We start from the raw sequence: 203,528 nt of genomic DNA, 5'->3' as shown, positions 1-203,528 counted from the left end.
CCTTGCCGCCGGAGAACAGGATCACCGGGTTCTCGAACTCGCCCGCCACCTCGCGGAAGATGTGCACCGCCTCGGACTCCAGCGCGTCCAGATGGGAGAGGCCGAAGCCGGTCATACGAGCCCCCGTGCCGCCAGCACCGTGTACACCGCGTCCGCCGACTCCTTCGGCGTCTGCTCCTGCGTCGCCAGCACGAGCGCGGGGTCCACCGGCGCCTCGTACGGGTCGTCGACGCCGGTCAGCCCGGTCAGCTCGCCCGCCGCCTGCCGGGCGTACAGCCCCTTCACGTCCCGCTCGCTGCACACGTCGACCGGAGTGGCGACATGCACCTCGATGTACGGCGTCCCGCTCTTCTCGTGCCGCCTGCGGACCGCCTCGCGGCTGTCGGCGTAGGGCGCGATGACGGGAACGACCGACAGCACGCCGTTGCGCGCCAGGACCTCGGAGACGAGCCCGATCCGCTGCACGTTGGTGTTGCGGTCCTCGCGGCTGAAGCCGAGGCCGGCGGAGAGGAAACGGCGGATCTCGTCGCCGTCCAGGACCTCCACGCGGTGTCCCTCGGCCTTGAGCCGGTCCCTGAGGAGGCGGGCGATCGTCGTCTTGCCCGCACTGGGCAGCCCGGTGAGCCAGACCGTGGCTCCCTGGGCCCTTGGCGTGCTGGTCATGCGCAACAGTCCTCTTTCCTACCGGCGTGCGACGCGTGGAACGGTAGGTAAGGAGTCTGAGAGGAGTTGTTAAGGAACCTGAGGTTTGGCTGAGTGACTCCTGGTGCGCAAGGGATCACAGGGTCCCGTCATGAACCGTTCACGGACCGGGCTCACACCCCGGCGAACTCCGCGCCCGCGTCCCGCAGCCGCTCGTGCAGTCCGTGGAAGACGGCCGCCGAGCGCGACCCCGGCCAGTTCGCGGGGAGCAGCCGGGCGGGCAGGCCCGGGTCGGCGTAGGGCAGATGACGCCAGGAGTCCAGGGCGAGCAGGTAGTCGCGGTAGGCCTCCTGCGGAGGGGTGTCCGGCCGCTGCTGCCAGGACCGCAGCACCTGCGCGTGGCGGTCGAGGAACGCCTCGTGCTCCTTGGCGATGGCCGCCAGGTCCCACCAGCGGGCCACCGCCTCGACGGTCGGCGCGAAGCCGAGGTGCTCGCCGCGGAAGAAGTCGACGTACCCGTCGAGCCTGAGCCGCTCGAGGGTGTGCCGGGTCTCCTCGTACAGCCGCGCCGGGGCGATCCACACCCCCGGGGCCGCGGTGCCGAAACCCAGGCCCGCCAGCCGTGAGCGCAGGACGTGCCGCTTCTGCCGCTCCGACTCCGGCACGGAGAACACCGCCAGCACCCAGCTCTCGTCCCCGGCGGGTGCCGCGGCGTAGATGCGCCGGTCCCCGTCGTCGAGCAACTGCCGCGCCTCCTCGGAGAGTTCGTACCCGGCCGCGCCCTGTGCCGTACGGGCCGGCAGCAGCAGTCCCCGCCGCTTGAGCCGGGACACCGAGGAGCGTACGGAGGGGGCGTCGACGCCGACCGCGGCGAGCAGCCGGATCAGCTCGGCGACGGGCACCGGGCCCGGCACGAAGCGGCCGTAGGCGCCGTAGAGCGTGACGATGAGAGACCGAGGTGCGGGCTGGTCGGACACGTTGATCATCTTAGGTCCGTCGGTATCACTGCTGGTCATTATCGGTGTCACCACCGGTGTGACCTTCGTCGTGCCCCGCGGTGCGCAGCCTGAACCGCTGGAGTTTGCCGGTCGCGGTGCGCGGCAGCGCCTCCAGGAGCACGATCTCACGCGGACACTTGTACGGCGCCAGCTCCGCCTTGAGGAAGGCCCGCAGGGCGTCGACGTCCCGCGGTGCGCCCCCGCGCAGCACGGCGAACGCCACGACCACCTGCCCCCGGTCCTCGTCGGGCCGTCCCACGACGGCCGCCTCGACCACGTCCGGGTGGCGCAGCAGCGCCTCCTCGACCTCGGGCCCCGCGATGTTGTAACCGGCGGAGATGATCATGTCGTCGGCGCGGGCCACGTACCGGAAGTAGCCGTCGGGCTCGCGGACATAGGTGTCGCCGGTGACGTTCCACCCCTCGCGCACGTACTCCCGCTGGCGCGGGTCGGCGAGGTAGCGGCAGCCGACCGGGCCGCGCACGGCGAGCAGTCCGGGCTCGCCGTCGGGCACGGGCGCGCCGTCCCCGTCCTGCACGCGCGCGTGCCAGCCGGGGACCGGGACGCCGGTGGTGCCGGGACGGATGTGCTCGTCGGCGGCGGAGATGAAGATGTGCAGCAGCTCGGTGGCGCCGATGCCGTTGATGAGCCGCAGCCCGGTCCGCTCGTGCCAGGCCCGCCAGGTCGCCGCGGGCAGGTTCTCGCCGGCGGAGACACAGCGGCGCAGCGAGGTCACGTCGTGCGCGCGGAGGTCGTCGAGCATCGCGCGGTAGGCGGTGGGCGCCGTGAACAGCACGCTCACCCGGTGCTCGGCGATCGCGGGCAACAGCTGCCGGGGGCCCGCCTGTTCGAGCAGCAGCGCGCTGGCCCCCGCCCGCAGCGGGAAGACGACCAGACCGCCCAGGCCGAAGGTGAAGCCGAGCGGGGGACTGCCGGCGAAGACGTCGTCCGCAAGCGGCTTGAGGACGTGCCGGGAGAAGGTGTCGGCGATCGCCAGCACGTCCCGGTGGAAGTGCAGACACCCCTTCGGCCGGCCGGTGGTGCCGGAGGTGAACGCGATCAGCGCCACGTCGTCGGCGGCGGTGTCCACGGCGGTGTACGGCGTGCTCGGCGCCGGCCGGTGCAGCAGGTCCTCGGGGGAGTCGCCGCCGTACGTGGTGATCCGCAGCCCCGGTATCTCCGCCTTGGCGAGGTCGTCGACCGCCCGCACGTCGCACAGGGCGTGCTCCACCCGGGCGATCTCGCCCATCGTGCGCAGCTCGTGCGGCCGCTGCCGGTCCAGCACGGTGACCGCGATCGCGCCCGCCTTCAGCACCGCCAGCCAGCAGGCCGCGAGCCAGGGCGTGGTCGGGCCGCGCAGCAGGACCCGGTTGCCGGGCACGACACCGAGGTCGCCGGTGAGCAGATGTGCGATCCGGTCGACCCGGGCGCGCAACTCCCCGTACGTCCAGGCCGGTCCCGACGGGAGGTGGAACACCGGCCGGTCGGGGGAGTGGCCGTGGCCGAGCAGTTCGGCGGCGCAGTTCAGCCGGTCGGGGTAGCGCAGTTCCGGCAGGTCGAAGCGGAGGTCGGGCCACTGGCCGGGCGGCGGGAGGTGGTCGCGCGCGAAGGTGTCGACGTGGGCCGAGACGTTCATGGGCGTTCGCCCCCTTGCCTGGACGGGCTGCGCGGGTGGGCGTCGAGGTGGCCTCGCGGATCGAGCGTATCGTGTTGGTGACGACAGTCAACGGTACGCGATACCGTCGGCAGGAGACCGCCGGGCAGGGCGTGGACGGGCCCGGACAGGGGCGGCAGAGGGGACAGGCGATGCCCGCATTCTCGCTCGAACCGGCACAGACCGCCTGGTGCGCCGAGTTGCGCACCCTGGCGGCCGACCGGCTGCGCCCGCTCGCCGAGAAGGGCGAACCGGGCCGCGTCAACCGGACCCTCCTCGCCGAACTCGGCCGACTGGGCCTGCTCTCCCGCCTGTTCACCTCGGGCGCCCTCGACCTGTGCCTGATGCGCGAATCCCTCGCGCAGGGCTGCACGGAGGCGGAGACCGCCCTGGCCCTCCAGGGGCTCGGCGCGCATCCGGTCCACGCCCACGGCAGCCCCGCCCAGCGCGAGCGCTGGCTGCCGCGCGTCGCCGACGGCGGTGCGGTCGCCGCGTTCGCGCTGTCCGAACCGGGGGCGGGGTCGGACGCGGCGGCGCTGTCCCTCGCCGCCGAGCCCGACGGCCCGGACGCCTGGCGCCTGACCGGCGAGAAGCGCTGGATCTCCAACGCCCCCGAGGCCGACTTCTACACCGTCTTCGCCCGTACGACGCGGGGCGCCGGAGCCCGCGGCGTCACCGCCTTCCTCGTCCCCGCCGACCGCCCCGGTCTCACCGGGACCCCCCTCGACATGCTCTCCCCGCACCCCGTCGGCGCCCTCGGCTTCGACGCCGTCCCCGTCACCGCGGCCGACGTCCTCGGTGAACCCGACCGGGGCTTCCGCGTCGCCATGACCACCCTCGACCTCTTCCGCCCGAGCGTCGGCGCCTTCGCGGTCGGCATGGCCCAGGCGGCCCTCGACGCGACCCTCGTCTGGACCTCCCGGCGGGACGCCTTCGGCGGCAAGCTGAGGGACCTGCAGACCGTCGCCCACACCGTCGCCGAGATGGCCCTGCGCACCGAGGCCGCCCGGCTGATGGTCCACGCGGCGGCCACGGCGTACGACGCCGGCGCCCCCGACGTCCCGCGGCGCGCCGCCATGGCCAAGCTGCTGGCCACCGAGACCGCGCAGTACGTCGTGGACGCGGCCGTCCAGCTCCACGGCGCCCGTGCCCTGCACCGCGGCCACCTGCTCGAACACCTCTACCGCGAGGTCCGCGCCCCGCGCATCTACGAAGGGGCCAGCGAGGTCCAGCGCGGCATCATCGCCCGCGAGCTGTACGCCGGTCTGGAGGCCGCCCGATGACCGCCGAACGCGTCAACCCGCCGGCGCTGTCCCCGCCCGCCGGCTTCTCCCACGCCGTCGTCGCCAGCGGCTCCCGGCTGGTGTTCCTGGCGGGCCAGACCGCGCTCGACACCGACGGGAAGGTCGTGGGGGAGTCGCTGCCCGAGCAGTTCGCCCGGGCGCTCACCAACCTGCTGACCGCACTGCGGGCGGCCGGCGGCACGCCGGGGGACCTGGCGCGGGTCACGGTCTACGTCACGGACGTCGCCGCGTACCGGTCCCACGCCGCCGAACTCGGCCGGATCTGGCGGGAGTCTGCGGGCCGGGACTATCCGGCGATGGCGGTGGTCGGCGTCGTACGGCTGTGGGACGCGCAGGCTCTGGTCGAGGTGGACGGGTTCGCGGTACTGGACCCGTGATCCGCGCCCCGGGGAGCGGGGGTCACGCCGCGACGGCGAGCCGGCCGGCGGTCACCCGGTGCGGGGCCACGACCCGGCCGTCGGGCAGGAGCTCCCCGGAGTCGTCGAAGACGATCGTGCCGTCGCACAGCAGGCTCCAGCCCTGCTCGGGGTGGGCGGCGACGACGTGCATGGCGTGGGCGTCGGCCGAAGCGCCGGCGACGGAGTGGGAACACATGGCGCACCTCCACGTCGGTGGGGGCCGGCCGTACGGCCGGCCTCGCATGGCACGACCATGCGCCCGCCTCCGGGACAGCGCCAGGGTCTTCCGGCAAGCGTGACAGCACCAGGACAACTCCAGGACCGTTCGCCGACGACCGGTGCGGACTCGCCACCGAAGGGGTGACGGTCACGGCCCCGGGCCCGTCCGCCCGGTACCAGTGGAAGCCCCCCACCACTGGAGGTCTTCCATGTTGCTTCGCCCCGCTCTGACCGCGGCGGCCGGCGCCGCCCTCTTCCTGCTCGTCGTGCCGGGACAGGCCGCCGGCGCCGACCTGTCCGAGAGCCTCACCGTCGACGCGGTCGCCCGGATCGCCGCCGACGGCACCGTCACGCTGACCGGCACCTACCGCTGCCTCGGCAGCGCGGGCCCGGTCTACCTCAGCACCGCCGTCCACCAGGATTCCGGGACCGTGCGCTACGGCATCGGCGGCAGCCGCGCGGTGTGCGACGGCGCCGAGCACACCTGGCAGAACGCCGGCAAGGCCAGCGTGGACGCGCTGAAGGCCGGGCCCGCCCACGTCGAGGCCACGCTCATGGAACTCGAGACCCGCGGCGGCCTGCCCCTGCCCCGCTTCCACGTGGTGCAGCGACAGGACGTCACGCTGACCGCGGTCTGACCCCGTGCCGCACACCTCGGCGAGCGGGACGGCGGGCCGGCCGCGCCGACGGCGTGGACCGGGGGCCACGGCCCGCTCGGTCCGTCCGGCCTTCTCGCCGAGGGGGTTCCGCTCCCCGCTCACGCCTCCCGCGGCACCGGAGCCGGCTGTTCCCCCGACCCCCGGACGATCAGCCGGGTCGGGACGGTGATGGTGCGGGCCCGGCCGCGGTCGCCGTCCAGGCGGGCCAGGGCGCAGGTCGCGGCCGCTCTGCCGATCTCCTCGGGGTCCTGGGCGACGACGGTCAGGGCCGGCTCCAGCGCCTCGGCGAGCGAGACGTCGTCGAAGGCGACGACCGCGACGTCCTTGCGGCGGCTGCGGGCCAGTTCGGCGACTATGCCCAGCGCCATGATGTTGTTGCCGGCGAACAGGGCGGTGGGGGGATCGGCCAGGCCGAGGAGCTGGGCGGTCGCGGCCTCGGCGCCCCGCTGGTCGTGCGCGTTGGTGACGAGCGAGCGGTCGTGGGGGATGCCGGCCTCCTGCAGCGCCGAACGGTATCCGGCCAGACGCTCTCGGCGGGTGTAGAGCTTGGTGGGAAGGTCACCGATGAAGCCGACGCGCCGGTGGCCGTGGGCGATGAGATGGGCGACGCCGTCGTGCGAGCCCGAACGGTTGGAGCTCACCACGCTGTCCGTGGCCAGGCCCACTCCGGGACGGTCGAGGAAGACGACGGGCAGGCCCGCGGCACGCGCGGGCTTGAGGGGGGAGTGGTCGGCGCCGACGGACGGCACGACCATCAGGATGCTGACGCGGCGGGCGAGGAACTTGTCCGTCAGGGCGCGTTCCCGGTCGGGGTCGTCGGCGGAGGAGCCCATGAGCAGGGTCAGTCCGCGGTCGCGGACGGTGTCCTCGATGCTGCTGGCGACGGCTCCGAAGAAGGGGTTGCCGAGGTCGGGGATGACCAGTCCGACGGTGGTGTCCGGTCCGCCGACGCGGATGTTGCGGGCCATGAGGTTCGGCTGGAAGCCGAGTTTGGCCACGGCGGCGAGAACCTGTTCCCTGGTCTGCGCGGAGGCGGGCCCGTCCTCGTTGAGGACGCGGGAGACGGTCTTGGCGCTGACGCCGACTTCTCGGGCGACGTCGGCCAGGGTGGGGCGGCGGTTCGCTGCCATGGAGGTAGGTGTCTCCTGTGCTCGTCGGTTCCGGCCGCGGCCTCGGCCGGAACCTGTGAGTGGTGATTCGTGTCGTCAGCCGGCCTGGACTCCGGCGGCCTTGGCGGCCTCGGAATCCGCGACGACAGTATCTCCGGCCTCGTCGACGGTGAGTGCGCCGGTCATGATGGCGACGACCTCGGCCATGGAGTAGTCGGAGGGCTTGATCACGGCGGCGCGGCGACCGAGGCGGTGGACGTGGATCCGGTCGGCGATCTCGAAGACGTGCGGCATGTTGTGGCTGATCAGGACGACCGGCATGCCCTTGTCCCGCACCCGCCGGATGAGGTCCAGAACCTGGCCGGACTCCTTGACTCCGAGGGCGGCGGTGGGTTCGTCCATGACGACGACGCTGCGGGCCCAGGCGACGGACCGGGCGACCGCGACGGCCTGCCGCTGTCCGCCGGAGAGCGTCTCGACGGCCTGGGTGAGGGAGCGCAGGCCGATCTTCAGGTCGGCCATGTGCTCGGCGGCCTCCTGGCGCATGCGCTTCTTGTCCAGCATCCGCAAGACGCTGCCGAGGACGCCGGGGCGGCGCAGTTCGCGGCCGAGGAACATGTTGGAGGCGATGTCCATGGACGCGGCGACGGCGAGGTCCTGATACACCGTCTCGATGCCGTGGGCGCGGGCGCTCTGGGGGCCGGAGAAGGTGATGGGCTCGCCGTTGAGGCGGATCTCGCCGGCGTCGGGGGTGAGCGCTCCGGTGAGGGCCTTGATGAGGCTGGTCTTCCCGGCGCCGTTGTCGCCGATGACGGCGAGGACCTCGCCGGGCAGCAGGTCGAAGTCGGCGCCGTCGATGGCGGTGACATGGCCGTACCGCTTGACCAGGCCACGGGCCTGCAGCACGGGCGTGGGGGTGGTGGTCATCGGGCCTTCTTCCGGGAGATCTGGTCGACGGTCACCGCGAGGATCACCAGGACGCCGGTGATCAGGGTCTGGTAGATGGAGGCGACGCCCATCAGCTGCAGGCCGTTGCGGAAGACACCGACGATGAGGACGCCGATGAAGGTGCCCAGCACCGAGCCGCGTCCGCCGAACAGGCTGGTGCCGCCGAGGACGACGGCGGTGATGCTGTCGAGGTTGTCGGTCTGGCCGGCCTGCGGGTCGCCGACCCCGGTGCGGGAGATGAGCAGCAGGGCGGCGATGCCGTAGAGCAGACCGGCCACGGTGTAGATGCCGATGGTCAGGCGGGAGGTGCGGATGCCGTTGAGGCGGGCCGCCTCCTGGCTGTTGCCCAGCGCGTAGACGTGCCGGCCCCAGCCGGTGCTGCTCAGGGCGTAGGCGAGGAGGAGGAAGAGGGCGATGGTGACCAGGGAGCCGTAGGTGATGTCGGTGTGCCCGAGGGGGAAGGTCCCGCCGAGGGCGGTCAGCGGGCCGGGCAGGCTGGTGACCGTCTGTTCCTCGGAGTAGATGTGGGTCAGCGCGAACGCCACGTTGAGCATGCCGAGGGTGACGATGAACGGCGGCAGCGGGATCTTCTGCACCAGCAGCCCGTTGAGCAGTCCGAAGCCTCCGCACACGGCGATGCCCACGGCGATGGCGGCGAGCGGGGGCAGGGAACCCTCGGCGGCCATCTTGGCGATCATGATGCTGCCGAAGGCCATCACGGCGCCGCACGACAGGTCGATGCCGGCGGTCAGGATGATCAGGGTCTGCCCGATGGCGAGGGTGCCGACGACCATGACCTGCTGCACGATCAGCGAGAAGTTGCCGCCGGTGAGGAACTGGTCGGTGGAGAGGGAGAAGAAGGCGCAGGCGAGAAGGAGAGCGACCAGCGGGCCGGTGGTCGGCGCCGTGAGCAGTCGGCGGGCCGTGGTCGGCGCTTTGAGCTCGGCATAGGGCGAGGACGCGCTCGGGGGCGTGGTCGTGGCTGTCATGCGAAGTCCTTGTCGGAAGACAGATGTCCTTGTCCGTCCTTGCCGGAGGCCAAGGGGACGAGGGGGCGGCCGTCCCCGGTCGGGGAGGAGGGGCCGGCCGCCCCGCTGGGGGGAAGGAGGCGGGGTGCGGGCCTCGGGGCGGCTCAGCCCCAGCAGTTCTCCAGGCCGTAGGCGGTGTCCTTGGACGTGACCCCGTCCTGCGCCTTGTCGGTGATCAGGGTGACGCCGGTGTCGGTGTAACCGGACGCCTTCTTGCCGTCCTTGGCGTACGTCACGACGGCCTTGACGCCCTCGGCGGCCATCTTCAGCGGGTACTGCTGCGACGTCGCGGCGATCTTGCCGTCCTTGACCGCCTGGGTGCCGGTGCAGCCGCCGTCGACGGAGACGATCAGCACGTCCTTCTCCCGGCCCTTGGCCTTCAGCGCCGTGTAAGCGCCGAGCGCGGCGGGCTCGTTGATGGTGTAGACGACGTTGATGCCGGGTTCCTTCTGGAGGCAGTTCTCCATCGCGGTCTGGCCCTTGGCCTGGTCGCCGCCGGTGTCCTGGGCGCACACCACGTCCTTGTCGGTGGCGCCGAAGCCCTTGAGGAAGCCGTCGTGCCGCTGGACGCCGACGGAGACGCCCGGCGCCAGGTCGAGGGCGGCTATCTTCGCCGTCTTGCCGCTCATCGCGGCCTTGGCGTACTCGCCGATCAGCTGGCCGGCCTTGAGGTTGTCGGTGGCGAAGAGGGCGTCGACCGCGCTCTCCGGCTCGGTCGGGGTGTCCAGGGCGATGACCAGGACGCCCTTGGCCTTGGCCTTCTCGATCGCGGGCACGATGGCCTTGGAGTCGCTGGGGGTGATCAGGATGCCCTTCACCCCGGAGGCGACCATGTTCTCCATGGCCGTCACCTGACCGGCGTTGTCGCCGTCGAACTTGCCCGCCGCGGTGACCAGTTGGGCGCCGTTCTCCTTCGCGGCCTTCTCCGCGCCCTCCTTCATCTTCACGAAGAACGGGTTGGTGTCGGTCTTGGTGATCAGACCGACCTTGACCTCACCCGAGCCGGAGCTCGAGGAACTGGATCCGGAGCCGGACCCGCAGGCCGTCAGGGTGAGGGCCGCGACGCCCGTGACCGCGGCGGCTCTGAGGAGGGAGGAGGACAGACGAGTGGTGCGAGGCATGATCGACTCCTGTGGGTAGCGGGGGCGGCGCGGGTCGGGGTGCAGAGCGGGCCGCCCCGGGGTGTCATCGTTGACTTATGTCATCGTTGACACCGCCTGGCGAGGATGATGGACTCCGTCTCCCGGCAACGTCAATGCCTTCCGCTCGTCACAAATCGGCAACGTCCGAGGCCGCCGCCCACCGCGGCCGTCCGACAGCCGCACCCGACGTGCCCGGTGCGCCCGTACGTCCGTCAGAGAAGAGCAGCCCATGAGCCCCCGCCAGATCACCGTCCTGGGGGAGTGCGTCGCGGACGCGTTCGCCGCGCCCGCGAGCACCTCGAACGAACTCGCCCTGCGTGTCCTGCCGGGCGGCGGACCCGCGAACACGGCCGTGTCACTGGCCCGGCTCGGCACGCCGGCGCGCTTCCTCGCCCGCCTGTCCGGCGACGTGTTCGGCCGGCTGTTCCGGGCCCACCTGGAGGCGTCCGGGGTGGACCTGTCGCACGCCGTCCGGGCCGCGGAACCCAGCACGCTCGCGGTGGCGGAACTGGACGCCCGGGGGCAGGCCGTCTTCTCCTTCCACGCGCAGAACACGGCCGACTGGCAGTGGACGGCCGGGGAACTGGACCGGGTGGACCTGTCCGGGACCGCCTGTCTGCACACGGGATCCCTGGCCCTGGTCCGGGAACCCGGCGCGGCGGCGGTGGAGGACTTCCTGGCCTCGGCCGCCCCCCACGCGACCATCAGCATCGACCCCAACGTCCGGCCGCTGCTGGTGCACCCCGATGTCTACCGCGCCCGGCTGGCGCACTGGTGCGCCCTCGCCGACGTGCTGCGGCTGAGCGAGGACGACCTGGAGCTCCTGCTGCCCGGCACCCCGCCCGAGGAGGCGTGCGACCTCTGGCACGCGGCCGGGGCGCGGCTCGTCGTGATCACGCGCGGTGCCGACGGCGCCCTGGCCTCGCTCGACGGCGACCGGGTCCAGGTCCCCGCCGTCGCGACGACCGTGGCCGACACGGTGGGGGCGGGGGACTCCTTCACCGCCGGACTGCTGCACCACCTCGGCGCCCGCGGCCTGCTCGGCGGCCGGCTGACCGGGCTCCGGCTCGACGACGTCGCGCAGGCGTGCCGGTTCGCCGCCCGGGTCGCGGCCCTGACCTGCTCCGTCGCCGGTCCCAACCCGCCGTGGCGGAGCCAGTTGGACCGGTCGGTCACGGCGGACCTCGGATGACGGCCGGGCAGGACGTCGCGGCCGCACCGTTGACGCGTCGGCGGGACCGCCCCCATCATCGGGCCACTCGATGTCAACGATGACATCGGTCGGCGACCCCCTCGCCGGTGCCGTGCAACCCGTGTCCGGCACCCGGCTCCCACCGTGTCCGGCCTGCACCGACCCCCGCCCGACCCGACCGGCCCCGACCGGCAACGCCCCCGGAGGACAGCACACCGTGAACAAGACCCTGCTCGCCGAGTTCACCGCCCGCGATGGCGCGGAGGACGACGTCGCCCGCCTGATCGTGGAGTACGCGAAGAAGGTGCGCGAGGAAGAGGGCAACCTCGCCTTCGACGTCTACACCAAGGCATCTCACCCGCGTGCCTTCTGGATCTTCGAGGTGTACCGGGACGAGGACGCCTTCCAGGCGCATCTGAAGGCCCCGTACGGCGGTCCCTTCAATGCCGCGCTGGTCCCGCTGATCGAGGAGGACGCGTCGGTGCTGACCTTCCTCGACCCGGTCACCTGAGGCCCTCGCCCGAGGAGGGCGGCCGGGCGGGACCCGCCGCGGCGTCAGCCGGGGGGAGAAGAGGGTGGGCGCGAGAGAAAGTGCACACCTCCCGCCACTTTCAACCTATAGCGCACCGGGGGGCTTGCGGCAAGGCCCCGGTCGTGCCGCAGAATCGCTGGCTCAGACCGGAACTCGGGAATCGGGGTCGTGCGGAGTGTGTGTGTTCCTGTCAGCTCATGGGTCATGCGAGGACGTCCGGTCGGATCGGGGCCGATGACATGAACCCTCTGACCACCCGTGCCTTCGACCTTCCCGACCGGCTCTCCGCCAAGGCCGAGCCGGCGCTGATCGCCCGCGACGAGGAGCACTTCGCGGCCCTCGCGCAGTGCCTGGAGCAGACCGTCGCCGAACTGTCCGACCGCCTCGACGCCGAACGCAGGGCGCCCGGCGGCCTCGGCCGCGAGGCGATGGAGCGGGACCTGGAGATCCACCGGCTCACCGGCCGGCTGCGTGCCCTGCGCCGCTTCGGCCTGGACCTGTGCCTCGGCCACATGGTCGGCGCGGACGACCCCGAGCCCGTGTACATCGGACGGCTCGGCCTCACCGACAGCACGGGGCGCCGGCTGCTGCTCGACTGGCGCACCCCCGCGGCCGAGCCGTTCTTCGCGGCGACCCACGCCGACCCGATGGGGCTGGCGAGCCGCCGCAGATATCGCTGGACCCGCGGCCGGATCAGCGACTACTGGGACGAGGTGTTCACCGCCGACGGGCGCGAGGGACACGCCGCCCTCGACGACCAGTCCGCCTTCATCGCCAGCCTGGGCGCCGACCGGTCGGACCGGATGCGCGACGTGCTCGCCACCATCCAGGCCGACCAGGACGCCGTCATCCGGGCGGGATCCCGCGGCACGCTCGTCGTCGACGGCGGCCCCGGCACGGGCAAGACCGTCGTCGCCCTGCACCGCTCCGCCTTTCTGCTCCACTCCGACCCCCGTCTCGGTCACCGCCGGGGCGGTGTGCTCTTCGTCGGTCCGCACCGGCCCTACCTGGCCTACGTCGCCGACGTCCTCCCCAGCCTCGGCGAGGAGGGCGTGCAGACCTGCGTCCTGCGGGACCTCGTCGCCGAGGGAGCCGCGGCGTCGGCCGAGACCGACCCCGAGGCGGCCCGCCTGAAGTCGTCGGCGGACATGGTGAAGGCGATCGAGAAGGCCGTCAGGTTCTACGAGGAGCCGCCCACCGGGGGGATGACGGTCACGACCCCGTGGGCCGACGTCCGGCTGACCGCCGACGACTGGGCCGAGGCGTTCGGAGCGGCTGAAGCGGGTGTCCCGCACAATGAGGCGCGCGACCTGATCTGGGAGGAACTGGTCACGATCCTGAGGGACAGGCACGACGCCGCCGTCCCGGCCGAGCAGTTGCGCAGGGTGCTGCTGCACGACAGGGAACTGGTCGAGACCCTCGACCGCGCCTGGCCGCTGCTCGAAGCGGCCGATCTCGTCTCGGACCTGTGGTCGGTCCCCGCCTATCTGCGGCTGTGCGCCCCCTGGCTCGACCGCGACGAGGTGCGCAGGCTGCAGCGCGCGGAGCCCCAGGCCTGGACGGTGTCCGACCTGCCGCTCCTGGACGCGGCCCGCCAGCGGCTCGGCGACCCCGAGGCCGCCCGGCGCAGCCGCCGGCACGCGGCCCTCGCCTCCGCCCAGCGCGAGCGCATGGCGCACGTCGTCGACAACCTGATCGAGGCCGTGGCCCGCTCCGGCGCCGACGGTGACGACGGCGAAGGCCTGGTGGCGATGCTGCGCGGCGAGGACGCCCAGGTCAGCCTGTTCGACGAGTCCGAACTGCCCCCCGCCGACCCGGACCTGCTCGCCGGCCCGTTCGCGCACATCGTCGTGGACGAGGCTCAGGAACTGACCGACGCCGAGTGGCAGATGCTGCTGCTGCGCTGCCCCTCGCGGAGCTTCACCGTCGTCGGGGACCGGGCCCAGGCCCGGCACGGGTTCACGGAGTCGTGGCACGAACGGCTCGCGCGGGTCGGGCTCGACCGGATCGACGTGGCCTCCCTGAGCGTCAACTACCGGACGCCGCAGGAGATCATGACGGAGGCCGAGCCGGTCATCCGCGCCGCCCTCCCGGACGCCAACGTCCCGACGTCCATCCGCAGCAACGGCGTGCCCGTCCGCCACGGATCCCTCGCGGAGCTGGACGCGATCCTCGGCACCTGGCTCGCCGCCCATGCCGAGGGCACCGCCTGCGTCATCGGCGCCCCCGCGTTCCGCGCGACGCCCCGCGTCCGCTCCCTGACCCCGGAGCTGTCCAAGGGCCTCGAGTTCGACCTGGTCGTCCTCGTCGACCCGGAGAACTTCGGCGAGGGCATCGAGGGAGCCGTCGACCACTACGTGGCCATGACCCGCGCGACCCGCGAACTGGTCGTCCTCACGAGCTCCTGAGCCCACCCGGGGCGCGGTGGCGGTGCGGACCTCGAGCCGCGGGGGCGGCGCTCCGCGGGACGCCCCGCCGCGTCCCGGGGGACCCGCCGGCAGCCCGCGGGCCCGGCCGGTGAAGGTCACCGGCCGGGCCCGCGGGCTGCTGCGGCTCACGCCGAACGGGCGCCGCCCCGCCACGGCGGTGCCGCCGTCCGGTGGCCGGTGTCCCAGGCGTGGACGGCCTTGTCGGTCTGGCGGCGCAGCCGGTCCTGGAGCTGGTCGACGAGTTCGTGGCCGGTGGCCGCCTCGGCGAGGACGACCATCTGCCGGCCGCCGACGCGCAGGTCGGCGGTGGCCGACCAGGGGCGGTCGGCATGGTGCGCGGTCGCGCGCACGAGGCGCACCTCGCCGGCCACGGCGGGCAGTCCCGGCCGGGCGACGACGGCGTCGACCTTCGCGCGGGCGTAGGCCAGGATCTCGTCGTCCACGGGACCGTCGGAGCGCAGCAGCACGGTGGTGACGGTGGTCCGGGTGTCGTTGCTGGTCATGTCGGATTCCTCTGGAGGGGACGGGTGGGCCGCGGCGGATCCCGGCGTGGCACGAACGCCGGTCCGCCCGGTCAGCCCGATGGGGCGACGGTGAGCAGGACTGCCGCGTCCTCGATCGCGTGCAGTCCGTGGCGGGCCTCGGGGATGGTGATCAGGTCTCCGGTCCGGCCCTCCCAGGACGCGTCGCCGCTGGTGAGCCGCACGTGTCCGCGCAGCACCAGCAGCGTGGCGTCGCCGGGGCTCTCGTGCTCGGCGAGGGAGGTGCCGGCGGTCAGGGCGAGGACGGTCTGGCGCAGCGCGTGTCCGTGACCGCCGTGGACGGTCGCGGCGCTGCGTCCGGAGGAGGCCGCCGAGGCGCGGTCCAGGTGCTCGCGGGCCAGTGCGTCGAGGGAGAGCTTGGGCATGGCTTCCGGTCTCTCAGGAGGCGGGGGGACGGGATCCGGCGGGTCACATCTCGAAGACGATGCGGGCCTTGATCTGCCCGTTCAGGACCTCGGCGATCGACTCGTTGACGGTGTCCAGTGGACGGGTCTCGTAGATGACCTTGGTGCGTCCGGCGGCGTGCAGCTGGAACACCTCCTCCAGGTCCTGGCGCGTGCCGACGATCGAGCCGATGACGGACGTGCCGTTCAGCACGGTGTCGAAGATCGGCACCTGGATGGTCCCGCCGGCGGGCAGGGCGACCATGACCAGCTTGCCGCCGCGCCGCAGACCGCCGTAGACGGCGGCGAACGCCTGCTCGTTGACGGCCAGCGCGATGGCCGCGTGGGCCCCGCCGTGCCGCTTGAGCACCTCGGCCGGATCCTCCTTGCGGGCGTCGATGAGGATGTCCGCGCCGAGCTCCCTGGCCAGCTCCAGCTTGTCGTCGGTGACGTCGATCGCCGCGACGGTCGCACCGGCGATCTTGGCGTACTGCACCGCCAGATGGCCGAGCCCGCCGACACCGGAGATCGCCACCAGCTGGGTCGGACGGACCCCGGCGACCTTGAGCGCCTTGTACGTGGTCACGCCGGCGCAGGTCAGCGGGGCGGCGTCGCGCGGGTCGATGCCGTCGGGGACGGGCGCGGCGAAATCGGCGGGGGCGAGCATCTTCTCGGCGTACCCGCCGTCCACGCTGTAGCCGGTGTTCTGCTGCTGCTCGCAGAGCGTCTCCCAGCCCGACAGGCAGTGCTCGCACCGCCCGCAGGCCCAGCCCAGCCAGGGCACGGCCACCCGCTGCCCGAGCTCCAGATGGGTCACCCCGTCCCCGAGCGCCTCGACGACGCCGACGCCCTCGTGGCCGGGGACGAAGGGCGGGGTGGGCTTGACCGGCCAGTCGCCGTGGGCGGCGTGGATGTCGGTGTGGCACAGCCCGGACGCCTCGAGACGGATGCGGACCTGACCGGGGCCGGGCTCCGGATCGGGGCGCTCCTCGATGACGAGCGGCTCGCCGAACGACCGGACGACTGCTGCCTTCATCAGATGCTCCTTGGGACTTGTTCGGTGCGGTGCGATTCAAGGGTCGGACGAAGCCGGGAGTGACGGCAGGTCCCCAACGTCCTCGCGAGAGGGGCCACCCGGCCCCGGGACCGTGGCGACCGGCCCTGCCCTTACGGTGGTGGGGTGATCAACCACCCCGTGGGAGGAGAGCACATGGAGATCGTCGCGTACGGCGTCCTCGCCGACGAGGAGCCGTTGCTGCACGCCGCGTTCGACCGGGCCTTCGCCGGCCGCCACGAACCGCGCTGTCTGCGGCTGTTCCTCAACCGGGACACCGCGCCGACCGCGGCCGGCCACGAGGTGGTGCTCAGCAGTGTCAACGACACCCTGGACAAGGAGGTGCTGAGCGCACTCGCCAAGGGCGGCACCAGGATGATCGCCCAGCGCGCCACCGGCTACAACAACATCGACCTGACGGCGGCCGGGGAACTGGGGCTGACGGTGGCCCGGGTGTCGTCCTACTCGCCGTACTCGGTCGCCGAGTTCGCCTGGGCGCTGGCGCTCGCCGTCGACCGGCGGATCGTACGGGCCGCGCACCGCACCCGGGAGTTCGACTTCCGGCTCGACGGGCTGATGGGCCGCGACCTGCGCGGCCGGACCGCGGGTGTGGTGGGCACCGGCAGGATCGGCGCCGCGTTCGCCCGGATCGCGCACGGCTTCGGGATGCGGCTGCTGGGCTGGGACGTCGCCGAGAACCCCGACTGCCTGGCCCTGGGCATGGAGTACGTCGAGCGGGAGCGCCTGTTCGCCGAGGCGGACCTGGTCAGCCTGCACGTGCCGCTGCTGCCGGACACCCACCACCTGGTGGACGCCCGGATGCTGGCGCTGATGAAGGACGACGCGATCCTGGTCAACTCCAGCCGGGGCGGGCTGGTGGACACCGACGCCCTGCTGGAGACCCTGCGCGCGGGACGGCTGAGCGGCGTGGGCCTGGACGTGTACGAGGAGGAGGCCGGGGTGTTCTTCCTCGACAAGTCCCTGGAGGTGATGACGGACGAACGTCTCGCCCGCCTGATGACCTTCAGCAACGTCCTGGTCACCTCGCACCAGGCGTACTTCACCCGGGACGCGGTCGGCCAGATCGCCGAGACCACCGCGGCCAACGTCACCGACTACCTCGCCGGCCGGAGCGGCGACAACACCCTCGTCCGGTCGCCCGCGGACTGAGCCCCGCGAGGCCCGTGCGCGGTGGCCGGACAAGGGAGGGCGGCGCCTCAGACGAGCGCGGCCCTGAGCACGTCGAGGGCGGTCCTCGGATCCGCCAGGGCGTGGTGGATGCCGGGGATCTCCTGCCGGTCGAGGCCGAGCAGGCCGTAGACGGCGTGCATGGCGCCGCGCACCGAGTACTCCACGGTGAAGACCACGTCCTCCGGGATCTCGGTGTACTGGCCGAGGAAGGCGAAGTTGGCGGCACCGCGCGGAACGACCAGGGGCCGGTCGTGGACGGTACGGGGGGCGAACTGGCTGGTGATGTACGGCATCATCACCGGGATCACGGTGGTGGTCGCCGCCACCTGCTCCTCGATGTCCCGCATCCCGAGGTGGCCGAGCAGCTCGGTGAGGATCTCCCGGCCGGTGGCCCGCGCCATCGGCTTGCCGACGAAGTCGCCGTCACGGTCGACGAACAGGCCGTACCCCCACACCGTGTAGACGTCCTCGGGCTGGTTCTCGAAGTGCGGGGCGTGCGGCACGACGATCGACATCAGCCAGTTGGAGTCCTTGAACGTCATCAGCGCGCCGGTGCCGGGAAGGTTGCCGGACAGCTCCTCGATGCGGTGCAGGAGCAGCGGGCTGCGCAGGGTGAGGGTGAAGGACTCCCACTTGGCCTCGTCCACGTTGCCGTTGAAGGCGGTGGGCCGGCCGAAGTCGTCGGCCTTGGCGGCGATGGTCTCCCACAGTCGCCACCCTCCGTCACGCTTGTCGCGGACCAGCTCGGGCGCGGTGGTGTCGCTGCCGTACGCGGCGTCGGCGGTCATCGATCCCAGGGTGAGGAACGCGTGGTCGGCGCCGGTGAGGTCGTACGTGTCCGGCTGCCCGGAGCGGTCGAGGTGCAGACGGGTGACCCGGCGGGCGCCGTCGGGCTCGGTGGTGAAGTCGACGTCGGTGACGCGCACACCGTGCTCGAAGAGCACGCCCCGGTCCGTCAGCCAGGTCCGCAGCGGGCGGATGATCGAGTCGTACTGGTTGAGACGGGTGCGGCGCACCCCGGACAGGGTGTGCATCCGCGGGAACTCCTGCATGAAGCGCAGGAAGTAGCGCTTGAGCTCGATGGCGCTGTGCCAGTTCTGGAAGGCGAAGGTCGTGCGCCACATGGCCCAGAAGTTCGTGCCGAAGAAGTGCGGCGAGAAGAAGTCCTGGATCCGGCGGGCCCCGATCACCGACTCGGGCAGCACCAGCAGGCGGGTCAGTTCCAGGCGGTCGCGGGTGTCCAGGCCGTAGTCGGAGGCGTCCAGGACCGTGGCGCCCTCGCCGATCAGACGGGCCTTGGCGTCGGTGGGCCACTTGGCGTTGAACTCGGTGATCTCGTCCCGTACCGACACCGTCTCGTCGGTGAGCGTGGGGATCGTCTCCAGGAGGTTCCACAGGCAGGTGTACGCCTCCTCCTCCAGCATCCGCCCGCCCCGGGTGACGTACCCGGCGGGCTCGCCGCTGCCGTCCATGGAGCCGCCGACGACCGGGAGCTCCTCGAGGACGTGGATGTTCTCGCCGGGGAAGCCGCCGTCGCGGATCAGGAAGGCGGCCGCCGCGAGGGAGGCGATGCCGCCGCCGACCAGGTAGGCATGGGACTGCTGCGGAGCGTCTGACATGACGTCCCTCCGTTCTGCCGCCCGGATCTCACGGGCGGCCGACAGTGATTCAGGAGTACCGCGCGCGGGGTACGCGCCGCGGGCCGGCGGGTGCGGGGCCTGCCGGGGGTGCGAATCGGGGGTGCGGGCGCTCGCCGGGGCCGGTGGTGCGGGTGCGGGCGCCCGCCCCGGGGGCTGCGGATCGCGGCGGGCGGGGTCCCCGGCGGAGGCGCGGATCACGGGTGCGGCGCGTCTGCCGGGTGTGGGGGCTGCCGCGTGCGGAGCACCGGCCGTGGGCCGGTCTCGCGGCTGCCGGACACCTGTCCGGCCGGGTTCACGGGGTGCCCGGCCCCCGCCCGGTCCGGGGTGGTGGGTGCCCGCCACTGCCGTGGTCGGGATCCCCCCCCGTGTCCCGGCACGTGCCGGGGTTCCAGGGGCAGGGTGCCGACGCCCGCCGGAGTGCGGTGTGGCGGCGCCGGAGTGATCGGGGGGCGGTGTGGTGCCCATGGAATCAGCCGACGGGTGAGGCGGCGGGGGCGGCAGGTCCCCGGACGGACCCGCCCGGGGACCGAGGGGGGTCGGGTCCCCCGGCGGGGGCGCGCATCCCCGCGGGGCGCGCGCCGGGACCCGCCCGCCCGTTCACTCGTGCGGGACCACCGCGACCGGCGCCGCGGCGTGGTGCAGCACGGCGTGGGCGACGGGCCCGATGCGGGTGCCCACCGGGGTGCGGCGGACGCGCCGGCCGACGACGACCAGCGAGGCGTCGGCCGCGGCGTCCACCAGATGGCCGCCCGCGTCGCCGACCGCGGACTGCTCGACGACCTCCACGCCCGGGTACTTCGCCCGCCACGGAGCCAGGACCGCCTCGATGGCGCTCGTCTCCTCGCGGACCGACACGTCGAGCACCGGGTCCACGGGCAGGCCGTAGGCGAGGTACGGCGGCAGGCTCCAGCCGTGCACCACGCGCAGCCGGGCCGTGCGGCGGGCCGCGGCGTCGAAGGCGAAGCCGATGACCGCTTCGTCCGCGTGCTCGCGGTCCAGGCCCAGGACGACGTCCCGGTACGGCGTGGCGGCCGACGCACGGCCGTCGGCGTCCGGCTGGTGCTCGTCCTCGGGACGGGCGCCGGAGCGCACGAGCACGACGGGCCGTTCGGTCTGCGCCGCCACGGCGAGCCCGACGGAACCGACCAGGAAGCCGGCGAGACCGCTCAGGCCCCGGGAACCGATGACCAGCGGGTCGGCGTTCGCGGAGGCCGACAGCAGCGCGGTCACGGGAGGCTGCGGCACCTGCTCGGAGGTGATCCGCAGGTCGGGGTGGAGGGCGTGCAGCTGTTCGGTCGCCTCGCGCAGCACCCGCCCGCCCCAGTGCCGGTGTGCCGCGTCGTCGGGCACGGGCTGGGCCTGCGGCTGCCAGTCCCAGGCGTGGACCAGGTGCAGCGGCAGGTCCCGCCGTTCCGCCTCACGGGCGGCCCACCGCATCGCGGCGAGGCTTTCGGGGGAGCCGTCCACTCCGACGGTCACGGTGCGGGGCATGGCGAGGACCTCCTGGTGAAGGGGTTGAGGCCGCCGGCGGCGACCTGGTGCCACGGTGTCAGCGGGGACGTACGCGGCAGTAGGGCCTATCGGCCCGGGGTCGTGTGGCGTCGGTCCCCCGATGACCGGGCAGGTCGGGCCGGACGAGCGGGCCGTGGGATCCCCGGCGCCGTCCGGCGAGGGGGTGAGGCCGTATGGCGTACCGGCCGGGGCCGGTCAACCCTCCCCGCGCGGGGAGGGACAACGGAAGGTGGGCGGTACAGGGGAGAGCCGCGAGGAGGAGAGCCGTCATGCAGACCCGGGAAGTCGACGCCACAGCCGTCCAGTCCCTGCTGGCCGCGGCGGTGGCGGCGCCGTCGATCCACAACACGCAGCCCTGGCGGTTCGGGCTGGACCCGGTCACCCTGACGATGGAGGTCCGCGCCGACGGCAGGCGGACGCTGCCGGTGACCGATCCGGACCAGCGCGCCCAGCACCTGTCGGTGGGCGCGGCGGTCTTCAACCTCCGGGTGGCCGCGGCCCATCTGGGCTGGGAGCCGCTGGTCCGGCTGGTGCCCGCCGCGGACGATCCCGACCTGCTGGCCACCGTGCAGCTGACCCGGCCCGGCGAGGACGGCCCGGACCCCCTGGGGCACCTGTACGAGGTCATCGAGCGCCGTCACACCAGCCGTATGCCGTTCACCGGCCGCCCGGTGCCGGAACCGGTCGTGACGGAGATGATCGGCGCGGCCCGTGCGGAGGGTGCGCACCTGGAGGTGCCCGACATCCTGGGCACCCGGCGCCTGCTGCACCTGACCCACGCGGGCGAGCTCCGCAACGCCTCCCACCCGGGCCGCACGGCCGAGGCGCGCACCTGGCTCACCGCCCCGGGCAGGGACACCCCCTACGGCATCCCGGTGGCCGCTCTCGGGGCGCTGGACGCGTCGGGACGGATCCCGATGCGGGACTTCACCGGCCGTCTGCCCGTGCCGCAGCTGCCCGCACTGCGCTTCGAACGTCACGCCCAGGTGGCGCTGCTGTGGACGGTGCGGGACCGGCGCGAGGACTGGCTGCGGGCGGGCGAGGCGCTGCAGCACGTGCTGCTCACCGCCACGGCGCACGGGGTGCGCACCTCGATGCTGCACCAGGCGATGGAGTGGACGGATCTGCGGGCGGCGACGGTCGGGTCGAGCCGGCGGTGCCCCCAGCTGCTGATCCGGTTCGGCTACGGCCACGAAGGCGGCCGCACCCCGCGTGCGTCCGCACCCACCGTGTCACGCGCCGGTGCCGGGCCGGCACCCTCCGGCGCGCCTACCGCCTACTCCGCCTGACCGCACCCCGCCCACGGGACCGAGCCGCCCTGCGGCCGACGTCGCCCTGCCCGCGGGACCGAGGCGCCCTGCGACCTGCGGCCGACGTCGCCCTGCCCGCGGGACCGAGGCGCCCTGCGCCCTGCGGCCGACGTCGCCCTGCCCGCGGGACCGAGCCGCCCTGCGCCCTGCGGCCGACGTCGCCCTGCCCGCGGGACCGAGCCGCCCTCCGGCCGACCGCGTCTTTCCGCACGCGCCACGAGGGGCACGGCCGCGAGGAGAGGGGACGGACGGATCCCGCCCCCGGGGACCGTCCGGCCGGGGGCAGGGACCCTTGGCCCATCCCGCCGGGCTGTCCGGGCGCGGACAGTGGGGGAGGAGGTGCCGGTCCGCGGACAGGGTCCGCGGTCGCCGTGCGACCCCGTGTCACAGGACTACCGTGAGTGAGAGCGAAGGGACGGACACCATGGTCCGGTCGTCGACGTCGGAGAGCGACAGGGCGGTTTCGGGTGCCCCGGTACCCGGCCGAGCCTGGCTGATGCTGGCCCTGGCCACCGTCGGGTTCGCCGTGAACTTCTGGGCGTGGGCGCTGCTCAGCCCGCTCGGCCCCCGCTTCAAGGACAGCCTCGACCTGTCGTCGTTCCAGCAGTCGCTGCTGGTGGCGGTGCCGGTGGTGGTCGGTTCCCTGGGCCGCATCCCGGTCGGCGCGCTGACCGACCGGTTCGGCGGGCGGGTCATGTTCCCGATCGTGTCGGCGGCCACCATCGTGCCGGTGCTCTATCTGGGCCTGGCCGGGCACTCCTCGCTGACGGCACTTCTGGTCGGCGGGTTCTTCCTCGGCATCGGCGGCACCGCCTTCGCCGTCGGTGTGCCCTTCGTCAACGCCTGGTTCCCGCCGGCCCGGCGGGGGATGGCCATCGGCGTCTTCGGCATGGGCATGGGCGGCACCGCGATCAGCGCGCTCACCACGGTGAAGCTGGTCGACGCGAACAGCATGTCGACCCCGTTCCTGATCACCGCGGCCGTGCTCGCGGCGTACGCGGTCGTGGCGGCGCTGGTGCTGCGGGACGCCCCCGGACGCACCGTGCCGACCGAGCCGCTGACCCGCCGTCTGGCGGCCACCCTCAAGCTGGGCGTCACCTGGCAGGCGTCCGCGCTGTACGCGGTGGCCTTCGGCGGCTACGTCGCCTTCTCCGTCTACCTGCCCACCTACCTCAAGACCGGCTACGGACTCACCCAGGCCGACGCGGCCAACCGCATGGCCGGGTTCGTGCTGCTGGCGGTGGCGATGCGCCCGATCGGCGGCTGGCTGTCCGACCGCGTCGGACCGGTCCGGGTGCTGGCCGGCACGCTCGCGGTGGTGCTGGCCGGAGCGGTCGCGCAGTCCTTCACGCCGTCTCTGGCGCCGGTGGGCACGATCGCCTTCCTGGCCATGGCCGCCGCGCTGGGCGCGGCCAGCGGCGCGGTGTTCGCCCTGGTGGCGCTGATGGCCCCGGCGAACAAGGTCGGCTCGGTCACCGGTGTCGTCGGTGCGGCGGGCGGTCTGGGCGGCTTCGTACCGCCGCTGGTGATGGGTTCGCTCTACGGCGCCTACGGCTCGTACGCGATCGGCCTGGTCCTGCTGGGCGTGGTCGCCGCGGCGGCGCTGACCTTCACCGAGACCGGGGTGCGGCACGCGCTCACCCGCCGCGCCCCCGCCGCCCCCTCCCACTGAACCGGAACAGCGGAACCGGAGACCTTCGATGTGCGAGTACTGCGGCTGCCAGTCGGTGGCCACGATCGACGAGCTGACCCGGGAGCACGACGCGGTCGTCACCCTCATCAGCCACGTCCGCGACGCCCGGCGCGACGGGGACACCGCCGCCATGGCCGGACTCGCCCGGCGCATCACCGCCGTCCTGACCCCGCACACCCGGGTGGAGGAGCACGGACTGTTCCCCGCGATGGCCGTGGAGTTCCCCGACCACATCGCCGCCCTGGAGGCCGAGCACCGCCGTGTCGAGGCGGTGCTGGCCGAGGCGGCGGACGGCGTGCCGGAGGATCCGTCCTGGCCGGACCGGCTGCTGGAGGTGCTGGACCTGCTGCGCGATCACATCCTCAAGGAGCAGGACGGCGTCTTCCCGGCCTCGCTGGCGACCCTGTCGACCGAGCAGTGGGAAGCCGTCGAGGCGGTCCGCGCCCGAGCGGGCAGCGCGCTGTCCCGCCCCGCCGTCTGACGGCCCCCCGGCCGCCCACCGGCACAGGCGGACCGGCCGGGGGACTCCTCGGGCGGTGTGCGCGTGTTGACGGCGTGACGGTTGACCTTTCGGGGGACGGCGGTCGTAGAGTCGGATCCGGCCAGAACCGATCACGACTCGAACGGGCCCGCACGCCCGGAAGCGGAGTGTCGCGTGAGCACGGAGACCAGCCCGGAACGGGCACGGCCAGGTTGGGACGGCGAGTTGGCGGAGGCGCTGGTGCGCTCCCGCCGGTTCTTCACCAGGGCGGAGGTCTCCGAGGACCTGCGCACCCTGCACCGGAAGGGCGGCCGGCAGGCGGACGAGTTCTACCGTGACCGCTGGTCGCACGACAAGGTGGTGCGGTCCACGCACGGCGTGAACTGCACGGGTTCGTGCTCGTGGAAGGTGTACGTCAGGGACGGCATCATCACCTGGGAGGCGCAGCAGACCGACTACCCGTCGGTCGGCCCGGACCGTCCCGAGTACGAGCCGCGGGGCTGTCCGCGCGGAGCGGCCTTCTCCTGGTACACGTACTCGCCCACCCGGGTGCGCTACCCGTACGTGCGCGGCGTGCTGCTGCAGATGTACCGGGAGGCGAAGGCCCGCCTCGGGGACCCGGTGGCCGCCTGGGCGGACGTCGTCTCCGACCCCGAGCGCGCCCGCCGCTACAAGAAGGTGCGCGGCAAGGGCGGCCTGGTCCGCGCGAGCTGGGACGAGGCGATCGAGATGGTCGCGGCCGCGCATGTGCACACGATCAAGGAGTACGGCCCGGACCGGCTCGCCGGGTTCTCCCCGATCCCCGCGATGTCGATGGTCTCCCACGCGGCGGGCGCCCGCTTCTACTCCCTGCTCGGCGGAGTGATGCTCTCCTTCTACGACTGGTACGCCGATCTGCCGGTGGCCTCGCCGCAGGTGTTCGGGGACCAGACCGACGTACCGGAGTCCGGGGACTGGTGGGACGCCGGCTATCTCGTCATGTGGGGCTCGAACCTGCCGGTGACCCGCACCCCGGACGCGCACTGGATGGCCGAGGCCCGCTACCGCGGCCAGAAGGTCGTCGCCGTGTCGCCGGACTACGCGGACAACGTGAAGTTCGCCGACGAGTGGCTCGCGGCCCGCCCCGGCACCGACGGGGCGCTGGCGATGGCCATGGGGCACGTGATCCTCAAGGAGTTCTTCGTCGACCGGCCCACCCCGTACTTCACCGACTACGTGCGGAAATACACGGACCTGCCGTTCCTGGTCACCCTCGACGAGGCCGACGGCGAGCCGGGCACCTTCACCCCGGGCAAGTTCCTGACCGCCGCGGATCTCGGCGGCGAGCACGCCGCGACGGAGCACGCCGAGTTCCGCACGGTCCTGCTGGACGCGCACACCGGGCATCCCGTGGTCCCCAACGGAACCCTCGGCGACCGCTACGGCGAGGCCGGCGCCGGCAAGTGGAACCTCGACCTCGGCGACACCCGGCCCCTGCTGTCCGCGGAGGGCGGCGACGAGGCGCCCGTGGCGGTGGCACTGCCCCGCTTCGACGCCCCCGACGGCGGCGCGGGCCGGCTGACGCGCGGAGTACCGGTCCGCCGGGTGGCCGGGCGCCGGGTGACCACCGTGTACGACCTGCTGCTCGCCCAGTACGGGGTGCCCCGCGCCGGCCTGCCCGGCCGGTGGCCCACGGGATACGACGACGCGGACGAGCCGTACACCCCCGCGTGGCAGGCCGCCGTCACCGGGGTGGACGCCGGGAAGGCGACGAGGATCGCGCGGGAGTTCGCCGCCAACGCCGAGGAGTCCCGCGGCCGCTCGATGATCGTCATGGGAGCGGGCACCAACCACTGGTTCCACTCCGACACCATCTACCGGGCGTTCCTCACCCTGACCACCCTGACCGGCTGCCAGGGCGTCAACGGCGGCGGCTGGGCGCACTACGTGGGCCAGGAGAAGGTCCGCCCCATCACCGGCTACTCGGCGATCGCGACCGCCTCCGACTGGAGCCGCCCGGCCCGGCAGATGATCCAGACCGCCTACTGGTACCTGCACGCCGACCAGTTCCGCTACGACCCCTTCTCGGCCGACACCCTGGCGGCGGCCGGCGCGGGAGGCCCGTTCGCGGGGAGGACCACGGCCGACGTGATCGCGCAGTCGGCGCGCATGGGCTGGATGCCCTCCTACCCGACCTTCGACCGCAACCCCCTCGACCTGGCCGACGAGGCCGACGGCGCCGGGCGCACGGCGGCCGAGCACGTGGTGGCGGAACTGAAGGCGGGGCGGCTGCGGATGGCGGGGGAGGATCCGGACGCCCCCGAGAACTTCCCCCGGGTGCTGACCGTGTGGCGGGCCAACCTGCTGGGCTCCTCGGCCAAGGGCAACGAGTACTTCCTCAGGCACCTGCTGGGCACGGACTCCTCCGTACGGGCCGCCGAGGCCCCGCCGGACGCCCGGCCGAAGGACGTGGTGTGGCGGGAGGAGGCGCCCGAGGGCAAGCTGGACCTGCTGCTGACACTCGACTTCCGGATGACCAGCACCACCGTCTTCTCCGACGTGGTGCTGCCCGCGGCGACCTGGTACGAGAAGCACGACCTGTCCAGCACCGACATGCACCCCTTCGTGCACGCCTTCAACCCGGCCATCGCCCCGCCGTGGCAGACCCGCACCGACTGGGACGCCTTCCACACGCTCGCCCGGGAGTTCAGCCGCCAGGCCGCCGGCCATCTGGGGGTGCGCAAGGACGTGGTCGCCGCGCCCCTGCTGCACGACACACCGGACGAACTGGCCACCCCGCACGGCCGGGTGCTCGACTGGAAAGCGGGGGAGTGCGACCCGGTACCGGGACGCACCATGCCGAAACTGCTCACCGTGGAGCGCGACTACGGCGCGGTGGCCGACAAGATGGGCGCGCTCGGCCCGCTGCTGGACACCCTGGGCGCCACCACCAAGGGCGTCACCTTCCACGTCGGCGAGGAGCTCGACCACCTGCGGCACAAGAACGGCGTCGTACGCGGCGGCGCCGCCGACGGCCGGCCGTCGATCGCCCGCGACACGCACGCCTGCGAGGCGATCCTGGCGCTGTCCGGCACCACCAACGGGCACCTGGCCACCCAGGGCTTCCGCACCCTCGAGGCCCGCACCGGCACCCGGCTCGCGGACCTGGCCGCCGAGCACGAGGGCAAGCGGATCACCTTCGCCGACACCCAGGCCGCCCCCGTCCCGGTCATCACCTCCCCGGAGTGGTCCGGCTCGGAGACCGGCGGGCGCCGCTACTCGCCGTTCACCGTCAACGTGGAGCGCCTCAAGCCCTGGCACACCCTCACCGGGCGCCAGCACTTCTACCTCGACCACGACTGGATCACCGCGCTCGGCGAGCAACTCCCGGTCTACCGGCCACCGTTGAACATGCACGCCCTGTTCGGCGAACCGGGCCTCGGCGAGGTCGGGGAACTCGGGGTGACCGTGCGCTACCTCACCCCGCACAACAAGTGGTCCATCCACTCCGAGTACCAGGACAACCTGTTCATGCTGTCGCTGTCCCGGGGCGGACCGACGATCTGGATGAGCACCCAGGACGCGGCCAAGGCCGGGGTGACGGACAACGACTGGGTCGAGGCGGTCAACCGCAACGGTGTGGTCGCCGCCCGCGCCGTCGTCTCCCACCGCATGCCGGAGGGCACCGTCTACATGCACCACGCCCAGGACCGGCTGATCGACGTGCCCCGCACGGAGACCACGGGCCGCCGCGGCGGCATCCACAACTCCCTGACCCGCCTGCTGATCAAACCCAGCCATCTCATCGGCGGCTACGCCCAGCTCTCCTACGCCTTCAACTACCTCGGCCCGACCGGCAACCAGCGCGACGAGGTCACCGTCATCCGCCGCCGCGCCGACCAGGAGGTGGAGTACTGATGCGTCTGATGGCCCAGATGGCGATGGTGATGAACCTCGACAAGTGCATCGGCTGCCACACCTGCTCGGTCACCTGCAAACAGGCGTGGACCAACCGCACCGGCGTCGAGTACGTCTGGTTCAACAACGTCGAGACCCGCCCCGGACAGGGATATCCGCGCCGCTACGAGGACCAGGCCACCTGGAAGGGCGGCTGGGAACTCAACAAGCGCGGCAACCTCGCGCTGAAGGCCGGCGGCCGCTTCAAGAAGCTGATCCAGATCTTCTCCAACCCGGTGCTGCCCACCCTCGACGACTACTACGAGCCCTGGACGTACGACTACGAGACCCTGACCAACGCCCCGCTGCAGGAGCACACCCCGGTGGCCCGCCCCAAGTCCCTGATCTCCGGCAAGGACATGAAGATCTCCTGGTCGGCGAACTGGGACGACGACCTCGGCGGATCCGCCGCGACGAGCGAGAAGGACGTCCTGCTCGACAAGGTCTCCGAGAAGATCAGGTTCGAGTTCGAGCAGACCTTCATGTTCTATCTGCCGCGCATCTGCGAGCACTGCCTCAACCCGTCCTGCGCGGCATCCTGCCCCTCCGGCGCCATCTACAAGCGCACCGAGGACGGCATCGTCCTCGTCGACCAGGACCGCTGCCGCGGCTGGCGGATGTGCGTGACCGGATGCCCGTACAAGAAGGTGTACTTCAACCACCGCACCGGCAAGGCGGAGAAGTGCACCTTCTGCTTCCCCCGCGTCGAGGTCGGCCTGCCCACCGTGTGCTCCGAGACCTGCGTCGGCCGGCTGCGCTACATCGGCCTGGTCCTCTACGACGCCGACCAGGTGCTCGAAGCCGCCACCACCCCCGACGACACCGACCTGTACGAAGCCCAGCGCAAGGTCTTCCTCGACCCGAACGACCCGGATGTGATCGCCGCGGCGGAGAAGGCCGGCATCCCCCGGGACTGGATCGAGGCCGCCCGGCGCTCCCCGGTCCACGCCCTGATCAACACCTACAAGGTGGCGCTGCCGCTGCATCCCGAGTACCGGACCCTGCCGATGGTCTGGTACATCCCCCCGCTGTCCCCGGTGGTCGACGCGGTCCGGGACACCGGCGAGGACGCCGAGGACCACCGCAACCTGTTCGCGGCCGTCGATGCCCTGCGCATCCCCGTCGACTACCTCGCCCAGCTCTTCACCTCGGGCGACCCCGCACCCGTGGACGCCGTCCTGCGCCGTCTGGCCGCCATGCGCGCGTACATGCGTGACATCAATCTCGGCCGCGAGCCGGACGACACCATCCCCGAGGCGGTCGGGATGACCGGGGAGCAGGTGTACGACATGTACCGGCTGCTGGCCCTCGCGAAATACGACGAGCGGTACGTCATCCCGCCCGCCCACGCCGAACAGGCGCACAAGCTGGAGGAACTGGCCACCGAGTGCAGCCTCGACTACGAAGGCGGCCCCGGCATGGGCGGCTCCGGCCCCTTCGGCGAGGCGTCCGGTGGCGCCGCGCCGATCGCCGTGGAGAACTTCCACGCCCTGCGCGACCGCCAGACCTCCGACACCCCGGCCGCGCCCACCGACCGGGCCACCCGGGTCAACCTCCTCAACTGGGACGGCAAGGGCTCCCCACCCGGCCTCTTCCCCGGCCGACCCACCGGCGGGGACAACGGCGGGGAGGGCGAGCCGAAGCCGTGAAACGGAAGACCACGCGCACCCCCCGCACCAAGGCCTGGCACCCGAACGCCTGGCAGATCCAGTCGCTGCTGCTCGCCTACCCCGGCGAACGGCTCGGACAGCACCTGGAGCTGGCCGGCCGGGTCGCCGCCACCCTGCCGGACCCGGTCGCCCGCCCCCTGCTCCGCTTCACCGAACTCGCCGCCCGGGCCGCTCCCGTCGACCTGGCGGCCGCCTACGTCGCCACCTTCGACCACCGCAAACGCTGCTGCCTCTACCTGACGTACTACGCGCACGGCGACACCCGCAAGCGCGGCATCGGCCTGCTGCGGCTGAAACAGACCTACGCCGGGGCCGGCTGGCGGCTCAGCGACGACGAACTGCCCGACCACCTCGCCGTCGTTCTCGAGTTCGCCGCCGCCGAGCCGGCCACCGGGGCCCGCCTGCTCACCGAACACCGGGCCGGCCTGGAGCTCCTGCGGCTGGCCCTGGGCGACGAGGGCTCGCCCTGGGCCCTCGTGCTGGACTCCGTCTCCGCCACCCTGCCCGCCCTCGGCGGCGACGAACGGGAAGCCGTCATGCGCCTCGCCGCCCAGGGCCCGCCGGAGGAGCAGGTCGGTCTCGACCCGTACGCAGCACCGCAGTTCCCGCCCGATCCCGTCGCAGGAGGCCCGCGATGACCGCACCCGCGCAGCCCGTCACCCTGGCGGTCGAGACCGGAACGGGCGGCATCCTGCTCTGGGTCGCCCTGCCCTACGTCTGTCTCGCGGTCTTCGTCCTCGGTCATGTCTGGCGCTACCGCTACGACAAGTTCGGCTGGACCACCCGCTCCTCCCAGCTGTACGAGAGGCGGCTGCTGCGCATCGGCAGCCCGCTGTTCCACTTCGGCATCCTGGTCGTCGCCCTCGGCCACGTCGGCGGCCTGCTGATCCCCAAGAGCTGGACGGAAGCGGCCGGGATCAGCGAGCACACGTACCACGTCGGCGCGGTCGTCCTCGGCACGATCGCCGGCGTCGCCACGCTCGGCGGGCTCGCCGTCCTGGTCTACCGGCGCCGCACGGTCGGACCGGTGTTCTCCGCCACCACCCGCAACGACAAGGCCATGTACGTCTCGCTGACCCTGACCATCGGGCTCGGCCTGGCGGCGACCGTGGCCGCGAACATCGTCGGCGGGGGATACGACTACCGCGAGACCATCTCCCCGTGGTTCCGTTCGATCTTCTACTTCCAGCCCGACCCCGACCTGATGACCGACGCCCCGGTGCTGTTCCAGGTGCACGCGGTCAGCGCGCTGCTGCTGTTCGCGTTCTGGCCGTTCACCCGGCTCGTGCACATGCTCACCGCGCCGCTGGGCTATCTGACCCGCCCGTACATCGTCTACCGCAGCCGTGACGTCCGGCTCGGCACCAGGGCCCCGCACCGCGGCTGGGAGCGGACGGGGTCCTGAGCGGCCGGAAGGCCGGGATCACCAGTGACCGAGGACCTTCAGCCACAGCGACCCGACGCCCATCCAGATGACGATGTCGGCGCCCGCGGCGATCAGTCCGGTGCGCCACCATTCGGCGAGGGTGACATAGCCGCCGCCGAAGAGGACGGGGGCCGGGCCGGAGGCGTAGTGGGTGAGACCGCCGTACAGGGAGCTGATGAAGCCGAGGACCAGGGCGGCCATCACCTGCGGCGCGCCGGTGGCGGTGGCGGCCGCGAGGAAGGCGGCGTACATCGCGGCGACGTGTGCGGTGTTGGAGGCGAACAGGTAGTGGGAGAAGAGGTAGACCAGCGTCAGCACGACGAACGCGCTCTGCCAGCCGATCCCCGAGGTGGCGTCGGTGATGCTGTCGCTGAACCAGCCGATGACGCCCAGCTCCTGCAGCTGCCCGGCCATCATCACCAGGACGGAGAACCACACCAGCGTGGTCCAGGCGGCCTTCTCCGCGACGAGATCGCCCCAGGTCAGAACACCGGTGACGAGCAACAGCGCGACGCCGGTGAAGGCGGAGACGGTGGCGGACAGGTCCCACGCCTGGCCGCCGACCGACCACAGCCGGCCGGCCCGGCGCCCGGATGCCGACGGCTCGTCAGCCGCGCTCAGACGGTCCGCTGCGGCCGCAGCGGTACCGTCCACTCCACGACGGTGCCGGTGGGATCGTTCGACGCGACGGTGCAGGTTCCGCCGAGGTCGGTGGCGCGCCGGCGTAGGTTGTCCAGGCCGCTTCGCCGGGTGACGGCCGGGTCGACGCCGGACCCGTTGTCGGCGACCCGCAGGTGGAGCCGGGTGCCGTCGGTCTCGGCGGTGACGTCCACGGCGGTGGCGCGAGCGTGCCGGGCGGCGTTGGAGAGCGTCTCGCGCAGCACCGCCAGCACCTGCTCGGCGTACTCGGCGGGTACGTCGGTGTCGAGCAGGCCGGTCATGCGCAGGGCCGGGGCGAAGCCGAGCGCCTCGGTCGCCTGGTCCGTCTCGGCCAGCAGTTTCGAGCGCAGGCCGCCGCGCCCGTCGGAGCGGTCGCGCTCGTGCAGCGCGTAGATCGTGCTGCGCACGGTCTTGATGGTGTCGTCGAGGTCGTCGACCACCCGCTGGACGCGTTCGGCCACCTCGGGCCGGTCGGACATGCGGCCGATGACGGAGTTCAGGGTCAGCCCGGACGCGAACAGCCGCTGGATGGCGAGGTCGTGCAGGTCGCGGGCGATGCGGTCCCGGTCGGTCAGCACCAGGAGGTGCTCGGCCTCGCGCCGGTGCTCGGCGATCTCCAGAGCCAGCGCGGCCTGGTCGGCGAAACCGTCGATCATGGTCATGACGGCCTCGGAGAACTCCGTGCCGCCGGGCAGGTTCGCGACCTGCAGCACTCCGCGTACATGCTCGCCGCCGCCCAGCGGAAGCAGGAAACCGGGCCCCAGGTCGATCTGCGCCGCGGAGCCGCCGCCCGCCTGCGGCTCGTCGGAGAGCGCGCCGCTGGTGATCCGCTCATTGGAGTGGTAGACCTTCGCCGCCAGCGTGGTGGCGGGCAGCACGAGCCCCCGCACCCGCTCGGCGCCCACACCGTCGGCGGCCTCGATCACCAGCTCCTCGGTGCCCTCGAACGGCACCGCCAGCGTCACCAGGTCGGCGCCGGACAGGGTCCTGACGGTGACGGCGATCTGCTGCAGCACCTGGCCGGTGCCGGTGCCCGACAGCAGGCTGCGGGTCAGTTCACTGCTCGCCGCGAGCCACTGCTCCCGGCGGCGGGTGTCCTCGTACAGGCGGGCGTTGTCGATGGCCACGCCGGCCGCGGCGCCGAGGGTGCGCAGGACGGCCTCGTCCTCGTCGTCGAACTCCGCGCCGCCGCGCTTGTCGGTCAGGTACAGGTTTCCGAAGACCTTGTCGCGCACCCGTACCGGCGCCCCCAGGAACGTCGTCATCGGCGGATGTCCCTCGGGGAAGCCCACCGAGTCGGGGTGCCGGCCCAGGTCCGCGAGGCGCAGCGGCTCCGGGTGCCGGATCAGCAGCCCCAGGATGCCGTGGCCCTCGGGGTAGGGGCCGATCTCCTTGATGGTCTCCTCGTCCACCCCCACGGTGATGAACCGCTTGATCCGTCCTTCCTCACCCAGCACCCCCAGTGCCCCGTAGCGGGCGTCCACGACGGACACCGCGGACTCGGTGATCTGTCTGAGAACGACGTCGAGGTCCAGGTCGGAGCCGATGGCGAGGACCGCGTCGAGCAGCGTGTGCACCCGGTCCCGGGTGGCGCGGACCTGGGCCACCTGCGCCTGCAGGCCCTCCAGCAGCTCGTCCAGCCGCAATTGGGGCGCCGCCGGAGCGGCTTTCCGACCCTCTGCCGGACTGTCCGTCATCGCCATTCCCTCCCGAGGATGCCAGGGGCACGTTCTCATCATGCCCGAACGGCTCTGGCCGCACGCGAACGCATGTGTTAATCCCCGGCCGTCCCACCGGCCCGGACGCCGTCTGTGACCAGGGACACAAGCTGTTCGGCCGTGTCGCGCGGCCGAACGGCCCTGGCCGGGACGGGGTGACCGCGCGGACGCTGGGACCATGGACGCAGGAAGCATTCCGGCGGGCGGCTCGGCCACCGTGACGCCCCGGCCGGGGCGGGCGAACCGCGTGGTGCTGGCGGTGCTGAGGTCACGGTGGCACGCGGCCCTGCCCGGTCTGTGCGCGCTGACCTTCCACGGGCGGCGCAGCGGGCGCCCGGTGACCCTGCCCGTGCAGTGCGCGCGCGAGGGCGACCAGCTCGTGATCCTGGTGGGCCGCGCCGCCGGCAAGCGGTGGTGGCGCAACTTCACCGAGCCCCGTGAGGTCCGCGTGCTGCTCGAAGGGGCGACCCACGAGGGCAGCGGACGCCTGGTCCCGGCGGAGCATCCGGGCCGTGCCGGGGCGGAGCGGATCTACGGCCGACGCCATGCCCGCACCCGGATCGCCGCCGACGACCCCATGGTCGTGATCACCTTGACGTCCGGCCGTCGTTCCGGCGCGCGGCCCGGGCGGGAAGGTCCCGCGGCCGCCCCGCCGGATCCGGCGGGACGGCGGCTGTGGGCACGCTGGTGGCGATGGACGACGCTGGGGGAGGCCGCAGGATTCTGCGTTCCCGCCGCGGCGGCCGCCGTGATCGGTGACGCCTCCGCGGCGATCGAGTGGCCGGTGCTGCTGGCGGCGGGGGCGGCCGAGGGAGCCGTGCTGGGCGCGGCTCAGGCCCATGTGCTGCACGGGGTGCTGCCCGGCCTGCGCCGGGGCCGCTGGGTGTCGGCCACCGCGGGGGCGGCGGCCTGCGCCTGGCTGCTGGGTCTGCTGCCGTCGGCGGTGCTTCCCCGGGTCGGATTCTGGCCGGTCGCGGCCGGCCTGGCGGTGGTCGACGGGCTGCTCCTGCTGCTCAGCCTGGGCACCGCGCAGTGGTGGGTGCTCCGTCGCCATGTCAGCGGCGGCGGCTTGTGGATCTGGGCCACCGCCGCCGCCTGGCTGGCCGGGCTGGCCGTCTTCTGCGCGGTGTCCATGCCGTTGTGGCACCCGGGCCAGTCTCCCCTGCTGATCGCGGGCATCGGCGTACTCGCGGGGATGCTCATGGCGGCCACCGTCGCCGCCGTCACCGGAGTGGCGCTGGTCCGCCTGACGCGCCGGTCGGCCGGTGCCGAGGCGACGCCGGACGAGATCGCCTGAGGACCGCAGGCACCGCGCGCGACACCGCGGGCCGCCCGGGGCGCTGTCGCCGGGCGGCCCGCGGTGGCTCCGGGAGGGCGCCGGGCGGTGCCCTTCGCGCCGGGCCGGGGCGGGACCCGGCCGGATACGCTGGCGGAATGATCGAGAATCCTCCTCCCTGTCCCCAGTGCTCGTGCGAGTACACCTACGAGATGAACGCCCTGGTGGTGTGCCCGGAGTGCGGCCACGAGTGGATGCCCGCCGAGGGCGCGGGGGACGCCGCCGGCCCCGCCGCGCGCGTCGTCCGGGACGCCGTCGGCAACGTGCTTCAGGACGGTGACGCCGTGGTCGTCGTCAAGGCCCTCAAGGTCAAGGGCAGCCCCTCCGGTATCAAGGCCGGGACGAAGGTGCGTGGCATCCGGCTCGTCGACGGGGTCGACGGCCACGACATCGACTGCCGGATCGACGGCTTCGGTGCCATGCAGCTGAAGTCGAGCGTGGTCAAGAAGGCCTGACCCGCCCCACGGACGGGTCTTCAGGGCGTCGGTCCGCTGCCGAGTTGCCAATGTTCGCAATTGGTTAGATGCTGTGATCGCTGTGCCCGTAGGTAGCCGCGGGCGCAGCCGCGCGCCCTGTCCTGACGCAGGGCGCGCCGACTGTGCCCGGCGACGCTGTTCGCGGTGGACCGCGACGGACCGCAAGCAGATCAACGGGATGCTGAATTGCAAAATTGCGCAATTAGATAGATGCTTTGTTTGCTGCGCCCGCAGCGACCGGCGCCGGCGCAGCGCCCCCGCGCAACCGCGCGGGGTGCGGGTCCAGGGAAGTCGAGGAGTCGTGTCGGTTCCGACGTACCAGGCCGAGGCCGCGTTCTTCCGTACGCGGCAGGGCGAGCCGCCGGCCGGGCCGCGGGAAGCGGAGGGCGGCGCGCGATGACCTCCGGGATCAGCCGGGCCCTGGCCCGGATCACCTCTCTCCTGCCGGGCCGCGCCGATCTGGCCGACCTGCGGCGCGACCCGCGCCGGGATCTGCTCGCGGGACTGACCGTGGCGATCGTGGCGCTGCCGCTCGCACTCGGCTTCGGGGTCTCCTCGGGGCTGGGCGCCGAGGCGGGCCTGGCCACCGCCGTCGTCGCGGGCGCGCTGGCCGCCGTCTTCGGCGGATCGAACCTCCAGGTGTCCGGGCCGACCGGCGCCATGACGGTCGTCCTCGTGCCGATCGTCGGCGCGTACGGGCCGGCCGGAGTGCTCACCGTCGGACTGATGGCGGGCGTGATGCTCGTGGCACTGGCCGCGCTGCGGGCCGGCAAGTACATGCAGTACGTGCCCGCTCCCGTGGTCGAGGGCTTCACCCTCGGCATCGCCTGCGTGATCGGGCTGCAGCAGATCCCGAACGCGCTCGGGGTGCCCAAGCCGGAAGGCGACCGTGTCCTGGTGGTCACCTGGCGGGCCGTCGCGCGGTTCGCGGAGGCTCCGAACTGGACGGCGGTGGGCTTCGCGGTGGCCGTCGCCGTGGTGATGCTCGTCGGCGCGAGGTGGCGGCCGACCATCCCCTTCTCCATCGTCGCGGTCATCGCCGCGACCGTCGTGGCACAGGCGGCGGGCCTGGACGCGGCGAAGCCGATCGGCGCCCTGCCCTCCGGGCTGCCCGTCCCGTCCTTCTCCTTCCTCGACCCGGGAGCCCTCGGCTCGCTGCTCACCCCCGCCGTCGCGGTCGCCGCCCTCGCCGCCCTGGAGTCCCTGCTGTCGGCGTCCGTCGCCGACGGCATGACCGTGGGTCAGCGGCACGACCCCGACCGGGAGCTGTTCGGGCAGGGCCTCGCCAACATCGCCGCCCCGCTGTTCGGCGGCGTCCCCGCGACCGGCGCGATCGCGCGCACCGCCGTCAACGTCCGTACGGGGGCGTCCTCCCGCCTGGCCGCCCTCACCCACGCCGCGATCCTCGCCGTCATCGTCTTCGCCGCCGCGCCCCTGGTGTCCAGGATCCCCCTCGCGGCCCTGGCCGGCGTCCTGCTGGCCACCGCGATCCGCATGGTCGAGGTCGGCTCCCTGCGGGCCATGGCCAGGGCCACCCGCTCCGACGCGCTGGTCCTCGTCCTCACCGCGGTCGCCACCCTCGCCCTGGACCTGGTCTACGCCGTGCTGATCGGCCTGGCGGTGGCCGGTTTCCTGGCCCTGCGGGCGGTGGCCCTGCAGGCCCGCTTCGACCAGGTCCCGCTGGACCGCGGCGACCACAGCGCCGAGGAACACGCCCTGCTCGCCGAGCACATCGTGGCGTACCGCATCGACGGACCGCTGTTCTTCGCGGCCGCGCACCGCTTCCTGCTGGAGCTGACCGAGGTCGCGGACGTCCGGGTGGTCATCCTGCGCATGTCGCGGGTGTCGACGATGGACGCCACCGGCGCGCTCGTCCTGAAGGACGCGGTCCTGAAGCTGCGCCGGCGCGGCATCCTCGTCCTGGCCTCCGGCATACGCGCCGACCAGCGGCAGGTCCTGGACTCCGTCGGCGCCCTGGACCTCCTCGAACACGACGGCCGGGAGTACGCCACCACCCCGGAGGCCATCCGCGCCGCCCGCGACCACCTGGAACGGTCCGGGGTCCTGTCTCCCGCGGCCCACCGGCGGGCGACGGTCCCGACCGCCGCGAAGTCCACCGAATCCCCTGACCGCCCGCCCGACGACGCGTCCCCCACCGCCCTGCACGGGGCCGGCTCCCGGAGGGAGAACCGATGACCGCCGGGCTCGAAACGCTGCCCCACCGGCACGTGCTCACCGTGCCCAGTGAACCGTCCGCCGTCCGCCTGGCGCGCCAGACGGCCGAACAGGCACTGGTCGAGTGGGGCATCGGCCTGCGCCACCCCACGGTGGACCCGGCGCTGCTGATCCTCAGCGAACTGGTGACCAACAGTGTCCGGCACGCCGCCGCGCTCTCCCCGCAGGTCACCGTGGTCTACGCGGCCGGCGCGGACTGCCTGGCCTTCGCCGTGCACGACCGACACCCCTACCAGCCCTCGCTGTACGGGGCGGTCGGCGGATCCGGCGCGGGCGGACTGGGCACCGTCATGGAACTCGTCGTCACCCTGGGCGGCACCGCGGTGGTCCGTGGTGACGCCGACGGCCGGGGCAAGAGCATCTGGATCTCCCTCCCCCTCTGACCCCCTCTCCGGCCGCAGCGCGGACCTCCACCACCCGACCCAGGCAAGGAAGTGCACCCGCATGACCATCGACTGGCGCTACACCGTCCACGACGATCTCGGCGTCCTCTCCGTCGCCGGACATCTCGGCCCCCAGGCCGTGCGCCGCTTCGGCGGAGCCGTCGGCTGGGCCCTGACCCGCGGCACCGGCCCGGTCGTCGTCGACCTCACCGAGCTGCGCGGCTGGTCGGCGGAGGGACAGCTGGCCATCACCGACGCCGCCCGCCGCCTCGCCGCGGCGGGCCGCACCCTGGAACTGGCCGCGATCCCCGCCGACGGCTCGCTCGTCCCGGCCGGTGACGGACCGCCCATCCCGGTCCACGTGGACCGGGCGGCGGCGCTCGCCGCACACCGGACCGGGCAGCGGGCGGAGCGGGGCGAAGAGCGCCAGGAGTGGCGCACCACCGGCTGGCCGGCGGACGCACCCCGCCCCTCGGGCGGCAGGACAGGCGGGTCTGAGTAATTGCTAACGTTGGCAATTCCAGAGGTCATCGCCACGGGAATCGGTGGCCCGGCGTCCCGGCACGGATCCGGCGCAGCCGGTCGCACGGGTGAGGACGGGCCGCATGTGTAGGACGAGTGGGTGGATACCGTGCTGTTGTCGCGGGGAGGAGGCGGGCCGGTGAGTACGCCGCTCTACCAGTTGAAGGCCGAGTTCTTCAAGACGCTCGGGCATCCGGCCCGCATCCGGGTCCTGGAGCTGCTGAGCGAGCGCGAGCACGCGGTCGCGGAGATGCTGCCCGAGGTGGGCATCGAGCCCGCGCACCTCTCCCAGCAGCTGGCGGTCCTGCGCCGGGCGAACCTGGTGGTGACCCGCAGGGAGGGCTCCACGGTCTACTACTCCCTGACCAGCCCGCACGTCGCCGAACTCCTGCGGGTCGCCCGCACGATCCTGTCCGGCGTCCTGACCGGCCAGGCCGAACTGCTCGCCGACCTCCAGGCGGCCCGCGGCCCGTCCGAACCGCCGTCGTGACGACGGCCCCCAGACGGCGGCCGCCTTCCGTGACCGGACAGCGAACATCGATCGGAAGGCGGCCGCCGGCCCACCCCGGCCGGGCACACCCGCGCAGCGCCGAGGGAGAAGCACCGGAGGCGGGCCGGCGAGAGGCCCCGCGGGTGTGCCGGCCGGACGTCCCGCGGAACGGGCCGGCCGGATGTCCGGCGGAAGGGCGGGTCAGATGTCCCGGAAGATCTCGATCTGCGCCCCGATCGAGTTCAGCCGCTCCGCGAGATCCTCGTAACCCCGGTTGATGACATACACGTTGCGCAGCACGGACGTGCCCTGCGCCGCCATCATCGCCAGCAGGACGACCACGGCCGGGCGCAGGGCCGGCGGGCACATCATCTCGGCGGCGCGCCAGCGGGTGGGGCCCTCCACCAGGACCCGGTGCGGGTCGAGGAGCTGGAGGCGGCCGCCGAGGCGGTTGAGGTCGGTGAGGTAGATCGCGCGGTTGTCGTAGACCCAGTCGTGGATGAGGGTCTTGCCCGACGCGACGGCCGCGATGGCCGCGAAGAACGGGACGTTGTCGATGTTCAGGCCGGGGAACGGCATGGGGTGGATCTTGTCGATCGGCGCCTCCAGCTTGGAGGGCCGGACGGTGAGGTCCACCAGCCGGGTGCGGCCGTTGTCGGCGTGGTACTCGGGCGTGCGGTCGTGGTCGAGGCCCATCTCCTCCAGGACCGCGAGCTCGATCTCCAGGAACTCGATGGGGACCCGGCGCACCGTCAGCTCCGACTCCGTCACCACCGCGGCGGCCACCAGGCTCATCGCCTCGACCGGGTCCTCGGAGGGGGAGTAGTCGACGTCCGCGTCGATGTCCGCCACCCCGTGCACGGTGAGCGTGGTGGTGCCGATGCCCTCGACCCGCACCCCGAGCGCCTCCAGGAAGAAACACAGGTCCTGGACCATGTAGTTGGAGGAGGCGTTGCGGATGACGGTCACGCCGTCGTGGCGGGCGGCGGCCAGCAGCGCGTTCTCGGTGACGGTGTCCCCGCGTTCGGTCAGCACGATGGGGCGGTTCGGACGCACGGCGGGGTCCACGACCGCGTGGTACTGGCCCTCCGTCGCCGCGATGTCCAGCCCGAACCGGCGCAGCGCGATCATGTGCGGTTCGATCGTCCGCGTGCCCAGGTCGCAGCCGCCGGCGTAGGGCAGCTTGAAGGCGTTCATCCGGTGCAGCAGCGGGCCGAGGAACATGATGATGGACCGCGTGCGCACGGCGGCCTCGGCGTCGATCGCCGCCATGTCCAGCTCGGCCGGCGGCACGATCTCCAGGTCGACCCCGCCGTTGATCCAACGGGTGCGGACACCGATGGAGTTCAGCACCTCGAGCAGACGGTAGACCTCCTCGATCCGGGCGACCCGGCGCAGCACTGTGCGCCCCCGGTTGAGCAGGGAGGCGCACAGCAGGGCCACGCACGCGTTCTTGCTGGTCTTCACATCGATGGCGCCGGACAGCCGACGGCCCCCCACGACACGCAGATGCATCGGTCCCGCGTAGCCCAACGAGACGATCTCGCTGTCCAGCGCCTCACCGATCCGAGCGATCATCTCAAGGCTGATGTTCTGGTTGCCGCGCTCGATGCGATTGACGGCGCTCTGACTGGTGTTGAGCGCCTCGGCCAGCTGTGCCTGTGTCCAGCCCCGGTGCTGCCGGGCGTCACGGATGAGCTTGCCGATGCGTACGAGGTAGTCGTCTGCCATGAGGCTGAGGTTATCTCAGATATGAGATGGCACCTCTCGGGGGGTCCATTCGGGTGACATCCCGTCAACGGCGCTTGGCCGTCCGGGTGCGACGCCATCCGAAGGGTCCGGGCAAATCCACCGATGTCGTACGCCGTCCGGTGCTGCTGTGGGTGTGCCGCGGACCGTGCCGGCCGCCACCCGTGGTGATCGACCAGGAACGCCGGTTGATGTTCAGGCGCACCCCCGGGAGGATGCGGAAGCTCTTGCGGAAGGTGAGGGGCATGTGACCTCCTTCTGTCGTCGCCCTTCCTGTCCTTGCCCTTCCGCTGTCGTCTACCCCGGCCCGGCCGCTCCATGGCCGGGCCGTCCTCGCGCGGGTCGCGGCTTCCGCCGGATCCTGGCCCCCGTCGGCGGGATGCTCCGCGAAGCGGCCCTCGGGCGACGCCCGGCGCGTACGGCGGCCGCCCGCGCGTTGTGGGCCGCGCTTCCTCGGTGCGGGGCGCCGCCCCCTGTCGCCCCCCCTGTCGCTCCCGGGCGTGCGGCCCCCCCTTCCGGAGGCGGCCCAGGGGGTGGAGCGAGCCCGGGCATGACCATCCAGCCCCCATGTACTAGAGTTATCTCGACATCGAGATATCTGCCGAGGCGCACCGCGGCCGCCACTCCAGTAAGGGTGACCTAACTTAGCCTTACCTTAGCGGACCGGCCAAGCCGGCGTGGCGGCAGGATGCGGTGGTAACGCGCACATCAATGAAGGAGACCGTCGTGTCGGCGAACAGCTTCGACGCCCGCAGCACGCTGCAGGTGGGCGACGAGTCGTACGAGATCTTCCGCCTGGACAAGGTGGAGGGCTCGGCCCGACTCCCCTACAGCCTCAAGGTCCTGCTGGAGAACCTGCTCCGCACGGAGGACGGCGCGAACATCACCGCCGACCACATCCGCGCCCTCGGCACCTGGGACTCCCAGGCCCAGCCCTCCCAGGAGATCCAGTTCACGCCGGCCCGCGTGATCATGCAGGACTTCACCGGCGTTCCCTGTGTCGTCGACCTCGCCACCATGCGTGAGGCCGTCAAGGAGCTCGGCGGCGACCCGGCGAAGGTCAACCCGCTCTCCCCGGCCGAGCTGGTCATCGACCACTCCGTCATCGCCGACAAGTTCGGCACCCACGAGGCCTTCGCGCAGAACGTCGAGCTGGAGTACGGCCGCAACCGCGAGCGCTACCAGTTCCTGCGCTGGGGCCAGACCGCGTTCGACGACTTCAAGGTCGTCCCGCCGGGCACCGGCATCGTCCACCAGGTGAACATCGAGCACCTGGCCCGCACGGTCATGGTCCGCGGCGGCCAGGCCTACCCCGACACCCTCGTCGGCACCGACTCGCACACCACCATGGTCAACGGCCTCGGTGTGCTGGGCTGGGGCGTCGGCGGCATCGAGGCCGAGGCCGCGATGCTCGGCCAGCCGGTCTCCATGCTCATCCCGCGTGTGGTCGGCTTCAAGCTGACCGGGGAGCTCCCCGCCGGCACCACCGCCACCGACCTGGTCCTCACCATCACCGAGATGCTCCGCAAGCACGGTGTGGTCGGCAAGTTCGTCGAGTTCTACGGCGAGGGCGTCGCCGCGACCTCCCTCGCGAACCGCGCCACCATCGGCAACATGTCGCCGGAGTTCGGCTCCACCGCCGCGATCTTCCCGATCGACGACGAGACCCTGAAGTACCTCAAGCTCACCGGCCGTTCCGAGCAGCAGGTCGCGCTCGTCGAGGCGTACGCCAAGGAGCAGGGCCTCTGGCTGGACCCGAAGGCCGAGCCGGACTTCTCCGAGAAGCTCGAGCTGGACCTGGCCACGGTCGTCCCGTCCATCGCCGGCCCGAAGCGCCCGCAGGACCGCATCGTCCTCGCAGGCGCCGCCGAGCAGTTCAAGAGCGACGTACGCAACTACGTCGACGTCGTCGACGAGGCCGGCCAGGAGTCCTTCCCCGCCTCCGACGCCCCGGCCGTCGCGCCCAACGGCGCCCCGTCGAACCCGGTCCCGGTGACCGCCCCCGACGGCACCACCTACGAGCTGGACCACGGTGCGGTGACGGTCGCGGCCATCACCTCCTGCACCAACACCTCCAACCCGTACGTCATGGTCGCCGCCGCGCTCGTCGCGAAGAAGGCCGTGGAGAAGGGCCTGACCCGCAAGCCGTGGGTCAAGACCACCCTCGCCCCGGGCTCCAAGGTCGTCACCGACTACTTCGACAAGGCGGGCCTGACCCCGTACCTCGACAAGGTCGGCTTCAACCTCGTCGGCTACGGCTGCACCACCTGCATCGGCAACTCCGGCCCGCTGCCGGAGGAGGTCTCCAAGGCCGTCAACGACCACGACCTCGCCGTCACCTCGGTCCTCTCCGGCAACCGGAACTTCGAGGGCCGTATCAACCCCGACGTCAAGATGAACTACCTGGCCTCCCCGCCGCTGGTCGTCGCGTACGCCCTCGCGGGCTCCATGAAGGTGGACATCACCAAGGAGGCCCTGGGCACCGACCAGGACGGCAACCCGGTCTTCCTCAAGGACATCTGGCCCTCCGAGGCCGAGGTCAACGAGGTCGTGGCGAGCGCCATCGGCGAGGACATGTTCAGCAAGTCCTACTCCGACGTCTTCGCGGGCGACGCGCAGTGGCAGGCGCTGCCGATCCCGACCGGCAACACCTTCGAGTGGGACCCGGAGTCCACCTACGTCCGCAAGCCCCCGTACTTCGAGGGCATGGGCATGGACCCGGAGCCGGTCTCCGACATCACCGGCGCCCGCGTCCTGGCCAAGCTGGGCGACTCGGTCACCACCGACCACATCTCCCCGGCCGGCGCCATCAAGGCCGACACCCCGGCCGGCAAGTACCTCACCGAGCACGGTGTGGAGCGTCGTGACTTCAACTCCTACGGCTCCCGCCGGGGCAACCACGAGGTCATGATCCGCGGCACGTTCGCCAACATCCGCCTGCGCAACCAGATCGCGCCGGGCACCGAGGGCGGCTACACCCGCGACTTCACGCAGGACGGCGGCCCGGTGGCGTTCATCTACGACGCCTCCCGCAACTACATCGAGCAGGGCATCCCGCTGGTCGTCCTGGCCGGCAAGGAGTACGGCTCCGGTTCGTCCCGCGACTGGGCAGCCAAGGGCACCGCGCTGCTCGGCGTCAAGGCCGTCATCGCCGAGTCGTACGAGCGCATCCACCGCTCGAACCTCATCGGCATGGGCGTCCTGCCGCTGCAGTTCCCGGAGGGCACCTCCGCCGGCTCCCTCGGCCTGACCGGCGAGGAGACCTTCTCCTTCACCGGCGTCGAGGAGCTCAACAACGGCACCACCCCGCGCACGGTCAAGGTCACCACCGACACCGGTGTCGAGTTCGACGCGGTCGTCCGCATCGACACCCCCGGCGAGGCGGACTACTACCGCAACGGCGGCATCATGCAGTACGTGCTGCGCAGCCTGATCCGCAAGTAGGCGGCAGGGCAGGGCAGTCAGGGCCGCATCCCCGGTGACGGGGGTGCGGCCCTTCGCCCTGTCCGCCCCCGGTCATCGCCGGCACCCAGCCTGAACACAGGATTCCCCCAGCCGGCCGGGACACGATCGGGACATGGCTGGCATCTCCGGTACCCGAAGCGGACGGGTCCGCGTCCTGATCGTCGATGACGAACCCGCGCTCACCGAAGTGCTGTCCGCGGCCGTCACGGAGGAGGGGTGGCGCGCCTGGTCGGCGGCCGACGGGCACAGCGCGCTGCGCGAGGCCCGTCGCTGGGCCCCGCACGCCGTCGTCCTGGACGGCATGCTGCCCGACCTGGACGGCATCCAGGTCCTGCGCCGCCTGCGCTACGAGAACCCCGAGCTGCCCGTCCTCATGCTCACCGCCCGCGACGCCCTGGAGCACCGTCTCGACGGGCTGGAGAACGGCGCCGACGACTACGTCACGAAACCGTTCTCCCTGGAAGAGGTCGTCCTGCGGCTGCGCGGACTGCTGCGCCGCTCCGGCGCCGAAGGCACCCGTGCCGACGACTCCGTCCGCGTCCTCGGTGACCTCATGGTGTCCGCCGAGTCCCGCGAGGCGCACCGCGACGGCACCCGGATCGCCCTCACCGCCAAGGAGTTCGACCTGCTCAGCCTGCTGATGGAGCACCCCCGCCAGGTGCTGAGCAAGGCGCAGATCCTGGACCGCGTCTGGAGCACCTCCTTCGACGGCGGCGGCAACCTCGTCGAGGTGTACATCTCCAGCCTGCGCCGCAAGCTCGACCGGGGGCGGGCACCGATGATCCACACCGTGCGCGGGCTGGGGTACGCCATCAGGCCGGTGGAGGACGGGAGATGAGCATCCGCGCGAGGGGCCGTTCCCCGCGGACGGTCCGTTTCCCGGGCCGTTCCCTGCGCACCCGCCTGCTCCTGTTCATCACCGCCGTCCTGGTCGCCGTCTGCGCCGCGATGGCCCTCACCACCGTCCTCGTCCAGCGCGCCTACCTGCTGGGCAACCTGGACGACCGGGTCACCAACGCGGCTGAGCGCAGCCTGGGCGGGGCCTCGCTCCACCCGGACCTCACCCGGGACCTGACCTTCCTCAACGAGAGCGGCCACCCGGCCGGCATGCTGGCCGCCCGCCTCGACGCCGACGGCACCGTCCTCGCGGCGGCGACGGTCGGCCAGGACGCGCCGCCGCAGAGCCTGAGCGGCGCCCAGACCGCGGCGCTGTCCGGCATCGGGACCGACGGCTCCCTCCACACCAGGACGGTCCCCGGCCTCGGCACCTACCGCATCACCGCCCTCGACGGCGACGGCGTCCGGGTCCTCACCGGCCTGCCGATGGACGACGTCCAGGACATGATCAGCGGCCTGGTGGTCGTCGAGGCCGTCGCCGCGGCGCTGGGCCTGACGGTGGCGGGCTGCGTCTGCGCGGTGGTCATCCGACGTCAGCTGCGCCCCCTCGGCCGGGTCGCCGCCACCGCCGTCGAGGTCTCCCACGCGCCGCTGTGCCGGGGCGAGGTCACCGGCCTCACCCGGGTCCCCGAACGCGACACCCACCCCGGCAGCGAGGCCGGCCAGGTCGGCGCCGCCCTCAACCGCATGATCGACCACGTGGAGTCCTCGCTCGCCGAACGGCAGCGCAGCGAGGAACGGGTACGCCGCAGCGAGGAACGCATGCGCCGCTTCCTCGCCGACGCCAGCCACGAACTGCGCACCCCGCTGGCCTCGATCGCCGGCTACGCGGAGCTGATGAACCGCGGCACCGACCGCATCGAACCGGGTCTGGCCTGGCGCCGGGTGACGGCCGAGTCGGCACGTATGACGGGCCTCGTCGAGGACCTCCTCCTGCTGGCCCGGCTGGACGAGGGCCGGCCGCTGCAGTCCGCCGAGGTGGACCTGGCCGCGCTGGTCGCCGAGGCCGTGTGGGACGCGCGGGCGGCGGGCGGCGACCACGACTGGCAGCTGGAACTCCGCCTCGACACGTCCCCCCTGGTCGTCGGCGACGAGGCCCGCCTGCACCAGGTCGTGGCCAACCTGCTGGCCAACGCGCGCGTGCACACACCGGCGGGCACCCGGGTCGTGGCGACGGTGGAGGCCGAGCACGGCCTGGGCACGATCCGCGTCCGCGACGACGGCCCCGGCATCCCGCCCGAGCTCCTCCCCACCGTCTTCGAACGCTTCACCCGGGCCGACGCCTCCCGCGCCCGCGCCACCCCCGGCGCCGGGACCGGCTCCGGCCTCGGCCTCGCCATCGTCGCCGCGATCACCGCGGCGCACGGCGGCCGCATCGACGTCCGCAGCGCACCCGGCCGCACCGAGTTCACGGTCGAACTCCCCCTGACCGGCGACCTCGGAGCGGACACACCGACCTGGAGTGCGCGGGCCTCGCTGCGGTGACACCCCGGCCGTGTCAGCCGGCCCGCACACCCCCGGCTCAGGCGCGGCGGCGACGAGACCGTTTACAAGTGGGCCGTATGGCGCTACCTTCCGCCACAGGTGAGGTGGGAGCGCTCCCATACGACGGTCCCGACGGACCGGAACCCGCCGGAACCGATCCGGAGCCGCTCCCGCCTCCCGTACGCGCATCCGCACCCGCACCACCCCACTCCACGTGCACGGTCCGTACACGGAAGGACGGACTCCGCCATGTTGTCTGTCATGATCACGACAAAGCCACGACCCGGATTACGCCCCCGAGCCCTTCTCCTCGTCCTCCTGGCCCTGCTGGCCACCGTCCCCGCCCTCGGTCTGATCGTCTCGACCGGCGGCCGGGCCGAGGCCCACGGCACCCCCATGAAACCCGGCAGCCGCACCTTCCTGTGCTGGCAGGACGCTCTGACCGACACCGGTGAGATCAAACCGGTCAACCCGGCCTGCAAGAACGCGCAGCAGGTGAGCGGCACCACGCCCTTCTACAACTGGTTCTCCGTACTGCGCTCCGACGGCGCCGGCCGCACCCGGGGCTTCGTCCCGGACGGCGAGCTGTGCAGCGGCGGCAACACCAACTTCACCGGCTTCAACGCCCCCCGCAACGACTGGCCGCTCACCCACCTCACCTCCGGCGCGACCGTCGACTTCTCCTACAACGCCTGGGCCGCGCACCCGGGTTGGTTCTACGTCTACGTCACCAAGGACGGTTTCGACCCGACGAAGACGCTCACCTGGGACGACATGGAGTCCCAGCCCTTCCTCTCCGTCGACCACCCGCCGCTCAACGGCTCCCCGGGCACGGTCGAGGCCAACTACTCCTGGACCGGGCAGCTCCCGGCCGGCAAGTCGGGCCGCCACATCATCTACATGGTCTGGCAGCGCTCCGACAGCCAGGAGACCTTCTACTCCTGCTCCGACGTCGTCTTCGACGGCGGCAACGGCGAGGTGACCGGCATCCACGAGCCGGGCAACCCGACCGAGCCCGTGCCGGGAACCTGCACCGCCACCCGCAGGACCACCGGCAGCTGGAACGGCGGCTACCAGTCCGAGGTGACCGTCACCAACTCCGGCGACGTGCCGATGCTCGGCTGGATGGTCGACTGGACCCTGCCGAGCGGCCAGTCGGTGGTCAGTCTGTGGAGCGGCAACGCCACGTACAACGGTCAGGCGGTGATGGTCCACAACGCCGACTGGAACGGCTCCCTGAGTCCGGGTCAGAGCGCGACGTTCGGATACGTCGTCTCGGGCACCGGCGGCGACACCGCGACGACCCTGCCCTGCCGGGTCGGCTGACCGGAGCCTCGGCCGCTCCGGGCGGACCCGGTGGACGGTGGTCCACCGGGTCCGCGAGCCGGACGGGCCGCGGGGGAGGTCGTGCCGTCCGGGTGATGCGTGGCTTGGGCGACGCTGGATGCGCGACAACGTTATCGAATTGGTCTGGACATGACTCTAGCGCCTGAGCAGACAACGATGTCAAGCGCGTCGTGAAACCGGCCCGCGCTCTTCCGTGGTACCGGTGGCGCACGCTACTGTCCCTGCGGCTTGTGCGACCCGTGGTGCGCGACCCGTCCGAAGGAGGAGGGGCCGCGTCATGCGATTCCGTCCCAGGTCCCGGCTCGCGCCGGGGCTCACGTCCCTGCTGCTGGCCGCAGCTCTCGCGGTCACCGGCGCCACCCCCGCCCCGGCGGCGTCCGCCGCCCCGCCCGCTCTCGTCGAGGACCCCACCGCCCACGTCGATCCGCTCATCGGCACCCGGAACGGCGGCAACGTCTTCCCCGGCGCCGTGACCCCCTTCGGCATGTTCTCCTTCAGCCCGGAGAACACCCGGGGCGACGCCACCAGAACCGCCGCACCCGGCGGCTACCAGTACGACGCCACCCGCATCCGCGGCTTCAGCCTCACCCACATGTCCGGTACGGGCTGCGCGGGCGGCAGTGGTGACATCCCGTTCTTCCCGTACCCGGGCGAGGTCACCACGTCGCCCGCGAGCGACACCAAGGACGCCGTCTACGCCTCCGGCTTCAGCCATGCCGACGAGACGGCGGAACCCGGCCACTACAAGGTCGGCCTCGCCTCCGGAGTCACCGCCGACCTCACGGCCACCACCCGCACCGGCTCGGCCCGCTTCACCTACCCGGACGGCAGGCCCGCCTCCCTGCTGATCCGCACCGCCAACTCGGAGGTGGGATCGACGGACTCGACGGTCACCATCGACCCGGCGACCCGCACGGTCTCCGGCTCGGTCACCTCCGGCAACTTCTGCGGCCACCTCGACCCCGAGGGCCGGCGCGCCTACTACACCCTCCACTTCACCGCCCGCTTCGACCGCGCCTTCAAGGCCACCGGCACCTGGCAGGACGGCACACTGAACCCGGGTTCCACCTCGGCGAGCGGGGGCACCGGCGGCTTCTCCACCGGCGGGCGGCCCGTCGCCGGCAAGGGGGCCGGCGGATACGTCGAGTTCGAGCCGGGGCCGGGGCCGGTGAACGTCAAGGTCGGCATCTCGTACGTGAGCCGGGCGGGCGCCGCCGCCAACCTGGCGGCGGAGAACCCGTCGTACCGCTCCTTCGGCTCGGTGCGCGACGCGGCCCGCAAGGCCTGGCGCGACCGCCTGTCGGCCATCCGGGTCGGCGGCGGTACGGACGACGAGCGCACCACCTTCTACACCGCGCTGTACCACGCGCTCCTGCACCCGAACGTGATCAGCGACGCCGACCGCAGATACCGGGGCGCCGACGGCGAGGTCCACCGCGTCGCGCACGGCCACCAGGCCCAGTACGGCACCTTCTCCGGCTGGGACGTCTACCGGGACCAGGTCCAGCTGCTGACCCTGCTCGATCCGCGCACGGGTTCGGACATCGCACAGTCCCTGTACGAGCTGGCCCGGCAGAACGGCGGCCTCTGGGACCGCTGGCTGCACGGCGCGAGCGGCACCCACGTCATGAACGGCGATCCCTCGCCGGCCGCGCTGGCCGGCATCCGCGCCTTCGGCGGCACGGACTTCGACCTGCGCGGAGCGCTGGACTCGCTGATCAGAGCGGCGACCGTACCGACCGAGAAGGACCTGTCGGCGGCCGGGAAGCCCGTGCTGTCCGTCGGCCAGCGCCCCTCCCTCGACACGTACATGAAGCTGCACTACATGCCGTCGGTGTCCAACGCCTGGGGCGGGGCGGCCGAGACGCTGGAGATGTCCGGCGCCGACTTCGCCCTCTCCCAGCTCGCCGCGGCGGCCGGGGAGAGCAGGACCGCCGCCTACTTCGCCCGCCGGTCCCAGTGGTGGCAGAACAACTTCGACGTCGCCGCCGATCCCGCCGGCGGGTACATCGCCAACCGCAAGGCCGACGGCAGCTGGGTCACCGGCTTCACCCCGGCCACCGGCAACGGTTTCGTCGAGGGGACGGCCGCCCAGTACACCTGGATGGTGCAGCACAACCCCGGCGGCCTGTTCGCCGCGATGGGCGGCAGGGAGCAGGCGCTCGCCCGCCTCGACGCGTTCTTCCACGACGCCGACGGCGACTGGGCGTTCACCGGCAGCGGCGGCGACAAGTCCGAGCTGGACAACGAGCCGTCGATCAACGTCCCCTACCTGTACGACTACGCGGGCGCGCCCTACAGGACGCAGGAGACGGTCCGCGCCGCGATGAGCCGGCTGTGGTCGACGCAGCCCGGCGGCATCCCCGGCAACGACGACCTCGGCGCGATGTCGGCCTGGTACGTCTTCTCCGCGCTCGGGATGTACCCGCAGGTGCCCTCCCGTGCCGAACTCGTCCTGGCGTCACCGCTGTTCCCGCGTATCGAGATCGACCGGCCGCACGGCGGGGACATCTCCGTCCGCGCCCGGGGCGCCGGCGCCGGCACGCCGTACATCCGCTCCCTGAAGGTCGACGGCCGCGCCAGTGACCGTCCCTGGCTCCCGGCGTCGTTCGTGCGGGACGGCGGCAGGCTCGACTACACGCTCTCCGGTACGCCGGACAAGGCCTGGGGGAGCGACCCGTCCGACGCCCCGCCCTCCTTCCGGACGGGCGAGCAGCCGTACCAGATCGGCGTCGGCCCGACCACGGCGACGCTCGCGCCGGGCGGGAGCACGAAGGTCGGCATCCGGGCCCTGGCGCTGAGCGGGGGCACGGGGCCCGAGGTCCGCTTCCGGGTGGAGACGCCCGCCGGGATCACGGCGACCCCCGCCGAGGGCACGGTCGCCGGCGGCGCGCAGGAGATCACCCTCGGCTCCGCGCGGGAAACGGACCAGGGCTTCTACGACGTGAAGGTGACGGTGACCTCGGGCGGCACCTCGTACGCACAGCCCGTCGCCCTGACCGTGGCCGCCCCCGGAACCCTCCTCGCCGCCTACGACAACACCGGTGTCTCGGACGACGAGGGCGACCACGACGAGGCCGACTACGACGGCGGCGGCTGGAGCTACTCCCGCCAGGCCCTCGCGGCCGCCGGGCTCACCCCGGGCGGGCGGGGGACGGTGGACGGGCTGGCCTTCACCTGGCCCGACTCGCCGAGCGGCCGGCCCGACAACATCTCGGCCGCCGGTCAGACCGTCGAACTCGCCTCTCCCGCACAGAAGTTGTCGTTCGTCGGCAGTGCCGTCAACGGTAACCGGCGGACCACGGCCACCGTCACCTACACCGACGGCACCACCGGCACGGTCGACCTCTCCTTCACCGACTGGACGGTCGGCGGGGGCGGCGGCACGGTCCAGTACGGCAACGTGGTCGTCGCCCGGAGCGCGTACCGGAACGTGGCCGGGGCGGACCGGGACCCGGTGGCGACCTATGTGTTCGCCACCGCGCCGTTCACGGCACCGGACGGCAGGACGATCGCGAGCGTGCGGCTGCCCGCCGACACGGATCTGCACGTGTTCACCCTCGCGACCGGCTGACCTCCAACACCTCAGTCAGCCAGTCGAGTTGGCGGCGCACGTGCACCGCGTCGCCGCCCTCGTGCCCGTTGAACGGGTAGGCGTGGATCTCCTTGCGGGGGTCCACGCCGGCCGACTCGCCGTACCGGTTGAAGGCCGCGTACGCCCCGCTCGGCGGGCACACGGTGTCGCGCAGCCCGGTGCCGAAATGGGCGGGGGCGTGGGCGCGGCGGGCGAAGGAGACGCCCTCCAGGTAGGAGAGGGTGCGGTAGGCGGCCCGCTCGGCGCCGCGGCGGACGGAGAGATACGCGGCGATCTCGCCGTAGGGGCCCGCGTCGGTGAGGTCCAAGGCGCGGCGGATCCCGCACAGCAGCGGGGCGGTGACCAGGACGGCGGCCAGGCCGGGGACCAGGCCCGCGACCGCCAGGGCGAGGCCGCCGCCCTGGCTGTTGCCGGCGGCGACGGTCCGCGCGGAGTCCACCCCGGGCAGTGTGCGCACGGCGGCCACCGCGCGCACCGCGTCGGTGATCAGGCGGCGGTAGTGGTGGTCCCGGGGGTCGAGCAGGCCGCGGACCGCCGGGCCCGGCCCGCCCGGCGCGCCGGCGTGCGGGTCGGGTGTGTCGCCGCCGCAGCCGTACTGGTCGCCCTGGCCCCGGTTGTCCATCAGCAGGTGCGCGTATCCGGCGTTCACCCAGGTGAGCCGCTCGTGCGGGAGGCCGCGGCCACGGCCGTAGCCCGCGTACTCGACGACGGCGGGCAGGGGCCCGGACGTCCTGGCCGGTCTGCTGAACCAGGCCCGTACCGGATCCCCGGCGAAGCCGCGGAAGGTAACGTCCCAGGTCTCGGTCAGCCGTAGGCCGGTCTCCACCGGACGCACCGACACCACGGGATCCCCCTGGGTGGCGGCCTCCCTCAGGGTTTCCCGCCAGAACTCGTCGAAGTCCGCGGGTTCTTCGAGTGCCGGACGGTAGCGCTCCAGCTCGGTGACGGAGAGGTCGAACGCGGGCACGGGACACCTCGAAGGAATCGGCGGGAACAGGGAAACTTGCGAAGCCGGCGACACCGACCTCGGGGGTCTACCCCGCGCACAGGATGTTCCAACGCGGCACCTCTGCCTCAGCCGTTCGCTGCGGTACCCATTGACAGCGCTTTCTGGGTGCCCTTAAGTTGCCGCGAAGTTACCGGTAAGCGCTCGAAAGTTTCGGTTCCACTTCTCCGTCACGGGAGGACCGAGCAATGAGCACCTCCACCACGTCGGCCTCTCCGCCCGGCACCCAGGATCCACCGGATCCCCCCGCGCGCCCGGCCCCCCGCCGAGGTCTGCGCAGGTCGCTGCGCCGGGACTGGCAGCTGTACTCGCTGGCCGTGCTGCCCCTGCTGTTCTTCCTGGTCTTCCGCTATCTGCCGATGATCGGCAACGTCATCGCCTTCCGCCGGTTCGAACCGGGTGGCTCGATCCTGGGCGAGCAGTGGGTGGGGCTGCGCTATGTGCGGATGTTCCTGTCCGACCCCACCTTCTGGCAGGTGTTCCGCAACACCCTGTGGCTGGGCGCGCTCACGCTCGTCTTCTGCTTCCCGGTCCCGATCGTGCTGGCGCTGCTGCTCAACGAGGTGCGCAGACGCTCGCTGAAACGGTTCGTGCAGTCGGTGTCGTACCTGCCGCACTTCCTGTCGATCGTGATCGTGGCCGGCATCACGCTGCAGATGCTGGCCGTGGACGGGCCCGTCAACCAGATGCTCGGCTGGTTCGGCCACGAGCCGATCCGGTTCGTCCAGGAACCCGGATGGTTCCGCACGGTCTACGTCGGCTCGGAGATCTGGCAGACCGCCGGCTGGGGCACGATCCTCTACCTCGCCGCGCTCACCACGATCGACGAGGACCTCTACGAGGCCGCCCGCATCGACGGCGCGAACCGGTGGCAACAGACCTGGCACGTCACCCTGCCCGGCATCCGCCCCACGATGATCACGCTGCTGATCCTCAACATCGGCACGTTCATGGCGGTCGGCTTCGAGAAGATCCTGCTGCTGTACAACCCGCTGACCTACCCGACGGCCGATGTGGTCTCCACCTATCTCTACCGGGCCGGCGTGGAGTCCAACAGCTTCAGCTACGCCGCCGCGATCGGCCTGTTCGAGGCGGTCATCGGGCTGGTGCTGATCACCACCGCGAACCAGCTGTCGCGCCGCACGGTGGGGACGAGCCTGTGGTGAGCGCCGACCGGCCCACCCGGGGCCACCGCGTCTTCCAGGGCGTCAACGGGGCCGTCCTCACCGTTGTCGTGGCGGTGACCCTGTACCCGTTCCTCACCGTCGTCGCCCGGTCCTTCAGCGGTGAACGCCAGATCCGCGCCGGAGAGGTCACCCTGTGGCCCAAGGGGTTCAACCTCACCACCTACCGGATCGTCTTCCACGACGCGATGTTCTGGCGCAACTACGGCAACACCGTGTTCTACACGGTCGTCTCCACCGTCGTCGCCATGGTGCTGACGACCTGTTACGCCTATGTGCTGTCGAAGAAGGACCTCAGGGGCCGCGGCGTCCTGGTCGGGGTGGCCGTCTTCACCATGTTCTTCTCCGGCGGCCTGATCCCCCACTACGTCCTCGTCACCGGTCTCGGCCTGAAGAACAGCGTCTGGGCGATCGCCCTGCCCAACGCGATCAGCGTCTTCAACCTGCTGGTGATGAAGGCCTTCTTCGAGAGCCTGCCCGCCGAGCTGGAGGAGGCCGCCGAGATCGACGGCCTGAGCACGTACGGCATCCTGCTCAGGATCGTGCTGCCGCTGTCCAAGGCGGTGATCGCCACGATGGTGCTCTTCTACTCGGTGTCCTTCTGGAACTCCTGGTTCTCGGCGTACCTCTACATGGACCGCACCGAGCTCATGCCGGCCACGGTCTATCTGCGCAACCTCATCGCGGGCGCCACCACGGGCGGCAACGCCGGCGCCGGCACCGAGCAGCTCAGCCAGGTCGGGGCGAACATCCAGGCGGTCACGATCGTGCTCACCGCGCTGCCCATCCTCTGCGTGTACCCGTTCGTCCAGCGCTACTTCGTCTCCGGCGTGATGCTCGGCGCGGTCAAGGGCTGAGAGCCGGACCCCACCAAGGGAGTGTCCGTGAAGAACGCAGGTCAGCTGTCACGACGTCAGATCCTCGCCGCGGCGGGCTTCGTCGGCCTCGCCACCCTCACCGGCTGCGGCGGCGACGACGGCGGGGACTCCAAGGACCTCTCCAAGAAGCAGAACGGCGCGATGAAGGAGTACCGCGCCGGCCTGCAGTTCAAGGCGTCCAAGCCGCTGTCGTTCCCGGTCCTGCACAACAACAACCCGGTCTATCCGATGAAGGACGGCTGGCTGTTCTGGAAGGAGCTGGCCAGGCGCACCGGCATCACCCTGAAGCCGGTCGCGGTCCCCCTGAGCGACTACGAGAAGAAGCGCAGCGTCCTCATCGGCGCGGGCGACGCCCCGTTCCTGATCCCCAAGACGTACCACCCCTCGGAGGTCGCCTTCGTGTCGTCGGGCGCGATCCTGCCCGTCAGCGAGTACGTGCACCTGATGCCCAACTTCCGCGACAAGGTGCGCAAGTGGAAGCTGGAGCCCGAACTCGACTCCATCCGCCAGTCGGACGGCAAGTACTACCTCCTGCCCGGACTGCACGAGAAGGTCAAGTCCGGCTACTCGCTGTCGCTGCGCACGGACGTCCTCGACCGGCTGGGCCTGAGCCTGCCCACCACCTGGGACGAGGTGTACGAGGTCTTCGGGGCGCTCCGGGCGGAGTATCCCGACCGCTATCCGTTCTCGGACCGCTGGAGCACCAACACGCCTTTCCCCGCAGGCGCGCTGACGAGCTACCTCGGGCAGGCGTACGGGGTCAGGGCGGGGTGGACGTACGACAACATCAGCTACGACGCCCAGGCCGACGCGTTCGTCTTCACCGGCGCCACGGACGGCTACCGCCAGATGGTCGAGTACCTGAGAAAACTGGTCGGCGAGAAGCTGATGGACCCGGAGAGCTTCACCCAGACCGACGAGGACGCGGTGCAGAAACTGCTCGGCGAGAAGTCCTTCGCGATCAGCGCCAACCCGCAGGAGCTGGTCCAGAACTACCGCTACAACCTGGAGAAACAGGTCAAGGGCTCGAAGATCGAGATGGTGCCGGTGCCGCTCGGCCCGGCCGGCCCGGTGGTGATGGGCGGAGCACGGCTGGAGAACGGCGTCATGATCTCCAGCAAGGCGCTCAAGAGCGACACCTTCGTCGCGATGATGCAGTTCGTGGACTGGCTCTGGTACTCGGACGAGGGCCAGAGGTTCGCCAAGTGGGGCGTCGAGGGCACCACCTACACGTACTCCGGCGGCCGGTACGAACTGAAGCCCGGCATCAGCCTGATGGGCTCCGACCCGGACGCCCCGAAGGACCTCCAGAAGGACTACGGCTTCTTCAACGGCGTCTTCACCTACGGCGGCAGCTGGGCGCTCGTGTCCTCCTCGTTCAGCCCGGACGAGAAGAGGTTCCAGGACGCCATGGCCCGGCGCCAACAGCTGCCCGTCGGCCCCGCCCACCCGCTGCGGTCCGTGGAACAGGAGCAGGCCTCGCTCTGGGACACCCCGCTGCGCGACCACGTCACCCAGAACACCCTCAAGTTCGCCCTCGGCAAGCGCCCGCTGTCCGCGTGGGACTCCTACGTCGCCGAGTTGAAGGCCAAGAACATGGACCGGCTGGTCGACCTGCACAACAAGGCCCGCGCACGCTTCGAGAAGGAGAACGGGTGATCCGCGTCCCCGCGCGGCCGGTCGGCCGGCTCTCCGGCGCCTGGCGCCACTGCGTCGGCACGGGCCGCGTCGAACTCGCCCTGCGCCGCGACTACCAGGACTCCCTCACCCTCCTCCAGCGCGACATCGGCTTCCGGTACATCCGCGGTCACGGCCTGCTCAGCGACGGCATGGGCGTGTACCGCCCGTACCACCACGGGGGCACCCGCCACGTCCACCACAACTTCACCTACGTCGACCAGGTCGTCGACGCGTACCTCGCCCTCGGCATCCGGCCCTTCCTCGAACTGGGCTTCATGCCCGGGGAACTGGCCTCCGGAGACCGGACGGTCTTCTGGTGGCGCGGCAACGTCACCCCGCCCCGCTCGCACCGGGAGTGGGCCGACCTGGTCCGCGCGACCCTGCGCCACCTCGTGGACCGCTACGGCCTCGACGAGGTGCGCACCTGGCCGATCGAGGTGTGGAACGAGCCCAACCTCGCCGACTTCTGGCAGGACGCCGACGAACGGGCCTACCACCGGCTCTACGAGGTGACCGCGCACACCGTGAAGGAGGTGGACGCGGACCTCCAGGTCGGCGGCCCGGCGATCTCCCCGGGCGCCGACGACTGGCTGGACCGGTTCGCCGAGTTCGCCGAACACCGCGACGTGCCCGTCGACTTCGTCTCCCGGCACGCCTACACGTCAGGACCCGCCCAGCACGTCCCGTTCGGCGTCCACCAGACCCTGGCCCCCGCGACGGCCCTGCTCGACCAGTTCGCCGCGCCCCGCGACCGTCTCAGGGGCACCCGGCTCGCCGGACTGCCCGTCCACATCACGGAGTTCAACTCCTCCTACCGCCCCGACAACCACGTCCACGACACCGCCTTCCACGCCGCCTACCTGGCACCCGTACTGGCCGGGGGCGGCGAACTCGCCGACTCGTTCTCCTACTGGACGTTCAGCGACATGTTCGAGGAGGCCGGTGTCCCCACCGCCCTCTTCCACGGCGGATTCGGACTGCTCACCCACCGCCAGGTGCGCAAACCGGCCTACCACCTCTACGCGTTCATGGCCCGGATGGGCCCCGACCTGCTCGCCCGCGGCGACGACCACCTCGTCTGCCGCCACCCCGACGGCCGCGTCACGGTCCTCGCCTGGGCCCCGGTCGACCCCACCGGCGAGACACCCGGCCCCGGCCGGCACGAGCTGCGCCTGTCCCTCCCGACGGGCGCGCGCGAGGTCTTCGTCCGCCGGTCCACCGTCGACGAGGAACACGGAAACGCCCGGACGGCCTGGCGGCACATGGGCAGCCCGCGCTCGCCGAGCACCCGGCAGCTGGACGTACTGCACGAGGCCGCCGAGCCCGCCCGCGGCCACCGCCGGCTGCCCGTGCGCGAGGGCGGCCGCACCGAGCTGGACCTCACCCTGTCCCGGCACGAGATCACCCTCGTCGAGCTGACCCCGGTCGCCGACGAGACCCCGCCCTGGTGGGACGAGAGCCGGCTGCTGGGGAGGGAGCCGTCATGAGAGCGACGACGCAGGACGCCGACAGCGCCGCGCCGCCCACCGGGGAGCCCTCGTGAGCGGCACGGTGAGCGACTTCGGCACGGGTGTCCTCTCCCGCGCCGCCGCCCTGATCCACACCCTCCTCACCGTCGAGGCCCTCTTCCTCGCCGCGGCCGCCCCCGGCCTCGCCGGCCTGCTCCTGCTGGGCCCCGACCCCGCCAACCTGCCCCTCGCCGCCCTGTGCCTGCTGCCGCTCGGGCCCGCCGCCTCCGCCGCGCTGTACGCCCTGCACCACCGCGGCCGCGACCTCACCGAGCTGCACCCCGCCCGCTGCTACGCACACGGCTGGCGCCTCAACGCCGGGCCCGCCCTGACACTGTGGACCCCCCTGCTGGCCTGGCTGACGGTGATCGCCTTCACCCTCACCCACTTCGCCGCCACGGGCCTGCCCGGCTGGTGGGCGGTGCTGCTCGGGGTCATCGGCGTGGCCTCGCTCCTGTGGGGCGCCCACGCCCTCGTGCTCACCTCGCTGTTCACGTTCCGCGCCCGCGACACCGCCCGCCTGGCCGCGTACTTCCTGTTCCGGCACGGCAGGACCACGCTGGCCGCCGCCTCCCTGCTCGTCCTCGCCGCCGGTCTGACCGCCCTGCTGACCGAGGCGCTGCCCGCCCTGCTCGCGGCCCCGCTGCTGCTCTCCCTGCTGCACGCCGGCCGCCCGGTGATCGCCGAGACCCAGGAGGACTTCACCGCATGAGCCACCACGGCCCCCAAGGCCCGTCAGGCCCCCGAAGCCCGCACGGCCCGCACGGCCCGCGCAGCGCCAAGATCCCCTACGGCGGCGACTACAACCCCGAGCAGTGGCCGCAGGAGGTCTGGGACGAGGACCACCGCCTCTTCGGCCGGGCGGGCATCGACACCCTCACGGTCGGCGTCTTCTCCTGGTCCCTCACCCAGCCCGCCGAGGACACCTACGACTTCACGGTCCTCGACCGGATCCTCGACCGCGCCGCCGCGGAGGACCGCAAGGTCTGCCTGGCGACCGGCACCGCCGCCCTGCCGCCCTGGCTCGCCAAAAAGCACCCCGAGGTCAACCGCACCGACTTCGAGGGCCGCCGGCACCGCTACGGCCAGCGCCACAACTTCTGCCCCAGCTCGCCGGCCTACCGCCGGCTGTCCACCGCGATGGCGGGCCGGCTCGCCGAACGGTACGCCCGGCACCCCGCGTTGATCGCCTGGCACATCAACAACGAGTACGGCGGCGCCTGCTACTGCGACCGGTGCGCCGACGCCTTCCGCGCCTGGCTGCGCGACCGGCACGGCACGCTCGACGCCCTCAACGACGCCTGGTGGACCACCTTCTGGTCGCACCGATACACCGACTGGGACCAGATCGAGCCCCCCAGCGCCCTCACCGAGCACTGGCGCGGCCCCGACCACACCGCCTTCCAGGGCATCACCCTCGACTACCAGCGCTTCATGACCGACGCCCTGCTCGGCTGCTTCACCGCAGAGAAGGAGGCCGTCCGCGCCCACGACCCGGACACCCCCGTCACCACCAACCTCATGGGCGCGTACCGCCCGCTGGACTACCACCGCTGGGCGCCCCACCTCGACTTCGCCTCCTGGGACAACTACCCGCCGCCGGACGCCCCGCCCACCCGTGCCGCCCTCGCCCACGACCTCGTGCGCGGCCTCAAGGACGGCGCCCCCTTCTGGCTGATGGAGCAGACCCCGTCCACCACCGCCTGCCGCGACGTCAATCCGCTGCGCAGACCGGGCGAACTGCGCCTGGTCACCTTCCAGGCGATCGCACACGGCGCCGACGCGGCCCTCTACTTCCAGATGCGCGCCTCGCGGGGCGCCTGCGAGAAGTACCACGGCGCGATGATCGGTCACGCGGGCCGGGACGACACCCGGGTCTTTCGCGAAGTCGCGCGACTGGGGCGGGAGCTGGAGTTGCTTGGTGACGCCACTCTGGGCGCCCGCACCCCGGCCCGCACGGCGCTCCTCTTCGACTGGGACAGCTGGTGGGCCCTGGAGATCTCCGACGGCCCCTCCCGCCTGGTCCGGTACCTGGACGTCGTCCACTCCTACTACCGGGCCGCCCGCGAGGCGGGCGCCGACGTGGACGTCGTACCGGTCACCGCCGACCTCACGCCGTACGACGTCGTCGTCGCCCCGGTGCTCCACCTCGTCAAGGGGGACCTCGCCGAACGTCTGGAGGCGGTGACCCGGCGCGGCGGCACCGTCCTCGCGACCTTCCTCACCGCCCGCTCCGACACACACGACCGTGCCTTCCTCACCGACGTGCCCGGCCCGCTGGCCCCCCTCCTCGGCATCCGCGTCGACGAATGGGACGCCCGCCCCGAGGACGTCGTCCAGCCCGTCGAGATGGGGGAGTTCACCACCACCGCCCGTCTGGTCTTCGAGCTCGTGCGGCTGCGCGGCGCCGAACCGGTCGCCACCTACGGCGCCGACTTCTACGCCGGCACCCCGGCCGTGACCCGCCACCGCCACGGCGGCCACGGAGGCGAGGCCTGGTACGTGGCCACCGCCCTGGACCGGAGCGGTGTCGACCACGTCGTCCGCCGCGTCCTCGCCCGTCACGACCTGCTCGGCCCCCATGCCGGCCACCCGGCCGTCGAGACGGCCACCCGGGTCGCTCCCGACGGCACCGTCCTGCGGTTCCTCCTCAACCACGGCCCGGCACCGGTCCGCCTGGCCGCCCCGGCCACCGGCACCGACCTCCTCACCGGCAAGCGGACCGAACGCGGGGAACCCCTCGCACTCGACCCGCTCGGGGTCGTCGTCCTGCGCCTTCAGTAGATGCGCCGCCCGTGCGCGTCCGGCACCCCGGACTTGCGCAGGAAGTAGCTGTTGATCTGGTCGCGCCACTCCCCGGCGGAGCGCAGCTGTTCCTCGAACAGCTCCGCCACGCGCGTGTGCCGAACCGGTTCCACCAGGTCCGCGAGGCCCGCCCACACCCGGCGGGCCTCCTCGACCTCCTCGACGCCCTCGAAGTGGGCGTCGTAGACGTGCTGGACCACGGTCTTCCCGCTCCTGAGCACATGGCCGTACGGCACATGGTGGAAGAACAGCAGCAGCTCGTCCGGACACGTCGCGGCGGACTCGTACACCCCGGCCCACGGCTCGGCGTACTGCGCCGCGTACCCCGTCCCGGTCGCCGCGCTCCGGTCGACACCGATGCCGTCGCGGTCGGCGAAGTGGTACGTCCCCCACGGGCTGTACTCGTAGCCGTCGACACTCGGGCCGTAGTGGTGCCCGGGCTGCACCATGAACCCCACCCCGAGCGGGGCCGTGTACTTCTCGTACGTCCGCCAGGAGCCGTCCAGCACCGCGTGCAGCCCGGTGACCAGCCGCTCGGGGGCGGACGGGAAGGTGAGGCCGATCCACTCGTCCAGGACGCGGTACGGGTCGGCGTCCGGCCGCCAGGCGAGCCTGCCGAAGGTGTAGAGGTTCGCCTGCGCCAGGGGATGACCGGTCCAGAACGGGTCGTCGCCCGCATTGGACACGGCGACGAGATGGCCGGCCAGCTCGCCGACCGCCGGCCCGGCCCCGCCCTGCGGCCGGAAGCCCAGCACCTCGCTCCACATCGGCCCGAGCCAGCACACGTGCCGCTGCTGCCCGGTGTACTCCTGCGTGGCCTGCACCTCCACCGCCAGCCGGGTGCGCGGCAGCGCCCCGAGCACCGGCGAGACCGGCTCGCGCACCTGGAAGTCCATCGGCCCGTGCTTGACCTGGAGCACCGCGTTGTCGGCGAACTCCCCGTCCAGCGGGGCGAAATGGTCGTGGGCGGCCCGTGCCCGGTCCGTCGTGCGGTCCCGCCAGTCCTGCCGGTGGTCGTAGACGAAGGCGCGCCAGTGGACCGTGCCGCCGTGCGGGGCGAGCGCGGCGGCCAGCATGTTCGTGCCGTCCGCGTGACTGCGCCCGTAGGTGAACGGGCCCGGCTGCCCCTCGGAGTCGGCCTTCACCACGAACCCGCCGAAGTCCGGTATCGCGTCGTACACCCCGCGCACGGCCCGGGCCCACCACTGCCGTACCGCGGCCTCCAGCGGATCGGCGGTGGACAGCCCGCCGAGCACGACCGGCGCGGCGAAGGTCACCGACAGATGCGTCCGGACGCCGTACGGCCGCAACGCCCCGGCGATCGCCGCGACCTCACCGATCCGGTCGGTCAGCAGGTGCGCCTCGGTCGCGTGCACATTGACGTTGTTCACGCAGACGGCGTTGATCCCGCAGGCCGCGAGCAGCCTCGCGTACGCCCGGACCCGCCCCGGTTCCCCCCGGGCCCGGCCCTCCCGCCAGAACAGCGAGCCGCCCGCGTACCCGCGCTCGACCTGGCCCATGACCGGGTGCACGGCCACGTTGTCCCAGTGGTCGAGCATGCGCACGGCCGTCGCCGGCCGGTGGACCTCACCCGGCCGCGGTCCCGCGAACGCCTTCTCGCCGAGCCGTACGACATGGAACAGCCCGTACAGCAGCCCGCGCCCGCCGGAGGCGGTGACGGTCGTCGTCCCGCCGTGCCGCGCGCACGTGAAGTCCTCCTCGCCGAGTCCGCCGTCGCCCATCTCCAGCAGCAGGTCGTACGCGGCACCGGTGCCGTCCCCCCGTACGACCTCCCCGCCGAACCGCGCGCAGGCCTCGGCCACCTCCCCGCGCACGGTGCCGGCCACGGGGCCCGTGCCCCGGATCAGGGTCCGCCGGGTCCCCAGCGGCCGGAACGCCTCCGGGGGCAGCCAGGCGGGGTCGGTCCAGGACGGCTCGGCTCGGTTCACGACAGCAGCTCCACTTCGGCGACCTCGGCCGGTCCGTCGAAGACCAGGCGGTACGCCGCGTAGGTACCCGGCGACCCCACGGTGAACGCACGGGTCTGCAGGTCCCAGGCGAAGGTGAGTCCGGTGCGGCGGTCCAGTGTCTTCCACGTCGTCCCGTCGCGGGAGCCCTCCAGCCGCCAACTCGTCGGCGCCTTCGCGCGGTCGGAGGAGGTGAGCGTGTACTGGACCGCCCTGACGCCGGTGGTGACCGGCAGGTCGACCGCCTCCGTGACCGTCGCGGCCGTCTTCGACGTGTTGTCGAAGAGGGCGTTGGTGGCCGCCAGTACGTCCTTCCTGGGTGCCGGCACCCTGTCGTCGCGGGTGATCGACACGGGTGCCGCGTCCTTCCCGCTGCCCCAGGCCGACGGCCGCGGGCCCATGGCGAAGTCCAGCACGCCGCCCTTGGCGAGGAGCGCGTGCGGCAGCGAAGTCGACGTCCAGGCACGCCCGTTGACCTTGAGGCCCTGCACGTAGACGTTGCGCCCGCTGTTCTTCGGGGCCCTGATCACGAGGTCCTCACCGTTCTCCAGGTGCACGGTCGCCTTCTTGAACAGCGGGGAGCCGACGGCGTACTCGCCGCTGCCCATCACCAGCGGGTAGAAGCCGAGCGCGGAGAACAGGTACCAGGCCGACTGCTCGCCGTTGTCCTCGTCGCCGTGGTAGCCCTGCCCGATGGAGCTGCCGGTGTAGAGGCGCGACAGCGCCTCGCGGACCTTCGCCTGCGCCTTCCAGGGCCGGCCGGCCGCGTCGTACATGTAGATCGCGTGATGGGCGACCTGGTTGGAGTGCCCGTACATGCCCATGCGTACGTCCCGTGCCTCCGTCATCTCGTGGATGACCCCGCCGTAGGACCCCACGAACTCGGGGGAGGCGGTCTCGGGGGTCGCGAAGTACGTGTCGAGCTTCTGTGCCAGCCCGGCGCGGCCGCCGTACAGGTTGGCCAGACCCCGGCTGTCCTGCGGGGCGGTGAAGGCGTAGCCCCAGCCGTTGGTCTCGGTGTAGTCGTAGCCCCACACGCGCGGGTCGTACGCCGACGACGTGACGCGCCAGGCGCCCTTGTCGTCCCGGCCCTGGAAGAAACCCGCCCGGGAGTCGAACAGGTTCACGTATCCCTGGGCCCGGTTGAGGAAGTAGGCCGACTCCTCCGCGTACCGCTGCTCGCCGGTCTTCCGGTACAGGGCCTGGCCCATGCGGGCGATGCCGTAGTCGTTGAGGTAGCCCTCCAGTGCCCAGGACAGCCCCTCGTGGGTGGCCGTGCTGGTGTAACCGAGGAAGGGGGAGGTCGCCATGCCCTTGCGGCCCACGCCCGACGCCGGCGGCACGACCGTCGCGTTCTTCAGGGCCGCCTCGTAGGCCGCCTTCGCGTCGAAGCCGACACCCTTGACGTAGGCGTCGGCGAAGGCGACGTCCGACGAGGTACCGGTCATCAGGTCGGCGTAGCCGGGGGAGGACCAGCGCGAGGTCCAGCCGCCGTCCTTGTACTGCTGCACGAAACCGTCGGTCAGCGCTCCTGCCTGAGTGGGCGTCAGCAGCGCGTACGCCGGCCAGGTCGTCCGATAGGTGTCCCAGAAGCCGTTGTTGACGAACACCTTGCCGTCCACGATCTTCGCGCCGGTGTGCGTCGGGGTGTCGGGACGCTCCATCGGGGAGAACGGGGAGGCGTAGCGGTACGTCGAACCGACCTTCTCGAAACCGGAGTTGGGGTACAGGTAGAGCCGGTACAGGCTGGAGTAGAGCGTCGTCAGCTGGTCCGTCATGGCCCCCTCCACCTCGACCCTGCCGAGGAGCGCGTCCCACTGCCGCTGGGCCCGCTGCCTGACGGTGTCGAACGCGGTGCCCTCCGGGATCTCCTGGCGCAGGTTGTCCTTCGCCTGGTCGACGCTGATCAGCGAGGTCGCCAGCCGCAGGGTGACCGTCCGGTCGGCGCCCGCGTCGAAGCGCAGATACCCCTTCACCCCGTTCGACGCCCCGTCCGTCACCGGCGCGTCGAACTCGCCGTACACGAAGAGCCTGGTCGCGCCCGTCGACAGCCCGGACTTCACGTCCGAGTACCCGGTGACGGTGGCGTTCTCCCGGTCCAGGGTCAGCCCCGCCTGGTCGGTGACGTTGTCGAAGAGGACGCTCGCGTCCGAACCCGGGTAGGTGAAGCGCAGAGCGGCCGCGTGGTCGGTCGGCGCCATCTCCGCCGTGAGACCGTTCTCGAAGCGCACTCCGTAGTAGTACGGCCGCGCGGTCTCGTCCGTGTGCCGGAACGCCAGCGCCCGCGCCGTCCGCCCGGTGTCCGGGGTGCCCGCCGCGGCCGAGGGCATCACCTGGAAGGTCTGGCGGTCGCCCATCCACGGGCTCGGCTCATGACTCGCGCTGAACGCCTGGATGGTGGGCAGATTGTCCGCGTTGTTCCCGCGGGAGTAGTCGTACAGCCAGCTCAGCGAGCCCGCGTTGGTCACCGGTGTCCAGAAGTTGAACCCGTGCGGCACCGCCGTCGCCGGGAAGGTGTTGCCGCGTGAGAAGCTCCCGCTGGAGTTCGTCCCGCGCGTGGTCACCGCGTAGTCCGACAGATGCGCCTTCGCCGCCTCGGGCGGGGCCGTCCGCAGCGCCAGGTCGTCCACCCAGCCCCTGAACCGGGCCGGACCGCCGGGGGAGTCGTACGCCACCAGGATCCGGTCGACCGTCTTCCCGGCCGCCACCGGCCCGATCTCCGAGACCACGTCGTTCCACTGGTTGACGTACAGCGCCTTCGCCGCGCCCTGCCCGCGCGGGGACAGCGGGAAGCCGTACTGGTCCACCGCCCCCAGCCCGCTCAGATACGTCCCGTCGGTGAACGCCAGGTCCACGGAGACGTTCGTCGCCGCGTAGTCCCGCTCGCCGTCGGCCATCTGGGGGAAGATCCGGTACTCCAGCCGGGTCCGCGCACCGACCCGGACGTTCACGTCGAAGACCTTGTTGTACGCGTACGCCCGGCCGGAGGCGGTGTGGCGTCCGGCGTACCGCAGCGCTCGCAGGCCCGTGAAGCCGGCGCGCGCCTTCGCGGTGGGCGAGCCGCTGGGGCCGCGGTCGACGACGGTGAGCATGTCCGGCGGCACCGGCCCGTTCCTGCCGGTGCCCAGCCGCACGTCGGCGAGCTGGAGGATGCCGGCGCCGTGGTTCTTCGTGACGTCCAGCCGGAAGTGCCGGTACTCGGCCGGGGCGGCGAGGGTGTACGTCCTGGTCTGGAAACGCTCGGCGAAGGACTCCCCGGTGCGGCTGTCGAGGGTCGTCCAGACCGTGCCGTCCGCCGAGCCCTGCAGGGTCCAGTCGGCCGGGTCGCGTTCCGCGGCGTCGTTCGCCGACGTCAGCGCGTACGTGGTCACCGCGACCGGCGCGTCCAGGTCGAACTCGGCCCAGCCGGTGGCCGCGAAGGCCAGCCACTTGGTGCCCGGCTCGCCGTCGACGAGGTTCTCCTTCACCTCGCCGCCGGCGGTGTTCTCCGCGCTCGCCCGGACCTGGGTGACCCGGTCGGTCACCTCACCGGGCAGCCCGCCGGTCGCGTAGCCGCCGTCGACCCCCGAGGCGCGTTCGGGTGAGCTCACCCAGTCGGGGGCGGGCTGGCCGGCCTCGAACGAGGAGGCGAACGCCCGTGCGGGGAGCGGGACGGGCGCCGGCAGGGCGACCGCCACACCCGGAGCGCCGACCGTCATGACGAGTGCGGCCGTGACCGCGACCGCGCGTAACCGTCCGAACCACTGCATGCGTGAGCATCCTCCCCGCCCGGACAAGGGCCCTGGACAACGTTGTCCTTCTCGGTGCGCAGCCATCAGTAGGGGGGCAAGTGGCGGTTGATGTCAAGGACGTTGATTGCGTCATGCGGGACACGTGTCGGGGAATTCTCCGGCAGGGTGCCCGCGGACGGGTCATATTTCCGTGAGGTCTCAACTCGGAAAAGACCCATGGCCGACCTTGCATTCGATCTTGATCAATCGGCGGGAAGTGGACTATACCTGTCGGCGATTCACGCGACCCGCACAACCCTGCTTGACCTGACCGCGGTGCCGGGGAGGATCCGGTTCACCGCCTGAGTCCTGGAGAAGGCGAGGACTTGAGCATGGGATCCAGCTCCGAGAACCACGGTGCCGTGAACGAATCGGCGGGCCCCGGCCGCCGCGATCTGATCAGGCGGTCCGCCGCGCTCGGCCTGATCTCCGTCCCCGCGATGAGCTTTCTGTCGGCGTGCGCCAGCAGCGGCGGCGGCGACGAGGACAAGGCCAAGGCGGGAAAGAAGACGGCGAAGAACCCCCTGGCGGTCAACGAGTCCACCCAGATGGAATTCGTCCTGTTCGACGGCGGTTTCGGCAAGGAGTACGCCGAGGACGCCGTGAAGATCTACGAGAAGAACTTCCCGAAGGCGAAGGTGAAGTTCTCGGCCACGCAGAAGATCCAGTCCACGCTCCAGCCCCGCTTCAACCAGGGCACCCCGCCCGACCTCATCGACAACTCCGGCGCCGAGCAGATGGACATGGGCGTCCTGGTCGGCAAGAAGCAGCTCGCCGACCTCACTCCGCTGCTCGACGCGCCCTCCTACGACGACCCGGCCAAGAAGGTCCGCGACACCCTGCGCCCCGGCATCGTCGAGATGGGCCAGTTCGACGGCGACCCGGTCTGGATCCTGTACTACGCCTACACCGTCTACGGCGTCTGGTACTCGCAGAAGGCCCTGGACTCGCTGGACGCCGCCTATCCCGAGACCTGGGACGAGATGCTCGCCGTCTGCGCGAAGGCCAAGAAGAAGGGCATGGCGGGCTGGACATACGCGGGCAAGTACCCGTATTATCTCCCCTTCTCGCTCTATCCGATGATCGGCAAGGTCGGCGGCCGCGACGTGCTGGACGCCATCGACAACCTGGAGCCCAACGCCTGGAAGCACCCGGCCGTCAAGGCCTGTTTCGAGGCGTACTACGAGCTCTACAAGAAGGGCTACATCCTCCGCGGCACCCCGGGCCTGGACCACATCCAGTCCCAGACCGCCTGGGCCCAGGGCAAGGCCCTGTTCATCCCCAACGGCTCCTGGGTGGAGAACGAGTCGGCCAAGGTCATCCCGGCCGACTTCGGCCTCGCCGTCTCCGCGCCCACCGGCATCGACTCCTCCGACAAGATGCCCTTCGGCACCCTCTGGGCCTCCGGCGGCGAGCCCTTCGTCGTCCCGGCCAAGGCGCGCAACGCCTCCGGCGGCATGGAGCAGCTGCGCATCATGCTCAGCGAGGCGTCCTCGAAGAACTTCACCGCCAAGGTCAAGTCGCTCACGGCGTACGACGGCGGCACCGACGGCATCACCCTCACCCCCGGCCTGAAGTCGGGTGTGGCCGCGCTGGAGAAGGCCGGCGACAACGTGGTGAACCCGCGGCTGCAGGACTGGTACGTGCAGTTGCAGAAGGAGCAGATCGGGGTCGGCGGCCTGGGCGAGATGATGGCCGGGCGGCTCACTCCGGCGGAGGCCGTCAACAAGATCCAGGGTTACGCCGACGCGGCCGCGAAGGACACCTCGATCAAGCACTACAAGCACGCGTGAACGCGTTCCCGACGGCACCGGAGTGGCGATGCAGCACGGCAAGTACCGGTTCATCGTGGGGTTCCTGGCGCTTCCCCTCGGACTGTACGCGCTCTTCGTGGTCTGGCCGTTCCTCCAGTCCATCTACTACTCGTTCACGGACTGGACCGGTCTGAGCCCCGAATTCGAGAGGGTCGGCCTGGACAATTACCGCAGGATGCTGGACGACCAGATCTTCTGGAAGTCCTTGTGGCACAGCCTGCTGTTCGCACTCCTGGTGCCGCTGGTGACGATCGGGTTCGCGCTGTTCCTGGCATTCATGATCAATGTCGGCGGGCGGAGAAGGAAAGGGGGCCCGGCCGTCTCCGGTGTCCGGGGCTCCTCCTTCTACAAGATCGTGTATTTCTTCCCGCAGGTGCTGTCGATCGCCATCGTCGCGTTGTTGTTCGCCTTCGCGTACAACCCGGACAGCGGCGCGATCAATTCCTTCCTGCGGGGTGTCGGACTGGACGGCGTCCAGCCGCTCTGGCTCGGTGACCCGGACCTCGCGCTGTGGTGCGTGATGGCCGTCCTCGTCTGGTCCACGGTCGGGTTCTTCGTGGTCCTGTTCTCGGCGGGCATGGCCTCCATCCCCGCCGACCTGTACGAGGCGGCCCTCCTGGACGGCGCGGACCGGGCCACCACGTTCTTCCGGGTCACCCTGCCGCTGCTCTGGGACACCGTGCAGTCGGGCTGGGTCTACCTGGGCATCCTCGCCCTCGGCGCCGAGTCGTTCGCGGTCGTGCAGATCATGACGACCGGCCCCGGCGGCCCCGACTACTCGACCACGGTGATGGTCCTGTACGTCTACCAGAAGGCGTTCCGGGACGGTCAGGCCGCCTACGCCACCACCATCGGCGTCGCCCTGCTCGTCGTGACGCTGGCCTTCGCCGCCGTCGTGATGCGACTGGGGCGGCGCGAGCGGCTGGAGTACTGAGGAATGAAGACGACCGAACCCCCCGTCCCCGTCCCGGCGCCCGTCACGAAGGCCGGCCCCGCGGCGCGCGGGACGCCCGCCGGCCCGCGGACCGAGGGCAGGGTCCTCAACGTCTTCTCGCACGGCGTGCTGGTCGTCTGGGCCGTGATGGTGGTGCTGCCGCTCCTGTGGGCGGTGATGACGTCCTTCAAGGACGACGGCTCCATCTTCGGCTCGCCCTGGGCGCTGCCGGACTCCCTGCACGTCGACAACTGGTCGCGGGCCTGGACCGAGGCCAACATGAGCGACTACTTCCTCAACACCGTCCTGGTGGTCGGCGGTTCGCTCGTCGGGACCCTGGTTCTCGGCTCCATGGCGGCCTATGTCCTCGCCCGCTTCGACTTCCCCGGCAACCGGTTCGTCTACTACCTCTTCATCGGCGGCATGAGCTTCCCCGTCATGCTGGCGCTGGTCCCGCTGTTCTACGTGGTGAACAACATGGGGCTGCTGAACACCCTGCACGGGCTGATCCTGGTCTACATCGCCTACTCGCTGCCGTTCACGGTGTTCTTCCTGACGGCGTTCTTCCGCACGCTGCCGGCCTCGGTGGCGGAGGCCGCGTTCGTCGACGGCGCCTCGCACACCCGGATCTTCTTCCAGATCATGCTGCCGATGGCCAGACCTGGCCTGATCAGCGTGGGCATCTTCAACTTCCTCGGCCAGTGGAACCAGTACATGCTGCCCACGGTCCTCAACACCGACCCGGACAAACGGGTCCTCACCCAGGGCCTCGTCCAACTGGCCGTCAGCCAGGGCTACAAGGGCGACTGGTCCGGGCTCTTCGCCGGACTGGTCATGGCCATGCTCCCGGTGCTCGCGGCGTACATCGTGTTCCAGCGGCAGGTGGTGCAGGGCTTGACAGCGGGGGCGCTCAAGTAAACCCACCGCCTTCACGCGGCGTACGCGGTCTCCCGGTGCAGCGGGTGTCCGCGTACGCTGCTTTTCGTATGGACCGTCCGCTTTCGCACCCCCGCACCCCTGGGCCCCGTGCCCCCGGAATGACACTTTCCGCAACGCCCCGCAGCCGCCCCCGCACACCCCGCAACCCTTCCCGGGGTGAGGAGGTGTCCATCTGTTCGACCGTGCGGATACTGTTCAACCTCTTGACGGGAGCGGACCCGAACGGCTCAGCTTAGAGTTCACTAGTTGGACATAGACGGGGCCTCATTGAAGCGGCCCCGCGCGCAGGAGGTCGTCGTGGAGACTCCGGGGTCGCAGTCGTCGCTGCATCGGGCCAACCTGGAGCGAGTCGTACGCGCGGTGCGTCTGGCCGGGTCCCTCACGCAGGCGGAGATCGCCCGGACGACCGGTCTGTCCGCCGCGACGGTCTCCAATATCGTGCGGGAGCTCAAGGACGGCGGAACAGTCGAGGTCACACCCACCTCGGCGGGAGGGCGCCGGGCGCGCAGCGTATCGCTCAGCGGCGACGCCGGCATCGTCATCGGGGTGGATTTCGGCCACACCCATCTGCGGGTCGCCCTGGGCAACCTCGCCCATCAGGTCCTCGCCGAGGAGTCCGAACCGCTCGACGTGGACGCCTCCTCGACGCAGGGCTTCGACCGTGCGGAGCAACTGGTCACCCGGTTGATCGAAGCCACCGGGGTGGATCGTACGAAGATCGCGGGGGTCGGCCTCGGCGTCCCCGGACCGATCGACCTGGAGTCCGGCACGCTCGGCTCCTCGGCCATCCTGCCGGGCTGGATCGGCACGAGGCCCGCCGAGGAGCTCAGAGGGCGCCTCGGAGTGCCCGTGCACGTGGACAACGACGCCAACCTCGGCGCCCTCGGAGAGCTGGTCTGGGGCAGCGGCCGGGGCGTACGTGATCTTGCTTACATCAAGGTCGCGAGCGGTGTCGGCGCCGGTCTGGTGATCGACGGGAAGATCTACCGCGGCCCTGGCGGAACTGCGGGAGAAATCGGACATATTACACTTGATGAATCCGGACCGGTCTGCCGCTGCGGGAACCGCGGCTGCCTGGAGACCTTCGCGGCGGCGCGCTACGTACTGCCACTCCTCCAGTCCAGCCACGGCACGGATCTGACGATGGAAGGTGTGGTGCGGCTGGCCCGGGACGGTGATCCGGGCTGCCGTCGGGTGATCGCCGACGTCGGCCGCCACATCGGCAGTGGAGTCGCCAATCTCTGCAACCTGTTGAACCCGAGCCGGGTGGTCCTGGGCGGTGATCTCGCCGAGGCCGGTGAGCTGGTGCTCGGTCCGATCAGAGAGTCCGTCGGCCGCTACGCGATCCCCAGTGCGGCGCGTCAACTTTCCGTTCTCCCGGGGGCACTTGGGGGCCGTGCGGAGGTGCTCGGAGCGCTCGCTCTCGCACTCAGCGAGATGGGTGATTCGACCCTTTTGGACGGCACCCTGTCCACAGCGACGCCTGCCTTCACTTAGAGAACGAATGACGCCGTTGCCATCTCGTTAAGTATTTACTTCTTGACGTCGCACGTGTGGCCGAGTTGACTTCCAGCCACCTCGGCCGCAGCGTTGCGGCCCTGTCAGGGAGGCACACCCCAAAATGAACGCAACGATGCGTAGAGTCGTGATCGGCGCCACCGCCGTCTCCATGGCACTGTCGATTGCCGCGTGCGGCAAGGCCGGCGACGACAAGGACAGCGACTCCGGCAGCAGCTCGGACAGCAAGTCCATCGGCCTGCTGCTCCCCGACAACGTCACCGCGCGCTACGAGAAGTTCGACAAGCCGTACTTCGAGGCGAAGGTCAAGGAGCTGTGCTCCGACTGTGACGTCCAGTACGCGAACGCCGCGGCCGACCCGGCCAAGCAGGCCCAGCAGATGAGCAGCATGGTCACCAAGGGCGTGAAGGTCATCGTGATCTCCGCCCAGGACTCCGCCGCCATCAAGTCCTCCATCCAGTCCGCGGTGGACAAGGGTGTCAAGGTCGTCGCCTACGACCGCCTCGCCCAGGGCCCGGTCAGCGCCTACGTCTCCTTCGACAACGAGAAGGTTGGCGAGCTCCAGGGCCAGGCCCTGCTTGACGCCCTCGGCTCCAAGGCGACCACCAAGTCCAAGGTCGTCATGATCAACGGTGACGACGCCGACCCGAACGCCGGGCAGTTCAAGGCCGGTGCCCACAAGGTCCTCGACGGCAAGGTCGACATCGCCTACGAGCAGTCCGGCCTGTGGAAGGACACCGTCGCGGCCCAGAAGATGTCCGCGGCCATCACCCAGCTGGGTGCCAAGAACATCGCGGGCGTCTACGCCGCCAACGACGGCATGGCCGGTGGCATCGCCAACACCCTCAAGGGTGCGAAGATCAGCAACATCCCGCTGACCGGTCAGGACGCCGAGCTCGCCGCCATCCAGCGGATCGTCGCCGGCACCCAGTCCGCCACGGTCTACAAGGCCTACAAGCCGGAGGCCGACACCGCCGCCGAGCTCGCGGTCGCCCTGCTGAACGGCAAGGACGTCAAGTCCCAGGCCACCACCACGGTCACCAGCGGCTCCGGCGACAAGGTGCCCGCCAAGCTGCTGACCCCGGTGTCGGTCACCAAGGCCAACATCAAGGACACGGTCGTCAAGGACGGTCTGTACACGGTCGCGGACATCTGCACCGCCGACTACGCCGCCGCCTGCAAGTCCGCCGGCCTGCAGTAACCCGCCCGCGCAACCGCGCGCACCCGGTCCGAGTCCCCCGGGGGACTCGGACCCAGACCGCCGAGCGGTCCCGCGAGACCCCTCCGACGCCTGCCCCCCTTCACACCCCGCTGCCGGGGCGGGCGTCGGACGGAACCGTTGCCAAGTGCAGCGGATTCGCGCATGTTCATCTTGTAAACCTCGTGCGGCACCGCGGCCCAGCCGCCGCGTCCCGCACGTCCCTCCGCGCAGTTACCCCAAAGCGCGGCATCCCCGCCGGTCAGGCGGCGAAGGAGATGGTTCACGTGTCCGCTACGCCCGTGCTGGCGTTGCGCGGAGTCTCCAAGCGATTCGGTGCGGTGCAGGCACTCACCGACGTCGATCTGGAGGTCCACGCCGGAGAAGTGGTCGCCCTGGTGGGCGACAACGGCGCAGGTAAGTCGACCCTGGTCAAGACGATCGCAGGTGTCCACCCCATCGATGAGGGCGTCATCGAGTGGGAGGGCCGGCCGGTCAGCATCACCAAGCCGCACGACGCCCAGGGACTCGGCGTCGCGACGGTCTACCAGGACCTCGCGCTCTGCGACAACCTCGACGTCGTGGGCAACCTCTACCTCGGCCGCGAGCTGCTGCACCGGGGCGTCATCGACGAGGTGACGATGGAGAAGAACGCCCGCGAGCTGCTGTCCACGCTCTCCATCCGGATCCCGAGCGTGCGCATCCCGATCGCCAGCCTCTCCGGCGGTCAGCGCCAGGTCGTCGCCATCGCCCGCGCCCTCATCGGCGACCCCAAGCTCGTCATCCTCGACGAGCCCACCGCCGCCCTCGGCGTTGAGCAGACCGCGCAGGTCCTCGACCTGGTCGAGCGGCTGCGCGAACGCGACCTCGCCGTCATCCTCATCAGCCACAACATGGCCGATGTGAAGGCGGTCGCGGACACCGTCGCCGTCCTGCGCCTGGGCAAGAACAACGGCTCCTTCCCCGTGAAGGACACCAGCCACGAAGAGATCATCGCCGCGATCACGGGTGCCACGGACAACGCCGTGACCCGTCGTGCGGGGCGGCGCACCGCGGAGGCGGCAAAGTGAGCGACACGTCGAAGACCGTGAAGAGCGGCTCCCCGGAGCCGGAGAAGGCTCCCGCGGCCACCAAGGTCGACAAGACCGAAGGCATGGTGGAGACGCAGGACACCGTCGCGCCCGCCGACGACCCGACGGCCGCTCCGGTCGCCGTCGTCGACCCGCGCCTGCTGGTCCGTGAAGAGGGCCTCAAGGGGTACATCACCGAGTTCAAGCGCAAGGTGAAGGGCGGCGAGCTGGGCTCGCTGCCGGTGGTCATCGGCCTGATCGTCATCTGGACGATCTTCCAGCTGCAGAACGACCGCTTCCTGAGCGCCGACAACCTCTCGAACATCAGCTACTACATGTCGGCCACCGGCATGCTCGCCATCGGCCTGGTGTTCGTCCTGCTGCTCGGCGAGATCGACCTGTCGGTCGGCTCGGTCAGCGGTCTGGCCTCCACCCTGTTCGCCGTGTTCGTGGTGACCCACGGCGTGAACCCCTGGTTGTCGCTGGTTCTCGCCATCCTCACCGGTATCGCCATCGGCGCGCTGCAGGGCTGGTTCTTCGCCAGGATCGGTGTGCCGGCGTTCGTGGTCACCCTGGCCGGCTTCCTCGGGTGGAACGGTCTGATGCTGTGGCTGCTGGGTGACAGCGGCACGATCAACATCCCGTCCGACACGGGTCCGGTCCACCTGCTCGGCCAGAGCTCCTTCTTCATGGACCAGGCCATCATCGGCGCCTACCTGCTGGCCGGCCTCGCCGTCGTGCTCTCCCTGGTCGGCAACTTCAACGAGCAGCGCCGCCGCCGGGCCGCGGGCGTGCCGTTCCGGGCGACCGGCGAGATCCTGCTGCGCGTCGGCGCGCTCGCCGTCGCGGCCTTCGCCGCCGCCATCGTGCTCAACGACGCGGCCGGTGTCTCCAACGCGCTGGTGATCTTCCTGGCGGCGCTGGTCGTCGTGGACTTCGTCCTGCGTCGTACGACGTACGGCCGGCAGGTGTTCGCGGTGGGCGGCGGCATCGAGGCGGCCCGCCGTGCCGGTATCAACGTGCCGATGGTCCGCATCACCGTGTTCGCCATCTCCGGCGGCTTCGCGGCGGTCGGCGGTATGTTCTTCGCCGGTCAGACCGCGAGCGCGACGCTCAGCGCCGGTGGCGGCAACACCCTGATGCTCGCCATCGCGGCGGCCGTCATCGGTGGCACCAGCCTCTTCGGCGGCCGCGGCACCGTCTGGTCCGCCCTCCTCGGCATGCTGGTCATCCAGTCCATCCAGACCGGTCTGGACCTGCTGAACATGAACACCTCGATCCAGTACATGATCACCGGTGGTGTTCTGCTCGGCGCGGTCGTCATCGACTCCGTCTCCCGCAGGAGCCAGAAGGCGGCCGGGCGCGGCTAGCGCCTCCCGCCGCAGTGCCCCCTGTGCCCGGTGCTTCCCAGCGCCGGGCACAGTCGTGTCATGGGCAGGGCTCATCATGGGTACGGCCGATCGCGTGACCGGCGATCCATGGGCCGGGAACCGACCACTCGGGCGGAACACTAGACTCGACACACCCGGCAACAGCTCGAACAGCTTTTACTGCAAGGAGGCACGGGTGCCGCTGCTGACCCGCATCAGGGGACCGCGCGATCTGGACCGGCTCAGCCTGGAGGAGCTGGACCAGCTGGCAGGGGAGATCCGGACCTTCCTCGTCGACGCCGTGTCCAAGACCGGTGGCCACCTCGGCCCCAACCTCGGTGTGGTCGAGCTCACCATCGCCCTGCACCGGGTCTTCGAGTCCCCCACGGACAAGATCCTCTGGGACACCGGCCACCAGTCCTACGTGCACAAGCTCCTCACCGGCCGGCAGGACTTCTCCCGGCTGAAGATGAAGGGCGGCCTGTCCGGCTACCCCTCGCAGGCCGAGTCCGAGCACGACGTCATCGAGAACAGCCACGCCTCCACGGTCCTGGGCTGGGCCGACGGCATCGCCAAGGCCAACGAGATCCTCCGGCGCGACAGCCACGTCGTCGCGGTCATCGGCGACGGCGCGCTGACCGGCGGCATGGCCTGGGAGGCGCTCAACAACATCGCCGACGCCAAGGACCGCCCGCTGGTCATCGTCGTCAACGACAACGAGCGGTCGTACGCGCCGACCATCGGCGGCCTCGCCAACCACCTCGCCACGCTGCGCACCACGGACGGCTACGAGCGCTTCCTCGCCCGCACCAAGGAGGTCCTGGAGCGGACCCCGGTCGTCGGCAAGCCCCTCTTCGACACGCTGCACGGCGCCAAGAAGGGCCTGAAGGACTTCATCGCCCCCCAGGGCATGTTCGAGGACCTGGGCCTGAAGTACGTCGGCCCGATCGACGGCCACGACATCGAGGCCCTGGAGTCGGCGCTGGCCCGCGCCAAGCGCTTCGGCGGCCCGGTGATCGTGCACTGCCTCACCGAGAAGGGCCGCGGCTACCAGCCCGCCCTCCAGGACGAGGCCGACCGCTTCCACGCCGTCGGCAAGATCCACCCCGACACGGGCCTGCCGATCGCGAGCTCCGGCGCCGACTGGACCTCCGTCTTCGGCGAGGAGATGGTGCGGCTCGGCAAGGAACGCGAGGACATCGTCGCGATCACCGCGGCCATGCTGCAGCCGGTCGGCCTCGACAAGTTCGCCAAGGCCTTCCCCGAGCGGGTCTACGACGTCGGCATCGCGGAGCAGCACGGCGCCGTCTCCGCCGCGGGCCTGGCCCACGCCGGAGTGCACCCGGTGTTCGCGGTGTACGCCACCTTCCTCAACCGCGCCTTCGACCAGGTCCTCATGGACGTCGCCCTCCACAAGTGCGGGGTGACGTTCGTCCTGGACCGGGCCGGTGTCACCGGCACCGACGGCGCCTCCCACAACGGCATGTGGGACATGTCGATCCTCCAGGTCGTCCCCGGCCTCCGGCTCGCCGCCCCGCGCGACGCCGACCAGGTCCGTGCCCAGCTGCGGGAGGCCGTCGCCGTCGACGACGCGCCGACCGTCGTACGGTTCTCCAAGGGCGCCGTCGGCCCCGCCGTACCCGCCGTGGGACGGGTCGGCGGCATGGACGTGCTGCGCGAGCCGGGCACCGACACGCCCGACGTGCTGCTCGTCTCGGTGGGCGCCCTGGCGCCGATGTGCCTGGAGATCGCCGGCCTGCTCGACAAGCAGGGGATCTCCACCACCGTCGTCGACCCGCGCTGGGTCAAGCCCGTCGACGAGGCCATGGCCCCGCTCGCCGAGCGGCACCGCGTGGTCGTCACCGTCGAGGACAACAGCCGCGTCGGCGGTGTCGGCTCGGCGATCGCCCAGGCCCTGCGGGACGCGGGCGTCGACGTCCCGCTGCGCGACTTCGGCATCCCGCCCCGCTTCCTCGACCACGCCTCCCGCGCCGAGGTCATGGCGGAGATCGGGCTGACCGCCCCCGACATCGCCCGCCAGGTCACCGGACTCGTCGCCAAGCTGGACGGCAGGTACGGCGCGTCGGCCGCCGAGGTGGACTCCGTGGAGCCCGCCCGCGACTGACATCCGGTGCCGTCGGCAACCCGACACGCCCGGTTGGGCCGGTTCCCCCACTGTGAGAGTGGTGAAACCGGCCCATTCGCGTTAACCCGCCCGCGCCGGGGCATACGACCTGTGCCCCCTCTCGATCATGTCGAGGACGACACAGCGTGGGAGGTACCCGTGAGCAGCACCCTCTTCCGGACGAAGAAGGTCGAGCAGTCCATCCTCGACACCGAGGAACCAGAGCACGCGCTCAAGAAATCGTTGTCCGCGCTCGACCTGACCGTCTTCGGCGTCGGCGTCATCATCGGCACCGGCATCTTCGTCCTGACCGGCACGGTCGCCAAGAACAACGCCGGACCCGCCGTGGCCCTGGCCTTCGTCGCGGCCGGGGTCGCCTGCGCGCTCGCCGCGCTCTGCTACGCCGAGTTCGCCTCCACCGTCCCGGTGGCCGGCTCCGCGTACACCTTCTCGTACGCCTCCCTCGGCGAACTGCCCGCCTGGATCATCGGCTGGGACCTCGTCCTGGAGTTCGCGCTCGGCACGGCGGTGGTGGCCGTCGGCTGGTCCGGCTACATCGCCTCGCTGCTCGACAACGCGGGCTGGCATCTGCCCGAGGCGCTCAGCGGCAGAGAGGGCGCCGACGGCTTCGGCTTCGACATCCTCGCCGCCGCCCTCGTCCTGGTGCTCACCGCCATCCTCGTGATCGGCACGAAGCTCTCCGCGCGGGTCACCTCGCTCGTCGTCGCGATCAAGGTCACCGTCGTGCTGACGGTGATCATCGCCGGCGCGTTCTTCATCAACGGCGACAACTACGACCCGTTCATCCCGAAGGCGCAGACCGTGGAGGCGGGCAACAGCCTGCAGTCACCGCTCATCCAGCTGATGTTCGGCTGGGCGCCGTCCAACTTCGGCGTGATGGGCATCTTCACCGCCGCGTCCGTCGTGTTCTTCGCGTTCATCGGCTTCGACGTCGTCGCCACGGCCGCCGAGGAGACCAGGAACCCGCAGCGCGACATGCCCCGCGGCATCATCGGCTCCCTCGTCATCTGCACGGTCCTGTACGTCGCCGTGTCGATCGTCGTCACCGGGATGGAGAAGTACACCAGACTGTCCGTGACCGCCCCGCTCGCCGATGCCTTCAAGGCGACCGGACACCCGTGGTTCGCGGGGTTCATCAGCTTCGGAGCCGCCGTCGGCCTGACCACGGTCTGCATGATCCTGCTCCTCGGCCAGACCCGGGTCTTCTTCGCGATGAGCCGCGACGGACTGCTGCCGCGCTTCTTCTCCCACGTCCACCCGAAGTTCAAGACCCCGCACCGGCCGACCATCCTGCTCGGCGTGCTCATCGCGATCCTGGCCGGCTTCACCAGCCTCAGCGAACTCGCCGAGCTGGTGAACATCGGCACGCTGTTCGCCTTCGTGGTCGTCGCGATCGGCGTGATCATCCTCCGCCGCACCCGCCCCGACCTGCCGCGCGCCTTCCGCACCCCCTGGGTGCCGGTCGTCCCGATCCTGTCGGTGTGCGCCTCGCTGTGGCTGATGCTCAACCTGCCCGCCGAGACCTGGCTCCGCTTCGGCATCTGGATGGTCGCCGGCTTCTTCGTCTACTTCCTCTACGGCCGCTCCCACAGCCGCCTCGCACGAGGCGAGCAGCCGACGGCCGGAGGGACCCGCGGGGGAGGGGACACCGTCTAGGTGTGCTGCCCCGGAGGGCGGGGACCCCGGGCCGGGGCCGCGGGGCCCCGTACCGTCCGAGGCCCCGTCACCTCCGCGCCCAGCTCCGTCACCCGGCGCCGCAGTTCGCGGTCGGCGGTGACCACCAGACACGGGCGGCCGTCGGCCCGGGCGACCACGGCGACGATGTGGTCGTCCCCGCTGCCGGCCGCCGACTCGACCCGTACCCCCGGCACCGGCTCCACCCCGCGCGCCGCGCCCTCGACGACGAGCACGATCTCCACGGGCCCAGGACGCCCCGGCAGCCCGTCCGCGGCCAGCCGGTCGCGCAGCCGCTCCGCGGCGCCCCGCCGGTCCCGCCACCACCCGTCGGGCACCGAGCCGACCACGTTCGCGGCGTCCACGATCACGAGAAGCGCGGGGCTGTCGTCCATGCGGCCAGGGTCCCACGTGACGCCCCGACGACGGGCCCGCCGGGAGTGGCGGGGAGGCCGCCGACATAAAGTGAACGGGTGAACGGCGACTGGCTCATACGTGGCCGCGACGGGCGGCTCAGTGTCTACCTGACGTCGGACGACGCCGTCCTGTGCCGCGCGGAACGCGCGCCGGGCGGGTCCTGGGACGGCCCGCGCAGGGTCGGCGGCAACCAGAAGGTGCACCCGGTGCTCGCCGTCGGCCAGGGCGCCGACGGCTACGCCCATCTGGTGTCCTGGCGGCCCACCGTGAAGGCGGAGGCGGGCCTGGTGCACTCCACCCACTACCGGCCCCTGCTCGCCCCCCTGGACTGGGCGCCCGTCGGCCACCCCGACAAGAAGGGCGCCCGCACCGGTCCTCCCGCGGTCGCGGTGGACGCCCAGGGGCGGGCCCATCTCTTCGTCCGCGACACGGCCACCGGGATCCGTATGGTCGCCCAGAAGGAGAAGGGCGGCTGGGAACCCTGGCGGGACCTGAAGGGCAAGGGCGTCGAGGGAGCGCCCGTGGCGGTGACGGGGGAGTGCGGACGGGTCGAGGTGTACGCGGCCGTGCCCGGCGGGGTCCTGCACTGGCGGCAGGGGGAACCGGGCGGGCAGCCGGTGCTGGAGGAGGCACTGGAGGCGCCGGTCCGCCCCGGCACCCTGCGCGCGCTGGCCACCTCCCCGGAGCACACCACCCTCTTCTACACGGACGACTCCGGTGATCTGTGGGCCTGGCGGCCCGGCACCAAACCCGCCCCCCTGCTCGCCGCGGCGGGGTCCGGTCCGGTCGCCGCGATCCGCTGCGAACTCGACGGCCACGACTGCACGTTGCTCGCCCAGCGCTCCGCGAGCGGCCGGGTCGCCTTCGCCGCCTACCCCACCGAACAGGAGTCGGCCGGCGCCTGGTGGACCGAGTCCGGCCCGTCCCTGCCGGCCGACGCCGAGGTGGCGCTGGCGGTGGACCACGAGGACCGGGTGGTCGCCGCCACCCTGTCCCCGTCGACCGGCCGCCTGCTGCTCAGCCGCCGCAAGGACGAGCCGGTGCTCGCGCTGACGGCCTGGCAGGAGGTGTGACCCCGGGCCCCTCGGCCCGGCGTCGACGCCACGGTGACCGCAAAGACCCCCTCGGCCGCAGCCGGAGACGGGTGAGGTCGCGGCCCGGCCCGGGGACGGCAGAGGGCCTCCGCCCGGCAGGCGGAGGCCCTCTTCACGTCCGTTCGGCGGTTACGCCGGGACCGACGCCACGCCCGGAGCGAGGAAACGCTTCCCGTTCACCCGCTCGGAGACGCCCTCGCGGTCCAGGTACGGCGTGATGCCGCCCAGGTGGAAGGGCCAGCCCGCGCCGGTGATCAGGCAGAGGTCGATGTCCTGGGCCTCGGCGACGACGCCCTCGTCCAGCATCAGCCCGATCTCCTGCGCCACCGCGTCCAGGACGCGCGCCCGCACCTGCTCCTCGGTGAGGACCGAGTCGCCCTGCTTGAGCAGCGCGGCGACCTCGGGGTCCAGCTCGGGCTTACCGCTGTCGTAGACGTAGAAGCCGCGCTTGCCGGCCTCGACGACCGCCTTGAGGTTGGGGGAGACCGTGAAGCGGTCCGGGAACGCCCGGTTGAGCGTCTCCGAGACGTGCAGACCGATCGCCGGGCCGACCAGCTCCAGCAGGACCAGCGGGGACATCGGCAGGCCCAGCGGCTCCACCGCCTTCTCCGCGACCTCGACCGGGGTGCCCTCGTCGATGACGTTCTGCACCTCGCCCATGAAGCGGGTCAGGATGCGGTTCACGACGAACGCCGGGGCGTCCTTCGTCAGCACGGCGGTCTTCTTCAGCTTCTTGGCGACGGCGAACGCGGTGGCCAGGGAGGCGTCGTCGGTCTGCTCGCCGCGGACGATCTCCAGGAGCGGCAGGACCGCGACCGGGTTGAAGAAGTGGAAGCCCACGACCCGCTCGGGGTGCCGGAGCTTCGAGGCCATCTCGGAGACCGAGAGGGAGGAGGTGTTGGTGGCGAAGATGGCGTGCGCCGGGGCGACCGCCTCGACCTCCGCGAACACCTGCTGCTTGACACCGATCTCCTCGAACACGGCCTCGATGACGAAGTCCGCGTCCGCGAAGCCCTCGGCCTTGTCCAGGACACCGCTGACCAGCGCCTTGAGGCGGTTGGCCTTGTCCTGGTTGATCCGGCCCTTGCCCAGCAGCTTCTCGATCTCGGCGTGGACGTAGCCCACACCCTTGTCGACGCGCTCCTGGTCGATGTCCGTGAGGACGACCGGGACCTCCAGGCGGCGCAGGAACAGCAGCGCCAGCTGCGAGGCCATCAGACCGGCGCCGACGACACCGACCTTGGTGACCGGGCGGGCCAGACTCTTGTCCGGGGCGCCGGCCGGGCGCTTGGCGCGCTTCTGCACCAGGTTGAACGCGTAGATGCCGGCGCGCAGTTCACCGCCCATGATCAGGTCGGCGAGCGCCACGTCCTCGGCGTCGTAGCCCTGCTGGAGGTCGCCGTTCTTCGCGGCGGCGATGATGTCCAGCGCGCGGTAGGCGGCCGGGGCCGCGCCGTGCACCTTGGAGTCGGCGACGAACCGGCCGCGCGCGACGGCCTGGTCCCAGGCCTCACCGCGGTCGATCACCGGACGGTCGACGACGATCTCGCCCTTGAGGACGGCCGCCGTCCAGATCAGCGACTGCTCCAGGAAGTCGGCGCCCTCGAAGAGCGCGTCGGCGATCCCGAGCTCGTAGACCTGCTTGCCCTTGAGCTGCTTGTTCTGGTTGAGGCTGTTCTCGATGATCACCGAGACGGCCTTGTCCGCGCCGATCAGGTTCGGCAGCAGCGTGCAGCCGCCCCAGCCGGGCACCAGGCCGAGGAAGACCTCGGGCAGCGAGAAGGCGGGCAGCGCCGCGGACACCGTGCGGTAGGCGCAGTGCAGGCCGACCTCGACGCCGCCGCCCATCGCCGCGCCGTTGTAGTAGGCGAAGGTGGGGACGGCCAGCGTCGCGAGACGCTTGAAGACCTCGTGGCCGCCCTTGCCGATGGCGAGCGCGTCCTTGTGCTCCTTGAGGAGCTCGACGCCCTTCAGGTCCGCGCCGACGGCGAAGATGAACGGCTTGCCGGTGATGCCGACACCGACGATCTCGCCGGCCGCGGCCTCCTTCTCGACCTGGTCGATCGCGGCGCTGAGGTTCGCGAGGGACTGCGGTCCGAAGGTGGTCGGCTTGGTGTGGTCGAAGCCGTTGTCGAGGGTGATCAGGGCGAAGCGCCCGGCACCGGCCGGCAGGTCCAGGTGACGTACGTGCGCCTGGGTGACGACCTCGTCCGGGAACAGCTCGGCCGCACCCTTCAGCAGCTCAGCGGTGGTGCTCACTTGTCCCCCTCGAAGTGCGGGTTCTCCCAGATGACCGTCGCGCCCATGCCGAAGCCGACGCACATGGTGGTCAGGCCGTAGCGGACGTTCGGCTGCTCCTCGAACTGGCGGGCCAGCTGCGTCATCAGACGGACGCCGGAGGAGGCCAGCGGGTGGCCGAAGGCGATGGCGCCGCCGTACTGGTTGACGCGCTCGTCGTCGTCGGCGATGCCGTAGTGGTCGAGGAAGGCGAGGACCTGGACGGCGAAGGCCTCGTTGATCTCGAACAGGCCGATGTCGGAGATGGACAGACCCGCCTGCGCGAGGGCCTTCTCCGTGGCCGGGATCGGGCCGTAGCCCATGACCTCCGGCTCGACGCCCGCGAAGGCGTACGAGACGAGGCGCATCTTGACCGGCAGGTCGTTGGCGCGGGCGAAGTCCTCGGACGCGATGAGCGAGGCGGTGGCGCCGTCGTTCAGACCGGCCGCGTTACCGGCGGTGACCCGGCCGTGGACGCGGAACGGGGTCTTCAGGCCCTGCAGGTTCTCCAGGGTCGTGCCCGGGCGCATCGGCTCGTCGGCGGTGACCAGGCCCCAGCCCGTCTCGCCCGCCTCGGGGTTGGTGCGACGGACCGAGACCGGCACCAGGTCGGCCTGGATCTTGCCGTTGGCGTACGCCTTGGCGGCCTTCTCCTGGGAGCGCACCGCGTACTCGTCCGCGCGCAGCTTGGTGATCTGCGGGTAGCGGTCGTGCAGGTTCTCCGCCGTCATGCCCATGAACAGCGCGGACTCGTCGACCAGCTTCTCGCTGACGAAGCGCGGGTTCGGGTCGACGCCCTCGCCCATCGGGTGGCGGCCCATGTGCTCGACACCGCCCGCGACGGCGATGTCGTACGCGCCGAAGGCGACCGAACCGGCGACCGTGGTGACGGCGGTCAGGGCACCGGCGCACATGCGGTCGATGGAGTAGCCGGGCACCGACTGCGGCAGACCGGCGAGGATGCCGGCCGTACGGCCGATGGTCAGGCCCTGGTCACCGATCTGCGTGGTCGCGGCGATGGCGACCTCGTCGATCTTCTTGGGGTCGAGGCCGGGGTTGCGGCGCAGCAGCTCCCGGATCGCCTTCACGACGAGGTCGTCGGCGCGGGTCTCGTGGTAGATGCCCTTCGGGCCCGCCTTGCCGAACGGGGTACGGACGCCGTCTACGAAGACGACGTCCCTGACGGTACGAGGCACGATGGCTCTCCTCCAGGGTGCGGGATGGCACTGCTGCTGCGGCGCGCCAGCGCTGAGCGCGCGCTCAGGAGCCATGCTACTTGTGGGTAACGTGACTGCCCAGTCCCGGAGGCCCAAGCGGCGAAGGTCACACCTTCGGGGGTGCCGTCGACCCGCGCGGTGTCAGCACCGGAGTGGGCACCGGATGGGATCCGACTCCCTTCCGCAGGATTACGCCGAACAGGGTGCGCGCCGCCTCCGCGCCGAATCCGTGCACGTCATGGCTCATCGCGGAGAGGGTGGGATGGGTCAGCCGGCACAGCTGGGAGTCGTCCCAGGCGAGCAGGGAGACGTCACGCGGGACGCTCAGCCCCATCTCGGCCGCCACCGCCAGTCCGGCCACCGCCATGATGTCGTTGTCGTAGACGATGGCCGTCGGCCGGTCCTGCGGGGCGGCGGTCAGCATGGACCGGGTGGCCCGCGCCCCCGCCTCCCCGGAGTAGTCGGTGGCCACCTGCCACGCCCCGGCCAGCCCCAGGCTCCGCGCCGCCGCGTCGAAGGCCGCCGTCCGCATCACCGTGTGCCCGAGCGCGGCCGCACCCCCGACCCGGGCGATCCGGCGGTGGCCGAGCGCCGCGAGGTACCGCACCGCCTCCGTCACCGCCGTCGCGTCGTCCGTCCACACCGACGTCAGACTCCCGGTCAGCGACGGGTGTCCCACCGCCACCACCGGCATCCCGAGCCGCTCGGCCGCCGCCACCCGGGGATCGTCGGCCCGGAAGTCCACCAGGATCGATCCGCCGATCTGCCGCCCCCGCCACCACGACTCGAGGAGCCCGGCCTCCTCCTCCACGTTCCTGACCAGCCGCAGCAGCAGCGAACAGGAGTGCTCCGTCAGCACGCTCTCCACCCCGGAGACGAACTCCATGTAGAACGGCTCGAGCCCCAGCATCCGCGCCGGCCGGCAGATCGCCAGCCCCACCACGTCCACCCGCGAACTCGACAGCGACCGTGCGGTCAGGTTCGGTTCCCAGCCCAGCTCCCGCGCCGCCGCGAAGATCCGCTCCCGGGTCGCCTCGGCCAGGCCCGGCTTGCGGTTGAAGGCCAGCGACACGGCTCCCTTGGACACACCGGCGCGCGCGGCGACGTCCTTGATGGTGACGCGGGGAGAGGAGGACGGGAAAGGAGGCGGCGAGGGGGACGCTGTCATCGAGCGGGCTCCAGGCAGTACAGGACGGCACGGGCGGCGTCGGCATCGGGAGTCTCCCAGCCCTCGACCCCGATCGTCACCCGTTCCCCCGGAAGCAGCGTCACCAGCCCCCGGTCGGCCCGCACCTCCGGTCCCAGCCGGTCGGCCTGCAGCAGCAGATCCCTGACCAGCGTACGGGCCGTCACCGTGACACTCCCCGGCGCGACGGCCACCTCGAAGTCCGGGCTGGGATACGGCACTTCACGGTCGGCCACCGGAAAGTGCAGGGCCCGCAGCCCGTCCGCGTCCGCCACCAGGAACTCCTTCGCCCCCGCCGGCGCCAGCTCCGCGGGCACCCGCACCACCCCCACCTCCCGTGCCCCCGCCGCCAGTTCGGCACGCGAGGACCCAAGCACCTCCCCCTCGACGGACATCCGCCGCAGCTCCACGACCGCCGTCCACGGCCGCGCCGACTGGTTCACGGCCGCCAGCACCGGTTCCCCGTCCCGCACCTGAAGCGTCAGCAACCGGTCCGCGTAGAGCCGCCGCAGCTCGTGGTACAGCGGCTTCTCCCGTCCGTCCCCGTCGATCGCCGACCAGGACGTCACCGGCCAGCAGTCGTTGAGCTGCCAGACGACCGTCCCCGCGCACACCGGCCAGTGCGACCGCCAGTGCTCGATCCCGGCGGCCACCGCCCGTGCCTGGTTCACCTGCGTCAGGTAGTGCCAGCGGTCGAAGTCGCCCTCCGGCACGGCGAAGTGCCGGGCGAGCCCGCGCTCCAGCTTGCCGTTGCCGTCCTCCGCCTTCTGGTGGTGCAGCATCCCGGGGGAGTCAACCGCGAGCTCCTCGCCCGGCAGCGCCCGCCGCAGGGTGGCGTACGCGGGCGGCGCCTGCCAGCCGAACTCGGCCACGAACCGAGGCACTTCACTGCGGTACTCGGCGTAGTCCCGGCGGTTCCACACCTCCCAGGAGTGGTGTGTGCCGTGCGCCGGGTCGTTCGGGTGGTGCGCCCACGACCCCGACCAGGGACTGCCGCCCGTGTACGGCCGCGTCGGGTCCGACTCGGCCACCACCCGCGGCAGTACGCCGAGGTAGTACCCCTCCCCCCAGGAGTCCCCGGCGAGCCGCCCCTCCCACCCCCAGTCCCGGAACCCCCACAGGTTCTCGTTGTTGCCGTTCCACAGCACCAGCGAGGGGTGCGGCATCAGCCGGACGACGTTCTCCCGGGCCTCGGCCTCCACCTCGCCCCGCAACGGCTGCTCCTCGGGGTAGGCGGCGCACGCGAACGGGAAGTCCTGCCACACCATGAGCCCGAGTTCGTCGCAGGCGTCGTAGAAGTCCTCGCTCTCGTAGATCCCGCCGCCCCACACCCGGACCAGGTCCACCCCGGCGCCGGCGGCCTGCCGCAGTCGTCGTCGGTAGCGCTCCCGGGTCGTCCGGGACGGGAAGACGTCGTCCGGGATCCAGTTCACGCCGCGCGCGAAGAGCCGCTCCCCGTTGACGACGAGGGTGAAACCGGTGCCGTGGGCGTCGGCGGAGGTGTCCAGCACCACCGTGCGGAAACCGACGCGCCGCCGCCACACGTCGAGCGGGGCGCTTCCGTGGAGCAGCGTCAACTCGACCTCGTACAGCGCCTGTTCGCCGTACCCTCGCGGCCACCACAGCGCGGCGTCCGGCACCTCCAGCCGCACCACGCCCCGGGTGCCCGTCACCTCGCCCCGCACCCGTACGTCCCCCACCCGGGCCTGCAGCGTCAGCGCGGCCTCCACCCGGGTGCGCTCCACCTCGACGTGCAGTTCGACGACACCGGTGCCGCCGCGGACGGTGACGAGCGGCCGTACCCGGGCGAGCCGCGCCGTCGACCAGCGTTCCAGCCGCACCGGCCGCCAGATCCCGGCCGTGACCAGCGTCGGCCCCCAGTCCCAGCCGAACGAGCACGCCATCTTGCGGAGGTACTGGTAGGGCTCGGCATAGGCGGCCGGCCGCTCGCCGGTCCTCCCGCGCACGGCCTCCGCCTCGGCGTAGGCGGAGGCGAACCTGACCGACAGCGGCCCGCCCGCCCCCGTCACGTCGAACCGGTAGGAGCGGTGCATGTTCCGCGTCCGGCCCAGCAGCCGGCCGTCCAGGCGGATCTCGGCGGCCGTGTCGAGCCCGTCGAAGACCAGGTCCGTCTGCTCGTGCCCGGACGGCCCGGCCGGCAGCTCCGTCTCGTACGTCCACTCCCGCCGCCCGACCCACGCGACCTCGGTCTCGTTCCTCCCGAGGAACGGATCCGGGATCAGGCCCGCCGCCAGCAGGTCGGTGTGCACGCAGCCCGGCACCACGGCCGAAAGCGCCTCAGCCGCGCTGTCGGGGTGTCGCAGGATCCATCCGTCGGTGAGCGGTGTGGCCTCCAGCATGCGCGCTCCCTGAACCGGTCGAGCCGAGTATGGGGTGCCATCTCTTCATCGTTGGCGGGAATGGGACTTTACCGGTTGAGAAAGCGCTGTCAGAGTGCCGAATCAGCCAACCCCGCACGTGCTCGTCCGTCCCTCGAACGGAGCTGATGCACATGAACCGCCGTACAGTCCTGGCCATGGCCGTGGGAGCCGCCCTGCTGGTCCCCGGCTGCACCGGCACCGGAGGAAGCGCGAAGGGCGCGGACGCCGAGGCGCCCGGCGATCCTTCGAAGGTGAGCGGCACCATCACGGTCCTCACCGTGCGTACCGACCTCGTGCAGGACGGCACGATGAAGAAGTACGCCGCCGAGTTCAACAAGACCTACCCGAAGGTGAAGGTCGAGTTCCAGGCCCTCACCAACTACGAGGCCGAGATAAAGATCCGGATGAACACGGAGGACTACGGCGACGTCCTCCTGATCCCCGGGGTCATCAAGAAGAGCGACTACCCGAAGTTCTTCGCCTCCCTCGGCACCCGGGCCGAGCGCAGCAAGAAGTACCGCTTCACCGACTTCACCACCGTCGACGGCAAGGTGTACGGACAGAGCCCGGTCGGTGTCATGCCCGGCTTCGTCTACAACAAGAGGGTCTGGAAGGAGGCCGGGGTCACCGACTGGCCGACCACCCCGGCCGCGTTCCTCGCCGCTCTGAAGGCGATCAAGTCGAAGACCGACGCGATCCCCTACTACACCAACTTCGCCGCCCAGTGGCCGCTGACCTCCTGGACCTTCGTCAACGGCTCCGTCTCCTGCGACCCGCAGGCCACCACCCGGCTGGCGGAGGGCGACCCGTGGGCGCAGGGCAGCGACCTGCGCACGGGCGACACCCTGCTGTACGACATCGTCAAGGAGGGCCTCGCCGAGAAGGACCCGACGACCAGCAACTGGGAGGAGTCCAAGCCCCGGACGGCCAAGGGCGAGATCGCCACCCAGTGGCTCGGCACCTGGGCCGTCGTCCAGTTCCAGGACGCCGCCCGGAAGGCCGGGGTGAACCCGGACGACATCGGTTTCATGCCGTTCCCCGCCCAGACGGGCGGGAAGTTCTGCGCGACCGTGGGCCCCGACTACAACCAGGCCGTCAACGTCCACTCCCCGCACAAGGAAGCGGCCCGCGCCTGGATCGACTGGTTCACCGACAAGTCCGGCTACGACAGGGACAACCTCGCCATCTCCCCGCTCAGGTCCGCTCCGATGCCCGAGGTCCTCGAGCCGTACGAGGACGCCGGGGTGAAGCTCATCGAGCTGGACGACTCGGCGGGCGCCGAGGTGAAGCTGATCGACGACGAGTCCGAGGTCGGCATCAACAAACCCGAGTACCGCCAGGACCTCGTCGACCTCGCCCGCGGAGCGAAGAAGGGCAGCCTGGAGGAGTTCTTCGCCGGTCTCGGCGAGAAGTGGACCGACACGCAGAAGACCGTGGGCGACCGATGACGCACACGCACCCCCACCCCACCGGGAAGGCGGACTCCGGGGCCGCGGCACCGGCCTCGAAGCGCGCCGCCCCCGCTCCCGCACCGCGCCGGACGCGCGTCCGGCGGTGGCCGACCCCCTGGCTGTTCCTGCTGGCCCCCCTCGTCCTGCTGGTCACCTTCACCTATGCGCCGATCGCCAACATGCTGGCGTACAGCTTCACCGACTGGGACGGTGTGAGCCCCGAACTGCACTACACGGGCGCCGAGAACTACGCGGAGATCTTCACCCGGGAGGACCTCTTCCAGGTGTTCTTCGTCAGCGGCTACTACCTGGCCGCCTCGGCGGTCCAGATCGTCGCCGCGCTGTACTTCGCGACGGTCCTGAGCTTCAGGGTCCGGTTCCGCAATTTCTTCAAGGGCGTGATCTTCTTCCCGTCCCTGGTGAACGGCGTGGCCATCGGGTTCGTCTTCCTCTACTTCTTCCAGGACGGCGGGACCCTCGACACGGTCCTCGCTGTCTTCGGCGTCCACACCGACCACGCCTGGCTGGGCACCCCGTTCTCGGCGAACGTCTCCCTCGCCGGCGTCTCGGTCTGGCGCTACCTGGGCATGAACTTCGTCCTGTTCCTCGGCGCGATCCAGTCCGTCCCGGGCGAGCTGTACGAGGCGTCCGAACTGGACGGCGCGAACCGCTGGAACCAGTTCCGCCACATCATCCTGCCCGGCATCAGGCCGGTGCTGACGCTGACCGTGATCCTCTCGGTCTCCGGCTCCCTCGCGGCCTTCGAGATCCCGTACGTGATGACGGGCGGCGCGACCGGCACCGAGACCTTCGTGATCCAGACGGTGAAGCTGGCGTTCCAGTTCAACAAGACGGGCCTCGCCTCGGCGGCGGCCGTCGTGCTGCTGCTGATCACCCTGCTGGTGACCTGGGTGCAGCGGCGCCTCGTCCCCGACGACAGGGTGGATCTCGTATGACACGCCGAGCCGTTGCCCGCACCCTCGTGTACCTGTCCCTGACCGCCGCGGCGGCGGTCGTCCTGCTGCCGCTCGGCGTCGTCCTGCTCACGTCCCTGAAGACGGAGAACGAGACGGCGAACAGCGGCGGGGCGCTCACCCTGCCGGAAGACCCGCTGAACTTCCACAACTACGTGGCGGCGTTCCAGGACGGCGGCATGCTCACGGCGTTCGGGAACACCGCCTTCATCCTGGTGATCTCCGTCGGCGGGACCGTCCTCATCGGTTCGATGACGGCGTACGCGATCGACCGCTTCACGTTCCGGTTCCGGAAGCTGGTGATCGCGCTGTTCCTGGTGGCCGCCCTGGTCCCGGGCGTCACCACCCAGGTGGCCACCTTCCAGATCGTCCACAGCCTCGGCATGTACGACACCCGCTGGGCCCCGATCGCCCTCTACATGGGCACGGACATCGTCTCGATCTACATCTTCCTGCAGTTCGTCCGGTCGATCCCGGTCTCCCTGGACGAGGCGGCCCGACTGGACGGCGCCAACGCGTTCACCATCTACCGCAAGGTGATCTTCCCGCTGCTGAAACCGGCGATCGCGACGGTCGTGATCGTGAAGGGGATCGCCGTCTACAACGACTTCTACATCCCCTTCCTCTACATGCCCTCACAGGATCTTGGCGTGATCTCGACGTCCCTGTTCCGCTTCAAGGGTCCCTACGCCGCCCACTGGGAGACGATCTCGGCAGGAGCCGTGCTGGTGATCCTGCCGACGCTGATCGTGTTCCTGGCGCTGCAGAAGTACATCTACAACGGCTTCATGCGGGGAGCGACCCGGTGACAGCGGCCCGGGGAACGGCCCGGGGGAGCGGCCTCAGCCGGACAGGGCCGCGACCAGCACCGGCGTGACCCGCTCCACCTGCCACGGCCGGGCCCCGAGCGCCGCGAGCGCGCCGCCCACCGACTCGGCGTCCAGCGGCTGCGGCGGCTCCCAGCAGACCCTGCGCACCGAGTCCGGGGCGATCAGGTTCTCCTGGGGCATGGTGAGCTCCTCGGCCAGTGCGGAGACGGCGGACCGCGCGGCGGACAGCCGGGCGGCGGCCGCCGGGTCCTTGTCGGCCCACGCCCGCGGCGGCGGAGGGCCGGCGACCGGCTGCCCCGGCTGCGGCAGCTGGGACTCGCTGAGCGCCTTCGCCCGGTCGACCGCCGCCTGCCACTGCTCCAGCTGCCGCCGGCCCATCCGGTGCCCGAAGCCGTTCAGCGCCGCAAGCGCGTGCACATTGGCCGGAAGCGAGAGCGCGGCCTCCACGATGGCCGCGTCCGAGAGCACCTTGCCCGGCGAGACGTCCCGCCGCTGGGCGATCCGGTCCCGCGTCTGCCACAGCTCCCGCACCACCCCGAGCTGCCGCCGCCGGCGCACCTTGTGCATGCCGGAGGTACGGCGCCAGGGATCCTTGCGGGGCTCCGGCGGCGGGGCGGACGCGATCGCGTCGAACTCCTGGCGGGCCCACTCCAGCTTGCCCTGCCGGTCCAGCTCCTTCTCCAGCGCGTCGCGCAGGTCGACGAGGAGCTCGACGTCCAGGGCGGCGTACCGCAGCCAGGGCTCGGGCAGCGGCCGGGTCGACCAGTCGACCGCGGAGTGTCCCTTCTCGAGGACGAAGCCCAGCACGCTCTCGACCATCGCGCCGAGGCCGACCCGCGGGAAGCCGGCGAGCCGCCCGGCCAGCTCGGTGTCGAACAGACGGGTCGGCACCAGGCCTATCTCGCGCAGGCAGGGCAGATCCTGGGTGGCGGCGTGCAGCACCCACTCGACGTCGGAGAGGGCCTCGCCGAGCTTCGACAGGTCCGGGCAGGCCACGGGATCGATCAGCGCGCTGCCGGCGCCCTCGCGGCGCAGCTGCACCAGATAGGCGCGCTGTCCGTAGCGGTAGCCGGAGGCGCGCTCGGCGTCCACGGCGACGGGGCCGGTGCCGGCGGCGAAGGCGGCGATCGTCTCGGCGAGCGAGTCCGCGTCGGCGATCACGGGAGGAATGCCCTCGCGCGGTTCGAGCAGAGGTGTCGGCGCCCCGGAAACAGGAGAAGCAGTAGTTCCGCCGTCGTCCGGAGGGGCGCCTCCGGTGGTTCGCAGTGAGCTGGCTGCTGCGGTTTCTTGGGCGTCGGTCACCTGTCAAGGGTATCCGTGAGTGGACGGGACCCGCCGACGGAACGTTCCGCCGACGGGTCCCCCAGGGTCGTAAACCGGTCAGGGTCGGGAGGGAACCGCGGGGAACGGTCCCGCCGGTGGATCAGTGGATGATGCCGGTCCGCAGCGCGACCGCGACCATGCCGGCGCGGTCGCCCGTGCCGAGCTTGCGGGCGATGCGGGCGAGGTGGCTCTTGACGGTCAGCGCGGACAGGCCCATCGAGACGCCGATGGCCTTGTTCGACTGGCCTTCGGCGACCAGGCGCAGCACCTCGACCTCGCGGCCGGAGAGCTCGCGGTAGCCGCCCGGGTGGCTCGGGGCACCCGGGGGGCGGCGGTGGAGGCGGGCGGCCGCGGCTCCGATGGGGGCCGCACCGGGCCGGGTGGGGAGCCCGACGTTGGTGCGGGTGCCGGTGACGACGTAGCCCTTGACGCCGCCCGCGAGGGCGTTGCGCACGGCACCGATGTCGTCGGCGGCGGAGAGGGCGAGCCCGTTGGGCCAGCCCGCGGCGCGGGTCTCCGACAGGAGGGTGAGGCCGGAGCCGTCGGGCAGGTGGACGTCGGCGACGCAGATGTCGCGGGGGTTGCCGATGCGGGGACGAGCCTCCGCGATGGACGAGGCCTCGATGACATCGCGCACACCGAGCGCCCACAGATGTCGGGTGACGGTGGAACGCACGCGCGGGTCGGCCACGACCACCATGGCGGTGGGCTTGTTCGGGCGGTAGGCGACCAGGCTTGCGGGCTGCTCGAGGAGAACGGACACCAGGCCTCCTGGGTGGGGGGACGGAGCCGGTTCGGGGGCTGGTGGGGAGGGAGCCGGGACGAACCGTGCTTTCAAGGTCACAGTCGTCTTCGGCAGCGGGCCCGGGGTCCTTTAGAAAATGATCACGATCTAGTGAGTAACAATACGTGCAATTCGGACACGCGATCGATCATCCGAAGATCGAATCGGTTTGGGTGGATGTCGTACGGGATCGAAAGTGGCCGTATCGACAAAGAGATGGTCAATCGGGACGGCCGAACGGGTCGGTCGCCGTTTACCGGCGACCGGTCCACCCGAATCGCTCAGCGCGACTGCGGCCCCCGCCGCTGCGGCAGCGTCACCACCGACGCGTCCCCCGGCCCGGCCGGCGGCAGCCCCGCCACCTGCGCCAGCAGATCGCACCAGGACGCCAGATGTGCCCCGGAGTCCGGCACCCCGCCCCGCCCCTCACGGGGCGTCCAGGAGGCGCGGATCTCGATCTGCGAGTTCGCCGGGCGCTCCGCGAGCCCGCCGAAGTAGTGCGAGCTCGCCCGGGTGACCGTCCCGCTCGGTTCGCCGTACGCGAGACCGCGCGCCTGCAGCGCGCCGGTCAGCCAGGACCAGCACACCTCCGGCAGCAGCGGATCGGCGGCCATCTCCGGCTCCAGCTCGGCCCGGATCAGCGTCACCAGCCGGAAGGTGCCGTGCCAGGCGTCGTGCCCGGCCGGGTCGTGCAGCAGCACCAGCCTGCCGTCGGCCAGGTCCTGCTCGCCGTCCACGACCGTCGCCTCCAGCGCGTACGCGAACGGGGCGAGCCGCTTGGGGGCCGGGGTCGGCTCGACCTCGATCTGCGGCCGCAGCCGCGCGGTCCGCAGCGCGTCGACGGCGGCCCGGAACGGCAGCGGTGCCGACCTGCTCCCATCGCGGTCCCCCTCGTTCGCCTCGTCCATCCCGCCAGCGCCGTCCGACAGTCGTCCCTGAGCCGCAGCCATGCGGGGAAGATTAAGGGGAACCGGGGCCTCGCGCAGGGCAAGACACCCGCGCGCGGGCCGCGGGCGGCTGCGCGCTGGGCGAACACGCCCCCGGACCGCAAGGGCCGAACGGGTGTCTCCGGGGCACGGCAGGGGGCGGCGCCACCGCCTCCGGCGCCGTGCGAGACTTGCCGACGTGAGCCTGAACGAGAGCCCCGCGGGCCGGCAGCCGACAGCGACGTACGAGAGCGCCTTCCTGAAGGCGTGCAGGCGCGAACCCGTGCCGCACACACCCGTGTGGTTCATGCGGCAGGCCGGGCGCTCGCTGCCGGAGTACCGCAAGGTCCGTGAGGGCATCCCGATGCTCGAGTCCTGCATGCGGCCCGAACTGGTCACCGAGATCACCCTCCAGCCGGTCCGCCGGCACGGCGTGGACGCGGCGATCTACTTCAGCGACATCGTCGTCCCGCTCAAGGCCATCGGCCTCGACCTCGACATCAAGCCCGGCGTCGGCCCGGTCGTCGAGCAGCCGGTCCGCACCCGCGCCGACCTCGCCCGGCTGAGGGACCTCACCCCCGAGGACGTCTCCTACGTCACCGAGGCCATCGGCCTGCTGACCGCCGAACTCGGCGCCACCCCCCTGATCGGTTTCGCGGGCGCGCCCTTCACGCTGGCGAGCTACCTCGTCGAGGGCGGACCGTCGCGCACGTACGAGAACGCCAAGGCGATGATGTACGGCGACCCCGAGCTCTGGGCCGACCTCCTCGACCGCCTCGCCGAGATCACGGCCGCCTTCCTGAAGGTCCAGATCGAGGCGGGCGCGAGCGCCGTCCAGCTGTTCGACTCCTGGGCCGGCGCGCTCGCCCCCGGCGACTACCTCCGCTCGGTGCTGCCCGCCTCGGCGAAGGTCTTCCGCGCCGTCGAGTCCTACGGCGTCCCGCGCATCCACTTCGGTGTCGGCACCGGTGAGCTGCTGAAGCTCATGGGCGAGGCCGGCGCGGACGTCGTCGGTGTCGACTGGCGCGTCCCGCTGGACGAGGCCGCCCGCCGGGTCGGCCCCGGCAAGGCGCTGCAGGGCAACCTCGACCCGACCGTGCTGTTCGCCGGCACCGAGGCCGTCGAGGCCAAGACCCGCGAGGTGCTGGACACGGCCGCCGGTCTGGAGGGCCATGTCTTCAACCTCGGCCACGGCGTGATGCCGTCCACCGACCCGGACGCGCTGACCCGCCTGGTCGACTACGTCCACACGCGGACGGCCCGCTAGGGGGTCACCACGTGTGCCGGGGCCGGGCCCGTCTGCCGAACAGCAGGCCGCGCGGCTCCGGCGGCGGAGGTGTGCCCGGCTTGAGCGGCCAGGCCAGCAGCATGCCGGCGAGGAAGCCCACGACGTGCGCCGCGTACGCCACGGTGCCCACCGCGGAGACGCCCTCGCCGGAGGAGTACACCGCCTGGAGCACGAACCAGAAGCCCAGCACCAGCCAGGCCGGCAGCCGCAGCGGCAGGAAGACCAGGAACGGCACGAGCACCCACACCCTGGCCTTCGGATACAGCACCAGATAGGCGCCCAGCACCCCCGCGATCGCCCCCGAGGCGCCGATCAGCGGGTCGCCCGAGTCGGCGTTCAGGACCGCGAAGCCGTACGACGCCGCATAGCCGCAGGCGACGTAGAACAGCGCGAAGCGGACGTGGCCCATACGGTCCTCGACGTTGTTGCCGAAGATCAGCAGGAACAGCATGTTGCCCAGCAGATGCAGCCAGCCGCCGTGCAGGAACATCGCGCTGAGGACGCTCAGCGCCGGGGACTTGTCGTACTGCGGCGGGCCCACCAGACAGCCGCCCGCCCGTACGTCCCCCGTCGGGACGACCTGCGGGAACTGATGGTGGATCAACTCGCGCGGCACGGCCGCGTACTGCTCCAGGAAGGCGTGCAGATGACACGTCTGCGCCAGCGTGCTGTCGCCGGCCACCGAGCCGGACAGGCCCGGCATGAACAGGAAGACGAGGACGTTGGCGGCGATCAGCGCGTACGTCACCACCGGCGTACGCCGCACCGGGTTCACGTCATGGACGGGGATGACCACAAGGAAGTACTGCCCCCGATCCGTTCGGCGAATCGGTGAACACGGCTCCCCGCGGGCGCGTATGAACCGTCAACCGTCCGCGGCACGGGGATGCGGGTCGCGGGGACGACGTGAGGAACAGGCGATGAACGACCGAGTTACCCCTCCGATGCACGCCATGCCCGACGGCGAGGCGGAGATCGCTCTGGTGATCCGGCTCCCCTGGGAGGACGTGGCGCGGCTCGGCCAGGAGGCCGGGCGGCTGGCCTCGCAGATGCAGCGGCCGGTGACGCTGGACGAAGCCGTGTCCCACCGGCTGCGGTCGCGGCCCGCGGCCGCCGCGCACGCGAAGCCGGCCGAGCAGGCCGCCGCGGCGCCGGTCTCCGCGTTGCCGCGGCTCAGCGGAACTGCGTAGGCGGCGCCGTCGGGTGCGGACGCGTGGGGGCTGCTCGCGCCCACGCGGCGGAGCCGCACATCGACACGGCCCCGCGCCCCTGGGCGGGTCGCCCTCGCGCCCGCCTGGGCCCTGTCGTCAAACTCCCGTCTGCCGCGCGACGCCATGCACGCACTCTCGCCGCACCGCCCGCCCCAAGTACACCCAGTACGAGGGCCAGGGCCCGGCACGCCGAGAGCACGCACCTGACGCCGCGCGGCCCGCCCTCCGGGCGGACGACGGGAGTTTGACGACAGGTCCTAGGAGTTCCGCACCTTTGCCGCAGCCTTGCGGGCCGCGATCAGCACCGGATCCCACACCGGGCTGAACGGTGGGGCGTAGCCCAGGTCCAGGGCCGTCATCTGGTCGACCGTCATGCGTGCCGTCAGGGCCACCGCGGCGATGTCGACCCGTTTGCCCGCGCCCTCCCTGCCGACGATCTGGACGCCCAGGAGCCGGCCCGTCCCGCGTTCGGCGAGCATCTTGACCGTCATGGGGGAGGCGCCGGGGTAGTAGCCGGCCCGGCTGGTGGACTCGACGGTGACCGTCTCGTACTGCAGACCCACCCTGCGCGCGTCCTTCTCGCGCAGGCCCGTGCGGGCGATCTCCAGGTCGCAGACCTTGCTGACGGCGGTGCCGACCACGCCGGGGAAGGTGGCGTAGCCGCCGCCGACGTTGGTGCCGATGACCTGGCCGTGCTTGTTGGCGTGGGTGCCGAGCGCGACATGGCGCTCCTGGCCGGACACCAGGTCGAGGACCTCCACACAGTCGCCGCCCGCCCAGACCGTCCCGTCGGCGAGAGGGCCGCGCACCCGCATCGCCAGGTCGGTGAGCAGCCCGCCGTGCGTACCGACGGGCAGTCCGGCGGCCTGCGCCAGGGTGGTCTCCGGGCGGACGCCGATGCCCAGGACGACCACGTCCGCCGGGTACTCGGCGTCCTTCGTGACCACCGCCCGCACCCAGCCGTCCTCGCCGGTGAGCAACTCGGTGACCTCGGCGTCGTCGACCATGGTGATGCCCAGGCCCTCCATGGCCTCGTGGACGAGCCGGCCCATGTCCGGGTCCAGGGTCGACATCGGCTCGCTGCCCCGGTTGACGACGGTCACGTCGTAGCCGCGGTTGATGAGCGCCTCGGCCATCTCCACGCCGATGTAGCCCGCGCCGACCACCACGGCCCGCTTCCCGCGCGCGCGTGCCAGCGTGTCGAGGAGTGCCTGGCCGTCGTCCAGGGTCTGCACCCCGTGCACACCCCGCGCGTCCATGCCCGGCAGGTCGGGCCGGACCGGGCGGGCCCCGGTCGCGATCACGAGCTGGTCGTACGACGTCCAGGACTCGGCCCCGGTCTCGACGTCACGCGCGTGCACCCGCCGCCCGGCCACGTCGATCTCCGTGACCTCGGTGCGCAGCCGCAGGTCGATCCCGCGCGCGCGGTGCTCCTCGGGGGTGCGGGCGATCAGTGCGTCCCGGCCGGCGACGTCGCCGCCCACCCAGTAGGGGATGCCGCACGCGGAGAACGACGTGAAGTGGCCGCGTTCGAAGGCGACGATCTCCAGCTCCCCGGGGCCCCTGAGGCGGCGGGCCTGGGACGCCGCGGACATGCCCGCCGCGTCCCCGCCGATGACGACCAGTCGTTGCATGCTCATGCGAACACGCTACGGGGCAGGCCCGGTTCAGTCCCGCTCGGGCGCGCTTGCCGGCGTCGCCGGGGCCGTCGTGCCCGCGGGCTCTCCCGCGCCCGCAGGGCCGGCCGCGTCCGCGGCGTCCGCCGTCCGGCGGCGCGGGCGCAGCAGCCGCAGCCACGCCAGCACGAGCAGCACGGCCACCACCAGGAACGGCAGCACCGCGCCGAAGGCGACGGCGAGCCAGCGCAGCATCGTCACGAACGCGTCCCAGCCGCCCGCCAGCGCGTCCAGGAACCCGGGGTCGTCGTCCTCGGCGGCCCGTACGACCGGCTTCTCGGACAGGGTCAGCGTGACGGTCGCCAGGCTGGTGCGGTCCTTCAGGGACGCCTGCTGGGCGAGCAGCGCCTCCAGGTCGGCCTCCCGGCCGCTCAGCTCGCCCTCCAGGGCGACCACGTCACTCAGCTTGGTCGCCCGGTCCATGAGCTCACGGACCCGGGCGACACTGGCGCGCTGCGACTTGATCCGGCTGTCGACGTCCACGACCTGGTCGGTGACGTCCTGGGCCTTCGCGGTGCGCTCCAGCAGCCTGCCCGCGCCCTGCAGACCGGCGAGGACGGTGTCGTAGCGCTCGACGGGCACCCGCAGCACGACACGGGTGTGCTCGGCGCCGTCCTCGTCCCGGGTGGTCGTCTCCTCCCCGACGTAGCCGCCCGCGGCCTCGGTGGTCGCGCGCGCCTCGTCGAGGGCCTTCGGGACGTCCTTGACCTGCACGGTCAGCGAAGCGGTGCGGATGATGCGGTTCGCGGTGAGCTCGGGCGCCGCGGAGGCCTTGGCGCCGCTCGCCCCGGCGCCCTGCTTGGCGTCCTCCTGGACCCCGGCGTCCCCGACGGCCGCCTTGTCGGCGGAACTGGCGCTGCCGCCCGAGTCGCTCGCGCCGCTGCATCCGGTGAGCGCGAGGGCGGCGGCGAGCAGGATCCCCGCCACCGCGGGAACAGGTCGTGCCGAACGTCGTGTGCGCATGTGGGTGTACCCCCCGAGGGTCGTGGTGACGACTGACGTTCCTTCGACGCCGGGACGGCCCGGGACGTTGGCGGGAATCGGTTCCGAAGCGGTCACGGTAGGGACTCGGCAGGGCCACATGGCCCTGGCGGGAGCGCCGGTGGGGTCTGAGAGAGTGGGAGGCATGAGCGCAACGGGTTCGGCTGCGGGGCAGCACGTCGTCGTCATCGGAGCCGGGATCGCCGGTCTGGCCGCCGCCCACCGGCTTCTGCGGAGCGGGACGCGGGTGACCGTGCTGGAGGCGTCCGAGCGGGTGGGCGGCAAGCTCCTGCCCGGCGAGATCGCGGGCGTGCGCGTGGACCTCGGCGCCGAGTCGATGCTGGCCCGCCGCCCCGAGGCGGTCGCCCTCGCGCGCGAGGCGGGACTGACCGACCGCCTCCGGCCGCCGGCCACCGCCGCCGCCTCGATCTGGACCCGCGGCGCCCTGCGGCCCATGCCCAAGGGCCATGTCATGGGCGTTCCCGGCACCGCCGCGGCCCTGTCCGGCGTGCTGTCCGACGAGGGACTCGCCCGCATCGAGCGCGACGCCGACCTGCCGCGCACGGAGGTCGGCGAGGACGTGGCGGTCGGGGAGTACGTGGCCGCGCGCCTCGGCCGCGAGGTCGTCGACCGCCTGATCGAGCCCCTCCTCGGCGGGGTGTACGCCGGTGACGCCTACCGCATCTCGATGCGCTCGGCCGTGCCGCAGCTCTTCCAGGCGGCGCGCACGCACACCTCGCTGACCGAGGCCGTCCGCGAGATCCAGGCGAAGGCCGCCGCCGCAGCGCAGACCGGACCCGTGTTCATGGGCATCGAGGGAGGCGTGGGCTCGCTGCCCCTCGCGGTCGCGGCGTCCGTCACTGCGCGCGGCGGGGAGGTCCACACGGGTGTGCCGGCGACCGGGCTGCGCCGGGAGCCGGGCGGCGGATGGCGGGTGACCGCCGGGGACCGCGTCCTGCGGGCCGACGCCGTGGTCGTCGCCGTGCCCGCGCCCGCCGCCGCCGGTCTGCTGGCCGCCGAGTCCCCGGCGGCCGCCGCCGAGCTGCGCACCGTCGAGTACGCCTCGATGGCCCTGATCACCCTCGCCTACCGCCGCTCCGAGACCGACCTGCCCGAAGGCAGCGGCTTCCTCGTCCCGCCCGTCGACGGGCACACCATCAAGGCGTCGACGTTCGCCTCCCGCAAGTGGGGCTGGATCGCCGACGAGGACCCGGACGTGACCGTGCTGCGCACCTCCGTCGGGCGGTACGGCGAGACGGAGATCCTGCAGCGCGACGACGCCGGCCTCGTCGACGTCTCCCGGCGCGACCTGCGCGCGGCGACCGGCCTGGACGCCACCCCGCTGGAGACCCGGGTCACCCGCTGGACGGACGGCCTGCCCCAGTACCCGGTCGGCCACCACGCGCGCGTGGCCCGCATCCGCGAGCACCTCGCCAAGCTCCCCGGCCTCGCCGTGTGCGGCGCGCAGTACGACGGCGTCGGCATCCCGGCCTGCATCGCGAGCGCGTACGCGGCCGTCGACCAGATCCACGGCGACCTGAGCGCCGTACGGGAACTCACCGCCAACCCGGTGCAAAGTCTGCACGGCGGAGCAGGAGAATAAGAACCATGAGTGACGACGCCCCCACCACCGAGTCCGGCAGGATCCCGAACAAGGGCAAGCTGGCCAAGGACCTGAACGAGGTCATCCGCTACACCCTGTGGTCGGTCTTCAAGCTGAAGGACGTGCTGCCCGAGGACCGCGCGGGCTACGCCGACGAGGTCCAGGAGCTGTTCGACCAGCTCGCCGCGAAGGACGTGACGATCCGCGGCACCTACGACCTGTCCGGTCTGCGCGCCGACGCCGACGTCATGATCTGGTGGCACGCCGAGACCAGCGACCAGCTCCAGGAGGCGTACAACCTCTTCCGCCGTACGAAGCTGGGCCGTGCCCTGGAGCCGGTCTGGTCGAACATGGCGCTGCACCGCCCCGCCGAGTTCAACCGCTCGCACATCCCGGCGTTCCTCGCCGACGAGACGCCCCGCGACTATGTGAGCGTCTACCCCTTCGTGCGCTCCTACGACTGGTACCTGCTGCCCGACGAGGACCGCCGCCGCATGCTCGCCGACCACGGCAAGATGGCCCGCGGCTTCCCGGACGTCCGCGCCAACACGGTCGCCTCGTTCTCGCTGGGCGACTACGAGTGGATCCTGGCCTTCGAGGCCGACGAGCTGTACCGCATCGTCGACCTCATGCGTCACCTGCGCGCCTCCGAGGCCCGTATGCACGTCCGTGAGGAGATCCCGTTCTTCACGGGCCGCCGCAAGTCGGTCGGGGACCTGATCGCCGGCCTCGCCTAGAGCGCCCCGGAAGGGCGTGGGGAACCGCGCGACCGGCCACGGCCGGCCCGCGGTTCCCCTCGGCCCCAGCGCTCACTTCCTCACGTCTTCACTTCTCACTTCTTCGAGGCGTTCGCCTCGGGCTCGGCATGTCCCGCGCACGCGGCCCGCCGCACCGGCAGACGGTCCTCCAGCAGATACGCGTCGAGATGCCCGTTGACGCACCGGTTGGGCCCGCCCGCGATGCCGTGCGTACCGGAGTCCCGCTCGGTCACCAGTACCGAGCCCGCCAGCCTGCGGTGCATCTCCAGCGCCCCGTCGTACGGCGCCGCGGCGTCCCGCTCGGCGGCGAGAATCAGCGTCGGCGGAAGCTCACCGGCCCCGGTCCGCACATCCACGGGCCGCTGACGCGGTGCGGGCCAGTACGCGCACGGCAGGTTCGCCCACACGTTGTCCCAGGTCTCGAACGGCGCCACCCGCGCGAGCCGCGTGTTGTCCCGGTCCCACACCTTCCAGTCCGTCGGCCAGGGCGCGTCGTTGCACTCCACGGCCGTGTAGACGGCGGCGGAGTTCTCTGCCTCCGCCGCGGCCTCGGTCACCGGCCCGGCCTGCGCGATCAGCTCCTGCGGGTCGCCCTTGAGGTAGTCCGACAGCGCCCGCGCCCGGTGCGGCCAGTAGTCGTCGTAGTACCCGGCCTGCAGGAACGCGCTCTGCAGTTGCGCCGGCCCGACCTTCCCGCCCGCCGGCTCCGCGGCCAGCCGGGCCAGGGCGCGCTCGTAGCTCGCCAGCACCTTGCGCGCCGTGTCCCCCAGCCCGTACACCGTGTCGTGCTTGGCGATCCATTCCCGGAAGTCCGCCCAGCGGCTCTCGAACGCCATCGACTGGTCGAGGTTGTTGCGGTACCAGATCCGCGCCGGGTCCGGGTTCACCGCTCCGTCGAACACCATCCGGCGCACGTGCGAGGGGAACAGCGTGGCGTACACCGCGCCGAAGTAGGTGCCGTACGACGCGCCCATGAAGTTCAGCCGCTTCTCGCCCAGCGCGGCCCGCAGGACGTCCAGGTCGCGCGCGTTGTTCAGCGAGTTGTAGTGCCGCAGGGCGGCGCCGGCCCGCTGGGCGCAGCCGCGCGCGTACGCCTTCGCCTCGGCGATGCGCTCCCGCTTGTACGACTCGGAGGGGTGGGTGGGGGCGGGGGAGGGGCCCTTGAAGAAGTGCTTGGGCTCCTTGCAGGACAGGGGAGCGGAGCGGCCGACACCGCGCGGGTCGTAGCCGACGAGGTCGTAGGCGGCTCCGATGCGCTTCCACTCCGGGAGCAGGCCGATCAGCGGGAAGTACAGGCCGGAGCCGCCCGGACCGCCCGGGTTGAAGACCAGCGCGCCCTTGCGGGGCACCCGGTGCTTGCTGTTGTGCGGGTCCCGGTGGGTGGCTTCGACCCGGCTGACGGTCAGTTCGATCTGCTTGCCGTGCGGCCGCGCGTAGTCGAGCGGCACCGCGACCGTGCCGCACCGCACGCTGCCGGGCAGGTCCTGCGCGTCGGCGCACTTGCCGAAGGTGATGCCCTTCGCGGCGGCCCGAGCGGCGGCGATCGCGACACCGGCGGGAGCGGCGCCGGCAGCCGGGGCACCCGGGGCGCCAGGGATGCCCGGGGTGGCCGGGAGGCCGTCTGCCGGGGCGACGGAGAGGGTGGTCAGGAGCATGGCTCCCATGGCCGAGTAGAGCGCGGCAGCTCTCATTCGCGTGTCCCTTCGGTGCGCGGCGGCGACAAAAGGGATGTTTCGTACGGCCGTGGAGGAAGGCAAGCACCGCCCCCTGGTGTCGGCACCAATGCTCCAAGTGCGCCCCCCAGGAGGCGAACAGGCGCCCCGTGCCCCCCCCGGGCGGACCCTAGCTAGTGCTCTCGGTGCGCGAAGGCCGCCCGCAGGTCCGGCTCACCGACCGCGCGGACGCCGAGCACGGCGACGGAGGTCAGATACGAACGGTCGTCCTCGGCCCCCGCGGTCCCCCCGGCGGCACCGGCCCGGCCCCGGCCGCCCGCCCGCCGGGCCAGCGCGCCCAGGAGCCGCTGCCCGGCCGGTGAGGCCCAGCGTGTGTACGGGTGCACCTCGACGCGCGCTATGGCCAGACAGCTCAGCGTGAGCGCAAGGGGCAGGGCGAACCACAGGGCGATCAGGCCGCGGGGCATGTCGCTGTCGGCCGCGGAAACCGTCGGCATCAGCAGCGCGACCGCGCCCACCGCCGACACGAACACGGCCGCCAGCCGCACCTGCCGCACCCCGGCCGCCACCGTGGTGCGGGCCCCGTCGGGCACCGCGAGGCCGGCGCTGACGAGCCGGTCGGCGAGGCCGCGCACCGCGTCCGCCGTCTCCGTGGCGGCGCGCACCGGCGCTATCCGGGACTGTCCCCCGGGGCCGATGGCCCCGATCACCGACCGCTCCATCTCGTCGCGCCCGCGCGGGTCCACGACGGTCGCCCAGCCGGTGCGGGCGAGCAGCAGCCGCCGCTGCCGTGCCATCGACACCATGGTCAGATCGGCGACCCGGCCCGGCCCGCCGGACAGGAACGCCGCCTCGTAGAGCGTCAGGTCGTGTCCCTGGCCCGCGTCCGCGTCGACGGCCGCGGCACGTACGGCGGCCAGGCACAGCCGGGTGCACGCGGCGCCGGCGACGGCCCAGGCCAGAAGCAGCAGAAGGACCCAGAACATGCCACGTTTCTATGCCGTACGCACCGGAAAACGCCATGGCCTGTTCACCATCCGGACCGAGCGTTGCGGGTATGTGACGTTCCGCTCGGCTCAGGTGCCGGCGGGCGCCGGACTCGCCGCGGCGGGCGGCAGCGTGTACGTCGGCGACGGCGTCACCGGCACGACGGTCCCGGGGCCGGCCGCGGGGGCGGAGGTGCCGGTCGCCGCCATGTCCCGGGCCAGGGCGTCGAAGTCGACGAACCCGGTGGCCTCCAGGATCTTGATGTGGTCCAGGACGGTCGTGTTGGCGTCTTCGGCGAGTTCCCGCACCAGGGAGTTCTGGGTGACGGCCCGCACCTGCGCGACGACGGAGAACACGCGGCCGTGCGCGAGCCGCAGCGTGTTGGCGAACGTCCGGTCGTAGTCCATGCCCTGAGCCGCGTTCAGCTCCGCCAGCCAGTCCTTCTGCTGGTCGTTGGGCTCGTCCGGCAGGGAGACCCCCAGCTTCGCCGCCACCTCGCGCACCCGCTCGTCGAGGAAGGTGTGCCCCTCGACGAGGTGCTGCCCCGCCGTCCGCACGGCCACGGTGGTGCCCTTGAGCCGCGCCTGCTGCCCGGCGGGCAGCTCCCACAGACCGGCCAGCCGGACCTTCGTGAGGAACTCCTGGTCGAGTGCGGACAGCGGTCCGTACTGCGTCGCCACGGTCTGGGCGTTCAGTACGTCGGCGCCGGTCCCCGACTGGTTCTCGTACGACCAGACCGGGAAGATCAGCGCCGCGAGGGTCGCCGCCAGACCCGTGACGATGATGCCGGTGCCGCTGAATATGCCTCTGCCCTTGACGGGGGGTCGCGGTCGCATGGTGCCTCCTGCTCACGGCACCGCGCGCCTGTGCGCTGCGGGTGCGGTTGCGGAAAGGCATATTACTGCCCAGGCAACCTCGATTTCCCTGCCGGGGCGGCGGACGGGCGGAGCGGGCTACCGCCGGATCAGTGCCCTGCCGATCCGGCCCACCCGGGCCAGCGGCGACCGCGCCCTCGGTGCCGGCCCCGACCGGTCCAGCCACCAGGTGCGCAGCTCCCGCCTCGCCCGTCCCTCCTCCAGTCGTCCGTCGAGCAGCACCTGCTCCGCGAAGTCCAGGGCGTCCTGCCGGTAGCCCCCGCGCATCGGACGGCCCTGGGCGTACGCGAGGAACGCCGGACGGTATCCGTCGCCGAGGATGACCGGCAGCTCCGGCGCCACCTTGGCCACCACACCGGCCCGCTTCGCCGCCAGCGCCCGCGCCTGCACGCCGAGCCGCACCCGGTCGAAGCCCTCCGGCACCGGTGTCCCCGCGACCAGCGCGGACAGCAGCGCCGCCTGGGCGACACCGAGCCGCTCACGGACGGCCTCGTCGACGGCGTCCCCCTCCCCGCCCGGACCGGCCGGCACCGGCTCCGCCGACGGCGCCACCTCCGCGGCCGGGCGCACCGCCACCGGTCCCGCCGTCTTTGCCGCCCCCTCCGCGGCCCGGTCGGGCCGCGCGTGCTGTGCCGCCGACGCGTCCCGGCCGAGCCGTACCAGTTCCCGCTTCACCGCGCTCCGCTCCCCGTCCCGTACGGCCTCCCGGATCGCACCCAACTCCCGCTCCAGCTCGGTTGGTTCGGGGAAGTTCTCGTCGCGCTCCAGCAGTACCCCGGGCGGTGAGACCCGGGACGCGAGGTCGGTCAGGACGTCGAGGACCGGACGCGGGACGGGGTGGGCGTGGCTGTCGTGCCAGACGCCGTCCCGTTCGAAGCCCCCCGCGACATGGACGTAGGCGATGGCCTCCAGGGGCAGTTCCGCGAGCGCCTTGGCGGGGTCCTCACCGCGGTTGACGTGGTTGGTGTGCAGGTTCGCCACGTCGATGAGCAGCCGTACGCCCGTCCGGTCGGCCAGCTCGTACAGGAACTGACCCTCGGTGAACTCCTCGCCGGGCCAGGCGATCAGCGCGGCGATGTTCTCGACCGCGAGCGGCACGGGCAGCGCCGCCTGCGCGATGCGCACGTTCTCGCAGAGCACGTCCAGGGCGTCCCGGGTACGCGGCACCGGCAGCAGGTGCCCGGCCTCCAGACTCGGGGTCGCGGTCAGCGGGCCGCCCGCGCGGACGAACGCGATGTGCTCGGTGACCAGCGGCGAGCCCAGCGCCGCGGACCGCTCGGCGAGTGCCGTGAGCCGCCCCTTGTCGGGCCGCTCCGCGCCGCCGAGTCCCAGCGAGACCCCGTGCGGGACGACGGTGACCCCCCGCTCGCGCAGCCGCACCAGCGACTCCGGGAGGTGTCCGGGGCAGGTGTTCTCCGCCACGACCTCCACCCAGTCGATGCCCGGCATCCGTTCCACGGCGTCCGCGATCTCCGGCCGCCAGCCGATCCCCGTCCCCAGTCGCGTCATCGTCACCGTCTCCTTCGGTCCCCCCGGTGGTGACGGGGGTATGACCCCGCCGTCGCGCGCCGAACCGCCCGGGACGCACCTTCAGAGCAACATTTGAGGTTCGGCCGCGCGGGAGCCTCAGCGCAGGGCGGGATGGTCGGCGACGACCGTGCAGCTGCCCGGCGCGATCTCGGTGAATCCCGCGTCGCGCACCAGCGGCAGCCCGCTCGCCGTCAGTTCCGGCCACCGCTCGGCCCCGGCGGTCCGCACGGCGAGCGGGAAACCGGCATCGCGCCAGGCGTTGCGCTCCTCCTCCGACAGCTCCCACCAGGCGAGCTGGACGCCGTGCCCGGCCTGGGCCATGGCCTTGCCGGCGGACATGCCGAGCTCCGGGTTCAGCCACATGACCGGGGCCGTGGGACCGGCGGCGCTCGGCGGCTCCGGGTCGTCGAGGTCGGTCCCGGAGACCTGGAGCTTCGCCAGCTCCTTGGGCCAGCCGTCCAGGGGCACGGGCGGAAACACCCGCACCTCGGCCGTCCCGCAGGTGACGGTGATGCCGGGCAGCGCCTCGGCCCGCCGCCACTCGGCACCCCGGGCCCGCCGCACCACCTTGCGTATCCGGGCGTCCTGCCAGTCCCGCATCGCCTGCGCCCACTCCCCGTCCCCGAGGGACCGCTCGTCGCTCAGCATGACGAGCACCGCCCGGGCCGCGGCCTCCAGCGCGTCGGTACGGGCGGGCGGCGCCGCCTTCTCGATGCGCACGACGAGGGGCAGCACGAACTGCGGCGCGAGGTCGCGAGCACTCGGCTCGGCCCGGAAAGGACTGTCACTGGGGGACTCATGAACAGGACTCACACCGGCCCACCCTAAAGGGCGCGGGGCCTGTGCCGAGCTGCGGCTCCGCCCCGGGGGCGCCGGCCCGCGGCCGCGACCGTCCGCACAGCGGCGGCGGCATAAGGCGGCCCCTCGGCCCGCGGCTGCTTCGCCGGGTCGACCAGGCAGGAGGAGTCCTCGCTCACACCTCCAGCGTACGAGCCCTACGACCGCCCCCGCGCCGCCCCGATCAGCTCCGACACCTTCACGAACCGGTAGCCCCGCCGGCGCAGTTCGGGCACGATGGTGCGCACCGCCCGTTCGGTCGCCGGGGCGGCGCTGCGGGTGCAGTGCATGACGACCACGGACCCCGGCCGCACCCCGTCCAGCACCTCGCGGGCCACCGCGTCCGCGTCCGTCGCGAACGCGTCCCCGCTCACCACGTCCCACTGCACCGCGGTCACGCCGGTGCCGCTCACCGCCCGCAGGGCCCGCCGGTCGTAACAGCCGCCGGGGAAGCGGAAGTACGGCATCGCGTCCGGCACCCCCGCCTCGCGGAACGCCGTGTACGCCCGCTCCACGTCCGCCCGCATCCGGTCGGCGGCGACGGTCGGCAGGCCGTAGCAGTCGTCGGTGAAGGCGTAGTGGCTGTAGGAGTGGTTGGCGACCTCGAAGAGCGGGTCCCGCCCGAGGGACCGGGCCTGGTCCGGGTACTCCTCGGCCCATCGCCCCGTCATGAACACGGTGGCCGGCACCTTCAGCGTCCGCAGGGCGGTGATCAGCCCCGGATTGTCGAAGTGCTCCCCGGCCGCCGCCCGCGGCCCCTGGCCGGCGGTCATGTCGGCGTCGAAGGTCAGGGCGACGGTCCTGCCGAGGGTGCGGGAACCGTTGCGGAACACGGGGGTGAGACCGGCCGGTCCCGGCGCCAGGGTCGGCGGCCGGGAAGGCGCGGCGGCGGGCGACGGCGAGGCCGGGGCGGGTGCCGCCGGGCGGGCGGCCTGGGGTGCCGGGGAGGTGCCGCAAGCGGTGAGAGCGGCACCGAGGGCACCCACGGCGGCCAGACGACGTACGGGAGTGATCACCGTATGACGGTAGGAGAGGCCACGCCGTAAGTGTGACCATACGACTTAGCCTCTCCGGTGGCGTCACCCGCCCGGCCGCTACCTCCGCCAGGGACCCGTCACCGCGAAGGTCGTCCCCGGCGTGTAGCAGTTGACGTACATCGTCCCGCCGTCCGGGGAGAAGGTGACGCCCGCGAACTCGCCCCATTCGGGCTCGTCCGCGGTGCCGATGTTCTGCCGGCCCCGCGCCATCGGGTAGACCTCGCCGCTCCTCGTCACGCCGAAGACGTGCTGGGCGCCGTTGCCGTCCTCGCAGACCATCAGGCCGCCGCTGGGCGCGAGGCAGATGTTGTCGGGGGACTCGCCGGGGAGCTGGACGTCCGTGTCGGGACCGAAGACGATCACCAGGGTGAGCCGGCGGCGCGCGGGGTCGTAGCGCCAGATCTGGCCGAAGTGGTCGGCCGCCGAGCCGTCCGCGCCGCGGGCGAAGGAGGAGACGAAGTACACGCAGCGGCCGCCCCAGTAGCAGCCCTCCAGCTTCTGCGCGTGGGTGATGCCCTTGGGACCGAAGTCCTGCAGACGGACCGGGGTTTCGGCGGCCAGCGGGTCCGGGACGTCGACCCACTCGATGCCGTCGAACACCGCGCCGGTCTCCTGGATCGAGGACAGGTCCGGCACCCCGGGGACGCGCATCGCCTGCAGACGGCCGCCCGCGCGCAGTGAGCCCACCCCGCCCAGCGGCTTCTCCGGCAGGAAGCGGTAAAAGAGGCCGAACGGCTTCAGGAACGCGTCCTCCGTCTCGTAGACGACCCCGAGGTGCGGGTCGACGGCGATCGCCTCGTGCTGGAAGCGGCCCATCGCGGTCAGCGGGACGGCTCCGGTGCGGCGCGGATCGGAGGGGTGGACCTCGAAGATGAAGCCGTGGTCCTTGGTGTACCCGTTGGTGCCGGCCTTGTCCTCGGTCTCCTCGCAGGTCAGCCAGGTGTGCCAGGGGGTGGGCCCGCCCGCGCAGTTGACGGCCGTGCCGGCGATCGCGACCCGCTCCGACAGCACCCTGCCCCGGGAGTCCAGCGTCAGGGCCGTACAGCCGCCCTTGCCGGCCGGGTCGTACGTCAGACCCTCGACGGTCGGGACCGGGTGTTTCGCGGTGGGGCGGTTCTCGTGGTTGCGGACCAGGTGGACGCGGTGGTGGGGCCCGGGCAGGGCGGTCATGCCGTCGTGGTTGGAGGGGACCGGGCCCTCGCCGGAGCGCAGCGGGTCGCCCTCGCGGGACAGGACGCGGTAGCGGAAGCCCTTGGGGAGGTCGAGCAGACCGTCCGGGTCGGGGACGAGCGGGCCGTAGCCGGTGTGGCCGAGGTTCTGCGCGGCGGCGGTGCCCGCGAAGAGGTCGGAGAGGGCGCCGGTGAACGCGATACCCGCTCCCAGGGCACCGGTACGGGCGAGGATCTGACGTCGTGTCGCTGACGAGCTGGACATGCGGAAACCTTCCTGCTGGCGGACAGGAACTGTGATCCCGCTGTGTCTATCACCCCGCGCCCGCCCCGGGAACCACGCCTGTACCACGTGTCACCGGTCGGTGTCGGAGGCCGTCGGGGGCGTGTCGAAGGCCGGAGGAGGCGTATCGACGGCCGGAGGAGGCACCTCCGGGTCCTCCCGGGCTTGCCGGGCCTCCCGTGTCTCCCGGGCCTCCCGTGTCTCCGGGGAAGCCTCCAGGGAGGTCGGTGCCGGCTGGGCGCCCTTCTCCAGGAAGCGCAGCAGCTCCACCGGGATGGGCAGCACCAGCGTGGAGTTCTTCTCCGCCGCCACCGCCATCACCGTCTGCAGCAGCCGCAGCTGGAGCGCCGAGGGCGTGTCGGCCATCTGCTGCGCCGCCTCGGCCAGCTTCTTCGAGGCCTGGAGCTCGGCGTCCGCGTTGATGATCCGGGCGCGGCGCTCACGGTCGGCCTCGGCCTGGCGGGCCATGGACCGCTTCATGGTGTCCGGCAGGGACACGTCCTTGATCTCGACCCGGTCGATCTGCACCCCCCAGCCCACGGCCGGGCTGTCGATCATCAGCTCCAGGCCCTCGTTGAGCTTCTCGCGGTTGGACAGCAGGTCGTCCAGCTCGCTCTTGCCGATGATCGAGCGCAATGAGGTCTGCGCCATCTGGGAGACGGCGAAGCGGTAGTCCTCGACGTTGATGACGGCGGCCGCCGCGTCCACGACCCGGAAGTAGACCACCGCGTCGACCCGCACCGTCACGTTGTCGCGGGTGATGCCCTCCTGCGCCGGAATGGGCATGGTCACGATCTGCATGTTGACCTTGCGCAGCCGGTCCACGGCCGGGATCACCAAGGTGAACCCCGGTGTGCGCACCTCCCCGCGCAGCCTGCCGAGCCTGAGGACCACCCCGCGCTCGTACTGCTTGACCACCCGCGCGGCCGCCCCGAGATACACGATGCCCGCGGCGCCCGCCGCCAGGGCCACGCCCAGCAGCTCCTGGAGCATGGCGACCTCCTCGGCAAGAGGGCCGTTCCGTCTGCTCCTGCAACGATATGCCCGCCGTCCGGCCCGGGCCATGCTCCGGGCCGGACGGCGGGCTCCGCGGCGGTGCGGGCGGTTCCGCCGTCCTCAGACCGCCGTGGCCCGTACCGGCTCGGTGACCCGCACCGGTTCGGTGCCGGCCGCGCTGTGCTGCTGGGCCCAGGTCTCCAGGGCCGTGCGGCAGGCGTGGTCGAGGTGGTGCAGGCCGGTGAGGTTGAGCTCGACCGGGCGGTCCTGCGGCAGGGCCTCCAGGCTGTCGAGGATCTTCGGCAGCTTCAGGAAGGTCGCGTTGCCCGACAGGTACGCCTGGATCGGGCCCGCGCCCTTGTCGACGACCTCCAGCCGGATGTGCGAGGCCTCCCACGCCGTCTTCACCACGGCGAGCGCGAGGCCGATGAGGACGCCCTCGAACATGCTGACCGTGACGATCGACACGGCCGTGACCACGAGGATCAGCGCCTCGCCGCGGTGCTCGCGCCACAGGGCGGCGAGCGCGCGGACCGGGACCAGCTTGGCACCGGCGTGGACCAGGATGCCGGCGAGCGCGGGGAGGGGGATGTAGGCCAGTGCTTCCGGGAGCAGCGCCGCGAACAGCAGCAGCCACACGCCGTGCAGCACCCGGGACGCCTTCGTCCGGGCACCCGCCTGGACGTTGGCCGCGCTGCGCACGATCACCGCGGTCATCGGCAGCGCGCCGAGCACACCGCACAGGGCGTTGCCCGCGCCCTGCGCGACCAGTTCCCTGTCGTACTCGGTGCGCGGACCGTCGTGCAGCCGGTCCACGGCCGCCGCGCTGAACAGTGACTCGGCGGACGCGATCAGGGTGAACGCGACGATCGTGCCGAGCAGGCCGATGTCCGCCAGCTCGCCGAAGGCGGACGGCGACGGCGGCTGGACCGAGCCCAGCAGGCCCTGCACCTCCACGGTCGCCACCGGCAGGTTCAGCACCAGCGCGGCCAGCGTCGCGAGGCCCACCGCGGCGAGCGGGCCGGGCACGACGCGCACCTTCGCCGGCATCCGCTTCCACAGCACGAGTACGGCGACGGTGCCGGCGCCGAGGGCGAGCGAGGCCGACGCGGCGGTGTTCCCGGCCGCGTCCACGAGCGCCCCGGGCAGCCCGGCGATCTTCTCCGGGCCGGTGTCCGGCGCCTTGGCGCCGGCCACCGAGTACAGCTGTCCGGCGATCAGCACCAGGCCGATGCCGGCGAGCATGCCCTCGACCACGGAGACCGAGATGGCCCGGAAGTAGCGGCCCAGCTTCAGGGTGCCCATGACGATCTGCAGGGCGCCCGTGGCGAGCACGATCACTCCGAGGGCGGGCAGGCCGAACTCCTGCACCGCCTCGAAGACCAGCACGGTCAGACCGGCCGCGGGACCGGACACCTGCAGGGAGCTGCCCCGCATCAGACCGGTGACGATGCCCCCGACGATGCCGGTGACGAGCCCGAGCTCGGCCGGCACGCCGGAGGCCACGGCCACGCCCACGCACAGCGGGAGCGCGACCAGGAAGACGACGAGTGAGGCGGCGAAGTCCTGCCGCAGATGGGGGAACCGGGCTATTCGGCCGGTGTTCCGGCCGGACGTGTCGTTCATCGCGGCGCTCACAGGGCCTCGAAGCCGTCCGTGTCCACGCGGTGTTCGAGCACCGCTCCGGTGTGGACCTCGTAGTACCAGCCGCGCACCCGCAGCCGGCCGTCCGCGAGCCGCTTCTCCACGCAGGGGTAGGAGCGCAGCCGCAGCAGCTGGGCGAGGACGTGGTTCTGGACCGCGGCGGCGACCGTCGGGTCGTTCGGGTCGGCGGCTCCCGGCTCGTCCGCGGCGTGCGCGAGCCAGTCGCGTACGGCGGGAACGGCGTCGAGGTCGTCGCCGCGCACCAGCGCGCCCACGGCACCGCAGTGCGAGTGGCCGCAGACGACGACGTCCTGGACGCCGAGGACCTCCACCGCGTACTCGATGGTGGCGGCCTCACCGGTGGGACGCTCGGAGCCGTACGGCGGCACGATGTTGCCCGCGGTGCGCAGCTCGAAGAGCTCGCCGGGCCGGGCGCCCGTGATCAGGGCGGGGACGACCCGCGAGTCGGAGCAGGTGATGAACAGGACCTGCGGGGACTGGCCTTCGGCCAGCCTGGCGAACTCCTCAGGGCGCTGTCCGAACGTACGGGCGTTGTCGATGAGGGGCTGCATGATGTCGTGACTCCTCCTGGCGCGCTGTGGGGGCGCGTCGGACGTGCAGGAAAACAGGACAGGTGGGGGAACTGCTGTTCTGCTCCGCGCTCTCAGCAGCGGAAGACCTGAAGTGCCGCCGGAGAGTGGGCCGTCGACGATCTCGACGAGCGGTGATGGGGATCGGCGGGCCGCACGGGTTCGTGCACGGCGGCCGGATCCAGTGCCAGCAGCGCGCGCTCGGGCTCCTGGGGGCCCGAGGCCGCGGCGGCGGTGGCGCGGTGGCGGTCGCGGGAGCGCAGGGGGTCCGTCGGGCCCCCGGTGCGGCCGCAGTCGCGGACCGTGACGTACTCGTCGCGCAGGGGAGTGCCGGAGGGTTTGATTCCGGTCTTGGTCTTGGCCTCGACCTGACGCACGGTGTGCGCGTGTGCGAAGGAAGGCGTGGGTGCGAAGAACGGGAGGGCGAGCAGGACGGCGGCGAGGAGCGCGAGCGCGGTCCGGGCCGTCGCACCTCGGAACATGTGCCCCCCTCCCGGCGGCGCCCGCCTCTAGTCCAGACCAACGGTTGGTCAATGGCTGGTCAAGAAACACGTTAACCCTGCGAAGTTGTTTGCAGGGTTAACTCGGCGTTTCGAGAAGAAGTGCGCCTCAAAAGCGAGGGGTATGTGGCGTGAACCGACTCTTGACCGCGGCGGGGGAGATCCTTTACCGGGGCTCGACCAGCCGCTTGGCGTCCCGGGCCAGCGCGGTGAGCCGGGAGATTGCCCGGAAGTACTTCTTGCGGTAGCCGCCGTTCAGCATCTCCTCGCTGAACAACTGGTCGAAGGGGAGCCCGGAGGCCAGCACCGGGACCTCGCGGTCGTAGAGCCGGTCGGCCAGCACGACGAGCCTGAGGGCCGTCGACTGGTCGGGAATCGGCCGTACCTCCGTGAGGCACACCGCCTTCAGGCCATCGGTGAGCGCTCCGTAACGGCTGGGGTGGACCTTGGCGAGGTGCTCCAGCAGATGCGGGAAGTCGTCGAGCGAGGCGCCCGGGGTGGCGTACGCCGTCTTGGTCACCTGTTCGTCGGAGTACGGCGCCGGGGCCTGCGGCAGGCCGCGGTGGCGGTAGTCCTCACCGTCGATGCGCAGCGTACGGAAGTGCGCCGACAGCCCCTGGATCTCGCGCAGGAAGTCGGCGGCCGCGAACCGGCCCTCGCCCAGCTTGCCGGGCAGGGTGTTGGAGGTGGCCGCGAGCGCCACGCCCGCGTCGACCAGCTTCCCGAGCAGGGTCGAGACGAGCACGGTGTCGCCCGGGTCGTCCAGCTCGAACTCGTCGATGCACAGCAGCCGGTGGCCGGCGAGCGTCTGGACCGTCTTCTGGAAGCCCAGGGCGCCGACCAGGTTGGTCAGCTCGACGAACGTGCCGAACGCCTTCAGCGCGGGCTCGGCCGGGGTGGCGTGCCACAGGGACGCGAGCAGATGGGTCTTGCCGACGCCGTAGCCGCCGTCGAGGTAGACCCCGCGCGGGCCGGCGGGCGTCTTGGCCGCCCTGGCCTTCCCGAAGCCGAAGAAGCCCCGTTTGCCGCCGCCGACCGCGTGCGCCCCGCCGAGTCCGCCGGCGAAGCCCTCCAGGACGGCGACCGCCTCGGTCTGGCTCGGCCGGTCCGGGTCCGGGAGGTAGGTGCTGAAGCGCACCGAGTCGAAGCGCGGCGGCGGCACCATCTCGGCGACCAGCCGGTCCGCGGGGACGTACGGCTCACGGGCGCACAGGGACAGGGGGGCCGCGTCGGCTATCTCGTCGACAGGGGCGGCGGGGATGGAGGACGACACGGTTCCCCATGCTAATCCGCGTGCCAGACTGCGAGGCATGCGACGGCTGTTCCCTGTGACCGACCAGACACCCGCCACGGCCCCCGGAGACCGGGAGTGGAGCCTCGACGAGCTCGCCGACGCCTACGCCTACCCCGAGCCCCCGCCCGGGGGGCCGCGGCCGTGGCTGCGGGCCAACATGGTGTCCACGCTCGACGGCGCCGCCCAGCACGAGGGCCGCTCCCAGCCCATCTCCACCGCCACCGACATGCGGATCTTCGGCACGCTGCGAGGGCTCGCGGACGTGGTGGTGGTGGGCGCGGAAACGGTACGCCAGGAGGGGTACCGGCCGGCCCGCGCGCGGGAGGACTTCGCCGCGCGGCGGGAGGCGGCCGGACAGGGGCCCGCGCCCGCGATCGCGGTGGTCACCGCCGCCCTGGACCTGGACTTCTCGCTCCCGCTGTTCACCTCGCCGCTGGTGCCGACGCTGCTGCTGACCGGTGCCGCGGCCGCCCCCGACCGGGTGGCCGCCGCGGAGAAGGCGGGCGCGCGGGTGGTGATCGCCGGTGACGGCATGGGCGTGGAGCCCGCGCGGGCCGTACGGGCGCTCGCCGAGCTGGGGCACACCCGGCTGCTGACCGAGGGCGGGCCCCGGCTGCTGGGCCAGTTCGTCGCCGCGGGCGTGCTGGACGAGCTCTGTCTGACCGTCTCGCCGCTGCTCACCGCGGGGGACGCGCAGCGGATCGCGGGCGGGCCCCCGGTCGCGGTGCCCCAGCGGTTCGCGCTGGTGTCCCTGCTGGAGGAGAACGGATTCCTCTTCAGCAGGTACGGCAGGGTCTGAAACGGCCCCGTGGGGTTAGGTGTGCAGGTGCGACACCCCAGGGCCCCGAAACGGCGGAATCTGCCGTTCCGGTTAGCTCCGGGTGGGCAGACTAGGACTCGCAGTTCCCGTGCCGGCACGGGCAAGGATGGCTTTCCGCAGGAGAATGGGGCTCTGGTGTTCACAAGCGTTTTGATGATCGAGAAGGCCCTGACGTCCGCCGACGTGGAGTTCGTCACGACCCTGCACGGGGACGAGGCGGTCTCCTTCCACGTCCTGCTCCAGCCGCGCGGCGACCAGGCCGACCGGCTGCTGCGGGCCATCGACGACGTGGCCCTCGGGGAGCTGGACGAGGCGGCGCGCGAGCGCGAGACGCCGGAGGGGGAGGAGGCCAAGGGGTTCGGGGAGAGAGCTCTGGAGGTCTCCCTGCAGGCGCTGCACGCGGCCGGCAGTGAGGCGCGGGGGCGGCTGGTGGAGGACCATCCGCTGGACGCGCTGAAGGCGCTCGTGGCGGAGGCGGACGCGGACGAGGTGATCGTCCTGACCGATCCGCACTACGTGGAGGAGTTCTTCCACCGCGACTGGGCGTCGCGGGCACGGCACAAGGTGGGGGTGCCGGTGCTGAAGCTGTTCTCGCACAGCAAGGCCTGAGGCGTTCCGTGCGCGCGGGGCGTGTGCCATAGGGTTCGGGATTGACCGACCACGTCCGCCGTACCACCCAGGAGACACACATGGCACCCGGCCTCCCTACCGCCATGGACCGACCGCACTTCATCGGCATCGGCGGCGCCGGGATGTCGGGGATCGCGAAGATCCTCGCCCAGCGCGGGGCGAAGGTGGCGGGCAGTGACGCGAAGGAGTCGGAGACCGCCGCGGCGCTGCGGGCGCTCGGCGTCACCGTGCACATCGGGCACGCGGCGGAGCATCTCGCGGGCGACGCGAGCTGCGTCGTCGTGTCGTCGGCGATCCGCGAGGACAACCCGGAGCTGGCCCGCGCGGCGGAGCTGGGGATTCCGGTGGTGCACCGGTCGGACGCCCTCGCCGCGCTGATGGAGGGGCTGCGGCCGATCGCGGTCGCCGGCACCCACGGCAAGACCACCACCACGTCGATGCTGGCCGTCTCGCTCTCCGAGCTCGGCCTGAACCCCTCCTACGCCATCGGCGGCGACCTGGACGCCCCCGGCTCCAACGCGCTGCACGGCGACGGCGGGATCTTCGTCGCCGAGGCCGACGAATCGGACCGCAGCTTCCACAAGTACGCCCCCGAGGTCGCGATCGTCCTCAACGTGGAGCTCGACCACCACGCCAACTACGCCTCGATGGACGAGATCTACGAGTCCTTCGAGACCTTCGCCGGGAAGATCGTGCCCGGCGGCACGCTGGTGATCTCCGCGGACCAGGCGGGCGCCCGCGAGCTGACCCGGCGGGTCGAGGGCGTGAACGTGGTGACGTACGGAGAGGCCGAGGACGCCGACGTACGCGTCCTGTCGGTCGTACCGCAGGGCCTGAAGAGCCTGGTGACCGTGGTGCTGGACGGACGGGAGCTCGTCTTCACCGTCTCCGTGCCGGGCCGGCACTACGCGCTCAACGCCGTCGCCGCGCTGACCGCCGGCGTGGCCCTGGGCATCCCCGCCGGTGAACTGGCCCCCGCCCTGGCCGCGTACACCGGGGTCAAGCGCCGGCTCCAGCTCAAGGGCGAGGCCGCGGGCGTCCAGGTCATCGACTCCTACGCCCACCACCCCACCGAGATGACCGCCGACCTGGAGGCGATGCGCGCCGCCGCCGGTGACGCCCGCATCCTCGTCGTCTTCCAGCCGCACCTGTTCTCCCGGACGCAGGAGCTCGGCAAGGAGATGGGCCGGGCCCTGGCCCTGGCCGACGCCTCCGTCGTCCTGGACATCTACCCGGCCCGCGAGGACCCGGTCCCGGGCGTCACGAGCGCACTGATCATCGACGCGGCCCGCGCGGCGGGCGCCGACGTGACGGCCGTGCACGACAAGGGCGAGGTGCCCGAGACCGTGGCGGGAATGGCGAAGCCCGGTGATCTCGTTCTCACCATGGGCGCGGGCGACGTGACCGACCTGGGCCCGCGCATTCTGGACCGTCTTTCGCAGTGAGGGGCTGAGGATCGTGTCGTACGACGTCGAGAAGCCGGACGAGCAGTGGCGGGCGGAGCTCACTCCGGCCGAGTACGCCGTACTGCGCCAGGCCGCGACGGAGCCCGCCTTCACCGGTGAGTACACCGACACGAAGACCACGGGCGTCTACTCCTGCCGGGCCTGCGGCGCCGAACTGTTCACCTCCGCGACCAAGTTCGACTCGCACTGCGGCTGGCCGTCCTTCTACGACCCGAAGGACACCGACGCGGTCGAGCTGATCGAGGACCGGTCGCACGGGATGGTGCGCACCGAGGTGCGGTGCGCCCGCTGCGGATCCCACCTCGGCCACGTCTTCGCCGGGGAGGGGTATCCGACCCCGACCGACCAGCGGTACTGCATCAACAGCATCTCGCTGCGGCTGGCGGCCGACGAGGGCTGACCCGCCGGCCGGCCGGTCTCACAGCTGTTCGCGCTGCACCAGCGCGGACAGCACCAGCATCCCCGGCAGCAGGGGCAGCCAGACCGTCAGCGTGCGGTAGCCGATGACGGTCGCGGTGGCCAGCGGGAGCGGTGCGCCGTAGCCGGCCAGGGTGAGCACCAGGGCCGCGTCCAGCGGGCCGATGCCGCCCGGGGCGGGGACGGCGCCGGCCGCGGTGCTCGCCGCGAGGAACGCGAACAGCAGCTCGGGCCAGGTCAGGGGGAGGTCCAGGGCCTTCCCCACCGAGGCGACCACACAGGCCTGGATCAGCGGGGCCGCGAGCGCGCCGCCCCACAGGGGGACGACCCGGCCGGGCCGGGTGTGCAGACGCCGGGCGTCGGTGAGGGCCGTGCGCACGAAGTCCCCGGCGGGGCGGCGCAGGGGCCGCACGAAGGCGGCCAGGACGGCGGCCGCGGTCGGCGCCAGCACGATCCCCGCCCCGGCCAGCAGCAGCGTGCGGCGGTCCGGGAGGAGCGCGGCGACGGGCGCCGTGAACAGGAAGGCGAGCACCAGGGGTGTCTTCGCCAACGCCCTGACCAGGGAGTACAGGGCGATCGACGCGGTGGCCCGGGGGAGCGGGACGCCCTGGCGTCTCAGGAAGCGGATGGTCACCGCGTGGGCGCCGATGCTCGCCGGCAGGACGTGGTTCGCGGCACCCGCGGCGATCTGCGAGGCCACCAGCAGGCCGGGCGGCAGCCGGTCCGGGATCGCGCCCTGGCGGACACAGGCCGCGGCGACCGAACCCAGGCAGGTGAAGAGGAGCCCGGCCAGCAGCCACCAGGGGTCGGCGCCTGCCAGGCGGGCGATGCCGTCGCGCACGGCGTGCCAGTCGACCGCCGCCCACACCCCCAGGTACAGCAGGGGGAGCAGGCCCACGGCGCGGCGGGCGGCGGTGGAGGACCGCGGGGGGCGGCGGGGGGCCGCGGTCGGCGACGGGGGCGGGGAGGCGGTGCCAGCGGTGCCCTGGGGCTGGGGCTGGGGCGGGGTGGCGGGTGCGGTCGGGATGGCGGGAGTGGTGTCGAGCGGCGACAGGGTCACGGCACACGTCGTCCTTCCGCGTCACGGCCGCGTAGGGCGGTGTGACGGATCAGGCCCGGGGGGGAGGAGGGGAACGCGGGGGAGAGTTTCCCCTCCGGTGTGACGGCCCGGTGTCCGGAGGCCGACGGGGTGCGGGCGGAGGGGCGACAGGGGCGCGGTGGGCTGTGAGAGTTCTGCCCCCGCCCGGCACCGCTCATCCCGGCCGGCGCCACCCCTCAGCGCGCCCTGCCGCCCGGTGCGAGCGGCAGGGTCACGAGGAATGCCGTGGTGTCCGGCTCCTCGCCCAGTTCCAGCCTGCCGCCGTGCGCCCGCACCAGGGAGCGGGCCACGGCGAGGCCGAGGCCGCTGCCGCCCCGGTCGCGGCTGCGGGCCTTGTCGACGCGGTAGAAGCGGTCGAAGACCCGGTCCCGGTCGCCGGGCGGGATGCCGGGGCCCTTGTCGGCGACCCGGACGCGCGCCGAGGACGCCGTGACGGACACCTCGACCGTCACCGGCGTGCCGGAGGGGGTGTGCACGGCCGCGTTGGTCAGGAGGTTGTCCAGCACCTGGCGGATGCGATGCGGGTCCATGCACAGCCGTACGGCGGCCGGGCCCGGGAGCACCGTCAGGGGGTGGCCGGGATGGCCGGCGCGGAACGCGTCGGCCGCCTGCCCCACCAGCTCCACCAGGTCGGCGTCCTCCCTCCGCAGCGGGGTCTCCACCTCCGCCGCGTCCAGCCGGGCGAGCAGCAGCAGATCGTCGAGGAGGACGCCCATCCGGGCGGCCTCGGCCCGCAGCCGGGCCAGATGCCTGTCGCGCTCCTCGGGGGCGTTCGCGGCCGCGTACTGGAAGAGGTCCGCGTAACCGCGCACCGACATCAGCGGGGTACGCAGTTCGTGCGAGGCGTCCGCGACGAAGCGGCGCAGACGCTGCTCGGCCTCGGCGCGCACGGCGAGCGAGTCGTCGATGTGCTCCAGCATCGTGTTGAACGCCGTGCGCAGCTCCTCCACCTCCGGGCCGCCGCCCGCTCGGTCCGCGCGCAGCGGCAGCCGGGACGCCGACTCGGTCAGGTCGTGGGAGGTGATGCCGTGCGCGGTGTGCGCCATGTCGCTGAGCGGCTTCAGACCGCGCCGCAGCATGGCCCGCCCGAACACCACCAGGGCCGCCAGCGCGAGCACGAACGTGACGACCTGGATGGTGATCAGGTGCTGCACGGTGTTGTCGATGTCCTCCATGGGCGCGCCGCTGACCAGGACCACCCCCGGCTCCACCTCGCAGGCGCGCAGCCGGTACACGCCGTCGCCCCTCAGCTGCGCGGTGCGCACCACCTCGTGGTCGGCGACGGTCTGCGCCCGGGCCAGGGTGGTGAGGTCGTCGATGTCCTCGGGCACGTCACCGGGGTCCTCCGGCTCGCGCAGCACGGGCGTGCCGTCGCGTACGTCGTACACGGCGTAGTACCAGCCCCAGTACTTCTTCCCGGTCAGGCTGCCGGAGTCGACGATGCTCTTGGACTGGGCGACCTGGGCGATCGCGAGCTGCTCGTTGAGCTGGGCCGACAGATAGTCCCGCATGTAGGTGGTGAGGGCCGTGCCGACGACGGCGAAGACCACCAGGGCCAGCGCGCCGAGGCCCAGCGCCAGCCGGGTGCCGAGCCGCATCCCGCGGTACGTCCGCCGCAGCCGGCGGATCACTCGGCCGCCTGCCGGATCACGTATCCGAAACCCCGCACCGTCTGGATCAGCGGATCGTCGCCCGTCGCGTCCAGCTTGCGGCGCAGCCGGCTGACGACCAGCTCCACGACGTTGGAGCGGCCGCCGAAGCCGTACTCCCACACATGGTCGAGGATCTGCGCCTTGGTCAGCACGGTCGGCGACTTGCGCATCAGATAGCGCAGCACCTCGTACTCGGTCGGGGTGAGCGTGAGCAGCCTGCCGGCGCGCCGGACCTCGCGGGTGTCCTCGTCCATCGTCAGGTCCGCGACCCGCAGCACCGAGCGCTGGAAACCGGGCCCCGTGCTGCGCCGCAGCACGGTCCGCAGCCGGGCCATCAGCTCCTCCACCGCGAACGGCTTCACCAGGTAGTCGTCGCCGCCCCGGGTCAACCCCGCGACCCGGTCCGCGACCCCGTCCCGGGCCGTGAGGAACACCACCGGCACCATGGTCCCGGTCTGCCGCAGCCGGTCCAGCACGCCGAAACCGTCGATGTCGGGCAGCATCAGGTCGAGCACCACGATGTCCGGATGGAACTCGGCGGCGCGGCGCAGCGCCTCCTCACCGGAGTTCGCGGTGACCGCGCTCCAGCCCTCGTAGCGGGCGACCGTCGCCACGAGATCGGCGATCGGCGGGTCGTCGTCCACGACGAGGAGTCGTACTTTTTCCACCCGCTCATACTGCGTCACGCGCCGCTCGCCGTGGGACCCGCATGTCACACGTGCGCCGATCGATAAGCTCTTGAAAGTTGTACGACAGGAAATCGACAGCACGGCACGGACAAGCTCTGTGTTCCAGGACCCGATCAAGGAGTTTGCGTCCGTGACGACCGTCCAATCGCCTCCCGTTCCCCCCACGGCGATACGTCCCAAAGTCGTGGCCCGCACCGGCCTGTACACCGTGCTGGCCGCGAACGCGGCCGTCGTGACCCTCTTCGCCGTCCAGGCGGGCTTCGCCTCCAACGCACTTGTCGTGATCGGCAGGTTCGCCGGTCTGTACGGCGCGCTGCTGATGGCCTTCCAGCTGCTCCTGGTGGCCCGGCTGCCCTGGCTGGACCGCCGGATCGGCATGGACCGGCTGACCAACTGGCACCGCTGGACCGGCTTCGGCCTGCTGTGGACGCTGGTGGGGCACGTCGTGTTCATCACCCTCGGCTATGCCGAGTCCTCGTCGATGGACCCGGTCGGCCAGCTCGTCGACCTCGCCGAGACCGTCGAGGGCGTGCTGCGCGCGGCCGTCGCGATGGTGCTGATCCTGGTCGTCGGCGGTGTCTCGGCCCGCTGGGCCCGCCGTCGACTGGCCTACGAGACCTGGCACTTCATCCACCTGTACACCTACGTCGCCGTGGTGCTGGCCTTCACCCACCAGGTCGCGGTCGGTACGACCTTCACCGCGTCGTCCGCCGCCACGGCGTACTGGTACGGCGTGTGGACCGTCGCCCTCGGCTCGGTCGCCCTGGGCCGCCTGGTCCTGCCACTGTGGCGCAACTGGCGTCACCAGCTGCGCGTCGAGGCCGTCGTCCCCGAGTCGGACAACGTCGTGTCCGTCTACATCACCGGCCGTCACCTGGACCGGCTGCCCGCCCGGGCCGGCCAGTTCTTCCTGTGGCGGTTCCTGACGAAGGACCGCTGGTGGCAGGCGAACCCCTTCTCCCTCTCCGCCGCCCCCGACGGCACCCGGCTGCGCCTGACCGCCAAGGCGGCCGGCGACGGCTCCGCCGGCCTGCGCCACCTCGAGCCCGGTACCCGGGTCTTCGCCGAGGGCCCCTACGGCGCCTTCACCGCGATGCACCGCACCCGCCCCGAGTCCCTGCTCATCGCCGGCGGGGTCGGCGTCACCCCGATCCGGGCGCTGCTGGAGGAGATCCAGGGCCACGCGGTCGTCGTCTACCGGGTGGCCGGCGAACGCGACGCCGTCCTCTACGACGAGCTGCGCGAGCTGGCCGTCGCCAAGGGAGCCGAACTCCACCTGGTCACCGGGCCGCCGGTGCCGGACCGGCTGGCGCCGCGTGAACTCGCCGCGCTGGTACCGGACATCGCGGAGCGGGACGTCTTCCTGTGCGGGCCGCCGCCGATGATGAACGCGGTCCTCGGCACCCTGCGCGAACTGGACGTGCCCAGGACGCAGATCCACTTCGAACGCTTCAGCCTGGCGGGATGAGGGAGACGAGGAAAACACAGTGAAGCGAGCCATTCCCGTACTCGTCCTGTCCGTCGCCGGCCTGATCCCGGTCTGGCGCTACGAACCGTCCACCGGGACGTCGTCCTCCTCGTCCGTCGCGGATGCGGCGACGACGCCCTCGACGTCCTCCTCGGGCACCACCTTCACCGGTACGACCGTCACCACCGAGAAGGGTGACGTCCAGGTCCGGATCACCTTCGACGGCGACGAGATCACGGCCGTCAGGATGCTCAGGCAGCCGAATCATCCGCAGACGACGGCGGCGGTGCCGAAGCTGATCGCCGAGACGCTGGAGGCGCAGAGCGCGGACATCGACACGGTGTCCGGTGCGACCCTCACGAGTGACGGCTACAAGGAGTCCCTCCAGGCCGCGATCGACAAGCGGGCGGCCGCCGCCTCGGCGTCCCCTTCGGCCTCGGCCTCCGCGCCGGCCGGTGCCTCCCGAACGGTGGCCGGTTCGACGGTGACCACGGAGAAGGGCGACGTCCAGGTCCAGGTGACCTTCGACGGCGACGAGATCACGGCCGTCAGGATGCTCAGGCAGCCGAATCATCCGCAGACGACGGCGGCGGTGCCGAAGCTGATCGCCGAGACGCTGGAGGCGCAGAGCGCGGACATCGACACGGTGTCCGGTGCGACCCTTACGAGTGACGGCTACAAGGAGTCCCTCCAGGCCGCGATCGACGCGAAGGGCTGACATGCACAGGGTGGAGCACGTCATGGGCTTCCCGGTCTCGCTGCGCATCGACGACGAGCGGGTCCCGCAGGGGGCCGTGGACGCCGTCTTCGCGTGGCTGCGGGAGGCCGACGCGCGGTTCAGTCCCTTCAAGGAGGACAGCGAGGTGTCCCGGCTGGACCGGGGCGAGCTGTCCCCCGGCGGGCTGAGCGCCGACCTCACCGAGGTGCTCGACCTGTGCGAGGAGTACCGGGCCGCCACCGGCGGCGCCTTCGACGTACGGCTGCCGGGGCGGGGCCTCGACCCCTGCGCGGTGGTCAAGGGCTGGTCGGTGCAGCGGGCGGCGGAGCTGCTGACCGGGGCCGGACTGACCCGGTTCTGCCTCAACGCCGGGGGTGACGTGGTCGTCTCCGGCGGCCCCTGGCGGGTGGGGGTGCGGCATCCGGAGTTCGCCGACAAGCTGTGCGCCGTCCTCGACCTCACGGACGCGGCGGTCGCCACCTCCGCCCGCTACGAGCGCGGCGACCACATCCTCGACGGCCGCACCGGCCTGCCCGCGACCGGTCTCGACAGTCTGACCGTCGTCGCCCCGACCCTCACCCTCGCGGACACCGTGGCCACGGCCGCGTTCGCGCTGGGCGCCGACGGCGTGGAATGGGCGGCCGGGCGCCAGGGCTGCGAGGTGTTCGCGGTGATCGAGGGCGGTCGGGTCCTGCGCACCCCGGGATTCCCCACCACGGGGGAGCGGGCCGCCCCGCCGGTCGGGCAGCGGGAATCACCGTCGAGCCCCGGGCGCACCGTTACGTCCCGGACCGCGAGCGGGCCCTGAGGAACTCGATGACGATCGGGATCACCGAGACGAGGACGATCAGGATGAGGATCGCCTCGATGTTCTTCTTGACGAAGTCGATGGTGCCGAGCCAGGAGCCGAGCAGGGTCACGCCCGCGCCCCACAGGACGCCGCCGATGACGTTGAAGACCAGGAACGAGCGGTACCGCATGCCGCTGACGCCGGCGACGATCGGCGTGGAGGTGCGCACGATGGGCACGAAGCGGGCCAGGACGAGGGACTTCGGGCCGTACTTCTCGAAGAACTCGTGGGCCTTGGTGACGTTCTCCTGCTGGAAGAGGCGGGAGTCCGGGCGGCTGAAGAGGGACGGGCCCACCTTCTTGCCGAACATGTAGCCCGCCTGGTCGCCGAGGATCGCGGCGACGCAGATCAGGGCGACCGCGGCCCACAGCGGGAAGTCCAGCTGGTTCGAGGTGATCAGCAGGCCGGCGGTGAACAGCAGGGAGTCACCGGGCAGGAAGAACCCGATGAGCAGGCCGGACTCCGCGAAGACGATGAGCAGCAGACCCGCGATGCCGAACGTGTGGAGCAGGTGGTCGGGGTCCAGCCGGCTCGGTCCGAGGGCGAGAGTTGTCACGGTTGCGGGCTCCTGGGGGTGACGGTTTCTGAGGGGTTCGCCGCGCCCGCGATCCGTGCACCGCACACCCCCGTCACGCCGCCGACCTTGGCACGCGGCCGCTCGCGGTGACATCCGTGGAACCACGTACTCCTCCACGGCCGGAACCCCACGCGGTCGTGCCGTCGGCCAGGGGAGTTCCGGGCCCGAAGCTCTCGACTTCCTCAAGTCGCGCTTGGTGTGCGGTCCGGGCGGGGCATCCCCCAGCCACACAGATCCGCAACGGGAGAGTCGGGGGGCAGGAGAGATGGATTTCCTGGTGATCGTGGGGTTCGGGATCGTCGTGATGTTCGTGGTCGGGACCCTGTGCGGGAGAGGGTCGGCGTCGCGGCGCCGGCGCAGGGGCGGCTGGGGGGACGGCGGCGGGGGCGGCTGTGGAGACGGCTCGTCCTGCGGGGGCGGCTCCTCCTGCGGGAGCGGTTGCGGGGGCGGCGGCGGAGGCGACTGATCCCGGCGCCCCGCAGACGCCGGCGGGCGGGCCACCGGAAGGGAGTCCGGTGGCCCGCCCGTCCTCACCGGGGGTCAGCCGACGTCGGAGGCGTCCAGGCGGTACAGGCCGCTGTAGTCGGAGACCGCCGTGCCGTGCTTCTTCACCCAGGCCGAGATCTCGGAGTTCGAGGAGCCCTGGCCGCTGTCGCTGACGACGACGTAGTGCAGCTTGCCGGCCTTCACCAGGCTCTTGAGCTTGGCGAGGGTCATCGCGTCGTCGGAACCGGACCAGCCGCCCATCGAGATGACCGGCTGCCCCGACTCCAGGATGATCGAGGAGGCCGTCTGGTCGGTGGCCACGGCCACCAGCCAGGTGGCGCCGTCCTGGTGCTTCTCCAGGTACGTGATCATCGCGGAGGAGACCTGGCTGCCGCCGCCCGTACCCCCACCGGTCCGGCTGCCCTCGGTCCCGGACTCCGTGCCCGACTCCGTGCCGGACTCGTCCGTGGCCGAGGAGCCGTCGCCGGACGGTGCGTTGCCCGACGGGGGCTGGCCCATGGACTGGCCGCTGGAGCCGCTCGTCGAACTGCTCGAACCGCCCGGACCGCCGGCGCCGCCGGGCTGCCGGCCGCCGCCCATCCCGTTGCCGGTGTTCGGGCCGGCCGTCGGGTTGGTGCCGTTGGTTTCGGAGGTCGCCGCCGAGACCGAGTAGGCCGCCGGACCGGCGAGCAGGGCGACGACCGCGGCCAGCGCCGCGACGCCCATCAGGCGGTGCCGCCTGGTGAAGCGGCCGGCCAGCAGGCCGAGGACGGACACCGCGCCGGCGACGGCCACCACGGCCTCCGCGACCGTGTACAGCGTGCCCGAGCCGGAGACCCGCTGGAGCAGGACGACCGCCCAGAGCGCGCTCGCCGCGATCGCCGCCGGGAGCACCCAGCTCCACCATGCGGCGGCGCCCTCGCGGAAGGCCTTGTACAGCATGACGCCGCCCGCTCCGGCCAGCGCCGCGACACCGGGGGCCATGGCGGTGACGTAGTACGGGTGGAAGGTGCCCTCGGCGAGGGCGAAGGTCAGATAGTGCAGGACGAACCAGCCGCCCCACAGCAGCAGGGCCGCCCGCCGGGCGTCCGTGCGGGGAGCGCGGCCGCGCAGGACCAGGCCGGCCACCAGGGCGATCGCCGCGAAGGGGATCAGCCAGGAGATCTGACCGCCCATGATCTCGTTGAACATGCGGTACAGGCCCGCCTCACCGCCGAAGCTCGCGCCGTTGCCGGCCGACCCCGCCGACGAACTCGCCCCGAAGATCCGGCCGAAGCCGTTGTAGCCGATGACGAGGTCCCAGACCGTGTTGTCGGTGGAGCCGCCGATGTAGGGGCGGGAGGACGCCGGGATCAGGTCCACGACCACCATCCACCAGGCGCTGGAGACGACCAGTGCGACCGTGCCGGCGGCCAGGTTGCGGATCCGGCGCCCGAGGGAGGCGTTCGCGGCCCACAGGTAGACCAGGAAGAAGGCGGGCAGGACGACGTAGGCCTGCATCATCTTCGTGTTGAAGGCGAAGCCGATCGCGACGCCCGACCACACCAGCGGCATCGTCCGGCCGGTGCGCACGGCCTTCAGCAGGGCGGCCGCGCCCAGCAGCATCAGGAAGACGAGGACCGGGTCGGGGTTGGTGTCACGGGTGATGGCGACCGTGATGGGGGTCAGGGTGAGCGCGAGCGCGGCGATCGTCGCCGCGACCGCGCCGAAGTCCCGCTTGACCAGGCGGTACAGGAGGGCGACCGAGCCCACGCCGACCGCCACCATCGGCAGCAGCAACTGCCAGGTGCCGTAGCCGAAGAGGCGGGCGGACAGGCCCATCACCCAGAGCGCGAAGGGCGGTTTGTCGACGGTGATGAAGCTGCCGGCGTCCAGCGCGCCGAAGAAGAAGGCCTTCCAGCTCTTGGTACCGCTGTAGACGGCCGCGTCGTAGAAGGTGTTGCCGGTGATGGAGGACAGGTTCCAGGCGTACAGGGCGGTGGCGAGGACGAGGATCGCCCAGAGGGCCGGGCGGGCCCAGCGCGGGTCGTCCGGGGCGCCGGTGAACAGGCGCCGGGCGCGGGCGGCGAGGCCGCCGTCGGCGGGCGTGGCCGCCCGGTGGCGGGGTTCGTCCTCCCGGACGGGGGCGGGTGGCGGGGCGAGGGTCGTCATGACGCGTACTCCAGGTGGGTGTTCGCCCCGGCGGGCAGGACGTCGGCGGGGGACGGGGTGCGCGCGGCCGGCACCTGCGGGGTGCTCGTGCGGCGGGGAACCGAGGGGACACGGGTGCGGCCGGTGAGGGTGGAGCGGAGCATGCGGCCCATGCCCTTGAGGTCGTCGACGGCCGTGCGGACGATGTCGACCCGGCTGTCGGGGTCGTCGGTCCAGTCGACCGGGACCTCGTGGATGCGCAGCCGGTTGCGCTGGGCCAGGACCAGCAGCTCGGTGTCGAAGAACCAGGCGGTGTCCTCGATGTGCGGGGCGAGCGCGCGGAAGACGTCGGTGCGGACCGCCTTGAAGCCGCACTGCGCGTCCGAGAAGCGGGCGCCGAGGCCGGCCTTCAGCAGGGCGTTGTAGGAGCGGGAGACGAACTCCCGCTTCGCGCCCCGGACCACGGCCGCCTCCCGGTGCAGCCGGCTGCCGATCGCGAGGTCGCTGTGGCCGGACAGGAGCGGGGCGACCAGGGGGAGGAAGGCCTCCAGGCCGGTGGAGAGGTCCACGTCCATGTAGGCGACGACATCCGCGGCGGACCGGGACCACACGTGCTTCAGGGCGCGGCCCCGGCCCTTCTCCTCCAGCCGCTGGGCGTGGACGTGGGGCAGACGCAGGGTCAGATCCGTCGCCACGCTCCAGGTGGCGTCCGTGCTGGCGTTGTCCGCGATCGTGATGCGGAACGGGAACGGGAAGGACTCTTCGAGGTGTGCGTGGAGACGGCCGATGCTGTCGGCGAGGACGTGCGCCTCGTTGTACACCGGCACCGCGATCTCGACCGACCGGCGCCGGACGCCTCCCGCGTTCGTTGCGTTCATGGGCATGACGATGGAGCCCGCATCTGGGGACCGCCTGAGCCGCTTCTGAGCGCGGAGTGAGAATCAGGGGACTCACAGGTCGCGCACAGCGGGGGTGATCGGGCGACAAAGCGCCGCAACACAAGAGGTCTAGACTCTCCCCGCAACGGTCCGAACGTGTGTGGTCGAGAGCGGGCGGGCATGGCCAGACCCGAAGGGTATTCGGCGTTTTGATACGGATAGATTCAGTCACCAAGCGGTACCCGGACGGCACCGTGGCCGTCGACCGGCTCTCCCTGGAGATACCGGACCGCGCGATCACCGTCCTCGTCGGCCCCTCCGGATGCGGCAAGACGACCACCCTGCGGATGATCAACCGGATGGTCGAGCCGAGCGAGGGCACGATCTCGCTCGACGGTCAGGACATCCAGCAGCAGCCCGTCAACACCCTGCGCCGGTCCATGGGTTACGTCATCCAGAACGCCGGGCTCTTCCAGCACCGCACGATCCTCGACAACATCGCCACCGTGCCCCGGCTGCTCGGCTGGAGCAAGGACAGGGCACGTGTCCGGGCACGGGAGTTGATGGAGCGCGTCGGGCTCGACGCCTCGCTCGCCAAGCGGTACCCCTACCAGCTCTCCGGCGGCCAGCAGCAGCGCGTCGGCGTGGCACGGGCGCTCGCCGCCGATCCGCCGGTGCTGCTGATGGACGAGCCGTTCTCCGCCGTCGACCCCGTCGTCCGCAAGGGCCTGCAGGACGAGCTGCTGCGGATCCAGGACGAGTTGGGCAAGACCATCGTCTTCGTCACGCACGACATCGACGAGGCCGTCAAGCTCGGCACGATGGTCGCCGTCCTGCGCACCGGCGGCCGGCTCGCCCAGTTCGCGCCGCCCGCCGAGCTGCTGTCCGACCCGGCCGACGCGTTCGTCGAGGACTTCCTCGGCGCGGACCGCGGCATCCGGCGCCTGTCCTTCTTCTCCGCGGCCGGACTCGATCTCCTCACCACCCCGATCGTCGCGATCGACGCCACCGCCGAGCAGATCGCCGCCCGCGGCACCGGCGCGCCCTACCTCCTCGTCACCGACCTGGACGGCAGGCCCCTCGGCTGGAGCGAGCCGGGCGAGCTGACCGCCGGGCGGATCGACCCCGTACGACTGCTGCCGTACGGACGGCCGTTCACCGCGGGACAGGACTCGCTGCGGTCCGCCCTCGACTGCGCCGTCCTGTCGCCCACCGGCTGGGCGGTCGCCGTGGACGGCGAGGGCCGTGCCACCGGAGTCGTCTCCCAGGCCACCATCGGCGAGGCGATCCGCGGGGCGCACGCCGCCGGGGACGAGGAGCGGCCGGCCGTGCAGAAGGCCGTCCGGTGAACCGCTTCTTCGACATCCCCAGCGACCTCCAGCACGACTGGTTCGGCCTGATCGTCCTGCATCTGCGCGAGGCACTGCTGCCGGTCCTGGGCGGTCTGCTGCTCGCGCTGCCGCTCGCCCAGCTGTGCGCGCGGCTGCGCTGGCTGTACCCGCCGGTGCTGTGGGTGACGACCGTGCTGTACGCCATCCCCTCGCTGGCCTTCTTCGTCGTCCTCATCGACTACACCGGGCAGACCGAACTGACGGTGATGATCCCGCTCACCGTCTACACCCTCGTCGTCCTGGTCCCGGCGATCGTCGACGGCGTCCGCTCGGTGCCGCAGGAGACCCTGGCCGCCGCGACCGCGATGGGCTTCGGGCCCGTACGCCGTTACGTCCAGGTCCAGTTGCCGATCGCGACCCCCGCGATCATCGCCGGACTGCGGGTGGCGACGGTGTCGAGCATCAGCCTGGTCAGCGTCGGCATGCTGATCGGCAACCAGGGCGCCCTCGGCAACCTGCTGCACGACGCGCAGATCTACAACCGGCCCGAACTCGCCTGGAACTCCGTGCTCACCACGGCCGCCCTCGCGGTCCTGGTGGACGCCCTGCTGGTCGGGGTACGGGTCCTGCTCACCCCGTGGATGCCCAGCGGCGCGGCCGCCGCCCGTACCCGCAAGGAGGCCGCGGCCCGGTGAACGTCCTCAACTTCGTCAGCGCCTTCTTCAGCGACGGCTCCCACTGGCACGGCTACGACGGCATCCCCACCCGGCTGCTCGAACACCTCCAGTACTCCCTGGAGGCACTCGCCCTCGCCGCCCTGACCGGACTGCCGGTCGGCCTGGTCACCGGCCACTACGGCAAGGGCGGCACCACCCTCGCCCTGATCGCCACCGCGGCCCGGGCCCTGCCCACCTTCGGTCTGCTGGTGCTCATCGTCATGATCGCCGGCTTCGGCATGCTGCCCGTGATGATCCCGCTGGTCGTCCTCGCCGTCCCGCCGATCCTGGTCACCACCTACGAGGCGGTGCGTTCCGTGGATCCGTCCCCCGTGGACGCGGCGCGGGGCATCGGGATGGCGGAACCGCGGATCCTGCTCCAGGTGGAACTCCCGGTCGCGCTGCCCGTCATCCTCGGCGGACTGCGCTCGGCGGCCATCCAGATCGTCTCCACGGCCACCATCGCCGCGTACGTCGGCCTCGGCGGCCTCGGCCGCTACATCGTCGACGGCCTCTACCAGCACGACTACGAGAAGGTCGTGGGCGGCGCCACCCTCGTCGCCGGCCTGGCCCTCACGACCCTCGGGGCCTTCTGGGCGGTGGGCCGGCTGGCGGTGTCGCCGGGGGTGCGGCGCGCCCACTAGGCCACGTCGTCCCGGGGAACAGGCCTTATGACGCACAGGAGTCTCACACCCGGGGCACAGCGGCCCCCGCGCGGCCTCTCGAAGGCGCCCGGGGGCCGTGGCACGCCTGCCCCTCAGCCCTCCGTGCGCGCCAGGGCCTGTTCCAGGACGACGAGCAGCGCGTCGCGGACCGAGCCGCGCTCGCGGGCGTCGAAGACCAGGACCGGGACGCCCTCGGAGACGTCGAGGGCCCAGCGGACCTCCTCCAGGGAGTGCTCGACCCGCCCGTCGAAGGCGTTCACGGCGACGGCGAACGGGATCTGCTTGTGCTCGAAGTAGTCCACGGCGGCGTAGCAGTCGTCGAGGCGGCGGGTGTCGACGATGACCAGCCCGCCGACCGCGCCCTCCACGATGTCGTCCCACATGAAGCCGAACCGCTCCTGCCCGGGCGTGCCGAACAGGTACAGCTTCAGCGTCGGGTCGATGGTGATGCAGCCGAAGTCCATCGCCACGGTGGTCGTGGTCTTGCGCGGGGTGTGGCTGAGGTCGTCCACCCCCGCCGCCACCTCGGTGATGGCCGCCTCGGTGGTCAGCGGCTCGATCTCGGAGATCGAGCCGACGGCGGTGGTCTTGCCCACGCCGAAGCCGCCCGCGATCACCAGCTTCACCGGCAGCGGCGGCCGTACGGCGGCCTGGCCGGCGGCGGGCCGGACGAGCGGTTCAGTCGGAGTCACGGAGTACCCCCCGGGAGTCGGGGATGGCCCGGAGGCCATCGATAACCCTGCGCAGGACGGATGCGTCGTGGGTGACGCCGGAGTCGGGCACGTGCACCGACAGCTGCCCCGCCGCCCGCAGGTCCTCGGCGAGGACCCGCACCACGTTCAGGTGCAGCCGCAGCCGGGCCGCGATCTCCGCGATGGACTGCGGCTGCCGGCAGGCGGCGACGATGTCGTGCTGTTCGAAGGAGAGCCGGTCGAGCGCGTCGAGCCCTTCGGCGGTGGCCACCAGCTGGGTCTCCACGGGCATCGTCCGGCCGGACGACGCCGCGTCCCCGCCCGCGACCCGGCCGGCGGTGACCAGGAAGGGCCGTACGGCGCTCGCGGGGCCGACGGGGACGCCCTCGCCCCCTCCGGCGCCGCGCGGGATGCGGCCGTCCGCCATCGGTGTTCGCTTCCTCTGTGGTGGCCCGCGGTCAGCGGGTCCGGGTGGCGCCGACGCTGTTCTTCAGCTCCAGGACGAGCTGCGGGCTGAGCGCGGCGCCGGCCCGGTTGGCGAACACGGTCATCTCGTAGGCGATGTTGCCCAGCTTGGCCTCCTTGTCGGTGACCACGCCGAGGACGGCGCCGCTGCCGATCGCGGAGACCAGGACATGGCCGCCCTCCAGGTCGATGATGACCTTGTTCAGGCCGCCCAGGCCGTAGTTGCCGGAGGCGCCGGCGGCCAGGCTGGTGATGCCGGAGACGATCGCCGCCAGCCGCTCGGAGTCGGCGTGCTCGCGCAGCTCCGACACGGCGATCAGCAGCCCGTCGGAGGACACGGCGATGGCGTCCACGACGCCCGCCGTCTCGGTGGCGAAACGGTTGAGCAGCCAGGTGAAGTCGGCTGCGGCGGCCCGCAGATCGGTCGGCGTGGCGTCTCCGGTGGGAGTGTCACCTGTCGACGTGCTCACTGCTCGGCTCCTTCCGGAAGGTGGTTCTGGTGGTGCGGGGGGTTCCGGTGGTCGTCCGGAACCCGTCGGTCGTGCGGGTGGTACGTGTCACCGGGGCGTGGATGCTCACCCGTGTCGCCGCCGGTGTCGCGGTGGGCGCGTTCCACGGCCGCCTCGAACTCCTCCAGCGCGCTGCGCACCGCGTCCGCGTCGGCGGGCCGCACGGCCCGCCGGGCCGCGGCCTGCGCGGCGGCGTCCGCGGTCGTCCGCAGGGTGGCACCGCGCACCCGCCGCCGCAGAGGCCGCGCCCCGTCGGCGGGGGCCGAGCGCTCCGCGGCGCGGGCGGGGGCGCGTTCGGTGAGCGCGGGGTCGGGAGTACGGCTGTGGGTCGCGGGGGTCGCGGGGGTCGCGGGGGTCGCGAGGGCCGCGGGGGCGGTGGTGGGTTCGCCCGGGGCCGGGGTGTCGGCCGTGTCGGTGTCGGGGTCGTGCTCAGCCGCCGGGCTGTGGATCGTGGGGGCGGTGGTGGGTTCGCCCGGGGCCGGGGTGTCGGCCGTGTCGGTGTCGGGGTCGTGCTCAGCGGCCGTGCCGTGGGCCGTGGGGGCCGTGGCGGGTTCGCCGGGCGGCCGTGTGTCGGCCGTGCCGGTGTCGCTGTGGTGGTCCGTCGCCGGGCCCTCGGGCGTGGTGGTGCCGTCGGTGGCCGGGGGCGCGGGCCGTCCGCTCGTGCGGCGGGGGAGGACGGGGGCCGGCGTACGGTCGTGGGTGCCCGCCTCGGGCGTACGGCCGTGGGCGTCCGTCCCCGTGGCCGTGCCGCTCGTCTCCGCCGCCGGGCCGGGCTGCGCGCCGCCGGTCACGGGCGACGCGTCCGGCCGGGCCCACGACGGCTGTTCGCGCCGGGGGACCCGGCGGGGGAGGGAGGCCGCCTCGTCGCCGGTGTCCGGGTCCGCGGCCGGCAGCGCGGACGCGGGGGACGGCCCGGCGGCGGGAGCCGAGGGGGCCGGGAGGGGCTGCGCGGGGCCGGCCGTGGCCAGGGGCGGCACCCCGACGGCGCCGAGCGTCAGCAGCAGCGTGGCGGGGATGCGGATCTCGGCCGTCACACCGCCGCCGGGGGTGCGGGAGAGGGTGACGTCGACGTCCCAGCGGCGGGCCAGCGCGCCGACCACGAACAGGCCGAGCACCTTCGTCGGGACGAGGTCGAGGCGTTCGCGGCGCACCAGACGGGCGTTCTCCTCGGCGAGGCGCTCGGCGCTCATGCCCAGTCCGTGGTCGGAGACGGTGATCGACGCGCCGTCCCGGTCGGAGCCGACCCGCACCTCCACGGGGCTGCCCTCGGGCGAGAACGACACGGCGTTCTCGAGGAGTTCGGCGATCATCAGCGTCAGGTCGCCGACGATGTCGGGCTCCACCATCACCTCGGTGCCGGCGTGCAGCCGCACCCGCTGGTAGCCCTCGATCTGGCCGAGCGCCGCGCGCACGACGTTGGTGAGCTCCGTCGGGCCGGAGTCCAGCACGGTCTCGCGGATGCCGGCCAGCAGCATCAGGCTGTCGGCGTTGCGGCGCAGCCGGACCGCGATGTGGTCGATGGAGTAGAGCCGTTCCAGCAGGGCCGGGTCGGTCTCGCCGCGCTCCACCGCGTCGATCAGGGCGAGCTGCCGGGTCGTCAGGTTGGAGACGCGGCGCCCGACGTTGCCGAACATCTCGGCGACGTTGCGCCGGCTGAGCACCTGACGCTCCAGCAGCGCCGCCGCTGTCGTCTGTACGTTGTTGAAGGCCTCGGCCAGCGCGCCGATCTCGTCGTCCGCGGTGACCGGCAGTTCGCGCAGCCGCGGTGAACCGCTCTCCTCGGCGTCGTCGTCGGCGACCCGGGCGAGCTCGCGCCCGGCGACGTCGGCGACCTCCTGCGCGGCCCCGGTCAGGGCCAGCACCGGGCGCACGACGGAGCGGCGCACCAGGATCGAGAAGGCGATCCACAGGGCGAAGCAGAGCAGCGCCAGGTTGAGCAGCAGACCGGCGCGCCACTGGGCGGTGACGGAGGCGTCGTCGGCGCGGTCGGCGATCTGGTCGATGAGCGTGGTGGTGATCTTCAGCCGGGTCTCGGCCTGCGCGCTGTACTCGGGGTACGAGGCGAGGGCGTCCCGGAACGTTCTGCGGATCTCCGCCTGGGTCCCGGCCTGCAGCGCGCTCGGGTCGACGGCCAGTTCGGCGAAGTGCCGGCCGATGGAGGCCTGCGAGGCGTTGTGCTCGATGCCGCCGAGCCGTTCGGTCTGCGCCTCGGAGGCGAACCGTCCGAACCGCTCGGCCTGGTAGGTGTACAGCTTGTGGGAGCCGACGGCCCCGGAGAACTCGATGAGCGCGTTGCTGTCGCCGGTGCGCGCGGAGAACACGCCGGTCTCGTAGGCGCCGTGGGCGGCGTCGGCGCGCAGCAGGGAGTCGAGCAGGTTGCCGGTGAAGGTACTGGCCAGCTTGGTGTCGCGGTCGAGGCCCAGTCCGTCGATGAGGCCGTTGGCGGCGCCGGAGTACGCCGGGTCGATGTTGTCGGCCGGCAGATAGCCCTGCTCGATGGTGGTCCGCAGGCCCGCCAGGCCCTCGACCTCCCTGAGCGCCTGCGCCTCGGTGTCCGGCAGGCGGTCGCCGAAGGAGTCGATCACCTTCTGCACCTGCGCGTCGACGGCGAGCTGGGCCTGCCGGTAGCCGTCGGTGGAGGGCGTACCGCCGTCGAAGGACGCCTGGTGCCGCACCGAGAGCAGGATCGCCTGCTGGTGCTCGTCCTGGAGTTCGGAGACGAGCCGGGCCACCTGGGTGCTGTCCCGCACCAGTCGGGCGGCGTCCTCGGCGCGGTTGGACTCCTGCACCAGGTCGACGAAGAGGTACGTCAGCAGCAGGGCGATCACCGTGAGCGGGATGCCGACGAGCAGGTTGAGCTTGCGCTGGAAGGGCCACCGGTCGGCGAATCCCCGCAGACCCCGGCGCACGGACGACGGTGCCGAAGTTGCCGACCGAGCAGGCGCGTCCACCGGGTTCGTGGACACCAGGCCTCCTTCGAAGGGGTGTTGCGGGCATGCCGGCGCACGCGTGTGGCCGAATGTGAACGAAAGCGCACGGGCCGGCATCCGAGCGGCCCCCGCACACCGCCGTGGCAGACGCCGACCCCGGCGACGATATCGCTTCTCTGATCGATCGAGCACGTCGCCCTACGTCAAGAATCCATTACGAAGCGCCCCCGAAACGCTGGGGAAGTGCTCTCAAACACTGCACAACTGCCCATGAATCGAATCCAATCGGTAACAGGGCTGCTCTTGACTGATCAAGAAGAGGGTGGATTGGATCAGGCCAGGCTCCATCCTCGTCAGTTCCTCATCGCCCCCCAGAGCTCGGAACGGAACCGTGACTTCCAACGCCCACCGCAGCAGGTCCAGGTCCCTCAGGAACACCGGCGCGGCGGCCGTCGCGTTCGCCGCGACGACGGCCCTGCTGACGGGATGTTCCTCCTCCGACGACACCTCCGACCCGCTCGCCGGCGACAAGGCGGACAACGGCACCGTCGTCGTCGGCTCCAACAACTTCGCCGAGAGCATCCTCATCGCCGACATCTACGGCGAGGCGCTGAAGGCCAAGGGCATCAAGGTGTCCTACAAGCCCAACATCGGCAGCCGCGAGACCACGTACGGTCTGCTCAAGAACGGCTCCATCACCGTTCTCCCCGAGTACAACGGCTCGCTGCTGGCCTACCTCGACCCGAAGGCGGAGCAGAAGTCCCTCGCGACCGTGAACGCCGCGGTGAAGGCCAAGCTCGACTCCAAGCTGACGCTGCTGGAGTCCTCCCCGGCCGAGGACAAGGACTCCGTCACGCTCAACAAGGAGACCGCCGACAAGTACCGGCTCACCTCCGACTCCACCCTCGCCGACCTCGAGGACGTCGCGCCCGAGCTGGTCCTCGGCGGCTCGCCCGAGTTCCAGACCAGGCAGCAGGGCATGGTGGGCCTGGAGTCGGTGTACGGTCTGAAGTTCAAGTCCTTCAAGGCGCTCGACGCCGGCGGTCCGCTCACCCAGGCCGCACTGAAGAAGAACACCGTGCAGGCCGCGGACATCTTCACCACGGACCCGACCATCACCAAGGAGGGATTCGTCGTCCTGCAGGACCCGGAGAACCTCTTCGGCTTCGCGAACGTGACGCCTCTGGTCTACAAGAGCGGGCTCTCGGACGAGGGCGTCGCCGCGCTCGACGCCGTCTCCGCCAAGCTCGACACCAAGACCCTGCTGGACCTGGACTCCCAGGTGCAGCTGGAGAGCAAGGACCCGCTGGACGTCGCCAAGGCCTGGCTGAAGTCGGCCGGCCTGGACTGACGTCCTCCGTTGGACCGCACCACCGACGGACCGGCCCGGACGTCCCCGCAGCGACGGGACACCCGGGTCGTCCTGACCGGCACCACCCTCACCGTCGGCGAGCTGACCGCGCTCGCCGACGGTGCGGCCGTGCCCGCCGTGGCCCCCGAGGCCCGCGAGAGGGCCGTACGCTCCTGGCACGCCGCCCAGCGCCTCGCCGCCGGCGGGCGGCTCTACGGCCGCGGCACCGGCGTCGGCGCCCACCGCTCGGTGGCCGTCGAGGAGGACGACGAGGCCGCCCACGGCCTGCGTCTGCTGCGCAGCCACGCGGGCGGCGCCGGCGCGCTGCTGCCCGCCCGTCAGGTCCGGGCGATGCTCGCCGTCCGCGCCAACCAGCTCCTGGCCGGGGGCTCCGGCATCCAGCCCGCCTTCGTCGACGCCCTCACCGAGGCCCTGCGCCTGGGCGTCCACCCCGCCGTCAACGAGTACGGCGGCATCGGCACCGGCGACCTCACCGCGCTGGCCCAGACGGGCCTCACCCTGATCGGCGAACGGCCCTGGGTGACCGTCGGGCCGACCGCCCCGGCGGCACACCCCCGGCCGGACGACGGGACACCGGACGCCTTGGCGGACGGCGCCCCGGACGCCGATCTGTTCGACTCGGCCGCGGACGCCTGGCGGGCCGGGGACCGGCGCGGACCGGGAGGGGGCGCGGACCGCGGCGGAACGGCCGGCCGGCCCGACACCTCGTGGCGCGACGCCCGCCCTGACCGGTCCGGGACGCTGCCCGCTCCCGTCGTCCTGCGGGCCGGGGACGCCCTCGCGCTGCTCAGCAGCAACGCGCTCGCGCTCGGGCAGGCCGCGCTCGCCCAGGGGGAGCTCGACGTGCTGCTGCGGGCCACGCACGCCGTCGCCGCGCTCTCACTGGCCGCGGTGTCCGGGTCGGCGGAGGCGTACGCGGCTCCCGTGCACGCCCTGCGGCCGTATCCCGGCGCGGCGCGGGCCGCCGGGGAGGTGCGGCGGCTGCTCGGGATCGACGACCGGGCGTCCGGGGCGCCCGGCCGGCGCATCCAGGACCCCTTCGGGTTCCGGGCCTTCCCGCAAGTGCACGGCTGTGCCCTGGACGCCTGCGAACGGCTGCGCGCGGTCGTGGAGGTGGAGGTCAACTGCCCCTCCGAGAACCCCCTCGTGACAGCCGACGGCTCCACCGCGTACCACCACGGCGGCTTCTTCGCCGCGCCCCTCGGCCTCGCCCTGGACGCGGCGAACCTCGCCCTGCTGCAGACCGCCCAGCTCTCCGCGGCCCGTCTGACCGCGCTCGGCGACCCACGGCTGACCGGTCTGCCCGGCTTCCTCGCGGCCGGACCCGCGAGCAGCTCGGGCACGATGATCCTGGAGTACTCCGCCAACTCAGCCCTCGCGGAGCTGCGTTCGTGCACGGCGCCCGCCTCGGCGGGGCACGCCGTCCTCTCGCACGGCCTGGAGGAGGCCGCCAGCTTCGCCGGCCAGGCCGCCCGCCAGACCCTCCGGGCCACGGACGCCTACACCACGGTCCTCGCCTGCGAACTGGTCGCAGCCGTGGAGGCGTTGCGCCTGCGGCCGGTGCCACCCGAGGTGACCGCGTTCACCGCGGCGACGGCCGCCCTGCCCCTCGGCACGGACGACCGCCCCCTGACCGCGGACCTCACGGCGGCCGCCGAACTGCTGCCGCGGCTCGCCGAGGTGTGAGCGGGGATGCCGCTCAGTACCCCACGTGGAACGTGGCGTCCTGCTGTTCGGTCGACGTCGAGACCGGGTCGATGCGCAGGACGTAGTTGGAGTGCCGGATGTACCGGGTCGGGTTGTTGTACGAGCGGAACGAGGACCAGCCCGAGTCCGCCAGGCCCGCCGTGCGGTAGAAGGTCGCGTCCGCCGCGAACGTCGACGTGCCGTCGTTGACGTCCAGTTGGAGCTGGTAGTTGTAGTGCCGCAGATAGCGGGTCGGGTAGTTCACCGACTGGAAGGAGACGCCCGAACTGTCGGCGAGGCCCGGCACCAGCGTCCACAGCGAGTCCTTGTACGGCTCGACCGGGTAGGTGTCGATGCGGCCGACGTAGTTGGAGTGCCGGACGTAACGCGCCGGGTAGTTGTACGACTTGAGCCGGTTCCAGGTGGGCGCGCCCCACTTCGCCACCAGGTTGGTGTACTGCGTGCCGGTGATCGTCGTGATGCCGCAGTGCTTGGAGTTCACCGGCTGGGTGTACGTCCGCTGGTCGAGCGCGGTCCAGGTGCCCGCCGAGAGGTCGCCGGACTGCCAGGCGTAGAACACGCCGTTCGGGGTGTAGGTGTCACCCCAGAGCCACCAGGTGCCGGACGTCAGGGACTTGACGAGGGTCGGGGCCTCGGTGCCGCCGTGTGCGACGCCCGTCGTGAAGGGCGTGAAGCTGCCCGGGTCGAGCGAGGTGGAGCGGGCACCCACCAGCGTCTGGTCCTTCTTGAAGTAGAGGTAGTTGACGCCGTTGACGCCGACCGCCATGTCACCGTCGATCACGTCGTAGCCGGGGTCGAAGAAGACCTGGGGCGCCGAGGCGGTGACGAAGTCGGTGGTGTAGTTCACCATGATCACGTTGTGGCCGCTGTCGTTGACGGCGGAGTAGATGAGCGCGTACTGGCCCCGGCCCGCGTCCCAGAACGCCTCCGGCGCCCAGCTGTGGGTGTTCATGTCGTGCAGTTTCAGCCGGTGGTAGCCGGTGAAGGTGCGCAGGTCGGTGGAGTTCCAGACGTGGACGTACTGGCTGACGTAGCTCCAGTCGGTGCCCTTCAGGTCGGTGGCGAGCACCACGAAGGTGCCGTCCTGCTTGCGCAGGATGAACGGGTCGCGCAGTCCGAGCGCCCCCTCGGTGGGCGTGACCACCGGGTTGTTCTGGTTGAGCGGCATCCAGCGCAGCCCGTCCGTGCTGACGGCCAGATGCAGGCCGTAGTCGGTGCCGTCGCCGAGGTTGGTCGACTCGGTGAAGTAGCCCATCACGTACGCGGAGTCGGCCGCGCGGGCCGCCGGGGTGCCGAGGGTCAGCGCGACGGGGACGGCGGCCGCCGCGCCGAGGAAGAGGCGGCGGGAGGGGTTGGGGGTCATGTGCTCTCCACGGGGATGCGGGTGACCTGATGGCCGATATGTCGAACGAAGTTCGATGAGCCGGTCAGAAAGTAGGGGCGGGAGGGAATCAGGTCAATCACTGGGACAGGCTTGGCGGTTTCCCGCCGTCCGGCTGTGTCCCGGCCATGAGAATGCAGGCGAGCACGGCGGACGAAGCGGGCTATCCTCGGCCGCCGTGAACCGAAGACGGCGCAAGAAACTGACGAAGAGCCTTGTCGGGGCGGCGATGTGCGACGAGGGCGAGGAGGTCGCCCGGCTGCTGCGGGCCGGAGCCGATCCGGCGGCGCCCGACGCCGACGGCACGACCCCGCTGTACGCGGCCTGTGTCCAGGGCCATGCCGGCATCGCCCGCACCCTGCTCGCGGCCGGCGCGCCGCCCGACGCCGAGAGCGCGGGCCCCGGCGCGGAGGGCACCCCCCTGTGCGCGGCGGCCTGCTGGGGCTACACCGAGACCGTCCGCACCCTCCTCGCCCATGGCGCGGACCCCGGCCTCCGGGAGGACCACGGCACCGGCTGGACGCCCCTGCAGTGGGCGCAGGCGGGCCCCCACCCGGAGACGGCCGCCGCGCTGCGGGCCGCCGGAGCGGGCCGGGAACTCCCCGGCGGCGGTGCCTCGGCAGGTCCCGCGTCCCCGGCCTGATCCGCCGGACAGGCCTCAGGCGCGGGGCGAGGTGACGTCGGCGATCAGACGGTCGATCAGGGCGATCAGGACCTCCCGGCACGACTCCCGCTCCCGCGCGTCGCACAGCAGCACCGGCACGTCCGCCGGCAGCGCCAGCGCCTCCCGGATCTCGTCCGCGGGATAGGGGTGCCGCCCGTGGAAGCCGTTGACCGCCACGACGAAGGGGATGCCACGCCGCTCGAAGAAGTCGATCGCCGCGAAACTGGACTCCGGCCTGCGCACGTCCACCAGCACCACCGCGCCCAGGGCGCCGACGGACAGGTCGTTCCACATGAACCAGAACCGCTGCTGGCCGGGGGTGCCGAAGAGGTACAGCACCAGGTCGTCGCCGATGGTGATCCGTCCGAAGTCGAGGGCCACGGTCGTGGACCGCTTCTCCTCGATGCCCTTCAGGTCGTCCACACCCAGCCCGGCGACGGTCAGCGGCTCCTCCGTGCGCAGCGGCGCGATCTCGCTGACCGCCCCGACCATGGTGGTCTTGCCGACGCCGAAGCCGCCGGCGATGAGGATCTTCACCGTGTCGGGTGCCGCGACCGGTGCGGCGGTGCGCTCAGATCCGGCCAAGGCCGTCCCTCACTTTCTGCAGCAGGTCCAGATCCGCGGCGCCGGAGACGGAACGGGGCGGCCGGGCCGTGATCAGGCCCGCCTCCAGCAGATCGCAGAGCATGATGACGACCACGCTCACCGGCAGGTCCAGATGGGCCGCGAGCTCGGCCACGGCCACCGGCCGGGCGGACAGCCGCAGGATCCGGGTGTGCTCCGGCTGCGGCCGTGCGGCCCGCTCGGGCGGCGGATCCACCGCCGTCACCGTCGTGATGAGCGTGAAGTCGGCGCGGCTGGGCCGGGTCCGTCCTCCGGTCAGGGTGAACGGTCGGACCAGCCGGCCCGCTTCGTCGCCTGGGCTCACCTCACCCGCCGTTGCCGCGGACGGCGGGGCCGATACCGGTCCGCGGTGCCGCGCTCAGGTGCTCGCCGATCTTCTTCACCAGCATGTTCATCTGGTACGCCACCACGCCCACGTCCGCGTGCGAGCCCGCCAGCACCACCAGATGGGCCCCCGGTCCCGCCGAGGTGAGGATCAGATAGCTGTGGGCCATCTCGATGAGCGCCTGGCGCACCGGGCCGCCCCGGAAGTCCATGCTGACGCCCTTGCTGAGGCTCATCAGGCCCGACGCCGTCGCCGCGAGCCGCTCGGCGTCCTCGCGCAGGAAACCGGTGGACTTGCTGACCACCAGCCCGTCCTCGGAGAGCACGACGGCCTGGTTCACATCGGCCACCCGGTCCACGAGACCGGTGAGCAACTGGTCGAGCTGGGTGTTCGTGGCGGGGATGGAGTGTGTCATCGCGGTGTCCTTCATGAGCGGTCGGCGGGCGGGGTAGGGGTCTGGGGGGCGCCTGCGGCCGTGATCGCCGGGCCGGGCGCCTGCGCGGCGTCCGCCGTCTCCGCCGCGCCGGACGGCGCCGCGTCCGCGCGGGCGTCGGCGTCGTCGCGTGCCCGCAGCGTGCCGCGCTGGAAACCGGCGAGGGAAGAGGCCGCGCGCTCCGCGGTGAAGTCGTCGGGGTATCCGTCCTCCTCGAGGGGCACCGCCTCCTCGCGCAACTCGGCGGCGAGACTGGTCTGCGGGATCCGGCGGGGCAACGGGGTGAGCCCGCCGGGCCGGGCACCGCCACCGGCGGCGCGGCCGTGAGCCGTGTCCGGCTCGCCGTCCGCCGGAGCCGGCGAGGTGCCCACCGCGTCCTTCGCGGTGCCCGCCGGAGCGGACGCCTCGCGTATCGCGGCGGATCTCTCGCGCCGGGGAAGAGGCAGGGCACGTTCGCCGCCGGGCCTGCTGTGCTCCGGATCCGGCCCGGCCGCGGCCGGTACCGCACCGGCCTGCTCGCGCACACCGTCGGCCGGCTTCCGCGCCGTACCGGAGGGCTGGGCAGCCGTGCCGGACGGGTCCGGTGCGGGTGCGGGCGCGGTGTCCGACGGCTCCGGCGCCGAGCCGGAGGGCTGGATCGCCGTGGCGGACGGGTCCTGCGCGGGCGCGGTGTCCGACGGCTGCGGTGCCATGCCGGAGGGCTGGGCCGCCGTGCCGGACGGGTTCTGCGCGGGCGCGTCGTGCGAAGGCTGTGGGGTGCCGGAGGTGTCCCCTGTCGGCTCCGGCGCGGTCCGGGTGCCCGGCGGGAGGTGCTTCTCGGGCGCCGGGGAGCCCTCGGCGGTCGAGGGCGTCGCGGCGCGGAGGGCGCCGGCCTCGGAGGGGTCCGTGTCGGGGGCCTCGCGGACCACGATGTCGTGCGGAAGCAGCACGATCGCCGTGGTTCCGCCGTACGGCGAGGACCGCAGGGTCACCGCGATGCCGTGCCGGTTGGCCAGCCGGGCGATCACGAACATGCCCAGCCGCAGGTCGTCGGCGAGCGCCACCACGTCGAACTGCGGCGGCACCGCCAACTGCGCGTTGAAGGAGGCGTAGTCCTCCTCGGACAGGCCGAGGCCGCGGTCCTCCACCTCGATCGCCAGGCCCTTGGCCACCAGTGCCGCCCGCACACCGACCGGACTCGGCGCCGGCGAGTACGAGGTCGCGTTGTCGATCAGCTCGGCCAGCAGATGGATCACGTCGGCCACGGCGGGCGGGGCGACGTACACCTCCTCCTCGGTGTGCACCTCCACCCGCTGGTACTCGGCGACCTCCCCGACCGCGCTGCGCAGGATGTCGATCAGCGCCACCGGCTCCGACCAGCTGCGACCGGGCCGGCCGCCGCTGATGATGACGAGGTTCTCCTCGTAGCGGCGCAGCTGGCTCGCCGTGGAGTCCAGTTCGTACAGCCCCTTGAGGACCTCCGGGTCCTGGTGCGCGCGCTCCAGCGCGTCGAGCTTGCTGAGCTGCAGGTTGACCAGGTTCTGGCTCTGCCGGGCGATGCCCAGGATGACCTTCTGGAAACCGCGCCGGGTGTCGGCGAGTTCGACGGCGGTGTGCACGGCGGTGCGCTGCGCCGTGTTGAACGCCTTGGCCACCTGGCCGAGTTCGTCGCCGCCGTAGTCCAGTGGCGGAGTCGCGGAGTCCACATCGACAGTCTCTCCCCGGTCCAGCCGCGCAACCACATCCGGGAGCCGTTCCTGCGCAAGGCTCAGCGTGGCCATCCGCAGCCCGCGCAGCCGCAGGGACAGCGAACGGGTGATCCGCCAGGACATGCCGACGCACAGCAACAGGGCGACGAGCCCGCCGGCGCTCAGCGCACCGGCCTTGACCAGCAGTCCGCGCGCGTTGTCCGCGCTGCGCTGCAGCAGTGCCGTGGTCTGCTGCCGGATGAGGGCGGAGTACTGGTCGGAGACCTCGATGAGCGCGGCCCGCCACTCCTTCTGCACCTCGGGCAGAACGATCGAACCGTTCCCGCTCATGTCCGTCCGGGCCGCCAGCACCTTGTCCTCGACGGACTCCAGGATCTGCCACTGGTAGCTCGTCAGGATCTTCTCGGTCTGCGCCTTCGCGTTGCCCGTCAGCGCGGGGACGATCTGGTCCCGCACCAGCCAGCGGCGGGTGTTCACCCGTTGGGCGAACTCCGCCCAGGTCTTCTCGTCCATCCGCCCCCGCGGCCCGGCGAGGGTGAGCTGCAGATCCTCCTCGGAGACCAGTTCCGCCGCGTGTTCCAGGGCGATGAGCGGGCCGGCCTGCGAGGTGAGGTCGCCGTCGTCGACCTGGGACAGCTCCTGGAAGGCGTGGATCTGGTCGTCGATGATCGAGGTGTACTGGTCCAGCGCCTGGGCGGCGGTGATGTCGGTGGGATCGTCCACCTGGCCCCGGTAGTACTCCAGGCTGCTCACCGAGGCGACGACCGAGTACAACCGGTCCCGGACCCGGGCGGGCGCCTGCTGGATGTCGTCCGCCCGGTCGACCAACTGCGCGACCGCCGCGTCCGTCTTGCGGCGCTGCGCGTCCAGCGCGGCACGGGAACCCTCGGGCCGGGAGGCCAGCCACACGGCCGACAGACTGCGCTCCTGCTGCAGCGCGAGCGTCGCCTCGGTACCCATGGCACCGGTCGACCGGCTCAGTTCGGTCTGCGTGCGCAGCCGCAGTCCCTCCGAGAACATCTGGATCGTCGTCACACCCCACATGGCGGCGAGGGTGACGCCGGGCACCAGGGCCAGGAGGATCAGGGAGAGACGAATGGAGCCGAGACGGCGGCGCCGGGCACCTGTCCGTGGAGACATGGTCGTCCTAGGGCGATCGGTGGGGGAGGGGGAGGCGGGAAGGGGCGGGGACCAACGGGAACCGCCGGGTCAGCGCGTTCCGTCGGCGGCGAACCGCGCGACGTCGGCGACATTGGTCTTGGTGACGAAGGCCGGGCCCGTCAGCACGGGTGCCACGCCGCCTCCGCTGATGTTGCCGTTGGTCTTGTAGAGCCAGAGTGCGTCCACGGCCAGATAACCCTGAAGATAGGGCTGCTGGTCCACCGCGAACTGCACGCTGCCGTCGCGGACGGCCCCGACCAGGTCCTTGTTGAGGTCGAAGGTGGCGACCTTCGCCTTGCTGCCCGCCTTCCCCGCCGCCTTCACCGCGGCCAGCGCGAACTGCGCCCCGTTGGTGACGACCTCGTCGATGTCGGGTTCCTGCCGCAGGCGGGCCGTCACGGTGGCGGACATCGCGTCCATGTTGGTGCCGTCGACGTAGAGCATCTCCGTCTCGCCGGAGAACGTCTTCTTCACGCCGGCGCAGCGCGCCTCCAGCGCGATGTTGCCCCGCTCGTGGATGACGCAGAGGGTGTGCTTCGCGCCGAGGCCGTCGAGCTTGGCGCCGACTGCGCGGCCCGCGACGCTCTCGTCCTGGCCGAAGTACTCCAGGAGGCCCGCCGACTGCCAGGCGTCGATACCGGAGTTGAGGCCGACCACCGGGATGCCGGCCGCCCTGGCTGCGGCCACCGGGCTCTTCATCGCCTGCGGTTTGGCCAGGGTCACCGCGATGCCGTCGACCCCGTCGCGGATCGCGTCCCGTACCAGCTCGGCCTGTCCCGTGGCGTCGGCGTCGCTCGCGTAGGTCAGGTCGACGTGGTCCTTGGCGGCCGCCGCCTCCGCGCCCTTGCGCACCAGCTCCCAGAAGGCGTCTCCCTCGGCGCCGTGGGTGACCAGCGTGACCTTGATCCGGCCACCGGAGCCGCCCGCCCCGTCCTCGTCCGAGCCGGACGACGCGTCGCCGGAGCAGCCGGCGAGGAGGAGGCAGCAGGCGGCCGCCAGGACGGTGAGCCGGGCGAACGCGCGGGATCTGTCGGATCTCCGGGACGGGGGAGCGGGGAGGGGACTGTTCATGGGGGGCTGCACCTCGCTGTGCGGCAGAGCAAGAGGACGGGGCGAGCACCGCCGGGGCGACGGGGATGCGCACCGGCGAGAGGCTGTCGCTGGCTCGGAGCCAACCGTGTGTGACCGGCGGTAGTCAAGTGAACAGCCACTTGGGGTGAGGTGCTGCTGCCGCATTGTGATGTGGGACGGGACCGGAGGGCGGGAGAGGGAGCGTCGCCGCAGGTCGATTGACTGATCGTCAAAATTGCGGAGCGCTCCGGGCGCCGCCGGAGTTCAGGGCTCGCGGGCGCCGCCGGAGTTCAGGGCTTGCGGGCCACTGCCCCGTACATCGCGATGTCCTCGTCGTGGAGCACCTCGGTGCCGGTGCCGTCGGGACGCCAGTGGTGCACCTGGACGATGCCCGGGTCGACGAGATCGAGTCCGGTGAAGAACTCCGCCGCCTCCGAACGGGTGCGCAGCCGCATCGGCATGCCCCGGGCCGCGTACTCCCGGGCCACCCGCCCCACTTCGTCCGGTGCGAAGTCCGCGGTGCCCACGGACATGGCCAGATGGCTGCCCGACGGCAGCGGGTCGAGGAGGCGGCGCACGATGCCCACGGCGTCGTGCTCGTCGAGCAGGAAGTGCACGATCGCGATCACCGTGAGGGCCACCGGCCGCTCCAGGTCCAGCGTCGAACGGAACGCGGGCGCGGCCAGGATTCCCGCGGGGTCGCGCAGGTCGCCCTCCACGTAGGCCGTGCGTCCTTCGGCCGTGCCGCCCAGCAGATCGCGGGAGAGGGTGAGGACGAGCGGGTCGTTGTCGACGTACACCACCCGGGCGTCGGGCGCCGCCGCCTGGACGATCTCGTGGAGGTCGGGGGAGGTGGGGATGCCGCTCCCGATGTCCAGGAACTGGCGTATCCCCGCCTCCCGCGCGAGATGGCCCACCGCGCGGTTCATGAAGTCGCGGTTGGCCCGCATGTGGACCGGGAGCGCGGGCTCCCGGACCATCGCGTCGCCGGCCTCCCGGTCCGCCGGGAAGTGGTTCTCGCCGCCGATGATGTAGTCGTGGATCCGCGCGGAGTGCGCCGTCCCGGTGTCCATGTCCTCGTCGCTCATGGCCCCAACCTCCCACCGGACAGGCTGAGTTGCACAGGCATGGGCGCGTTTCTCACCGGCTGTGCGGTACCGCCGTGCGGCGCCGGCTCCGTCCGGCGCCTCAGCGTCGCGCGCAGACCGGCGGGGCCGGGAGCGTCCCGCTGTGTGCAGGTCGTCCCGGCCCCGCCGGTGAGGTGCGACGTGTGCGTCAGGCGGGCTCGCCCGCCCCCGGCAGGGAAGCCCGGCGAAGCGCCTCCGCCGCCCGGGCCGCCTTGCGCCGCTTGCGCCGGCCGACCCGCGGTTCCTGGTCGGGCAGCCAGCCGAAGGCCATGCAACTGCCCGTGACCCCCAGCAGCAGGCCGACCATGAAGCCGCCCAGGTTGGAGGTGACCCAGGTGCCCAGCGAGATCAGCACCGCGATGACGGAGTAGAACAGCCGCTGGGAGGGGTTGAAGAGGATCAGCAGCCCGCAGACCACCATCAGAGTGGGCAGCAGGTAGCCGGCCAGCCCCTGCATGCCGATGTGCAGGATGACCGGAAGCGGCGCCTTCATGGTCACCAGGATCTCGGCACCGCCGAGCGTGAGCAGCAGACCGCCCACGAAGGGCCGGCGCCCCCGCCATGCGCGGAAGGCGCTGCGCCACTGGCCCGGGCCGCTCATCGCGGGCAGCCCTCGCTCCCGAACCGCATGTGCAGGTCGGGCAGCTTGAACACACCGGCGGTCGCCGCGTAGTTGTGCTGGTAGAGGTTGTTGATGAGCACCGTGTCGGCCTGCTGGCCGTAGACGCCCTCGGGGCCCTTCACGCCGCCCTTGTTGAACTCGCTGGCGTCGCCGCCGATCTCGATGCCGTGGAACTCGGCGTCGCCCTTGATCACGTCGGAGTCGATGGCCAGGTTCTCCACCTTCACCGGCGTGCCCTCGCCGCCGGCGGTGAGGACGAGCTGGATGCCGCCGAGATCGACGCTCTGGCACATGTTGGTGATCTTGCCGTTCTGCACGACCGAGGTGACGACCAGGACCTGGCCGCCGGTGTCGCCCTGGTTGGGGCTGTTCTCGATCATGTGGTCCAGGGCGCCGAACTGCTCGAAACCGGTTCCGTCGAGCTTGTCGGCGGTGACCACGAACGGCATGCCGGAGATGGCGAACTGCACGCCGAGGGCGCCCTCGGCGGTGAGGACCGCGAGGCCGGCGGCGACCACGGCGGCCGGCACCGCCATCACCGCGGCCCGGCGCGGCCGGACCCGGCCGCGTCTGCCTGAGGAACCGCTTTCCGGGCTCCCGGGTGTGTTGTCGGCGGACGACGTGACGTCCGAGGACGAGGCCATGTCTGCTCCCATGCGCTTGAAGTGGTGCGGGTTGGGCTTCAGTGGCGCGTTGTCCTGGCGCGGACAGCGGCTGCCGCGTACGCCTCCTCGCAACTCCCGGAAGCCGCAAGGGCTTTCACGTTACGCGGCAGTAGCCATCGAGGAAGTTACCGATGGTTACACCGAGGGGTCAAGGGAGATGTGGAAAAAGAGTGTCCATCACGTGCCGACTGTGGATCAAGTCCGTCACACGTCCTGTGCATATATCTGTCGGACCATCAACTTGCTTACAAACTATTGACGTTGACGGAACATCAGGTCTACAACTCTCCCTGGCTCAGCCCCGATTCGCGGCTCGGCCCGGGTCCGTGGCGCCGGATCCGTCGCGCGGCGACCGCCGCACTCCCGGACTCTGGTTCCGCACGGGCGTATCCGCCCCAGTCCGATCCCTCTCACGGCACCGGTACGGCCGCTTCCCCCCGCGGGTCGCGACCGGTCGCCCCTTCCGCCCGGCCCGGCCGGAGTCACCCCCCAGTGCCTCCGGCCGGTCACCGGCCGGCTGCCGTTGCCGGTCCGTCACGTACGGAGAAGGCGTCACGGCCCGGCAACGGCAGACGCCGCCTCGCGCCCCCGTGCCGCGAACGGCACCCCTTTCGAAGCACCCGACTCCCCCGATTTCCCCCAGCTCAGAGAAGAGGCACCCGCCCATGCGTATTCGCTCCCTCCTCGCCGTCGCCGGTACCGCCGTCGCCCTCACCCTCCCGGCCGTCACCCCGGCCTCCGCGGCCGGTGCGGTCCTGACCACCGCGAACGGCGATGTCGCGGTCGGCGACGTCCTCAACGCGTCCCTGGCCGGCGGCACCGCCGCCACGCTGTACAACAGCGCGACCGGCACCAGCGGCATCTCGTGTGCCGCGTCCACGTTCAGCGCCACGGTCACCGACAACCCGGCCGCCCCCGGCACCGCCACCGAGTCGCTCACCGGGCAGACCTTCAGCAACTGCACCTCGAACGTCCTCGGTGTCACCGGCGTCACCAGCATCACCGTCAACAACCTGCCGTACACCACGACGGTCTCCTCGGACGGCACCGTCACGGTGACCCCGCCGAGCGGTTCCACGGTCCAGACCACCGTCGTGCTGCGCACCCTGCTGGGCAGCGTCACCTGCGTCTACCAGGCGTCCGGCCTCACCGGCACGGCGAGCAACACGGACAACAGCATCAACTTCGCCAACCAGGCGTTCGCCAAGTCGTCCGGCTCGACGCTGTGCCCCTCCGCCGGCTACTTCACCGCCAAGTACGCCCCGGTGACCGACGGAACCGACGCGGTCACCGTCAACTAGCTCCGGACAGGCAGGCGTTCATCGCCTGCGCAGACGCAGTACCAGGGCGGCGCCACCGGTGAGCACCAGCACCGCGGTGGCGCCGCCCGCCAGCAGCGGCGCGGACGGTCCCGAACCGGCCCCGGTGCCGGACGCCACCGGGATGCTCGCGGGCGTGGCCGCGGAGGCCTGCGCGGGCGAGACGCCGGAGGTGCCCGAGGCGGACGGACCTGCGGCCGTCGCGGACCCGCTCGCGGTGGGCGCCGGCGTGACCGACGCGGCCGCCGCCGTCTCTTTCCCCTTCTCCTTCGGCTTCTGCGTGCCTCCGGTTCCCGCCGGCCGGGAGAACATCACGTCCGAGCACGAGTAGTACGTGTCCGGCGTGCTGCTGTTCTGCCAGATCGTGTACAGCACCTGATGCCCCGTGCGGTCGGCGGGCAGCTTCACGCCGAAGCGGTACGCGCCGTTCGTCAGCGCCGGGTCCTTCACCTCGGCGAACGGGCGGTCCGGCAGGTCGGCCCAGGTGAGCGGCTGGGCGGGGTCGTACCCCTGCTTCGTCAGATAGAGCCGGAACGTCCCCGTGTGCGGGATCGTCGAGGCGTACGTCATCCGCAGCGTCCCGCCCGGAGTCAGCCGCGTCGACGGCCAGTCGGCGCGGGCGAGGTCGAGCCCCTTGTACGCGGGCAGCCCACCGCTGCACAGCTTGCCGTCCGGGACGGTCTGCCGGTCCCGGCCGTTCACGTTCGCCACCCGCAGGTTGTCCCAGGCGGTGAAGGGCGCTCCGTTGGCGGCGACGGCCGCCTTGCAGGCCGCGGTGCCGGACTGGGTGCCCTCGGGGGAGCAGCCGTAGACCCGGCTGACCGGTTGCGTGGGTGCGCCGTGCGCCAGGGCCGGGCTCGCGGCCCACAGGTTCAGCAGCAGCGGGCCCACGGCGGCGGCCGTCAGGGCGGCGGTGCGGCGGGCGGTCACTCGGGCGGTCATCCGGGGCATCGGGGAGGTCTCCTCGGCCGGCGCGGGAACGGTCTGTTCAGTCCAGTACGGAAACCGCGCCCGGCGCGTTCAGCTCGTGCCCGTACCGGACGCCGCGCGGCAAATCGGTGCAAGGGCAGTCCAGTTGTGCCCGCCGACGTCCATTTCGCGTGCGTCAAGGGTGGGTTTCCGGCCGGATCGAGGGTTTCCCCTGTATCCGGATGACCATCCCTTTGCCTATCGTTCCACCACAGCTGACCCACAAGTAACCCTTGTTCGAGTCCGCTTCCCCAAGCCTGGCCGGCCCCCGCGATCCACCCCCCGCCGCTTCGACGCCGAAGCGAATCGACCGCCGCTCCGCGCTGCCCGGAGCGGGCCACGAAAGGCATGCCCTTGCGCACCTCACCCGCTCTCCGGCGGAAGCTGATATCCGCCGCCGCCGTCTCCGCGGCCCTCCTCACCGCCGCCTCCACCGCCTCCGCGGTCGCCGCGCAGGAGCCCGCCTCCGCCGTGCCCGCCGCGCAGACCGAGGCCGCGCCCGGCACCCCGGCCGAGCGTCTCATCGTCGGCTACAAGTCCGGTGCCACCGAGGCCACGTCGAACGCGGCCGCCGAGGCCGACGCCGCCGCCAAGGGCGAGGCGGCCGGCGAGGACGTCGACTTCCGGCGCCGCCTCGGCACCGGCGCGGCCCTGGTCGACCTGGGCCAGGACCTCACCAAGGCGGACGTGGCCGACGTCGTCGCCCGGTACCAGGCCGACCCGCAGGTGGCCTACGTCGTCCCGGACCGCCTCAACAGGCCGAAGGCCGACCCCAACGACACCGAGTACGCCAAGCAGTGGGACCTGTTCGAGGCCACCGCCGGCATGAACGTGCCCGGTGCCTGGTCCACCTCGACCGGCACCGGTGTCACGGTCGCCGTCATCGACACCGGTTACGTCGCCCACACCGACCTCGCCGCGAACATCGTCGGCGGCTACGACTTCATCGCCGACACCGCCGTCTCGGTGGACGGCGACGGCCGCGACAGCAACCCGGCCGACCCGGGCGACTACTACGCCGCCAACGAGTGCGGCTCGGGCGTCCCCGCCTCCGACTCCTCCTGGCACGGCACCCACGTGGCCGGCACCATCGCCGCCGTCACGAACAACGGCAAGGGTGTCGCGGGCATCGCGTACGGCGCGAAGATCTCCCCGGTCCGCGTCCTCGGCAAGTGCGGCGGCTACGACTCCGACATCATCGACGCGATCACCTGGGCCTCCGGCGGCACCGTCTCCGGCGTGCCCGCCAACTCCAACGTCGCCAAGGTCATCAACATGAGCCTGGGCGGCGACGGCGCCTGCACCTCGGCCACCCAGAGCGCGATCAACGCCGCCGTCAACCGCGGTACGACGGTCGTCGTGGCCGCCGGCAACGAGAACGACAACGTCGCGAACCACTCGCCGGGCAACTGCAACAACGTCATCTCGGTCGCCGCGACCAACCGCTCCGGCGCCAAGGCGTCCTACTCCAACTACGGCTCCCTGGTGGACATCTCGGCGCCCGGCGGCCAGACCAGCACCGGCACCGCCAACGGCATCCTGTCCACGCTGAACTCCGGCACCAAGACGCCGTCCTCCGAGTCGTACGCCTACTACCAGGGCACCAGCATGGCCACCCCGCACATCGCGGGCCTGGTCGCGCTGGTGAAGGCGGCGAACTCCTCGCTCACCCCGGCCCAGATCGAGACCGCGATCAAGAACAACGCCCGTGCGCTGCCCGGCGCCTGCTCCGGCGGCTGCGGCGCGGGTCTGGCGGACGCCGCGAAGACCGTGGCGGCCGTGAGCGGCTCCGGCGGCTCGACCGGCGGCACCACCTTCTCCAGCACCACCGCGGTCGCCATCCCGGACAACGGCTCGGCGATCACCTCCTCCCTCGCCGTCAGCGGACTCAGCGGCAACGCGCCCTCGGCCCTGAAGGTCGCCGTCGACATCACCCACACCTACCGCGGCGACCTGGTCGTCGACCTGGTCGCCCCGGACGGTTCGACGTACCGCCTGAAGTCCTCCAGCTCCTCGGACTCCGCCGACAACGTCAACACCACCTACACGGTGGACGCCTCCGGCGAGACCGCGAACGGCACCTGGAAGCTCAAGGTCCAGGACGTGGCCGCGCAGGACACCGGCACGCTGAACGGGTGGAAGCTGACCTTCTGACACCGTCGCGGGGACATCCCCGCAACCTGTGAACGGGCGGGCCGGCCGGTGTGGATGGACACCGGCCGGCCCGCCGCACGCCGTCCTCAGGAGGCCGCCCGCTCCTCCAGCCGGGCCAGCACCCGCGCGCCCCGGTCGGCCCGGGTGTCAAGCCGGGGCAGCAGACCGGGCACGGCGATGCTCGGCAGCATGTGCGCCCACATCACCGACAGCCGGTCGGCGAGGTCCGCGCGGTCCGACAGCGCCCGTGACATCAGCTGAATGCCGGTGAAGGAGCCCACGAGCAGCTCCACGGTCTCCCGGGGCCGCACCGTCGGCAGCAACTCGCCCCGCTCACGGGCCATTTCGAGCAGGCTGTTCAGCCGCTGCGCCCACTGCCGGAACGGCTCGCCGTGATCGATCCCCGACGGCGTCTCCTGATCCACCGCGAGCCGCACACTGCCCCGCAACAGGGCGTTGCCGAGCAGCCGTTGGCCCACCACGAAGGTCATGTCGACGATCTCCTGCAGCTTGCAGGGCTGGGGCGGCACCGAGCCGAAGGGCACCTGCTCGTCGAGCACCGCCTGGGCGAGCGACTCCTTCGACGGGAAGTGGAAGTACAGGGCGCCCTTGGTGACCTCGGCGCGTTCCAGGACCATGGCGATGGTGGTGGACGTGTAGCCGTGTTCGTCGAAGACCGCGCCGGCCGCCTCCAGGATCGCCCTGCGCGTCCTGATGGCGCGCTCCTGTTTCGCCATAAGAGCCCCTTAACGGCAGCGAGTTGGCCGGATGCCCCGCGATCGCCCGCGAGTTCGGCCCGATCATAGGATGCCGTCGACTGATCTCATTGAAAACAAACCGGTCGCCTCGTACTCTAACGCTTACCGGAGCGGACGGTTCGCCGTCTGCCGTGGCCTTCGGGGGACCGTAGGGAGAGACATGACTCGACCGCGGCAGCTTGCCGACGCTCCGTCCCTGACCGCAACCGTGCCACGCCAACTGGTGCACCGCGCGGCCCTGTCGGAGACCCTTCTCACCGGCTGGCGGCGCACCGGCGACGACCGGTTCTCGGTCTCCTCCCAGTGGCCCCGGGCCCATGGATTACACGTGTCGCCGGACTGGTCCGCATATGACCCGCTGCTCGTCGTCGAGACGATCCGGCAGGCGGGCACCCTGATCACGCACACCGAGTACGACGTGCCCCTGGACCACCAGTTCGTGATGCAGGAGTTCCAGGTGACCACCCTCGCGGGGCGGTTGCACGTCGGCCCGCTCCCGGCCGAGCCCGAGGTGGAGCTCGTCTTTACCGACGTCCAGCACCGCGGCCGGCGCCTCGCGGGTGCCCGCTACACCGCCCATGTGCTGCGCGACGGCGACCGGGTGGCCACGGCGGACGTCGCCTTCACCTGTGTCGCCGCTCCCGTCTACCGGCGGCTGCGCGGCGGCCGCACCCCCGGCTCGGTGACGGCGATACCCCTGCCGGCCGGGCTCCCGCCGGACGCCGTGGACCGCGCGCTGCCGGCCGACGTGGTGCTCTCCCCGGCGGCCGGCTCCGACCGCTGGCAGCTGCGAGTGGATACCGCACACCCCGTTTTCTTCGACCATCCCCTGGATCACGTCCCCGGCATGCTGCTGCTGGAGGCGGCCCGCCAGGCCGCGCTGCTGCTCGGAGCCGACGGGCGGTCACCCGTGGCGTATCACGCGCTATTCCACCGGTACGCCGAGCTGGACGTACCCATCTGGATCGAGGCGAAGGGCGGTCATGGCACCGATGTCCAAGTCGTCGGCACACAAGGGGAGTCGACGGTCTTCGAGTGCCTGGTGGGTACCGCCGCACGGTGAGCTATTGTGTACTGGGGGTAAGAAACAAACGGCATGACCCGTTCTTTACCGGCCCAGGAGAGTCCAGTCGATGGCGAGGCAGTTACGCGCCGAGCAGACCCGCGCGACGATCATCACGGCCGCTGCCGATCTGTTCGACCGGCACGGCTACGAGTCGACCAGCCTCAGTGAGATCGTCGAGCACGCCCATGTCACCAAGGGCGCCCTCTACTTCCACTTCGCGGCCAAGGAGGACCTCGCCCACGCCATCATGGAGCTGCAGTCCCAGGCGTCACGCCGGGTCGCCGGTGAGATCGACGACCGGGGCTATCCGGCACTCGAAGCGCTGATGCGCCTCACGTTCGGCCTCGCGCGGCTTTCGGTCGAGGGCCCGATCGCCCGCGCGGGGCTCCGGCTCGCCACCGGGGGAGTGCCGGTCAAGCCACCGTTGCGCCACCCGTTCACGGAGTGGCTGGAGCTGATGACCCGTCGGCTGGTGGGCGCGATGAAGGAGTCGGACATCCACGCGGACGTCGACGTCGACGCCGTCGCCCACTCCCTGGTCTGCTTCTTCGTGGGCACCCGTGTGGTGGGCCGCTCCCGCGAGCCCGCGACCCGGCTGCCACGCCGTATGGCCGAGATGTGGTACGTCCTGATCCGGGGCCTGGTGCCGGTGCCACGCCGTCCGCGCTATCTCAGCCTGGCGGCCCGGCTGGAGCGGGAGATCATGGTGGGGTGAGCCGGGCGGGGAAACGGCCAGGTGGAGCGGCCCGGGCGATACGGTGAGCCGTATGCCCGACACCCCCGCCCCGCCCCCCGTGATTTTTGGCGACGAACCCGGCTCCTTCCCGCACGGCGTCCTGGCCGAACGGCACCCGGCGATCATCCGGCAGGTACGGGACGCCTTCCCCTACGGCCCCGGCGTGCGCGGCGCACTGGACGCGCTGCTGGCGAGCTGCCTGGACGGCGTGATCGAACCGCTTCCCGCCGACGCGCACGACGGGGACCGCTGGCGGGACTGGGGACTCGGCACCAGCGCGGGCCGGTCCTGGTTCGACGTGCCCTGGCTGTGGTCGGAGAGCTACTTCTACCGCCGCCTCCTGCACGCCGTCGGCTACTTCGGCCCGGGCCCCTGGCAGGGCATCGACCCGTTCCGCCCCTTCAAGCTCGCCGAGCTCGACGCCCCCGAGACGGGCGAGGAGCTGGCCGCGCTCGACGCCCTCCGGGCCCGCCCGGCCGACGAGTCGGCCCAGGCCCTGCTGCTGGGTTCGCTGTGGGGCAACCGCGCCGACCTCGGCTTCCGCCTGTCCGAGGCCGGGGCCGGGACCCGGGCCGCGGTCCCGGGTCTGGTCGCCGACGACAGTGATGCCCTGTGGTCGCTGCTGCCGGCCGCCGGCGACGCCTCCGGCACCGTCTGCCTGATCGCCGACAACGCGGGCCGCGAACTGATCCCCGACCTCCTCCTGGCCGCCCACCTCCTCGGTCACGGCCGGGCCGGCCGGATCGTCCTGCACGTCAAGCCGTACCCGTACTACGTCTCCGACGCCACCCCGGCCGACGTCGTGGACGCGCTGCGGAAGCTGACGGCCGCCCCCGGGGAGGCCGCCGTGTACGGCCGCGCGTTGTGGGCGGCGATGGCGGACGGCACCCTCACCGTCCGCGCCCACCCCTTCGCCGCGGCCCCGCTGCCGTACGAGGACATGCCGGCCGACCTGCGCGCGGAGTTCGCCGCGGCCACCCTGACCGTGGTCAAGGGCGATCTCAACTACCGCCGCCTGGTCGGCGACCGGCTCTGGCCCCCGACCACCCCCTTCGCCGACGTCACCGCGTACTTCCCCGGACCGGTCGCGGCGCTGCGCACCCTCAAGTCCGACGTGATCACGGGCCTGACCGCGCAGACCGAGTCCGCCCTCGTCGCGGCGGAGGAGCAGCGCTGGCGGACCGGCGGCACCCATGCGCTGATCCAGGTGCGCCGGTGAGCCGCCGGCGGCCTCAAGTCACCCGCATGGGAAGCGACTTGATGCCGTTGATGAAGTTCGACACCAGCCGCCGGGGCGGCCCGGCCGGCCGCAGCACGGAAAAGGTCCGCAGCACCTCCGCGTAGAGCACCGCCAGCTGGAGCCGCGCGAAATGGGCGCCGAGGCAGACGTGCGGGCCGTCGCCGAAGGACACGTGCGGATTGGGCGCCCGGGACAGGTCCAGCCGGTCCGGGTCGGCGAAGACGCGTTCGTCCCGGTTGGCGGCGGCGTGGAACACCACCACCTTCTCGCCCGCGCGGATCCGCCGTCCCGCCAGCTCGGTGTCCCGGGCGGCGGTACGGCGGAAGGTGAGGACGGGTGGATGCCAGCGCAGCAACTCCTCCACCGCGCGGCCGGGTTCGACCGCACCGCAGCGCAGTCGCTCGTACTCCTGAGGGTGTTCGGCCAGCGCCAGCAGTCCGCCGGGAGCGGCACTGCGGACCGTGTCGTTGCCCGCGACCGTGAGCAGGAAGAAGAACATCTCCAGTTCGCCGTCGGCGAGTTCGGCGTCCAGGGCGAGGGTCGTCAGCACGTCGTCGGCGGGGTGACGTCTCTTGCGCCCGGCCAGCCGGCGCGCGTACGCGAACATGTCCCGCAGCGCTGCGGGCGAACGCGGGTTCACCGGCCGGCCGGTGGTGTCCCGTCGGCCGGGACCGGCCTCGTCCGGATCCTGGTAGCCGATGACCCGGCGCGTCCAGTGCAGCAGGAGGCCGCGGTCCTCCTGCGGGACCCCCAGCAGGTCGGCGAGGTTCAGCAGCGCGTAGTCGTCGGTGACGGCGGTCACGAGATCGGCCGTCCCGTCCGCCGCCCGGGCCTGGGCCAGGGCCCGGGCGCACAGGGTCCGGGCCCGCTCCGCGGCCACCTCGGTGAAGCGGCCGACCCGGCCCGGGGTGAAGGCCCGGCTCACCAGCCGCCGCAGCCGCCCGTGCGCCGGGGGATCCTGATGGAGCATCATGCGCCGGATGAACGGCAGGTCGCCGGGATCGGGGTCCCGGATCTGCGTCGCGCCGAGCCAGGACGAGTACGTCCCCGAGTCCTTCAGCACCCGTACGACGTCCGCGTGCCGGGTCACCGCCCAGAACCCCGGCCCGGCGGGCCACCCCAGCACCTCCGGCTCCGGCTGCCACGCCACCGGGTGGTGGTCGCGCAGGACGCGGTAGGCGCCGTACGGCACACCCGCGGCGTACTGCCGGGGGTCGAAGACCTCGGGCACCGCCACGGGCGCCGGCCGGCCGGCCGTCATACGGGCGTGTCCGCCCGCAGGAAGTCCTCCCACACCCGGACCAGCTCCAGCGGTGTCTCGTCCATGCCGTAGTGCCCGGCGGCGGGGAGTTCGTACAGTTCGGCGCGCGGGTACCAGCGCAGCCACGTCTCACGCATCAGCGCCGCGGACAGGGCGGGGTCCAGGGCGCCGGTCACCGCCAGCGCGGGAACGGCCGAGCCCTCGGTCCGGTCGTGGAAGTCCTCCAGGGCCCAGGAGTCCAGCCAGGCCCGGAACGCCTTCGGGTCGCTGACCTCCACCGAACGGGCGACCATCCGGTCCAGCCAGGCGGCCGGGCGCCGGCGGCCCGTCGTCACGTCGAGGATGGCGCGCCGGTTCTCCGCCTTGTGCGCCGCGTCCGCGAACAGCTCCCACTGCTCGGGCGGCAGCGCCAGCCCGGACGCCGGCACGGGGGAGACGCCGACCAGCCGCCGCAGCCGGTGCGGGGCCTGCGCGAGCAGTCGCTGGGCGACCGCTCCGCCCATCGAGTGCCCGACGACCGAGAACCGCTCCCAGCCGAGCCGGTCGGCCAGCGCCACGAGGTCGACCGCGGCCTCGGCGGTCGAGTACGTGCCGCCGAGGTCCCGCGCCCCGCCGTAGCCGCGCAGATCCACCAGCGCGTACTGGAAGGCCGTACGGTCGAGGTCGGGCACGACGGGCGCGTACGCGGACCGGTCGGCGAACCAGCCGTGCACCGCGAACACCTTGTGGGCGCCGTCGCCGTGCAGCTCATGAGGAAGCTCGAAGGTCTCCAGGGATGGCATGGGACCACGGTGGACCGGCGCCCGGGCTCCGGCAAGAGCGCGTGGGCGCGCGCGGCTCCCGTGCCCCGCACGCCCTCCCGCCCGGTTCACGCGATGGTGTGATCATGTGCCGCCGTCCGGATGTCCGTCCGGGCCCCCGGGTAGGGCCCGGCCATGACGCAGCCGTTCGAACTCCCGCACTTTTACCTGCCGCACCCCGCGCGGCTGAACCCGCACGTCGAGGAGGCACGCGCCCACTCGACCCGGTGGGCGCGCGACATGGGCATGCTGGAGGGGTCCGGGATCTGGGAGCAGGCCGACCTGGAGGCGCACGACTACGGCCTGCTCTGCGCCTACACCCACCCCGACTGCGACGGCCCCGCCCTGTCGCTGATCACCGACTGGTACGTGTGGGTGTTCTTCTTCGACGACCACTTCCTCGACATGTTCAAGCGCACCCCGGACCGCGCCGCCGGCAAGGCGCATCTGGACCGGCTCCCGCTGTTCATGCCGCCGGCCCCCTCGACACCGGTGCCCGAACCCCTCAACCCGGTCGAGGCGGGCCTGAAGGACCTGTGGGCACGGACCGTGCCGGCCATGTCGGCGGACTGGCGCCGCCGGTTCGCCGTGGCGACCGAGCATCTGCTGAACGAGTCGATGTGGGAGCTGTCCAACATCGACGAGGGGCGCGTCGCCAACCCCGTCGAGTACATCGAGATGCGCCGCAAGGTGGGCGGCGCCCCCTGGTCGGCGGGCCTCGTGGAGTACGCCACCGCCGAGGTTCCGGCGGCCGTCGCGGGATCGCGGCCGCTGCGGGTGCTGATGGAGACCTTCTCCGACGCCGTGCACCTGCGCAACGACCTGTTCTCCTACCAGCGCGAGGTCGAGGACGAGGGGGAGAACAGCAACGGCGTGCTGGTCCTGGAGACCTTCTTCGGCTGCACCACTCAGGAGGCCGCCGACACCGTCAACGACATCCTCACCTCGCGCCTCCACCAGTTCGAGCACACCGCCTTCACCGAATTCCCCGCGCTCGCCCTGGAGAAGGGCCTGCGGCCGGACGAGGTCGCCGCCGTGGCCGCGTACGCCAAGGGACTGCAGGACTGGCAGTCCGGCGGCCACGAGTGGCACATGCGCTCCAGCCGCTACATGAACGGGGGCGCCGCCTCCGGTGCCCCCTGGCAGAGGCTCACCGGCCCGGGCACCTCCGCCGCCGACGTCGTCGCGCTGCTCGCCTCGGCCGCCGCGGAGCGACTCCGGGCGTACGCGCACGTGCCGTTCCAGAAGGTCGGCCCGTCACGGCTGCCCGACTTCCACATGCCCTACCAGGTCGCGCTCAGCCCGCACCTGGCGGCGTGCCGTCCGCGACTGACCGCCTGGATGCACCGCATGGGCATGCTGCAGGAAGGAGTCTGGGACGAGGACAAACTCGCCGCCTACGACCTCCCCCTGTGCTCGGCCGGCCTCGACCCGGACGCCACGCCCGACGCCCTCGACCTCAGCGCCCAGTGGCTCGCCTGGGGCACCTACGGCGACGACTACTACCCGCTGGTCTTCGGCGGCCGCCGCGACCTGGCCGCCGCCCGCCTCACCACGGCCCGCCTGTCGGCCTGCATGCCCGTCGACGGCGAGCCTGTCCCCGTCGTCCCCGTCAACGGCATGGAACGCGGCCTGATCGACCTGTGGGCCCGCACCACCGTCGGCATGACCCCGGATCAGCGGCGCACCCTGCGCGACGCGGTCGACACGATGACCGAGAGCTGGGTGTGGGAGCTGTCCAACCAGCTCCAGAACCGCGTCCCCGACCCGGTCGACTACCTCGAGATGCGCCGCGCCACCTTCGGCTCCGACCTCACCCTGAGCCTGTGCCGCATGGGCCAGGGCCCCGCCGTCCCGCCGGAGGTCTACCGCAGCGGCGTCGTCCGCGCCCTGGAGAACGCGGCGGTGGACTACGCCTGCCTGACCAACGACGTCTTCTCGTACCAGAAGGAGATCGAGTACGAGGGCGAGATGCACAACGCGATCCTCGTCGTGCAGAACTTCTTCGGCTGCGACTACCCGACCGCACTGGGCATCGTCCACGACCTGATGACCCAGCGGATGCGGCAGTTCGAGCACGTCATCGCGCACGAACTGCCCGTCCTGTACGACGACTTCGGACTGTCGGCCGAGGCCCGCGAGGCCATGGGGAACTATGTGACCGACCTGCAGAACTGGCTGGCGGGCATTCTGCACTGGCACCGCGAGGTCGACCGCTACAAGGCCGCCTACCTGGGCCGCCGCGCCCACGGCTTCCTCCCGGACCGGCCGCCCGCGCCACCCGTACCCCATCTGTCGGGTCACCTGGGCTGAGGCTGCCTCCGGGCGGCGTGCCCGACCGCGGCTCGCGCCAGGCCCCGGATCATCGGGTGCGGGCGCGAGCCGTCGCCGTACAGCTCCGGCTGGAAGAGGGAGGCCAGGAAGAACGGGTGGCCCGGGAGTTCGGCGATCCGGGGCAGGCCGTCCTCGTCGTGGCCGGAGAAGCACAGGCCGTGGGTGCGCAGGGTGCCGAGGTGGCGGGACGGCCCGTAGTGGCAGGAGTAGCGCTCGACCGTGCGCTCCGCGCCGAGCAGGCCGTGGGCGAGCGACCCCGGCTCCAGACGGACGGTGTCCTCGTGTCCGGCGAGGGAACAGGCCAGGGGTTCGATGAGGAAGTCGTCGGCGTCGGGGTCGTTCTCGGCGTGCGCCACGTGCGGGAGCCCGCAGACGTTCCGGGCGAACTCCAGGAGCGCGTGCTGGAACCCTCCGCAGGTGCCGAGGAACGGGATGCCCTCCTCGCGCGCGGTGCGGATCGCGGACAGCACGCCCGCCTCGCTGCGGTAGGGGCTGCCCGGCATCACCCACACCGCGTCGAAGCCGCGCACCGCGTCCGCGTGCTCGGCGTCCTCGGAGGGGATCCAGTGGGCGTCCAGGACCAGCCGGTCCCGGGTGGCGAGGGCGTCCAGCAGGAGGGGGACGCGGCTGTGCGAGACGACGTTGGGGGAGCGGTCGCCGACCAGGGCGACCGTGGCGATCTGAGCTGCGCTGTCGGTCATGTCCCTCATCCTGCGGGCCCCGCCGAGTTCACGTCCAACGATGATTCCTGCACTCTCCATCAGCGTTGCTGATGAGACCCTGGGCCGCATGGACCCGCACCTCCTGCGCACCTACGTCACCGTCGCCCGCCTCGCCTCCTTCTCCGAGGCCGCCCGGGAACTCGGCTACACCCAGTCGGCGGTCTCCCAGCACATCGCCTCCCTCGAACAGGACCTGGGCGCACCGCTGCTCACCCGGCGTCCCGTCGCTCCCACGGCGGCGGGCGAACGGCTCCTGGAACACGCGGGCCCGCTGCTGCTGCGCCTGGAGGCGGCCCGCGCCGACGTCGTACGGATCGCCGCCGCGCCCGCGCACGGGCTGTCCCTGGCCACCTCGCCGACGGCTCTCGGCCCGGCCGCGCTCGCCGCGCTGCCGCCCGCCGGGGTGACCCTGCGTGTCCTCGCCCGCGACGACGTCCCCGCCGCCGTCGCCACCGGCACCGCCGACCTCGGTCTCGTGGACGGCCTGGCCGCGCCCAGCGACCCGCTCCGACTGCCCGACGTGGCGCCCCTGACGACGTACGGCGTGGCGGAGGAACCGGTGTGCGTCCTGCTGCCCGTGACCCACCCGCAGGCCCGCCGCGCCGGTCTGCGCCTCGGCGACCTCGCCGACGCGCGCTGGCTCGACGCCCCCGACACGGCCCTGCCGCTGCCTCAGCTGCGCGCCGCGAACGGCGGCCACGGCTTCCGGGCCGCCCTGCGTTACGACGGCACCGACGTCCGGGTCCTGACGGCGCTGGCCGCCGCCGGCCACGGGCTGGCGCTGCTGCCCCGCTCGGCGGCCACGGGCGTCCCGGGCACGGCCGCCGTCCCGGTCACCGAGCCCCGGGTCGTCCACCGGACCGAACTCGTCCACGCCGGGACACCGACGGGCGCGGCGGCGGCACTGGCGCAGGCGCTGTCCACGCGCGCGTGAGCGGCGCCTTCCGGCCTCTCGCCGCTCGCCCGGACCCCGACTGAACGCGCACGGCGCCCCTGGGTCCGCCGCCCCGCCGAAGGCAGGGTCGCCGGTCTCGCTTGCTGCCCGGCCTGGTCGCCGCCGCGGCGCTGGTCCTCTCCGGCGTCGGGCTGGGCACACTCGGGGCGAGCGTGAGCGGCACGGCAGGCCGGCCGAGCCGCAACGGCGGACCGGACAGCGGGTGCCGGGCACGGACCCCCGGCCCCTACGCCCGGAACCCGCCGCACCGGACCACCCCGCGCAGCCGGCCGCCCGCGCCGTCTTCGGCCTGCGGGTCGTGGACGCACGCGGACAGGGCGGGTGCCCGGATCGTCGCCGTCCGCGTCCCCGGGCCCGGCCACTCGGCCGGCCTGGTGCGCGGCGACGTCCCGCCGGCGTTCGCCCGGACGAACGCCGACTCGGCGGCGGACCCGGCGCGAGCGGTCGCCGAGGCCCGGCCCGGGGACGAGACCACGCTCACGGTCCGGCACCCGAGCGGCCGATACCAGCGCATGACGGTCGTCCCCTGCGTGGCGAACGTCCCCGGCCGACCCCGGCGCGGGGTGGCCCGCCGCCCGGGGGGCCGGCGGGCAGCCGTGGGTTCCCTCCCCGGCAAACCACTGGCCACGGCAGGTGCCCCGAGTCCACCATGTGCCCATGCTGAGCACCCTCCCCGCCTTCCTCGGCGCCTGCACCCTCATCGCGGCCTCGCCCGGGCCCAGCACCGTGCTGATCATCAAGCAGTCCCTGCGCAGCCGCCGCTCGGGTCTGCTGACCGTGCTCGGCAACGAGACCGGTGTCTTCGTCTGGGGCGTCGTGGCCGCGTTCGGCCTGACCGCCCTGCTCGCGGCCTCCGAGATGGCGTACGACGTGATGCGCGTCGTCGGCGCGGTCGTCCTGGTCTGGTTCGGCGTCCAGGCGCTGCGGCAGGCCCGCCGGACGAGGAAGGACGGCGGCGAGGGCGCCGAGGGCTGGGAGACCGGCGAGAAGAGCGGCTGGGCCTCCTACCGCGCCGGGCTGCTGCTGAACCTCGCCAATCCCAAGGCCGCCGTCTTCGCCCTGTCCTTCCTGCCGCAGTTCGTCCCGGAGGGCGCCCCGCACCTGCCGGCCATGGTGGGCCTCGCCGCCCTGTGGGCCGTGTACGAGGTGGGCTACTACGGCCTCTACGTGTGGTGCGTCGGGCGGATGAAGGCCGTGCTGTCCCGCGCCGGGGTCCGCCGGCGGCTGGAGCAGGTGTCCGGGGGCGTGCTGCTGCTCCTGGGCGTCCGCATGGCCCTGGAGAGCTGACCCGAACCGTCCCGGGCCCGCCCCGCGCCGGAAACCGGGCCGACCGGCTCGCGCGGCCCCCGCTGTCCGGGCAGGATGCTGCCCGTGGTCCTCACGTCAGCCGCGACGTCGGCCACCATGTCAGTCACCACGACCCATCGGGAGACCCGGATGACCGGCACCGCCCCCGCGCCCTTCGCCACCGACGACTACCGGGCCCGTATGGAACGGGCCGTGCGCGAGGCCGCCGACGCCGGACTCGCCGGGCTCCTCGTGGCGCCGGGACCCGACCTCGTCTGGCTCACCGGCTACGCGCCCCCCGCCGACACCGAACGGCTCACCCTGCTCGTCCTCGCCCCCGGCGAGGATCCCGTCCTCGTCGTCCCGGCGCTGGAGGCCCCCGACGCGGCGAAGGCGGCCGGTGCCCCGGCGCTCACCCTGCGGGACTGGACCGACGGCAGGGACCCCTACGCCCTCACCGCCGGCCTGCTCGACCCGCGCGGGCGGTTCGGCATCAGCGACAACGCCTGGGCGATGCACCTGCTGCACCTGCAGAGAACGCTGCCCGGGACGTCCTACGCCTCCCTCACCGAGGCCCTGCCGATGCTGCGGGCCGTCAAGGACGCGGCGGAACTGGAGCTGATGGCGGCCGCGGGAGCCGCCGCCGACCGGACGTTCGAGGAGATCCGCACCGTGCGCTTCAGCGGCCGCCGGGAGTCCGAGGTCGGTGCCGACCTCGCCGGGCTGCTGCGGCGCTTCGGGCACTCCCAGGTCGACTTCACCATCGTCGCCTCCGGGCCCAACGGCGCCAACCCGCACCACGAGGTGGGCGACCGCGTCATCGAACACGGCGACATGGTCGTCCTCGACTTCGGCGGTCTCAAGGACGGCTACGGCTCCGACACCTCCCGCACCGTCCACGTCGGCGAACCCACCGAGGAGGAACGCCGGGTCCACGACCTCGTCCGCGAGGCGCAGGAGGCGGGCTTCCGAGCCGTACGGCCCGGCGTCGCCTGCCAGGAGGTCGACCGGGCCGCCCGCGCGGTGATCGCCGGCGCCGGGTACGGCGAGTACTTCATCCACCGCACCGGCCACGGCATCGGCGTCACCACCCACGAGCCGCCGTACATGATCGAGGGCGAGGAGCAGCCCCTCGTGCCCGGCATGTGCTTCTCCGTGGAACCCGGTGTGTACCTGCCCGGCCGGTTCGGGGTACGCATCGAGGACATCGTCACCGTCACCGAGGACGGCGGACGCCGCCTCAACGACACCACCCGCGAGCTGGTCATAGTGGACTGAACGCATCCCCAGGAGACCCCTCCCCAGGAGTCCGGCACCCATCCGAACGGCAACGGCGCGATCATGACCCAGGCACCGACACCCACCGCGGACACCGTCCGCCGACTGGTCCGCGCGCTCCTCAAGCAGGGCGACCCGGGCGGCTCGGGGCCCGAGGTGCGCCCCGTCGCCGAGGAGGGCGCGCACTCCACCTGGTGGGTCGGCACCCGCCATGTGCTGCGGCTCGCCCCCGACCGCGAGGCGACCGTGCGCCGACGCCGCGAACTGCGGCTGCGCGACCTCGTCCGCCCGTACGTCCCCGTCGCCGTGCCCACCAGCGTGGCGCAGGGCGAATGGTCGCCCGGCCTGATCTGCACCCTGGACACCAGGCTGCCCGGGGGCACCGCCGAGGAGCACGACGTGTCCGCCGTCGGCGAGGCCGACCTCGCGGGACTGCTCGGCGGACTGCGCGAGGTGCCGCCCCGGCAGGCCGAGGCGCTCGGCGTGCCGCGGACCGCCCCGCGCTCGCTGGAGGCGCTGCGCCGCATGGCCGTCACCGCCGGCGCGGCCCTCGCCCGCGCCGACGAGTTCGACCCCCTGCGCCTGAACCAGCTCACCCCGCCCGGCGCGGCCCAGCTGGCCGCCCAGCCCGCCACCGCCGTGCTCGTCCATCACCGGCTGCGCGGCGAGCACCTCGTGGTCAGCGCCGACGGCCGGGTGCGGGGCGTCCTCGACTGGACGGACGCGGTGATCGGCGACCCCGCCGAGGACATCGCCGGCCTCGCCCTCGCCGTGGGCTCCGGCGCCGCCGTCCGCGCCGCCACCCTCGCCGGCTACGGCGCCCGTCCCTGCCTGCGCGGCCTCTGGCTGGCCCGCTGCGACACGGTCGTCCGCCTCGCCGACCGCCTGAACGGCCACGGCACGGACCCCCTGCCCCTCCTGCGCACCCAGCTCCACCGCGCCTGGGAGGCCATCCTGCTGGAGCGGGTGACAGAGTTCCGGGACGGCGACGACTAGCGCCTTCCCGGCGGTCACGGTGCAGGGAGCCAGGGGGGCGCCCGGGGGCTCCTCGGCGTCCAGGGGTGGGCCGGGCCCCGGGTTCTCGGCGTGTCGCCGGTCGGGTACGAGTCGGGGTGGCGGGGGGCGTCCGGGGGGCTCCTCGGCGTTCAGGGGTGGGCCGGGTCCCGGGTTCTCGGCGTGGGTCTTCGAGCGGGTACCAGACGGGGAGGCAGGGGGGCGTCCGGGGTTCCCCTTCCCAGGGGTGGGCCGGGCGCCGGGTCCTCGGCGTGGGCCGCCGGACCGGTACCGCCCGGGGGAGGGTACGGCCTCCTCGCGCGGCGGCTGCGGGGGCCGCGTCGTCCTCCGTGCAGGCGGAACGCGGGGCCGTGCCGTCCGTCGTGCGGGCGGAACGCGGGGACCCTGTCGTCCGTCGTGCGGGCGGAAGGCGGGGCCCGCCACCGCGCGGTTCACTCCTGTTCCAGCACCACGCACGACTCCGGGGGCACGTGCAGCAGACCGTCCGGGCCCGGTACCTCCACCGGCTCCCACGCGGCGAGCACCCGGGCCGGGCGGGGGCCGAGCGGGATCGCCGCCGGCTCCTTCGCGAGGTTCACGGCCACCCGGACGTCTCCGCGCCGGAAGGCGAGCCAGCGGGCCCGGGCGTCGTGGGCGACCTTGATGTCGGCGAGGTCGGGGTCGGTGAGGTCCGGCTGGGCGTGCCGCAGCGCGATCAGCTCGCGGTACCAGGCCAGCACGCGCGCGTGGGGCTCACGCCGCGGCTCGGACCAGTCCAGGCAGGAGCGGTCCCGCGTCTTCGGGTCCTGCGGGTCCGGCACGTCCGCCTCGGCCCAGCCGTGCGCCGCGAACTCCCGCCGCCTGCCCCGCCGTACGGCCTCGGCGAGCTCGGGGTCGGTGTGGTCGGTGAAGTACTGCCACGGCGTGCCCGCCGCCCACTCCTCGCCCATGAACAGCATCGGCGTGAACGGCGCGGTCAGCGTCAGCGCCGCCGCGCAGGCGAGGAGGCCGGGGGAGAGGGCCGCCGCGAGCCGGTCGCCCTGGGCGCGGTTGCCGATCTGGTCGTGGGTCTGGGAGTAGCCGAGGAGCCGGTGCGCGGGGACGCGGGCGCGGTCCAGCGGGCGCCCGTGGTGCCGCTCGCGGAAGCCGGAGTACGTGCCGTCGTGGAAGAAGCCGCCGGTGAGGGTCTTGACGAGCGCGGCGAACGGATCGCGCGCGAAGTCGCCGTAGTAACCCTGGGACTCACCGGTGAGCGCGGTGTGCAGGGCGTGGTGGAAGTCGTCGTTCCACTGGGCGTGCAGCCCGAGGCCGCCCTCGCGGCGGGGGGTGATCAGCCGCGGGTCGTTCAGGTCGGACTCGGCGATCAGGAACAGCGGCCGGCCCGTCTCGGCGGCGAGGGCGTCCACGGCCGCCGACAGTTCCTCCAGGAAGTGGTACGCGCGTGTGTCGGCGAGCGCGTGCACCGCGTCCAGCCGCAGCCCGTCGAGCCGGTAGTCCCGCAGCCACGCCAGCGCACTGCCCAGCAGAAACGCCCGTACCTCGTCCGAGCCCGGGGCGTCCAGGTTCACGGCCGCGCCCCACGGCGTGTGATGCCGTTCGGTGAAGTACGGGCCGAACCCGGGCAGGTAATTGCCCGACGGGCCCAGGTGGTTGTGGACGACGTCCAGGACCACCCCGAGACCCAGCTCGTGCGCCCGGTCGACGAACCGCTTCAGCGCCTCGGGACCGCCGTACGGCTCGTGCACGGCCCACGGCGAGACCCCGTCGTACCCCCAGCCGTGCCGGCCGGGGAACGGGCACAGCGGCATCAACTCCACGTGGGTGACGCCCAGTCCGGCGAGATGGCCGAGACGTTCGGCGGCCGCGTCCAGGGTTCCCTCGGGGGTGTACGTGCCCACGTGCAGCTCGTACAGGACCGCGCCCGGCAGCGGGCGCCCGGCCCACGGCGCGCGCCACGCGTACCGGCCGTGGTCGACGACCGCGCTCAGCCCGTCCGGGCCGTCCGGCTGGCGGCGCGAACGCGGGTCGGGGCGGACGGGACCGTCGTCCACCGAGAAGCCGTACCGCGTGCCGTCCGCGGCCTCCGCCTCTCCGGTCCACCATCCCGCGCGCTCCGGATCGCGCCGCAGCGCGCGCGTGACGTCGTCGCACCGCAGCGCGACCCGTTCGGCCTGCGGTGCCCACACCTCGAACTGCACGGACGGTTCCCCTTACGTCTGCTCACCGTGATGTAGCCGGGTCCATCGTGCTGTAAACGAGATCCGCCCGCCGAGGGGACACCCCCGTCGCGGCGGGTGTCGTCGGCCACGCGCGCGTACCGGCGTTTCTCCGTTTCCTGGACACCCGGGGTTCACTGACCGACAATCACCTGCGTGACGTCGTCTTTCGAGTTCAACACCTACCACCCCGCGCGGCTGTCCGACGCGGAGCGCGACAGGGCGCTGAAGGTGCTCCGTGACGGCGTCGCCATGGGCCGCCTGTCGCACGACACCTTCATCCGGCGCATGGAACTCGCCCTCGCCGCCCGCCGCTCCGACGAACTGGCCGCCCTCACCGCCGACCTGCCCAAGGAGAACCGCTTCGCGCGCGTGGTCTTCGGCACCGTCGAGGCCGTCTCCGGGTTCACCGTCCGGCTGCGCCGGGCCTGGCAGGCCGAGCGGCTGCCCAAGCTGCTGCTGCCGCACCCCGGCACCGAGCACGCGCTGCGCATCGGCCGCGACCCGGTGAGCGGGCTGCGACTGACCCACGAGAGCGTCTCGCGCGTGCACGCCGAACTCAGCCGCCAGGGCGGCATGTGGGTGCTGCGCGACCTCGGTTCGACCAACGGGACCACCGTCAACGGCCGCCGGGTCATCGGCGCGGCCGTCGTGCGCGAGGGCGACCAGGTCGCCTTCGGGAGGGTGGCGTTCCGCCTCTCGGCGAACTGAACCGGCCCGCCGGCGCGGTCAAGTCCCGGCGCGGGCGGCGGTGTTGACGTACCCCCGCACCATGACTCACTGTGCGTACACCCGACACGCCCGGTGAACCGACGGCGCCGCCCTGGAGGTGTGCCCTGCCGCCACTCCTCCGCTATCCGACCGTGGACGAACTCGCGGCCCGCGCCGCCGCGCTCGCCGCCCGCCGTCCCCGGGACGCCGGGCTGCGCCGTGTCGGCGTCTCCCGCGAGGGCACCCCCCTGTGGCTGCTCTCCGTCGGCCGGGGCAGCCGCCAGGTCCTCGTCGTCGCCGGACCGCATGCCAACGAGCCGGTCGGCGGCGCCACGGTCCTCAGGCTGGCCGAACGCGCCCTCGCCGACCCCCGGCTCACCGAGGGTGCCGACGCCACCTGGAACCTGCTGCTCTGCCTCGACCCCGACGGGCTGCGCCGCAACGAGGGCTGGCTGACCGGCCCCTACAGCCTCGGCCGCTACTTCCGGCACTTCTTCCGGCCCGGCTTCCTGGAACAGCCCGAGTGGCTGCCCGACGGGGCGGCCGGTGCCGCGCTCCCGGAGACGCGGGCGCTGCTCCGTCTCCAGGACGAACTGAAACCTTTCTTCCAGTGCTCGCTGCACGGCGTCGACGTCGGCGGCGGCTTCGTGGAACTCACCCGTGACCTGCCCGGCCTCGACCGGCGCGTCGCCCACGCCGCCGCCCGTCTCGGCATCCCCCGCGAACTCGGGCCCTACGACACCCTGTACTGGCCCGCTCTGGGACCCGCCGTCTACCGTATCCCGCCGCCGCACCCCGGCGACCTGGCCGCCGCCATCACCGAGGCCGCCGTCGAGTCGACCTGGCACCACCCGCACCGGTACGGCACCGTCACGGCGGTCGTCGAGGCGCCCATGTGGGGCGTGGCCGCCGTCGAGGACGGATCGCCGCCCGCCGACCGGGACGCCGTGCTGCGCGCCGTCAGCGGCGAGCTGCGCCACGACGTCCAGGTGCTGGAACGTATCCTCACCCGGGCGCGGCCCCACCTCGGCGGCACCGCCGAGACGGCCCGTCTGCTCGCGCCCGTCGACGACCACCTCCTCGTCTGCCCCGGACTCGCCGATGCCTGGGACCCCGACACCACCGACCCACGCCGCCCCCTCCCGACGCTCAGCACCGCCCATCTGACCGCCCTGCGCATCGCCGGCCGCCGCATCGCCGTCCGGACCGCCGGCCTGCTGCACCAGCTCGTCGCCGGCGCGGGCCGCGACCCGGCCGGTGTGCTGCCGGAGCTGGACGGGCTCATCGACCGCTGGTGCGCCGCCTACCAGGACGACTGCCAGGCCCGCTGGATCCCCGTCGCCCGCCAGGTCGAGTACCAGGCGCGGGTCGTGCTCGCCGCGTTCGAACTGGCCGGGCGGCACCGGGATCCCACGCGTTCGGGTGAGCCGGACTGGGGGACGCAGGCCGCCCTGCCGATGCACCGGGAATGAAGCACTTCTACGCGTTCCCCGCCGCACCGCTCCGGCGTGCCCTGCCGGCCGCCGCCGCCCTCCTCCTCGCCGCCTCCGCCGCCCCGGCCCGGGCGGCCTCCCAGGACCCGCTCCCCGGCAACTGGCTCCAGCTCACGGTCACCGGGGACACCTCCCCCTCCCGTGACACCCGTGCGACCCTGCTGCGGTGCGCCCCGCCCCAGGGCCACCGCCGCGCCGCCGAGGCCTGCGCGCAGCTCGCCGCGGTGAACGGGGACCTCCGCGCCCTCCCGGCGGCCGGGGACACCGTCTGCGCCCTCGTCTACGCCCCGGTGACGGCCCGGGCGAGCGGGCAGTGGAACGGGCGCCCCGTCGAGTACACCGAGACCTTCGGCAACGCCTGCGAGATGACCGCCCGCACGGGCGCGGTCTTCGCGATGGACGCCCCGGACACGGCGGCCCCCGGGGCCTGATCGCGGCGGGGCGACGCCGCGGCGCACACACGCGCGTGCCGGCTCAGGGACGACCGGGGTGGGTACCCGCGCGCGTGGCCGGGGTCGGGGGTGGGTTCGAGCGTGTGTGGCCGGGTCCGGGGTGGTCTCGTACGCGCTCGCGTGTCTGGCGCGGGAGGCGGGCCGGGCCGGGCCGGTGTGCGCACGGGGGCACTCCTGGGCCACCCCTCGCGCGCGAGGGGCTGGGATCGGGCGTGGGCACGAGCGGGCACGCGTGCGTGGCGGGAGGGGAGAGACCGGCGCGGGCCGCCGTGCGGCGCCCGGCAGGGGCCCCGCAGATGCCCTGGCAGGGGGCCACCGTGGGCATGCGTCTGTGTCGGGCGGGGAGGACTGGTGTGGGGGTGCGTGCGGGGAGGGCCGGTCCCGCGTGCGCGTGCACGTGGGGGAGTGGCGGTGGCGGGTGCTCGTGTGGGGAAGGCCGGTTTCGGCGAGCGTGCCGGGAGCGCGGTGGAGGGGTGCTCGTGCGGGGAGGGCGGTGGGGGTGCGCCTGCCGGGAGGGGCGGTGCGGGCGGGGTGTTCTAGGCCGATCGCTTGCGGGCGTGGAGTGCTGCCGCGAGGACCGTGCGGCTCTGGTGTTCGACCTGGTGCTCCAGTGGCACCCAGCGGGCGCGGAAGCGCACGGCGAAGGCGTCGCTCCAGTCCTCCACGAGCTGTTCGAGGCGCGGGGCCGCGTGGTCGTCGTTCTCCTGCAGGACCCGCCACAGCATCGCCGCCGCCCGCAGCGGCAGCCGCCGGGCGAAGGCGTCCACGCTCCCGACGTACGCCATCGTCGTACCGGCCGGCGGCGTGCCGGTCCAGTCGGCCGCCAGCCCCGGGACCAGCCCCAGCGCCCATCTGGCCGCCCGCAGGAGGGGTCCGTCGGCGCCCTCCAGCCGCGGCAGCGCCTCGGCGAGCACTCCCTCCACCTCCCGCGAGTCCCGCAGCAGCCGCTCCGCGAGGCGCCGGATCGCCGCGGCCGGGGCGGGATGCGGGGCGGGGTCGTCCACCAGGTCGCTCGCCCACATCGGCACCTCCACCACCGCGGTCAGACCGCCGTAGCGATGGGCGTGGTACCAGGTGCTGTGCCGCGCGTCGTCCGGCATGCTCGGGTACGCCGCGGCCACGCCGGCGTCCGGCATCACGTGCACCCCCGGCCCGGACGCCGGCCAGCCCGCCGCGTCCGAGGCGCCCGTCTCCACCGGGATGTGCAGCCGCGCCGCGGACTTGGCGAACGGCTCGGCGAGCCCCGGGATGTCCTTGGTCAGCTGCACCCAGCTGCCGCCCAGGTCGGTGCCGTGCAGGGTCACCTGCAGATAGGGACGCAGCTCGTCGATGATCCGGGTCAGCGCGCGAGTCTCGGGCGGCAGCCGGTCGGGCGGCAGCACGGCGGGCGACCACTCCGGCTGCTCCGGGCCCGCGGGCCGGAAGAACCCCAGGTGGTACTCCAGCAGACTGCGCGGCGCCGGCGTGATGTGCAGACTCGCCCCGTCCGGGTCCGCGCACAGCAGGAAGTGCCAGGAGACGCCGGTGCGCAACCCCCGTTCGTGCAGCACCCGTTCGGCCAGCGCCAGCAGGGTCGGGCCGCCCGTCGGCTCGTTGGCGTGGGCGCCCGCGACGACCAGTACGGCCCGCCGCGCGCGCCCCACCGACAGCAGGTGCAGGGGACGGCCCGCACGGGAGAGCCCCACCTGCCGCAGAGCGCACAGACCGGAGTGTCGCGCGGCCAGGGCACGGGCGGAGAAGGTCAGTTCGGGAACCGTGGGGTAGCGCAGCACCGGCAGGAGACTCACCCCCGTCATGTCCGACCGGCTTCGCTCTCCGCAGTACCCCACGGACTCTGTGAACTGTCAAGAACGCCCCGGGAGGCGCGAGGGGCGCCCGTCGGCGCACCGAACGGTCACGCCGAAGCCGCCGAGCCGACGAAGCCGCCGACCGCCGCACGGCCACGCCCGCCCGCCGACCGCCGCACGGCCACGCCCGCCCGCCAGCCCGCCGCACCCCCCCCGACCTCGCGACCACCCCCGGCCCGAACCGGCACCCGCCGACGCACGCCGCACCGGGCGCAGGCCGACCCGGCGTCCCCCCGGTCCCCCTCCTCAGCCCGCCGCCCTCTCCAGCAGCGCCACCGGCAGCGGCGCGAACAGCTCGGCCACGCGCGCGTGCCCCGAGAACTCCCGCTCCGGAGCGAGCGCGTCGCGCCACCGCCCCGGCGGCAGCGGCAGCCGGGTGTCCCGCCAGCCGCCCGCCTCCGCCAGCCGCAGCGACAGCCGCGTCACCGCCGTGACCGCCTCGCCCGAGCGCGCGAACGCCAGGCAGTGCTCCGCGGCCGGCCCCTCGGCGGTCAACGGCTCGTACGTCGCCGTGCTCCCGAAGACGCCCGGCCGGTGCCGGCGCAGCCGCAGGGCCGCCTCGGTCACCGCGGCCTTCTCACCGGGGTCCTCGGGCGGGAACCGCACGGGACGCCGGTTGTCGGGGTCCACCAGGGCGCGGTACTCGGCCTCCGTGCCCTGGTAGACGTCCGGGACCCCCGGCATCGTCAGGTGCACCAGCGCCGTACCGAGCACGTTGGCCCGGATGTGCGGCTCCAGCGCCTCGCGCAGTGCCGCCACCCGCTCGCCCGGCGCCCCGCACGGCCCCGCCGCGAGGAACGCGGCCACCGCCTCCTCGTACGGCGGCTCCTGCTCGGTCCAGCTCGTGTACAGGCCCGCCTCGCGCACGTGCTTGAGCAGCGCCTCCCGCACCCGCTCCGGGGCCGCGGGGCCGAGCCCGAACACCGTCTGCCAGGCCGCCCACGCCAGCTGCCCGTCCGGCACCTCCTCCTCCGCGCGCGTGACCTGCTCCAGAACCCGGTCCCAGCGGGCCGGGCACTCGGTGAGCACCGCCAGCGCGGCCCGCACGTCGGCGCTGCGCTTGGTGTCGTGCGTCGACACGACCGTCCCGGTGGCCGGCCAGTCGCGCTGCACGCGCGCGCAGTACGCGTGGAACTCCTCCGGGGACACCCCGGGGCGGCCCGGCTCGCCGCCCACCTCGTTCGCCGCGAGCAGCGGGACGTAGCGGTAGAACGCCGTGTCCTCCACCGACTTGGCGCGCAGCGCGGACGCCGTCTGCGCGAACCGGGCCCGGAACTCCGCGCGCAGGGGCCCCTCGCCGCCGAGCACCAGCGCGCGCACCGTGTCGACCGCGCCCGCCTCCTCCGGCACCATGAACGCGCTCCGCGCCTCCTCGGCCGCCTCCTCGGTGACCACGCAGGCCGGATCGCCCGAGGCGTACGGCCGGTAGACCTCCAGCCGGACGAGGAGCTCCACCAGCGCCGTGCGCAGCGCCCACGGCGCCCGGTCGCGCAGCACGGGGTCCGGGGCGCTCGCGCACAGCCGGGACGCGAGCCTGGTCAGCCGGTCCAGTTCGGCCGCCAGCTCGTGCGAGAGCACCCCGTACGCCGCCCTCCGCGCGGTGGCCGCCCAGTCGCCGCCCCGGTCCGTCTGCGGGGCCGCGAAGCGCCGGTAGAGGGCGAGCAGCTCCCGGGCCCCCGCGGGGTCCGTGAACAGGCCGTCGACGCGGCGCAGGGCGTCGTAACCGGTGGTGCCGGCCACGGGCCAGGAGTCCGGCAGCCGCTCGTCGTCCGCGAGGATCTTCTCGACGACCGTCCAGCGGCCCCCCGTGGCCTCGTGCAGCCGCTCCAGGTAGGCGTCGGGGTCGGCGAGGCCGTCCGGGTGGTCGACCCGCAGGCCGTCGACGACGCCCTCGTGCAGCAGCTGCAGGATCTTGCCGTGGGTGGCCTCGAAGACCTCCGGATCCTCCACCCGCACCCCGATCAGCTCCGAGATGCTGAAGAACCGCCGGTAGTTGAGCTCGGTGCGGGCCAGCCGCCACCACACCGGGCGGTACCACTGGGCGTCGAGCAGTTGCGGCAGCGGCAGGTCCTCGGTGCCCTCGCGCAGCGGCAGGACGTGGTCGTAGTAGCGCAGCACACCGCCGTCCACCCGCAGGTGCTCCAGCTCAGTGCCGACGGGGTGGCCGAGCACCGGGACGAGCACCTGGCCGCCGCGCGCCTCCCAGTCGACGTCGAACCAGCGCGCGTAGGGCGACTTCGGGCCCTCCCGCAGCACCTCCCACAGGGCACGGTTGTGGCGCGGGGCCATCGCCATGTGGTTCGGCACGATGTCCACGACCAGGCCGAGCCCGTGCTCCCGCGCGGCGCGCGCCAGCGCCCGCAGCCCCTCCTCACCGCCCAGCTCCTCGCGCACCCGCGCGTGGTCCACGACGTCGTAGCCGTGCGGGGAGCCGGGCACGGCCTCGAGGACCGGCGACAGATGCAGATGCGAGACGCCGAGCGAGGCCAGGTACGGCACGGCCGCCGCCGCGGCCGCGAACGGGAAGGCGGGCTGCAGCTGCAGCCGGTAGGTGGCCGTGGGCGGGGCGGGGGCGGGGCGCGCAGGGGTCATGGAAACCTACGTACCCGCCCGGCACCCGTTCGTGCGCCCTGACACACCCACGGCCGCCGCCGCACCCCGAAGGGGCGCGGGGCCCTGCCGGCACGCGGCCGCGCCGCGTCCGCACGACCGGCCACGCCCGGACCGGCCGCGACCCTCCCGCCGCGCCGGACCGCGGTCACCGGACCGCGGTCACCGGACCGCGGTCACCGGACCGCGGCGCCACCCACGGCCCCGGTCTACCCGGCCGGTCGCTGCAGCACCGTCATGCTCCGGTCCACCAGCGTCAGCCGGTCGCCGGCCTGCACCTTGCGGGCCGGCCCCTGCGCGAGCGCCTCCGGCTCGGCGGTGTCCACGACCACCTGCCACTGCCGCCCGTGGTCCACCGGCACCACGAACTCCAGGGACTTCGGGGAGGCGTTGAACAACAGCAGGAAGGAGTCGTCGGTGATCCGCTCCCCGCGCGGGCCCGGCTCCGAGATCGCGTTGCCGTTGAGGAACACCGACAGTGCCGACGCCTGCGCCCCCTCCCAGTCCCGCTGGGTCATCTCCTTGCCCTCCGGCGTGAACCAGGCGATGTCCGACAGCTCGTCGTGGGTGCCCTCCACGGGCCGCCCGTGGAAGAAGCGGCGCCGCCGGAACACCGGGTGCTCGCGGCGCAGCCGGGTCAGCGCGCGCGTGAAGTCCAGCAGCTCGCCGCCGGGCCCCCCGGCGTCCGGCCACGCCACCCACGCGAGCTCGCTGTCCTGGCAGTAGGCGTTGTTGTTGCCCTGCTGGGTGCGCCCGAACTCGTCGCCGTGGCTGATCATCGGCACGCCCTGGGACAGCAGCAGCGTGGCGATGAAGTTGCGCATCTGCCGGCCCCGCAGCCGCAGCACCTGCGGGTCGTCGCTCTCGCCCTCGGCCCCGCAGTTCCACGACCGGTTGTGGCTCTCGCCGTCCCGGTTGTCCTCCCCGTTGGCCTGGTTGTGCTTGTCGTTGTACGAGACGAGGTCGTGCAGGGTGAAGCCGTCGTGGCAGGTCACGAAGTTGATGGAGGCGAGCGGGCGGCGGCCGTCGTCCTGGTAGAGGTCGGACGAGCCGGTCAGCCGGGAGGCGAACTCCGCGAGCGTGCGCTGCTCGCCCCGCCACAGGTCGCGCACGGTGTCCCGGTACTTGCCGTTCCACTCCGTCCACAGCGGCGGGAAGTTGCCCACCTGGTAGCCGCCCTCGCCCACGTCCCACGGCTCGGCGATCAGCTTCACCTGCGAGACGACCGGGTCCTGCTGCACCAGGTCGAAGAACGACGACAGCCGGTCCACCTCGTGGAACTGCCGGGCCAGGGTCGCCGCGAGGTCGAAGCGGAACCCGTCCACGTGCATCTCGGTGACCCAGTACCGCAACGAGTCCATGATCATCTGCAGGACGTGCGGGGACCGCATCAGCAGCGAGTTCCCGGTGCCCGTGGTGTCCATGTAGTAGCGGGGGTCGTCGGCCAGCCGGTAGTACCGCTGGTTGTCGATGCCCCGGAAGGACAGCGTCGGCCCCAGGTGGTTGCCCTCGGCGGTGTGGTTGTAGACCACGTCGAGGATGACCTCGATCCCCGCCTCGTGCAGCGCGCGCACCGCCGACTTGAACTCCAGCACCTGCTGGCCGCGGTCGCCCCAGGAGGCGTACGCGTTGTGCGGGGCGAAGAAGCCGATCGTGTTGTAGCCCCAGTAGTTGTTCAGGCCCATGTCGACCAGCCGGTGGTCGTTGACGAACTGGTGCACCGGCATCAGCTCCAGTGCCGTCACACCGAGCCCGGTCAGGTGTTCGATGATCGCCGGGTGCGCGAGGGCCGCGTAGGTGCCGCGCAGCTCCTCCGGCAGCCCCGGATGGCGCATCGTCAGACCCTTCACATGGGCCTCGTAGATCACCGTGCGGTGGTACTCCGTCCGCGGCGGCCGGTCGTCGCCCCAGTCGAAGTACGGGTTGACCACCACCGACGTCATCGTGTGCGGCGCCGAGTCGAGGTCGTTGCGCCTGTCGGGGGAGCCGAACGGGTAGCCGTACACCTCCTCGCCCCAGCGGACCGAGCCGCTGACCGCCTTCGCGTACGGGTCGAGCAGCAGCTTCGCCGAGTTGCAGCGCAGCCCGCGCGCGGGTTCGTACGGCCCGTGCATCCGGAAGCCGTACCGCTGTCCGGGCATCACGCCCGGCAGGTACGCGTGCCGGACGAACGCGTCGCTCTCCCGCAGTTCCACCGCCGTCTCCGAGCCGTCGTCGTGCAGCAGACACAGCTCTACTCGGTCCGCGGCCTCCGTGAAGACCGCGAAGTTCGTGCCGGCGCCGTCGTACGTGGCGCCGAGGGGATACGCCTCTCCAGGCCAGACCTGCATGAAATGACTCTTTCAGGTGTGCCGCCGCGCCGGGGGCGCCTTGCCGTCGAGTCTCCCGGAAAGTGATGGAACCACCCGCGACTTACGCCCCTCTTACCTGTCGACCAGTGCATACGCCGGCATACGGCGCATGCCGAACCAGTGGGGCAGACGAACATACTCCCGGGCGACAGGGGGAGTAGGGGGCAATTGTGCGCACGACAGTGCGTCGCCACCTGGGCAAGGTGGTGGCGGGTACGGCCATCGCGGTGGCCGCGACAGCCGTGATGATCGGGATCACCCTGCCGGGCACGGCGGGGGCCGACGACACGGCAGGCGGGAAGGCCGGACGGACGGCGGGGCAGGCGGCGGCCGGGGACCAGGGCGGCGTGGTCCGGCCCGGTGTCGTCGAGCAGGCCCCGGACGAGGGGGAGAAGGGCAAGGGCAGCGACCCGCTCACCGACGACGAGATGAAGCGGGCGGAGCGTCTCGCGCTCAGCCGGCAGCAGCTCAGCGCGGGTGAGAACGTCGAGGGCGAGCGCGGCCCGCAGCGCCTCGGCGTGGAGCTCGCCGCCCCGGAGGCGGACGAGCTGGACGACCCGGACGCGCCCCGGCGCGCCGACGTGACGTTCTACGACTACAAGAACGACACCCTGGTCACCAAGACGGTCAACCTCGACACCGGCAAGGTCGAGAACACCGGCACCCAGCGCGGTGTCCAGCCGCCGCTGAGCCCCGACGAGCAGAACGAGGCGGCCCGGCTGCTGATCGCCGACCCGCTCGGCGCGGGCCTGAAGGCCGACTACAAGGACGCCACCGGCAAGGAGCTCACCTCCCCGGACCAGCTGCTGCTCGCCAGCATGGTCTACCGGGCGGTGCCGGGCGCCCAGCCCGCGAGTCTCGACCCGTGCGGCGAGCACCGCTGCGTGCGTCTGCTGCCGAAGGTCAAGAACGGTCCCTGGATCGACGCCCGGTCCCTGGTGATCGACCTCAGCACCGGCAAGGTCGCGAAGCTCGACAGCTGAGTCGGCTCGCGCGTCCACCTTTCCCACTCACCACCTCCTGCCAAGGAGTCATGTCCACATGCGTGTCACCAGAATGAGCCGTACCCACAAGGGAGCGGCCGTCGGTCTGTCCCTGGCCGCGCTGGCCGCCGGCGCGACCGCCGGGGCCGGCCCCGCCGTCGCCCAGCCGAAGGCCGCCCCCGCCGCGGCGGCCGACTGCAGCGCGGCCTACCGCATCGAACAGAAGCTCTCCACCGGCACGACCTGGCGCATGTGCTGGCGCTACGAGGCCAAGTCCGGGCTCGTCCTGGAGAAGGTCACCTACCAGCCGCCCGGCGAGACCAAGCCGATCCGGGTCCTCACCAGCGCCAAGCTCGCCCAGATCCATGTGCCGTACGACGACGGCAAGAACGAGTACAACGACATCACCGACTACAACTTCGGCTCCGGCCTGGTGAACCTGGCCCCCGCCGAGTGTCCCGGCGGCACCATCAAGACGGTGAAGGTCCCCCAGGCCATGGACCCCCAGCACCCCGACGTCAAGGGCCTGTGCACCACGACCCGGTCGCGCGGCCACGCCTACCGCATGCAGGCCGAGGGCACCAAGGTCTACCAGGCCCAGGGCAAGGACCTGCTCGTCTACACGGTCAACCAGGTCGGCTGGTACGAGTACATGACCGAGTGGCGCTTCTCCGACGACGGCACGGTCAACATGAACGTCGGGGCCACCGGCAGCCTATCGCCCTTCGACTACGACGCCGGCGACGGCCGCGGCTGGCCCATAGGCAAGGGCGCCACGTCCTACGCCACCAGCCACAGCCACAACGTCTTCTGGCGGCTCGACTTCGGCCTGGACGGCTCCTCGGCCAACAAGATCGAGCAGTACGACTCGGTCGTCAGCCCGCCCGCGAGCGGCCAGCAGGGCCCGACCAACAAGACCACCCGCACCCCGGTCACCAAGGAACTCGCGGGCGACGCCAAGAACATGCGCTGGTGGCGCGTGGTCAGCAGCATCGGCAAGAACAAGGACGGCCACGCGCGCAGCTACGAGCTCGTCCCCGGCGCCACCACCAAGTACTCCGGACGCGGCTTCACCCGGCACGACGTCTACTTCACCGAGTACAACAAGTGCGAGATGTACGCCAGCAACAACCCCCTCAGCTGCGGTACGGGACACCCCAAGACCGTCGACAAGTGGGTGAACGGGCAGACCCTCAAGCACCCCGTGGCCTGGGTGAACGTGGGCTTCCACCACATCGCGCGCGACGAGGACCAGCAGCCCATGCCGGTCCACTGGCAGGGCTTCTCCATCGCCCCCAGGGACGTCACCGCCATGAATCCGCTCACGCCGTCCGCCCTCAAGGGTGAGAACGGTCGCCCCGACACCGGCAGTTGAGAAACGACCTGCCCATCCGGCTGCACCGCCGACCGCTCCCGGAGTACCCTTCCTTGATCGTTGAGACGGGGAGAGCTCAACGGAGCGGAAGGCGGTGCTTGGGTGGGCTCGGGAGGGCTGGAGCTGCCCCCTGGTGACGAGGGTCACGAGGGGAGCTCCACAGACGTCCCGCCCGGAACGGTGTCCCTGGCCCGGCCGATGGAGACCAACGCCATCGGGCCGGAGCTGGACTGGGACGCCGAAGCCTGGCGCGAGGTGCGCACCCGCGCCCAGCGGGCCGGCCGGGCCTACATCTGGCTGAACCTCGTCGAACAGCGGCTGCGCGCCGTGGTGGCCGCCGTGCTGCGGCCCATCTACGAACCCGTCCACGGCGACGAGTGGGTTGTCGCCGCGGCCGGCCCCGCCGGCCAGGAATGGGTGCAGCGCGCCGTCGCGGTCCGTGAAGTCAGCCGCCGCAAGGGCTACTTGCTCGACCCGGCCGACGACAACGTCATCTCCTTCCTCACGCTGCCGCAGCTGCGCGAGCTGATGGTGCAGCACTGGCCGTGCTTCGAGCCCTATCTCGACGACCGCCGGGACGTCGAACTCGCCCTGGACGAGCTGGAGGTGACCCGCAACGTCGTCTCCCGCAACCGGGCGCTGTCCGAGGCCGTCCTCGGCCAGGCCGAGCGGGCCTCCGCACGGCTGCTGGAGATGCTCGGCACCGGCGGCGACGTGCCGTCCGCGCGCCGGCTGCCCGTCGACGCGGTCGAGGACCTCGTCGGCGACCGGTACGCGGACGTCGTCGCCGTCCACTCCGACCGGGTGCGGCTGCTGCGCCAGTTCCCCGCGGAGGACATCTTCGACGGCTCCCGCCGCATCGACGCCATCGGCATCGGCCTCAACCTGCTCGTGCAGAACTTCTCCGGCCGGCGCCTGGTCCGCCTCGCCGAGGCCGGTGCCCGCGTCCGGCTGCTGTTCCTCAACCCCGCCTCCAGCGCGGTCAAGCGCCGCGAACGCGAACTCGGGATGAAACGGGGCGAACTGAGCCGTGCGGTGGAGATGAACATCCTCCACATGCGCCGCGTCCGCTCCCGGCTGCGCGACCCGGGGGCCTTCCAGATCCAGGTCTACGACGAGACACCCCGGTTCACCGCCTATCTCGTCGACGGCGACGGCACCGACGGCATCGCGGTCGTCCAGTCCTATCTGCGGCGCATGCGCGGCATGGAGGCGCCGGTGCTGGTGCTGCGCAACGGCAACCGGGTGGTGAAGCCGGGCGAGGTGGACGAAGGGGGGCTTTTCGCGGCATACCGCGAGGAGTTCGAACTGGCCTGGGCTGATTCACGGCCGGTGTCCTGATTCGTCCCCGCCCCGTCCGGGTGGGAAGCGGAACGCGGTCCTCTGATTGTCAGTGGCGCATGCGAAGGTGGAGACCACTGGGGGAAGCACCGCCAAGAAGGGGGGCCGTCATGGCCTGGTACCGGGAGCTGCTCGTCGGCTTCGACCTGGAGACGACCGGGACGGATCCTCGCGAGGCGCGCATCGTCACAGGCGCCGTGATCGAGGTCAGGGACGGTCAGGTCCTGGGGCACAGGGAGTGGCTGGCCGACCCGGGCGTGGAGATCCCGGCGGACGCGGTCGCGGTGCACGGCATCAGCAATGAACGGGCGGCCGCCGACGGCAGCCCCGCCGACCGGGTGGCCGACGCCATCGCCGACGTCCTGACGGGCTACTGGCGCACCGGCGTCCCGGTCGTCGCCTACAACGCGGCCTTCGACCTGACCCTGCTCTCCGCCGAGCTGCGCCGGCACGGCCTGCCCTCGCTGCGCGACCGGCTCGGCGGCCAGGACCCGGCGCCGGTCGTCGACCCGTACACCATCGACCGCTGGGCCGACCGCTACCGCCGCGGCAAGCGCAACCTCGAAGCGGTCTGCGCCGAGTACGGCGTCACCCTCGACTCCGCCCACGACGCCTCCGCCGACGCCCTCGCCGCCGCCCGGCTGGCCTGCGCGATAGCCGGCCGCCACCCCAAGGTGGGCGCGCTCGGTCCGGCGGAGCTGCACCGCCGCCAGATCGGGTGGTACGCCGAGTGGGCGGCGGACTTCCAGGACTTCCTGCGCCGCAAGGGCGAGACGGACGCGGTGGTGGACGGGGCCTGGCCGGTGCGGGAGCCGGCGGACAGCCCCACGGCGTAGGGCGGGTTCAGAAGGGGTACCAGCGCACCGCCGCGTCCCCCTCCCGCAGGGAGGCCACCCTGCGCTCGAACTCCGCGAGCGCCCCGGGGTTGGTGGGCGCGTGCTGGGCGACCCAGGCGCAGCTCGCCGTCTCCCGGGCGCCGCGCAGCACCGCGCAGCCCTCCCACTCCCGTACGTCCCACCCGTAGGCCTGCGTGAAGGAGTCGTAGGCCGCGGCGGGCAGGCCGTAGCGGTCACGGGAGAGGGCCATCACCACCAGGTCGTGCTCGCGCAGATCGGCGGAGACGGTCTCCAGGTCCACCAGGACCGGGCCGCCGGGGCCCACGTGCACATTGCGCGGGAGCGCGTCGCCGTGGATCGGGCCGGGCGGCAGATGAGGGGTGAGTGCGGCGGCCGCCGCGGCGAAGCCGTCCCGGCGCGCGCGCAGATACGCCGCGTCCGCCGGGTCGATCGCCTCACCGGCGAGCCGCAGCCAGCGTTCCACCCCGGACAGCAGATCGCGGGGCGGCAGGCCGAAGGAGGGGGCGGTCAGGGCGTGCACCAGGCGCAGCAGTTCGGCCAGATCCCGGGGCTCGGCGGGCCGTACGGGGTCGGGCAGCCGGTGCCACACCGTCACCGGGTGCCCCTCGACCAGCAGTGGCTTCGGCTCGGCCGCCCGCACCGCGGGGACCCCGGCCTCCGCCAGCCAGGCGGCGATGTCCAGCTCGCGCCGGGCCCGGTCCAGGAGTTCTGCGTCCCGGCCCACCTTCACGACCAGGTCGCCGGCGGCGAACACCGCGTTCTCGCCCAGGGCGAGGAGCCGCGCGCCGTGCGCCGGACCGGGCAGCACGCCCGCACCGGCCAGTACGTCCCGCGCCCTTGCCTCGTCCATCGTCCGCCTCCCTGTCGTGTGCCGGTTCCGGCCAGTCTCGCATTCACACAGGTCGCGCCGGGTGCGCCGGCCCTTGACGGGATGCCGCCCCTTCACGACCATGAACACGCCAACCAGTCGCGCAAAGGGGATGATTCCGTGACATTGGCGGTGGAGGCCCGGCGGTCGGCGCGCCGCGTCTCCCGACGCGGCGCGTGGTTCCTCGTGCTGCCCGCTCTGATCCCCGTCCTGGTGCTGAGCGTGGGCCCGCTGCTCTACGGGATCCTGCTGGCCTTCACCGACGCCCAGTCGGGCCGCACCGCGCCCACGCGGTGGATCGGCGGCCTCAACTTCTCCGACCTGCTGCGGGACACGCTGTTCTGGGAGTCGTTCCGGATCGGCCTGGTCTGGGCGGTCGGGGTGACCGTCCCGCAGTTCCTGCTCGCCCTCGGTCTCGCCCTGCTGCTGAACCAGGAGTTACGGCTGCGCTGGCTGGCCCGGGCCCTGGCGATCGTCCCCTGGGCGATGCCCGAGGTCGTCGTCGGGGTCATGTGGCGGCTGGTCTACAACCCGGACGCCGGCATTCTCAACGAGACGCTGCGCGACCTCGGCCTGGGCGAGGGCCGGGACTGGCTCAGCGGCCTCGCGACCGCGCTGCCCGCGGTGATCGTCGTCGGCGTCTGGGCGGGCATGCCGCAGACCACGGTCACCCTGCTCGCCGGCCTGCAGGGCACCCCGCGCGAACTGCACGAGGCGGCCGCCGTCGACGGCGCGGGCGCCTGGCGCCGCTTCCGGACGGTCACCTGGCCCGCCCTGCGGCCCGTCGCCCTCGCGATCACGGCGCTCAACCTCATCTGGAACTTCAACTCCTTCGCCCTGGTCTACGTGCTGACCAGCGGCGGCCCCGGCGGCCGCACCCGGCTGCCGATGCTCTTCGCCTATGAGGAGGCCTTCCGCTACGGCCAGTTCGGGTACGCGGCGGCGATGGGCTGTGTGATGGTCGCGGTGATCTCGCTGTTCCTGGCCCTGTTCCTGGTGGGCCGGCTCGGGGGAGGCGACGCGCGATGAGGACCCGTCCCGCGGCCCGCGCCGGCCAGTACGCGGCCCTGCTCGCGTACCTCGTCTTCCTCGCCTTCCCGCTCCTCTGGCTGCTGTCCACCGCCTTCAAGCCGCCCCGCGAACTGGGCAGCCCGCATCCCGCCTGGATCCCGGACGACCCCACCCTCGCCAACTTCCGCCAGGCCTTCGACGAGCAGCCCCTGCCGCAGGCCGCGTTCAACTCCCTGATCGCCGCGCTGAGCGCCGCCCTGATCGCCGTGTGCCTGGCCACGCCGATGGCGTACGTCATGGCCCGGCAGCGCTCCCGGCTCACGCGTGCCGCCGCCGGGTGGGTGGTGGTCAGCCAGGCCTTCCCGTTCGTGCTGGTGATCATCCCCCTGTTCCTGGTCCTGAAGAACCTGCGGCTGATCGACTCACTGCCCGGCCTGGTCATGGTCTACGTGGTGTGGGCGCTGCCGTTCGCGCTGTGGATGCTCGTCGGATACGTCCGTGCCGTCCCCGTCGAGCTCGAGGAGGCGGCCGCCGTCGACGGCGCCGGGCGGCTGCGGACCCTGGTGTCCGTGACGGCGCCGCTGCTCGGGCCGGGGATCGTGGCGACCGCGCTGTTCGCGTTCATCACCGCGTGGAACGAGTTCTTCTTCGCGCTGGTGCTGCTGAAGACGCCGGAGAAACAGACCCTGCCGGTCGTCCTGACCCACTTCATCGGGGCGGAGGGCGTGGCCGACCTCGGACCGCTGGCCGCCGCCGCGTTCCTGGCCACCCTCCCCTCGCTGGTCGTCTTCGCGGTCATCCAGCGGCGGATCACGGGCGGCATGCTCACCGGGGCGGTGAAGAACTGATGCGGAACGTCATCTTCCTGATGCTTGTGGTGCTCCTGGCGGGCTGTTCCTCGGGCGGCGGCACGCGTGACGACGGCCGGATCACCCTCCGGTTCCAGTCCCTGGCCTGGCAGGAGGAGTCCGTCGAAACCGGCAAGGAACTCGTACGGGAGTGGAACGCCGCCCATGCCGACGTCAAGGTCACCTATGTGCAGGGCAGTTGGGACAGCGTCCACGACCAGCTCCTCACCTCGTTCGAGGGCGGCGAGGCCCCGGACATCATCCACGACGCCTCCGACGACCTCGCGGACTTCGCCTACGGCGGCTATCTCGCCGACCTGACCGGCCTGCTGCCCGCCCGCCTCAAGTCCGACATCCCGCAGCGCAGTTGGGAGACGACGAGCTTCGGCGACGGCGTCTACGGAGTGCCCTTCCTGCAGGAGCCGCGGGTCCTGGTCGCCAACGCCGGCCGGCTGAAGCGGTCCGGCGTGCGGATCCCCACCCCCGAACGCCCCTGGACCTGGGACGAGTTCCGGGCGATCACCGAGCGGCTGAGCGGCGACGGGAAGTACGGCGTCGCCTGGCCCCTCAAGGAGCCCGTCTCCGCCACGCTCAACCTCTCCCTGTCGGCGGGCGGCCGGCTCTTCCACCGCGACGCGGACGGCAAGGTGACCGTCCGCTTCGAGGCCGGCGACGAAGTCGTCCCCCGTACCGTCCACGACCAGGTCACCACCGATCGCAGCGCCTCGCCCACCACGCTCGGCAGCGGCGGCTCGGACACCCTGCCCGGCTTCTTCGGCGGCAGGTACGCCATGGTCCCGCTCGGCTTCTCCTACCGCCAGCAGATCGCCCGGCAGGCGCCCGAGGGCTTCGACTGGCAGGTGCTGCCCGCTCCGGCCGGCGCCGACGGGCTCGCGCAGGGAGTCAGCCCGCAGACGCTGTCGGTGGCCGAGGACAGCCCGCACAAGCAGGAGGCCGTCGCGTTCATCGACTTCCTGCTGCGGCCGGAGAACATGGTGCGCCTCGCGCTCGGCGACTGGATGCTGCCCACCGGCACCGAGGCCCTGAAGGACCCCGCCCTGCACACCACCGAGAACGGCTGGGCGACCGGCACCGCCCTCGCCGCCCATCTGCGCCCGGCCCCCGCCCAGTCCGTCCGCGGCTACCCGGAGTGGAAGGACAAGGTGGCGACACCGGCCTTCCAGGAGTACTACAGCGGTGCCATCGGCCTCGGGGAACTACGCACCCGGCTGGAGCGGGACGGAAACCTGGTGCTGGCCCGCTACCAGCGCTGACCTGCGACGGTCCAATTTAATTGCACGAGACGTATCGTCTCGCCTACGGTCTTCGGCATGACCGGTCACGCCCACATCGCCATGTTCTCCATCGCCGCCCACGGCCATGTGAACCCCAGCCTGGAGGTGATCCGTGAGCTCGTCGCGCGCGGCCACCGGGTCACCTACGCCGTCCCGCCCGCCCTCGCCGGGAAGGTCGCCGCCACCGGCGCCGAGGTCAGGCCGTGGCACTCCACCCTGCCCTCACCCGACGACGACCCCGTCGCCTGGGGCAGCACCCTCCTCGACCACGTGGAGATCTTCCTCGCCGACGCGATCCAGGCGCTGCCCCAGCTGGCCGAGGCCTACGACGGGGACGAACCCGACCTCGTCCTGCACGACATCACCGCCTACCCCGCCCGCGTCCTCGCCCACCGCTGGGGCGTCCCCGCCGTCTCCCTCTCGCCCGGCCTCGTCGCCTGGGAGGGCTACGACGAGGAGATCGCCCAGCCCCTGTGGGCCGAGCCGAAGAGGACCGAGCGCGGACGGGCCTACTTCGCCCGGTTCCACGCCTGGCTCGAGGAGAACGGCATCACCCGGCACCACGACGACTTCCTCGGCCGCCCGGACCGTTCCCTCGTGCTGATCCCCCGGGCGCTGCAGCCACACGCCGACCGGGTCGACGAGACCGTGTACAGCTTCGTCGGCGCCTGCCAGGGCGACCGTGCCGCCGAGGGGGAGTGGACCCGGCCCGCCGGCGTGGAGAAGGTCGTCCTCGTCTCCCTGGGCTCGGCGTTCACCAGGCAGCCGGACTTCTACCGGGAGTGCGTCAGGGCCTTCGGCGAGCTGCCCGGCTGGCACCTGGTGCTCCAGATCGGCCGGCACGTCGACCCCGCCGACCTGGGAGCCGCAGCGGACAACGTCGAAGTGAGGCCCTGGGTACCGCAGTTGACCATCCTGAAGCAGGCCGACCTGTTCGTCACGCACGCCGGCGCCGGCGGCAGCCAGGAGGGACTGACCACGGCCACGCCGATGATCGCCGTACCGCAGGCAGTGGACCAGTTCGGCAACGCGGACATGCTGGTCGCGCTGGGGGTGGCCCGGCGCCTGGACAGGGCGGAGGCGACCGCCGGGGCGCTCCGGGAGGCGGCGCTCGCCCTCGTCGACGACCCGGAGGTGGCCGGCCGGCTGAAGGCCCTGCGGGCGGAGACGGCCGCGGAGGGCGGCACCCGGCGGGCGGCCGACCTGATCGAGGCCGAACTGCCCGCGAAGTGAACACGGCCGAGGGCCCGTCGACTCCCCCGGAAGTCGACGGGCCCTCGGCAGGCGACGGATGGCGCGCGGGGTCAGACCCTCAGCGGCTCACCCTCGTCGTCCTGCGCCGCCGTCCTCGGCGCGATCGCCTCGGGCGCCTCGTCGTGCGTCAGGTCCGGCAGCCAGTGCAGCCACTTCGGCAGGTACCAGTTGTGCTCCCCGAGCAGCGCCATCACCGCCGGGAGCAGGACGCCCCGGATGATCGTCGCGTCGATCAGCACCGCGGCCGCCAGGCCCACGCCCATCTGCTTCATGGACTGCATGGACAGCGTCCCGAAGATCGCGAACACGGCGACCATGATGACGGCGGCGCTGGTCACCACACCGGCCGTGGTGACCACGCCGTGCTTGATGGCCTCGTTCGTGCTGCGGCCCCGCAGCCGCGCCTCACGGATCCGCGAGACCACGAACACGTGGTAGTCCATCGACAGGCCGAACAGGATCACGAAGAGGAACAGCGGCAGCCAGGTGATGATGGCGCCGACACCCTCGGCGCCCACCAGCGAGGCGCCCCAGCCGTGCTGGAACACGGCGACGAGGATGCCGTAGGCGGCGCCCACCGACAGCAGGTTGAGCACGATCGAGGTGATCGCGACCGTCAGCGAGCGGAACGACAGCAGCATCAGCAGGAAGGCGAAGACCACGACGAACGCGAAGACCGGGACGACCGAGCCGATCAGCTGCTCGTTGAAGTCCTGGTTGCCCGCGACCTGTCCGGTGATCGGCGCCTGCACGCCGTCGACCTTGCCGAGCGTGGCCGGCCGCACCTCGTCGCGCAGCGTGTCCAGGCTCGCGCCCGCCTTGTCCTGGTCGGAGCCGCCGACCAGCGGGACGTAGACGAAGGCGACGTTCTGCGCGTCGTGCAGCTTGATCTCCACCGGGCCGCGCGAGGCACCCGAGTCGACCGCCAGCTCCTTGAACCGCGCGAGGGCGTCCTTCACCTCGGAGGAGTTGATGTCGTCCGCCTTGACGACGACCGTGGCCGGCTCCGAACCGCCGGGGAAGGCCTCGTTGACCCGGTTGTAGGTCTGCACGATCGGCAGCGAGTCCCCGAACTCCTGGTCCAGGGTGAGGTTCTGCGTCTTCATGCCGGCCGCGGGAGCGGCGATGGCGAGCAGCGCGCCGGCGGCCACCACCACCGACACCACGGGCCTGGCGAGCACACCCTTGAGCACGGCCGACCAGAACCGGCTGCCGTTGTCGCCCCCGTCCCTGAGGCGCCGCCGCAGGAACGGGATCCGGCCCTTCTCCACCCGCTCGCCCAGCAGGGACAGCAGCGCGGGCAGCACGGTCACCGAGCCGACCATCGCCACCGCCACCACCATCAGCGAGGCCAGACCCATCGCCTCGAACGTGGCGAGCCCGGTGAACAGCATGCCCGCCATGGCGACGCACACGGTGACACCGGAGACGATCACGGCCCGGCCGCTGGTCGCCGCGGCGATCCTGAGCGCGGTCTCCGGGTCCCGTCCCGCGGCCCGCTCCTCGCGCTCCCGGCGCAGATAGAACAGGCAGTAGTCGACGCCCACGGCCAGACCGACCAGCAGCATCACGGAGCTGGCGGTGTCGTCCATCGGCTGGACGTGGCTGACGATGGCCATCAGACCCGTCGTCGCCATGATCGCGGTGATCGCGAGCGCCACCGGCAGCAGCGCGGCCACCAGCGCGCCGAACGCGATCAGCAGAATGCCCAGCGCCACCGGCACCGCGGAGTACTCGGCCTGCTGGAAGTCGTCGCCGAACGCGTCGTCGAACGTCTTCATCATGCTGGCGCCGCCGATCTCCTCGATCCGCAGCGACGCGTGGTCCTCACGCACCCCCTCGACGGCCTTCAGCACCGGCTCCACGCGCTCACCCGCGGTGTCGGAGTCACCGCGCATGTCGAACTGCACGAGCGCGCTGCGCCCGTCCTTGGAGATGGTGCCGGTGTCGTACGGCGAGGTGACGTCGGTGACCTTGCCGGTGCCCTCCACCGCCTTCACGACCGCGGCGACGGCGGACCGGAACTCCGCGTCCGTGGCCTTGACCGAGCCGTCCTTCGCCTGGACGAGCACCGTCTCCCCGGCCGGCTCCTCGATGCCCGCGTCCTCGACGATCTTCGCGGCGGTGTGGGTCTCGCCGCCCAGCTGGTCGCTCTCCTTGACCTCGACCGTGCCCGCCGCCGAGCCGATCCCCATGGCCAGGACGACGAAGAGCACCCAGATGCCGACGGCGGCCCATCGGTGGCGTGCGCTCCAGCCGCCGGCCCGGGCCGCCAGGCCCCGTACCCGCGTATCTCCGTTTGCCATGACGGGCCCTGCTCCCTCGTGAGCGGTGGCAGCCCCCTGCCGCCACCTTTCGATTCGAAGGTATGGGCTGGATAAAAACATCTCATCGTGCTGCCCGGTGACCTGCGGACCGGCCGGGTCCTCCCCCCGGAGCGGACCGGCCTCACCGCTGGGGAGGAGGTGGGCCCTTACATCTATCCCGTGCTCTAGGGGGAGCGGCCCAGGGTTCGGCTCCCCCCGCGGGCCCCCGGAGCCGCCTAGGGTGGGCGCATGACGACGACGTACGCGGCCCTGCTGCGCGGCATCAACGTGGGCGGCGCCAAGAAGGTCCCGATGGCCGACCTCCGCACCCTGATGGAGGGGCTCGGCCACGGCGGCGTGCGCACCTACCTCCAGAGCGGCCAGGCCGTCTTCTCCTGCGCCCACGGCGACGAGGACAGCCTCGCCACGGGGCTGGCCGCCGCGATCGAGAAGCAGTTCGGCTTCGGGGTCGACGTGATCGTGCGCGACCACGCGTATCTGAAGAGGGTCGCCGAGGCCTGCCCGTTCCCGGCCGCCGAACTCGAGGCCAAGCAGCTCCACGTCACCTACTTCTCCGCGCCCGTCGACGCGGAGCGCTACGCCGAGATCGACCAGGCCGCCCATCTCCCCGAGGAGTTCCGCCTCGGCGACCGCGCCCTCTACCTGTACGCCCCCGAGGGACTCGGCCGTTCCAAGCTCGCCGAGGCGCTGTCCCGGCCCCGCGTGACCAAGGGACTCGTCGCCACGACCCGGAACTGGAACACGGTGCTGAAGCTGGTGGAGATGACGCGGCCCTGAACCTCGGGGCATGTGCGAGGCTCGGGGGATGCGCTACATCATCATCGGGGCAGGGGCGGTCGGCGGCACCGTCGGCGGGCGGCTGGCGGAAGCCGGCCACGAGGTCGTGCTGGTCGCGCGGGGCGCGCACGGGGCGGCGCTGCGGCAGGACGGGCTGCGGCTGAGGGTGCCGGAGGGGGAGCTGACGCTCCGCCCGCCCGTGGTGGCCGGCCCGGAGGAACTCGGCGCCCTGCGCGCCGACGACGTCCTCGTCCTCGCCGTGAAGACACAGGACAGCGAGACGGCACTGCGGACCTGGGGCCCGGTCCCGGTCGAGGGCGGCGGCACCGCCGCCGAGCGGCTGGCGCTGGTCTGCGCGCAGAACGGGGTCGAGAGCCAGCGCCTCGCCCTGCGCCGCTTCCGGCACGTGTACGGCGTCTGCGTCTGGCTGCCCTCCACCCACGTCGAGCCCGGTGTCGTCTCCGCCGCCGGTGCCCCGCTCACCGGCGTGCTCCACCTCGGCCGCTACCCCCACGGCACCGACGACACGGCCCGCCGGATCGCCGCCGACCTGGAGAAGGCGCGCTTCGAGGCACCGGTCGTCGCGGACGTGACCCGCTGGCAGTACGCCAAGCTGCTGTCCAACCTGGGCAACGCGCTGGAGGCGGTGAGCGGCCTGGTCGTCGGCCCGGAGGCCGAGGCGCTGTTCGCGCGGGTCCGGGCGGAGGGCGCCGCCGTGCTCGACGCGGCGGGGATCGCGTACGCGGGCACGGAGGAGCAGCAGGCCGCACGCGGCGACAAGGTCACCCTCGTCCCCCTCGACGGCACCCCGCGCGGCGGCGGCTCCTCCTGGCAGTCCCTGAGCCGGGGCGCCGGCACCATCGAGGCCGACTACCTCAACGGCGAGATCGCCCTCCTCGGCCGTCTGCACGGGGTACCCACCCCGCTGAACGAACTGCTGCAGCGGCTGGCGAACTGGTTCGCGCGAGAGCGCCGGGCCCCCGGTTCCCTGCCCTTGGGGGAGCTGGCCCGCCTGGCCGACGAGGCCGTCGCGGACGTCCGGTAGCCCGGCGGGGGAGTGCCGGCGGTCAGAGGGCCGCCAGCACCGCCCCGGTCACCCCCGGGTGCCTCAGGTAGTCGAGGACGCCGTGCGGCCACACCGGCGCGATGCTGATGTCGGGAAGCGGCTCGACTCCCGTGAACACCCGGGCCAGTTCACCCTTCGGTACGGCCACGAAGTCACCCACGTCGGCGATGTCGACCCAGCGCCGCACCGGGCCGGGCCGCGTGCCGAGCCCGTCCAGCGGGGCGGGGCGGAGCCGGTGGAAGACGGCGTGCGGAAGGGCGAGGGGGGAGCCGAGGGTGACGAGGAGGCGGACGTCGAGTCCGCTTTCGCCGGCCAGGTCGTGCAGGGCCTCGTAGGCGACGACGCTGCCGAGCGAATGAGCGAGGACGATCTCCGGACGGTGCCGCAGGAGGGCTTCGCGGACCCGCTCGCGCACGGCCTCGCGGCGGGCGGTGAAGTAGCGGGCGACCTCGGGGAAGAAGAGCGACACCGTCTTCTCCACCACCGCGGGCCGCTGCCCGCTGCGCCGGGCGACCTCACCGCAGATCCAGCGCAGCCAGCCCGTGGCGCGCCCCTGCACCCCGTCCGGAGCGACCCCCCAGGCGAGCGCCCACTGCTCGATCAGCGCCACCTCGGCCTCGTCCGGCTCAGCCCCCTGCCGCTCGCTGCGCAGAAGGTCGGCGTAGTAGGCGGTCTCCAGGTCGAGGGCGGGCAGCGCGCCGCTCAGGGCGCCCTGCCAGTCCGTACGCAGCCGTTCGGCGCCGAGGGCGGGAGTGGTGTCGGCGGCCTTGTAGTTGCGGACGCCGTGCACGCCCAGGATGCGGGTCATACGGGGGTGTCCTCCGGGGGGTCGGGGGTGAGGGAGTAGGTGGCGAGGGCGCCGTTGACGACGACGTAGAGGTGGAGTGGTCCCGTGAACCCGTAGGTGCTCGGTTCGGCGGGAAGGGGGATCCGGGCGTGAAGGCGCAGCGTCGAGGCCTCCCAGACCATGAGGGCGCGCGCGTTCTCGTCCTCGAGGGCGACGGCCAGGAACCTGCTGTCGGGAGAGAACAGGGGATGCTCCGCGGCCCGCCGCTCACCGAGCGGGATGACCTCGGGCTCGGGGAGCCGGTCCGGTGTGCCCGTGCGGAAGACGCACACGCGCTTGTACCCCACCACCGCCAGGGCCCGGCCGTCGGGAGAGACGGCCAGCTCGTGGGCCCGGGCCAGGGCACGGCTGCCCAGGTCCCGGCCGGTGACCGGGTCGCGGAGCGTCAGCAGCTGCTTCTCGCTCTCGTACACGGCGATGAAGCGGCCCGTGGGGGAGCCGACGACGTGGTCCCTGTCGAAGCGGGTCAGCTGGGGAGTCGGTGTCTCCCGGGTGAAGTCCTTCCACAGGCGGAGGTGTCCGTCCTGGTCGCTGCTGACCAGAACTCCCGTCACCGGGTGCATGGCGATGGAGTTGAACCGTGCTCCGCTGCCCAGCAGACGGTTGACGACCCGGTCCGAGGCCGTGTCCACGACGAGCAGCGCGTCCCAGGCACTGACGACCAGCAGCGACGCGTCGGGGGTGAAGACGACGCTCGTTCCGTTCAGGTCGTGGGTGTCGACGCGTGCGACCGGGTCGCGGGTGCGGGCCGAGTACAGAAGGGTGCCGTCGGCGGACGCGACGGCGAGCAGACGTCCGTCGGGCGAGAATCCGACGGCGGAGGCGGGCGTCCCGGTCAGCGGGGTCCATTGGTCGTGCTCCGGTTCGCACAGCGTCACCCCCGCGGTGCCGGCCACGACCAGCAGGCGGCCGTCGGGGCTGAAACCGACGTCCTGGACCTCCTCGACGTCGTCCACGCCCTCGCCCGGCTCACGGCGCGTGACCTCCACCGGACGGCCGCCGCAGACATCCCACAGGGAGACCCCGTGCTGCCTGCTGCCCACGGCGAGCAGGCGGCTGTCGGGCGAGAAGGCCAGGGCGGTCGGGGCGCCGGTCCTGCACTCCCAGGGCGGCCCCGCGAACACCCGGTGCCGCACGTCCCAGAGCTGGACGCTCCGTCTGAAGGAGTCCCTTCCGACCGCGAGCAGCCGGCCGTCCGGAGAGAAGGCGACGGTGGTGACGGAGTGGTCCACCGCACGGCCCCACTGCACCGTGACGGGTTTCCAGGTGTCCGTCTCCAGCAGGGCGAATCCCTGCCAGGTGCCGACGGCCAGCAGGCCGCCGTCCGGCGAGAAGGAGATGTGCCGCACGGGACCGAGGGGGCTCGGGATGAAGCGGCTGCCGGAGTCCACCCGGCCGCCCCGCGCCCACCGGAAGACGTGCGCCGCCGACTCCGGCCGGACCGCGAGCTGCCGGGCGACGCGGGTGAACCTCTCCCGGAGCTCGTCCAGGCCGAGCCGGTCGGCGTCGAAGACGAACACGGCCGCCCGGTCGGAGGCGCCGCGCAGCTGGGAGTGGGTTCTCCACGAGGCGCTCAGCAGCCGCAGGCAGTCGGCGGCCCGCCCGGACCGGACGAGATCCATCGCCCGGTGGTCCTCCCCCAGGTCGAAGCGCACGAGGAAGTACGGGTCGGTGAGCAGCGTCTCGGCGTACCGCACCGAGTCGGCCTGCGCGGCATGCCCCAGCGCGTGACGCAGGACGTACGGCTCGTCCTCGGCGGCCTCCCACGCGTCACCGCCTTGCTCCGCCTCCCCGTGGGCCTCCTCGTCCGCGCCCGGCGCGTAGGGGCCCACGATCTCCGCCAGCAGCCGGCGTTCGAGCGCGACGCTCTCCGCCTCCCCCCACGGGTCCCTGCTCACGGGGTGGGTGCGCAGATAGTCGGCCAGACCCTGGTGGAAGAGCCGGTACAGCGTCTCCCCGCTGCGCGGGTCGGTGCCGTACCGCAGGAAGGGCGAGGCCTCCCACAGGGTGTCCCGCAGCCGCCGCTCGTCGATCTCCTCGGCGTCCAGCGCCCTCAGACACCGCCGCAGGACCGTGCTCGGCATGCCGTCGCCCCGCGACCGGGCGAGCACCGCGAGCACCGCCCGCAGACAGGGGAAGTCGGGGCGCCGGGTCTTCAGGATCGACTCCAGCAGCGACGGCAGATCCGCCGAGGCCGCCTTGGCGTAGGCGTCCGCACCCACCTCGTCCTGCGGCGGGTGCCGCAGGGTCAGCAGATAGTGGACGTACAGGCCGGCCAGCAGGAACGGCCCCCAGAGGCCGTCGGGGCGCGCCTCGCGCACGATGCTCCGCGCGCCCTCCTTCGCCAGCAGGTCGACGAACTCGGCCGGCGGACCCGTGGCATAGGGCTCGCGCGCGCGGAGCATGCGCTGGACGTACTGGTGCACGTCCTGTTCCACGGTGGGGCGTTCCGCCGTGTCGAGGTCGATGTGCTCGCTCGCGATACCGGCCGCCTCCTCCAGCGCCGACAGCGCGCTCACGACCTCCCGCCGGCCGCCGAGAAGGATCCTGCAAGGAGCCGTGGCACCGGCGGTGCCCTCGCCGCGGCGCGGTGCGAGAAGGCCGGCGACGAGACTCAGCACCTCCTGGGGCTCGGTGCTCTCGTCCACCGCGTCGAGCACGACGAGGCGGTCCTGCCGCTCCTGCGCGAGAGCCGCGCGCAGCGACCGGGCGTTCCAGGCGAACGCCGCCGGCCCTCCGGCCCCGCCCTCCCCCTCCAGCCCCGCCGCGGACACGATCGCCTCCACCACCTGCTGAGCCGACCGCTGCCGCGCGTGCACCGCGACCACCCCCGGCACCTCCGGCAGTTCGGGCCCCGCCGACTCCCACAGTTCCCGGAACCGCTGCCGGAGCCCCGGCTCGGCGGCGCAGACGATCACCCCGAGCAGACCGGACTTGCCCGCCCCGGCCGCGCCCGTCACCGTCAGCAGCCGGCCCCTGCCCGCCAGCCACCGCGTGTACTGCTCCAACTCCGCTGCCCGCCCGGAGAAGAACCCGGTACCGGGGTCGGCGGGGACCAGCCCGCGCCCGGAGGCGCGGTCGGCGAAGTAGCGCGAGTCGTCTGCCTGTTGCCCTGCGGCCCCCGCGGCATCGGGACCGCCCTCACCCGGCACATGGCCCAACGACCGCTGGCGCAGTTCGAGTTGTTCCTCGGACAATGCCACCAGGCGGGGGTTCGGCAGGAACGGCCAGTCCGCGTCGCCCTGTTCGACATGGAACCCGATGGACAGCCGCAGCCCCGCCGTGTCCTTGCGGTTGACCCGGATCACCTCGCGCACGAAACGCCCGAAGGAGATGGCCTCCTCGTCGAGGGTGAAGTCGCGGTCCGCCAGCCGGTGCAGGGCGGCGGCGACCCATCCGCTGAACTTCCCCCGCTCGGTCGGGGTGTCGCCGACGCACGCGCCCAGCGCCCACACCCCCCGCTCGACCTCGAGTTCGGTGAACGGCTGCCGTCCCGTCGCCGTCCCCGCCGAGCAGGTGTCCACCAGGAAGACGACCCGCCGCCGGCCGCCGTCCCGCTCCACCTCCTGCTGGGCCTTCTCGATCCAGCGGTCGACGTCCACGTCACGGTCGTCATGGGCGACGAACGCCAGCCGGGACCCCCGGTCCACCCGGCCGTGCCCGACGAGGTGGACGACGAGGACGTCGGCGGGCCCGGGCTCCCTGACGAGGCGCCGGCGCAGCAGGTTCTCGATCTCGTCCTCGTCCAGGTCGAGTTGGGTCTCCACCTCGGCGTTCAGGCGCTCGAACGCCTTCGCGACCTCCTCCACGCGGCCCGCGACGAAGCCGAGCTCCTCCTCCGTGCCCTCGGTGAAGCTCCCCACCCCGATCGACAGCACCGACACCCGGGGAGCGCGCCGGCGCTCGGCTGACTCGTCCAACAGGCCCTCCTGCGCGCATCGTTCGCACCGACGTCCGGAAGCCCACACCCCTCCCCGGCACGACCTCCCGACGCTACAGGATCCCCGGTGCCCCCACATCCCGCCGCTTCGGCAGCCCTGGACCGCCGGGGGCGGCCCTCCTGCCGCCGCCCGGCTGCGGCTGCCCGTCCGGGCTGCCTCCGGGCGTGCCGCGGCGGCGGCTGCCCACGCACATGCCCACCTCCTGGCGCCCCGCCGACGGCTGTCCGCCCTGCTCCGGCTCCCCGCTGGTGCCGCTGAGGTGTCCGTCCGTGCGGCCCGTCTCCGGGCGCGTTCCGGTGTCCCCTCGTCCGGGGGCCCGTCTTCGGGTGTGCTCTGGTGTCTTCTCGTCCGGGGGGCCCGTTTTCGGGTGTGCTGCGGTGTCTTCTCGTCCGGGGGGCCCGTTTTCGGGTGTGCTCTGGTGTCTTCTCGTCCGGGGGCCCGTCTTCGGGTGTGCTCTGGTGTCTTCTCGTCCGGGGGCCCGTCTCCGGGTGTGCTGCGGTGTCCCCTCGTCCGGGCCGTCCGTCTTCGGGCGTGCTCCGGTGTCTTCTCGTCCGGGCGGCCCGTCTTCCGGCACGCCCCGGAAGCCCCTGTTCGTCCGGGTCGCGCTTCTGCCGACGCCGGGCTGCGGCTGTCCGTCCGTACCGCCTTCCCGGCGGTGCCGCGGCGGCGGGTGTCCGAGTCGGCCGCCCGCAGGCGCCTGGACTCCCTGGACCGTGAGCCCAGGAACCGCCCCCGGTCACCGACGACACTCCGGCCCGACTCCTCAGGCCGGCTCCGTGCCCGGCTGCTCCCGCTGCTCGCCGAAACGGCCTTCACGACGGAACTCGCCCACCGGCCGGACGTCACCCGGGTGCCGTCAGCCGGCACCGCGCGAACCTCTGCGACGCGGGCCCGCCGAGCCGCCCCAGAAGCGGCCGGACGGTCCGCTGCGCCCGCACCGCCCGCGGCGACGACCTGTGTCGTCAGAGCCGCCCGACCGGGCGAGGAGACCAGCCGCGCAGGGCGATGCCGTCACGCTCCGACGGCGGCAAGCGCCGGCATCCGCGCCGCGTCGTACCGTTCCAGCAGCACCCGTGCCACCTCCGGCGCCGGGCCCAGCACATCGGCCAGGACGTCCGCTTCGGCCGCGCCGCGCGCGATGCGGTCCGGCAGGAAGCCGGGCGCCATGACGTACGGGGCCACCGCGACCCGCGCGCAGCCCAGCGCGCGCAGTTCGCGCACCGCGTCCTCGGTGCGCGGCAGGGCCGCGGAGGCGAACGCGGGCCGCACGGCGCACCAACCGGTGTGCCGCCACTCCCGCGCGATTGCTGCGATCACCGCGATCGCCTCCGGGTCCGTGGACCCCGCCGAGGCCAGCACGACCCCGGTCGAGGACTTGTCGGCCGGGCTCAGCCCGGCCTCGTACAAACGCCGTTCGAGCGCCGACAGCAGGAGCGGGGACGGGCCCAGCACCTCCGCCTGCCGGATCCGCAGCCGCGGCGGCGCGTCCCGCAGGACCGCGGGGATGTCCGCCTTCGCGTGGAAGGCGCGGGTGAGCAGCAGCGGCAGCGCGACGACGTCCCGCACGCCCTCCGCCGCCAGCGACTCCAGCACCCCGTGCACGGACGGGACGTTGAAGTCCAGGAAGCCGGTCTCGACCCGCAGCCCCGGCCGCAGCGACCGTACCCGCCGCACCAGGGCGTGGACGGTCGCCGCGTGCCGCGGGTCGCGGCTGCCGTGGGCGATGACGAGAAGAACCGGCTTCTTGTGCATGGGACCTCAGCCCTTCACCAGCAGGCCGCGGCTGCGCAGCACCCGCCGCTCCAGCGGGCTGAAGATCAGCAGGTCGATGGCGATGCCGACGAACAGGATCAGGAGGATGGCCTCGAACACCATGGACATGGAACTGGTGTTGCGGCCGTTCTCGAGGAGCGCGCCCAGACCGATGCCCAGGTCCGGCGAGGTGGCGATGATCTCCGCCGCCATCAGCGAGCGCCAGGAGAAGGCCCAGCCCTGCTTCAGACCGGCCAGATAGCCCGGAAGCGAGGCCGGCAGCACGATGTGCCAGGCGCCCTTCAGGCCGGTGGCCCCCATCGTGCGGCCCGCCCGCAGGAACAGCGGCGGCACCTGGTCGATACCGGACACCAGGCCGTTGGCGATGGACGGCACGGCGCCCAGCAGGATCACCGCGTACATCATCCTGTTGTCCAGGCCCAGCCAGATCACGGCCGGCGGCACCCACGCCACCGACGGCAGCGACTGCAGACCGGACAGGACCGGGCCGATCGCGGCGCGCACGAACTTCACCCGCGCCACCAGCAGACCCAGCGGCGTACCGATGGCCAGCGCGAACAGGAAGCCCAGCAGACCGCGCGAGACGCTGGTCCACACGTACCCGAGGAGCTTGCCCTCCAGCCACGCGTCCTTGAACTCGCCCCCGACGTCGGCCGGCGAGGGCAGCTTGGACGGATCGTCCACGATCTTGAAGGTGATCAGCGCCTGCCAGAGCACGAGCAGGACCGCGACCGCGACGATCGGCGGCAGGACCTTGCCGACGAGGGTCTGCCGCACGGAGGTACGGCTGACGGCACTGGTCTCCAGCGCGTCCAGGCCCGCCTCCACCGAGGCGATCTGCGCGTCGCCCTCGGCGCGGGCGTCCGTCGTCTTCGTCTCAGTGCTGGCCATGACGGCGGATCTCCCCACGCAGGACTTCGGTGATCTCGAGGGACAGTTCGGCCACGGGAGCGTCCTCGATGCGGCGCGGCTGCGGAATGCCGACCGTCCACTCGCGCGCCACCCGGCCCGGCCGGGACGACAGCAGGATGACGCGCTGCGCGAGACGCACCGCCTCCCGCACGTTGTGCGTGACGAACAGGACCGACAGCCCGGTCTCCGCCCAGATCCGGGTCAGCTCGTCGTGCAGCACGTCACGCGTGATCGCGTCGAGCGCCGCGAACGGCTCGTCCATCAGCAGCAGCCGCGCGTCCTGCGCGAGCGCGCGCGCCAGCGCCACCCGCTGGCGCATACCGCCGGACAGCTCGTGCACCCGCTTGCCGTACGAACCCTTCAGCCGCACCAGTTCGAGCAGCTCCTCGGCCCGGCCGCGCCGCTCGTTCTTCGGGACCCCGCCCAGCTTCAGGGCGAGTTCGATGTTCTTGCCCGCGGTCAGCCACGGGAACAGGGCGTGCTCCTGGAACATCAGAGCGGGACGCCCGTCGGTGCTGATGCTGCCCGACGTCGGGTCGTCGAGACCCGCCACCAGGTTCAGCAGGGTGGACTTGCCGCAGCCCGAGGCCCCCAGAAGGGTGACGAACTCTCCCGGCGCGACATCGAGCGTGATGTCGTCCAGGACGAGCTGCTGCCCGGCGGGGCCGGCGAAGGACTTCGATACGTGCTCGATGCGGGCGGCGTACTCCACCGACTCGGCGCCTTCGGCTGCCTTGGCGAGGGTGGTGGCCATGGTCGTCACCTCCTGGGAACTCATCCGACTTCGGGTTTACTCGGCGCCGAGACCGGCGTCGCCGACGGTGCTCTCGCCCTCGGCCTTCAGGACCTTGTTCAGGAGCGTCAGGTCGTAGATGCCCTTCAGCAGCGGATCCTCCAGCAGACCGGCCTTCACCGCGTGCTGCGCCTCGGTGTTGAGGGTGGAGGCCAGCGGGTCGTCGGTGAACCGGATCGACTTCCACGCCGGGTCCAGGACGTCTGCGGGCAGCTCCTTGCCGGAGTCCACCTTCAGCTGCGCGTTCGCCGCGGCCTTCGCCTCGTCCGGGTGGGCGTTGATGTACGCGTTCGTCTCCACGGAGGCCTTCAGCACCGCCTCGACGGCCTTCGGGTGCTCCGCGAGGAACTTCTGCGACACGATGAGGTTCGTGATCACGAACTTCTTGCCGGGCCACAGCGACGCCTCGTCGAGCAGCACCTTCGCGCCCTCGGCGACCAGCTTGGACGCGGTCGGCTCCGGCACCCACGCGCCGTCGACGGAACCGGACTTGTAGGCGTCCGGGGTGACCTTGTTGTCGGTGCGGACCACCGAGACGTCGCCCTTGCCGCTCTCCGCGTCGACCTTCCAGCCCTGCTCCGCGATCCAGTTGAGGAACGCCACGTCCTGGGTGTTGCCCAGCTGCGGGGTCGCGATCTTCTTGCCCTTGACGTCCGCGAGAGTCCTGATCTTCTTCGGGTTCACCACCAGCTTCACGCCGCCGGAGGCCGAACCGCCGATGATCCGCAGGCTCTTGCCGTCGGACTTCGTGTACCCGTTGATCGCGGGGGAGGGGCCGATCCAGCCGATGTCGATGGAACCGGAGTTCAGCGCCTCGATCTCGGACGGGCCGGCGTTGAAGACCTGGTACTTCGCCTCGGTGCCGCCGAGCGCTTTCTGGAAGTAGCCCTTGTTCACGCCGACCAGCGCGGTCGCGTGGGTCAGGTTGCCGAAGTAGCCGATCTTGACCGAGTCGAGACCGTCGGTCTTCTCGGCCCCGGCGGCGACCTTCTGGGCGGACGAGCCGTCGTCGGCCCGGGAGCCGTAACCGCACGCGGCGAGGGTGAGGAGAGGGAACGCGGCGAGGACCGCGAGGGTGCGGCGGACGACGTTGCTGGCAGGCACGGGAGGGGTTCCTCTCGTTGGCCCGGCGGTCACGGTCTCTCAGGTCGTGGCCGGGTGGTCGGCAAAGGGTTTTCGTCGCTTCCGGGACGTCCGGTGGGGGGACGGGGCACGCAGGCAGTGCGCGTACGTCAGTGCGCACATCGCGCGACTCCGCCCTGCCCTCCCCCAAACTCCGTTCGGGGGGACCCCCAGCCGAGGGCGCCGCTGCCGACGCGGCCGCCCTCCTTCGCGAACGTCGCGTAGTAGTCGGTCGGGTTCATGGTCAGAAGTCCCAACCGTCTTCGTCGGCCTCGTCCTTGACCGGCTCGGGGGAGGCGAACGACTCGCCGACCATACCGGCGGTGAGCGTCGTGCCGTCGGCCGGATCGATAAGGATGAACGATCCCGTGCGACGCGAGTCCGCATAGGAGTCCACTGGCAGCGGCTCCGCCGTGCGGATCTTCACCCGGCCGATGTCGTTGGCGACGAGCTGTCCCGGGTGCGGGTGCAGGGACAGGTCGTCGAGCGTGAGACGGGACGGGATGTCCTTGACGATCGCCTTGACCGTGCGGGTGCCGTGCTTGATCAGCACCCGGTGCCCGACGGTCAGCGGTGCGTCGGCGACATGGCAGACGGTGGCCTCCACGTCCTGCGTGGTGGCGGGCGCGTCCTTGCTCGGCACGATCAGGTCACCGCGCGAGACGTCGATGTCGTCCGCCAGCAGCACGGTCACCGACTGCGTCGTCCACGCCACGTCCACCGGCTCGCCCAACAGGTCGATCCCGGAGATGGTCGACGTGCGGCCGGACGGCAGGACCGTGACCCGCTCGCCCACCCGGAAGGTGCCCGCCGCGATCTGCCCCGCGTAGCCCCGGTAGTCCGGGTGCTCGGCGGTCTGCGGCCGGATCACGTACTGCACGGGCAGCCGGGCGTGGCAGTGCGCCAGGTCGTGGCTGACGGGCACGGTCTCCAGGTGTTCCAGGACCGTCGGACCGCCGTACCAGTCCATGTGGGCGGACGGCTCCACCACGTTGTCGCCGGCGAGCGCCGAGATCGGGATCGCGGTGACCTCGGGGACGCCGAGCTCTGTCGCGTACGCCGTGAACTCCTCGGCGATCGCGGCGAACACGGACTCCTGGTAGTCGACCAGGTCCATCTTGTTGACGGCGAGGACGACGTGCGGGACCCGCAGCAGCGCCGCGATCGCCGCGTGCCGGCGGGTCTGCTCGACGACGCCGTTGCGGGCGTCGACCAGGATCACCGTCAGCTCGGCGGTGGAGGCACCCGTGACCATGTTGCGGGTGTACTGCACATGACCGGGTGTGTCGGCGAGGATGAACCGGCGGCGGGGCGTGGCGAAGTAGCGGTACGCCACGTCGATGGTGATGCCCTGCTCGCGCTCGGCCCGCAGACCGTCGGTGAGAAGGGCGAGGTCCGGCCCCTCCTGGCCGCGGCTCGCCGAGACGCGCTCGACGGCCTCCAGCTGGTCGGTGAGGATCGACTTGGAGTCGTGCAGCAGCCGGCCGACGAGGGTGGACTTGCCGTCGTCGACGGAACCGGCGGTGGCGAACCGCAGGAGCGTGGTGGCGGAGAGTTCCGTGGTCGTGCTCATGTCTAGAAGTACCCCTCGCGCTTGCGGTCTTCCATCGCGGCCTCGGAGAGCTTGTCGTCGGCACGCGTGGCGCCGCGCTCGGTGAGCCGGGAGGCGGCGATCTCGGCGATGACCTGCTCGAGCGTCACCGCGTCGGAGTCGACGGCGCCGGTGCAGGACATGTCACCCACGGTGCGGTAGCGCACGAGCCGCTTCTCGACGGTCTCCCCGTCCTTGGGGCCGCCCCACTCGCCGGCGGTCAGCCACATGCCGCCCCGCCGGAACACCTCGCGGTGGTGTGCG

General features: G+C 72.3%; 163 protein-coding genes and 4 pseudogenes. 84 read left to right on the top strand and 83 right to left on the bottom strand.

The features are described 5' to 3' along the window. From ACFY30_RS32665 to ACFY30_RS32650, 4 genes and pseudogenes are all read right to left on the bottom strand, one after another. Positions 1–115: pseudogene (locus ACFY30_RS32665) on the bottom strand (sulfate adenylyltransferase small subunit); the annotation flags it as partial. Next, the gene (gene cysC / locus ACFY30_RS32660; protein ID WP_390848753.1) at positions 112–663 is read right to left on the bottom strand and encodes an adenylyl-sulfate kinase; all 552 of its coding nucleotides are present in this window, start codon (positions 661–663) and stop codon (positions 112–114) included. The gene cysC and the pseudogene ACFY30_RS32665, both read right to left, overlap by 4 nt. Before the next feature lie 152 nt (positions 664–815). Further along, positions 816–1,628, bottom strand: coding sequence for a PaaX family transcriptional regulator C-terminal domain-containing protein (locus tag ACFY30_RS32655; protein WP_390848752.1), 813 nt, complete (start codon positions 1,626–1,628; stop codon positions 816–818). 16 nt (positions 1,629–1,644) lie between these two features. After that, positions 1,645–3,276: an AMP-binding protein gene (locus ACFY30_RS32650; RefSeq protein WP_390848750.1), complete on the bottom strand. Its 1,632-nt coding sequence runs from the start codon at positions 3,274–3,276 to the stop codon at positions 1,645–1,647. Positions 3,277–3,446: 170 nt separating this feature from the next. Here ACFY30_RS32650 and ACFY30_RS32645 point away from each other — a divergent pair, with 170 nt between their 5' ends. Both ACFY30_RS32645 and ACFY30_RS32640 read left to right on the top strand, forming a co-directional pair. Continuing rightward, complete coding sequence (locus ACFY30_RS32645) at positions 3,447–4,577, top strand: acyl-CoA dehydrogenase family protein (RefSeq protein ID WP_390848749.1); 1,131 nt, start codon at positions 3,447–3,449, stop codon at positions 4,575–4,577. Next, the gene (locus tag ACFY30_RS32640) at positions 4,574–4,975 is read left to right on the top strand and encodes a RidA family protein (RefSeq protein WP_390848748.1); all 402 of its coding nucleotides are present in this window, start codon (positions 4,574–4,576) and stop codon (positions 4,973–4,975) included. Before ACFY30_RS32645 ends, ACFY30_RS32640 begins: the two co-directional genes overlap by 4 nt. Positions 4,976–4,997: 22 nt before the next feature. Here the strand turns inward: ACFY30_RS32640 and ACFY30_RS32635 are convergent, their stop codons facing one another. After that, a complete protein-coding gene (locus tag ACFY30_RS32635; RefSeq protein ID WP_390848747.1) occupies positions 4,998–5,192 on the bottom strand; it encodes a DUF5999 family protein in 195 nt (64 codons plus the stop codon). A gap of 232 nt (positions 5,193–5,424) precedes the next feature. Between ACFY30_RS32635 and ACFY30_RS32630 the strand changes: the two genes are divergently transcribed. Continuing rightward, positions 5,425–5,853: a DUF6299 family protein gene (locus tag ACFY30_RS32630; RefSeq protein ID WP_390848746.1), complete on the top strand. Its 429-nt coding sequence runs from the start codon at positions 5,425–5,427 to the stop codon at positions 5,851–5,853. Positions 5,854–5,972: 119 nt separating this feature from the next. On the opposite strand, the gene ACFY30_RS32625 is transcribed toward ACFY30_RS32630, so the two are convergent. The 4 genes from ACFY30_RS32625 to ACFY30_RS32610 form a co-directional block, all read right to left on the bottom strand. Then, positions 5,973–7,004 carry a LacI family DNA-binding transcriptional regulator gene (locus ACFY30_RS32625; protein WP_390848745.1) on the bottom strand — a complete coding sequence of 344 codons (1,032 nt, stop codon included), beginning with the start codon at positions 7,002–7,004 and terminating at the stop codon, positions 5,973–5,975. Positions 7,005–7,079: 75 nt separating this feature from the next. After that, positions 7,080–7,910 (bottom strand): ATP-binding cassette domain-containing protein, encoded by an 831-nt coding sequence (locus tag ACFY30_RS32620; protein WP_390848744.1) that lies wholly within the window; start codon positions 7,908–7,910, stop codon positions 7,080–7,082. Continuing rightward, positions 7,907–8,920 (bottom strand): ABC transporter permease, encoded by a 1,014-nt coding sequence (locus ACFY30_RS32615; protein WP_390662474.1) that lies wholly within the window; start codon positions 8,918–8,920, stop codon positions 7,907–7,909. The genes ACFY30_RS32620 and ACFY30_RS32615 overlap by 4 nt, the downstream gene beginning before the upstream one ends. 143 nt (positions 8,921–9,063) lie before the next feature. Beyond that, complete coding sequence (locus tag ACFY30_RS32610) at positions 9,064–10,080, bottom strand: sugar ABC transporter substrate-binding protein (protein WP_390848743.1); 1,017 nt, start codon at positions 10,078–10,080, stop codon at positions 9,064–9,066. Between the two features lie 250 nt (positions 10,081–10,330). Here ACFY30_RS32610 and ACFY30_RS32605 point away from each other — a divergent pair, with 250 nt between their 5' ends. The 3 genes from ACFY30_RS32605 to helR all read left to right on the top strand — a co-directional run bounded on the left by ACFY30_RS32605 (position 10,331) and on the right by helR (position 14,233). Continuing rightward, entirely contained in the window at positions 10,331–11,293 is a 963-nt protein-coding gene (locus ACFY30_RS32605) for a carbohydrate kinase (protein ID WP_390848742.1), read from the top strand. A 217-nt stretch (positions 11,294–11,510) separates the two neighbouring features. Further along, the gene (locus ACFY30_RS32600) at positions 11,511–11,804 is read left to right on the top strand and encodes a putative quinol monooxygenase (RefSeq protein ID WP_390848741.1); all 294 of its coding nucleotides are present in this window, start codon (positions 11,511–11,513) and stop codon (positions 11,802–11,804) included. A 260-nt stretch (positions 11,805–12,064) separates the two neighbouring features. Further along, positions 12,065–14,233 (top strand): RNA polymerase recycling motor ATPase HelR, encoded by a 2,169-nt coding sequence (gene helR, locus ACFY30_RS32595; protein WP_390848740.1) that lies wholly within the window; start codon positions 12,065–12,067, stop codon positions 14,231–14,233. 146 nt (positions 14,234–14,379) lie between these two features. On the opposite strand, the gene ACFY30_RS32590 is transcribed toward helR, so the two are convergent. From ACFY30_RS32590 to adhP, 3 genes are all read right to left on the bottom strand, one after another. Continuing rightward, positions 14,380–14,757 (bottom strand): hypothetical protein, encoded by a 378-nt coding sequence (locus tag ACFY30_RS32590; RefSeq protein WP_390848739.1) that lies wholly within the window; start codon positions 14,755–14,757, stop codon positions 14,380–14,382. Between the two features lie 71 nt (positions 14,758–14,828). After that, positions 14,829–15,161, bottom strand: coding sequence for a cupin domain-containing protein (locus ACFY30_RS32585; protein WP_390848738.1), 333 nt, complete (start codon positions 15,159–15,161; stop codon positions 14,829–14,831). 43 nt (positions 15,162–15,204) lie between these two features. Then, positions 15,205–16,215, bottom strand: a complete 1,011-nt coding sequence (gene adhP, locus ACFY30_RS32580; protein WP_390662467.1) for an alcohol dehydrogenase AdhP — start codon at positions 16,213–16,215, stop codon at positions 15,205–15,207. A gap of 174 nt (positions 16,216–16,389) precedes the next feature. On the opposite strand from adhP, the gene ACFY30_RS32575 reads away from it, so the two are divergent. Further along, complete coding sequence (locus ACFY30_RS32575; protein ID WP_390848737.1) at positions 16,390–17,403, top strand: 2-hydroxyacid dehydrogenase; 1,014 nt, start codon at positions 16,390–16,392, stop codon at positions 17,401–17,403. A gap of 47 nt (positions 17,404–17,450) precedes the next feature. Here the strand turns inward: ACFY30_RS32575 and ACFY30_RS32570 are convergent, their stop codons facing one another. Next, positions 17,451–19,043, bottom strand: a complete 1,593-nt coding sequence (locus ACFY30_RS32570; RefSeq protein ID WP_390848736.1) for an oleate hydratase — start codon at positions 19,041–19,043, stop codon at positions 17,451–17,453. Between the two features lie 618 nt (positions 19,044–19,661). Further along, positions 19,662–20,555, bottom strand: coding sequence for a universal stress protein (locus ACFY30_RS32565; protein ID WP_390848735.1), 894 nt, complete (start codon positions 20,553–20,555; stop codon positions 19,662–19,664). Positions 20,556–20,845: 290 nt separating this feature from the next. On the opposite strand from ACFY30_RS32565, the gene ACFY30_RS32560 reads away from it, so the two are divergent. The 7 genes from ACFY30_RS32560 to narI all read left to right on the top strand — a co-directional run bounded on the left by ACFY30_RS32560 (position 20,846) and on the right by narI (position 31,071). After that, positions 20,846–21,865 carry an Acg family FMN-binding oxidoreductase gene (locus ACFY30_RS32560; RefSeq protein WP_390848734.1) on the top strand — a complete coding sequence of 340 codons (1,020 nt, stop codon included), beginning with the start codon at positions 20,846–20,848 and terminating at the stop codon, positions 21,863–21,865. A gap of 445 nt (positions 21,866–22,310) precedes the next feature. Beyond that, on the top strand, positions 22,311–23,558 hold the full coding sequence (locus tag ACFY30_RS32555) for a nitrate/nitrite transporter (protein ID WP_390848758.1): 1,248 nt from the start codon (positions 22,311–22,313) through the stop codon (positions 23,556–23,558). Positions 23,559–23,586: 28 nt separating this feature from the next. Then, on the top strand, positions 23,587–24,060 hold the full coding sequence (locus tag ACFY30_RS32550; protein WP_390848733.1) for a hemerythrin domain-containing protein: 474 nt from the start codon (positions 23,587–23,589) through the stop codon (positions 24,058–24,060). Between the two features lie 174 nt (positions 24,061–24,234). Further along, positions 24,235–27,957, top strand: a complete 3,723-nt coding sequence (locus tag ACFY30_RS32545; RefSeq protein ID WP_390848732.1) for a nitrate reductase subunit alpha — start codon at positions 24,235–24,237, stop codon at positions 27,955–27,957. Next, the gene (gene narH, locus ACFY30_RS32540; protein WP_390848731.1) at positions 27,957–29,645 is read left to right on the top strand and encodes a nitrate reductase subunit beta; all 1,689 of its coding nucleotides are present in this window, start codon (positions 27,957–27,959) and stop codon (positions 29,643–29,645) included. The genes ACFY30_RS32545 and narH overlap by 1 nt, the downstream gene beginning before the upstream one ends. Then, positions 29,642–30,304 (top strand): nitrate reductase molybdenum cofactor assembly chaperone, encoded by a 663-nt coding sequence (gene narJ / locus ACFY30_RS32535; RefSeq protein ID WP_390848730.1) that lies wholly within the window; start codon positions 29,642–29,644, stop codon positions 30,302–30,304. Before narH ends, narJ begins: the two co-directional genes overlap by 4 nt. Continuing rightward, positions 30,301–31,071: a respiratory nitrate reductase subunit gamma gene (gene narI, locus ACFY30_RS32530; protein ID WP_390848729.1), complete on the top strand. Its 771-nt coding sequence runs from the start codon at positions 30,301–30,303 to the stop codon at positions 31,069–31,071. Before narJ ends, narI begins: the two co-directional genes overlap by 4 nt. Before the next feature lie 18 nt (positions 31,072–31,089). On the opposite strand, the gene ACFY30_RS32525 is transcribed toward narI, so the two are convergent. Both ACFY30_RS32525 and ACFY30_RS32520 read right to left on the bottom strand, forming a co-directional pair. Further along, the gene (locus tag ACFY30_RS32525; RefSeq protein ID WP_390848728.1) at positions 31,090–31,746 is read right to left on the bottom strand and encodes an anion permease; all 657 of its coding nucleotides are present in this window, start codon (positions 31,744–31,746) and stop codon (positions 31,090–31,092) included. After that, a complete protein-coding gene (locus ACFY30_RS32520) occupies positions 31,710–33,449 on the bottom strand; it encodes a GAF domain-containing protein (RefSeq protein ID WP_390848727.1) in 1,740 nt (579 codons plus the stop codon). Before ACFY30_RS32520 ends, ACFY30_RS32525 begins: the two co-directional genes overlap by 37 nt. Positions 33,450–33,648: 199 nt before the next feature. Between ACFY30_RS32520 and ACFY30_RS32515 the strand changes: the two genes are divergently transcribed. The 6 genes from ACFY30_RS32515 (at position 33,649) to ACFY30_RS32490 (ending at position 38,912) form a co-directional block, all read left to right on the top strand. After that, entirely contained in the window at positions 33,649–34,767 is a 1,119-nt protein-coding gene (locus ACFY30_RS32515) for a nitroreductase/quinone reductase family protein (protein WP_390848726.1), read from the top strand. A gap of 137 nt (positions 34,768–34,904) precedes the next feature. Beyond that, the gene (locus ACFY30_RS32510) at positions 34,905–35,261 is read left to right on the top strand and encodes a zinc ribbon domain-containing protein YjdM (RefSeq protein ID WP_390848725.1); all 357 of its coding nucleotides are present in this window, start codon (positions 34,905–34,907) and stop codon (positions 35,259–35,261) included. Between the two features lie 417 nt (positions 35,262–35,678). Next, a complete protein-coding gene (locus tag ACFY30_RS32505) occupies positions 35,679–37,478 on the top strand; it encodes a SulP family inorganic anion transporter (protein WP_390848724.1) in 1,800 nt (599 codons plus the stop codon). Continuing rightward, entirely contained in the window at positions 37,475–37,900 is a 426-nt protein-coding gene (locus tag ACFY30_RS32500; protein WP_390848723.1) for an ATP-binding protein, read from the top strand. Before ACFY30_RS32505 ends, ACFY30_RS32500 begins: the two co-directional genes overlap by 4 nt. A 61-nt stretch (positions 37,901–37,961) precedes the next feature. Further along, complete coding sequence (locus tag ACFY30_RS32495) at positions 37,962–38,402, top strand: anti-sigma factor antagonist (RefSeq protein WP_390848722.1); 441 nt, start codon at positions 37,962–37,964, stop codon at positions 38,400–38,402. Between the two features lie 159 nt (positions 38,403–38,561). Next, positions 38,562–38,912 carry an ArsR/SmtB family transcription factor gene (locus ACFY30_RS32490; protein ID WP_390662451.1) on the top strand — a complete coding sequence of 117 codons (351 nt, stop codon included), beginning with the start codon at positions 38,562–38,564 and terminating at the stop codon, positions 38,910–38,912. A 201-nt stretch (positions 38,913–39,113) separates the two neighbouring features. Here the strand turns inward: ACFY30_RS32490 and ACFY30_RS32485 are convergent, their stop codons facing one another. Next, positions 39,114–40,643 carry a UDP-N-acetylglucosamine 1-carboxyvinyltransferase gene (locus ACFY30_RS32485; protein WP_390848721.1) on the bottom strand — a complete coding sequence of 510 codons (1,530 nt, stop codon included), beginning with the start codon at positions 40,641–40,643 and terminating at the stop codon, positions 39,114–39,116. Between the two features lie 64 nt (positions 40,644–40,707). Further along, positions 40,708–40,908 carry a DUF4236 domain-containing protein gene (locus tag ACFY30_RS32480; RefSeq protein ID WP_390848720.1) on the bottom strand — a complete coding sequence of 67 codons (201 nt, stop codon included), beginning with the start codon at positions 40,906–40,908 and terminating at the stop codon, positions 40,708–40,710. Between the two features lie 479 nt (positions 40,909–41,387). Here ACFY30_RS32480 and acnA point away from each other — a divergent pair, with 479 nt between their 5' ends. The 5 genes from acnA to ACFY30_RS32455 all read left to right on the top strand — a co-directional run bounded on the left by acnA (position 41,388) and on the right by ACFY30_RS32455 (position 51,429). Next, on the top strand, positions 41,388–44,105 hold the full coding sequence (acnA, locus tag ACFY30_RS32475; RefSeq protein WP_390848719.1) for an aconitate hydratase AcnA: 2,718 nt from the start codon (positions 41,388–41,390) through the stop codon (positions 44,103–44,105). A gap of 133 nt (positions 44,106–44,238) precedes the next feature. Then, positions 44,239–44,964, top strand: coding sequence for a response regulator transcription factor (locus ACFY30_RS32470; RefSeq protein ID WP_390848718.1), 726 nt, complete (start codon positions 44,239–44,241; stop codon positions 44,962–44,964). Then, on the top strand, positions 44,961–46,508 hold the full coding sequence (locus tag ACFY30_RS32465) for a sensor histidine kinase (protein ID WP_390848717.1): 1,548 nt from the start codon (positions 44,961–44,963) through the stop codon (positions 46,506–46,508). Before ACFY30_RS32470 ends, ACFY30_RS32465 begins: the two co-directional genes overlap by 4 nt. Before the next feature lie 261 nt (positions 46,509–46,769). Further along, positions 46,770–47,834, top strand: coding sequence for a lytic polysaccharide monooxygenase (locus ACFY30_RS32460; RefSeq protein WP_390848716.1), 1,065 nt, complete (start codon positions 46,770–46,772; stop codon positions 47,832–47,834). Between the two features lie 298 nt (positions 47,835–48,132). After that, positions 48,133–51,429, top strand: a complete 3,297-nt coding sequence (locus tag ACFY30_RS32455) for a GH92 family glycosyl hydrolase (protein ID WP_390848715.1) — start codon at positions 48,133–48,135, stop codon at positions 51,427–51,429. On the opposite strand, the gene ACFY30_RS32450 is transcribed toward ACFY30_RS32455, so the two are convergent. Then, the gene (locus ACFY30_RS32450) at positions 51,410–52,417 is read right to left on the bottom strand and encodes an acetylxylan esterase (RefSeq protein ID WP_390848714.1); all 1,008 of its coding nucleotides are present in this window, start codon (positions 52,415–52,417) and stop codon (positions 51,410–51,412) included. The two genes, ACFY30_RS32455 and ACFY30_RS32450, sit on opposite strands and share 20 nt — an antisense overlap. 227 nt (positions 52,418–52,644) lie before the next feature. Here ACFY30_RS32450 and ACFY30_RS32445 point away from each other — a divergent pair, with 227 nt between their 5' ends. From ACFY30_RS32445 to ACFY30_RS32420, 6 genes are read left to right on the top strand one after another with little or no spacing between them, the layout of a single operon-like run. Then, complete coding sequence (locus ACFY30_RS32445; RefSeq protein ID WP_390848713.1) at positions 52,645–53,622, top strand: ABC transporter permease; 978 nt, start codon at positions 52,645–52,647, stop codon at positions 53,620–53,622. After that, entirely contained in the window at positions 53,616–54,497 is an 882-nt protein-coding gene (locus ACFY30_RS32440; protein WP_390848712.1) for a carbohydrate ABC transporter permease, read from the top strand. Before ACFY30_RS32445 ends, ACFY30_RS32440 begins: the two co-directional genes overlap by 7 nt. Positions 54,498–54,524: 27 nt before the next feature. Further along, complete coding sequence (locus ACFY30_RS32435) at positions 54,525–56,177, top strand: extracellular solute-binding protein (RefSeq protein WP_390848711.1); 1,653 nt, start codon at positions 54,525–54,527, stop codon at positions 56,175–56,177. Continuing rightward, positions 56,174–57,685, top strand: a complete 1,512-nt coding sequence (locus tag ACFY30_RS32430) for a xylan 1,4-beta-xylosidase (RefSeq protein ID WP_390848710.1) — start codon at positions 56,174–56,176, stop codon at positions 57,683–57,685. The genes ACFY30_RS32435 and ACFY30_RS32430 overlap by 4 nt, the downstream gene beginning before the upstream one ends. 52 nt (positions 57,686–57,737) lie before the next feature. Further along, a complete protein-coding gene (locus tag ACFY30_RS32425; protein WP_390848709.1) occupies positions 57,738–58,418 on the top strand; it encodes a hypothetical protein in 681 nt (226 codons plus the stop codon). Beyond that, a complete protein-coding gene (locus ACFY30_RS32420) occupies positions 58,415–60,490 on the top strand; it encodes a beta-galactosidase (RefSeq protein WP_390848708.1) in 2,076 nt (691 codons plus the stop codon). Before ACFY30_RS32425 ends, ACFY30_RS32420 begins: the two co-directional genes overlap by 4 nt. Here the strand turns inward: ACFY30_RS32420 and ACFY30_RS32415 are convergent. Together ACFY30_RS32415 and ACFY30_RS32410 are read right to left on the bottom strand one after the other, a co-directional pair. Then, positions 60,484–62,460, bottom strand: coding sequence for an alpha-glucuronidase (locus ACFY30_RS32415; RefSeq protein WP_390848707.1), 1,977 nt, complete (start codon positions 62,458–62,460; stop codon positions 60,484–60,486). The genes ACFY30_RS32420 and ACFY30_RS32415 overlap by 7 nt on opposite strands. Beyond that, a complete protein-coding gene (locus ACFY30_RS32410) occupies positions 62,457–66,227 on the bottom strand; it encodes a GH92 family glycosyl hydrolase (RefSeq protein ID WP_390848706.1) in 3,771 nt (1,256 codons plus the stop codon). Before ACFY30_RS32410 ends, ACFY30_RS32415 begins: the two co-directional genes overlap by 4 nt. Before the next feature lie 353 nt (positions 66,228–66,580). Here ACFY30_RS32410 and ngcE point away from each other — a divergent pair, with 353 nt between their 5' ends. The 9 genes from ngcE to ACFY30_RS32365 all read left to right on the top strand — a co-directional run bounded on the left by ngcE (position 66,581) and on the right by ACFY30_RS32365 (position 78,893). Beyond that, positions 66,581–68,041 carry an N-acetylglucosamine/diacetylchitobiose ABC transporter substrate-binding protein gene (gene ngcE / locus ACFY30_RS32405; protein ID WP_390848705.1) on the top strand — a complete coding sequence of 487 codons (1,461 nt, stop codon included), beginning with the start codon at positions 66,581–66,583 and terminating at the stop codon, positions 68,039–68,041. 28 nt (positions 68,042–68,069) lie between these two features. After that, positions 68,070–68,996: a carbohydrate ABC transporter permease gene (locus ACFY30_RS32400; RefSeq protein WP_390848704.1), complete on the top strand. Its 927-nt coding sequence runs from the start codon at positions 68,070–68,072 to the stop codon at positions 68,994–68,996. A gap of 3 nt (positions 68,997–68,999) precedes the next feature. Further along, the gene (locus ACFY30_RS32395; RefSeq protein ID WP_390848703.1) at positions 69,000–69,914 is read left to right on the top strand and encodes a carbohydrate ABC transporter permease; all 915 of its coding nucleotides are present in this window, start codon (positions 69,000–69,002) and stop codon (positions 69,912–69,914) included. Positions 69,915–70,232: 318 nt separating this feature from the next. Then, on the top strand, positions 70,233–71,432 hold the full coding sequence (locus tag ACFY30_RS32390; RefSeq protein ID WP_390662000.1) for an ROK family transcriptional regulator: 1,200 nt from the start codon (positions 70,233–70,235) through the stop codon (positions 71,430–71,432). Positions 71,433–71,568: 136 nt separating this feature from the next. Beyond that, the gene (locus ACFY30_RS32385) at positions 71,569–72,654 is read left to right on the top strand and encodes a sugar ABC transporter substrate-binding protein (RefSeq protein WP_390662001.1); all 1,086 of its coding nucleotides are present in this window, start codon (positions 71,569–71,571) and stop codon (positions 72,652–72,654) included. A 275-nt stretch (positions 72,655–72,929) separates the two neighbouring features. Continuing rightward, positions 72,930–73,721, top strand: coding sequence for an ATP-binding cassette domain-containing protein (locus ACFY30_RS32380; protein WP_390662002.1), 792 nt, complete (start codon positions 72,930–72,932; stop codon positions 73,719–73,721). Continuing rightward, on the top strand, positions 73,718–75,091 hold the full coding sequence (locus ACFY30_RS32375) for a sugar ABC transporter permease (RefSeq protein WP_390824603.1): 1,374 nt from the start codon (positions 73,718–73,720) through the stop codon (positions 75,089–75,091). Before ACFY30_RS32380 ends, ACFY30_RS32375 begins: the two co-directional genes overlap by 4 nt. Positions 75,092–75,287: 196 nt before the next feature. Continuing rightward, on the top strand, positions 75,288–77,216 hold the full coding sequence (dxs, locus tag ACFY30_RS32370; RefSeq protein WP_390848702.1) for a 1-deoxy-D-xylulose-5-phosphate synthase: 1,929 nt from the start codon (positions 75,288–75,290) through the stop codon (positions 77,214–77,216). 159 nt (positions 77,217–77,375) lie between these two features. After that, a complete protein-coding gene (locus ACFY30_RS32365; RefSeq protein WP_390848701.1) occupies positions 77,376–78,893 on the top strand; it encodes an amino acid permease in 1,518 nt (505 codons plus the stop codon). Here ACFY30_RS32365 and ACFY30_RS32360 read toward each other — a convergent pair. Then, positions 78,890–79,306 carry an NTP pyrophosphohydrolase gene (locus ACFY30_RS32360; RefSeq protein ID WP_390848700.1) on the bottom strand — a complete coding sequence of 139 codons (417 nt, stop codon included), beginning with the start codon at positions 79,304–79,306 and terminating at the stop codon, positions 78,890–78,892. The two genes, ACFY30_RS32365 and ACFY30_RS32360, sit on opposite strands and share 4 nt — an antisense overlap. A gap of 78 nt (positions 79,307–79,384) precedes the next feature. Between ACFY30_RS32360 and ACFY30_RS32355 the strand changes: the two genes are divergently transcribed. Continuing rightward, positions 79,385–80,401 carry a hypothetical protein gene (locus ACFY30_RS32355; RefSeq protein ID WP_390848699.1) on the top strand — a complete coding sequence of 339 codons (1,017 nt, stop codon included), beginning with the start codon at positions 79,385–79,387 and terminating at the stop codon, positions 80,399–80,401. A 150-nt stretch (positions 80,402–80,551) separates the two neighbouring features. Here ACFY30_RS32355 and ACFY30_RS32350 read toward each other — a convergent pair whose 3' ends face one another. The 4 genes from ACFY30_RS32350 to ACFY30_RS32335 all read right to left on the bottom strand — a co-directional run bounded on the left by ACFY30_RS32350 (position 80,552) and on the right by ACFY30_RS32335 (position 87,462). Continuing rightward, positions 80,552–82,681, bottom strand: coding sequence for a 3-hydroxyacyl-CoA dehydrogenase NAD-binding domain-containing protein (locus ACFY30_RS32350; protein ID WP_390848698.1), 2,130 nt, complete (start codon positions 82,679–82,681; stop codon positions 80,552–80,554). Next, on the bottom strand, positions 82,678–83,895 hold the full coding sequence (locus tag ACFY30_RS32345; RefSeq protein ID WP_390848697.1) for a thiolase family protein: 1,218 nt from the start codon (positions 83,893–83,895) through the stop codon (positions 82,678–82,680). The genes ACFY30_RS32350 and ACFY30_RS32345 overlap by 4 nt, the downstream gene beginning before the upstream one ends. Before the next feature lie 127 nt (positions 83,896–84,022). Continuing rightward, on the bottom strand, positions 84,023–85,084 hold the full coding sequence (locus ACFY30_RS32340) for a LacI family DNA-binding transcriptional regulator (protein ID WP_390848696.1): 1,062 nt from the start codon (positions 85,082–85,084) through the stop codon (positions 84,023–84,025). After that, positions 85,081–87,462, bottom strand: coding sequence for a glycoside hydrolase family 2 protein (locus ACFY30_RS32335; RefSeq protein ID WP_390848695.1), 2,382 nt, complete (start codon positions 87,460–87,462; stop codon positions 85,081–85,083). Before ACFY30_RS32335 ends, ACFY30_RS32340 begins: the two co-directional genes overlap by 4 nt. A 152-nt stretch (positions 87,463–87,614) precedes the next feature. On the opposite strand from ACFY30_RS32335, the gene ACFY30_RS32330 reads away from it, so the two are divergent. From ACFY30_RS32330 to ACFY30_RS32320, 3 genes are read left to right on the top strand one after another with little or no spacing between them, the layout of a single operon-like run. After that, positions 87,615–88,931: an extracellular solute-binding protein gene (locus ACFY30_RS32330; RefSeq protein WP_390848694.1), complete on the top strand. Its 1,317-nt coding sequence runs from the start codon at positions 87,615–87,617 to the stop codon at positions 88,929–88,931. Then, positions 88,928–89,890: a carbohydrate ABC transporter permease gene (locus tag ACFY30_RS32325; RefSeq protein ID WP_390848693.1), complete on the top strand. Its 963-nt coding sequence runs from the start codon at positions 88,928–88,930 to the stop codon at positions 89,888–89,890. The genes ACFY30_RS32330 and ACFY30_RS32325 overlap by 4 nt, the downstream gene beginning before the upstream one ends. Beyond that, positions 89,887–90,717 (top strand): carbohydrate ABC transporter permease, encoded by an 831-nt coding sequence (locus tag ACFY30_RS32320; protein WP_390848692.1) that lies wholly within the window; start codon positions 89,887–89,889, stop codon positions 90,715–90,717. Before ACFY30_RS32325 ends, ACFY30_RS32320 begins: the two co-directional genes overlap by 4 nt. A 33-nt stretch (positions 90,718–90,750) precedes the next feature. Here the strand turns inward: ACFY30_RS32320 and ACFY30_RS32315 are convergent, their stop codons facing one another. The 3 genes from ACFY30_RS32315 to ACFY30_RS32305 all read right to left on the bottom strand — a co-directional run bounded on the left by ACFY30_RS32315 (position 90,751) and on the right by ACFY30_RS32305 (position 93,795). Next, positions 90,751–92,040, bottom strand: coding sequence for a ribonuclease D (locus ACFY30_RS32315; protein WP_390848691.1), 1,290 nt, complete (start codon positions 92,038–92,040; stop codon positions 90,751–90,753). A gap of 121 nt (positions 92,041–92,161) precedes the next feature. Further along, the gene (locus ACFY30_RS32310) at positions 92,162–92,824 is read right to left on the bottom strand and encodes a response regulator transcription factor (RefSeq protein WP_003993737.1); all 663 of its coding nucleotides are present in this window, start codon (positions 92,822–92,824) and stop codon (positions 92,162–92,164) included. A gap of 302 nt (positions 92,825–93,126) precedes the next feature. Beyond that, positions 93,127–93,795: a DUF3000 domain-containing protein gene (locus ACFY30_RS32305; RefSeq protein WP_390848690.1), complete on the bottom strand. Its 669-nt coding sequence runs from the start codon at positions 93,793–93,795 to the stop codon at positions 93,127–93,129. A gap of 175 nt (positions 93,796–93,970) precedes the next feature. On the opposite strand from ACFY30_RS32305, the gene hemE reads away from it, so the two are divergent. After that, positions 93,971–95,038: a uroporphyrinogen decarboxylase gene (hemE, locus tag ACFY30_RS32300; protein WP_390848689.1), complete on the top strand. Its 1,068-nt coding sequence runs from the start codon at positions 93,971–93,973 to the stop codon at positions 95,036–95,038. Positions 95,039–95,042: 4 nt separating this feature from the next. Here hemE and ACFY30_RS32295 read toward each other — a convergent pair whose 3' ends face one another. After that, the gene (locus ACFY30_RS32295) at positions 95,043–95,855 is read right to left on the bottom strand and encodes a rhomboid family intramembrane serine protease (RefSeq protein ID WP_390848688.1); all 813 of its coding nucleotides are present in this window, start codon (positions 95,853–95,855) and stop codon (positions 95,043–95,045) included. A gap of 124 nt (positions 95,856–95,979) precedes the next feature. Here ACFY30_RS32295 and ACFY30_RS32290 point away from each other — a divergent pair, with 124 nt between their 5' ends. After that, positions 95,980–96,249, top strand: a complete 270-nt coding sequence (locus ACFY30_RS32290) for a hypothetical protein (RefSeq protein ID WP_390848687.1) — start codon at positions 95,980–95,982, stop codon at positions 96,247–96,249. A gap of 278 nt (positions 96,250–96,527) precedes the next feature. Here the strand turns inward: ACFY30_RS32290 and ACFY30_RS32285 are convergent, their stop codons facing one another. Next, entirely contained in the window at positions 96,528–97,910 is a 1,383-nt protein-coding gene (locus tag ACFY30_RS32285) for an FAD-dependent oxidoreductase (protein ID WP_390848686.1), read from the bottom strand. Positions 97,911–97,937: 27 nt separating this feature from the next. Further along, entirely contained in the window at positions 97,938–98,909 is a 972-nt protein-coding gene (locus tag ACFY30_RS32280) for a DUF4349 domain-containing protein (RefSeq protein WP_390848685.1), read from the bottom strand. 163 nt (positions 98,910–99,072) lie between these two features. Between ACFY30_RS32280 and hemG the strand changes: the two genes are divergently transcribed. Together hemG and hemQ are read left to right on the top strand one after the other, a co-directional pair. Next, positions 99,073–100,530 carry a protoporphyrinogen oxidase gene (gene hemG / locus ACFY30_RS32275; protein ID WP_390848684.1) on the top strand — a complete coding sequence of 486 codons (1,458 nt, stop codon included), beginning with the start codon at positions 99,073–99,075 and terminating at the stop codon, positions 100,528–100,530. A gap of 5 nt (positions 100,531–100,535) precedes the next feature. After that, the gene (hemQ, locus tag ACFY30_RS32270; protein WP_390848683.1) at positions 100,536–101,267 is read left to right on the top strand and encodes a hydrogen peroxide-dependent heme synthase; all 732 of its coding nucleotides are present in this window, start codon (positions 100,536–100,538) and stop codon (positions 101,265–101,267) included. 95 nt (positions 101,268–101,362) lie between these two features. On the opposite strand, the gene ACFY30_RS32265 is transcribed toward hemQ, so the two are convergent. From ACFY30_RS32265 to zapE, 12 genes are all read right to left on the bottom strand, one after another. Next, positions 101,363–102,979, bottom strand: a complete 1,617-nt coding sequence (locus tag ACFY30_RS32265; protein WP_390848682.1) for an alpha/beta hydrolase — start codon at positions 102,977–102,979, stop codon at positions 101,363–101,365. 155 nt (positions 102,980–103,134) lie between these two features. Further along, positions 103,135–103,947, bottom strand: coding sequence for a TIGR04222 domain-containing membrane protein (locus ACFY30_RS32260; RefSeq protein WP_390848681.1), 813 nt, complete (start codon positions 103,945–103,947; stop codon positions 103,135–103,137). A gap of 90 nt (positions 103,948–104,037) precedes the next feature. Next, positions 104,038–104,784 carry a DUF4142 domain-containing protein gene (locus tag ACFY30_RS32255; RefSeq protein WP_390848680.1) on the bottom strand — a complete coding sequence of 249 codons (747 nt, stop codon included), beginning with the start codon at positions 104,782–104,784 and terminating at the stop codon, positions 104,038–104,040. A gap of 117 nt (positions 104,785–104,901) precedes the next feature. Then, a complete protein-coding gene (locus ACFY30_RS32250; RefSeq protein ID WP_390848679.1) occupies positions 104,902–106,332 on the bottom strand; it encodes a DUF692 family multinuclear iron-containing protein in 1,431 nt (476 codons plus the stop codon). A gap of 117 nt (positions 106,333–106,449) precedes the next feature. Beyond that, the gene (locus ACFY30_RS32245) at positions 106,450–107,166 is read right to left on the bottom strand and encodes a peptidyl-tRNA hydrolase (RefSeq protein ID WP_390848678.1); all 717 of its coding nucleotides are present in this window, start codon (positions 107,164–107,166) and stop codon (positions 106,450–106,452) included. 182 nt (positions 107,167–107,348) lie between these two features. After that, positions 107,349–108,206 (bottom strand): polysaccharide deacetylase family protein, encoded by an 858-nt coding sequence (locus ACFY30_RS32240; protein ID WP_390848677.1) that lies wholly within the window; start codon positions 108,204–108,206, stop codon positions 107,349–107,351. A 78-nt stretch (positions 108,207–108,284) separates the two neighbouring features. Further along, on the bottom strand, positions 108,285–109,661 hold the full coding sequence (locus ACFY30_RS32235) for a PhoX family protein (protein ID WP_390848676.1): 1,377 nt from the start codon (positions 109,659–109,661) through the stop codon (positions 108,285–108,287). Positions 109,662–109,751: 90 nt separating this feature from the next. Next, on the bottom strand, positions 109,752–110,672 hold the full coding sequence (locus ACFY30_RS32230) for a slipin family protein (RefSeq protein WP_390848675.1): 921 nt from the start codon (positions 110,670–110,672) through the stop codon (positions 109,752–109,754). Positions 110,673–110,795: 123 nt separating this feature from the next. Beyond that, positions 110,796–112,301 carry a SulP family inorganic anion transporter gene (locus ACFY30_RS32225; RefSeq protein ID WP_390848674.1) on the bottom strand — a complete coding sequence of 502 codons (1,506 nt, stop codon included), beginning with the start codon at positions 112,299–112,301 and terminating at the stop codon, positions 110,796–110,798. An 8-nt stretch (positions 112,302–112,309) separates the two neighbouring features. Next, positions 112,310–112,891 (bottom strand): carbonic anhydrase, encoded by a 582-nt coding sequence (locus ACFY30_RS32220; RefSeq protein WP_390848673.1) that lies wholly within the window; start codon positions 112,889–112,891, stop codon positions 112,310–112,312. A gap of 92 nt (positions 112,892–112,983) precedes the next feature. Continuing rightward, entirely contained in the window at positions 112,984–113,391 is a 408-nt protein-coding gene (locus ACFY30_RS32215; protein ID WP_390848672.1) for a hypothetical protein, read from the bottom strand. A gap of 184 nt (positions 113,392–113,575) precedes the next feature. Next, positions 113,576–114,721 carry a cell division protein ZapE gene (gene zapE / locus ACFY30_RS32210; RefSeq protein WP_390848671.1) on the bottom strand — a complete coding sequence of 382 codons (1,146 nt, stop codon included), beginning with the start codon at positions 114,719–114,721 and terminating at the stop codon, positions 113,576–113,578. Between zapE and ACFY30_RS32205 the strand changes: the two genes are divergently transcribed. From ACFY30_RS32205 to msrB, 4 genes are all read left to right on the top strand, one after another. Further along, on the top strand, positions 114,720–115,502 hold the full coding sequence (locus ACFY30_RS32205; protein ID WP_390848670.1) for a pyrimidine reductase family protein: 783 nt from the start codon (positions 114,720–114,722) through the stop codon (positions 115,500–115,502). The two genes, zapE and ACFY30_RS32205, sit on opposite strands and share 2 nt — an antisense overlap. Positions 115,503–115,658: 156 nt before the next feature. Further along, positions 115,659–116,132: an indole-3-glycerol phosphate synthase gene (locus ACFY30_RS32200; protein WP_390848669.1), complete on the top strand. Its 474-nt coding sequence runs from the start codon at positions 115,659–115,661 to the stop codon at positions 116,130–116,132. A gap of 80 nt (positions 116,133–116,212) precedes the next feature. After that, positions 116,213–117,598, top strand: coding sequence for a UDP-N-acetylmuramate--L-alanine ligase (murC, locus tag ACFY30_RS32195; protein WP_390848668.1), 1,386 nt, complete (start codon positions 116,213–116,215; stop codon positions 117,596–117,598). 13 nt (positions 117,599–117,611) lie between these two features. Beyond that, positions 117,612–118,019, top strand: a complete 408-nt coding sequence (gene msrB, locus ACFY30_RS32190) for a peptide-methionine (R)-S-oxide reductase MsrB (RefSeq protein WP_390662039.1) — start codon at positions 117,612–117,614, stop codon at positions 118,017–118,019. Positions 118,020–118,037: 18 nt separating this feature from the next. Here the strand turns inward: msrB and ACFY30_RS32185 are convergent, their stop codons facing one another. From ACFY30_RS32185 to ACFY30_RS32175, 3 genes are all read right to left on the bottom strand, one after another. Beyond that, a complete protein-coding gene (locus ACFY30_RS32185) occupies positions 118,038–119,096 on the bottom strand; it encodes a YbhN family protein (RefSeq protein WP_390848667.1) in 1,059 nt (352 codons plus the stop codon). A gap of 215 nt (positions 119,097–119,311) precedes the next feature. Further along, complete coding sequence (locus ACFY30_RS32180; RefSeq protein ID WP_390848666.1) at positions 119,312–120,766, bottom strand: sensor histidine kinase; 1,455 nt, start codon at positions 120,764–120,766, stop codon at positions 119,312–119,314. Continuing rightward, positions 120,763–121,455, bottom strand: a complete 693-nt coding sequence (locus ACFY30_RS32175) for a response regulator transcription factor (protein WP_390848665.1) — start codon at positions 121,453–121,455, stop codon at positions 120,763–120,765. The genes ACFY30_RS32180 and ACFY30_RS32175 overlap by 4 nt, the downstream gene beginning before the upstream one ends. A gap of 151 nt (positions 121,456–121,606) precedes the next feature. On the opposite strand from ACFY30_RS32175, the gene ACFY30_RS32170 reads away from it, so the two are divergent. The 3 genes from ACFY30_RS32170 to ACFY30_RS32160 are packed head-to-tail and all read left to right on the top strand — an operon-like array spanning position 121,607 to position 124,470. Next, positions 121,607–122,944, top strand: a complete 1,338-nt coding sequence (locus ACFY30_RS32170; RefSeq protein ID WP_390848664.1) for a ferric reductase-like transmembrane domain-containing protein — start codon at positions 121,607–121,609, stop codon at positions 122,942–122,944. A 19-nt stretch (positions 122,945–122,963) separates the two neighbouring features. Next, on the top strand, positions 122,964–123,662 hold the full coding sequence (locus ACFY30_RS32165) for an FMN-binding protein (protein ID WP_390848663.1): 699 nt from the start codon (positions 122,964–122,966) through the stop codon (positions 123,660–123,662). Position 123,663: 1 nt separating this feature from the next. Continuing rightward, on the top strand, positions 123,664–124,470 hold the full coding sequence (locus ACFY30_RS32160) for an FAD:protein FMN transferase (protein ID WP_390848662.1): 807 nt from the start codon (positions 123,664–123,666) through the stop codon (positions 124,468–124,470). Here the strand turns inward: ACFY30_RS32160 and ACFY30_RS32155 are convergent. The 3 genes and pseudogenes from ACFY30_RS32155 to ACFY30_RS32145 all read right to left on the bottom strand — a co-directional run. Beyond that, positions 124,451–125,068 (bottom strand): annotated as a pseudogene (locus ACFY30_RS32155) (DedA family protein); the annotation flags it as partial. The gene ACFY30_RS32160 and the pseudogene ACFY30_RS32155 sit on opposite strands and share 20 nt — an antisense overlap. A 561-nt stretch (positions 125,069–125,629) precedes the next feature. Next, positions 125,630–127,726 (bottom strand): ArnT family glycosyltransferase, encoded by a 2,097-nt coding sequence (locus ACFY30_RS32150; RefSeq protein ID WP_390848661.1) that lies wholly within the window; start codon positions 127,724–127,726, stop codon positions 125,630–125,632. Next, a complete protein-coding gene (locus tag ACFY30_RS32145; protein ID WP_390848660.1) occupies positions 127,723–128,583 on the bottom strand; it encodes a dolichyl-phosphate beta-glucosyltransferase in 861 nt (286 codons plus the stop codon). Before ACFY30_RS32145 ends, ACFY30_RS32150 begins: the two co-directional genes overlap by 4 nt. Positions 128,584–128,792: 209 nt before the next feature. Here ACFY30_RS32145 and ACFY30_RS32140 point away from each other — a divergent pair, with 209 nt between their 5' ends. The 3 genes from ACFY30_RS32140 to ACFY30_RS32130 are packed head-to-tail and all read left to right on the top strand — an operon-like array spanning position 128,793 to position 131,274. Further along, positions 128,793–129,932, top strand: coding sequence for an ABC transporter ATP-binding protein (locus tag ACFY30_RS32140; RefSeq protein WP_390848659.1), 1,140 nt, complete (start codon positions 128,793–128,795; stop codon positions 129,930–129,932). Further along, on the top strand, positions 129,929–130,609 hold the full coding sequence (locus ACFY30_RS32135) for an ABC transporter permease (RefSeq protein WP_390848658.1): 681 nt from the start codon (positions 129,929–129,931) through the stop codon (positions 130,607–130,609). Before ACFY30_RS32140 ends, ACFY30_RS32135 begins: the two co-directional genes overlap by 4 nt. Then, the gene (locus tag ACFY30_RS32130) at positions 130,606–131,274 is read left to right on the top strand and encodes an ABC transporter permease (protein ID WP_390848657.1); all 669 of its coding nucleotides are present in this window, start codon (positions 130,606–130,608) and stop codon (positions 131,272–131,274) included. Before ACFY30_RS32135 ends, ACFY30_RS32130 begins: the two co-directional genes overlap by 4 nt. Positions 131,275–131,387: 113 nt before the next feature. Here the strand turns inward: ACFY30_RS32130 and ACFY30_RS32125 are convergent, their stop codons facing one another. From ACFY30_RS32125 to ACFY30_RS32110, 4 genes are read right to left on the bottom strand one after another with little or no spacing between them, the layout of a single operon-like run. After that, complete coding sequence (locus ACFY30_RS32125; RefSeq protein WP_390848656.1) at positions 131,388–131,987, bottom strand: ATP/GTP-binding protein; 600 nt, start codon at positions 131,985–131,987, stop codon at positions 131,388–131,390. Continuing rightward, positions 131,974–132,414, bottom strand: coding sequence for a DUF742 domain-containing protein (locus ACFY30_RS32120; protein WP_390848655.1), 441 nt, complete (start codon positions 132,412–132,414; stop codon positions 131,974–131,976). The genes ACFY30_RS32125 and ACFY30_RS32120 overlap by 14 nt, the downstream gene beginning before the upstream one ends. 31 nt (positions 132,415–132,445) lie before the next feature. Then, positions 132,446–132,922 carry a roadblock/LC7 domain-containing protein gene (locus ACFY30_RS32115; RefSeq protein ID WP_390662052.1) on the bottom strand — a complete coding sequence of 159 codons (477 nt, stop codon included), beginning with the start codon at positions 132,920–132,922 and terminating at the stop codon, positions 132,446–132,448. Further along, positions 132,919–135,927 (bottom strand): ATP-binding protein, encoded by a 3,009-nt coding sequence (locus tag ACFY30_RS32110; protein WP_390848654.1) that lies wholly within the window; start codon positions 135,925–135,927, stop codon positions 132,919–132,921. The genes ACFY30_RS32115 and ACFY30_RS32110 overlap by 4 nt, the downstream gene beginning before the upstream one ends. 355 nt (positions 135,928–136,282) lie before the next feature. Between ACFY30_RS32110 and ACFY30_RS32105 the strand changes: the two genes are divergently transcribed. Both ACFY30_RS32105 and ACFY30_RS32100 read left to right on the top strand, forming a co-directional pair. Continuing rightward, on the top strand, positions 136,283–137,242 hold the full coding sequence (locus ACFY30_RS32105; protein ID WP_390848653.1) for an ABC transporter substrate-binding protein: 960 nt from the start codon (positions 136,283–136,285) through the stop codon (positions 137,240–137,242). Between the two features lie 9 nt (positions 137,243–137,251). Further along, positions 137,252–138,949 (top strand): aromatic amino acid lyase, encoded by a 1,698-nt coding sequence (locus ACFY30_RS32100; protein WP_390848652.1) that lies wholly within the window; start codon positions 137,252–137,254, stop codon positions 138,947–138,949. A 13-nt stretch (positions 138,950–138,962) separates the two neighbouring features. On the opposite strand, the gene ACFY30_RS32095 is transcribed toward ACFY30_RS32100, so the two are convergent. Continuing rightward, on the bottom strand, positions 138,963–140,333 hold the full coding sequence (locus tag ACFY30_RS32095; protein WP_390848651.1) for a glycoside hydrolase family 43 protein: 1,371 nt from the start codon (positions 140,331–140,333) through the stop codon (positions 138,963–138,965). Between the two features lie 196 nt (positions 140,334–140,529). Between ACFY30_RS32095 and ACFY30_RS32090 the strand changes: the two genes are divergently transcribed. Next, a complete protein-coding gene (locus ACFY30_RS32090) occupies positions 140,530–140,994 on the top strand; it encodes an ankyrin repeat domain-containing protein (RefSeq protein ID WP_390848650.1) in 465 nt (154 codons plus the stop codon). A gap of 15 nt (positions 140,995–141,009) precedes the next feature. Here the strand turns inward: ACFY30_RS32090 and ACFY30_RS32085 are convergent, their stop codons facing one another. The 8 genes from ACFY30_RS32085 to ACFY30_RS32050 form a co-directional block, all read right to left on the bottom strand. After that, the gene (locus ACFY30_RS32085; protein ID WP_390848649.1) at positions 141,010–141,600 is read right to left on the bottom strand and encodes an ATP/GTP-binding protein; all 591 of its coding nucleotides are present in this window, start codon (positions 141,598–141,600) and stop codon (positions 141,010–141,012) included. Next, positions 141,587–141,943, bottom strand: a complete 357-nt coding sequence (locus tag ACFY30_RS32080; RefSeq protein ID WP_390848648.1) for a DUF742 domain-containing protein — start codon at positions 141,941–141,943, stop codon at positions 141,587–141,589. The genes ACFY30_RS32085 and ACFY30_RS32080 overlap by 14 nt, the downstream gene beginning before the upstream one ends. A gap of 1 nt (position 141,944) precedes the next feature. Then, a complete protein-coding gene (locus ACFY30_RS32075; RefSeq protein WP_390662060.1) occupies positions 141,945–142,379 on the bottom strand; it encodes a roadblock/LC7 domain-containing protein in 435 nt (144 codons plus the stop codon). Between the two features lie 11 nt (positions 142,380–142,390). Continuing rightward, the gene (locus tag ACFY30_RS32070) at positions 142,391–145,225 is read right to left on the bottom strand and encodes a nitrate- and nitrite sensing domain-containing protein (RefSeq protein WP_390848647.1); all 2,835 of its coding nucleotides are present in this window, start codon (positions 145,223–145,225) and stop codon (positions 142,391–142,393) included. Positions 145,226–145,294: 69 nt separating this feature from the next. Beyond that, on the bottom strand, positions 145,295–146,317 hold the full coding sequence (locus tag ACFY30_RS32065) for a substrate-binding domain-containing protein (protein WP_390848646.1): 1,023 nt from the start codon (positions 146,315–146,317) through the stop codon (positions 145,295–145,297). Between the two features lie 290 nt (positions 146,318–146,607). After that, positions 146,608–147,405 (bottom strand): SAM-dependent methyltransferase, encoded by a 798-nt coding sequence (locus ACFY30_RS32060; protein WP_390848645.1) that lies wholly within the window; start codon positions 147,403–147,405, stop codon positions 146,608–146,610. 187 nt (positions 147,406–147,592) lie between these two features. Continuing rightward, entirely contained in the window at positions 147,593–148,045 is a 453-nt protein-coding gene (locus ACFY30_RS32055; RefSeq protein ID WP_390848644.1) for a DUF6114 domain-containing protein, read from the bottom strand. Beyond that, positions 148,042–148,710: a DUF6230 family protein gene (locus ACFY30_RS32050; RefSeq protein ID WP_390848643.1), complete on the bottom strand. Its 669-nt coding sequence runs from the start codon at positions 148,708–148,710 to the stop codon at positions 148,042–148,044. Before ACFY30_RS32050 ends, ACFY30_RS32055 begins: the two co-directional genes overlap by 4 nt. Positions 148,711–149,396: 686 nt before the next feature. Between ACFY30_RS32050 and ACFY30_RS32045 the strand changes: the two genes are divergently transcribed. After that, a complete protein-coding gene (locus tag ACFY30_RS32045) occupies positions 149,397–150,032 on the top strand; it encodes a Tat pathway signal sequence domain protein (protein ID WP_390848642.1) in 636 nt (211 codons plus the stop codon). 18 nt (positions 150,033–150,050) lie between these two features. On the opposite strand, the gene ACFY30_RS32040 is transcribed toward ACFY30_RS32045, so the two are convergent. After that, a complete protein-coding gene (locus ACFY30_RS32040) occupies positions 150,051–151,001 on the bottom strand; it encodes a lytic polysaccharide monooxygenase (protein ID WP_390848641.1) in 951 nt (316 codons plus the stop codon). A 372-nt stretch (positions 151,002–151,373) separates the two neighbouring features. Between ACFY30_RS32040 and ACFY30_RS32035 the strand changes: the two genes are divergently transcribed. Beyond that, positions 151,374–153,173: a S8 family serine peptidase gene (locus tag ACFY30_RS32035; RefSeq protein WP_390848640.1), complete on the top strand. Its 1,800-nt coding sequence runs from the start codon at positions 151,374–151,376 to the stop codon at positions 153,171–153,173. A gap of 86 nt (positions 153,174–153,259) precedes the next feature. Here ACFY30_RS32035 and ACFY30_RS32030 read toward each other — a convergent pair whose 3' ends face one another. Next, positions 153,260–153,910 (bottom strand): ScbR family autoregulator-binding transcription factor, encoded by a 651-nt coding sequence (locus ACFY30_RS32030; protein ID WP_390848639.1) that lies wholly within the window; start codon positions 153,908–153,910, stop codon positions 153,260–153,262. 181 nt (positions 153,911–154,091) lie between these two features. Here ACFY30_RS32030 and ACFY30_RS32025 point away from each other — a divergent pair, with 181 nt between their 5' ends. The 3 genes from ACFY30_RS32025 to ACFY30_RS32015 all read left to right on the top strand — a co-directional run bounded on the left by ACFY30_RS32025 (position 154,092) and on the right by ACFY30_RS32015 (position 156,952). Beyond that, entirely contained in the window at positions 154,092–154,994 is a 903-nt protein-coding gene (locus ACFY30_RS32025) for a ScbA/BarX family gamma-butyrolactone biosynthesis protein (protein WP_390848638.1), read from the top strand. A gap of 70 nt (positions 154,995–155,064) precedes the next feature. Beyond that, complete coding sequence (locus ACFY30_RS32020) at positions 155,065–155,712, top strand: ScbR family autoregulator-binding transcription factor (protein WP_390848637.1); 648 nt, start codon at positions 155,065–155,067, stop codon at positions 155,710–155,712. A gap of 52 nt (positions 155,713–155,764) precedes the next feature. After that, positions 155,765–156,952, top strand: coding sequence for a damage-control phosphatase ARMT1 family protein (locus tag ACFY30_RS32015; RefSeq protein WP_390848636.1), 1,188 nt, complete (start codon positions 155,765–155,767; stop codon positions 156,950–156,952). 13 nt (positions 156,953–156,965) lie between these two features. Here ACFY30_RS32015 and ACFY30_RS32010 read toward each other — a convergent pair whose 3' ends face one another. Further along, positions 156,966–158,234, bottom strand: a complete 1,269-nt coding sequence (locus ACFY30_RS32010; RefSeq protein WP_390848757.1) for a cytochrome P450 — start codon at positions 158,232–158,234, stop codon at positions 156,966–156,968. Next, entirely contained in the window at positions 158,231–159,007 is a 777-nt protein-coding gene (locus ACFY30_RS32005; RefSeq protein WP_390848756.1) for an alpha/beta fold hydrolase, read from the bottom strand. The genes ACFY30_RS32010 and ACFY30_RS32005 overlap by 4 nt, the downstream gene beginning before the upstream one ends. 162 nt (positions 159,008–159,169) lie before the next feature. On the opposite strand from ACFY30_RS32005, the gene cyc2 reads away from it, so the two are divergent. Further along, positions 159,170–161,347 (top strand): germacradienol/geosmin synthase Cyc2, encoded by a 2,178-nt coding sequence (gene cyc2, locus ACFY30_RS32000; RefSeq protein WP_390848635.1) that lies wholly within the window; start codon positions 159,170–159,172, stop codon positions 161,345–161,347. Here cyc2 and ACFY30_RS31995 read toward each other — a convergent pair. Beyond that, positions 161,335–162,069 (bottom strand): hypothetical protein, encoded by a 735-nt coding sequence (locus ACFY30_RS31995; RefSeq protein ID WP_390848634.1) that lies wholly within the window; start codon positions 162,067–162,069, stop codon positions 161,335–161,337. The two genes, cyc2 and ACFY30_RS31995, sit on opposite strands and share 13 nt — an antisense overlap. An 88-nt stretch (positions 162,070–162,157) precedes the next feature. On the opposite strand from ACFY30_RS31995, the gene ACFY30_RS31990 reads away from it, so the two are divergent. Next, on the top strand, positions 162,158–163,024 hold the full coding sequence (locus tag ACFY30_RS31990) for a LysR family transcriptional regulator (protein WP_390848633.1): 867 nt from the start codon (positions 162,158–162,160) through the stop codon (positions 163,022–163,024). A 247-nt stretch (positions 163,025–163,271) separates the two neighbouring features. Here ACFY30_RS31990 and ACFY30_RS31985 read toward each other — a convergent pair whose 3' ends face one another. Further along, entirely contained in the window at positions 163,272–163,526 is a 255-nt protein-coding gene (locus ACFY30_RS31985) for a hypothetical protein (RefSeq protein WP_390848632.1), read from the bottom strand. A gap of 176 nt (positions 163,527–163,702) precedes the next feature. Here ACFY30_RS31985 and ACFY30_RS31980 point away from each other — a divergent pair, with 176 nt between their 5' ends. The 3 genes from ACFY30_RS31980 (at position 163,703) to ACFY30_RS31970 (ending at position 166,606) form a co-directional block, all read left to right on the top strand. Then, the gene (locus ACFY30_RS31980; RefSeq protein WP_390848631.1) at positions 163,703–164,332 is read left to right on the top strand and encodes a LysE family translocator; all 630 of its coding nucleotides are present in this window, start codon (positions 163,703–163,705) and stop codon (positions 164,330–164,332) included. Positions 164,333–164,482: 150 nt separating this feature from the next. Then, positions 164,483–165,610: an aminopeptidase P family protein gene (locus ACFY30_RS31975; RefSeq protein WP_390848630.1), complete on the top strand. Its 1,128-nt coding sequence runs from the start codon at positions 164,483–164,485 to the stop codon at positions 165,608–165,610. 63 nt (positions 165,611–165,673) lie between these two features. Further along, positions 165,674–166,606 (top strand): aminoglycoside phosphotransferase family protein, encoded by a 933-nt coding sequence (locus ACFY30_RS31970; protein ID WP_390848629.1) that lies wholly within the window; start codon positions 165,674–165,676, stop codon positions 166,604–166,606. Positions 166,607–167,055: 449 nt separating this feature from the next. Here the strand turns inward: ACFY30_RS31970 and treZ are convergent, their stop codons facing one another. Continuing rightward, positions 167,056–168,801, bottom strand: coding sequence for a malto-oligosyltrehalose trehalohydrolase (gene treZ, locus ACFY30_RS31965; protein WP_390848628.1), 1,746 nt, complete (start codon positions 168,799–168,801; stop codon positions 167,056–167,058). 174 nt (positions 168,802–168,975) lie between these two features. Here treZ and ACFY30_RS31960 point away from each other — a divergent pair, with 174 nt between their 5' ends. The 3 genes from ACFY30_RS31960 (at position 168,976) to ACFY30_RS31950 (ending at position 171,454) form a co-directional block, all read left to right on the top strand. Further along, positions 168,976–169,530, top strand: coding sequence for an FHA domain-containing protein (locus ACFY30_RS31960; protein ID WP_390662083.1), 555 nt, complete (start codon positions 168,976–168,978; stop codon positions 169,528–169,530). A 152-nt stretch (positions 169,531–169,682) separates the two neighbouring features. Beyond that, positions 169,683–171,002 (top strand): M14 family zinc carboxypeptidase, encoded by a 1,320-nt coding sequence (locus ACFY30_RS31955; RefSeq protein ID WP_390848627.1) that lies wholly within the window; start codon positions 169,683–169,685, stop codon positions 171,000–171,002. Then, complete coding sequence (locus tag ACFY30_RS31950; RefSeq protein WP_390848626.1) at positions 170,999–171,454, top strand: SSI family serine proteinase inhibitor; 456 nt, start codon at positions 170,999–171,001, stop codon at positions 171,452–171,454. The genes ACFY30_RS31955 and ACFY30_RS31950 overlap by 4 nt, the downstream gene beginning before the upstream one ends. A 557-nt stretch (positions 171,455–172,011) precedes the next feature. On the opposite strand, the gene ACFY30_RS31945 is transcribed toward ACFY30_RS31950, so the two are convergent. The 3 genes from ACFY30_RS31945 to glgX all read right to left on the bottom strand — a co-directional run bounded on the left by ACFY30_RS31945 (position 172,012) and on the right by glgX (position 178,262). Further along, the gene (locus ACFY30_RS31945; protein WP_390848754.1) at positions 172,012–173,262 is read right to left on the bottom strand and encodes a M14 family zinc carboxypeptidase; all 1,251 of its coding nucleotides are present in this window, start codon (positions 173,260–173,262) and stop codon (positions 172,012–172,014) included. 306 nt (positions 173,263–173,568) lie between these two features. Beyond that, complete coding sequence (gene treY / locus ACFY30_RS31940) at positions 173,569–175,914, bottom strand: malto-oligosyltrehalose synthase (protein WP_390848625.1); 2,346 nt, start codon at positions 175,912–175,914, stop codon at positions 173,569–173,571. A 227-nt stretch (positions 175,915–176,141) separates the two neighbouring features. Next, positions 176,142–178,262 (bottom strand): glycogen debranching protein GlgX, encoded by a 2,121-nt coding sequence (gene glgX / locus ACFY30_RS31935; RefSeq protein WP_390848624.1) that lies wholly within the window; start codon positions 178,260–178,262, stop codon positions 176,142–176,144. Between the two features lie 191 nt (positions 178,263–178,453). On the opposite strand from glgX, the gene ACFY30_RS31930 reads away from it, so the two are divergent. The 4 genes from ACFY30_RS31930 (at position 178,454) to ACFY30_RS31915 (ending at position 182,818) form a co-directional block, all read left to right on the top strand. Continuing rightward, positions 178,454–179,266, top strand: a complete 813-nt coding sequence (locus ACFY30_RS31930) for a Tat pathway signal sequence domain protein (protein ID WP_390848623.1) — start codon at positions 178,454–178,456, stop codon at positions 179,264–179,266. A 58-nt stretch (positions 179,267–179,324) separates the two neighbouring features. After that, positions 179,325–180,641 (top strand): copper amine oxidase, encoded by a 1,317-nt coding sequence (locus tag ACFY30_RS31925; protein WP_390848622.1) that lies wholly within the window; start codon positions 179,325–179,327, stop codon positions 180,639–180,641. Between the two features lie 102 nt (positions 180,642–180,743). Next, positions 180,744–181,982 carry an SAV2148 family HEPN domain-containing protein gene (locus ACFY30_RS31920; RefSeq protein ID WP_390662093.1) on the top strand — a complete coding sequence of 413 codons (1,239 nt, stop codon included), beginning with the start codon at positions 180,744–180,746 and terminating at the stop codon, positions 181,980–181,982. A 110-nt stretch (positions 181,983–182,092) separates the two neighbouring features. After that, positions 182,093–182,818, top strand: a complete 726-nt coding sequence (locus ACFY30_RS31915) for a 3'-5' exonuclease (protein ID WP_390848621.1) — start codon at positions 182,093–182,095, stop codon at positions 182,816–182,818. A gap of 7 nt (positions 182,819–182,825) precedes the next feature. On the opposite strand, the gene ACFY30_RS31910 is transcribed toward ACFY30_RS31915, so the two are convergent. After that, positions 182,826–183,689, bottom strand: coding sequence for a phosphotransferase enzyme family protein (locus ACFY30_RS31910; protein ID WP_390848620.1), 864 nt, complete (start codon positions 183,687–183,689; stop codon positions 182,826–182,828). Between the two features lie 138 nt (positions 183,690–183,827). Here ACFY30_RS31910 and ACFY30_RS31905 point away from each other — a divergent pair, with 138 nt between their 5' ends. The 4 genes and pseudogenes from ACFY30_RS31905 to mgt all read left to right on the top strand — a co-directional run bounded on the left by ACFY30_RS31905 (position 183,828) and on the right by mgt (position 188,094). Then, positions 183,828–184,736, top strand: a complete 909-nt coding sequence (locus tag ACFY30_RS31905; RefSeq protein WP_390848619.1) for a carbohydrate ABC transporter permease — start codon at positions 183,828–183,830, stop codon at positions 184,734–184,736. Next, positions 184,733–185,566 (top strand): carbohydrate ABC transporter permease, encoded by an 834-nt coding sequence (locus ACFY30_RS31900; protein ID WP_390848618.1) that lies wholly within the window; start codon positions 184,733–184,735, stop codon positions 185,564–185,566. Before ACFY30_RS31905 ends, ACFY30_RS31900 begins: the two co-directional genes overlap by 4 nt. Next, positions 185,566–186,840 carry an ABC transporter substrate-binding protein gene (locus tag ACFY30_RS31895; protein WP_390848617.1) on the top strand — a complete coding sequence of 425 codons (1,275 nt, stop codon included), beginning with the start codon at positions 185,566–185,568 and terminating at the stop codon, positions 186,838–186,840. Before ACFY30_RS31900 ends, ACFY30_RS31895 begins: the two co-directional genes overlap by 1 nt. A 20-nt stretch (positions 186,841–186,860) precedes the next feature. Further along, positions 186,861–188,094, top strand: a pseudogene (gene mgt / locus ACFY30_RS31890) (macrolide-inactivating glycosyltransferase). A 71-nt stretch (positions 188,095–188,165) separates the two neighbouring features. Here the strand turns inward: mgt and ACFY30_RS31885 are convergent. Beyond that, positions 188,166–190,421: an MMPL family transporter gene (locus ACFY30_RS31885; protein ID WP_390848616.1), complete on the bottom strand. Its 2,256-nt coding sequence runs from the start codon at positions 190,419–190,421 to the stop codon at positions 188,166–188,168. 249 nt (positions 190,422–190,670) lie between these two features. Here ACFY30_RS31885 and ACFY30_RS31880 point away from each other — a divergent pair, with 249 nt between their 5' ends. Both ACFY30_RS31880 and ACFY30_RS31875 read left to right on the top strand, forming a co-directional pair. Continuing rightward, entirely contained in the window at positions 190,671–191,219 is a 549-nt protein-coding gene (locus ACFY30_RS31880; protein WP_390848615.1) for a DUF1697 domain-containing protein, read from the top strand. A 28-nt stretch (positions 191,220–191,247) separates the two neighbouring features. Continuing rightward, positions 191,248–192,264, top strand: a complete 1,017-nt coding sequence (locus ACFY30_RS31875) for a ketopantoate reductase family protein (protein ID WP_390848614.1) — start codon at positions 191,248–191,250, stop codon at positions 192,262–192,264. A 22-nt stretch (positions 192,265–192,286) separates the two neighbouring features. Here the strand turns inward: ACFY30_RS31875 and ACFY30_RS31870 are convergent, their stop codons facing one another. The 8 genes and pseudogenes from ACFY30_RS31870 to ACFY30_RS31835 all read right to left on the bottom strand — a co-directional run. Beyond that, entirely contained in the window at positions 192,287–193,093 is an 807-nt protein-coding gene (locus ACFY30_RS31870; protein WP_390848613.1) for a hypothetical protein, read from the bottom strand. Continuing rightward, complete coding sequence (locus ACFY30_RS31865; protein WP_390848612.1) at positions 193,090–197,052, bottom strand: hypothetical protein; 3,963 nt, start codon at positions 197,050–197,052, stop codon at positions 193,090–193,092. Before ACFY30_RS31865 ends, ACFY30_RS31870 begins: the two co-directional genes overlap by 4 nt. A gap of 1,032 nt (positions 197,053–198,084) precedes the next feature. Then, positions 198,085–198,825, bottom strand: a complete 741-nt coding sequence (locus ACFY30_RS31860; RefSeq protein ID WP_390848611.1) for a sirohydrochlorin chelatase — start codon at positions 198,823–198,825, stop codon at positions 198,085–198,087. A gap of 6 nt (positions 198,826–198,831) precedes the next feature. Then, the gene (locus ACFY30_RS31855; protein ID WP_390848610.1) at positions 198,832–199,737 is read right to left on the bottom strand and encodes an ABC transporter permease; all 906 of its coding nucleotides are present in this window, start codon (positions 199,735–199,737) and stop codon (positions 198,832–198,834) included. Then, entirely contained in the window at positions 199,724–200,512 is a 789-nt protein-coding gene (locus ACFY30_RS31850; protein WP_390662108.1) for an ABC transporter ATP-binding protein, read from the bottom strand. The genes ACFY30_RS31855 and ACFY30_RS31850 overlap by 14 nt, the downstream gene beginning before the upstream one ends. A 36-nt stretch (positions 200,513–200,548) precedes the next feature. Then, positions 200,549–201,655, bottom strand: a complete 1,107-nt coding sequence (locus ACFY30_RS31845) for an aliphatic sulfonate ABC transporter substrate-binding protein (protein WP_390848609.1) — start codon at positions 201,653–201,655, stop codon at positions 200,549–200,551. A gap of 262 nt (positions 201,656–201,917) precedes the next feature. After that, complete coding sequence (locus tag ACFY30_RS31840; protein WP_390848608.1) at positions 201,918–203,246, bottom strand: sulfate adenylyltransferase subunit 1; 1,329 nt, start codon at positions 203,244–203,246, stop codon at positions 201,918–201,920. Between the two features lie 2 nt (positions 203,247–203,248). Beyond that, positions 203,249–203,528 (bottom strand): annotated as a pseudogene (locus tag ACFY30_RS31835) (sulfate adenylyltransferase small subunit); the annotation flags it as partial.

It is taken from the genome of Streptomyces sp. NPDC000345, assembly GCF_042898825.1.
Lineage (GTDB): Bacteria > Actinomycetota > Actinomycetes > Streptomycetales > Streptomycetaceae > Streptomyces.
This window is presented reverse-complemented; position numbering and strand designations above follow the sequence as displayed.

Coding starts and splice junctions, on each gene's coding strand:
- ACFY30_RS31880 (WP_390848615.1), top strand. CDS start 190,671: ATGACGACGACGTACGCGGCCCTGCTGCGCGGCATCAACGTGGGCGGC.
- ACFY30_RS32630 (WP_390848746.1), top strand. CDS start 5,425: ATGTTGCTTCGCCCCGCTCTGACCGCGGCGGCCGGCGCCGCCCTCTTC.
- ACFY30_RS31990 (WP_390848633.1), top strand. CDS start 162,158: ATGGACCCGCACCTCCTGCGCACCTACGTCACCGTCGCCCGCCTCGCC.
- ACFY30_RS32480 (WP_390848720.1), bottom strand. CDS start 40,908: ATGCCCCTCACCTTCCGCAAGAGCTTCCGCATCCTCCCGGGGGTGCGC.
- ACFY30_RS32465 (WP_390848717.1), top strand. CDS start 44,961: ATGAGCATCCGCGCGAGGGGCCGTTCCCCGCGGACGGTCCGTTTCCCG.
- ACFY30_RS31950 (WP_390848626.1), top strand. CDS start 170,999: ATGAAGCACTTCTACGCGTTCCCCGCCGCACCGCTCCGGCGTGCCCTG.
- treY (WP_390848625.1), bottom strand. CDS start 175,914: ATGACCCCTGCGCGCCCCGCCCCCGCCCCGCCCACGGCCACCTACCGG.
- ACFY30_RS31910 (WP_390848620.1), bottom strand. CDS start 183,689: ATGGACGAGGCAAGGGCGCGGGACGTACTGGCCGGTGCGGGCGTGCTG.
- ACFY30_RS32320 (WP_390848692.1), top strand. CDS start 89,887: ATGACACGCCGAGCCGTTGCCCGCACCCTCGTGTACCTGTCCCTGACC.
- ACFY30_RS32015 (WP_390848636.1), top strand. CDS start 155,765: ATGCCCGACACCCCCGCCCCGCCCCCCGTGATTTTTGGCGACGAACCC.
- ACFY30_RS32395 (WP_390848703.1), top strand. CDS start 69,000: ATGAAGACGACCGAACCCCCCGTCCCCGTCCCGGCGCCCGTCACGAAG.
- ACFY30_RS32325 (WP_390848693.1), top strand. CDS start 88,928: ATGACGCACACGCACCCCCACCCCACCGGGAAGGCGGACTCCGGGGCC.
- ACFY30_RS32410 (WP_390848706.1), bottom strand. CDS start 66,227: ATGCAGTGGTTCGGACGGTTACGCGCGGTCGCGGTCACGGCCGCACTC.
- ACFY30_RS32650 (WP_390848750.1), bottom strand. CDS start 3,276: ATGAACGTCTCGGCCCACGTCGACACCTTCGCGCGCGACCACCTCCCG.
- ACFY30_RS31840 (WP_390848608.1), bottom strand. CDS start 203,246: ATGAGCACGACCACGGAACTCTCCGCCACCACGCTCCTGCGGTTCGCC.
- ACFY30_RS32610 (WP_390848743.1), bottom strand. CDS start 10,080: ATGCCTCGCACCACTCGTCTGTCCTCCTCCCTCCTCAGAGCCGCCGCG.
- ACFY30_RS31875 (WP_390848614.1), top strand. CDS start 191,248: ATGCGCTACATCATCATCGGGGCAGGGGCGGTCGGCGGCACCGTCGGC.
- ACFY30_RS32515 (WP_390848726.1), top strand. CDS start 33,649: ATGGACGCAGGAAGCATTCCGGCGGGCGGCTCGGCCACCGTGACGCCC.
- ACFY30_RS32655 (WP_390848752.1), bottom strand. CDS start 1,628: ATGATCAACGTGTCCGACCAGCCCGCACCTCGGTCTCTCATCGTCACG.
- cysC (WP_390848753.1), bottom strand. CDS start 663: ATGACCAGCACGCCAAGGGCCCAGGGAGCCACGGTCTGGCTCACCGGG.
- ACFY30_RS32050 (WP_390848643.1), bottom strand. CDS start 148,710: ATGGCCTCGTCCTCGGACGTCACGTCGTCCGCCGACAACACACCCGGG.
- ACFY30_RS32625 (WP_390848745.1), bottom strand. CDS start 7,004: ATGGCAGCGAACCGCCGCCCCACCCTGGCCGACGTCGCCCGAGAAGTC.
- ACFY30_RS32550 (WP_390848733.1), top strand. CDS start 23,587: ATGTGCGAGTACTGCGGCTGCCAGTCGGTGGCCACGATCGACGAGCTG.
- ACFY30_RS32640 (WP_390848748.1), top strand. CDS start 4,574: ATGACCGCCGAACGCGTCAACCCGCCGGCGCTGTCCCCGCCCGCCGGC.
- ACFY30_RS32555 (WP_390848758.1), top strand. CDS start 22,311: ATGGTCCGGTCGTCGACGTCGGAGAGCGACAGGGCGGTTTCGGGTGCC.
- ACFY30_RS32635 (WP_390848747.1), bottom strand. CDS start 5,192: ATGTGTTCCCACTCCGTCGCCGGCGCTTCGGCCGACGCCCACGCCATG.
- ACFY30_RS32060 (WP_390848645.1), bottom strand. CDS start 147,405: ATGAGCGACGAGGACATGGACACCGGGACGGCGCACTCCGCGCGGATC.
- helR (WP_390848740.1), top strand. CDS start 12,065: ATGAACCCTCTGACCACCCGTGCCTTCGACCTTCCCGACCGGCTCTCC.
- ACFY30_RS31870 (WP_390848613.1), bottom strand. CDS start 193,093: ATGACCCGCATCCTGGGCGTGCACGGCGTCCGCAACTACAAGGCCGCC.
- ACFY30_RS32330 (WP_390848694.1), top strand. CDS start 87,615: ATGAACCGCCGTACAGTCCTGGCCATGGCCGTGGGAGCCGCCCTGCTG.
- ACFY30_RS32500 (WP_390848723.1), top strand. CDS start 37,475: ATGACCGCCGGGCTCGAAACGCTGCCCCACCGGCACGTGCTCACCGTG.
- ACFY30_RS32570 (WP_390848736.1), bottom strand. CDS start 19,043: ATGTCAGACGCTCCGCAGCAGTCCCATGCCTACCTGGTCGGCGGCGGC.
- ACFY30_RS31915 (WP_390848621.1), top strand. CDS start 182,093: ATGGCCTGGTACCGGGAGCTGCTCGTCGGCTTCGACCTGGAGACGACC.
- ACFY30_RS31895 (WP_390848617.1), top strand. CDS start 185,566: ATGCGGAACGTCATCTTCCTGATGCTTGTGGTGCTCCTGGCGGGCTGT.
- ACFY30_RS32305 (WP_390848690.1), bottom strand. CDS start 93,795: ATGGCTGCGGCTCAGGGACGACTGTCGGACGGCGCTGGCGGGATGGAC.
- ACFY30_RS31975 (WP_390848630.1), top strand. CDS start 164,483: ATGACCGGCACCGCCCCCGCGCCCTTCGCCACCGACGACTACCGGGCC.
- hemG (WP_390848684.1), top strand. CDS start 99,073: ATGAGCGCAACGGGTTCGGCTGCGGGGCAGCACGTCGTCGTCATCGGA.
- ACFY30_RS32075 (WP_390662060.1), bottom strand. CDS start 142,379: ATGACACACTCCATCCCCGCCACGAACACCCAGCTCGACCAGTTGCTC.
- ACFY30_RS32575 (WP_390848737.1), top strand. CDS start 16,390: ATGGAGATCGTCGCGTACGGCGTCCTCGCCGACGAGGAGCCGTTGCTG.
- narI (WP_390848729.1), top strand. CDS start 30,301: ATGACCGCACCCGCGCAGCCCGTCACCCTGGCGGTCGAGACCGGAACG.
- ACFY30_RS32235 (WP_390848676.1), bottom strand. CDS start 109,661: ATGTCCAGCTCGTCAGCGACACGACGTCAGATCCTCGCCCGTACCGGT.
- murC (WP_390848668.1), top strand. CDS start 116,213: ATGGCACCCGGCCTCCCTACCGCCATGGACCGACCGCACTTCATCGGC.
- ACFY30_RS32445 (WP_390848713.1), top strand. CDS start 52,645: ATGAGCACCTCCACCACGTCGGCCTCTCCGCCCGGCACCCAGGATCCA.
- ACFY30_RS32510 (WP_390848725.1), top strand. CDS start 34,905: ATGATCGAGAATCCTCCTCCCTGTCCCCAGTGCTCGTGCGAGTACACC.
- ACFY30_RS32260 (WP_390848681.1), bottom strand. CDS start 103,947: ATGTTCTGGGTCCTTCTGCTGCTTCTGGCCTGGGCCGTCGCCGGCGCC.
- ACFY30_RS31925 (WP_390848622.1), top strand. CDS start 179,325: ATGCGTGTCACCAGAATGAGCCGTACCCACAAGGGAGCGGCCGTCGGT.
- ACFY30_RS31860 (WP_390848611.1), bottom strand. CDS start 198,825: ATGCACAAGAAGCCGGTTCTTCTCGTCATCGCCCACGGCAGCCGCGAC.
- ACFY30_RS32040 (WP_390848641.1), bottom strand. CDS start 151,001: ATGCCCCGGATGACCGCCCGAGTGACCGCCCGCCGCACCGCCGCCCTG.
- ACFY30_RS32230 (WP_390848675.1), bottom strand. CDS start 110,672: ATGCTCCAGGAGCTGCTGGGCGTGGCCCTGGCGGCGGGCGCCGCGGGC.
- ACFY30_RS32340 (WP_390848696.1), bottom strand. CDS start 85,084: ATGACAGCGTCCCCCTCGCCGCCTCCTTTCCCGTCCTCCTCTCCCCGC.
- ACFY30_RS32605 (WP_390848742.1), top strand. CDS start 10,331: ATGAGCCCCCGCCAGATCACCGTCCTGGGGGAGTGCGTCGCGGACGCG.
- ACFY30_RS31885 (WP_390848616.1), bottom strand. CDS start 190,421: ATGGCAAACGGAGATACGCGGGTACGGGGCCTGGCGGCCCGGGCCGGC.
- ngcE (WP_390848705.1), top strand. CDS start 66,581: ATGGGATCCAGCTCCGAGAACCACGGTGCCGTGAACGAATCGGCGGGC.
- ACFY30_RS31995 (WP_390848634.1), bottom strand. CDS start 162,069: ATGACCGACAGCGCAGCTCAGATCGCCACGGTCGCCCTGGTCGGCGAC.
- ACFY30_RS32615 (WP_390662474.1), bottom strand. CDS start 8,920: ATGACAGCCACGACCACGCCCCCGAGCGCGTCCTCGCCCTATGCCGAG.
- ACFY30_RS32290 (WP_390848687.1), top strand. CDS start 95,980: ATGAACGACCGAGTTACCCCTCCGATGCACGCCATGCCCGACGGCGAG.
- ACFY30_RS32385 (WP_390662001.1), top strand. CDS start 71,569: ATGCGTAGAGTCGTGATCGGCGCCACCGCCGTCTCCATGGCACTGTCG.
- ACFY30_RS32360 (WP_390848700.1), bottom strand. CDS start 79,306: ATGGACGACAGCCCCGCGCTTCTCGTGATCGTGGACGCCGCGAACGTG.
- ACFY30_RS32205 (WP_390848670.1), top strand. CDS start 114,720: ATGCGACGGCTGTTCCCTGTGACCGACCAGACACCCGCCACGGCCCCC.
- ACFY30_RS32255 (WP_390848680.1), bottom strand. CDS start 104,784: ATGCGACCGCGACCCCCCGTCAAGGGCAGAGGCATATTCAGCGGCACC.
- ACFY30_RS32495 (WP_390848722.1), top strand. CDS start 37,962: ATGACCATCGACTGGCGCTACACCGTCCACGACGATCTCGGCGTCCTC.
- ACFY30_RS32420 (WP_390848708.1), top strand. CDS start 58,415: ATGAGCCACCACGGCCCCCAAGGCCCGTCAGGCCCCCGAAGCCCGCAC.
- ACFY30_RS32030 (WP_390848639.1), bottom strand. CDS start 153,910: ATGGCGAAACAGGAGCGCGCCATCAGGACGCGCAGGGCGATCCTGGAG.
- ACFY30_RS32225 (WP_390848674.1), bottom strand. CDS start 112,301: ATGAACGACACGTCCGGCCGGAACACCGGCCGAATAGCCCGGTTCCCC.
- ACFY30_RS32145 (WP_390848660.1), bottom strand. CDS start 128,583: ATGAACGCAACGAACGCGGGAGGCGTCCGGCGCCGGTCGGTCGAGATC.
- ACFY30_RS32265 (WP_390848682.1), bottom strand. CDS start 102,979: ATGAGAGCTGCCGCGCTCTACTCGGCCATGGGAGCCATGCTCCTGACC.
- ACFY30_RS32455 (WP_390848715.1), top strand. CDS start 48,133: ATGCGATTCCGTCCCAGGTCCCGGCTCGCGCCGGGGCTCACGTCCCTG.
- adhP (WP_390662467.1), bottom strand. CDS start 16,215: ATGAAGGCAGCAGTCGTCCGGTCGTTCGGCGAGCCGCTCGTCATCGAG.
- ACFY30_RS32055 (WP_390848644.1), bottom strand. CDS start 148,045: ATGAGCGGCCCGGGCCAGTGGCGCAGCGCCTTCCGCGCATGGCGGGGG.
- glgX (WP_390848624.1), bottom strand. CDS start 178,262: ATGCAGGTCTGGCCTGGAGAGGCGTATCCCCTCGGCGCCACGTACGAC.
- ACFY30_RS31970 (WP_390848629.1), top strand. CDS start 165,674: ATGACCCAGGCACCGACACCCACCGCGGACACCGTCCGCCGACTGGTC.
- ACFY30_RS32560 (WP_390848734.1), top strand. CDS start 20,846: ATGCAGACCCGGGAAGTCGACGCCACAGCCGTCCAGTCCCTGCTGGCC.
- zapE (WP_390848671.1), bottom strand. CDS start 114,721: ATGCCTCGCAGTCTGGCACGCGGATTAGCATGGGGAACCGTGTCGTCC.
- ACFY30_RS32285 (WP_390848686.1), bottom strand. CDS start 97,910: ATGAGCATGCAACGACTGGTCGTCATCGGCGGGGACGCGGCGGGCATG.
- ACFY30_RS32280 (WP_390848685.1), bottom strand. CDS start 98,909: ATGCGCACACGACGTTCGGCACGACCTGTTCCCGCGGTGGCGGGGATC.
- ACFY30_RS31900 (WP_390848618.1), top strand. CDS start 184,733: ATGAGGACCCGTCCCGCGGCCCGCGCCGGCCAGTACGCGGCCCTGCTC.
- ACFY30_RS32070 (WP_390848647.1), bottom strand. CDS start 145,225: ATGTCTCCACGGACAGGTGCCCGGCGCCGCCGTCTCGGCTCCATTCGT.
- ACFY30_RS32620 (WP_390848744.1), bottom strand. CDS start 7,910: ATGACCACCACCCCCACGCCCGTGCTGCAGGCCCGTGGCCTGGTCAAG.
- ACFY30_RS32335 (WP_390848695.1), bottom strand. CDS start 87,462: ATGCTGGAGGCCACACCGCTCACCGACGGATGGATCCTGCGACACCCC.
- ACFY30_RS32485 (WP_390848721.1), bottom strand. CDS start 40,643: ATGGCAGACGACTACCTCGTACGCATCGGCAAGCTCATCCGTGACGCC.
- ACFY30_RS32025 (WP_390848638.1), top strand. CDS start 154,092: ATGACTCGACCGCGGCAGCTTGCCGACGCTCCGTCCCTGACCGCAACC.
- ACFY30_RS31855 (WP_390848610.1), bottom strand. CDS start 199,737: ATGGCCAGCACTGAGACGAAGACGACGGACGCCCGCGCCGAGGGCGAC.
- ACFY30_RS32215 (WP_390848672.1), bottom strand. CDS start 113,391: ATGTTCCGAGGTGCGACGGCCCGGACCGCGCTCGCGCTCCTCGCCGCC.
- ACFY30_RS31850 (WP_390662108.1), bottom strand. CDS start 200,512: ATGGCCACCACCCTCGCCAAGGCAGCCGAAGGCGCCGAGTCGGTGGAG.
- ACFY30_RS32505 (WP_390848724.1), top strand. CDS start 35,679: ATGACCTCCGGGATCAGCCGGGCCCTGGCCCGGATCACCTCTCTCCTG.
- ACFY30_RS32590 (WP_390848739.1), bottom strand. CDS start 14,757: ATGACCAGCAACGACACCCGGACCACCGTCACCACCGTGCTGCTGCGC.
- ACFY30_RS32400 (WP_390848704.1), top strand. CDS start 68,070: ATGCAGCACGGCAAGTACCGGTTCATCGTGGGGTTCCTGGCGCTTCCC.
- ACFY30_RS32010 (WP_390848757.1), bottom strand. CDS start 158,234: ATGACGGCCGGCCGGCCGGCGCCCGTGGCGGTGCCCGAGGTCTTCGAC.
- ACFY30_RS32380 (WP_390662002.1), top strand. CDS start 72,930: ATGGTTCACGTGTCCGCTACGCCCGTGCTGGCGTTGCGCGGAGTCTCC.
- ACFY30_RS32645 (WP_390848749.1), top strand. CDS start 3,447: ATGCCCGCATTCTCGCTCGAACCGGCACAGACCGCCTGGTGCGCCGAG.
- ACFY30_RS32250 (WP_390848679.1), bottom strand. CDS start 106,332: ATGACGCGACTGGGGACGGGGATCGGCTGGCGGCCGGAGATCGCGGAC.
- cyc2 (WP_390848635.1), top strand. CDS start 159,170: ATGACGCAGCCGTTCGAACTCCCGCACTTTTACCTGCCGCACCCCGCG.
- ACFY30_RS32520 (WP_390848727.1), bottom strand. CDS start 33,449: ATGACGGACAGTCCGGCAGAGGGTCGGAAAGCCGCTCCGGCGGCGCCC.
- ACFY30_RS31980 (WP_390848631.1), top strand. CDS start 163,703: ATGCTGAGCACCCTCCCCGCCTTCCTCGGCGCCTGCACCCTCATCGCG.
- ACFY30_RS32120 (WP_390848655.1), bottom strand. CDS start 132,414: ATGGCGGACGGCCGCATCCCGCGCGGCGCCGGAGGGGGCGAGGGCGTC.
- narH (WP_390848731.1), top strand. CDS start 27,957: ATGCGTCTGATGGCCCAGATGGCGATGGTGATGAACCTCGACAAGTGC.
- ACFY30_RS32065 (WP_390848646.1), bottom strand. CDS start 146,317: ATGAACAGTCCCCTCCCCGCTCCCCCGTCCCGGAGATCCGACAGATCC.
- ACFY30_RS32460 (WP_390848716.1), top strand. CDS start 46,770: ATGATCACGACAAAGCCACGACCCGGATTACGCCCCCGAGCCCTTCTC.
- ACFY30_RS32150 (WP_390848661.1), bottom strand. CDS start 127,726: ATGACGACCCTCGCCCCGCCACCCGCCCCCGTCCGGGAGGACGAACCC.
- ACFY30_RS32585 (WP_390848738.1), bottom strand. CDS start 15,161: ATGCCCAAGCTCTCCCTCGACGCACTGGCCCGCGAGCACCTGGACCGC.
- ACFY30_RS32470 (WP_390848718.1), top strand. CDS start 44,239: ATGGCTGGCATCTCCGGTACCCGAAGCGGACGGGTCCGCGTCCTGATC.
- ACFY30_RS32020 (WP_390848637.1), top strand. CDS start 155,065: ATGGCGAGGCAGTTACGCGCCGAGCAGACCCGCGCGACGATCATCACG.
- hemQ (WP_390848683.1), top strand. CDS start 100,536: ATGAGTGACGACGCCCCCACCACCGAGTCCGGCAGGATCCCGAACAAG.
- ACFY30_RS32045 (WP_390848642.1), top strand. CDS start 149,397: ATGCGTATTCGCTCCCTCCTCGCCGTCGCCGGTACCGCCGTCGCCCTC.
- ACFY30_RS32160 (WP_390848662.1), top strand. CDS start 123,664: ATGCACAGGGTGGAGCACGTCATGGGCTTCCCGGTCTCGCTGCGCATC.
- ACFY30_RS32095 (WP_390848651.1), bottom strand. CDS start 140,333: ATGACCCCCAACCCCTCCCGCCGCCTCTTCCTCGGCGCGGCGGCCGCC.
- ACFY30_RS32565 (WP_390848735.1), bottom strand. CDS start 20,555: ATGCCCCGCACCGTGACCGTCGGAGTGGACGGCTCCCCCGAAAGCCTC.
- ACFY30_RS32220 (WP_390848673.1), bottom strand. CDS start 112,891: ATGCAGCCCCTCATCGACAACGCCCGTACGTTCGGACAGCGCCCTGAG.